The organism is Bizionia sp. (assembly GCF_048259285.1).
GTDB lineage: Bacteria > Bacteroidota > Bacteroidia > Flavobacteriales > Flavobacteriaceae > Algorimicrobium > Algorimicrobium hallyeonense.
This window is the reverse complement of the sequence record NZ_JBLXHU010000001.1, coordinates 1-196,374: the sequence shown is the minus strand read 5'-3', so window position 1 is coordinate 196,374 and position 196,374 is coordinate 1. Positions and strand designations below refer to the sequence as shown.

At 34.2% G+C, this 196,374-nt stretch carries 179 protein-coding genes, 3 tRNA genes, 1 other RNA gene and 3 pseudogenes; 95 read left to right on the top strand and 91 right to left on the bottom strand.

What is annotated here, in order from left to right; genetic code table 11:
- Both ACN0QX_RS00930 and ACN0QX_RS00925 read right to left on the bottom strand, forming a co-directional pair.
- Positions 1-248, bottom strand: a pseudogene (locus ACN0QX_RS00930) (cytochrome c); the annotation flags it as partial.
- A gap of 193 nt (positions 249-441) precedes the next feature.
- A complete protein-coding gene (locus ACN0QX_RS00925) occupies positions 442-891 on the bottom strand; it encodes a KTSC domain-containing protein (RefSeq protein ID WP_248399623.1) in 450 nt (149 codons plus the stop codon).
- A gap of 151 nt (positions 892-1,042) precedes the next feature.
- Here ACN0QX_RS00925 and ACN0QX_RS00920 point away from each other — a divergent pair, with 151 nt between their 5' ends.
- From ACN0QX_RS00920 to ACN0QX_RS00870, 11 genes are all read left to right on the top strand, one after another.
- A complete protein-coding gene (locus tag ACN0QX_RS00920) occupies positions 1,043-1,480 on the top strand; it encodes a TlpA family protein disulfide reductase (protein ID WP_248399621.1) in 438 nt (145 codons plus the stop codon).
- Positions 1,481-1,643: 163 nt separating this feature from the next.
- Complete coding sequence (locus ACN0QX_RS00915; RefSeq protein WP_417195086.1) at positions 1,644-3,566, top strand: SdrD B-like domain-containing protein; 1,923 nt, start codon at positions 1,644-1,646, stop codon at positions 3,564-3,566.
- A 425-nt stretch (positions 3,567-3,991) separates the two neighbouring features.
- Positions 3,992-4,726, top strand: a complete 735-nt coding sequence (locus ACN0QX_RS00910; RefSeq protein WP_417195084.1) for an SDR family oxidoreductase — start codon at positions 3,992-3,994, stop codon at positions 4,724-4,726.
- Positions 4,727-4,738: 12 nt separating this feature from the next.
- The gene (locus ACN0QX_RS00905; protein WP_417195083.1) at positions 4,739-6,127 is read left to right on the top strand and encodes an NAD-dependent succinate-semialdehyde dehydrogenase; all 1,389 of its coding nucleotides are present in this window, start codon (positions 4,739-4,741) and stop codon (positions 6,125-6,127) included.
- A 154-nt stretch (positions 6,128-6,281) separates the two neighbouring features.
- Positions 6,282-6,620 carry a cupin domain-containing protein gene (locus ACN0QX_RS00900; protein ID WP_248399613.1) on the top strand — a complete coding sequence of 113 codons (339 nt, stop codon included), beginning with the start codon at positions 6,282-6,284 and terminating at the stop codon, positions 6,618-6,620.
- 213 nt (positions 6,621-6,833) lie between these two features.
- On the top strand, positions 6,834-7,427 hold the full coding sequence (locus ACN0QX_RS00895) for a TetR/AcrR family transcriptional regulator (protein ID WP_248399611.1): 594 nt from the start codon (positions 6,834-6,836) through the stop codon (positions 7,425-7,427).
- Between the two features lie 12 nt (positions 7,428-7,439).
- On the top strand, positions 7,440-8,441 hold the full coding sequence (locus ACN0QX_RS00890; protein ID WP_417195082.1) for an NADP-dependent oxidoreductase: 1,002 nt from the start codon (positions 7,440-7,442) through the stop codon (positions 8,439-8,441).
- Between the two features lie 27 nt (positions 8,442-8,468).
- Complete coding sequence (locus tag ACN0QX_RS00885) at positions 8,469-9,629, top strand: iron-containing alcohol dehydrogenase (RefSeq protein WP_417195081.1); 1,161 nt, start codon at positions 8,469-8,471, stop codon at positions 9,627-9,629.
- An 8-nt stretch (positions 9,630-9,637) separates the two neighbouring features.
- Complete coding sequence (locus ACN0QX_RS00880) at positions 9,638-10,444, top strand: type 1 glutamine amidotransferase domain-containing protein (RefSeq protein ID WP_417195080.1); 807 nt, start codon at positions 9,638-9,640, stop codon at positions 10,442-10,444.
- Positions 10,445-10,603: 159 nt separating this feature from the next.
- Positions 10,604-11,173, top strand: a complete 570-nt coding sequence (locus tag ACN0QX_RS00875; protein WP_248399604.1) for a Crp/Fnr family transcriptional regulator — start codon at positions 10,604-10,606, stop codon at positions 11,171-11,173.
- 131 nt (positions 11,174-11,304) lie between these two features.
- Positions 11,305-12,045 (top strand): acyl-CoA desaturase, encoded by a 741-nt coding sequence (locus ACN0QX_RS00870; RefSeq protein ID WP_417195079.1) that lies wholly within the window; start codon positions 11,305-11,307, stop codon positions 12,043-12,045.
- A 92-nt stretch (positions 12,046-12,137) separates the two neighbouring features.
- On the opposite strand, the gene ACN0QX_RS00865 is transcribed toward ACN0QX_RS00870, so the two are convergent.
- From ACN0QX_RS00865 to ACN0QX_RS00840, 6 genes are all read right to left on the bottom strand, one after another.
- Positions 12,138-12,416, bottom strand: coding sequence for a cold shock domain-containing protein (locus ACN0QX_RS00865; protein WP_371922415.1), 279 nt, complete (start codon positions 12,414-12,416; stop codon positions 12,138-12,140).
- A 36-nt stretch (positions 12,417-12,452) separates the two neighbouring features.
- A complete protein-coding gene (locus tag ACN0QX_RS00860) occupies positions 12,453-13,553 on the bottom strand; it encodes a fatty acid desaturase family protein (protein ID WP_248399600.1) in 1,101 nt (366 codons plus the stop codon).
- Between the two features lie 210 nt (positions 13,554-13,763).
- Entirely contained in the window at positions 13,764-18,557 is a 4,794-nt protein-coding gene (locus tag ACN0QX_RS00855) for a T9SS type B sorting domain-containing protein (RefSeq protein WP_417195077.1), read from the bottom strand.
- A 111-nt stretch (positions 18,558-18,668) separates the two neighbouring features.
- A complete protein-coding gene (locus ACN0QX_RS00850; RefSeq protein WP_417195076.1) occupies positions 18,669-19,310 on the bottom strand; it encodes a hypothetical protein in 642 nt (213 codons plus the stop codon).
- A 176-nt stretch (positions 19,311-19,486) separates the two neighbouring features.
- Positions 19,487-19,855 carry a hypothetical protein gene (locus tag ACN0QX_RS00845; protein WP_248399593.1) on the bottom strand — a complete coding sequence of 123 codons (369 nt, stop codon included), beginning with the start codon at positions 19,853-19,855 and terminating at the stop codon, positions 19,487-19,489.
- 77 nt (positions 19,856-19,932) lie between these two features.
- Positions 19,933-20,319 carry an acyl-CoA thioesterase gene (locus ACN0QX_RS00840; protein ID WP_248399591.1) on the bottom strand — a complete coding sequence of 129 codons (387 nt, stop codon included), beginning with the start codon at positions 20,317-20,319 and terminating at the stop codon, positions 19,933-19,935.
- A 186-nt stretch (positions 20,320-20,505) separates the two neighbouring features.
- On the opposite strand from ACN0QX_RS00840, the gene ACN0QX_RS00835 reads away from it, so the two are divergent.
- The gene (locus tag ACN0QX_RS00835) at positions 20,506-20,907 is read left to right on the top strand and encodes a glyoxalase (RefSeq protein ID WP_417195075.1); all 402 of its coding nucleotides are present in this window, start codon (positions 20,506-20,508) and stop codon (positions 20,905-20,907) included.
- A gap of 2 nt (positions 20,908-20,909) precedes the next feature.
- Positions 20,910-21,356, top strand: coding sequence for a transcription elongation factor (locus ACN0QX_RS00830; RefSeq protein ID WP_417195074.1), 447 nt, complete (start codon positions 20,910-20,912; stop codon positions 21,354-21,356).
- Here the strand turns inward: ACN0QX_RS00830 and ACN0QX_RS00825 are convergent.
- From ACN0QX_RS00825 to ACN0QX_RS00810, 4 genes are all read right to left on the bottom strand, one after another.
- The gene (locus ACN0QX_RS00825; RefSeq protein ID WP_417195072.1) at positions 21,349-22,023 is read right to left on the bottom strand and encodes a DUF2461 domain-containing protein; all 675 of its coding nucleotides are present in this window, start codon (positions 22,021-22,023) and stop codon (positions 21,349-21,351) included. The genes ACN0QX_RS00830 and ACN0QX_RS00825 overlap by 8 nt on opposite strands.
- Before the next feature lie 75 nt (positions 22,024-22,098).
- Complete coding sequence (locus tag ACN0QX_RS00820) at positions 22,099-22,647, bottom strand: hypothetical protein (protein WP_248399583.1); 549 nt, start codon at positions 22,645-22,647, stop codon at positions 22,099-22,101.
- A gap of 73 nt (positions 22,648-22,720) precedes the next feature.
- Entirely contained in the window at positions 22,721-23,644 is a 924-nt protein-coding gene (locus ACN0QX_RS00815) for a mechanosensitive ion channel family protein (protein ID WP_417195071.1), read from the bottom strand.
- 194 nt (positions 23,645-23,838) lie between these two features.
- A complete protein-coding gene (locus ACN0QX_RS00810) occupies positions 23,839-24,645 on the bottom strand; it encodes a tRNA pseudouridine synthase A (protein WP_417195070.1) in 807 nt (268 codons plus the stop codon).
- 98 nt (positions 24,646-24,743) lie between these two features.
- Between ACN0QX_RS00810 and ACN0QX_RS00805 the strand changes: the two genes are divergently transcribed.
- Positions 24,744-25,175: a hypothetical protein gene (locus ACN0QX_RS00805; RefSeq protein ID WP_417195069.1), complete on the top strand. Its 432-nt coding sequence runs from the start codon at positions 24,744-24,746 to the stop codon at positions 25,173-25,175.
- Between the two features lies 1 nt (position 25,176).
- Here the strand turns inward: ACN0QX_RS00805 and hisIE are convergent, their stop codons facing one another.
- The 19 genes from hisIE to ACN0QX_RS00710 form a co-directional block, all read right to left on the bottom strand.
- Positions 25,177-25,776, bottom strand: a complete 600-nt coding sequence (hisIE, locus tag ACN0QX_RS00800) for a bifunctional phosphoribosyl-AMP cyclohydrolase/phosphoribosyl-ATP diphosphatase HisIE (protein ID WP_417195068.1) — start codon at positions 25,774-25,776, stop codon at positions 25,177-25,179.
- Positions 25,773-26,531 carry an imidazole glycerol phosphate synthase subunit HisF gene (hisF, locus tag ACN0QX_RS00795; RefSeq protein WP_417195067.1) on the bottom strand — a complete coding sequence of 253 codons (759 nt, stop codon included), beginning with the start codon at positions 26,529-26,531 and terminating at the stop codon, positions 25,773-25,775. Before hisF ends, hisIE begins: the two co-directional genes overlap by 4 nt.
- 5 nt (positions 26,532-26,536) lie before the next feature.
- The gene (gene hisA, locus ACN0QX_RS00790) at positions 26,537-27,283 is read right to left on the bottom strand and encodes a 1-(5-phosphoribosyl)-5-[(5-phosphoribosylamino)methylideneamino]imidazole-4-carboxamide isomerase (RefSeq protein ID WP_376859719.1); all 747 of its coding nucleotides are present in this window, start codon (positions 27,281-27,283) and stop codon (positions 26,537-26,539) included.
- A 65-nt stretch (positions 27,284-27,348) separates the two neighbouring features.
- Positions 27,349-27,930: an imidazole glycerol phosphate synthase subunit HisH gene (gene hisH / locus ACN0QX_RS00785; protein WP_417195065.1), complete on the bottom strand. Its 582-nt coding sequence runs from the start codon at positions 27,928-27,930 to the stop codon at positions 27,349-27,351.
- Entirely contained in the window at positions 27,930-29,063 is a 1,134-nt protein-coding gene (hisB, locus tag ACN0QX_RS00780) for a bifunctional histidinol-phosphatase/imidazoleglycerol-phosphate dehydratase HisB (RefSeq protein WP_417195064.1), read from the bottom strand. The genes hisH and hisB overlap by 1 nt, the downstream gene beginning before the upstream one ends.
- Complete coding sequence (gene hisC, locus ACN0QX_RS00775) at positions 29,060-30,097, bottom strand: histidinol-phosphate transaminase (RefSeq protein WP_248399546.1); 1,038 nt, start codon at positions 30,095-30,097, stop codon at positions 29,060-29,062. The genes hisB and hisC overlap by 4 nt, the downstream gene beginning before the upstream one ends.
- Positions 30,094-31,380 carry a histidinol dehydrogenase gene (hisD, locus tag ACN0QX_RS00770; RefSeq protein ID WP_417195063.1) on the bottom strand — a complete coding sequence of 429 codons (1,287 nt, stop codon included), beginning with the start codon at positions 31,378-31,380 and terminating at the stop codon, positions 30,094-30,096. Before hisD ends, hisC begins: the two co-directional genes overlap by 4 nt.
- Positions 31,377-32,234, bottom strand: a complete 858-nt coding sequence (hisG, locus tag ACN0QX_RS00765; protein WP_417195062.1) for an ATP phosphoribosyltransferase — start codon at positions 32,232-32,234, stop codon at positions 31,377-31,379. The genes hisD and hisG overlap by 4 nt, the downstream gene beginning before the upstream one ends.
- 287 nt (positions 32,235-32,521) lie before the next feature.
- A complete protein-coding gene (locus tag ACN0QX_RS00760) occupies positions 32,522-33,337 on the bottom strand; it encodes a prohibitin family protein (RefSeq protein WP_248399540.1) in 816 nt (271 codons plus the stop codon).
- A gap of 10 nt (positions 33,338-33,347) precedes the next feature.
- Positions 33,348-35,378 (bottom strand): VWA domain-containing protein, encoded by a 2,031-nt coding sequence (locus tag ACN0QX_RS00755; protein WP_417195061.1) that lies wholly within the window; start codon positions 35,376-35,378, stop codon positions 33,348-33,350.
- Positions 35,379-35,381: 3 nt separating this feature from the next.
- The gene (gene fabG / locus ACN0QX_RS00750) at positions 35,382-36,128 is read right to left on the bottom strand and encodes a 3-oxoacyl-[acyl-carrier-protein] reductase (protein ID WP_248399536.1); all 747 of its coding nucleotides are present in this window, start codon (positions 36,126-36,128) and stop codon (positions 35,382-35,384) included.
- A 109-nt stretch (positions 36,129-36,237) separates the two neighbouring features.
- Positions 36,238-37,110, bottom strand: coding sequence for a succinate--CoA ligase subunit alpha (sucD, locus tag ACN0QX_RS00745; protein WP_248399534.1), 873 nt, complete (start codon positions 37,108-37,110; stop codon positions 36,238-36,240).
- A 70-nt stretch (positions 37,111-37,180) separates the two neighbouring features.
- On the bottom strand, positions 37,181-37,588 hold the full coding sequence (locus ACN0QX_RS00740) for a nuclear transport factor 2 family protein (protein WP_248399532.1): 408 nt from the start codon (positions 37,586-37,588) through the stop codon (positions 37,181-37,183).
- Complete coding sequence (locus ACN0QX_RS00735) at positions 37,589-38,524, bottom strand: UDP-3-O-(3-hydroxymyristoyl)glucosamine N-acyltransferase (protein ID WP_417195060.1); 936 nt, start codon at positions 38,522-38,524, stop codon at positions 37,589-37,591.
- A gap of 50 nt (positions 38,525-38,574) precedes the next feature.
- Complete coding sequence (efp, locus tag ACN0QX_RS00730) at positions 38,575-39,141, bottom strand: elongation factor P (protein ID WP_248399527.1); 567 nt, start codon at positions 39,139-39,141, stop codon at positions 38,575-38,577.
- Between the two features lie 15 nt (positions 39,142-39,156).
- Positions 39,157-39,942, bottom strand: a complete 786-nt coding sequence (gene lpxA, locus ACN0QX_RS00725) for an acyl-ACP--UDP-N-acetylglucosamine O-acyltransferase (RefSeq protein ID WP_066247995.1) — start codon at positions 39,940-39,942, stop codon at positions 39,157-39,159.
- A gap of 70 nt (positions 39,943-40,012) precedes the next feature.
- Entirely contained in the window at positions 40,013-41,419 is a 1,407-nt protein-coding gene (locus ACN0QX_RS00720) for a bifunctional UDP-3-O-[3-hydroxymyristoyl] N-acetylglucosamine deacetylase/3-hydroxyacyl-ACP dehydratase (RefSeq protein WP_417195059.1), read from the bottom strand.
- Positions 41,406-42,434, bottom strand: a complete 1,029-nt coding sequence (gene lpxD / locus ACN0QX_RS00715; protein WP_248399525.1) for a UDP-3-O-(3-hydroxymyristoyl)glucosamine N-acyltransferase — start codon at positions 42,432-42,434, stop codon at positions 41,406-41,408. The genes ACN0QX_RS00720 and lpxD overlap by 14 nt, the downstream gene beginning before the upstream one ends.
- 25 nt (positions 42,435-42,459) lie before the next feature.
- Positions 42,460-43,689, bottom strand: a complete 1,230-nt coding sequence (locus ACN0QX_RS00710; RefSeq protein WP_248400613.1) for an HD domain-containing protein — start codon at positions 43,687-43,689, stop codon at positions 42,460-42,462.
- Between the two features lie 37 nt (positions 43,690-43,726).
- Between ACN0QX_RS00710 and ACN0QX_RS00705 the strand changes: the two genes are divergently transcribed.
- The 6 genes from ACN0QX_RS00705 (at position 43,727) to ACN0QX_RS00680 (ending at position 48,254) form a co-directional block, all read left to right on the top strand.
- Positions 43,727-45,280, top strand: coding sequence for a PglZ domain-containing protein (locus ACN0QX_RS00705; protein ID WP_417195058.1), 1,554 nt, complete (start codon positions 43,727-43,729; stop codon positions 45,278-45,280).
- A gap of 96 nt (positions 45,281-45,376) precedes the next feature.
- Positions 45,377-45,781 carry a tRNA (adenosine(37)-N6)-threonylcarbamoyltransferase complex ATPase subunit type 1 TsaE gene (tsaE, locus tag ACN0QX_RS00700; protein WP_376859745.1) on the top strand — a complete coding sequence of 135 codons (405 nt, stop codon included), beginning with the start codon at positions 45,377-45,379 and terminating at the stop codon, positions 45,779-45,781.
- A gap of 177 nt (positions 45,782-45,958) precedes the next feature.
- Positions 45,959-46,102: a hypothetical protein gene (locus ACN0QX_RS00695; RefSeq protein ID WP_248399517.1), complete on the top strand. Its 144-nt coding sequence runs from the start codon at positions 45,959-45,961 to the stop codon at positions 46,100-46,102.
- Complete coding sequence (locus ACN0QX_RS00690; RefSeq protein WP_248399515.1) at positions 46,065-46,586, top strand: hypothetical protein; 522 nt, start codon at positions 46,065-46,067, stop codon at positions 46,584-46,586. Before ACN0QX_RS00695 ends, ACN0QX_RS00690 begins: the two co-directional genes overlap by 38 nt.
- A gap of 64 nt (positions 46,587-46,650) precedes the next feature.
- Positions 46,651-47,850, top strand: coding sequence for an alanine dehydrogenase (locus ACN0QX_RS00685; RefSeq protein ID WP_417195057.1), 1,200 nt, complete (start codon positions 46,651-46,653; stop codon positions 47,848-47,850).
- 32 nt (positions 47,851-47,882) lie between these two features.
- Complete coding sequence (locus ACN0QX_RS00680) at positions 47,883-48,254, top strand: DUF4258 domain-containing protein (protein ID WP_417195056.1); 372 nt, start codon at positions 47,883-47,885, stop codon at positions 48,252-48,254.
- Positions 48,255-48,414: 160 nt separating this feature from the next.
- On the opposite strand, the gene ACN0QX_RS00675 is transcribed toward ACN0QX_RS00680, so the two are convergent.
- The gene (locus ACN0QX_RS00675; RefSeq protein WP_417195055.1) at positions 48,415-51,882 is read right to left on the bottom strand and encodes a T9SS type A sorting domain-containing protein; all 3,468 of its coding nucleotides are present in this window, start codon (positions 51,880-51,882) and stop codon (positions 48,415-48,417) included.
- 394 nt (positions 51,883-52,276) lie between these two features.
- Here ACN0QX_RS00675 and ACN0QX_RS00670 point away from each other — a divergent pair, with 394 nt between their 5' ends.
- Genes ACN0QX_RS00670 through ACN0QX_RS00615 form a run of 12 tightly spaced genes read left to right on the top strand, consistent with a single transcriptional unit; the run spans position 52,277 to position 66,758 of the window.
- The gene (locus ACN0QX_RS00670) at positions 52,277-53,410 is read left to right on the top strand and encodes a glycosyltransferase family 4 protein (protein WP_417195054.1); all 1,134 of its coding nucleotides are present in this window, start codon (positions 52,277-52,279) and stop codon (positions 53,408-53,410) included.
- Position 53,411: 1 nt separating this feature from the next.
- Positions 53,412-54,368: a glycosyltransferase family 2 protein gene (locus tag ACN0QX_RS00665; protein WP_417195053.1), complete on the top strand. Its 957-nt coding sequence runs from the start codon at positions 53,412-53,414 to the stop codon at positions 54,366-54,368.
- Between the two features lie 5 nt (positions 54,369-54,373).
- Positions 54,374-55,714, top strand: a complete 1,341-nt coding sequence (gene murJ, locus ACN0QX_RS00660) for a murein biosynthesis integral membrane protein MurJ (protein WP_417195052.1) — start codon at positions 54,374-54,376, stop codon at positions 55,712-55,714.
- Between the two features lie 9 nt (positions 55,715-55,723).
- Entirely contained in the window at positions 55,724-56,839 is a 1,116-nt protein-coding gene (locus tag ACN0QX_RS00655) for an O-antigen ligase family protein (RefSeq protein WP_417195051.1), read from the top strand.
- A 2-nt stretch (positions 56,840-56,841) separates the two neighbouring features.
- A complete protein-coding gene (gene asnB, locus ACN0QX_RS00650; RefSeq protein ID WP_417195050.1) occupies positions 56,842-58,692 on the top strand; it encodes an asparagine synthase (glutamine-hydrolyzing) in 1,851 nt (616 codons plus the stop codon).
- Entirely contained in the window at positions 58,692-59,789 is a 1,098-nt protein-coding gene (locus tag ACN0QX_RS00645) for a glycosyltransferase (protein WP_417195049.1), read from the top strand. Before asnB (ACN0QX_RS00650) ends, ACN0QX_RS00645 begins: the two co-directional genes overlap by 1 nt.
- Positions 59,782-60,939: a glycosyltransferase gene (locus tag ACN0QX_RS00640; RefSeq protein WP_417195048.1), complete on the top strand. Its 1,158-nt coding sequence runs from the start codon at positions 59,782-59,784 to the stop codon at positions 60,937-60,939. Before ACN0QX_RS00645 ends, ACN0QX_RS00640 begins: the two co-directional genes overlap by 8 nt.
- A gap of 3 nt (positions 60,940-60,942) precedes the next feature.
- Positions 60,943-62,835, top strand: a complete 1,893-nt coding sequence (gene asnB, locus ACN0QX_RS00635; RefSeq protein WP_417195047.1) for an asparagine synthase (glutamine-hydrolyzing) — start codon at positions 60,943-60,945, stop codon at positions 62,833-62,835.
- 37 nt (positions 62,836-62,872) lie between these two features.
- Positions 62,873-63,964, top strand: a complete 1,092-nt coding sequence (locus tag ACN0QX_RS00630; RefSeq protein WP_417195046.1) for a glycosyltransferase family 4 protein — start codon at positions 62,873-62,875, stop codon at positions 63,962-63,964.
- Between the two features lie 3 nt (positions 63,965-63,967).
- Positions 63,968-65,176 (top strand): DegT/DnrJ/EryC1/StrS family aminotransferase, encoded by a 1,209-nt coding sequence (locus ACN0QX_RS00625; protein WP_417195045.1) that lies wholly within the window; start codon positions 63,968-63,970, stop codon positions 65,174-65,176.
- Entirely contained in the window at positions 65,170-65,760 is a 591-nt protein-coding gene (locus tag ACN0QX_RS00620) for a sugar transferase (RefSeq protein WP_248399487.1), read from the top strand. Before ACN0QX_RS00625 ends, ACN0QX_RS00620 begins: the two co-directional genes overlap by 7 nt.
- Positions 65,760-66,758 (top strand): polysaccharide deacetylase family protein, encoded by a 999-nt coding sequence (locus ACN0QX_RS00615; protein WP_417195044.1) that lies wholly within the window; start codon positions 65,760-65,762, stop codon positions 66,756-66,758. Before ACN0QX_RS00620 ends, ACN0QX_RS00615 begins: the two co-directional genes overlap by 1 nt.
- On the opposite strand, the gene ACN0QX_RS00610 is transcribed toward ACN0QX_RS00615, so the two are convergent.
- The gene (locus tag ACN0QX_RS00610; RefSeq protein ID WP_417195043.1) at positions 66,742-67,989 is read right to left on the bottom strand and encodes a GNAT family N-acetyltransferase; all 1,248 of its coding nucleotides are present in this window, start codon (positions 67,987-67,989) and stop codon (positions 66,742-66,744) included. The two genes, ACN0QX_RS00615 and ACN0QX_RS00610, sit on opposite strands and share 17 nt — an antisense overlap.
- Positions 67,979-69,223 (bottom strand): GNAT family N-acetyltransferase, encoded by a 1,245-nt coding sequence (locus ACN0QX_RS00605; protein ID WP_417195042.1) that lies wholly within the window; start codon positions 69,221-69,223, stop codon positions 67,979-67,981. Before ACN0QX_RS00605 ends, ACN0QX_RS00610 begins: the two co-directional genes overlap by 11 nt.
- Positions 69,224-69,594: 371 nt before the next feature.
- On the opposite strand from ACN0QX_RS00605, the gene ACN0QX_RS00600 reads away from it, so the two are divergent.
- From ACN0QX_RS00600 to ACN0QX_RS00585, 4 genes are read left to right on the top strand one after another with little or no spacing between them, the layout of a single operon-like run.
- The gene (locus ACN0QX_RS00600; RefSeq protein ID WP_417195041.1) at positions 69,595-70,737 is read left to right on the top strand and encodes a DegT/DnrJ/EryC1/StrS family aminotransferase; all 1,143 of its coding nucleotides are present in this window, start codon (positions 69,595-69,597) and stop codon (positions 70,735-70,737) included.
- On the top strand, positions 70,730-72,628 hold the full coding sequence (locus tag ACN0QX_RS00595) for a polysaccharide biosynthesis protein (protein ID WP_417195040.1): 1,899 nt from the start codon (positions 70,730-70,732) through the stop codon (positions 72,626-72,628). The genes ACN0QX_RS00600 and ACN0QX_RS00595 overlap by 8 nt, the downstream gene beginning before the upstream one ends.
- An 11-nt stretch (positions 72,629-72,639) precedes the next feature.
- Positions 72,640-73,422, top strand: a complete 783-nt coding sequence (locus ACN0QX_RS00590; protein ID WP_417195039.1) for a polysaccharide biosynthesis/export family protein — start codon at positions 72,640-72,642, stop codon at positions 73,420-73,422.
- A gap of 22 nt (positions 73,423-73,444) precedes the next feature.
- The gene (locus tag ACN0QX_RS00585; protein ID WP_417195038.1) at positions 73,445-75,799 is read left to right on the top strand and encodes a GumC family protein; all 2,355 of its coding nucleotides are present in this window, start codon (positions 73,445-73,447) and stop codon (positions 75,797-75,799) included.
- Between the two features lie 2 nt (positions 75,800-75,801).
- On the opposite strand, the gene ACN0QX_RS00580 is transcribed toward ACN0QX_RS00585, so the two are convergent.
- Positions 75,802-76,980, bottom strand: a complete 1,179-nt coding sequence (locus tag ACN0QX_RS00580) for a proline dehydrogenase family protein (RefSeq protein WP_417195037.1) — start codon at positions 76,978-76,980, stop codon at positions 75,802-75,804.
- Between the two features lie 94 nt (positions 76,981-77,074).
- Here ACN0QX_RS00580 and aroB point away from each other — a divergent pair, with 94 nt between their 5' ends.
- Positions 77,075-78,133 (top strand): 3-dehydroquinate synthase, encoded by a 1,059-nt coding sequence (aroB, locus tag ACN0QX_RS00575; protein WP_248399471.1) that lies wholly within the window; start codon positions 77,075-77,077, stop codon positions 78,131-78,133.
- A gap of 4 nt (positions 78,134-78,137) precedes the next feature.
- Here aroB and ACN0QX_RS00570 read toward each other — a convergent pair whose 3' ends face one another.
- The 3 genes from ACN0QX_RS00570 to ACN0QX_RS00560 all read right to left on the bottom strand — a co-directional run bounded on the left by ACN0QX_RS00570 (position 78,138) and on the right by ACN0QX_RS00560 (position 80,413).
- Positions 78,138-78,653, bottom strand: coding sequence for a DinB family protein (locus ACN0QX_RS00570; RefSeq protein WP_248399469.1), 516 nt, complete (start codon positions 78,651-78,653; stop codon positions 78,138-78,140).
- Positions 78,654-78,729: 76 nt separating this feature from the next.
- Positions 78,730-79,209: an Lrp/AsnC family transcriptional regulator gene (locus ACN0QX_RS00565; RefSeq protein WP_066248062.1), complete on the bottom strand. Its 480-nt coding sequence runs from the start codon at positions 79,207-79,209 to the stop codon at positions 78,730-78,732.
- A 64-nt stretch (positions 79,210-79,273) separates the two neighbouring features.
- Positions 79,274-80,413, bottom strand: coding sequence for a M14 family zinc carboxypeptidase (locus tag ACN0QX_RS00560; RefSeq protein WP_417195036.1), 1,140 nt, complete (start codon positions 80,411-80,413; stop codon positions 79,274-79,276).
- A 293-nt stretch (positions 80,414-80,706) separates the two neighbouring features.
- On the opposite strand from ACN0QX_RS00560, the gene ACN0QX_RS00555 reads away from it, so the two are divergent.
- The 4 genes from ACN0QX_RS00555 to ACN0QX_RS00540 all read left to right on the top strand — a co-directional run bounded on the left by ACN0QX_RS00555 (position 80,707) and on the right by ACN0QX_RS00540 (position 82,586).
- Complete coding sequence (locus tag ACN0QX_RS00555; protein ID WP_376859798.1) at positions 80,707-81,114, top strand: helix-turn-helix domain-containing protein; 408 nt, start codon at positions 80,707-80,709, stop codon at positions 81,112-81,114.
- Positions 81,115-81,202: 88 nt separating this feature from the next.
- Complete coding sequence (locus tag ACN0QX_RS00550; RefSeq protein WP_248399463.1) at positions 81,203-81,571, top strand: DNA topoisomerase IV; 369 nt, start codon at positions 81,203-81,205, stop codon at positions 81,569-81,571.
- Position 81,572: 1 nt separating this feature from the next.
- Positions 81,573-82,379 carry a TerC family protein gene (locus tag ACN0QX_RS00545; protein ID WP_417195035.1) on the top strand — a complete coding sequence of 269 codons (807 nt, stop codon included), beginning with the start codon at positions 81,573-81,575 and terminating at the stop codon, positions 82,377-82,379.
- Between the two features lie 48 nt (positions 82,380-82,427).
- On the top strand, positions 82,428-82,586 hold the full coding sequence (locus ACN0QX_RS00540; RefSeq protein ID WP_417195034.1) for a hypothetical protein: 159 nt from the start codon (positions 82,428-82,430) through the stop codon (positions 82,584-82,586).
- Positions 82,587-82,593: 7 nt separating this feature from the next.
- Here the strand turns inward: ACN0QX_RS00540 and ACN0QX_RS00535 are convergent, their stop codons facing one another.
- From ACN0QX_RS00535 to ACN0QX_RS00510, 6 genes are all read right to left on the bottom strand, one after another.
- Positions 82,594-85,281 (bottom strand): DNA gyrase/topoisomerase IV subunit A, encoded by a 2,688-nt coding sequence (locus ACN0QX_RS00535; RefSeq protein ID WP_417195033.1) that lies wholly within the window; start codon positions 85,279-85,281, stop codon positions 82,594-82,596.
- Complete coding sequence (locus ACN0QX_RS00530; RefSeq protein ID WP_248399455.1) at positions 85,281-85,766, bottom strand: hypothetical protein; 486 nt, start codon at positions 85,764-85,766, stop codon at positions 85,281-85,283. The genes ACN0QX_RS00535 and ACN0QX_RS00530 overlap by 1 nt, the downstream gene beginning before the upstream one ends.
- Positions 85,763-87,622: a DNA topoisomerase IV subunit B gene (locus ACN0QX_RS00525; protein WP_417195032.1), complete on the bottom strand. Its 1,860-nt coding sequence runs from the start codon at positions 87,620-87,622 to the stop codon at positions 85,763-85,765. Before ACN0QX_RS00525 ends, ACN0QX_RS00530 begins: the two co-directional genes overlap by 4 nt.
- Positions 87,623-88,102: 480 nt before the next feature.
- Positions 88,103-88,267 carry a hypothetical protein gene (locus tag ACN0QX_RS00520; protein ID WP_417195031.1) on the bottom strand — a complete coding sequence of 55 codons (165 nt, stop codon included), beginning with the start codon at positions 88,265-88,267 and terminating at the stop codon, positions 88,103-88,105.
- Positions 88,268-88,467: 200 nt separating this feature from the next.
- Positions 88,468-89,562, bottom strand: a complete 1,095-nt coding sequence (gene ychF, locus ACN0QX_RS00515; RefSeq protein WP_248399450.1) for a redox-regulated ATPase YchF — start codon at positions 89,560-89,562, stop codon at positions 88,468-88,470.
- A 267-nt stretch (positions 89,563-89,829) separates the two neighbouring features.
- The gene (locus ACN0QX_RS00510; RefSeq protein WP_248399448.1) at positions 89,830-90,183 is read right to left on the bottom strand and encodes a 4Fe-4S dicluster domain-containing protein; all 354 of its coding nucleotides are present in this window, start codon (positions 90,181-90,183) and stop codon (positions 89,830-89,832) included.
- A 168-nt stretch (positions 90,184-90,351) separates the two neighbouring features.
- Here ACN0QX_RS00510 and ACN0QX_RS00505 point away from each other — a divergent pair, with 168 nt between their 5' ends.
- The 7 genes from ACN0QX_RS00505 to ACN0QX_RS00475 all read left to right on the top strand — a co-directional run bounded on the left by ACN0QX_RS00505 (position 90,352) and on the right by ACN0QX_RS00475 (position 98,020).
- A complete protein-coding gene (locus tag ACN0QX_RS00505) occupies positions 90,352-91,413 on the top strand; it encodes an acyl-CoA reductase (RefSeq protein ID WP_417195030.1) in 1,062 nt (353 codons plus the stop codon).
- 132 nt (positions 91,414-91,545) lie between these two features.
- The gene (gene serC / locus ACN0QX_RS00500) at positions 91,546-92,607 is read left to right on the top strand and encodes a 3-phosphoserine/phosphohydroxythreonine transaminase (RefSeq protein ID WP_248399444.1); all 1,062 of its coding nucleotides are present in this window, start codon (positions 91,546-91,548) and stop codon (positions 92,605-92,607) included.
- 72 nt (positions 92,608-92,679) lie between these two features.
- Positions 92,680-93,642, top strand: coding sequence for a D-2-hydroxyacid dehydrogenase (locus ACN0QX_RS00495; protein ID WP_248399442.1), 963 nt, complete (start codon positions 92,680-92,682; stop codon positions 93,640-93,642).
- Positions 93,643-93,695: 53 nt separating this feature from the next.
- Positions 93,696-94,334: a DUF937 domain-containing protein gene (locus tag ACN0QX_RS00490; protein ID WP_248399440.1), complete on the top strand. Its 639-nt coding sequence runs from the start codon at positions 93,696-93,698 to the stop codon at positions 94,332-94,334.
- Between the two features lie 118 nt (positions 94,335-94,452).
- Entirely contained in the window at positions 94,453-94,881 is a 429-nt protein-coding gene (locus ACN0QX_RS00485; protein ID WP_417195029.1) for a DUF6146 family protein, read from the top strand.
- 26 nt (positions 94,882-94,907) lie between these two features.
- Positions 94,908-95,402, top strand: coding sequence for a DUF6787 family protein (locus ACN0QX_RS00480; RefSeq protein ID WP_417195028.1), 495 nt, complete (start codon positions 94,908-94,910; stop codon positions 95,400-95,402).
- 371 nt (positions 95,403-95,773) lie between these two features.
- On the top strand, positions 95,774-98,020 hold the full coding sequence (locus ACN0QX_RS00475) for a TonB-dependent receptor (RefSeq protein WP_417195027.1): 2,247 nt from the start codon (positions 95,774-95,776) through the stop codon (positions 98,018-98,020).
- 18 nt (positions 98,021-98,038) lie between these two features.
- Here ACN0QX_RS00475 and ACN0QX_RS00470 read toward each other — a convergent pair whose 3' ends face one another.
- Positions 98,039-98,350 carry a hypothetical protein gene (locus ACN0QX_RS00470; RefSeq protein WP_417195026.1) on the bottom strand — a complete coding sequence of 104 codons (312 nt, stop codon included), beginning with the start codon at positions 98,348-98,350 and terminating at the stop codon, positions 98,039-98,041.
- Positions 98,351-98,629: 279 nt separating this feature from the next.
- Between ACN0QX_RS00470 and ACN0QX_RS00465 the strand changes: the two genes are divergently transcribed.
- The 3 genes from ACN0QX_RS00465 (at position 98,630) to ACN0QX_RS00455 (ending at position 103,574) form a co-directional block, all read left to right on the top strand.
- Positions 98,630-101,065: a DUF5916 domain-containing protein gene (locus tag ACN0QX_RS00465; protein ID WP_417195025.1), complete on the top strand. Its 2,436-nt coding sequence runs from the start codon at positions 98,630-98,632 to the stop codon at positions 101,063-101,065.
- A 48-nt stretch (positions 101,066-101,113) separates the two neighbouring features.
- Positions 101,114-101,782 carry an ABC transporter ATP-binding protein gene (locus ACN0QX_RS00460; protein WP_376859827.1) on the top strand — a complete coding sequence of 223 codons (669 nt, stop codon included), beginning with the start codon at positions 101,114-101,116 and terminating at the stop codon, positions 101,780-101,782.
- An 88-nt stretch (positions 101,783-101,870) separates the two neighbouring features.
- Positions 101,871-103,574 carry an LIC_10190 family membrane protein gene (locus ACN0QX_RS00455; RefSeq protein WP_417195024.1) on the top strand — a complete coding sequence of 568 codons (1,704 nt, stop codon included), beginning with the start codon at positions 101,871-101,873 and terminating at the stop codon, positions 103,572-103,574.
- A 10-nt stretch (positions 103,575-103,584) separates the two neighbouring features.
- On the opposite strand, the gene ACN0QX_RS00450 is transcribed toward ACN0QX_RS00455, so the two are convergent.
- The 8 genes from ACN0QX_RS00450 to ACN0QX_RS00415 form a co-directional block, all read right to left on the bottom strand.
- Positions 103,585-104,319, bottom strand: coding sequence for a flavodoxin family protein (locus tag ACN0QX_RS00450; protein ID WP_376859831.1), 735 nt, complete (start codon positions 104,317-104,319; stop codon positions 103,585-103,587).
- Between the two features lie 269 nt (positions 104,320-104,588).
- A complete protein-coding gene (locus ACN0QX_RS00445; RefSeq protein ID WP_417195023.1) occupies positions 104,589-105,734 on the bottom strand; it encodes a flavohemoglobin expression-modulating QEGLA motif protein in 1,146 nt (381 codons plus the stop codon).
- Positions 105,735-105,753: 19 nt separating this feature from the next.
- Positions 105,754-106,578 carry an N-formylglutamate amidohydrolase gene (locus ACN0QX_RS00440; RefSeq protein WP_417195022.1) on the bottom strand — a complete coding sequence of 275 codons (825 nt, stop codon included), beginning with the start codon at positions 106,576-106,578 and terminating at the stop codon, positions 105,754-105,756.
- Positions 106,579-106,586: 8 nt separating this feature from the next.
- Complete coding sequence (locus ACN0QX_RS00435; RefSeq protein ID WP_417195021.1) at positions 106,587-107,420, bottom strand: sulfurtransferase; 834 nt, start codon at positions 107,418-107,420, stop codon at positions 106,587-106,589.
- A 27-nt stretch (positions 107,421-107,447) separates the two neighbouring features.
- Positions 107,448-108,485: a glutathione synthase gene (gene gshB / locus ACN0QX_RS00430; protein ID WP_248399416.1), complete on the bottom strand. Its 1,038-nt coding sequence runs from the start codon at positions 108,483-108,485 to the stop codon at positions 107,448-107,450.
- Between the two features lie 51 nt (positions 108,486-108,536).
- On the bottom strand, positions 108,537-109,847 hold the full coding sequence (locus tag ACN0QX_RS00425) for a dicarboxylate/amino acid:cation symporter (protein ID WP_248399414.1): 1,311 nt from the start codon (positions 109,845-109,847) through the stop codon (positions 108,537-108,539).
- Positions 109,848-109,882: 35 nt separating this feature from the next.
- On the bottom strand, positions 109,883-110,941 hold the full coding sequence (aroC, locus tag ACN0QX_RS00420; protein WP_417195019.1) for a chorismate synthase: 1,059 nt from the start codon (positions 110,939-110,941) through the stop codon (positions 109,883-109,885).
- 126 nt (positions 110,942-111,067) lie between these two features.
- A complete protein-coding gene (locus tag ACN0QX_RS00415) occupies positions 111,068-113,983 on the bottom strand; it encodes an FAD-binding and (Fe-S)-binding domain-containing protein (protein WP_417195018.1) in 2,916 nt (971 codons plus the stop codon).
- A gap of 137 nt (positions 113,984-114,120) precedes the next feature.
- On the opposite strand from ACN0QX_RS00415, the gene ACN0QX_RS00410 reads away from it, so the two are divergent.
- The 3 genes from ACN0QX_RS00410 (at position 114,121) to ACN0QX_RS00400 (ending at position 116,638) form a co-directional block, all read left to right on the top strand.
- Entirely contained in the window at positions 114,121-114,612 is a 492-nt protein-coding gene (locus ACN0QX_RS00410; RefSeq protein ID WP_248399408.1) for a hypothetical protein, read from the top strand.
- 64 nt (positions 114,613-114,676) lie between these two features.
- Entirely contained in the window at positions 114,677-115,558 is an 882-nt protein-coding gene (locus tag ACN0QX_RS00405; protein WP_417195017.1) for a sugar phosphate nucleotidyltransferase, read from the top strand.
- A 3-nt stretch (positions 115,559-115,561) separates the two neighbouring features.
- Positions 115,562-116,638, top strand: coding sequence for a phosphotransferase enzyme family protein (locus tag ACN0QX_RS00400; protein ID WP_417195016.1), 1,077 nt, complete (start codon positions 115,562-115,564; stop codon positions 116,636-116,638).
- Here the strand turns inward: ACN0QX_RS00400 and ACN0QX_RS00395 are convergent.
- The 14 genes from ACN0QX_RS00395 to ACN0QX_RS00330 form a co-directional block, all read right to left on the bottom strand.
- A complete protein-coding gene (locus ACN0QX_RS00395; RefSeq protein ID WP_417195015.1) occupies positions 116,631-118,037 on the bottom strand; it encodes a Gfo/Idh/MocA family protein in 1,407 nt (468 codons plus the stop codon). The genes ACN0QX_RS00400 and ACN0QX_RS00395 overlap by 8 nt on opposite strands.
- Positions 118,038-118,112: 75 nt before the next feature.
- A complete protein-coding gene (gene bshA, locus ACN0QX_RS00390; RefSeq protein WP_417195014.1) occupies positions 118,113-119,252 on the bottom strand; it encodes an N-acetyl-alpha-D-glucosaminyl L-malate synthase BshA in 1,140 nt (379 codons plus the stop codon).
- An 88-nt stretch (positions 119,253-119,340) separates the two neighbouring features.
- Positions 119,341-122,256, bottom strand: a complete 2,916-nt coding sequence (locus ACN0QX_RS00385; protein WP_417195013.1) for a glycoside hydrolase family 3 N-terminal domain-containing protein — start codon at positions 122,254-122,256, stop codon at positions 119,341-119,343.
- 112 nt (positions 122,257-122,368) lie between these two features.
- Positions 122,369-123,235: a hypothetical protein gene (locus tag ACN0QX_RS00380; RefSeq protein WP_248399396.1), complete on the bottom strand. Its 867-nt coding sequence runs from the start codon at positions 123,233-123,235 to the stop codon at positions 122,369-122,371.
- A gap of 24 nt (positions 123,236-123,259) precedes the next feature.
- On the bottom strand, positions 123,260-123,745 hold the full coding sequence (locus tag ACN0QX_RS00375; RefSeq protein WP_248399394.1) for an ABC transporter ATPase: 486 nt from the start codon (positions 123,743-123,745) through the stop codon (positions 123,260-123,262).
- Positions 123,739-123,945 carry a hypothetical protein gene (locus tag ACN0QX_RS00370; protein ID WP_248399392.1) on the bottom strand — a complete coding sequence of 69 codons (207 nt, stop codon included), beginning with the start codon at positions 123,943-123,945 and terminating at the stop codon, positions 123,739-123,741. Before ACN0QX_RS00370 ends, ACN0QX_RS00375 begins: the two co-directional genes overlap by 7 nt.
- A gap of 62 nt (positions 123,946-124,007) precedes the next feature.
- Positions 124,008-124,190 (bottom strand): hypothetical protein, encoded by a 183-nt coding sequence (locus tag ACN0QX_RS00365; protein WP_248399390.1) that lies wholly within the window; start codon positions 124,188-124,190, stop codon positions 124,008-124,010.
- On the bottom strand, positions 124,190-124,405 hold the full coding sequence (locus ACN0QX_RS00360) for a hypothetical protein (protein WP_248399388.1): 216 nt from the start codon (positions 124,403-124,405) through the stop codon (positions 124,190-124,192). The genes ACN0QX_RS00365 and ACN0QX_RS00360 overlap by 1 nt, the downstream gene beginning before the upstream one ends.
- 4 nt (positions 124,406-124,409) lie before the next feature.
- On the bottom strand, positions 124,410-125,201 hold the full coding sequence (locus ACN0QX_RS00355) for a (Fe-S)-binding protein (RefSeq protein WP_376859860.1): 792 nt from the start codon (positions 125,199-125,201) through the stop codon (positions 124,410-124,412).
- Between the two features lie 9 nt (positions 125,202-125,210).
- Positions 125,211-125,657 (bottom strand): phosphoheptose isomerase, encoded by a 447-nt coding sequence (locus ACN0QX_RS00350; RefSeq protein ID WP_248399384.1) that lies wholly within the window; start codon positions 125,655-125,657, stop codon positions 125,211-125,213.
- 12 nt (positions 125,658-125,669) lie between these two features.
- Complete coding sequence (locus ACN0QX_RS00345) at positions 125,670-125,975, bottom strand: hypothetical protein (RefSeq protein ID WP_248399383.1); 306 nt, start codon at positions 125,973-125,975, stop codon at positions 125,670-125,672.
- 87 nt (positions 125,976-126,062) lie between these two features.
- Positions 126,063-127,376, bottom strand: a complete 1,314-nt coding sequence (locus ACN0QX_RS00340) for a 4Fe-4S dicluster domain-containing protein (protein ID WP_417195011.1) — start codon at positions 127,374-127,376, stop codon at positions 126,063-126,065.
- A 12-nt stretch (positions 127,377-127,388) separates the two neighbouring features.
- Positions 127,389-128,336 (bottom strand): MlaD family protein, encoded by a 948-nt coding sequence (locus ACN0QX_RS00335; protein WP_248399379.1) that lies wholly within the window; start codon positions 128,334-128,336, stop codon positions 127,389-127,391.
- 55 nt (positions 128,337-128,391) lie between these two features.
- On the bottom strand, positions 128,392-129,519 hold the full coding sequence (locus ACN0QX_RS00330; RefSeq protein ID WP_248399377.1) for an N-acetylmuramoyl-L-alanine amidase family protein: 1,128 nt from the start codon (positions 129,517-129,519) through the stop codon (positions 128,392-128,394).
- An 86-nt stretch (positions 129,520-129,605) separates the two neighbouring features.
- Here ACN0QX_RS00330 and ACN0QX_RS00325 point away from each other — a divergent pair, with 86 nt between their 5' ends.
- Positions 129,606-132,359, top strand: coding sequence for a putative LPS assembly protein LptD (locus ACN0QX_RS00325; protein ID WP_417195010.1), 2,754 nt, complete (start codon positions 129,606-129,608; stop codon positions 132,357-132,359).
- Positions 132,360-132,394: 35 nt separating this feature from the next.
- Positions 132,395-132,775: a Rid family detoxifying hydrolase gene (locus ACN0QX_RS00320; protein ID WP_248399373.1), complete on the top strand. Its 381-nt coding sequence runs from the start codon at positions 132,395-132,397 to the stop codon at positions 132,773-132,775.
- 5 nt (positions 132,776-132,780) lie between these two features.
- Here the strand turns inward: ACN0QX_RS00320 and ACN0QX_RS00315 are convergent, their stop codons facing one another.
- A complete protein-coding gene (locus tag ACN0QX_RS00315) occupies positions 132,781-133,701 on the bottom strand; it encodes a transporter (RefSeq protein WP_417195009.1) in 921 nt (306 codons plus the stop codon).
- A gap of 183 nt (positions 133,702-133,884) precedes the next feature.
- Between ACN0QX_RS00315 and ACN0QX_RS00310 the strand changes: the two genes are divergently transcribed.
- A complete protein-coding gene (locus ACN0QX_RS00310; RefSeq protein ID WP_417195008.1) occupies positions 133,885-134,925 on the top strand; it encodes a GMP reductase in 1,041 nt (346 codons plus the stop codon).
- Between the two features lie 37 nt (positions 134,926-134,962).
- Here the strand turns inward: ACN0QX_RS00310 and ACN0QX_RS00305 are convergent, their stop codons facing one another.
- From ACN0QX_RS00305 to ACN0QX_RS00285, 5 genes are all read right to left on the bottom strand, one after another.
- On the bottom strand, positions 134,963-135,325 hold the full coding sequence (locus tag ACN0QX_RS00305) for a methylglyoxal synthase (protein WP_248399364.1): 363 nt from the start codon (positions 135,323-135,325) through the stop codon (positions 134,963-134,965).
- The gene (locus ACN0QX_RS00300; protein WP_417195007.1) at positions 135,325-136,188 is read right to left on the bottom strand and encodes an N-acetylglucosamine kinase; all 864 of its coding nucleotides are present in this window, start codon (positions 136,186-136,188) and stop codon (positions 135,325-135,327) included. Before ACN0QX_RS00300 ends, ACN0QX_RS00305 begins: the two co-directional genes overlap by 1 nt.
- Before the next feature lie 73 nt (positions 136,189-136,261).
- Positions 136,262-137,263 (bottom strand): type I glyceraldehyde-3-phosphate dehydrogenase, encoded by a 1,002-nt coding sequence (gap, locus tag ACN0QX_RS00295; protein ID WP_417195006.1) that lies wholly within the window; start codon positions 137,261-137,263, stop codon positions 136,262-136,264.
- A 29-nt stretch (positions 137,264-137,292) separates the two neighbouring features.
- The gene (pfkA, locus tag ACN0QX_RS00290; RefSeq protein WP_248399358.1) at positions 137,293-138,279 is read right to left on the bottom strand and encodes a 6-phosphofructokinase; all 987 of its coding nucleotides are present in this window, start codon (positions 138,277-138,279) and stop codon (positions 137,293-137,295) included.
- 68 nt (positions 138,280-138,347) lie between these two features.
- Entirely contained in the window at positions 138,348-142,751 is a 4,404-nt protein-coding gene (locus ACN0QX_RS00285) for a translocation/assembly module TamB domain-containing protein (RefSeq protein WP_417195005.1), read from the bottom strand.
- 106 nt (positions 142,752-142,857) lie between these two features.
- Here ACN0QX_RS00285 and tsaD point away from each other — a divergent pair, with 106 nt between their 5' ends.
- From tsaD to ACN0QX_RS00190, 19 genes are all read left to right on the top strand, one after another.
- On the top strand, positions 142,858-143,880 hold the full coding sequence (tsaD, locus tag ACN0QX_RS00280) for a tRNA (adenosine(37)-N6)-threonylcarbamoyltransferase complex transferase subunit TsaD (protein WP_376859887.1): 1,023 nt from the start codon (positions 142,858-142,860) through the stop codon (positions 143,878-143,880).
- A 95-nt stretch (positions 143,881-143,975) separates the two neighbouring features.
- Complete coding sequence (locus tag ACN0QX_RS00275; RefSeq protein WP_248399354.1) at positions 143,976-144,596, top strand: peptidylprolyl isomerase; 621 nt, start codon at positions 143,976-143,978, stop codon at positions 144,594-144,596.
- 2 nt (positions 144,597-144,598) lie between these two features.
- A complete protein-coding gene (locus tag ACN0QX_RS00270) occupies positions 144,599-145,303 on the top strand; it encodes a 16S rRNA (uracil(1498)-N(3))-methyltransferase (RefSeq protein ID WP_248399353.1) in 705 nt (234 codons plus the stop codon).
- A 2-nt stretch (positions 145,304-145,305) separates the two neighbouring features.
- On the top strand, positions 145,306-145,947 hold the full coding sequence (locus tag ACN0QX_RS00265; protein WP_417195004.1) for a DUF4159 domain-containing protein: 642 nt from the start codon (positions 145,306-145,308) through the stop codon (positions 145,945-145,947).
- Positions 145,948-145,960: 13 nt separating this feature from the next.
- Positions 145,961-146,467, top strand: coding sequence for a TrmH family RNA methyltransferase (locus ACN0QX_RS00260; protein ID WP_417195003.1), 507 nt, complete (start codon positions 145,961-145,963; stop codon positions 146,465-146,467).
- A gap of 38 nt (positions 146,468-146,505) precedes the next feature.
- Positions 146,506-147,594 (top strand): AI-2E family transporter, encoded by a 1,089-nt coding sequence (locus tag ACN0QX_RS00255; RefSeq protein ID WP_417195002.1) that lies wholly within the window; start codon positions 146,506-146,508, stop codon positions 147,592-147,594.
- Between the two features lie 6 nt (positions 147,595-147,600).
- Positions 147,601-148,794 (top strand): THUMP-like domain-containing protein, encoded by a 1,194-nt coding sequence (locus ACN0QX_RS00250; RefSeq protein ID WP_417195001.1) that lies wholly within the window; start codon positions 147,601-147,603, stop codon positions 148,792-148,794.
- Positions 148,795-148,819: 25 nt separating this feature from the next.
- Complete coding sequence (locus ACN0QX_RS00245) at positions 148,820-149,485, top strand: HAD family hydrolase (RefSeq protein ID WP_417195000.1); 666 nt, start codon at positions 148,820-148,822, stop codon at positions 149,483-149,485.
- Between the two features lie 140 nt (positions 149,486-149,625).
- Positions 149,626-149,709: transfer RNA gene (locus tag ACN0QX_RS00240), tRNA-Ser, on the top strand.
- Between the two features lie 79 nt (positions 149,710-149,788).
- Positions 149,789-149,863, top strand: a tRNA-Pro gene (locus ACN0QX_RS00235).
- A gap of 18 nt (positions 149,864-149,881) precedes the next feature.
- Positions 149,882-149,955, top strand: a tRNA-Arg gene (locus ACN0QX_RS00230).
- Between the two features lie 149 nt (positions 149,956-150,104).
- Positions 150,105-150,665, top strand: coding sequence for a hypothetical protein (locus ACN0QX_RS00225; RefSeq protein WP_417194999.1), 561 nt, complete (start codon positions 150,105-150,107; stop codon positions 150,663-150,665).
- Positions 150,666-150,791: 126 nt separating this feature from the next.
- A complete protein-coding gene (locus ACN0QX_RS00220) occupies positions 150,792-151,598 on the top strand; it encodes an SDR family oxidoreductase (RefSeq protein WP_417194998.1) in 807 nt (268 codons plus the stop codon).
- Between the two features lie 124 nt (positions 151,599-151,722).
- Positions 151,723-152,844: a DUF2914 domain-containing protein gene (locus tag ACN0QX_RS00215; RefSeq protein WP_417194997.1), complete on the top strand. Its 1,122-nt coding sequence runs from the start codon at positions 151,723-151,725 to the stop codon at positions 152,842-152,844.
- Between the two features lie 189 nt (positions 152,845-153,033).
- Positions 153,034-153,567 carry a hypothetical protein gene (locus ACN0QX_RS00210; protein ID WP_417194996.1) on the top strand — a complete coding sequence of 178 codons (534 nt, stop codon included), beginning with the start codon at positions 153,034-153,036 and terminating at the stop codon, positions 153,565-153,567.
- A 182-nt stretch (positions 153,568-153,749) separates the two neighbouring features.
- Positions 153,750-153,971: a hypothetical protein gene (locus ACN0QX_RS00205; RefSeq protein WP_417194995.1), complete on the top strand. Its 222-nt coding sequence runs from the start codon at positions 153,750-153,752 to the stop codon at positions 153,969-153,971.
- A gap of 86 nt (positions 153,972-154,057) precedes the next feature.
- Positions 154,058-154,648 (top strand): RDD family protein, encoded by a 591-nt coding sequence (locus ACN0QX_RS00200; RefSeq protein ID WP_417194994.1) that lies wholly within the window; start codon positions 154,058-154,060, stop codon positions 154,646-154,648.
- A 152-nt stretch (positions 154,649-154,800) separates the two neighbouring features.
- Positions 154,801-155,661, top strand: a complete 861-nt coding sequence (locus ACN0QX_RS00195) for a hypothetical protein (RefSeq protein ID WP_417194993.1) — start codon at positions 154,801-154,803, stop codon at positions 155,659-155,661.
- A 125-nt stretch (positions 155,662-155,786) separates the two neighbouring features.
- Complete coding sequence (locus ACN0QX_RS00190; RefSeq protein ID WP_417194992.1) at positions 155,787-157,631, top strand: cystathionine beta-synthase; 1,845 nt, start codon at positions 155,787-155,789, stop codon at positions 157,629-157,631.
- 158 nt (positions 157,632-157,789) lie between these two features.
- Here the strand turns inward: ACN0QX_RS00190 and ACN0QX_RS00185 are convergent, their stop codons facing one another.
- Complete coding sequence (locus tag ACN0QX_RS00185; protein ID WP_248399341.1) at positions 157,790-159,922, bottom strand: prolyl oligopeptidase family serine peptidase; 2,133 nt, start codon at positions 159,920-159,922, stop codon at positions 157,790-157,792.
- Between the two features lie 110 nt (positions 159,923-160,032).
- Positions 160,033-160,680 carry an HDIG domain-containing metalloprotein gene (locus ACN0QX_RS00180; RefSeq protein WP_417195087.1) on the bottom strand — a complete coding sequence of 216 codons (648 nt, stop codon included), beginning with the start codon at positions 160,678-160,680 and terminating at the stop codon, positions 160,033-160,035.
- A gap of 13 nt (positions 160,681-160,693) precedes the next feature.
- On the opposite strand from ACN0QX_RS00180, the gene ACN0QX_RS00175 reads away from it, so the two are divergent.
- On the top strand, positions 160,694-160,750 hold the full coding sequence (locus ACN0QX_RS00175) for a hypothetical protein (protein ID WP_371922431.1): 57 nt from the start codon (positions 160,694-160,696) through the stop codon (positions 160,748-160,750).
- Here ACN0QX_RS00175 and ACN0QX_RS00170 read toward each other — a convergent pair.
- A pseudogene (locus ACN0QX_RS00170) lies at positions 160,735-161,874 on the bottom strand (phosphohydrolase); the annotation flags it as partial. The gene ACN0QX_RS00175 and the pseudogene ACN0QX_RS00170 overlap by 16 nt on opposite strands.
- Positions 161,875-162,210: 336 nt before the next feature.
- Between ACN0QX_RS00170 and ACN0QX_RS00165 the strand changes: the two are divergent.
- The 3 genes from ACN0QX_RS00165 to ACN0QX_RS00155 all read left to right on the top strand — a co-directional run bounded on the left by ACN0QX_RS00165 (position 162,211) and on the right by ACN0QX_RS00155 (position 164,456).
- Complete coding sequence (locus ACN0QX_RS00165; protein WP_248399337.1) at positions 162,211-163,389, top strand: acetyl-CoA C-acyltransferase; 1,179 nt, start codon at positions 162,211-162,213, stop codon at positions 163,387-163,389.
- Between the two features lie 15 nt (positions 163,390-163,404).
- On the top strand, positions 163,405-164,160 hold the full coding sequence (locus ACN0QX_RS00160; protein ID WP_417194991.1) for an NlpC/P60 family protein: 756 nt from the start codon (positions 163,405-163,407) through the stop codon (positions 164,158-164,160).
- Between the two features lie 80 nt (positions 164,161-164,240).
- On the top strand, positions 164,241-164,456 hold the full coding sequence (locus ACN0QX_RS00155; protein WP_417194990.1) for a hypothetical protein: 216 nt from the start codon (positions 164,241-164,243) through the stop codon (positions 164,454-164,456).
- A gap of 158 nt (positions 164,457-164,614) precedes the next feature.
- Here the strand turns inward: ACN0QX_RS00155 and ACN0QX_RS00150 are convergent, their stop codons facing one another.
- Together ACN0QX_RS00150 and gyrA are read right to left on the bottom strand one after the other, a co-directional pair.
- Complete coding sequence (locus tag ACN0QX_RS00150; RefSeq protein WP_417194989.1) at positions 164,615-165,859, bottom strand: tetratricopeptide repeat protein; 1,245 nt, start codon at positions 165,857-165,859, stop codon at positions 164,615-164,617.
- A 9-nt stretch (positions 165,860-165,868) separates the two neighbouring features.
- Positions 165,869-168,451 carry a DNA gyrase subunit A gene (gyrA, locus tag ACN0QX_RS00145; protein ID WP_417194988.1) on the bottom strand — a complete coding sequence of 861 codons (2,583 nt, stop codon included), beginning with the start codon at positions 168,449-168,451 and terminating at the stop codon, positions 165,869-165,871.
- A 259-nt stretch (positions 168,452-168,710) separates the two neighbouring features.
- Here gyrA and ACN0QX_RS00140 point away from each other — a divergent pair, with 259 nt between their 5' ends.
- The gene (locus tag ACN0QX_RS00140) at positions 168,711-171,272 is read left to right on the top strand and encodes an ATP-dependent Clp protease ATP-binding subunit (RefSeq protein WP_248399329.1); all 2,562 of its coding nucleotides are present in this window, start codon (positions 168,711-168,713) and stop codon (positions 171,270-171,272) included.
- An 81-nt stretch (positions 171,273-171,353) separates the two neighbouring features.
- A complete protein-coding gene (locus ACN0QX_RS00135; RefSeq protein ID WP_248399327.1) occupies positions 171,354-171,722 on the top strand; it encodes a hypothetical protein in 369 nt (122 codons plus the stop codon).
- Between the two features lie 49 nt (positions 171,723-171,771).
- On the opposite strand, the gene hutH is transcribed toward ACN0QX_RS00135, so the two are convergent.
- On the bottom strand, positions 171,772-173,283 hold the full coding sequence (gene hutH, locus ACN0QX_RS00130; protein WP_417194987.1) for a histidine ammonia-lyase: 1,512 nt from the start codon (positions 173,281-173,283) through the stop codon (positions 171,772-171,774).
- A 117-nt stretch (positions 173,284-173,400) separates the two neighbouring features.
- Between hutH and ACN0QX_RS00125 the strand changes: the two genes are divergently transcribed.
- A complete protein-coding gene (locus tag ACN0QX_RS00125; protein WP_248399323.1) occupies positions 173,401-174,438 on the top strand; it encodes a TlpA family protein disulfide reductase in 1,038 nt (345 codons plus the stop codon).
- Positions 174,439-174,615: 177 nt separating this feature from the next.
- On the opposite strand, the gene ACN0QX_RS00120 is transcribed toward ACN0QX_RS00125, so the two are convergent.
- Positions 174,616-176,196, bottom strand: coding sequence for an NAD(P)H-hydrate dehydratase (locus tag ACN0QX_RS00120; RefSeq protein ID WP_417194986.1), 1,581 nt, complete (start codon positions 176,194-176,196; stop codon positions 174,616-174,618).
- Between the two features lie 118 nt (positions 176,197-176,314).
- On the opposite strand from ACN0QX_RS00120, the gene ACN0QX_RS00115 reads away from it, so the two are divergent.
- Positions 176,315-176,830 carry a GNAT family N-acetyltransferase gene (locus ACN0QX_RS00115; RefSeq protein ID WP_417194985.1) on the top strand — a complete coding sequence of 172 codons (516 nt, stop codon included), beginning with the start codon at positions 176,315-176,317 and terminating at the stop codon, positions 176,828-176,830.
- Here ACN0QX_RS00115 and ACN0QX_RS00110 read toward each other — a convergent pair.
- Complete coding sequence (locus ACN0QX_RS00110) at positions 176,827-178,461, bottom strand: aminopeptidase P N-terminal domain-containing protein (RefSeq protein WP_417194984.1); 1,635 nt, start codon at positions 178,459-178,461, stop codon at positions 176,827-176,829. The two genes, ACN0QX_RS00115 and ACN0QX_RS00110, sit on opposite strands and share 4 nt — an antisense overlap.
- A gap of 187 nt (positions 178,462-178,648) precedes the next feature.
- Between ACN0QX_RS00110 and gcvT the strand changes: the two genes are divergently transcribed.
- From gcvT to ACN0QX_RS00070, 8 genes are all read left to right on the top strand, one after another.
- On the top strand, positions 178,649-179,731 hold the full coding sequence (gene gcvT / locus ACN0QX_RS00105) for a glycine cleavage system aminomethyltransferase GcvT (protein WP_417194983.1): 1,083 nt from the start codon (positions 178,649-178,651) through the stop codon (positions 179,729-179,731).
- A gap of 8 nt (positions 179,732-179,739) precedes the next feature.
- The gene (locus tag ACN0QX_RS00100; protein WP_417194982.1) at positions 179,740-180,654 is read left to right on the top strand and encodes a glutaminase; all 915 of its coding nucleotides are present in this window, start codon (positions 179,740-179,742) and stop codon (positions 180,652-180,654) included.
- Positions 180,655-180,675: 21 nt separating this feature from the next.
- Positions 180,676-181,506 carry a sugar nucleotide-binding protein gene (locus ACN0QX_RS00095; protein WP_417194981.1) on the top strand — a complete coding sequence of 277 codons (831 nt, stop codon included), beginning with the start codon at positions 180,676-180,678 and terminating at the stop codon, positions 181,504-181,506.
- Positions 181,507-181,559: 53 nt separating this feature from the next.
- Entirely contained in the window at positions 181,560-181,856 is a 297-nt protein-coding gene (locus ACN0QX_RS00090) for a 4a-hydroxytetrahydrobiopterin dehydratase (RefSeq protein WP_248399309.1), read from the top strand.
- A gap of 94 nt (positions 181,857-181,950) precedes the next feature.
- Positions 181,951-182,673 carry a YebC/PmpR family DNA-binding transcriptional regulator gene (locus ACN0QX_RS00085; protein WP_248399307.1) on the top strand — a complete coding sequence of 241 codons (723 nt, stop codon included), beginning with the start codon at positions 181,951-181,953 and terminating at the stop codon, positions 182,671-182,673.
- Between the two features lie 19 nt (positions 182,674-182,692).
- A complete protein-coding gene (locus ACN0QX_RS00080; protein ID WP_417194980.1) occupies positions 182,693-183,322 on the top strand; it encodes a hypothetical protein in 630 nt (209 codons plus the stop codon).
- A 78-nt stretch (positions 183,323-183,400) separates the two neighbouring features.
- On the top strand, positions 183,401-184,885 hold the full coding sequence (locus ACN0QX_RS00075; protein ID WP_417194979.1) for a carboxypeptidase-like regulatory domain-containing protein: 1,485 nt from the start codon (positions 183,401-183,403) through the stop codon (positions 184,883-184,885).
- 78 nt (positions 184,886-184,963) lie between these two features.
- A complete protein-coding gene (locus tag ACN0QX_RS00070) occupies positions 184,964-185,485 on the top strand; it encodes a hypothetical protein (protein ID WP_417194978.1) in 522 nt (173 codons plus the stop codon).
- Between the two features lie 66 nt (positions 185,486-185,551).
- Here ACN0QX_RS00070 and ACN0QX_RS00065 read toward each other — a convergent pair whose 3' ends face one another.
- The 6 genes from ACN0QX_RS00065 to ACN0QX_RS00040 all read right to left on the bottom strand — a co-directional run bounded on the left by ACN0QX_RS00065 (position 185,552) and on the right by ACN0QX_RS00040 (position 190,880).
- Positions 185,552-186,100, bottom strand: coding sequence for a 1-acyl-sn-glycerol-3-phosphate acyltransferase (locus tag ACN0QX_RS00065; RefSeq protein WP_417194977.1), 549 nt, complete (start codon positions 186,098-186,100; stop codon positions 185,552-185,554).
- Position 186,101: 1 nt separating this feature from the next.
- On the bottom strand, positions 186,102-187,184 hold the full coding sequence (locus ACN0QX_RS00060) for an iron-containing alcohol dehydrogenase family protein (RefSeq protein ID WP_417194976.1): 1,083 nt from the start codon (positions 187,182-187,184) through the stop codon (positions 186,102-186,104).
- A gap of 129 nt (positions 187,185-187,313) precedes the next feature.
- Positions 187,314-188,018 carry an HAD family hydrolase gene (locus tag ACN0QX_RS00055; protein WP_417194975.1) on the bottom strand — a complete coding sequence of 235 codons (705 nt, stop codon included), beginning with the start codon at positions 188,016-188,018 and terminating at the stop codon, positions 187,314-187,316.
- Positions 188,009-188,740, bottom strand: coding sequence for a 3-deoxy-manno-octulosonate cytidylyltransferase (gene kdsB / locus ACN0QX_RS00050; RefSeq protein WP_417194974.1), 732 nt, complete (start codon positions 188,738-188,740; stop codon positions 188,009-188,011). The genes ACN0QX_RS00055 and kdsB overlap by 10 nt, the downstream gene beginning before the upstream one ends.
- 137 nt (positions 188,741-188,877) lie before the next feature.
- On the bottom strand, positions 188,878-189,444 hold the full coding sequence (locus tag ACN0QX_RS00045) for a DUF4126 domain-containing protein (protein WP_248399291.1): 567 nt from the start codon (positions 189,442-189,444) through the stop codon (positions 188,878-188,880).
- 11 nt (positions 189,445-189,455) lie between these two features.
- On the bottom strand, positions 189,456-190,880 hold the full coding sequence (locus ACN0QX_RS00040) for an ATP-dependent DNA helicase (protein ID WP_417194973.1): 1,425 nt from the start codon (positions 190,878-190,880) through the stop codon (positions 189,456-189,458).
- Between the two features lie 121 nt (positions 190,881-191,001).
- Here ACN0QX_RS00040 and ACN0QX_RS00035 point away from each other — a divergent pair, with 121 nt between their 5' ends.
- From ACN0QX_RS00035 to ACN0QX_RS00025, 3 genes are read left to right on the top strand one after another with little or no spacing between them, the layout of a single operon-like run.
- Positions 191,002-191,742 (top strand): hypothetical protein, encoded by a 741-nt coding sequence (locus ACN0QX_RS00035; RefSeq protein ID WP_248399287.1) that lies wholly within the window; start codon positions 191,002-191,004, stop codon positions 191,740-191,742.
- Positions 191,726-192,547: a DUF3822 family protein gene (locus ACN0QX_RS00030; protein WP_417194972.1), complete on the top strand. Its 822-nt coding sequence runs from the start codon at positions 191,726-191,728 to the stop codon at positions 192,545-192,547. Before ACN0QX_RS00035 ends, ACN0QX_RS00030 begins: the two co-directional genes overlap by 17 nt.
- Complete coding sequence (locus ACN0QX_RS00025; protein WP_417194971.1) at positions 192,547-193,101, top strand: RsmD family RNA methyltransferase; 555 nt, start codon at positions 192,547-192,549, stop codon at positions 193,099-193,101. Before ACN0QX_RS00030 ends, ACN0QX_RS00025 begins: the two co-directional genes overlap by 1 nt.
- Before the next feature lie 66 nt (positions 193,102-193,167).
- Here ACN0QX_RS00025 and rnpB read toward each other — a convergent pair.
- From rnpB to ACN0QX_RS00005, 4 genes and pseudogenes are all read right to left on the bottom strand, one after another.
- Positions 193,168-193,487: RNase P RNA component class A (gene rnpB / locus ACN0QX_RS00020), an RNA gene on the bottom strand.
- Positions 193,488-193,660: 173 nt separating this feature from the next.
- Positions 193,661-194,515, bottom strand: a pseudogene (locus tag ACN0QX_RS00015) (aldo/keto reductase).
- A gap of 141 nt (positions 194,516-194,656) precedes the next feature.
- Entirely contained in the window at positions 194,657-195,124 is a 468-nt protein-coding gene (locus tag ACN0QX_RS00010) for a DinB family protein (RefSeq protein ID WP_417194970.1), read from the bottom strand.
- 106 nt (positions 195,125-195,230) lie between these two features.
- Entirely contained in the window at positions 195,231-196,058 is an 828-nt protein-coding gene (locus ACN0QX_RS00005) for a CPBP family intramembrane glutamic endopeptidase (RefSeq protein WP_417194969.1), read from the bottom strand.
- Positions 196,059-196,374: the final 316 nt, after the last annotated feature.

The window sequence follows — 196,374 nt, the reverse complement described above, 5'->3', positions numbered from 1 at the left end:
ATATCAGCGTTGTTTTCTTTATACACGTTCATAATTTCAATAACCGATGGCGCTTTAAAATAGGTGTCTATGTCGTGACAGGTAACACAGGTTTTTTCTGAAAATAAGCGATTACCTAGAAAGATTTTAGAATCGTAACTTAATTCCGTACGTTCGGGAACAGAATTATCAATAGATTCTTCTATTTTTTTTTCAGACTTACAGCTGTTCAGCAGTAAAATGAACAGTAGAATTGTAAATATTCGCATACCCAAGTTTTTAAATTTCTTCGTGAGAATGAAGATATTACTAAAGTATAAAATATAATAATTAGATAACATGACAATTATCAGGCGTGTTAATAATCATGTATTTATAAAAAGAAAACTCCAATAGATATGACCAAACAGACCGCTATTGGAGTTTTAAATTTTTATTAAAAGTTAAAAACTATTTTATGTGTTACGCGTTTTCTAGCGTGCGTTGTGTTCTTCTATAGGTGTAATTTGGATAGATACTACGTTTTGCAAAACGGTTTAATTTATCACTATTAATCATTTTAATATACACTTGTTTCGTTACACCAAAATACTCATAAGACGAACCGTCTTGAAAGAAAATTTCAAGTAATAAGCCTTTATGGGTATAATCTGCAATACTAGAATTGGTAATGGTTTCTGTGTAAGCTTCTAAATTAGCAGCAATAGTTTCTGGTGCAATACTGACTAAAAAATGGTAGCCATCTATAATCTTTCTACTTTTTATTTCAGCTTCTTCTTGACGCTCGTCTCCATCTTGAAACTTGTCTGGATGCCACTCTTTAACCAAATCACGATAGCTCTTTTTTAAAGACTTAAGTTCCAATTCCTTTTCAACTCCAAAGAGTTTCTTGTATTCGTTTATGCGCTTCATACCAAATTTATTTGAGGGCGCAAAAGTACATGTAAATAACACATAAACAACATTAATAATTAAATAATGTTTAGTTGATTTTTAATCTATTAAATATGATTAATTTTATAACCATGAATAAATTCTGTTATCCTTAAAATCTTACTGAAATATGACTTCAAAAATCCAATCCATTCATGTTAAAGATTTAGAAGGTGCTGTTGTTGATTTAATATCGAGGTACAACAACAAAATTTTATTACTAATTATATATAATAATGACTGTTTAGGATGTACAGGACGCGCTATTCCTCTTGCTTATGAATTTCAAACAAAATACCCGGTTATTCAAGTAATTGGTATTCATGCTGATTTTAAGAATCGAGAAGGAACTAAAACATCTATAACGCGTATTTTTCGAAATGGTCAAATTCCCTTTCCAATTTACATTGACGAACATCATAGAGTCTATGATCAATTCGAAGCAGAAGGGACTCCGCAATGGGTATTAATTACAGAAAATGGCACCTTGTTCCGTTCCTTTTTTGGGTCGCAAGCTAATGCCCAGAACAGGCTCTACTACGCTATTGAAGCGCTTATAAATAATTAACATGTACGTCTATACTATTCATTTACTTGAAATTAGGGTTAAAACCGCATAAAAATTTTGCCGAAATTTTAAAACCCTAAACCTTTAATACATTAAACCTAGTATAATTTTATATAAAAGTTATATTTGACCCCAATTTTAATAACCCCAAATTTTTAAACACATGAAAAAAATTACGTTTACAATTTTTACAATTTGCTTATGTATAACAGAGTTTGCTTTAGCACAAACGGTTATCCATGTTCCAACAGATCAATCTACTATTCAAGCTGCGGTAAATGCCGCATCCAATAATGATATAATAGTTGTTGCCAATGGTACTTATAACGAAAGTATTAATCTTGCTACGGGACCAAATGGTATTTCTATTCAAGCAGAAAATGCAGGTAATGCAACCATTAATGGTAATTCGGCACCAGCTTTTTTTGCGGCTGGACATACCGGAAATATTACAATCTCTGGGTTTACCTTAACCTCTTCTTTAAACTCTAATAGTCAAGGTATTATTCATATGTCCAATGTATTGGGTCATATATCCGTAATTGGTAACGCGTTTTCAGCAGATAACACAAACGGAATCTATCTGAACTCTAATAGTACTACAGAATTGAGTACCTCTATTTTAAATAATAGTTTTGGTAATTTCGGCAATGACGACCTGATAAAAATTGGTGTAGGTGAAAATGGTATTGGTGGAGATGCTAATATTCTGATTGATAATAACTCCAACACAGGAACATTAGAAGATGATGCTATAGAGGTTGCTTTTGAAAATAACAATAGCCATGCAACTTTGGTAATAACCAATAATAATTTCAGCAACTGGCTTGGATCTGGTAGCGGTATAGATGTACACCTAGGAAATGGTAGTCCTGCAGCTACTAATTTAGAAGCTCGCTTTACTATTGCTGGAAACATGTTAACCAATGTGGATGGTGATGCGCTTTTAATTAATTTAGATGGTATTAATAACACCCTTTATGGAACTATATCAAATAACACCATTATAGGTGATAATTTAAACACGAGTAATGGTATGTTTATAGATGGTGACAGTACATCCAATGGTGTGCAAGCAACCTTAACAATTGATAACAACACGATATCTGGTATCATAAACAACGGTATTTATGTTAGGCCATTTTGCGATGATGTTTCAACAGACGTTTGGAATTTAGTTATTAATAATAATACTATAGATAATCCAAATTCCGACAATTCACCTGCCGATATGAGTCAAGCGGGAATTTTAATTACAGATTCATCAGGTATTGATGATGAAAATTATATTATTAATGCTGAAATAACAAACAATACCATTACCAATCTTAATGGTGTTTCAGATTGTATTATTATTGCAAGACCTACAACAACGCTAGAAGCTACAGCTATCATAAATTATGCTGCTTCAGGAAACTCTTGCGCACCAACATTATTAGGAAATCCTACAAGTACAGCAGACCCTGTTTCAAACAGCCTTGATTTGTTTGAAATTGGCAATTTAGTTTGGAATGACTTGGACGGTAACGGCATTAAGGATTCAGGTGAGACTGGTGTAGAAGGTGTAACAATTCGCATTACAGGAAATGGCTTTTTAGGATCTACAACATCTAATGCCAACGGTATTTACATCTTACCTGCTTTAACACCAGGAACGTATACCTTAACTGCAGTACCTACCTTAAACTTGCCAGATATTAGTATTCAAAATGCAGGTGGAGATACCACAGTAGATAGTGATTTTGATCCTATAACCAAAACTGTCACTGTGACACTAACAGCAAGTGGTTCAAACAATTTAGATATTGATTTAGGCATTTATGATAGTTCAACATTAGGTTTAATTGAAGTTAATTTTAATGCTGTTAGTTTCTATCCAAATCCGGTTTCTAACTTCTTAACAATTAATACCCAATTAACAAATTATAAGTATACCATTTACTCTGTACAAGGGCAACTGATTACTTCTAAAGCATCCAATAATCAAATGCAACGCATAGATTTCAATAATTTTGCTACAGGCGTTTATGTTTTGATTATTGATACTAATGAAAAATCTTATTCCTATAAAGTGATTAAAAAGTAACCTACTTACTAATCAACTTTTTTACAACATTAGCTTGCCGAATCATCACTTTTTCACAATGGTGTCATGATTTAGCAAGCTAATATTGTTTTTACTAATGCACGAATTTACTACCAAATTATAATTTTGGATGCCCAAATGCTATTTTCTCTTGAAGTTGGTTATTCCTTAATTGTGTTTTTTCTTCAGAAATTTAAATAATGAGCCCCTTTGATTAAAGGCCAAGGCAAATTCTTCTTTCTCCTATTGTAACAAGAAAACTTATGGTAATAGGTTAGGTTTAAAATTTCAAACATTCCAAAAACATCCGTAATTACTATTAATATTTTTTGTATTGCGTTAAATATAAATCTATTAGAGACTGTCTGATACATTGATAATAATTACATTCCTGAAAACCTAAAAAATTCTAAAACTATGGAACTATGAAAAACAACGTCATTATAATTACTGGAGCCTCAAGTGGAATTGGTAAAGCTACAGCAAAACTATTAGCTAAAAAAGGTGCTAAAGTGGTGCTTACGGCCAGAAGCACAGATAAATTAAACACTTTAAAAAAAGAAATTGAAGATAACCAAGGTGAAGCATATGTTGTAACTGCAGATGTTACTGATAAAAAAGCATTTGAAACTGTGGTGACTAAAACACTAGAAAAATATGGAACCATTAATTCTTTAATTAACAATGCAGGTTTAATGCCCTTATCATTTGTTGAAAAATTAAAAACTGATGAATGGAATACCATGGTAGACGTCAATATTAAAGGCGTGTTAAATGGTGTGTCAGCTGTACTCCCTACTCTAATCAAAAATAAAGGCGGTGACATCATTAATATTTCTTCAATGGCTGCAAATCGTTATTTCCCAGGAGGTGCGGTTTACTGCGCTACAAAATCTGCTGTTAAGATGTTTTCCGAAGGACTACGACAAGAATTAGCACCAAAATACGGTATTAATGTAACGTCTATTGAGCCTGGAGCTGTAGATACGAATTTAACTGATACCATTACCGATGAAGACATTAAAGAGAAAATGTCTGACATGCAGGGCATGACAACTTTAAAAGCCGATGATATTGCCAACGCTATTTACTACGCTTTATCACAACCTGATCATGTAAATATTAATGATGTGTATATCGTGCCAAGTGAACAACAATAAAAAATAAAAACTATGAAAACTGAAACAAAAACCTTTAAAACTATAAACCCAGCCACTGGGAAAACGTTGGAAACCTATAATTATATGTCTGATTCTGAAGTGGAGTCAATAATAGAAAAATCGCACAAAGCGTTTACAGCATGGCGTTCAAAATCCATTGAAGCACGTGGTAAAATAATTCAAGCAATAGGAAAAGAATTAATAAATCAAAAGTCCGAATTAGCACAACTTATGACAAACGAAATGGGAAAACTCATTAAACAAAGTCATCAGGAAGTAAAATTGTGTGCTGGTATTTGCGATTATTCCGCCTCTATTGCTGCCGATAATTTAAAAAACGAAACCCGCGAATTATCCAACGGCGGTAAAGGTATTATTACCTACGCACCTATTGGAATTATTTACGGTATTCAGCCTTGGAATTACCCAAGCTACCAGGTAATTCGTTATGCTATTACTAATTTAATGGCTGGAAATAGTGTTTTATTAAAGCATGCTGCTAACGTTACTGGAACGGCTAAACGTTTAGAATCTATATTTAAAAATGCAGGCTTACCAGATGGATTATTTAGCGTTTTAATAATAGATCACGACCAATCAGATACGGTTATAAAACATAAATTAGTTAGAGGTGTTACCCTTACAGGTAGTCCAGTTGCTGGAAAAGCTATTGGTAAATTGGCTAGTGAAAATTTAAAGAAAACCGTTTTAGAATTAGGAAGTAATGATGCTTATCTAATTTTAAAGGATGCTGATATGGAAAATGCCGTAAAACAATCCGTTATGGGTCGTATTTATAACAACGGTGAAACATGTATTGCTGCCAAACGATTTATTGCTGTGGATGCCATTTACGATAAATTCAAAGACGCTTTTGTAAAGGCTATGAGCGAAATTAAATTAGGAAATCCCAATGAAAAAGAGACGGAGTTAGGTCCTATGGCCCGAAAAGATTTACGTGAAAAAATCCATAAACAAGTAACGGAAAGTGTTGAAAAAGGAGCAAAAATTCTATGTGGTGGAAAACCGCAAGAAGGTGTCGGTTATTATTATCCGGCTACAGTTTTAGAAAATGTAAAACCTGGACAGCCAGCTTACGATGATGAACTTTTTGGACCTGTTGCATCACTTATCAAAGCTAAAGATGAAGAAGACGCCATGCGAATTGCCAACGACAGCCGTTTTGGATTGGGAGGCGGAATTTTTTCTAAGGACGTAGATCGTGCTACAAAGTTAGCTGAAACACATTTTGATACGGGAATGGTTTTTATCAACTCCTTCGGTTTGGCCGATCCTACAATGCCATTTGGTGGTGTAAAAGATTCTGGTTATGGTCGTGAGCACGGTGGATTTGGTATGAAAGAATTTGTAAACGTTAAGTCTATATTAATTAGCGATTAGTAAATTTTTATCTTAAATCTAGGATTATCAGAAAAGCATATTTTATCTCGGATATTTTTGTCCGCTATTAAATATGCTTTACCTTTGTGAAACAAATACAATAAAGCTATAGCCAACATTTTATTAACAAACATCCATCTTTAAATATACATTTATGAAAACAGCATCCATAACAGACCAATTGGTTTATAAAACAGATAAACCTGCTATTAGTGTACTACTTGATAGCGATCATTCCAAAGAAATTAGAATTGTCATGCGCAAAGGCCAAATTATGAAAGAACATAAAGCACCTGCTCCTATTGTGGTTTCTATTTTTGAAGGCGCCATAGAATTTGGCGTTAATGGCGAAAAATTACAATTAAAAAAAGGCGATTTAATTGCTTTAGAAGCCCATGTTCCTCATGATTTGTTATGTACCGCTGATTGTATTGTGCGCTTATCTTTATCCAAAACAGATAGTGTTAATCGTGTGGAGCGTGTGGTTGAATAGATTTAAATACAAACTATTATTTAAAAGGTCAATTCTTGTAGAATTGACCTTTTTTAGAATTAATTGATTCTAAGTTTACGGCTAACCGTTATTTTACCTAATGGTTAGTCGCCTTTTATTCCTGTCCCAACCTTAAATCATTAAACCTAAACATTTGTTAAAAAAGAATGAACATTCATTTTTTAACCTATCTTTGTACAAGAATTAAAAAACATGGCAAAACTTCAGAAAAGTATCGATAAACGAAACGCCCTTATTAAAGCTACCATTGAGTTAGTAAATAATAATGGGTTTCACGCCACGCCTATGAGTAAAATAGCGAAGATGGCCAATGTATCGCCAGCAACTATTTACCTCTATTTTGAAAACAAACAGGATTTGGTTAATAAAACCTATTTAGAAGTAAAAGCCGCATATACGGATTTTGCCTTTGCTACCTATAGTGATGAAGTTTCTGTTGAATCTGGATTTGAAACCATTTGGAAACGCATAGCCGAATTTAAACAGACCGAACTTGACAAAGCCATGTTTTTAGCGCAATGTGATAACACACCCATGATTGACGAACCTAGTGTGCAACAAGGGATTAAACATTTACAACCCCTACTCGACCTTTGGGAACGTGGAAAGCAAGAAGGTGTTATAAAGCCTCTATCCAACTATATATTATATGCCTATGCTATTAATCCATTATCCTTTTTAATGATGGCACAAAAGCGTGGTAATTTTCAACTCGACCAGACACAAATAGATGCAGCTTTTCAATCGGCTTGGAGCAGTATAAAAACAATTGAACACAACATATAAAATTATCATATAATGAAAACACAAACCATATTATTAAAAAATAGACCTGAAGGCAAACCAACGCTTTCAGATTTCGAGTTTATAACAGAATACGTAAAAGAAACCATCAGTTCTGGTGAAATGTTATTAGAAACGGCATACGTTTCCGTAGATCCTTATTTACGTGGTCGCATGAGTGACGCCAAGTCTTATGTTCCTCCGTTTGAATTGAACAAACCCATTCACTCTGGTGTTGTAGCCAAAGTTATCGACTCTAAAAACGACAAATTTTCGGAAGGTGATTATGTTTCAGGTATGTTGGATTGGAAAACCCAGCAGATATCAAAAGGCGAAGATCTTTTAAAGGTTGATGCTAACAAAGCACCCTTGAGTACATATTTAGGAATTTTAGGCATGACCGGTTTAACAGCTTATTGTGGATTAACACAAATTGGTAAACCGCAAGCTGGCGAAACATTAGTCGTTTCGGGAGCTGCAGGAGCCGTTGGATCTGTTGTTGGTCAGATAGGGAAAATCCTTGGTTTACGCGTTGTTGGTATAGCTGGTACAGATGAAAAGATTGACATGCTAAAATCCAAATTTGGTTTTGATGCAGGTATTAATTATAACACAACAGACGATATGAAATCGGCAATAGCCGAAGCTGCTCCAGATGGCGTGGATATTTATTTTGATAATGTAGGAGGACCAATTTCTGATGCTCTACTCTTTAGTATTAACAAATTTGCACGCATTATTAATTGTGGCGCTATATCGGTATACAATAACACTGAATTGCCAAAAGGCTTAAGCGTACAACCATTTCTAGTTAAAAATAGCGCACTCATGCAAGGCTTTATCGTTTCGAATTATGCAGAAAAATTTCCTGAAGCCATGAAGCAACTATCAGAATGGTTATCCGAAGGAAAACTTACCTATACAGAAACAATAGTAGATGGTTTCGACAACATTCCAAAAGCTTTTATCGATTTATTTGAAGGTAAAAACAAAGGTAAAATGATTGTTAAAATCTAAATTTTAGAAAAACATAAAAAAAATATTATGAACAATTTTGAATTTAAAAACCCGACCAAAATTATATTTGGAAAGGATAGTATCAAAAAATTAGAGAACGAAATACCTGAAAACGCTAAAATTCTGCTCTTGTATGGTGGCGGAAGTATTAAGAAAAACGGTATTTATAATCAAGTAAAAGCAGCATTGGGTAATGCAACCGTTATTGAATTTGGTGGCATCCCTGCCAATCCAGAATATGCTGTTTTATTGGAAGCATTGGAAATTATTAAAACAGAAAATATCAACTTTTTATTAGCTGTTGGTGGTGGTTCCGTAATTGATGGTACTAAATTTTTATCAGCTGCGGGCTTATATGAAGGTCTTACACCTTGGGATATTTTAGCCGATAATATTAGAACCGAAAAAGGCTTGCCATTTGGTACGGTTTTAACCCTACCTGCAACCGGTTCTGAAATGAATTCAGGTGCCGTAATTACCCGAGCTGAAACGAAAGAAAAATTAAGCATGGGTGGTCCTGGCTTATTTCCAGAGTTTTCAATTTTGGATCCACAGGTTATAACCTCTATTCCAGAGCGCCAATTGGCTAATGGTTTAGCAGATGCCTTCACACATGTTTTAGAACAATATATGACCTATCCTAGTGGTGCGTTATTACAAGATCGTTTTGCTGAAAGTATTATGCAAACCATTATAGAGGTCGCTCCAAAGGTATTGAAAGATCCAACAGATTATCAAGCAGCTTCAAATTTCATGTGGAGCTGTACAATGGCCTTAAACGGACTCATTCAAAAAGGTGTTCCTACAGATTGGGCAGTTCATGCCATTGGCCATGAGTTAACCGCTTTATTTGGCATAGACCATGCACGGACTCTCGCCGTTATTGCACCAAGTCATTACAAGTATAATTTTGAAGCGAAAAAAGACAAATTAGCACAATATGGCGAACGTGTTTGGAATATTACAGAAGGCAACACAGATGACATTGCATATTTAGCTATTGAAAAAACTGTCGCATTTTTTCATGCTTTGGGAATTAATACCAAACTCTCTGATTATACCAAAGACTTTGAAGGTACTGCAGAAACCATATCGCAACGATTCACGGATCGTGGTTGGTTAGGATTAGGTGAACACCAATCCTTATCTCCAGACAAGGTGGAAAAAATTGTAAAAATGGCTTACTAGTTTTACAAATGAAACTTATTCAAACCGTCGCATTTGTGCTAACCATTCTTACAGTTTCAAGCTGTAAAGACAGCAAAATAAAAAATACTTCTGAAAGCGTTTTAGAAGAACCATCAAACAGTAAAAAAGAAAAAACTATGAATATATTATTTGTATTAACATCTCACGATAAATTAGGAGATACCGGAAAGAAAACAGGATTTTGGGTTGAAGAATTTGCAAGCCCTTATTACACGTTATTAGATAAAGGTGCAACCATAACTATTGCAACACCAAAAGGTGGTGCTGCTCCTATTGATCCAAGTAGTGATACGCCAGATGCTGCTACAGAAGCCACCAAACGTTTTGATAAAGATGAGGAAGCCAAGGCACGAATTGCGAACACACAGAAATTATCCGATATGAATCCAGATGATTTTGACGCTGTATTTTATCCAGGCGGACATGGTCCTTTATGGGATTTAGCAAATGATGAAACATCTATTGCACTAATCGAAAAATTTAATAGCCAAGCCAAACCTATAGGTTTTGTATGTCACGCACCTGCTGCTTTAAAACGTGTAAAAGGTACAGATGGAAACCCATTAGTAAAAGGGAAAAAAGTTACTGGTTTTACCAACACAGAAGAAGCTGCTGTTGGTCTGACTGATGTGGTACCTTTTTTAGTTGAAGATATGCTTAATAATAATGGTGGAATCTATTCAAAAAAGGATGATTGGGCGGCTTATGCCGTTCAGGATGGTAATTTAATTACAGGTCAAAATCCGGCATCATCTGAATTAGTGGCAGAAAAAATACTGGAAAGTTTAAAGTAAGTTTAGTTTATTTTAGTAAGTAGTTAAGAGGTCGTCCGTTTTTGGATGACCTTTTTGTTTGTAGAAATTAAGACACATAATTGGCGCTATAAAGCAAAAACATTATATCGTCATGCAAAATTTATTACCTTCGCCAATCAACTTTTACAAGCAATATAGGTGCAACAAATTAAAACGTATTTAGAACAAATAGCAACCATATCAGATGCAGATTGGGCATTTTTCACATCTAAATTAACGCGTCGTGTAATTCCCAAAAAGCATATTTTTTTAAAGCTACATGACATAGAAAATCATATTTCTTTTATTGAGTCTGGTGTAGTACGTTTATTTATTCCAAAGGAAAACCCTGAAAAAGAAATTACCTTTGGTTTCAGTTTTACGGATCAATTTGTAAGTGCTTATGATTCGTTCTTAACCCAATCTCCTTCAGCTTATGAGCTCCAAGCTTTAACGGACACCACACTTTTAAGTATGAGCTATGCCGATTTACAAGACGTCTACAAAAACACCCAAATTGGAAATTTAATTGGTAGGCTAACTGCTGAGCGTTTGTTTTTAATCAAATCCAGACGCGAGCAACACTTGTTAAACCTAACAGCCGAAGAACGCTATTTGAAATTATTTAAGGAACGACCAGAGTTACTAAAAGAAGTCCCTTTAAAATATATAAGCTCTTATATTGGTGTTACGCCTCAAGCATTAAGCCGCATTCGGAAACGTATTTAAGCTTAATTATTTTTGAAATTTCACTTATTGGATTGGCTTATTTCCTGTTATTACTGCACCCAAAACATAGGTTTCTTAATTTAGGTTCATTGTTTAACACCTGACCACAAATTATCTTTGCAAAAAAAGGTATGGCAGTCGTTATTTTCGTTTTAGTGCTTTGGTATGGTGGCTTATTTTTTCAGTCTTTCTTCTTACATCGTTATGCAGCACACCAAGTTTTTACTATGTCCAAAACCATGGAACGCATTACCTTTGTTTTAACTTGGATTTTCCAAGGATCTAGTTACTTAAGCGCCTATGGTTATGGTATCATGCATCGTATGCACCATGCCTACACGGATACGGAGCAAGACCCACATTCGCCATCGTATGATGACAATATGTTTGCCATGATGTGGAAAACCAAAACTATATATCAAGATATAAATCAAGAACGAATTGCCGTAGACCCACGGTTTACCAAAAACGTACCACAATGGAAGTCTTTTGATACTTTTGCTAGTTCAAGATTTTCCAGATTATTATGGATTAGCTTATACACCATGTTCTTTGTGTTCTTTGCAACCGCTTGGTGGCAATGGTTGCTTTTGCCGATAACATTTTTAATGGCGCCTATTCATGGTGTCATTATCAACTGGTTTGGGCATATTTATGGTTATGTAAATTTTAAAATGAAAAACACCAGCAAAAACCTTTTCCGTTTTGATTTTCTAATGATGGGAGAAGGTTATCATAATAATCACCACAAGTTTGCAAGTCGTGCTAATTTTGGTGTAAAATGGTATGAGATTGATATGACCTATCTTATAATTCGTGTATTGGATGCCGTTGGAATTATTGAATTAAAACCAATTCCGGTCAAAAAATAAGCCTAATTTTAAAGACTTTATTACAAATATTAAAACAATTAATAGCATAAAAAAACCATCCGATTCGGATGGTTTTTAATTGTAAAACGATATTATTTTTTAAAACGTTTAACGTTTGTAGCCGTTAATCCTCTATCCCCTTTTTCAATTTTAAAGGTCACTTTATCAGACTTTTTTATTTTATCAATAAGGTTTGATTTGTGAACGAAGATTTCTTCATCTGTTCCATTTACATTTATAAAACCAAATCCTTTTGTTCTATTGAAAAACTTAACAGTACCTTCTTTAGTTGATCCTGATTTAGTACTTCCAGCTTGTGATGTTTCAGCTGAACCCGTATTAAATAATTTATTAATCCATTTTTTAAACATGCGTAATCGTAATTTTAATTTCGTTATATACTGTTTTTAAGCCGCTTTGTATTCTGGTTCATTTCTACCAAGAGACCGAAGCATTTTGGTATGATCTACAATCGCTTGAAAGATACTCTTTTTAACGTGGTATGTCATTCCAAATTCCTTGGCTGTTTGCGCCACTATGGGGCTTAACGCCTTATAATGAACATGACAAACGTCTGGAAGCACATGGTGCTCTACCTGATAATTTAAACCACCTATAATCCAAAATAACAACTTGCTTTTTGGAGCAAAGTTACTTGTTGTTGCAAATTGATGACGATACCACTCATTTGTCATCATTCCGTGCTCATTAGGTAATGGAAAATCCGTTTCAGGCATTATATGAGCTATTTGAAACACGATACTCACCATGATCCCGGTTACGAGATGCATACTTAAAAAGCCTAGCAAAATGACCCACCATGACAAAGGTACTATAATCATGGGTAGTACCAAAGCGTATGAATAGTAAAAAATTTTCCAAGCAATTACTTTTGTAATTTCCTTCTGATAATTTTGATCATTATTTAAAAGCCCCATGTTTTTGTAACGTGTTAAGCGCACAAAATCTTTAGCCGTTATCCAAAATATAGTTGAAATTCCGTAAAAGAACCAGATGTATATATGTTGAAATCTTTGAGATTTATGATGTTCGCCATTTGGGGAAAAGCGTAAGAAAAAAGGTGTGTTAATATCGTCGTCGGCATGATCTATATTAGTGTACGTATGATGAAGAACATTGTGCTGAATTTTCCAAACGGTTGCATTGGCACCTATCATGTTAAACGTATACCCCAACAATCTATTAATAGTTTTATTTTTAGAATATGCACCATGTATGGCATCATGCATAACTCCCATACCTATCCCAGACATACCAAAACCACAAATAATATAGAGTGAAAAAAGCACCCAAGTTTGTGTAACCAAGCCCGTAGACAGTAAAATTAAGGGAATAAAAAACAAGGATAGCATCACAACGGTTTTAGTCACCATGGTGGTATTTGCTTTTTTACTTAATTTGTTTGTTTTGAAATATAGATTGACACGACGACGTAACGTTTTTGAAAAATCGTTATCAGCTACTCGTGAAAACTTTGGATTTTCCATGAAACTTATATTATGATTTGGTACACTGTTATTTTAAAAGCACACACCATGTGTCCTTTTGGTTCTGTAAAGAAATGAAGAAAGTAAAGGATTGATTAAGATAAAGAGGGATCTTAAAAAAGAAGACAGTCTAAATAATTTATACGGTAAAAGTAGGCTTTCTAAACTAAAAGTGTAACAAGTATTTGTTAAAGTATTATATGTTGGATTTTAGCGTTTTAATGTGAAATGGCCACGTCGTTGTTCGCCAGAATGTAATTCCATGAGAAACCAATAGTCACTGGTTGGTTGTTCAATCCCTCTAAATGTACCATCCCAACCTGCAGACCTATTATGAAGTTGCTTAATTAATTTTCCATAACGATCAAAAATAGTAATCTGTTTTATTTCGTTTTGCAAATCGGCAACCCGCCAAACATCATTCTGACCATCTCCATTTGGTGTAAAAAATGCTGGTGTAATAATATCGCGGTTTATAATAGTAAATGATTGTTCATTACAAGCAATACCTACTCCAACATTATTATAAGGCGCAATGGAAATGTAAATGGTTTCTCCTTCTGGCCAATTAGTTGTTGGATTATAGGTTGTGGTGTTTCCAACATCTTCAGTGGAAACTAAATTAGCTACGCCAGAAGCCGTTCCAATATTTAAAACATAACCCGTTGCATTATTAACGGCGACCCAGGATATGCTTGAATTTTCTAAAACATCTATTTCGCCTGAATATGGCATAATTAATTCCGTACATAATGGAATAACTTCTTCGGTAGTAAAAGACACCTCGTTACAACTCGTAGCCGGTCCTGCTTCATTGTAAGGTGTTATAACAACATAGATTATGGTATTACTAGGCAAATCTGAATTGAAATTATAACTTGTTGAATTACCCACATCCACATTATTTAGTAATTCCGCGCCAAATGGTGAGGTTCCCGCAGAAATTATATATCCAGTTGTATTATCTGTTGGCAACCAAGAAAGTGTTGTGTTAATTGGCACTTGAATTTCATTATTTTGGGGTGAATTTAAACTTGTACAATCTGGTATTAGTAATTCCGTTAAAAAACGTTCTTCCGCACATCCGGTTGCAATTCCTATAAAATTATAAGGTTGAATGGTGACAAATATTTGTTGGTTTTGTGGCAGTTCGGCTGGAAAAGTATAAGTGGTAACATTCCCAACATCCAAATTATTTGCTATATCAGTTCCACCAGGCGATGAGCCAACCGTCAACATATAACCTTCTGCATGAACATCGGGATTCCATGTTAGATTTGTTAATAAGGACACATTTGTAGCATTATTTAGTGGGGTTGTTAATGACACACAATTTACACTTAAATCTTCTGTAGTAAATTGATCATCACCGCAAACAGTACTTCCTGTGCCATTATACGCGCCAATGGTTACAAAAATAGTAGTGTTACTAGGTAAATCAACTAGCGGACTGTAAGTGGTTACATTCCCTACATCGGTTATATTAAGAATATCCGTTGCTCCTGTTGTTGTTCCTAAACTAATGGTGTATCCCGTGGCAAAATCACTAGCAGCCCACGAAATATTAGTATTAACAGGAACGTTTGTAGCTTGATACAGAGGAAAAACAACATTAATACACGTTGGTAAAGGCAATTCGGTTATGAAACTCACTTCAAAACAGGTTGAATTGGTACCTGATGAATTATATGGTGAAACAGTAACGAAAATAGTTGTTTCCGCAGGCAAATCTGTTGGTAAATTATAAGTTGTAACATTATTCACATCTAGATTATCTACAATATCTGTTCCGCCCGATGCGGTTCCAACAGATAAAATGTAACCCGTGGCGGTTGGTGATGCGTTCCAAAACAAATCTGCTGCAACAGGAACCACTGTGCTTCCATTTACTGGTGTTGTTAATTGTGTACAGATTGGCGGCAATAATTCTGTGGTAAAACTTTCTTCTACACAACCGGTCGCGTTTCCAACGGAATTATAAGGTGTAATAGTTACAAAAATTTGGGAGTTTTCGGGTAAGTCGGTTGGGAAATTGTAAGACGTTACATTGCTTACATCTAGATTATCGGCAATATCTATTCCACCAGATGTGGTTCCTACCGTCAATATATAGCCTGTTGCAGTAGGTATGGCATTCCAAGAAATATTAGAAGATAATAACACATTCGTTTCCCCATTTAATGGCATTGTTAATGCAGTACACATTGGTGGAATAATTTCTGTTGTAAATGTTTCTTCGGTACAACCCAAAGCGTTTCCTGCTGAATTGTAAGGCGTAACTGACACGAAAATTTGGGTTCCATAAGGTAAATCCGCAGGAAAATTATAAGTTGTCATATTATTGACATCTAAATTATCAACAATATCAATTCCGCCAGATGTGGTTCCTACAGTTAAAATATAACCCGTTGCTTCAGAAATTGGATTCCAAGATATATCAGATGAAATAGCAACATTTGTATCCGCATTCAACGGCGCAATTAAATTAGTACAAGGCGGATAAAACCCTTCCGTGGTAAAGCTTTCTTCAGTACAACCTGAAATAATTCCCAAACTATTATATGGTGATATGGTTACATAAATTATTGTAGATTCAGGCAAATTCATTGGTGGATTATAGGACGTAACATTACCAACGTCAATGGTATCGGCAATATCTATTCCTCCCGGCGTTGTTCCCATGGAAATAATATAACCCGTTGCATATGGACTTGAGTCCCAAGAAACATTGGCTATTAAGGGCACATGTAATTCATCTGCAGTTGGTGCATTTAATAGTGTACAAACTGTAGGACTTGCAGTTGCCGCTGTTGTAAAACTAACTTCCGTACAGGTTAAAGTCGTTCCACTATAAAAATATGGTGTTATAGTAACATAAATGACCGTGTTTAATGGAAAATCTGTACCTAAATTAAAGCTATTCACATCTCCAACATCTTCATTATCCAAAATGTCTGTTCCGCCTGACGTTGTTCCTATACTAATAAAATAACCACATGCGCCTAAATTGTCCGACCACGTAAGTGTTTCGTTAATAGGTATGGCTGTACTTCCAGGTGCAGGTGAAATAAGATTAACACAATCTTCTGTAGGTGATGTAATATTTAAGGTGATATCGTTTCTAATTAGCAACAAGTTTTTTCCTCCAGTTCCGGCCGGACTTGCGTTTTCAAATGGTACCAAATCACTCAAGATTTCCGAATGATATACAGCCTCATCACAACTAGTAACAGCCGGAATAGTATAAGTTGGAGAATCGGGAGCGTCAGGAATAGCTACGCCATTTTTAAACCAGGTATAATGATTTTGGTTACCAGCGCATGCTGTTGTTAAGGTTACAGCATCTCCCGCATTGGCATTTATGGTTTCAGTTACATCCACTTTAGCTTGTGGTGCATAAAAATAATCGCGAATATTTGGAATGGTGTTCCAATGCGGAGGTGGACCAAATGTGTTATCATACAGCACTAAATCAGCATGTTGATTTTCAAAATGACCAAATTCAAAATAGTTATTATCAAAAGCTAAATTAAATCCAATTGGTTGTCCTAACCTCATAGCTATTAATGAAGCAAAGTCCGGTATTTGTCCCGACAATAAATTATGACTCAATATTAAAGAACCTCCATAAATCCCACCAGCATTTAAACGAATGGTATAAAATTGATCCATAATATCCGTTCCCGAAAATAGATTATTATCCAAAACTAAATAACTCAAATTAGCATTTTGACTAATATCCAAGGATTCTATTTGATTAAAAGAAGCCACAAACGAAGCTAGTGTAGGGTTTTGAGTTAAATCTAAACCCGTACCTGTAAACAAATTATTGGCAATATTTATAGATCTAATTATTATGTTTTGTGTTACATCTAAAATAGGTATTAGGTTTTGTCTTAAATTTAAATATTCTAAAATGATATTTTGAGTTAAATCAATGCTAGGCAACTGATTTTCATAAGCATCTAATCTATATAGCTCTAAATTTTGGGTTAAATCAAGAGACGTTAAATTATTCCGACTGATATCCAAATTTCTTAAAACTGCATTTTGAGTCACATCCAGAGATGTCATATCATTATTGGCTAAATCCAAATCTTCTAATAGATAATTTTGAGTTACATCAACAACCAAGGGTGTTGTTTGATTTAATGTAATATCAATATCCGTTAAATTTGGCATGATGGAGAAATCCATCGGAATCTGAATATTATGAAGAATGATGAAAATATCCGTTAAGGTCGTAGAGTTGGGTAAAATTAAATTCTCCACATAGGTTCCCCAAAAGTAAATAGCTTCTAAGTTTATATAATCTGAAATATCAATAGTTGGAATATTAATACTCGTAATATTTAAGTACGTTAAATTGGTGAACACATTGGGAAGTGTGATGTTTGTTGCAATAGAACTTCCACGTATTTGTAGATCTTCCAAATTATCTAACAACGAAAAATCTAAAGTTGCGTCCCCTAAAGCACGAATATTTACATGCGTTAAGGTGTTGGTTACAGGCGTAATAAAATCTGACACATTATTAAACCACCGTATTTCAATGGAGATAATATTACTGTTTTGGGAAAAATCCATTACGGTTATTGGTGGAATTCCAGGCAAAGAAGGCCTACTAGCAAGAAATACATATTCTAAAAGTGTGTTTTGTGTAACGTTTAATGTTGTTAAAGCATCATTATCTTCCGATCTTAATGTGATAAGTTGGGTTAAAGTAGATAGATTAATATCGGCAATTTGATTTGTTCCTAAATCTAAATCTGTAATATTTATAAAAGCATTAATTCCGGTAATATCAACAATACCATTTATTCCTAGGTCTAAAATTGTAACTACTTGGGCATCTGAATCTAATATGTTTCCATTTAAACCGTTGGTATCAATTCCTTGATCTATTAAAACCTGTTCAAAATTAGGGTCAGGAATAGCGGTAGTTTGCGAAAAAATCGTGGTACAAAAAATTCCGAAAAGTAAGAATAAGTAAAGTAGCCTCATTCGTTAGGTTTTGATTATTGATAGTTTGGACTATGCAAAATACGACAAAACCTTTTAATTTAAATGTTAAAACGCCATGCTTTTCAACTAATTATAGCATTTTATATAATATTACAGACTTTCACTTTGTGATTCCAAAACAATATTTTTAGTAGCTATTTGTACATCGCCTTCTGTTTTTAAGGCTAAAATACTATCAATGTTTTTTCGTTTTAGGCGCTTTCTGCAGGACTTCGTAATTAAAGGGTCGATATCGAATAACATCCTATGCATAGCATATTCAGGTTTCCCTGGTTCCTTAATCATGGCATGGATATGCATGGGTTGCAATTCATGCGGATAAATTAACGGCTTTGTTGTGGAACCTGGAATAAACGTGTTAATTGTGTATTGCCCATTTTCATCTGTTTTAACCCATAACCTGTTTTTAACATGGGTAATTTTAGAATTGGACACCACGGCGTATTCGCCGTTTTCATCGGCTTGTTGAATGAATATAATAACATTTGGAGCTGGTGTAACGCCATCGGTTTGATAAACCGTTCCAGTAATTTTAAGTTTATGAGATTGTGTTTGGTAATCCACCATTGATGCTTCACTTTTTAGAGTTTCCTCATCATAAGCATAAAATGGGTTTTGGTTTTTTATAAGTTTAGATACATGGTCACAATATTTTGTTTTTTGCACTGAATTTTGAGCATAAATAACACCGATAGCACCTATAAAAAGCAGGCTTGTTAATAGATTTTTCATAAGACAACAATTGATAATTACTTCAAAATTAAGCAACTATACTGCTTTGCCTATAAAAAATCTTATGAACGTAAAATATTTACGTTGAATGGATTTTGTTTCTTATTAACGTACATTTTTATCGATAAAAAACAATAATTCTTGGCGGATATACTTATAACGAATTGGAAAACCTACTATTTATCCTCTTCCAATTGCTCCAAGGGTTGAATGGTTGGTCTAATTTTTTTATAGAGTTCCAATTGTGGCCGGGTTAATATATTATCCATTTCAGCTATTTCTCTTGTTTGCAAGGTATATAACATGTTCAATTTTTCACGACCTTCAAATTCTCTTTCAATTTTTTCTTTGCGAATTAAGAATTCTTCTACCTTATTTTCAAACATGCCAATTTGTTCACCATTCAGTGCTAATTCTTTACTATACGTTTGGGTTAATTCTTTGGCCTGCTTATCCAAAGCTGGATTATTTTTCTGCAAGAGGGGATCTTGTGCCCACAAATTTATGGATATAAAAAAAGTCAGTAATACAGTAAGTGTTTTCATAATTTAAATTTTACTATAATTTACAAAACTAAACCACTCATGTCAAGTCTTTTACAATTTTATTAACCTAAAACAACTTAACTTAAACGGTCTTTAACAAATTCTATTTGCGTTTTGCCATGTGGTTTAGGTTTTCCATCATCTCCAAGATTAACCATAATAATATTATCTACGGTCAAAATGGTTTCGCGTGTCATTTTATTTCGGGCTTCACATTTTAAAGTAATGGAACTAGTTCCAAATTTAGTTACCTGCATACCTACTTCTACAATATCACCTTGTTTGGCAGAACTCATAAAATTAATTTCCGAAATATATTTGGTTACTATTTTAGGGTTTTCTAACTGTACAACCGTGTATAAGGCGGCTTCTTCATCTATCCAAGCTAATAAACGACCTCCAAATAAAGTGCCATTTGGATTTAAATCTTCTGGTTTAACCCATTTTCGTGAATGAAATCTCATATTTTATATTTCTATTTAGTTCTACAATCAAAGATACAGGTAATTCAAATTTTAAGTTTATAAAAAGTACATAAACATGTTATTGCACTATAGTATTTTTTTATTTGTTAATAAAGCTGTTGATATTCCGTTATAGTAAAAGCTTTTAGGGCTCATAGAATTCTTACATTTATTAAAACTTATGTCATGAATAGATCTGAACAACTTTTAACCTGTAGACCTGAAATTCCATCAGCTAAATTCCATGATGCCATGAGTCTTGATGAGCGTTTTCAGAATACCACGCTAAGGCCTGTTATTAAATTTCAAAACGATTTATTAATTGAAGTTTTTAAAAATTACGCCAATAAACACAAAGGTATTTTTTATGATTTCTCTATAGAAAAGCAACTGGACTATATTGAAAATGCCATTCAAAAAGATATCAAATTTAGAAACGCTTTAAAAGGAATTATTATTGGTCAATTTACAGTTGATGAGTATCATTATTACATTACCAATTCTTCTGCATTAAACAAACGCATGATGAATATTGTTAAAGAACGATTAATAAGCAACATTCAATTATTCGAAACACAGTTGGCTTAACTATGAATGAAAAAGAAGCACTTTTACAAGCTTGTTTTAGCTATGTAAATAAACGTATTGCTAGTTATAAAGATGAAATAGAAACCATAAAAGAATCTATTGAAGCCAATGACAAAAGTAATGATATGGAGGATGATTCAGGAAACGGCAAGTTATTTAATGATTTGGAAAAGAACGCCCAACACTTAACGGATGCTACCAAAACTTTAGACACCTTAAAATTAATTAATCCTAAAAAGAATTCTGATACTGTTTCTTTAAGAAGTATTGTAAAAACCACACAGAATACTTTTTTTATAAGTATTAGTATAGGTGTTTTAGAAACCGAAAATCAATCCTATTTTGGTATTTCACTCCTATCTCCTATTGGTCAATTATTAAAAGGCAAAGTTATTGGCGATACGGTGACGTTTAATAATATTACCCATAAAATTTTAGAGATTAAATAATACGCTCACCATTTAAATTGGTAGTGAGTACATCACTCATATAATTAAAAAAGGGTTTTACTGCTTTAAAAGAAGCGTTTACCACCTCTAAAAAATTGGGTTCTAACACGTCAGTATCACTGAATTTTCTTGTGAATATGTATTGCTTCTTTCTTATTAAATCAATATTTGGATGCGCCTTATCGAAATTTCTTGGCGCTGAAATTAATTCATCACCTTCCAGATCTCCCCAAACGGATTTAAAGGATTCGGCAGTCATGATATCGCGCATTTCCGAGGCATCCATTTCAAACTCTTTTCGAATTCGGAGTAAATCTTCTTTATTAGGATCCCAAAAACCAACGGCAATAAACGATTTGTTATTTGGGGAAATATGTAAATAATAGCCACCTCGTAATTCGGGCTTACGACGCTTAAATGATCCTGCAAAATGTGTTTTGTATGGAAGTTTGTTTTTAGAAAACCGCACATCGCGATAAATACGGAATATCTTAAACTGATCTATATCATCATGAACCTTCATGGCTTCAAATAAGGATTTAACAGACTTTTTAACGGCACTTTCAATCGATTTAAATTCCGTTTTATTTTCTGTAAACCATTCCCTGTTGTTATTTTCTTCTAATTTCTTTAAAAAAGGGAATATGCGCTTATCAATTGGTACCATATTGTTTTTATTTTAAAATTATAAAAAAAGACTGTCATAAACTGACAGTCTTTCATTTATTTTATAAGGTTACTATTATTTTAAACTCATAAATTTCTTAGTAACGTATTCTTTGGTGTCCTTATCATAATATTCTAGAACAAAATTTCCTTCACTATCAAAATATCCAACGCCTGAAAAATCAGATGTTTTAAATTCATATTTTTTAGACTCCACATTTTTTATAGCGCGTCCATATTCCATGTCTGGCTTTATTGAAGAAACATCAAATCCATTTGAGGTTTTAACAAATTTATAATCCGTCCCGTCTTTTTGATAATTTACAGTTTCCATTTTAGAGTCGTAAAAGGGATCCATATCATTATCAATTTCAATTGTTTGCGTAACTTTTTTATCAGTTCCATTTACAATGCGTTCTTGGTTTACTTTGTTGGCATCTCCTTCAGACAGCTTTACTTCACCTTCTTCTGTTGTGGTTACTTTAACTTTCTTTTGAGTAACTTTCTGTCCATCATCTACCGTTACAGTTTTAGTTTCTGTTGTAGACATTTTATCTCTTGATTTTTCCTGTGCAAATACGATTCCCGAAATAAGGAATACGCCTATGTATACTAGCTTTTTCATGTTGTTTGATTTTAAATTAATACTCATTTTAAAATTTTAAATAGTTTTATAATACTTCAAATAATGTTTTCAACTATTTCGTTGTATCATCTTTTGAAGATTCTTGTTTTATTGTTTCTTGATTTTCTTTTTGCAGTCCTAATTTATTATTAAATTCCAAAGTCCTAATTGGGAAAGGAATATTTATGCCTTCTGCATCATAAGCTTTCTTAATGGCAATCATGGCTATGGTTTGTGCTTCCAATTCCTGTTTTTTGTTTACGGCTTCTACCCAAAAACGACATAAATAGTTTATGGAGCTGTCACCAAATTCCGTATAAAAAAATTCTACATCGTCCGCTTTTTCAACTTGATCAAAAGCATTGGCAATGGTTTCTTTGGTTAGTTGCATTACCTGTTCTAAATCAGATTCGTAACCAACACCACAGTTGATAAAAATTCGCATTTTATCCGTTAATGAGTAGTTTTTTAATGGGTTTTCTAAAATGATTTTATTAGGTAAAATAACCACATTATTATCGGCTTCTTTCATGACAAAATTTTTCAGATTAATATCTAAAACTTCCCCAGAAAATCCATTGGTTTCTATCCAATTACCAATTTGTATTTTCTCTCTAAAAGATAACACAATACCTGCAACTGTATTAGATAGGGTGTTTTGCAACGCTAAACCAATAGCTAAACCTGCAACACCTGCTGTTGCCAAAACAGATGTTAATGCTTTACTTAAATTTAAGATTCCTAAAGATAGGAACAAACCAATCAAAACAATTACAACAGCCGCCATTTTAGCTACCATTCTGCTAACAGAATCTTGCCTAACTTGTTTTGATACTAAGCGGTATGTAAACTTATTAATGTATTTAGCCAAAAAGTATGAGGCAAATATAACAAGTATCGCCAAACCAAAATTAGGGATATTTTCAATGATTGCATTAAACCATCCTTCTAATTTATCATATAAGTTATCTAAAGCTTCTGAAAATTGTTCATCCATTTGTTTTGCTGCGTTTTCCTTAAAATGGCGTTATTATTAAATTCTGATATTTTGACGCTCATCCGTTTTTTGAGCTATTAGTTCTCCACCACTTTGGAATTCAAATTTACGCTTAAACGGAGATTTAGCTTGGCGTTATCAAAAATATTATTAGCTCTATCAATGATACAAAGTCAAATTACATCATTAAAAAATTAAACCTTTGTCGCATCTTTTAGTGTTTCAAATTCGATTTTATTAAGGATTAATCCAGAAGCTGGCGCGATATAATGAACTGCTATGTGATTATTAGGTTTTAAACTTTCCGTAATATCTTCTAGGGATTTCTCCCCTCTACCCAACTCGATCAAAGCGCCCATCATAAGGCGGATTTGATTGCGCATAAAACCCTTTCCTTTAACCCGGAGAATAAAGGATTGCTCAGGAAAGAAGTTTGCCGTAAACATGGTGTTTTCAACAATCTCACATGTCAAAATCTCCCGGTTATAAATACCATTATCAGTGGGCTTATAGCAATAGGATTTAAAATAATGTTCGCCTTCAAATAGTATAGCCCCGGCTTTCATCTGTTCTATATCCAATGGATCTAAAATAGTTGTAATTACAGGCGCGCAAAACGGATGAAACTTATTGCCATGAGCAAAAACATACAGGTATTCTTTAACCTTGGAATCTTGAATCACATTAAAATCGGCATCCACCTTTGTTATATTTAAAGCTCTAATATCTTGCGGTAAATTGTGGTTGAAGAGTTTAAGAAAAGCATCTAAATCTTCTATTTCATGATAAATAAACAACTCAAAGGCGGCCTCGTTAGCTGAAACCATAGCATCTGTCCTACCGGACCCCAAGGTTTTAAACCGTTTCCCTTCCAAAATAAAATTCAACGTTTTATCAATCATTAGGTGTACCGTTTTTAATTGTGGTTGCTTTTGCCAACCATGAAATCGATAACCTAAATATTGACAAGTAATTAAGTAATAGTGGCGTTTTTCGAACACTTCGGAGTTTTTTTAAGAGTTCCGAAAATTACTATTTTAATCATGGTTTACAAATTATTCTTATCTTGTTTAACATATTAACCAATCAAACCTCGATTATGTCCAAAATACAAAAACCACCTAAATCCTTTTGGATTATCAGCATCGTTGCATTAATTTGGAATTTAATGGGTGTTTCAGCTTATTTAACACAAGCATTTATGACAGAAGATGCGCTGCAAAAATTACCTGAAGCTGAACAAACTCTATACGCAGATTTACCAGCTTGGGTTACCGCAGCTTTTGCCATAGCTGTATTTGGTGGAACATTTGGAGCCATAGGGTTACTGCTTCGCAAAAAATGGGCGAGAATCGTGTTTTTAATTTCATTAATAGGCATTATTATTCAAATGTCACATAATTTCTTCATCAGTAATAATATGGAAGTATATGGACCAGGAGCTCTAATAATGCCTATTATGGTTTTAGTAATTGGCGTTTACTTAATTATGTTTTCAAAATCAGCTATTGCTAAAGGCTGGATTTCTTGATTTATTTTTGACGTGCTTTTAAAATAGCCTCTACATCTTTCAAAGTAAATCCTTTTGCTTGCAGCAGAATAAGATAATGAAATAACAAATCGGCACTTTCGTTGAGAAACAAAGAGTCGTTTTCATCTTTTGCTTCTATAACAACTTCAATTGCCTCCTCTCCTACTTTTTGTGCTATTTTATTAATACCACCTTTAAAAAGTGATGCCACATAGGACGTGTCTTCATTTTGATTAGCTTTTCTATCTGTAATAACACGCTCCAATTCTGAAAGAAAACCAAAATTAAATTCATTGTTTTCGTTCCAACAGGTATCCGATCCTGTATGACAAGTTGATCCTTCTGGTTTTACGGAAACTAATAAAGCATCTTGATCACAGTCCACCTGAATTTCTTGAACTTCTAGAAAATTACCGCTACTCTCACCTTTAGTCCATAACCGATTTTTTGAGCGACTGAAAAATGTAACGCGTTTTGTTTTTTGAGTTTTATTGAATGCTTCCTGATTCATATAACCCAGCATTAATACTGTTTTGGTAGTATAATCTTGAATGATTGCTGGTACTAATCCGTTTTCGTATTTATTAAAATTAATTATCATGATAAGCGAATGGGTATATTATTTTGTTGTAATTCTTTTTTTAATTCTAAAATATCGATAGTTTCAAAATGAAACACACTAGCTGCTAAAGCTGCATCAGCAAGCCCTTTTTGAAAAGTGTCTACAAAATGGGCTGTCGTTCCGGCACCACCAGACGCTATAATAGGAATATGTAATTCAGAGGATAAACGTGCTAATGCGTTATTTGCAAAGCCATTGTTGGTACCATCATGATCCATGGATGTGAAAAGAATTTCTCCTGCACCAAGACGTTCTACGGTTTTTGCCCATGTAAATAAATCCAAATCGGTTGGAATGGTTCCGCCTGCTAAATGGACTTTCCATTCGCCTTTAATTTGTTTGGCATCTATGGCAACAACGACACATTGACTTCCAAATTTATCAGATAATTCTTTAATTAATTCAGGTCGTTTAATAGCTGCAGAATTTACGGCTACTTTATCAGCTCCGGATTGTAATAGCAAGTCCACATCTTCAACGGAACTTACTCCACCTCCCACGGTGAAAGGTATGTTCACCTCCTTGGCAACTTGTAATACCATATCAATTAGTGTTTTCCGACCTTCTAATGTCGCTGAAATATCTAAAAATACGAGTTCATCAGCACCCGTTTGCGCATATTTTTTTGCCAGAGCTACGGGATCACCAGCATCTTTTAAATCGACAAAATTAATGCCTTTTACGGTGCGTCCGTTTTTAATATCCAAGCATGGAATGATTCGTTTTGTAAGCATAATTTCTAAATATAACGTGCTAAATCTTTGAGTTGAATTTTGTTTTCATAAAGTGCTTTTCCAATAATGACACCCTCACAACCCAATGCTTTTAAGGCGATGACGTCATCTATATTAGAAACACCTCCCGACGCAATTAGTTTAATAGATTGTCGCGCACTGCTATTCGTGCAAGCTTCCAACATGTTTTTATAAAGATTTAAGGCTGGACCTTCTAACATACCATCTTTTGAAATATCTGTACAAATTACATAGCGAATGCCCTTTTTTTGATAGCTTTTTACAAACGGAATGACCTCCTGATTACTCCGTTCCTGCCATCCACTAACAGCAATTGTTCCACCTGTTTCATTAGGGTAACAATCGGCGCCTAGTATTATTTTTTCCGATCCGTAGGTTTCTAGCCAGCCTGTAAATGTATCCGAATTCTTTACGGCAATACTGCCTCCTGTAATTTGCCGTGCGCCCGAATTAAAAGCGACATGTAAATCGTCGTCAGTTTTTAATCCACCTCCAAAGTCGATTTTTAAGCTTGTTTTTGACGCTAATAATTCTAAAACGCGATAATTTACAACGTGACTCGCTTTGGCGCCATCTAAATCCACCAAGTGCAAGTATTCAATCCCGGAATCTTCAAACTGTTTGGCGACTTCTAATGGGTTTTCGTTATAAATTTTTTTTGTATCATAATCACCCTTGGTGAGTCGGACGCACTTTCCACCTATAATATCTATTGCTGGTATAATTCTCATAATTTTATTTTTTTCAATCTGACTTTTAAACGCCAATTTTATAATTCTTTGAAGGCCTACTCAAATTACAATGCCAAAAAGTTTTTTAATAGTTGTTCTCCGGCCAAACTGCTTTTTTCTGGATGAAATTGAACACCGTAAAAATTATCTTTTTTTAAGGCAGAGGCATAGGCTATATCGTATTCCGTTAATGCTATGGCTTCCAAACAGTTTTCGGCATAATAACTATGAACAAGGTACATGTATTCATTCTCTTTTAGGGTCTCAAATAGCATTGATTTCAAGTTTGTAATGGTATTCCATCCCATTTGTGGGACTTTTACAGCATTTGAAAAGCGTTTTACCTCTGTATCAAATATTTGTAATCCTTTGGTGTTTCCTTCTTCTGAATAATTGCACATCAGCTGCATGCCTAAACATATCCCTAAAACAGGTTGCTTAAGTTTGGGTATAAGCACATCTAATTGTGTGTCTTTCAGTTTTTTCATAGCCGAACCCGCTTCTCCAACACCCGGTAAAATAACTTTATCCGCTGCTAAAATGGTTTGCACATCTTGGCTTAAAACAGCTGTTATTCCCAGTCGTTCAAAAGCAAATTGAATGCTTTTAATGTTTCCCACTCCATAATCAATAATTACAACATTCATTATAAAAGGCCTTTTGTGGTTGGTAAAATCATTTTTGTAACATCTCGTTTTACAGCCATCTTTATGGCTTTTGCAAACGCTTTAAAAATAGCCTCAATTTTATGGTGTTCATTGGTTCCTTCGGCTTTTATATTTAAGTTGCATTTTGCGCCATCTGTAAAGGATTTAAAGAAATGCATGAACATTTCGGTTGGCATTTTACCAATCATTTCACGATTAAAATCCGCTTCCCAAACGAGCCAATTTCGTCCACCAAAATCAATAGCAACTTGTGCTAAACAATCGTCCATTGGAATACAAAAACCATAGCGTTCTATTCCTAATTTACTCCCTAAAACCGTTTGAAATAATTCACCCAAGGCAATGGCCGTATCTTCAATGGTGTGATGTTCATCTACTTCTAAATCGCCTTCAACCTGAATATTTAAATCCAATTGACCATGTCTAGCTATTTGCTCTAACATGTGATCGAAAAATGCAATTCCGGTTTGAATGGAGCTTTTTCCTGTACCATCTATATTTAAATCAATTTTTATTGCCGTTTCATTGGTATTCCTTTCAATAGAACCAGTTCGTTCTTTTGCTTTCAATAACGTATAAATGGCTTCCCAATTATCCGTTTCTAATGCGATAAAAGGCTGTAAAGCGTCCACTTTCAGTGAAATTTCATTTGCTCCTAAATTAGCTTGACCATTAATTAAAATCCCTTTTGCGTTTAAATTTTTAGCCAATTCTATATCCGTTAACCGGTCGCCAATAACATAAGAATTTGCCAAATCATAATCTTCTGAAAAATATTTGGTAAGCAAGCCTGTATTTGGTTTCCGGGTGGGTACATTGTCCTTGGCAAAGGTTCTATCAATGAATTCTTCTTTGAAAATTATACCTTCATTTTTAAACGTTTCCATTATTAATTTATGAACTGGCCAAAATGTGTTTTCAGGAAATGCATTGGTTCCAAGGCCATCTTGATTGGTAATTAAAACCAATTCAAAATCTAATTCTTTCGCAATTCTGCCTAAATATTGAAACACCTGTGGATAAAATTCCAGTTTGTCAAAACCATCAATTTGCTCATCTTGCGGCTCTTTTATTAAGGTGCCATCGCGATCTATAAATAAAACTCTCTTCATATTAGTGACTTTAAAACGGTTAATAATTTGGTGTTTTCATTAGGTGTTCCAATGGTAAAACGCAAGCAGTTTTCACATAGCGGCTCTTTCGTTCTATTGCGAACAACCAGCTCATTTTCTATTAATTGTTGGTAACGTTTGTTAGCATCATCTACTTGAACTAAAATAAAATTAGCATCACTTGGATATCTTTTCTTAACGAAATTAATGTTTTGTATTGCTGAAAGCACACGGATACGTTCATCCTTAATCAGTTTAATTTGATTGGTTACTAGTTCTAAATTTTCTAATTTATTTAAAGCCGTGTTTTGCGTTAACTGATTGATATTATAAGGTGGTTTAATGCGGTTTAAAACATTTATAATTTCAGGCGAAGCCATCCCCATTCCTAAACGAATTCCAGCTAGACCATAAGCTTTTGAAAGTGTTTGAATCACAATGAGGTTTGGAAATTCAGCTAACCTACTGCTCCAACTTTCCTGTTCAGAAAAATCTATATATGCTTCATCAATTACAACGATACCTTTAAATTTTTGAAGTAATATTTCCATAGATTCTGCTTTAAAACTGTTGGCTGTTGGATTGTTTGGCGAACAAAGAAATAGTATTTTACTATTTGAATTCGATGTCTTTAAAATATCAGAAACGTTCGGTTGAAAATCCGTTTGTAAGGGAATTTTAATGGTTTCTATATTATTTAAATTCGCCAAAACTTCATACATACCGTATGTTGGTGGCAACAAGATTACATTGTCTTTTCCTGGTTCGCAAAAGGTTCTAAAAATTAAATCTAAAACTTCATCACTTCCATTTCCTAATAATAATTGATTGGGATTGCACTTTTTAATAGTTGACAATCGCCATTTTAAAGCAGACTGTTGCGGATCTGGATAGCGGTTTAAACCTGTTTCAAAGGGGTTTTCATTTGCGTCTAAAAAGGTCATGCTTTTTTCAAAATCCTTAAATTCATCGCGAGCTGATGCATAGGGTTTCAGCTTGAGGATACTGGGTCTTATTAAATTTTGAATGTTCATGATTGCAAGTCTTTTAAACGGATGGATACGGCATTTTTGTGGGCTTGCAAACCTTCGGCTTCTGCCATAATTTCAATAGCATTTCCTATGTTTTTGATTCCTGTTTTTGTAATTTTTTGAAAGGTAATTGCTTTAGTGAAACTGTCTAAATTTACACCAGAATAGGATTTACTAAAACCGTTTGTTGGTAAGGTGTGATTGGTTCCAGATGCATAATCGCCAGCACTCTCTGGCGTATAATTCCCAATAAAAACAGAACCAGCATTTTGAATGCCATCCACAAAAAACGCATCGTTTTCGGTACAAATAATAAAGTGTTCTGGCGCATAGGCATTAATAAAACTCAGGGCGTCCTGATTACTAGAAAATATTATGGCTTTAGAGTTTGTCATTGCTTTTTCCGTTATAGACTTTCGCGGTAATTGTGCCATTTGTATCGAAATTTCCTTCATGACGTCATTAATTAGCGTTGTAGATGTTGAGACTAAAACCACTTGACTGTCCGAACCATGTTCAGCTTGACTTAACAAATCAGCAGCCACATATTTAGGAACAGCTGATTCATCCGCAACAACCAGTAATTCACTGGGGCCAGCTGGCATATCTATGGCCACACCAAATTTAGTTGCTAATTGTTTAGCTACGGTTACGAACTGATTCCCTGGTCCAAAAATTTTATAAACAGGTTGTATCGTTTCCGTACCAAAGGTCATAGCTGCAATAGCCTGAATACCACCAACTTTGTAAATTTTAGTTACACCACATAAATCCGCTGCAAAGAGAATTTCATCAGCAATTTGTCCCGATTTATTGGGAGGCGAACACAAAACTATTTCTTCACAACCAGCTATTTTTGCAGGAACAGCTAACATTAAGACTGTTGAAAATAAAGGTGCTGTACCGCCTGGAATATATAATCCTATTTTTTGAATAGCTCGTTTTTCCTGCCAACACAAAACACCCGTTTCGGTTTCAATTTCAATTTTTTCTGTTTGTTGTGCCTGGTGAAAACGTGTAATATTTCGTTTAGCTAATAAAATGGCTTCCTTTAATTCGGTACCAACTTTCATTTTGGCGTTCTGAATTTCTTCAGGTGAAACCAACAGCTTGGAAAGTTTTACACCATCAAAAATATCGGTGTACTTTAAAACAGCGGCATCACCTTGTTGTTGGATATCTTTAAATATTTCAGTTACGGTTGTTTCAATATCAGCTACTGAAGCTGTTGGACGTTTTAATAAGTCCTTCCAAACCTTATTTTGTGGGTTTTCTACTACTATCATAATACCATATTTTCAATTGGACATACCAAAATTCCTTCGGCTCCAGCTATTTTTAATTCGTCTATTATTTCCCAAAAATCATTTTTATCAATCACGGAATGTAGGGAGCTCCATCCTGATTCTGCCAATGGCAACACCGTTGGACTTTTTACACCCGGTAAAATTTGAATAATTTTTTCTAGCTTTTCATTCGGGGCATTAAGCAAGACATAACGCGATTTTCTAGCTTTTAGAACTGATTGCAATCGGAATTGTAGTTTATTCAAAACATCTAGTTCCTCTTCATGAATTTTTGGAGAAACGGCCAAAACGGCTTCGGACTGAAGTAACACTTCAACCTCTTGCAAATTGTTTTTAAATAAGGTACTACCGCTAGAAACAATATCCACAATAGCGTCTGCTAATCCAATATTAGGCGCAATTTCAACAGAACCATTAATGATGTGAAGTTGAGCTTCCAAATTGTTATTTTTTAGGAAAGTAGTCACCGTATTTGGGTAGGATGTGGCAATACGTTTACCGTTTAAATCCTGAATTCCAGAATAGGTTTCTGATTTTGGGATGGCTACTGATACACGACAGGATGAAAATCCTAATTTTTCAACTATAGAAATATTATTTCCATTTTCAATTAGTATGTTTTCGCCAATAATAGCGGCATCAACAACACCATCAACAAGGTATTGTGGAATATCACCATTTCGGAGGTAGAAGACTTCCAAAGGGAAATTTTTGGCAGATGCCTTTAATTGATCCCGACCATTATCAATTGAAATACCGACTTCTTTCAGGATTTTCATGGAATCGTCATGTAAGCGACCCGATTTTTGAACAGCAATTTTTAATTTTCTCATAACATCTATCACGTATGTGAGCTTTTTTTAAGTTAAACTTGAATGATGTTTGAGTAAACCAGAACGAGAAGAAATCCGAAAGGATTAAAATGCAAAAACCCGCTTGAGATACTCAAACGGGTTTTTTAATATGTTGATTTTATTCAATACATTTTCAGCCTGCTTGAGTGCACGTATGAAAATGATGATGATGAAATTGAATAAAACTCATGTCTTTTTTTGTTTGAACAAAGGTTTGTAAAATTATTTTATAAAACCTAACAAACTTCGTTTTAATTTTAAATTAATTATTGATTTCCTAAAATAATTGGTAATCCCGAATCTCCTGAACCTATTACAATAACCTTACTATTAGGTGATTCTGATAGCTTAACAGTTGCCTCAATACCTTTATCTTGTAAAATTTTCTCATTAAGTGAAGCACTTAAAATTCTGTTGGCATCCGCTTTACCTTGGGCATCAATAATACGTTTTTCAGCTTCTTTTGCAGCAGTAACCAATCTAAATTCGTATTCTAAAGACTCTTGTTCTTGTTTTAATTTACGTTCAATAGCATCTTTAATTGTAGCGGGTAAGGTTACGTCACGCACTAAAATTTCATTTAATTGGATGTATTGATCCTTAACAATTTTTTGAGTTTCTTCAAAAATTTCTTGTTGAATAGCATCACGCTTGCTAGAATATAATTGCTCTGGTGTGTAACGACCTACAACCGATCTTGCTGCAGAACGAATGGCTGGTAAAAGCACACGCTCCTTATACATTTCACTTTTTTCTTGGTGCAATTTACCTAAACTTTCATAAGCTGGTTGAAACCAGATAGAAGCTTCTAATTTAATATCTAAACCGTTTGACGATAGTACATTCATACGCTCTACAAGTTCTTGTTGACGTACTTCATATACAAAAACCTTATTCCAAGGCGCTACAATATGAAACCCTTCACCTAAAGGTGGTTCATCAGTAACCACACCATCATCAAAAGTTTTATAAAGCACACCCGCTTCACCAGAACCAATAGTGACAGCCGATTTGGCAACTAAAACGATTAAAATAACAAGTACTACAATAATAGGTAATCCAATTTTCGGTAATTTTTCCATAGTTTTTTATTTAAATTAAACCTTTATACTTCCGATAAAACCATTCAGCCGAAAGGGCTAAAATTACTAGTCCTAAAAGGTATTTCCAGTCAATCAAAGATACGGTTTTTTTAGTACTTTTTTCAATTGTTGCATAGCGTTTATCTGCCAATAAATTCGCGCTCAAATCTGCTAACTGATCTTTAAAATATACTGTAGCGTCTTTAGCATTAGCAACTTGCATTAATTTTGCTACATTGGCATTTGTAAATTGTTGTTCAATGTTATAATCTAATATCTTAAATGATCCGGATTTAGATATATTACTCGTATTTGCCGTAACCGTAAACTTATAATTTGCAGCTGGCAGACTACTTAAATCGGCCTCATAATTATTGTTTTTGAGTACCAAAGGAATGGTTTTACTTTTATTTGATGTTTCATCAGTTACTTTTATTGAAAGTGTTTCGCGATTATCAAATTCATAATTTTTATTAAAATATTGTGCTTGAAAAACGACGTTGGTATTACCATCATAAAACGATTGATAAGACAGACTCAAGCGCTCTCTGCGTTTTTCAGATGCTAGATATTGTACCATTTTGCCTGTAAAATCATCAAAACTCTTGAAATCCGTATTGTTTAAATAACTTTGCGCACGCCATTTCCAAATATTCTCACCTAAAAGAATAGCTTCTCGCCTATTTTGGTTTTCAAAACTAACTAATAAAGGTTTGTCTGTAGAAACACTTCCTATCTGTTTATATAACAATGTTTGAAAAGGCACTTTCATATTGAGGTTTCCAAAAGCACCTTTTAAAGGTGGAAAGGTTTCAAAAGCAACATCTGGTATTATAAACTCCGAATAATTCGGGTTAATTACAGCCAGATAATTTTCCGATTGTGAGACCAGATCATGTTGATAATCAGCGCTAACACTATTTAAAAATTGCCAATTGGTTTGGGATCCTGAAATAACAAACCGATTCCGATTATCAGAATTCAACTTATTGAAAACGGCTTGGAATCGCACATTTGGTTGATATAGAATGGCTAATTGAAATTCATCCATTTTTGTTAAGTAAGCGGTGGGTTTTAGAATACTTACCGTTCGTTGTTCGTTGCTTTCAATACTTTTTTTAAGCGCACCTAAATCTGGATGCAAAATATCGCTTACGATGGCAATATTGGTTTGTTCATCAATAACTTCAATTGCAAAATTCTTACTATTGTTAACCGTATTTTTTTCGTTTAAAATAGCTTGAATAGATGCTTGATATGCAAAAACACCAATCTGATTAGCTGTTAACGTGGTTTGGATAATTTTAGAGTTATTGGTTTTACTAAAGGAAATGTTTTCTGAATAAAGAGTTGTAGATCCCGTGGTAATTTTAAATTCGGATGTTATTGGTTCATCACCATTATAAACCAGGATAACTTCTATGGGAAATTTATTTTTATAAAATGCGTATTTATTTACATTCAGTTGTGTAATTTTTAAATCCACGTGGGAAGTTGTATCACCTACAATAATTGGATAAATAGGCTGCTTGTAGCTTTTAGCCGTGTATTCGTAATCTGCACCAAAAGTTTGGTTTCCATCTGTTATTAAAATGGTTGGCGAAACCGTGTTTTTATAAATAGTTTCAAGTCCTTTAATGGCTTTTGAAATATTAGTCTGTTTGGTGTTAAATTCTAATGAATCATTACGTGAAATATCATCACTAAATGCATAGAAATCGATATTGAATTTTTCGTTTAAACCTGTATTATTTTTTATAGCGCCGATAATTTGTTGCACACTATCCGATTGATTCAAAAACGCTATAGAATTAGAATTATCGATAGCAACAACCAAATTTGGCTTTTCATTATAAAAGGTTTCCGAATCTAACTTCGGATTAACCAATAGCAGTAGTATTGAAAAAATAGTAACAAACCGCAAACCCGCCAAAATACTATTAGTCCGCGTCCGTTTTGACTTATACACATACTGAAAAAGCGCTAATAATAGCGCTATAATTCCAGATAGGATAATGTATATTATGGTTAAGTTTGTCATGGATTATGTTAGCATACCACCATCCACATTTAGTGTTTGTCCTGTAATGTAGGCAGACATATCACTAGCCAAAAATACGCATGCATTGGCAATATCTTCAGGTGTTCCGCCACGTTTTAAAGGAATAGTACTACGCCATCCTTTTACCGTTTCTTCATCTAATTTTGCGGTCATTTCCGTTTCAATAAATCCAGGTGCAATTACGTTGCTTCTAATATTTCTAGAACCAAGTTCCAAAGCTACAGATTTTGAAAAACCAATCATTCCGGCTTTAGAAGCTGCGTAGTTAGTTTGACCGGCATTTCCTTTAACACCAACCACAGAACTCATATTAATGATGGAACCTTTACGTTGTTTCAACATGGTGCGCTGAACTGCTTTGGTCATATTAAAAACGGATTTTAAATTGACTTCAATAACTTTATCAAAATCATCTTCACTTAAACGCATGAGCAGGTTATCCTTGGTTATTCCCGCATTGTTGACTAAAATATCAATACTACCAAATTCCTTGGCAACATCTTCGGCTAATTGTTGCGCTTCATCAAAACTAGCAGCATTACTTTTATAGCCTTTGGCTTTTATTCCAAGCGCATTCAGTTCATTTTCAAGTTCGTTTGCGGCTTCAACAGAAGAACTATAAGTAAATGCAACATTTGCACCATGTTTTGCAAAAACTTCGGCGATACCACGACCAATTCCTCTACTTGCTCCTGTAATTATGGCTGTTTTTCCTTCTAATAATTTCATAATTCGCTGATGTGATTAGTTGTTTGTCAAATATAATAAATACAAGTTGCATGAAATAAAAAAACCTTACAAGATTTTGTAAGGTTTTTAACAGTTTTATTAGGTTAAATTAACCCATAACTTCTTTTACTTTTTTGCCTATTTCAGCTGGAGAATCTACTACGTGAATACCACATTCTCTCATAATTTTCTTTTTAGCTTGCGCCGTATCATCACTACCACCAACAATGGCTCCAGCATGACCCATAGTACGTCCTGCAGGTGCAGTTTCACCAGCAATAAAACCGATAACTGGTTTTTTACTGCCACTTGCTTTATACCAATGTGCAGCATCTGCTTCTAATTGACCTCCAATTTCACCAATCATTACAACGGCTTCTGTTTCTGGATCGTTAATTAATAATTCAATAGCTTCTTTAGTTGTTGTTCCAATAATTGGATCACCACCAATACCAATAGCTGTTGTAATACCTAGACCTTGTTTTACCACTTGATCAGCAGCTTCATAGGTTAACGTTCCTGATTTAGACACAATACCAATCGTTCCTTTTTTGAAAACAAAACCTGGCATAATACCTACTTTTGCTTCGCCTGGCGTAATAACGCCTGGACAGTTAGGACCAATTAATCGGCAATCTTTATCTTTTATGTAATGAGCCGCTTTAATCATATCGGCTACAGGAATTCCTTCGGTAATAGTAATAATCACTTTTATTCCAGCATTAGCAGCTTCCATAATGGCATCAGCAGCAAAAGCTGGTGGCACAAAAATTATAGAAGTATCAGCTCCAACTTTTTCTACAGCTTCCTGAACTGTGTTAAAAACAGGTCTGTCTAAATGGGATTGCCCACCTTTTCCTGGTGTAACACCACCAACAACATTGGTTCCGTACTCAATCATTTGGCCAGCGTGAAATGTTCCTTCACTACCTGTAAATCCTTGAACTATTATCTTTGAATCTTTATTAACTAAAACGCTCATCTAAGTTTAATTTTTTATGTTTTTAAAACGTGACAAAAGTAATGTTTTGCCACCTATTTGTAAAGAGTTTTTATAAATTTATTTTAGAATATGCGCCTGAATCTAAACTATCGGTATCCGCAGGTTGACTAATCTCAAAAGTACGATGAATTTGATTGTCTATTATGTGATGAATACAGATGTAATGTGCAATTGGCATTTCTTCGCCTTGGGACTCAATTGTGTTTGCATATAAGGTATGTCTAGAGGTTACTACATCATCTTCTTCCAATAAGTGGGTTATTTCAAATCTTAAATTATTATATGATTCCCTGACACTTTTAAAAAAAGCAGTTATCCCGCTAAAATTCATTTTAGTATAGCCTCTGCTACTATTCCAGTGAATGACGCAATCTTTATGATAAAATTTATCTATTAACGTTTCATCATTTGCTAAATCTGATTCGTAGTACGATTTAATAAGCGCTTTTGAAGTCATTTATTTATGTTTTAATTGCTCAATTATTTTGGGTAATTGCTTAATATTAGCCATTTCCTTCATGACTGCTCGTGCTTCTTGAGCTGGTGTTCCCCAATACGTTTTATTTCCTGGCAAGGATTTACTAATTCCTGATTGAGCATGAATAACTGCTTTTTCTCCAATAGTAATACCACTTGCACAGCCTACTTGTCCCCAAATAGTTACTTCATCTTCAATTATTACACATCCTGCAATTCCCGTTTGTGACGCAATTAAGCATTTCTTTCCAACCATGGTATCATGACCTATTTGAATTTGATTATCCAATTTAGAACCTTCTCCAATCGTGGTATCACCCGTTACCCCTTTATCAATCGTACAAAGTGCACCTATGTCTACATAATCCTTTATAACCACACGGCCGCCAGAGATTAAAGGATCAAATCCTTCTGGACGCTTTTTATAATAAAACGCACTAGCTCCTAATATAGTTCCTGCATGAATAGTTACATTATTTCCAATAATGGTATCATCATAAATAGTAACGTTGGAATGTATAACACAATTGTCGCCTATAATAACATTATTACCAATAAAGCAGTTAGGTTGAATGATAGTATTTTTTCCAATTTTAGCCGAATCTGTTATAGCAGATGTTGCCGGTTGAAACGGTTTAAAATGTTTGGTGAGCTTGTTGAAATCGCGAAACGGATCATCACTAATTAAAAGGGCTTTCCCTTCTGGACAAGTAACCTCTTTATTAATTAGAACAATGGTAGCAGCAGAATCTAGTGCTTTATTGTAGTACTTTGGATGATCTACAAAAACAATATCTCCAGGTTCTACGACATGAATTTCATTCATACCAAGCACAGGAAAACTAGGGTCACCAATATAGTTAACATCAATTAACGAGGCAATTTCTTCTAAAGTATGTGGTTTTGGAAACTTCATATTTCTATAATTAGCAATCAGTATTTTAAAACTAACTGTTTTACTAATTTTTATTCTTTTACGCGCTCTTTATAAGTCCCTTTATCGGTTTCAATTTTAATTTTATCACCTTCATTTATAAAAAGTGGCACATTTACCTCTGCTCCTGTTTCCACTGTTGCAGGCTTGGTAGCGTTGGTTGCTGTATTTCCTTTTACACCTGGTTCAGTATGTGTTACTTCTAATATAACACTAGCTGGCATTTCAACAGAAAGCGGCATATTGTCCTCCGTATTTATTAATACGGTAACTACTTCACCTTCTTTCATTAAATCAGCTCTATCCAAAGCGGCTTCTAATAAACGAATTTGTGTATAATCTTCTTGGTTCATAAAATGATAAAATTCACCATCATGATATAGAAACTGAAACTTATGTGTTTCAACACGCACATCTTCAATTTTATGTCCCGCCGAAAAGGTATTTTCCAATACTTTTCCTGATGTTACACTTTTCATTTTAGTTCTTACAAACGCAGGACCTTTTCCCGGTTTTACGTGTAAAAATTCAATTATTTTATAAATATCATGATTATAACGAATACATAATCCGTTGCGAATATCTGATGTTGTTGCCATTTTACTTGTTTATTTTTAATTAGATTTGAAGTAACCCTTCATAATACCACGTTGCGAATCTTTTATAAATTGCAAAATTTCATCACGCTCATGGGTTGCTTCCATTTCAGCTTCAATGATTTCAGCTGCTTGTGTATTATTATAATTTTTTTGATATAGAATTCTATAAATGTCCTGTATTTCGGTAATTTTTTCAGTTGTAAAACCACGACGTCTTAAACCTACTGAATTAATTCCAACGTAGGATAAAGGTTCACGAGCTGCTTTAACAAATGGTGGTACATCTTTTCTTACTAAAGAACCACCTGTTACAAATGCATGGTTTCCAATTGAGCAGAATTGATGAACAGCTGTCATACCTGCTAGAACCACATAATCGCCAACATTAATATGACCTGCAAGTGTACTATTATTAGAAAAGATACAGTTTTTACCAACAATGCAGTCATGCGCTATGTGGCAATAGGCCATAATTAAACAATTATCACCAATAACGGTTTTCATTCTATCTGTTGTTCCACGGTTAATAGTAACACATTCCCTAATGGTCACGTTATCACCAATTTCAACTGTGGTATCTTCATCTTTATATTTTAAATCTTGAGGTGTTGCTGAAATTACAGCTCCCGGAAAAATATTACAATTTTTACCAATACGAGCGCCTTCCATAATGGTTACGTTACTTCCTATCCAAGTTCCCTCTCCAATAATAACATTATTATGAATAGTTGTAAAGGGATCAATTACGACATTTTTAGCTATTTTAGCTCCTGGATGTACGTATGCTAGTGGTTGATTCATTTTATACTAGAATTAATTAATTGGTAAAATTATTTAGCAAGTTATGTTTAAAAAACTGCATTTAGTATTATTATTTAACTTTTGAAATTTGCGCCATTAATTCGGCTTCCGCACATAGTTTTCCATTAGCATAAGCATAACCTTGCATGTGACAAATACCACGACGTATAGGTGAAATTAAATCGCATTTAAATATTAATGTATCTCCTGGTACGACTTTTTGTTTGAATTTTACATTATCTATTTTCATAAAGAATGTCAAATAATTTTCTGGATCCGGAACGGTACTTAATACTAAAATACCACCTGTTTGTGCCATAGCTTCAACAATTAGAACACCCGGCATAACTGGTGCGCCTGGGAAATGTCCTGCAAAAAAGGGCTCATTCATGGTTACGTTTTTCATACCAATAACGCCAGAATCTGTTAATTCGAATATCTTATCAATTAACAAAAACGGTTGTCTATGTGGCAACATATTCATTATTTGATTTACGTCCATTAACGGCTCTTTATTCAAATCAATATTCGGCACATTATTACGACGCTCATTTTTAATAATCTTACACATTTTTTTTGCAAATTGTGTGTTTACAAAATGACCTGGCTTATTAGCAATAACCTTACCTTTAATATGTGTTTTTATTAAGGCTAAATCGCCAATAACATCTAATAATTTATGTCGTGCCGCTTCATTTGGATGATGCAATGTTAAATTATCCAAGATTCCATTAGGTTTTACAGAAATGGAGTCCTTATTGAAAGCTACTTTTAGTTTCTCCATGGTTTCTGGAGACAATTCTTTATCAACGTAAACAATGGCATTATTTAAATCGCCACCCTTAATAAGTCCGTGTTCTAAAAGTGTTTCAATTTCATGAAGAAAGCTGAAGGTTCTAGAATCTGATATTTCAGCTTTAAATTCAGCCATATTTTTAATGGACGCATTCTGTGTTCCTAAAACTTTAGTGCCAAAATCCACCATAGTAGTCACTTGGTACTCTTTGGCAGGCATCACTAGAATTTCACTTCCGGTTTCTTCGTCTGTATAAGAAATGACATCAGTAACCTCGTAAGCTTCCCTGAAGGCTTCTTGTTCTACAATGCCAGCCTTTTCAATAGCTTCAACAAAAAATTTAGATGAACCATCCATAATCGGTGGTTCGGCTGCATCAAGCTCCAAAATAGCATTATCAATGCCCATACCAACAAGCGCTGCCAAAACATGCTCGCAGGTTTGGATTGTAACGCCATTTTTTTCAAGACATGTACCACGCTGCGTATTAGTTACGTAAACAGCATCAGCTTCTATAATTGGGCTACCTTCCAAATCAATGCGTTTAAACGCAAATCCAAAATTTTCAGGAGCAGGTTTAAACGTTAAGGTTACATTATTACCTGTGTGTAAACCAACGCCTTTAAGCGAAACATCACTAGCTATGGTTTTCTGTTTGATATCCGTATTAATTATTCCCATCTAATTTTTTTTCTATCTCGTTTACTGATTTAAATAATTTTGGTAAATTTTTAAAATGCACATAGGATTTATTCCAATCGCTATAATTAAATGAAGGCGAGCCTTGTAAAACCTCATTATCCTTAATGTTTTTACCAATCCCAGATTGTGCCTGTATTTTAACATTATTACCTATGGTAAGGTGTCCTGAAATACCAACTTGGCCTCCTATTTGACAATTTTCACCAATTTTGGTTGAGCCAGCAATTCCCGTTTGCGCAGCAATAACAGTATTTTTTCCAATTTCAACATTGTGCGCAATTTGAATTTGATTATCCAGCTTTACACCTTTTCTAATAATTGTAGAACCTAAAGTGGCACGATCTATCGTGGTGGCTGCACCAACATCCACAAAATCTTCCAAAATAACATTCCCTATTTGCGGTACTTTATGGTACTCCCCTTTTTCATTTGGGGTAAATCCAAAACCATCAGCTCCAATAATAGCGCCTGAATTAAGAACGCAGTGGGAACCAACCAAACAATCTGAATAAATTTTTACACCAGCAAACACAATCGTATGATCCTTAATCACCACATTATCGCCAATATAACTATTGGGAAAAATTTTAACATGATTACCTATTTCTACATTATTTCCAATGTACGAAAATGCACCTATATATATGTTTTCGCCTAATTTAGCAGAATCAGAAATAAATGTTGGCTGTTCTATTCCAGATTTGTTTAATTTAACCTGGTTATAATATTCCAATAATTTTGAAAACGCTTTATAGGCATCATCTACCTTTATTAAAGTAGTGTGAATATCTTTCTCTGGAATAAAGCTTTTATTAACAATTGTAATAGAAGCTTTAGTTGTATATATATAAGGTGTGTATTTAGGATTAGAAAGAAAGGTTAAAGCGCCTGCCGCTCCTTCTTCAATTTTAGATAACCTGGAAACTTCAATAGTAGAGTCGCCAACAATTTCACCTTCTAAAATACCTGCTATTTGTTCTGCTGTAAAATTCATTGAAAGCAAAAATAGAAAAAATGTATTACATTTTATCTTTAGGATAACATATATAATATTTTGTGACTGGTTTTGACAGTGCTTTTAGGTTTAATTGGTCTGAAGCTTTTACTATATTTTGAATTTTACCCGATTGAAATAAGACGTTTATCGGCTGGCTATCTTGTTCATAAGCCTGATTGGAAATGGCACCAGTAAAAACAAAATAGGCCGCTTCATGCTCTGATACCTTATATTGTTTCATTAATTTATTTATATGCTTCTGAAGCTTTTCCGGCTGTACGGGATTCTTTTTTAGCTTCACCTTTAATAATTGCCTGTTAATAATCATTTCGCATAAATTTTTTAAAACAAAATCATCGTGATATTGCCAAGCTTTCATTGCCATTATAATATCATAATCATCTAGTTTAGAAAATGTATCTAAAGTCTCGTTATTAAAATTAGCAATTTGTATATCATTCCGTAAAAAAAACTGTAACGGTTTACTGGCTTCTAAAATAACACCTTGTTGGGTAAGTTCTTTAGCGCGTTGTAAAACACGCATTAATAACTGTTCGGCAACCAAACCTGTTTTATGCAAATACACTTGCCAATACATAAGACGTCTGGCAACTAAAAACTTCTCAATGCTGTAAATGCCTTTTTCTTCCACTACTAATTCGTCATCCACCACATGTAGCATGGTAATTAATCGGTCACTATTAATATTACCTTCGGCGACACCTGTATAAAAACTATCACGCTTTAAATAGTCGGCTCGATCCATATCAAATTGGCTCGAAATTAACGCACACATAAAGGGTCTGTTGTATTCGCCCTTAAAAATTTGGATGGCAAGCGTTAAACTTCCGTTAAATTCGGCGTTTAAAACCTCCATAAATTGAAGCGAAATATGCTCATGACTCACACCATTTACAATACTATGCTCCATGGCATGAGAAAAAGGTCCATGACCAATATCATGCAAAAGTATGGCTATGTACAAGGCATTTTCTTCAGCTTCAGATATTTCAACCCCTTTAAAACGAAGCACTTGAACAGCTTTCTGCATTAAATGCATACCGCCCAAAGCATGATGAAAACGCGTGTGATGTGCGCCAGGATAAACTAAATAAGATAAACCCATTTGGGATATTCGGCGAAGGCGTTGAAAATATTTATGATTGATTAAATCGAAAATCAGCGCATTTGGAATGGTAATAAATCCGTAAATTGGATCGTTAAATATCTTGAGTTTGTTTTTTGTCTGCAAGCTTGCTATCATAATATTAATATATAAACAAATATACATGAACCATATAAATATTCTTTGGGTTGACGATGAAATTGATTTATTAAAACCACATATCATCTTTTTAGAACAAAAAAACTATAAAGTTACCACCTGTAAAAGTGGAACTGAAGCTTTGGAGGTTTTGGAAGATAAAAATTTTGATATTGTTTTCCTAGATGAAAACATGCCTGGATTAACTGGTTTAGAAACCTTAAATGAAATTAAAGAAAAGCGCGACACACTTCCTGTTGTAATGATTACCAAGAGTGAAGAAGAATATATTATGGAAGAAGCTATTGGAAATAAAATAGCTGATTATTTGATAAAGCCAGTAAATCCAAACCAGATTTTATTGAGTTTAAAGAAAAATTTAGATCACTCACGATTAGTTTCAGAAAAAACCACCTCTAATTACCAACAGGAGTTTCGCAAAATAGCTATGGATTTATCAATGGTTAACAGCTATCAAGAATGGGTTTCCTTATACCAAAAACTAATTTATTGGGAAATGCAACTAGAAGATATTGAAGATTCTGGGATGTTTGAAATTTTAGAATCTCAAAAATCGGAAGCCAACTCGCAGTTTGGGAAGTTTATTGATAAAAATTATCCAAAGTGGTTTGAACCCAATACGGATGCACCAACAATGTCTCATAATTTATTTAAAGATAAAGTGACACCAGAAATTAGCAAAGAACAACCTACGCTATTGGTTGTAATTGATAATTTACGTTACGATCAGTGGAAAGCTTTTGAACCTGTGGTAAGCAACTATTATAAAAAGCAAAAAGAAGAAGCTTTTTTTAGCATTCTACCAACAGCCACACAATATGCTAGAAATGCTATTTTTTCAGGGTTAATGCCTTCCGACATGGAAAAAATGCATCCTGATTTATGGAAAAACGATACGGATGAAGGCGGTAAAAATTTACATGAAGAAGCGTTTTTAGAAGCCCAATTGAAACGATTAGGCTTACAGAACTTATCTACCAAGTATTTCAAAATAACCAATTTAAAAAATGGCAAACAATTAGTAGACAACTTTAAATCATTAAAAGATAACGACTTAACTGTAGTAGTTTACAATTTTGTAGATATGTTATCGCACTCCAAAACAGAAATGGATGTGGTAAAAGAATTAGCATCTAATGATAAAGCGTATCGCTCATTAACACAAAGTTGGTTTAAAAATTCACCGTTATTAGAAATGATTCAGCAAGCCCAGCAACTTGGGTTTAAATTAATCCTAACTACAGATCATGGCACTATAAATGTTAAAAATCCGTCTAAAGTGGTTGGCGACAAGGACACGTCTTTAAATTTACGTTACAAAACTGGAAGAAGTTTAACCTATGAAGATAAAGACGTTTTGGTAGCAAAAGACCCGAAATCTATTCATTTACCAGCCTTAACCATGAGCAGCTCCTTTATATTTGCTAAAAACGATTTGTTTTTTGCCTATCCAAATAATTACAATCACTATGTAAGCTATTACAGGAATACCTATCAGCATGGAGGCGTATCATTAGAAGAAATGATTATACCGTTTATTGTATTGGACCCCAAATAAAATCATCTTTGAAATACATAAAAATCCGATGAAATACACTTTTTATTAGTTTTTGTGATTTTTAATTCTTATAATTGTGCTTTAATATATAATACTTTGATTGTAGATTATAATTTAGAAAGTCTAGATAGTGTGGCTCAAGCTATTATAAAAGCTCTAAAACACAAAGTTATTTTATTTGATGGTGCCATGGGTACAGGAAAAACAACTTTAATTAAAGCTTTAGTAAAAAAACTAGGAAGTTCAGATGATGTAAGCAGCCCGACGTTTTCTTTAGTGAACACCTATCACACTTCTAATTCGGATATCTATCATTTTGATTTATACCGATTAAATTCCATGGAAGAGGCTTATGATTTTGGAATTGAAGATTATTTAGAAAGTAATAATTGGTTATTTATAGAATGGCCAGAGATTATAAAAGAGCTTCTATCAGATGATTTTCATATCATTTCAATAGAGCATCTTGGAACTGAAAAAAGACAATTAACGCTTAAATAAGGTAATTTTAAGAGACTGACAAAATGACATAATTCTCAAACTGAGGCATTTTACGGGAAAACCGTAATCGAAATTTGAAAAAACGTTAATTTTAACATAATTTTAACATTTCGAGCTATTTTGAATCATACTACTCATATACATTTGGATTATTAATTAATTAAATCCCTTAATATTATGAGAACAAAAAAGTATTTATTAGCAATTGCAATTTTTGGTGGAATGTTATTTACAGCTCAAGCAGCCCACATAATTGATTTAAATGACCAACAAACAACAAAAATTGAAAAAAGAAAAATCGTGGTTCCAACGCACGGATAATAGAAGTGTTGTACTAGGTACATTTATTGCTGTATTTATTGCATCAACACCCTATTTATTTTATTTATACGAAAGTGTTCCAGACCAAAAGGTTTGGGACACTTTTTTATTCACATATGATAGCACACATTACGGTAGTGTACTTACAGTTGCTTGGACTTTAACTGGCAAGATAATTCCCCTACTACTCATTCTCATATGGTTTTTCACTTGCAGACATTGGTGGTATCACGTGCTGATTATTCCAATTTCGATGTTTATATTTCAAATATTTACTGTTATAAATGATGATATTAGCTACGTTGACAGTAATCAGATGCTATATTTGATCCCTTTAATAGCAATTGTAGTACCATCCATTTATTTGATACGTGCAAAAATGTTTGACAAATTGAATACAGCCAATAAATCATTACAAGAACTGGAAGATGAATTTATGCTGAAACCAACATCACTTTGGGGTAAGATTAAGCAGTATTTTTAAAAAACACATCATTCTTTCAAAAATTAATTCGTAATTTGAGGTATCAATAATATGCTGTCAAATTATGTCCAAAGCCTTATCCCCTTTTACAAAACAACAATTACTCCCACAGGAAGAAACCCTAGAGGTTTACAAGAAAAAAGGTGAATTATTTATTGGTATTCCAAAAGAAACTGCATTTCAAGAAAAACGGGTTTGTTTAACACCTGACGCTGTTTCCGCTTTAACCAGTAATGGCCACCGGATACTTATGGAAGCTGGCGCAGGAAAGGGCGCTAATTTTAGTGACAAGGATTACAGCGAAGCTGGTGCAGAAATCACGAAAGATACTGCCAAAGTTTATGCATGTCCCATGATTTTAAAAGTGGAACCACCTACACTTGATCAAATAAAACTGATTAATCCGCAAACCATTCTTATTTCAGCATTACAACTCAAAACCCAACATAAAAAATACTTTGAAGCCCTTGCCAGTAAACGCATAACTGCTTTGGCTTTCGAGTTTATTCGCGATGAAGATGGCGCTTATCCTGCCGTGCGAAGTTTAAGTGAAATTGCCGGAACAGCTTCTGTATTAATAGCATCAGAGCTTTTAAGCAATGTAAATAATGGTAACGGTTTATTATTTGGTAACATAAGCGGTGTTCCTCCTATTGAAGTCGTAATTTTAGGTGCAGGAACCGTTGGTGAATTTGCTGCAAGAAGCGCCATTGGACTTGGTGCCAATGTAAAAGTTTTTGACAATTCCATAACCAAATTACGCTGTATTCAGACTAATTTAGGTCGTACAATTTTCACCTCAACATTACAACCAAAAAACCTATCGAAAGCATTAAAACGTTGCGATGTGGTTATTGGAGCCGTTCGTGGTAAAAATAGAGCGCCTATTCTTGTTAGCGACTCCATGGTGGCCAATATGAAAAATGGCTCGGTGGTTATAGACGTTAGTATTGACATGGGAGGTTGTTTTGAAACCAGCGAAGTTACATCTCATAAACAACCTACATTTATTAAACATGGCGTTACCCATTACTGTGTACCTAATATTCCAGCACGCTACTCACGCTCAGCTTCTATTTCTATTAGTAATATCTGTACACCTTACCTATTAAAAATTGCCGAAGATGGCGGTTTAGAAAATTCTTTACGTTTTGATAAGGGTTTAAAAAATGGGTTGTATTTTTACCACGGCATTTTAACCAACAAATCTGTTGGCGAATGGTTCGACTTAAAACATAGCGATATTAATTTATTGATATTTTAGTCGATTTTATTTTAAAATTCAAAATATTAACTGTGAAATTAATTCAACGTATTGGGTATTACCTAGGTGGATTCTCAATTGGTTTAGTGTTACTAGCCTTTTTTTTAAATGGTAAAAAAGCGTCCTGTGATTACGGTCCGGAAGCACGCGTTTTAAAGAATATTAACTCCAAAACATTACACATAAGTGCGGAAGCGGAAAAAGAACTACAAGCGAGATCTATTGATAGCACAACTATAAGATCCGTAATTAAATTTGGCGACGTCCAGTTTTCTAAAAGCGACACAAGAAGAGAGCCCTGTGGTATTTACTTTTTAGAAAGCCGAACAAAAGACGCTAATTTAGATTTGAAAATTGAAAACTGCGATAGCATTGCTACCATTATCGAAGTGTTATGGAAATAAAAAAAATGGCTATCTAAAAAGTAATTTGCGGTTCTAAATGTCACCTTATGCGTAGTAGAAATAGTCCGGTTATTTAAAACACTAAAACTTCTACTCCGCTTGGTTTGACAAAGCATACTCACTTTTCAGACAGCCACTTTATGTAGCCTAAATGGACTGTTTAATTCAGTACAATTTTTTTAGTATGAACTACTCCATTTTGGTTTAAGGTTACCAATACCATTCCTCTAGGTAAATTAGAAACATTAATTTTCTTGGTAATTGCGCCATGTGACGTGGTTCCAATGGAAGTGGTTTGAATTAAACGACCTAACATATCATAAATATAAATTTTAGTATCATTGTCAAATCCTGAAACTTTCACATTTATTTCACTAGTTGCGGGGTTTGGAAACACCAACATTTCAGTATTTACTATTTCAGGTTCTCCTGCAGATAAACATTGATTTACAATAACATTTACGCGATCTGTTTCATAGTTAAACCCGTTGGAAACCATTACTTCATATTCCGTTGTTTCTTCTGGGCTAACAGTAATACTTTGCGTTGTTTCCCCAGTACTCCATTCATAATACAAGCCACCAGTTGCGCGTAATGTTGCGCTTGTGTTTTGGTCGCCATCAGCACAAATTTCAACATCGTCTCCAGCATCGGCATTCACTAAATCAACAACATTTACTTGAACATTTTCAGTTCTAGCGCAGCCATTGTTTGAAACCGTTACAGTGTAAATTGATGTATAGGTTGGACTAACAGAAATTTGTGGCGTGGTTTCTCCTGTGCTCCACAAATAGTCGGTTCCACCAGAAGCGGATAAGGTAGTATATTGTCCAAACTCAATAGTTGGATCATCACTAGTTACAACGTTTGGTAATGGGCTAACTGTAACCACCACTGTATCTGAATCCGTAACATTTCCTTCGGACACATGTACTGTGTATGTTGTAGTAGTTAATGGGTTAACGGTAATACTTTGTGTGGTTTCACCTGTGCTCCATTCGTATATTGAACCACCTGATGCGGTTAATGTGGTTGACGCGTTTTCACAAATGGTAACATCATCACCAGCATTTGCCTCAACGACAGGTTCTTCCGGATTTACAAATACGGTTACGCTATCTTGATTGGAGCAATTGTTCTCGGTTACTGTTACGGAATAAGTTGTCGTTTCCGTAGGTGAAACAGTCAAGTTTTGAGATGTATCCCCTGTATTCCATAAATAAGAAGTTCCTCCCGAAGCATTAAGTGTAATGCTTTCGCCTTCTGTAATAGTTACGTCATACCCTGCACTTGCGTTAGGTAATGCGTTTACGGTTACAACTACAGAGTCTGAATCTGAAGTGTTACCATCAGATACTAAAACCGTATAGGTTGTGGTTGTTGTCGGGTTAACCTCAATGCTTTGAGTTGTTTCTCCGGTACTCCATTCATAGGAAGATCCACCAGAAGCGGTTAATGTGGTTGAAGCGTTTTCGCAAATTGTAACATCTTCACCTGCATCCGCTGTAACGGTTGGACTTGAACCTTCAACGACAACTGTTACAATTGCTTCACTAGAACAATTATTTTCAGTAACCTGAACTGAATATGTTGTTGTTTGCAGAGGACTCACTGATATACTAGATGTGGTTTCGCCGGTATTCCATAAATAAGATGTTCCTCCTGTTGCTGTTAGTATGGTACTCTCGCCTTCCGTAATTGTTATATCTGAACCAGCATGTGCTGTTGGTAAAGGATTTACGGTTACCAAAACTGAATCAGACGCGGATGTCTGACCGTTTGAAACCGTTACTGTATAGTTTGTAGTTGTTGTTGGATTAACCGTTATGCTTTGTGAAGTTTCACCTGTACTCCACTCATAATCTGATCCTCCCGATGCCGTTAAAGTGACACTTGCGCCTTCGCAAATCGTTGTATCGTCACCAGCATCGGCTGTTATGGGAGTTGGTGACACTGATACGACAACCGTATCTTCTGATGAACATCCCTGCCTTATTACCTGTACTGTATAGGTTGTTGTTACAGTTGGACTAACTGCAATACTTGCAGACGTTTCAGTGGTATTCCACAAAAATGTGTCGCCACCTGTAGCCGTTAAGGTTACAGATTCGCCTTCATTTATAGTAACATCCTCTCCAGCGTTTGCAACCGGAATTGAATTTACCGTTACCACGACCTCATCTGTAACGCTATTCCCAGAATTATCTGTTAATGTTACCGTATAGGTTGTTGTTTGGCTTGGGGTTACTTCTATGTTTTGAGTTGTTTCACCTGTACTCCAAGTAAAATTAGTTCCGCCCGTTCCATAAGCCGTTAAATTTGTAGATTGACCTTCACAAACAGAAACATCATTTCCGGCATTTACAGTCATCCCTTGTGATACTTGTGGATACTCCAAAACAAAAGATGGGGAACCACTTTGGCTCATAACGGCTGAATCATTCCAATTACTGGCAAAAATCATTTTAGTCCCATTTCTATTTGGCACTACTTGTGTTTCGTGTAAATACGACGAAGGTGCAGCATTGTGTTTTCCATAACGTTCAATGGTTCCAGAACCATCTAACTTAATAGCGAAAATTTCCGCAGGTGCCACCGGATTAGTTGGGCAACATTGTTCACTAATATAAGCCCAACCTGGTCTGTCTACGTTTTGAGTAGAAATATGACCACCCCAAATACCTTTTCCATTAATATACGGAAAAAGCTTGGTAACACCTTGACCATCTAATCGTGCCATATATAGACTATAATTAGCATTCCATTCACTTTCACCACCATATTCAACAATAACCTCATTTCCATATGCATCTACACCTAAATCTCCATGTTCCGTATTGTGATAAATATGCTGTTCATTAGTCATATTAATATTATAAGATTTAATTCCAGCGGTAGGACCTGTTCCGTTGTCCTTATATTGGGCAACAGCAAAGCCACCTAATTGGGATACGGAAAACCAATCTAATTCATTTCCATTTGTACCAATATCTTTTGTACCAGTAACCACGTTATTCTGAATATCATATACTATAAGGGTACTATTATTGCCATTCTTACCAATAAGACCAACATATCTGTCAAATTTATCTTGATTGCCTTCTCCAAAACCAAAATCGACAGAGGCATAATTTGAAAAACGATGTAAAACAGTTCTTTGGTTGCTATTCACATCATGAGAAACAAATGTATTACCATCTGTTCCGTACATAATATTTGGTTGTGTGTGACTCCATCGGCCATAACTAGGAATATCACTCCAATACAAAAACTCATAAGTTTCAGCATCTAATATTGCTGCTGGATAACCCGCCATTTTTATTAATGTTTCATCGCTGTTCCAAGTTTGATCACGACTGTAATTATGCCTTAATCGTTGTCCTGAAACATTAAATACATTTCTATCCGTGATTCTTGTTACCGAACTCCCGGAAAGTGATTCCGTAAACGTTTCTAAATAACCAGGAAGTGATGTTCCGGGTTGCTGATACGTTTCGTAGTTAACATTTGGTAATTGAACTTGGTCAGGATAAGACTGACCAGTTATTTTATTTGGGGTAAAAAATAAAAGTAACATGCTTATGGAGATTCCTTTTAAAAGAAATTTCCCTCTAATCTTTTTCTTCATTTGAGGCGATTTGCTATTAATCTGCGTAAAACTATGTATTCAACTTATAACCAAAACAATTTCTTCCTAAATATTCGATGAAATACAATATTTTTGTCAGAATTACACTACTCAAAATGCATTTTGTAGTATTTTTTGTACTTTTTGTCGATAAAATTTCGGGTAGATTGTTCTGGCAAGAAATGGAATGACGACAAATATACGTTTGTTAAAGAGATTTGGATGTTTTTCTTTGTTACTAGATATCAACATGTTATCAACAAACTGAAATAATTGGGCAATACCTCAAATATTGTTATTCATATCTAAAATCGGTCGTTAATCTAATTAATGTCCTACAGGAAGATAAAGACTAAAAAAATATATACTTTTATTGCGCTATTAATAAAAATATATGTCCAATCTTCATTCTGAAGGTCAATTTTCGGTTACAAACAAACCGAAAATAGCCTTTGTAATAACGAGTTTAACTTCAGGTGGTGCCGAACGTGTTTTAAGCACACTTGCAAATTCCTTTGTTGCGGATTATCAAGTAACAATAATCACTTTGTATAATGTCATGCCGTTTTATGAGTTGGATAGTCGTATTAAGCACATTTCTTGCAAAGAATCCTACAATAAAAATATGCGCTTTATCGATTCGCTTACCAACAACGTTTATATGATTGGTAGTTTATATCGCATTTTAAAAAAGGAACAGATTTCAGTGGCTATAGGTTTTATGACCACAACAAATATTTACACCATAATTGCTAGCAAATTTGCACGAATCCCATGTTTAATTAGTGAACGCACGCATCCGGATTATGACCCATTAACTAATTTTTGGATAAAAATTAGAAAAAAAACATATCCCTATAGCACAAAACTGATAGTTCAAACGGCTGGGATTAAATCCTACTTCTCCAAATTTTTAAATCCAGAAAAATTGGCCATTATCAAAAACCCGTTGGCAGACAGCTTAATAGCATTCAGGGATGAATCCAAACAAAAAGAAAACATAATTTTAAGCGTTGGCAGACTCGATCTTGTTAAAAATCAACGCTTACTTATTGAAGCATTTTCAGAAATGGAAATAGATAATTGGAAAATTCAAATTGTAGGTGAAGGTGAGTTACGTTCTGAATTGCAAGCTCTCATTAATGACTTAAATTTGGAGAATTCTGTAGAATTAGTCGGTAGCGTAGACAATGTCCATGACTATTACAATAAAGCACGAATTTTTGCTTTCACATCTAATTTTGAAGGTTTTCCAAACGCATTAATAGAAGCTATGGCTTTTGGCTTACCTTGCATTTCCACTAATTGTCCTTCAGGACCTAACGAAGTTATTGATGACGGCGAAAATGGATTTTTGATTCCTGTAGGCGATAAAAACATGCTAAAACGCAAATTAGAGATATTAATAACGCAACCTGAATTAGGAGAACGATTTGGAGCTTCTGCTAAAGCAAGCACTACAAAATTTGAAACAAAACATATTTCGGAACAATGGAAACATTTAATAACGGAAGCATTACAAGGTTAATATGAATTTACAAACACTACTGCCATCCTACTCCGAACAACCTAAAGGCAATTACATATATCGCTTTACCATATTTACTCCTGTTTATAACCGAGCAAATACGTTACAACGTGTATTTGAATCATTAGAAAATCAAACATTCAAAGATTTTGAACTGGTAATAATTAATGATGGCTCTACTGATAACTCGCATGAGACTATTGAAACCCTTATCCAGACAGCAACATTTCCAGTTAATTATGTTAATAACGTTAAAAACAAACATAAAATGGCCTGCTTTTTTCAGGCCATCCAATTAGCGCAAGGTGAATTTATATTACCATTCGATTCTGATGATGCTTGTGTTCCAGAAGCTTTAGAATTACTAAATAAAGAATACGAAGAAATTCCAGCCGATTTAAAACCGAGAATAAGTGGTGTTACCTGTTTATGCGAAGATCAAAACGGAAATTTAGTTGGTAAAGCTTTTGAAAAGCAACCCTATTATAGTAATACGTTTATGTCTCAACGCGAACATTTAGAAGCCACTGAAAAATGGGGTTTTACAAAAACAGATGTTTTAAAAGGTATTCATATTAATGAAGCTATTTTCGCCAAAGGTTATATTCCAGAAGGCATTATTTGGGAATTAATTGCTAATCAGGGATTTAAAACCAAATACGTGAATCATATTTTACGTATTTACTATCTAGATACGGAAAATGCCATTTCTATTCAGAATCATAAAAATGATGCGTTTGGTATGGCTATCTATTCCTTATGTATTTTAAACTGGTTTTATTCAGATTATTTCATGAAATATCCCATGCTATTTATAAAACGAATTTTGACACTTTTAAGAGCTGCCATTTTTTTAGACTTCAGTTTGAAATCTTATACAAATGCTATAAACTCAAAACTTTTGAAAATCCTATTTGTTTTAGGATGGCCACTTAAAAAACTATTAAAAAACACCTAGTTTTTGTGAAAATAACAAACCTAATCAAAACCTTGTTTTATAAGGTAAAAAACAACCCGACTGCTATCAATATTATTATTGTGGGAGCCATTACGGTATTGGTTAAGTTTTTTGGTTTTTACAAGGAAGTTATAATAGCCGGTGAATTTGGACTGTCGGAAATACTAGACACCTTTTTAATAGCCTTATTACTTCCTGGATTTATTAATGAGGTGTTCTTAAGTGCTTTCAACTCGGTCTTCATCCCTAATTATATAGCAGAAGAAAAAAACAATAAAAATATTGGCGCGTTTCAGTCTACGAGCTTTATGGTAACCATACTGACTTCATTAGTATTTATGGGAATTGCCTATTTATTTACTGATGTTCTTTTAGAACTCTTTTTCGCTGGACATACGTCTAGTTATTATGAATTAATTATTCTACAATTCCATTATTTATTACCCTGTATTCTTATTTGGGGACTAACTTCTTTACTTAGTGGATTACTCAATATATATGGTGAATTTACATATTCATCTCTCTACCCAATTATAACATCTCTTGCTATGATTGTTTGCGTTGTTTTTTATCGTGAAGAATTAGGAGCTGGTGTTTTAGCAATTGGCATGTTAATTGGGAGCGTGTTGCAATTAATATTTCTGACACTTATTGCATTGCAAAAGCAGATATTAAAATTTGCCCTACCAGATTTTAAAAGCTCCAATGCTATCTTAATGTTTAAACAAGTGCCGGCAAAAGTTTCATCAGGATTTTTAACAGGGTTAATTCCTGTTACGGATTTATATTTTGCTGCGCAACTGGTTGTAGGCTCAATAACCGCTTTGAGTTACGGAATGAAAATACCTGCGTTTTTTACAACCATATTTATCATTGCTTTAGGGAATGTACTACTTCCCTACTTTTCAAAATTGACAATTGACGATCCTGAAAAATCTTTTAAAACACTTTATCTGCTAAATAAATGGATTTTTATAGTTATTATGAGTGTCATGGTTGTTGCTAGCATATTTTCAACAGAAATTATAGCGCTCCTATTTGAAAGAGATAATTTCACCGCTGATGACACTGCTATTGTTTCTGAAATTCAAATTATATATTTAATAGGAGTTCCGTTTATAATCTGTGGTAATTTATTTGTGAAATTTCTTACTAGCATAAATAAAAATGCATTTATGGCTTATGTCTCGTTAGGAAGCATGCTATTAAATATTATATTAGATTTTATTTTAATGAATTGGATTGGTTTAATTGGCATTGCACTTTGTACGACCATCATTCAAATTTTAAAAATATTTGTTTTCTATAATTATACAAACAAGCAAAAGGAAATCTTTATACAGTAAAGCAAATTCATGAAACTATTAAAATACGTAGCGCTAATTCTAATCCTCCTAAATGTCCCTACATTTAGTTTGGAGTATCTTGGTGCTGGCATGGGTTCTATTACCAATTTGTTATTAACAGTTTCTGTAATTATATATTTCTTTTTGGCAAAAAAATCGAAACCTCTCTGGCCCTTTATTGTTTTAGGGATTTGTTTTTTTACATTTTCAGGACTCCAATACACAGGTGTTACCGAATTGTTTATTAAAGAAGCTATTCGTTATTTTATTTTTATTGTGTGCGTGAATGAAATTACAAAAGACACAACAGATAAAGAATTACTTATGTTTCTTGTAATTGGCGCATTAAGTATTGCGGTAAATGCTTTAGTATTTCCTGATGTTTTTGGTAGATATGGAGGTTTTTACCTTAACCCTAATAAAGCTGGCTTTATCTGTTTGTTTGCTTTTGCCTTAACGTATATCATTCCCAATTATAAACTTAAATTATTAGTACAATTTGTGCTAATACTATGTGGAATTTTCACGCTGTCAAGATCCTTTATTATGTTTTTAGTAATTATAAATGTGATATCCGTTTTTGCCAATAAAAAAAACATCCAAACCTTCGTAGTTGGTGCCGTGGCTTTGGTTATAATTTTTGCCGCTTCTTCTGCCCTTCAACTAAATAAAGCGCGATTTTCGGCTTTACACAGTTTATTTGGAGATAGCGAAAACGTAGAAACACAAACTATAACCGAAGGTTCCAGAAATGAAACTTGGTCCTTTTTCTCGGATCTAATAACCAACAATATCGTTACAGGTGCGGGATATAAATCCATGAGAGGCGAATCCAGTTTAGTTTCAGTGGAATATGGTGTTCACAATACGTTCCTCATGGTATTAGGTGAAGCCGGTATTTTAGCATTTTTACTAATTATTATTATTTACTTGGCAATAGCCATCCGTAGCCTCCGGTTTTTTCGCGTTCATCAGGAATACACCTATTTGGCCGTTGCAATCATTGGATATTTAATGGTAGCTCATAACTTTTTTGAGAAATACGATGTGCTTTTTGTTTCCATTTGGCTATATCATAGAGTAAATCAACAATTGCCTTTAGGGGCTGAAATTAAAGCTAATTAATTATGTGTGGAATTTACGGATCAACTATAGAATACTCTAAAAAACAAGTTCAAGACAAGTTGGAACGCGCAAAATTTAGAGGTCCCGATAAATTAGATTTTAAATTTTTTGGAGACGAATCCAAACCAATAATATTTGGTCATAACCGCTTGGCTATTATAGATGTTGACGAGCGTTCCAACCAACCCTTTACCTATAACAACAGCATCCATATTGTGTTTAATGGTGAGGTTTACAATTTTAAAGTGCTAAAAAAACAGTTAGAAGCAAAAGGCTATCCGTTCAAAACAACTAGTGATACGGAAGTTATTTGTGCAGCATATTTAGAATATGGTGAAGATTGCGTCAATTATTTAGGTGGCATGTTTGCTTTTGTTATCTATGATGAGACGAAACAAAAACTTTTCGGCGCCCGGGATCGTTTGGGTAAAAAACCATTTTACTATTATTTGAATGAGAAACAATTTGAATTTGCAAGTCAGATTTCATCTATTCAAATGCATCATACCAATTTAACAATTTCTAATAAAGCTATCAGTTACTATTTAGCTTGGGGAGCCGTTCCGGATCCACATTCCATTTTTAATGAGATTAAAAAACTACAAGCTGGACATTGTTTTTCTTTAGATTTAACAACGTACAACTTTAAAGAACGAAAATATTGGGATATTGATACAAACGTTAAAAACCCGTTTCAAGGTTCTTACAAAGATGCTATTGCCGAATTAGATGGTTTAATAAGTAGTGCCGTTTCCACACGTTTATTTGCCGATGTTCCTGTAGGTGTTTTCCTTTCCGGTGGCGTTGATTCATCGGTCGTTGCTGCTTTGGCTACAAAAACAACCGATAGTAAAGTGAAAACCTTTTCAGTGAAATTTAACGAAAAAGGTTTTGACGAAAGTGTGTATGCCCAACAGGTAGCAGATCACTTACAAACAGATCATCATATTATAGAATGTAATTATAATGAAGGATTAGATCTCATTGATAATTTTACGCATTTTTATGATGAACCATTTGCTGATTCTTCAGCCATTCCATCCATGCTTTTAGCGAAGCATACTCGTAAAAAAGTTACCGTTGCATTATCTGGTGATGGTGGAGACGAAAGTTTCATAGGTTATGAGCGCTACAAATGGATGAAACAGGTAAATCACTTATACAATCTACCAAGTTTTTTAAGGCATACGGTTGCAAAAACAGCTAGTTTAGCGCCTTACTATAAATTTAAAATGATTGGTAAGGGATTGCAATATGACGATATCAATTCGCTTTATATTGCATCGGTTACCGGTGTTAATATGTCTTGGTTGAAATCCGATTTTGACTATACCGATGTTCCCGAAAAAAAATATCTATATCACAACACCAAAAATTTATATGAACGTCTAACCGATTTTGATATTAAAACCTACCTTAATTGGGATATTAATACCAAAGTAGATCGCGCCACCATGGCATATTCTCTTGAAGCACGCGCACCACTTATGGATCATAGTATTGTGGAATTTGCACAGTCGTTACCAACAGATTTTAAATACAATGGGAAAATTCAAAAGCGTATTTTAAAGGATGTACTCTATCAATATGTTCCGGAAAAAATATTTGACCGACCAAAAGCTGGTTTTACTATGCCATTTGGAGAATGGTTTAAACATGAATTAAAAGATTATGTGCTTTCAGAACTGGATATGGCCAGTTTACGAGAAATCCCGAATATTGATGCTGATGAGGTCTATAAAATGATTCAACAACACATGAATGGTAGCTGGAATCGCTATCCTTTAATTTGGAAATTACTCGTTTTAAAACAATGGCTTAAAACGAACGGAAAAGGATACACTATTAAATAATGAAAAACTCTAAAACCAATATTGTATTTGTACTACCATCATTAGCTGCTGGTGGTGCCGAACGTATCCTATCTTACGTGGCTCAAAACTTGGACGAAAACCAATTTAAAGTCACCTTACTTATTACAGGCTATGAAAAAGACACCGTGTACGAACTAGAAAATTTAAACATCGTTTACTTAAACAAACCGCGTGTTTTAAAAGCTTTTGGTAGTTTGTTTCAATACTTCAGAAAACACAAACCAGATATTGTAGTTAGTTCCATTGTGCATTTGAATACCATGATTGCTTTTATGTCTCCTTATTTTAGAAAGACTAAATTTGTTTCTCGTGAGGCGAATGTATTAACCGTTTTAAATAAACATAATCCGTACACCAATTCTGCTTTCCCTAAAGCTATGATTGTATTTGCCTATAAGTTAGTGGATTGTATTATTTGTCAGTCTAAAGACATGCAAAAGGATATGATTGCAAATTATAAAGTACCAAAATCAAAAACCGTATTAATTAATAACCCTATAACTAAAGAATTTAAACTTAAAGCTACAGCTCGAGATACATCCAAACCAATTTCCTTTATTACCATTGGTCGTTTAAGCAAGGAGAAAGGGCATGAACGCATTATTAATATACTTTCACAATTAAATTTTCCATTTCATTATACTATTATTGGTGCTGGTAATGAAAAAGATAGTATTTTTGAAATGCTTGATAGTAAGGGACTAGCAAAAAACATAACGTATATTAGCTTCACAAAAAATGTAGAAACCTATTTAGCTGAAAGCGATGTGTTCCTGCAAGGATCCTTTGTAGAGGGTTTCCCTAATGTTCTTATAGAGAGCTGTGTAGTAGGCACTCCTATTCTGGCTTTTAATGCTCCTGGTGGATTGGATGAAATTATAGAGGCTGGTAAAAATGGTTACGTAGCTGATACCGAGGAAGATTATGTAAACTATTTAAATCAGATTCATAACACATTCCCTTTTAACCCGGAAACTGTAAGTAATGCGGTAAAAAATAAATTTAGTAGCAATAAAATTATTAATGATTATACCAACTTGTTTATAAAATTATCTCCTAAGAATCAGCATGTCTGAAAAAAGAAAAATAGCATTGTTTATTTCTGCCATAGGTTATGGTGGAGCCGAGAAAGTTGTTAGCTTATTATTATCTGAGCTTCCTAAATATTACGATGTCACCTTAATTTTGTTATATAACGAAATTAAACTGCCTATACCAGAGGATACGAAAGTGGTGGTATTATCTAAACCTAATGAAACTTTTAAAACCTCCGTGTTTGGTAGAATTAAAGACAACATCAAATTCATATTTACCTATCAGAAAGTTTTAAAAAAAGAAAAAATTGATGTGGTTGTTTCCTTTTTAGTTCGTCAAAATATTATGACCAGCATTGCTAAAATGTTTAACCCTAAATTAAAAACTATAATTAGCGAGCGTTGTTTCCCATCCATCATGTACAAAGATGATAAGCTTACTTCTTTTTTAACCAAACTACTAATCCCTTATTTTTACAACAAAAACGACAAACTATTTTCAAATTCCATTTATATCAATGCGGATTTAAAAACAAATTATAGACTAAAAATAGACAGGTCTGTTATATATAATCCTATTCTAACCAAAAGAGTTAAGCCTGAATTAGCCACATACACTGATTTTGAAGACATTTTTAAAGTAGTCACCGTTGGACGTATGATTCCTGTGAAAAACCAAAAAAGCATTATTGAAGCCATAAGTATGTTATCCAGCAATTTTTATATGGAAATTTATGGGGATGGCTACTTACACCAACAATTAGATGAATTATCTATTAAATTGAATCTTGCTGGGCGTGTAAATTTTAATGGTAATGTGGATGATGTTAAGTCACACATCATAAAAGGGCATTGTTTTGTACTATGCTCCCTAACGGAAGGGTTCCCTAACGTGGTTTTGGAAGCGATGTCTGTTGGTTTACCCGTAATTTGCACCAATTGTATGTCTGGACCTCTAGAATTACTAAACGACAATGAAGATGTTTCTATTTTAAAAGGGTCTTTCGTTAAGGCTAAATATGGCATCTTAGTAAATGTTGATGATTCTGTAGGGCTTTCACAAGCCATTAAATATTTACAGAAAAATCCAGAAGCACGCAAACAGTATAGCGATTTAAGTTTCGAGCGCGCTAAAACGTACGACATCAAGAATATTGGAGTTCATGTTAAAAACTTAATTGATAGTATTTAATTTATGTGTGGAATAAACGGATATATAAAACCTGAATTTACAGCTTCGGAAGATGCCCTAAACACGCTTAAAAAAATGAATCATGCCATCATACATCGTGGTCCTGATGATTCCGGTTTTTATCACAATAGCAGTGACACATATTGTGTAGCAATGGCAATGCGCAGACTTTCAATTATAGATTTAAATACAGGCAAGCAACCTATTTCAAATGAAGATACTAGCATAACGATAGTTTTTAATGGTGAAATATATAATTACCGAAAGCTACGTGCAGATTTAGAAACAAAAGGCTTGACTTTTAAAACACAAAGCGATACAGAAGTTATTCTAAAACTGTATGAAACGGAAGGCGAAAAATCTTTTGAAAAACTAGATGGTATGTATGCATTTAGCATTCATGACAAAAATCAAAACAAACTCATTATTGCGCGTGATTTCTTTGGCGAAAAACCTTTGTATTACGCACAAACTGAAAATGGTTTTTATTACGCATCTGAACTTAAATCCATTATCAAGGTGCTTCCCAATAAGCCGGAAATTTCAAAAACAGGGTTAAATTTATTTTTTAAGCTCACTTACATTCCTGCACCTTTTTCTATTTATAATGGTATTCTGAAACTAGAAGCCAATCATTATATTACTTATGACCTGGTAAATCATACACATTCGATTTCCGAAATTCATAAAATTGAGACAGATAGAAGCAACTTGTCTTTTAATGAGGCTAAATTTAAGTTGCACGACCTCATGATGACCAGTATTGAAAGTCGCACGGTTAGCGACGTTCCAATTGGAACATTTTTATCTGGTGGTGTAGATTCTTCCATTGTTAGTTTGGGCTTATCACAATTATCTAATAACAAAATAGACACCTTTTCTATTGGTTTTGATAAAGCTTCATTTGATGAAACCGATAAATCTAAACTGGTAGCCAAGCAAATCAACAGTAATCATCACGAATTTATAATTTCTGAAAGTGATATTAAAGCACATATTGATGCTATTTTATTGAATTTTGATGAACCCTTTGCAGATTCATCAGCACTACCAACCTATTTGGTATCCAAAAAAACAAGCAATTATGTAAAAGTTGCTTTAACCGGAGATGGTGGCGATGAGGTTTTTGGTGGTTACAATAAATATTACATGGGAAATTTAAACAACCGTTATACCAAAATGGTTCCCGAGTTTCTTCATAATAGTACAAAGCCATTGCTAACCAGTTTACTTACTACTAAAGATGATAATCGCGGAAAACGTTTTAAACTAAAAAAACTGGTCCAAGCTATTGATTATACAGGTGAAAACTATTGGAATATTATTTCATTAGGTTTTGAAAATGACACCCAACAATTACTAAACCCTGAACATACGTTAGCAAATCCGTTTGCCTACTATAAAGGACATATTAGCAAACCTAAATCGCTTCATGATTATCGAGAGGTTGACCGTTTAATAAGCCTTGAAGGTGACATGCTCGTTAAAGTAGATAGAACCAGCATGATGAATTCCTTGGAATGTCGTGCGCCATTTTTAAACAAAGCTCTTTGGAATTTTTCCAATAGTTTACCAGAAAACTACTTACTCAAAGGCTGGAGCAAAAAGCATATTTTAAAAGAAGCTTTTAAGCATGAATTTCCTGATGGATTTCTAGATAAATCTAAAAAAGGATTTGCCGTTCCTGTTGGAGATTGGCTTCGTGCTGGCTTAAAAACCGAATTAGAACATTATATAAACTCTAAACTAATAGATAAACAAGGGTTGTTTAATAGCAAATACATCAAACCATTAGTCATGAATCATATTTCAGGTAAGGAAGACAATAGCTATAAAGTTTGGACATTTTACACATTTCAAAAGTGGTATTTTTCACTTTACAGCCCACAATTATAAATCAAGAAACAATTAGCTACTTATAGTTTAAAAATAAATGTCAAAAAAAATATGTTTAGTTGGTGGTGAAGATGTGCATAAACGCATCAATCTTTCTCAGTATTTAATTGCTGCCGGTTTTGAGGTGACTATTATTGGGACAAGCAACGTGGAGTTCCCTGAAAACATAACCTATTTTGATTACCCATTAAATAGAAGCTTATCCATAACATCAGATAATAAAACTATAAAATGGTATCGGTCATTTTTTACCGATAACAGATTTGATCTCATTCATACGTTTGACACGAAACCAGCATTTTTAGTACCACTAGCATTACTTAAGACGAAGACACCCATTACCCGAACAATTACCGGTTTAGGTACTATTTTTATGTCTAAATCCTTTCGGAATTTAATTTTACAATTCGTTTACAAAACATTACATAGAAAAGTTAAAAACCGTGTATATAAAACAATTTTTCAAAATGATGATGACAAAAATTTATTTCTAAAATACCATCTTATTAATCCACATAATTTCGGGTTAATATACAGCAGTGGCATAGAACTAAAACAATACAAATCTTTAGCAGAGCGCAACAACAAGACTTTCACATTTATATTTGTGGCGCGTTTAGTTTATGAAAAAGGCATCACGTTTTTATTAGAAGCCGCTAAAATATGCCACGAAAGAGGCTATGACTTTAAGTTTATAATTGTGGGACCGTTAGAAGAGCATTCCAAGCGACTAAATTCCGAAATATTAAAACAATATGAATCTTATGTGGAATTTTTAGGCGAACGAAAGGACGTAAGTGAATTACTATTAAGCGCAGACGCTATGATACTACCAACGTTTCGTGAAGGTTTTGCTAGAGTGCTTCTAGAAGCTGCTGCTGTGGGACTACCTATTATTTCAACAGATGTAACTGGAGTTCGCGAATTTGCCAAAAACAATCAAGAAGCAGTTTTAGTGCCTTCAAAAAATACTGAAGCGCTAGTTGATGCCATCATAAAATTAGGAACAAATAAAAATTTAGCCAATAAATTAGCTGAAAGCGCATTAAAAAGAGTTGAAACGTTTAGTCTTGAAAACGTATCTAAACAATATATAACTATATTTGAAGACGCTATTAATCAACATTAAATTATGAAAATTCCATTTTCTCCACCTTACATTAACCCAGCCGTAATTAACGAAGTTACAGACGCATTAGAATCTGGCTGGATTACCACGGGACCTAAAGTTAAAAAGCTAGAAGATCTTGTTTGTGAGCATATTGGCGTTCCAAATACTTTGTGTGTTAACTCGGCAACTTCTGGATTAATGTTAGCTTTAAAATGGTATGACATTGGTCCTGGTGACGAAGTTATTATCCCAGCTTACACATACGCTGCCACTGCTTTAGCTGTAATTCACGTGGGCGCTACACCTGTAATGGTAGACACCAAAGAGGACTTTAATATTTCCATCTCTGCTATTGAAAAAGCAATAACCGAAAAAACAAAAGCAATCATGCCAGTTGATATTGCTGGATGGCCTTGTGATTATGATGAAATTCAGAGGCTTGTTGACAATAAGAAGCCTATTTTTAAACCAAATTCAGAAAAGCAACATCAATTAAATAGAATTGTAACTATTGCCGATGCTGCTCATGCTATTGGCGCTAAATATAAAAATAGGTTTGTTGGATTAACATCAGATATAACCGTATTTTCATTTCATGCCGTAAAAAACATTACTACAGCCGAAGGGGGAGCCGTTTGCTTAAACCTTCCTGAACCGTTTAGCAATCAAGAGGAATATAATTATTTAAGATGTTTTTCTTTAAACGGACAGACTAAAGATGCTTTTACAAAATCTAAAGCAGGTGGTTGGAAATACGATATTATTTATCCAGGCATGAAGATAAATATGCCTGATGTCCTTGCTGCCATTGGTGTTGCCCAGCTTCCTGAATATTTTTCGTATATTTTAGAAAAGCGCGAAACGATATATGCATATTACCAAGCGTATTTTAAAACCAAGCCTTGGGCTATCATTCCGCCTTATAAAAATGAAGACAAACTTTCATCTTGTCATCTGTACGCTTTAAGAATAAAGGACGCCACAGAAGAGCAACGTGATGCTATTATTGAAGCCATTTCAAAAGAAGGTGTTGCTGTTAACGTGCATTTTCAGCCATTACCATTGTTAACTTTGTTTAAAAATATGGGGTATAACATTGCAGATTACCCCGTGGCATACACCAACTTTAAATCGGAAATCTCATTGCCAATTTATCCTCAACTTACTGAAGAAGAGCTCAAATACATTGTAAACACGGTTGAAAATGCCGTAGAATCTTGTCTATGTTAAAGCGCTTTTTTGATATCGTTTTTTCTTTATTAGGTATAATATTATCGTTACCTTTACTTTTGGTAATAGCACTAATTTTAAAGTTAGAATCTAAAGGACCCATTTTTTACAAACAAACACGTGTAGGAAAAGGGAATTCAGATTTTAAAATTTTTAAATTTAGAACCATGTTTATCGGCTCGGACAAAAAGGGCTTGCTAACCGTTGGAGATAAAGACCCAAGAGTTACAAAAACCGGTTTTTTTTTAAGAAAATATAAGCTTGATGAACTCCCCCAATTAATCAATGTATTTTTAGGCAGTATGAGTTTTGTTGGACCTAGACCCGAAGTAAGACATTATGTTAATTACTATTCGGTTGATGATATGGAAATATTATCTGTAAAACCAGGAATTACAGACTATGCCTCTATTGCTTTTCGTGATGAAGCAGAATTATTAAAAACTGCTAAAAACATGGAGAGTTTTTATATAAATACCATTTTACCTCAAAAAATAGCACTGAATAAGAAATATATTAATAGCGCCAGCTTATTAGTAGATTTTAAAATTATTATTAAAACCATTCAAACTATTATGGGTTAATGAAAACACAGAACGGCTATTTATTAATTTCGTTAGATTTTGAGCTCTTTTGGGGCTTGTTTGACGTGAAAACAACATCAAACTATCACACTAATTTAAAAAATGTTAGGGAAGTGATACCTAGATTGGTGGCATTGGCCGATCAATATAATATTACCTTGACTTTTGCCACTGTTGGTTTCTTGTTTGCCAAAAACAAACAGGAATTATTAAGCGCGTTGCCATCTGAAAAACCAACCTATTTAAACTCTCGGTTTAACCCATATAACTTAATAGAAAACATTGGTGAAAATGAAACAGATGATCCATTTCATTATGCTGAATCTTTAATTGAATTCATAAGAACCAATGGAAATCATGAAATTGCTAGTCATACCTTCAGTCATTACTATGCCAATGAAGACGGACAAACTCCAGACCAGTTTGAAGCCGATATTATTGCGGCCGTCCAAATTGCAAAACAAAAAAACATAAACATAAAAAGCATTGTATTTCCTAGGAATCAGATTAATGAGGCTTATTTAAAAATATGCGCAAAACATGGGATTATATGCTATCGTGGTATTGAAAACCATTGGATGTTTGATACACATGACACAAAAAAACTAGATAACGCAACACATAAAGCATTTAGACTTACAGATGCATACTGTAATGTTTCTGGTTATAACACCTACTCTATTAGCCATTTAAAAAATTGTCATGGCATATTAAACATTCCTTCAAGCAAATTTTTTAGACCCTATAGTAACAGTTTCAAATTATTAGAACCACTGCGTATTTCTAGAATTAAAAAAGGATTAGTCAAGGCCGCAAAAAATAACGAAATCTATCATCTTTGGTGGCACCCTCATAATTTTGGGAAGAATATGGATGCCAATTTCAAAAACCTGGAAGATATCTTTAAACTCTTTACAGAGCTTCAAAAAAATCATGCTTTCCAGAGTGTATCTATGGCGCAATTAGCAGAAAAATACCATGCTAAAGAATCTCAATAAGATATTTGCTTTTGGTTCCCGTTACTAGATAATTTGGCTTACCTTCTATTATCTTAACTGACCTATAGATTTTAATACCTGAAACACATTCTGGTTTTTGATATAATCCGTCAAACACAAGTCTGATTAAAAACGGAAAGCGTTCACCTTCTTCATTTAAATCAACTAATTGATAGGCCTTGAAATTTATATCTCCCTTAATTGGATGAATTTTAAATGGCAATTTCTGTTCCTTTGAAGCACCAAAATTCTTAAGTGCAAAACGCGTTTTTGCAACAAATAAATTAAAATTTTTGTCACGTAGGTATTGCTTTAATCCAAAATACTTGACTAATAAATAGCCGGTTATACTTGAAGCAATACTTGATGTATCGTACATTATATGACAATTATACAAATAGTTAGTGTTAGTCCATTTTGTTTTGTATTCATATTCTCCTTTCGAAAAATCTAAAATCTCTTTGTCGTTTTTAATGCACCAATCAATAAACTTGCTAATCTCGATATGACCAACGTTAAACTTGTAATAATTAGTATTAAATGCCTTCACCGCGCCAACAAGCGAGTTTTCCCCTAAAAATGCAAGCGACATAGAAATAGGTTTGCCCGCAACATCAATACTGATAATCATTGCCTTTTTTTCATGAAGCATTTTATACACTAATTCTTCATAAAATGGCCATTCACTAATTAAACTGGTATCAATTTTTAAATCGCCATAGCGTGTTTCAACCAAGTTCTTAAAATTGGCCATCAAGGTTTTATAAGCGTCTGGAGCTATATCTCCATAATAATAATTGTAGGATACATCAAAGCAGCTCTCAAACTTTTTTAAGGTGCTCCTAAACTTATTTCTGGATTTGGCATTTAAGGTGTTTTGCAAATACGCTTCAAACGACGTAACTTTCGATAAATCTGCTAGGAACCCTTTATACTGGCGGACTTTCTTAATTTTAAGATTGGGAATTTTAACAGGATCAGTCCAATCACAATAATCTGGAACATCATATATAACCACGGCTTTGTTTTTAAAATCTGATGCCAAAGCGTCAATCTCATAGGTCATACCATTAGTCATGTTTCTACCAGTATTTATATAATATGGTAGAAACTTATGCTTTATAAAGGACAGGTTTTTAATAAATTGAAATTGTTTGCCTTCTTTCTGTTTTGAAAAATGCTTTAACCAAGTTTCCTGATATGTATTGGAAGTAAACGGATTATGCTTCATCTCGAACAATTTTTAAGAAGCCATTTTTGGTTTTTACTAAAAGGGAATCATTTTCATATTGATAAACCGTTAAATCCTTTGCGGGTTCTGGGTTCATATATAAATAATCGTAAAGTGCTTTGCGCTGCGACACATATAATTCGGCGTCTAAATCAATTTGTGCTATACGAGGTTCCATAGTAAACGCATCAGGTAAAACTTCTATTTTATAGGTTTCCAACAGAACTGCTTTGTTTTTATTACCGCCCAATAATTGATGCTTCAGGTTGTGAACTTTAGTACTATACTTGCGGTCTCTAAATTCGCGTTTAAAATTGAAGTATTTTTCCAAAAAACTAGCCGTTAATCTACTTTTTAACGAATTAGAATCGTACAAAATATGATAATAGGTCTGGTAACGATCGTCACTCCAACGTTTCTTATAGTCGAAATCACCTTGTGTATAATCAAAAATTTCAATGCCATTGTTAAAACTCCAATCTAGCATCTTCATAATGGTTGTATGACCAATGTTATAACGATACAAATCAATATCAAAAACAGTTAAAGCCTCCACCAAAATAGAATCAAAATGATAACTAAATGTGATACCAATAGGTTTGCCATCACAATAAATAACAAAAAGCGAAGCGATTCCTTCGTTAACCATTTTAAATGCCAACTCGGTATAGAAAGCCCATAAAGTTGGTTCTAACTCGCCACAAGGTTCACCTTTATTTGAATACCGTTTTTCAAAAAGTTTATAAAAACTATCAAAAACCAGGTCAAATTCTGTTTTGGAAATTTCACCGTGATACATGATATAATCAACTGTGAAATTAGCTTCCAAACGCGTTACATTTCTACGTAACTTGGAACGTGTATTAGATTTGTAAATGGTATTTAAATAGGCATCCAACGATTCATAATTACCTACGCGCGTAATATAACCTTCATACTGAAAAACCTTTTTTAACCTTAAAGCAGCGGATGCTTCTGGCGCTGTAGTTTCTTGATAGGAAGGAATATCTCGAACTAAAAACACTTGACTTTTATAGTCCGTTGCTTTTAAATTTAAATCATAGGTTAAACCATTAGTCAGTTTATTACCAAGGTTTATATAGCAAGGCACAACAGCATGTTTATAAAACGAAATGGGTTTTATAACTTCAGTTGTTTTTCCGGGATTATTTGTATTAAAATGTTTCAACCAAACATCTTGAAACGTTTGGGATGAAAATGGATTATTAATCATGATAAAAGTTTCGTTATCAAGTTTAAAATTAGTTTTTTAAATGAATAAACATCAGTATAAACCCATTTTTTAGATGTATTTGAAAAAAAACTATATAAACGGCATTTTTTATGGGTTGATTTCGGTATTTATTACAATATTTACCATGTTAAAAAGTGTTTACTTATAAAGCTATTTTAACATAAATAAATCAAACAATGAACTCTTGGTTTTACAATCATTTTTTGGAAGTAACATCAAGGCTATTACGACAAAGGGTTTAAAAAGTAAGATTAAAACAACAGTATGGTTTCAATTAAAATCAAAAAACGTGAAAATTAGTTATTTATCGTATTTATTTGATGGAAACTATTTAAACATAGATATTTACGATGACAAAAAATGTTTCGGGAGTGAAATCTAAAATATGGTTATCAGCACCGCACATGAGTGGTTTTGAGGAAAATTATATTAATCAGGCCTTTAAAAGCAATTGGATTGCGCCATTAGGACCAAATGTTGATGGTTTTGAAGGTGATTTAGAAGCTTATCTTGGAAAACAGTCGCATGTAGCGGCATTAACATCTGGAACGGCTGCCATACATTTAGCTTTAAAGCTGCTAGATGTTTCCGTGGGAGATGAAGTACTTTGTCAAACAAAAACTTTTGTAGCCTCTGTAAATCCTGTGATTTATGTGGGTGCAACACCTGTTTTTATTGATAGTGAAACTAAAACTTGGAACATGTGTCCCGAGTTATTAGAAAAAGCAATATTGGATAGAATAACCAAGGGAAAAAAACCTAAAGCCATTATTGCTATAAATTTATATGGAATGCCATACAACGTACCACACATACACGCAATTGCTAACAAGTATCAGATTCCTGTAATTGAAGACAGTGCTGAAGCTTTAGGTAGTCGTTATAACAACCAACCTTGTGGAACGTTTGGTGATATGTCTATTTTATCCTTTAACGGAAATAAAATCATAACAACATCTGGAGGTGGTGCTTTGGTTTCTAGAAATATTAATTATAAAAAACGTGCTATTTTTTTGGCAACCCAAGCAAAAGATACTGGTATTAATTATTCACATTCCGAAGTTGGCTATAATTACAGAATGTCTAATATTTTAGCGGGTATTGGTCGTGCACAAATGCAAGTTTTAGAAAATAGAATTCAAGCTAGAAGGTCCCATTTTGAATATTATAAAAACGCATTACAGCATATAACAGATATAGAGTTTTTAGATGAGCCTGAAAATTACTTCTCAAATCGTTGGCTATCAGCCGTTCTATTTAAAACTAAAACAATAAGAGATGGCGTTTTAAATGCTCTGTTAGAAGAAAACATAGAATCAAGACCATCTTGGAAACCCATGCACCAACAAGATATATTTAAAAACCATGCAAGTTATTTAAACGGTGTTTCTGATAATTTGTTTGAGCGTGGCTTATGTTTACCTAGCGGCTCCAGTTTAACGACTGTTGAATTAGACCGTGTTAATCAAGTAATAAAAAACTATTTTGGATAAAATTTATAATTTATTACGAAAATTATCTAATCGCTATGCGTCAAAATGGTTGGTACTCCTATTTGACTCAACCATTATTGCATTTACCTTCTTTATTGCCTATTTAATTCGATTTAATTTTCAAATCGATTTCGATTTTTCCATGTTTCTAAAGCAAATACCATTTGTCGTGTTTGCTGGAATTATTAGTTTCTTATTAGTAAGTTCTCATAAAGGAGTTGTCCGGTTTACGGGCTTTAAAGATGTTGTCAACATTATAATTGGTGTCAATATTTTAGCAACCATACTCATAATATCTACATTTATGAGTCGGAAATACAACTATAATAATGTTTTTGATATTCCTGGTTCTATCATATACATTCACTTGTTGCTCAATATGTTTTTTCTTATTGGCGCCAAGTTCTTCATTAAATCCATTTACAGAAGTTTAATTACTGAAAATGAAGACATCCCTAAGAGTATTGTATTAATTTATGGTGCAGGTGATTCAGGAATAATCACTTATAACGCCATTGCAAATGATGCAAAAAGCGATATTGATGTTTTCGGGTTTATTGATGATAACGAACGTAAAGTGGGCAAAAAAATAAATCTATTGAATGTTTATCATCCCAACAATATTACAAAAGAGTTTATTGAAAAACACCAAATAGATTCGGTAATTATATCGATTCAAAATATTAGTTCTAACCGACTCCTTCAAATAACCAGTAAGTTATTTGCTTTAAACTTAAATGTGAAAATTGTACCAGCTGTCCAAACGTGGATTGATGGCGATTTAAGTATTGGGCAGATTAAAGATATAAATATTGAGGATTTATTAGGTAGAGAACCTATTAATATTGACAACCCTATTTTACATGACGAATATAGTAATCGCGTTATTTTAGTAACTGGAGCCGCGGGATCTATTGGCAGCGAATTAGTCAGAAAATTATCTGCCTTTAACTTTAAAAGCTTGGTACTGGTTGATAATGCGGAGTCAGCTTTGTATGATTTACAACAGGAATTAATACGAAATGGCATTAATAATGTTATACCAATAATTGCGGATATTAGAAATAACGTTCGATTAGATGCTATTTTTAATATACACAAACCGGAAATAGTTTTTCATGCAGCCGCCTACAAACACGTACCTTTAATGGAGCAAAATCCTTATGAAGCGGTTAGCGTAAATGTGCGTGGAACTAAAAACGTGGTGTATTTATCAAAAAAATATGGTGCTAAAAAATTCATTTTAATTTCAACAGATAAAGCGGTAAACCCAACTAATGTTATGGGAGCCACGAAACGCATTGCCGAAATGCTTATTTGTTGTCAGCAAAACACACAATCAACAACCAAATTTATCATCACACGTTTTGGAAATGTTTTAGGCTCTAATGGTTCCGTAATTCCGTTATTTAAAAAACAAATTGAAGCTGGTGGCCCTTTAACGGTAACCCATAAAGATATTATCAGATATTTTATGACTATTCCAGAAGCAAGCTTATTAGTTTTGGAAGCAGCTGCTATGGGATTAGGTCACGAAATTTTTGTGTTTGATATGGGTAAACCTATAAAAATTTATGATTTAGCCATGAATATGATTGCCCTGTCTGGTTTAAAATATCCGACTGACATTGATATTAAAATAACAGGTTTACGTCCTGGTGAAAAGATCTTTGAAGAACTATTAATTGAAGGCGAAAACACCAAACCAACTTACAATGAGAAAATTATGATTGCTAAATGCAAACCGGTAAGTATTGAAAGAACTCAGAACCTTATAAAAGAACTCTGTTTATTAGGTTCTAATTCTCAAAATATTGAAATTGTATCAAAAATTAAAGATATTGTAGCAGAGTACAATCCGAATAATTCAACTTATGATGTTTTAAATTAAACCAACCAACTATGATCAACCTTAAAAGCATTATTAAAAAAATTAGTATTCTACTTCTAATAGTAGTGGTTTCGTCCTGTGTTACAAGCAAGGAAGTTATTTATTTTCAAGATGAACCTGTAAGCGAATACAATGATATTCCCATGAATTCCGATATCGTTTATAAACCAAACGATTTAATTTTTATTAGCGTTGGTGGTGATGCTGATGCGGTGGCGCCTTTTAATTTACCAGCTGTTTCTTACAGTGTTTCATCCGTAAATGCCAATGCCGACCTTAAGATGCCAACTTATTTAATTGATAAAAATGGTAATATTGAATATCCCGTTTTGGGAACCATTAAATTGGGTGGATTAACCAGAGAAGATGCCACTTCTTATCTAAAAAAAGAAATTAGTAAATACGTTAAGGATCCAGTAATTAATATTCGGTTAATTAATTTTACAATAACGGTTTTAGGTGAAGTGCGAAACCCTGGCACTTTTACAGTTGAGGATGAGCGCATATCATTAATTGAAGCTTTAGGGTTAGCAGGCGATTTGACCATTTATGGTAAAAGAGAAAATGTATTTTTAATTCGTGAACGCGATGGCAAAAAGGTTTTCACGAAATTCGATTTAACAAAAATTAGCACCATTACATCTCCTAATTATTATTTAGAACAAAATGATGTTTTGGTAATTGAGCCTAATTCTGCCAAAATCCGTTCGGCATCGTACAACCAAAATAATGGCGTAATCATTTCGGCCGTTGGTACTTTAGCAACAATTTTAGCCATATTTTTAGTCAAATAAAATTATTTACACGAATTCTTTCATGAAACAGAATGCGCATTTTAGAGATTTAATTGAGCCTTATTTAAACCGATGGAAGTTTATTCTTCTATGCCTTATTGCTGCCTTAACATTAGCATTTGTATATTTACGTTATGCTAGTAATGAGTATCAAGCTAAAGCTACCATTAAAATTAAGGACGACAAATCTCAAGGTAAATTACCGGAAATATCAAGCCTTCAAAACTATGGTCTCTTTAGTAATGATCAAAATAATGTGTTGGATGAAATTGAAATTCTTAAATCACGCAACCTTATTGAAAGTGTCATTAAAGATTTAAAATTTAATATTCAATTCTTTGTTGAAGGTCGTATTCAAGCGCATGAAGTTTATACCAATCCGCCATTAAATATTAATTTCAGCACAACGGATTCACTTTTACATTTGGTTGATACCACGTTTAATATCCGAATTAATTCGTCAAAAGATTTTATTTTTAAAGGTATTCCACAAGACACCAAAATATTAAAAGGAAGTACCACACAGCATGATGATATTGAAGGTGTTTTATACGATTTTGGAAAAAATGTAGAAACCGGATTTGGCGATATAATCATTACACCTAATATTGGGCAATATGCTACTAAAATTGGTGCTGATATTACCATCAGAATTCAACCTGTAAATAACGTTACTAGTGATTATAAGTCTAGACTGCAAATTCAAACCAACGAGTTATCTAGTGTTATAAAGCTGACCATTAATGACAATGTGCGTGAAAAAGGCGTGTTATTTTTAAATAAGCTGATTGAAAAATATAATGAAGATGTTATAAACGACAAGCAAATGGTTGTTGAAGCAACTTCAAATTTTATAAATGAGCGTTTAGAAGGTGTTTCGCGTGAGCTAGGTATAGTAGATTTAACGGCTGAAGATATTCAACAAGAAAACAAACTTACTAATTTAGCTACGCAGTCCAATATTTTTCTTCAAACCGAAAAGGAAAACGAAGCAAAAATTACCGAAACCGGCAGAGAGATTCAACTAATTGATTATATGAAAAATCATTTAGCGAATAACCAAGACCCAAGCGATTTAATGCCGCTTAACATTGGTATTGAAGATGGAAATATTGGTCAGGTAGCAAAACGGCACAATAGTTTGGTTCAAGAGCGGGAACGAATTTTAAAGAATTCAAGTGAAATTAACCCGACCGTTGTTAATTTAACGAATCAGATTAATCAGTTAAAAGCAGATCTTTCGCAAAGCTTAAGTAGTAAGCGGTCTACAAGTCAGATTACCTATAATAGTTTAGTCTCGGAAAACTCTCGAATTAATTCACAAATTTATTCCGCCCCTCAAAAAGAGCGTCAGTTTAAGGATATTAAGCGTCAACAAGATATTAAGGAATCATTGTACTTATACCTACTACAAAAACGTGAGGAATCGGCTATTACACATGGCGTTTCTTCACCTAATGCAAAAATTGTAGATAAGGCATACGCTTCCGGAAGACCTGTAGCGCCAAAATCTGCTATTATTATTTTGGCAGCTTTAATTTTAGGTATTAGTTTTCCAATTGGCCTTATTTATCTACTAACGCTTATAGACAATAAAGTACATTCAGTTCAGGATATTAAGAAAACCATAGACGTGCCGTTTATTGGCGATATTCCGAAATCTAGCAAACGTACACAGCTTATTAAACAAATTGATTATACACCTAAAGCGGAAGCGTTTAGAATGGTACGTACCAATGTGGAATTCATGCTTAAGGGAATTAACAAGCATTCTAAAGTTATTTTTGTTACGTCTACAACTAGTAAAGAAGGGAAATCGCATACATCCATAAACCTAGCTTTATCACTCTCCTATTCTAACAAAAAGGTGCTTCTTATTGAAACAGATATTCGTGTGCCAAAAGCAACGAACTACCTGAATGTTAAAAATGATATTGGTTTAACCAATTATATTAGCGATCCAAGCTTAACGCTTTCCGATGTAACAACATCCATGAAGGACAATGATTTTTTAGATGTTATTCCTTCTGGTGTCATCCCTCCTAATCCAGCAGAACTATTAATGAGTAATCGGATGCAAGAATTATTCGATACTGTGGATAATCAATATGATTATATAATTGTAGACACGGCAGCTGTTGGTCTGGTTACGGACACCTTATTAATAAGTCACCATGCTGATTTATTTATTTATGTCGTTCGCGCCAATTATCTTGATAAGAGACGTTTGCAAATTGCAGATACCATGTACCAAGAAAAACGCTTACCAAATATGACGATACTTTTAAACGGTGTTGACCATAAAAAATCAAATGGTTATGGCTACGGATATGGTAAAAACCCGAATACAAAGAAATGGTGGCAACGTTCTAAATAGTATTATTTAATAGCTTTACGTCTTTCCTTCTCCTTTTTAATCAGCATAAGTTCACGTCCTGTTTGCCCAGCAACTGACGTGTTTTCTTCTGCACGTCTAATTAAGTACGGCATAACATCTTTAACGGGTCCAAAGGGAACATATTTAGCTACATTATAACCGTTATTAGCTAAATTAAAGCTAATGTTATCACTCATGCCAAACAATTGTCCAAACCACACACGGTTATCATTTATAGCAATTCCTTTTTCTTTCATTAATTGCATAACCATGTAGCTACTCAATTCGTTATGGGTTCCAACAAAAATAGAAATGTCTGATATATTATCTAAAATATATTGAGCCGAGGCATTAAAATTTTCGTCAGTTGCTAATTTACTTTCACAAATAGGTGTTGGGTAATCATACTCCAAAGCACGTTCATGCTCCTTTTCCATATATGCACCACGAACAATTTTATATCCTAAATAAAACCCTTCCTTTTTAGCAAGTTCATGTTGGGATTTTAGAAAATCCATACGGTCATGACGATACATTTGTAAGGTATTATAAACAATGGTAACCTCTTTATTATACTTGCGCATCATATTTGTTACTAAATGATCTACGGCATCTTGAATCCAGCTTTCCTCGGCATCTATTAAGATTTCAACATCCTTTTCTTTCCCCAACTTGCAAACAGCATCATAACGAGCAACAACTCGGCCCCATTCTGCTTGCTCTGTTTCTGTTAGGCTTTTTCCTTCACTTATCTTCTGGTATAGTGCAAATCTTCCAAAACCGGAAGGTTTAAACACAGCAATAGGCATGGCTTTTCTATCGTCAGAAAAACGAATTATTTTTAAGGTTTTTTCCATGGCACCATCAAAATGTGCTTCCGTTTCCTTCCCTTCTACGGAATAATCTAAAACCGAACTCACGCCTTTAGTAAACATATCATCAATTACTGGTAGGCAATCTTCCTCATTAACACCACCACAAAAATGATCAAAAACCGTAGCACGAATAATACCTTCTACAGGTAAATGTGCCTTTAAAGCAAAATGCGTAAGTGTTGTACCAACCTTTACCAATGTCTCATTTGATATCATATTGAATAAAAAATGAGCGCGATTTAACTCTCTATTACTCTTTAATTGAAAAGCAATTTCAGTATTGTCAAATATTTTTAAGTACTCCATATCTGTTGAAAATTATACAAAGATAATTATCATTCAGCTACTTTTTTATAAAAAAAACACCTTATTTTACCTTTTATTATTTCCATTATTTTTTATGAAATCTATACACACCGAAACATACCCAATTCACTTTAATTCAAATTGTTATATAGCTTTAAACACCCATTTAAAGCAAACCAATTATTCACTAATTTTCATTTTAGTTGATGAAAACACACATAATTTCTGTTTAACTAAGTTTTTACAACAGGTAGAAACGACATGTACCATAGAAATTATAGAGATTGAATCTGGTGAGGAACACAAAACTATTGAAACTTGCGTTGGGGTTTGGAATGTACTTTCTGAATTGGGTGCCGACCGCAAAAGCCTTATTATTAATTTAGGTGGCGGTGTTGTTACCGATTTAGGAGGTTTTGTTGCCTCTACCTTTAAGCGTGGTATTCATTATATAAATGTACCAACCTCTTTATTAGCCATGGTAGATGCTTCCGTAGGTGGTAAAACAGGTGTAGATTTAGGACATCTTAAAAATCAAATTGGTGTTATTAATTCTGGTGAAATGGTGTTAATTGACACTAGTTTTTTAGAAACTTTACCAGAAAACCAAATGCGTTCTGGTTTGGCTGAAATGTTAAAGCACGGGTTGATCTATAGTCGCGACTATTGGAATAAATTTACAACCACAGACCGCTTAAATTATAATGATTTAATTTACGAATCCGTTATCATTAAAAATGAAATAGTTACCCAAGATCCGCTGGAAGAAAACTTACGCAAAACCCTGAATTATGGTCACACTTTGGGACATGCCATCGAATCCTATTTTTTAAGTCACCCAGAAAAAGAAGCGCTTTTACATGGTGAGGCGGTTGCAATTGGTATGGTATTGGCCAATTATATTTCAACAGAATTAACAGGCTTTTCCAAAGTAGAGAATGATAAAATAAAAACGGTAATAAAGACTATTTTTGGCGAAGTTACAGTCCTTCCCTCCGATTATGAAGCCATAATTGAACTCCTTAAATACGATAAGAAAAACGAACACGGTAACATTAATTTTGTACTCCTTGAAGATATGGGGAAAACAAAAATTAATTGTTTAGTTAGCAATGCTATTATTGTGGATGCTTTTGAGTATTACAGAGCTTAAACCGCTATAAATAACGTTCTTTAATAATGTCTATATGATGCTTTTCATGACCTATTAGCACGAATCCTATAGCCCTAACAGACATTTCTGCGTTGCTAGCAACGCCTATTTGCTCTAACATTTTTTTTGAAAAACTACTAAACAAGGCAATAGTTGATTCGCGTAAATCTAAATAATCGTTTAGTAATTGCGCTCGAGTTCGCCTGTTTGCCACGCTTGCTAACACATAATCATCTTGTTCAAACCCTGGTAAGGGTGTTTTATCTTGGCGCGCAAAACGCAAGGCACGATATACAAAAACATGTTCGGTATCTATGAGGTGTTGTAAAATTTCTTTAACAGTCCACTTACCTTCAGCGTAACGATATTCAAGCTTGTTCTCCGGAATAGATTCAAAAAACGCTTTGGTGGCTGCCATACCATACTCCAAACCAACTAACAAACTTAATTCACCACCTTTTTTAATATAATTGGCATAAAATGATGCATATTCCGAATCTGGTATTTCTTTTACGAACATAAATTTTTATTTAAAAGTACTAAAAAAAGCGCTTCTAATAAGAAGCGCTTTGAGTTTTTAATTATATACAAAAAGCCTACATATTATTAAAAATAGAATGCATTAAGCGTTTCTTATCGTTTAAGCTTTCTTCCAATGATATCATGGTTTCTGTTCTATAAACCCCTTCAATATCGTCAATCATAAAAATAACCTCTTTGGCATGCTCCGTGTTTTTAGCACGTATTTTGCAAAACACATTAAATTTACCTGTTGTAATATGAGCAACCGTAACATAAGGAATTTCATTTATACGCTCCAAAACAAATTTGGTTTGTGAGGTTTTTTGAAGAAATACACCAACATACGCAATAAATGCATAACCTAGCTTTTTATAATCCAAGGTAAGCGATGAACCCTTAATTATTCCAGCTTCCTCCATTTTTTTAACACGAACATGTACTGTTCCTGCAGAAATAACTAATTTTTTTGCTATATCTGTAAAAGGAACACGTGTGTTATCAATTAACATTTCAAGGATCTGATGATCTATATCGTCTAATTTAAATTTTGCCATTTTTTAATTTCTTTAAATAAAAAGCAAAAATAAGACATTAATTTTAAATTATATCTACCAAATATCAAGTTTTAGCCACTAATAATGAATAGTTTTCATTATTTAACCATACGCTATCAATTTCGTTTCCAACTTGCAACGGTGAATGATTGAAATCTAAAACTTTAGCCCCTTTTGCATCCAACTCTCTGTGACCAAAATAACCATCAAGCGGTTCCAGTTTCTCTATTTTAGGTACAAACTGGATCGTATTGTTTATTAACATTTCCTGATACTGGACACCAACATCTATAGGTTTATTTTGGTGTAACACATTTCGAATAATGATATCCAAAAAACACGTCCCGTTTTCCGGGATTTTTAGATAGTCCTGATAACCTTCACCCGTTAGTTCACGTTTAGAAATAGTATCTAAAGCCACCATTAATGATTTATATATAAAAGCACGGGTTATTTCCCGATTATAATCGTTTGAATAATGACCAGCTTCAAACAAAACGGTGGGAACACCTAAACTTTGAAATGTATCACCCACGCAGTTATGATTAAATCCATCATCATACAATGCCACCTGGTTTGGAATGTATTTTTGCAAATCCGTCTGCATTACTGCAATTAGTTCCATGGCTATTTTACGTGTATTAGTAAGCGTACGTTCTGCATCTTCTGCTGGAGACAGGAATGATACCGTAGCAGATTGTGATGTGTTATCCACACTAAAAATAGTTCGTTGTCCATGTAAATTGAAACAGAAGTTTGGCTTAAACCGATTAAAACAATCACGTAAAACTCTACTTTCCGGTTGGGATAAGTTCTGCGCATCGCGATTTAAATCCACATTATTAGCATTTAATCGCGTATAGACTTCTGCGCCATCAGGATTTAAAATAGGAATAATTAATATGGTGCAAGCGTCTAAAATAGAGTTTTGTGTTTTAAACGTATTTAAAACATCAAAAAGAGCTTTGGTGGTTGTGGTTTCATTTCCGTGCATTTGCGACCAAAGCATTATGCGTTTTTGTCCAGTTCCTAATTTAATAGAATAGATAGATCGTTTTTCAACCGACAATCCTTCAACGGAAACTGTAACATTTTTGGGTAGTATTTTCAACAGTGGTTCTATCATGGAATTGGTAATATACCGACCCGATAATCGAAGTTCTTGAAAAGGATTTAACGTCGTGTCTAAAGCGCTTGGATACATATGTAAATTTGATATGTTACAAAGGTAAACAAATACTAATTTACAATTGTAAACAAGGAATTATATAGAATTGTTTAGAATTGTATACAGACGTACTCTAAAATACCGTTAGCATTAACACTGAAATAATGTTTTTATAAATTTACTATTTAATTAACTCTATTTCAGTTAATTAAATACCTTTATTTAAAGCTTTAAGTTACCATTTAAGTTAATATTATTAGAATTATAGTGTGATTATTACCAATAATATTTACATTTGTAAAAGCAATTCACTTTAGTAACAGTTTACAATGATAAACAGTCCGGAATTTTCAAAACGTCTAGAAAAAGTCATTAAATTTTATGATGAAACGGCCTCCTCTTTCGCTGAAAAAGTAGGTGTTCAACGCTCAAGTATTTCTCATATTTTATCTGGAAGAAATAAGCCAAGTCTAGATTTTGTTATGAAAGTTTTAGAAGCTTTTCCCGATGTAGAGTTGTATTGGTTATTAAATGGTAAAGGCACATTTCCAAAATCGGAAACAAAAATTCTGGAGACTCCAACGCCATCGTCAAATTTAGCATCAAATAAAAATTCAGAAATACCAAGTAACCAAATTTCAGAAGAGCTCAAAACACGTCCTTCAAATAGCAATAAAGAAATAGATAGAATTGTAATTTTTTATAAGGACGGAACATTTCAGAATTTCAATAATTAGGAAAAGTTTTTATCAGTTTTAAAATAATTCACTCTTGAGACCTATGGCAATATCATAATGTTTCTTAATTTTGTTTAAAATTTGAATTATGAAACTCCTTTTATGTGTCTTTTTAGTGCTTTTTATGAGTTGTTATCAAGTGGAAAGACAATGTGTAGATTATCAAACTGGGACATATACGAGTAGTATAACGATAAATGACTCTACCTATCACTCGGTGTTCACTAGAACCAAAGACTTACAAGTAGAAACGTATAAAGGTCACGTAGATTCCACAACGGTTCGTTGGATTAACGATTGTGAGGTTGTTTTTAGAACCATAAATCCTAAAAACATGCAAGAGCGCAAGGATATTCATTTAAAAATATTAACCACAACAGATTCAACTTACAACTTTGAATACTCGTATGTGGGTGAAAAAATAAAACAAAAAGGAACCGCTAAACGCATAGATTAATATGTTAGACTTCCTATTTACGACTGATGCCATCATGGCATTACTTACCTTAACGTTCCTAGAAATTATTTTAGGTATTGATAATATCGTTTTTATATCCATTGCCGCCAATAAGCTTCCTGAAGATCAACGTGCCAAAGCTACAAATATAGGCTTGCTATTAGCTATGGCTCAACGGATTATCCTATTGTTTTTTGTTAGTTTCTTAATAGGATTATCCAAACCATTTTACACGATAGATACGGATTGGCTGCATGTAGGGATAAGCTGGCAAGCCATAATCCTGTTTGTAGGAGGTTTGTTTTTAATTTATAAAAGCACCTCTGAAATTCGTGAAAAGGTAGAAGATCCGGGACATGATGAAGCTGGTGTTAAGGGCATAAAAATTACGACTTTAAATCAAGCTATTGTTCAAATATTAATTATAGATTTTATTTTCTCTATAGATTCCATCTTAACAGCCGTTGGTATGACGAATGGTTTGCACGAAAACCACAATTACAATTTAGTATTAATGATAATAGCAGTTGTTATATCCATTGGTATTATGATAGGTTTTGCTAACCCTATTCGTAAATTTATTGATACACATCCAAGTGTGCAATTGCTTGGTTTGGCTTTTTTAATTTTAATTGGGTTTATGCTAATTACGGAAGCGGCGCATTTATCGCACACTGAATTATTTGGAAAAACGGTTGGAGCCATACCAAAAGGCTATCTGTATTTTGCTATAGCCTTCTCTTTATTTGTAGAATTTTTAAACTATAGAATTGCTAAAAAGCGACAGAAAAAGGACCATTTAAATTAATGACATTGAATTATTAATTTAAACCAAGTGATATTAAAATATAATAACATGAAAAAAGTAAGCCCAAAAGTTTTATACCTTATATCTTCAGGTTTAATTTTAACTTCAATTTTCTTTAAGGAAAACACACCTATGCTTTACTACGCATGTATAATTGGAGGTATTTTAGCTTTTCTAATTGCTGCCGCCTCATATTTTAGAGATTAATTACTTTTTAAAATAGGGTAGCTTGACCTTTATCATCTATACTTCCTGAATTTGAATCCGTATCATCGTCATCATTTTTGGAATCATTGATTTCTTTAGTTCTTTCAGGCTTCGACTCTTTATCTGAATCACCCGATTTTACTTCTGTTTCATCTATAACATCTAGCTCTTCGGCTGGAATATTCTCTGGAGCTTCATACGGCAAAGGTTCCATCAAATCAATTTGTTTTACTTTATCCTTGGTTAATTGATTTCCTAAAGCCGAAATACCTTTAACAGCAATAAACTCATCCAAATTCACTTCCATGTTATCTTTCCGGTCTTTACCGCGTTCTTTGGTGAATTCCACTTGCGCCATGGGTTTCCAGTCTGTTGAAACAATTTCTAATTGCGAATTTTCATGTTCTGAAATAAATAATTCCTCCCGACTTTCATTTTCAACTAAAAAGCGCTTCACATAATAGCGTTCTTTTTCACCGTCAAAATAAATTGCAGATATTGGTTTTTTAGGAATCCATTTTTCCATAACAATCATATCATCATCAAAATGAGTTGTTACTTCTGGAACAATGGTTTTTATTAATCCAGATTGTCTGATTATTAAAATGCGGTCTTCCCCTCTAAATTCGCCAACCAAATCACCACGACCATCCACATTTAAACGTCTAACCGTATCATCAAACCAGATTTTTCGCGGTTTTAAAGTAGAAACACCTTTCTCTTTGAGTTCCACTTTTTTAATGGCGTGTTTGGTAACAACATTCCCTTTAGAACTGCGACCTTTTATAATAATATCAGCAAAGTCCACATCCCATTTTAGCTTTTTAATACTTCCTACTTGGCGCAACGAAACGGTTACGACTTCGGCTTCACCATTTGGATTGGCTGAAAAATACCAAAGTTTGGAGTTTTTTGAGCCGTTGGTCATATCGTATTCCTTGTCACGTGTCATAGAGGTTACCGCAAAACGTTTCACATAGGTTGGACCTGTTTTACCATCCCGATACATCATATTGTAAATAGTACGTTTGTCCTTCTTCTTGAAAACAGCTACATGAATAATGTCTTTACCAATAAAGGTTTTAGCATCCACTTTGGTCACCATCATTTTACCGTCATTAGTAAAAACAATAATGTCATCAATGTCACTACAATCGCCAACATACTCGTCTTTTTTAAGAGACGTTCCAATAAAACCTTCTTCCCTATTTACGTATAGTTTCGTGTTTCTGATAACGACTTTTGTAGCATCAACATCTTCAAAGGCACGAATTTCCGTTTTACGTTCTTTGCCTGCACCATATTCTTTTTTTAGACGCTCAAAATAAGTAATAGCATAGGCAATTAAATTTGCTAAATGATGCTTCACTTCGGCTATTTGATCTTCTAAAGCATCAATTTTTTGTTGGGCTTTATCAATATCAAATTTAGAAATACGTTTGATTCGAATTTCTGTTAAACGCACAATATCTTCTTCCGTGATTGCGCGTTTTAAATGTTTTATATGCGGTTGTAACCCTTTATCAATAGCCTGTATAACACCTTCCCAGGTTTCTTCTTCTTCAATATCACGATATATACGATTTTCAATAAAAATACGCTCTAAGGATGCAAAATGCCATTGTTCTTCAAATTCACCCAAACGAATTTCTAATTCGCTTTTTAAAAGCTGAACTGTATTATCTGTTGAACGACGCAACATTTCAGAAACACCAATAAAGAGTGGTTTATTATCTTCAATAACACATCCTAAAGGCGAAATAGACGTCTCACAGTTTGTAAATGCGTATAGCGCGTCAATGGTTTTATCTGGGGAAATACCTCCTGGCAAATGCACTAAAATCTCTACGTTGGCAGCTGTATTATCTTCAATTTTCTTGATTTTGATTTTACCTTTATCATTGGCTTTCAAAATAGAATCGATTAAGGATGATGTATTGGTTCCAAACGGAATTTCAGTAATCACCAAGGTATTCTTATCGTATTGTGAAATTCTGGCACGCACGCGTACTTTTCCACCTCGAAGTCCGTCTTTATAATCCGAAACATCCGCAATTCCAGCCGTAGGAAAATCTGGATAAATGGTAAAACGTTTACCGTTTAAGTGTTTAACCGAGGCATCAATTAATTCGATAAAGTTATGTGGTAATATTTTTGTGGATAAACCAACAGCAATCCCTTCGCCTCCTTGTGCTAATAAAAGCGGGAACATAACCGGAAGATTTACGGGTTCTTTTCGACGACCATCATAACTAGCCTGCCACTCGGTGATTTTAGGATTGAAAACAACATCCAAGCCAAATTTAGAAATACGTGCTTCAATATATCGCGACGCTGCAGCACTATCACCAGTTAAAATATTTCCCCAGTTTCCCTGTGTATCAATCAGCAAATCTTTCTGACCAATTTGCACCATCGCATCAGCAATACTAGCGTCTCCATGCGGATGATACTGCATGGTATGTCCCACAATGTTGGCCACTTTATTATAACGACCATCATCTAAATCCTTCATGGAATGCATAATACGCCTTTGAACGGGCTTAAAGCCATCTTCAATTGCGGGAACCGCACGTTCAAGAATCACGTAGGATGCATAATCTAAAAACCAATCTTTATACATACCAGTAATTCTGGTAATGGTTTCTTTAGTTTCTTCTGGTTCAGGTAGGTTATCGTTGATGTCGTCGCTCATTAACTCTGCTCTTTTCTATTTTGTTTTACCATTTTCCGCAATGACTGCTTCATATACTTCCGTTTCTTTTTAGCTACTAGCGTAATATTAAAACGCTCTTTTTTAACATGTTGGCCATTTTTGCTATCGATAAACAGCACCAATTCCTTGTAGATGATGTAGTTATTAATTTTAAATCCTGATAGTCTGGATTTATCAAATTCTACGGTATGTTCACGATAATTTAAATAATCAGACAGCAGCAAACCTTTGTTGGTAACGGTAACTTTCAAGCCGTCGCTGTCATATTCAAAATACTTGGATATAAAATGTACGGTTAAAAATAAGGCTATGAAGATTAAAAAAATCACAAAAAATGCTACAATGGGGTTATTGTCAATTTCACTGAACGCTCTAAAAATGGTTAACCAAAGCACAGCAAGAACTATCAGTATAAAATATACTGAAATAATGACGTTTTTTACCTTTTCATTACTCGTTCTCATTTAACCTCCTCCACAATGTCAAGTTCTACTTTAAGATTATTTATAATGAATTCCTGACGATCTGGTGTGTTTTTGCCCATATAGAAACTTAACAAATCTTCAATAGACATATTATCATCCAACATAACAGGATCCAAACGAATATCCGCTCCGATAAAATGCTGAAATTCATCAGGCGAAATTTCACCAAGACCTTTAAATCGGGTTATTTCTGGTTTTGGTTTCAATTCTTCTATGGCATTTTGGCGCTCTTCCTCTGAATAACAATAAATGGTTTTTTTCTTATTACGAACACGAAACAATGGCGTTTGCAAGATGTATAAATGTCCGTCTTTTATCAATTCTGGGAAAAACTGAAGGAAAAATGTAATCAATAATAACCGAATGTGCATACCATCCACATCGGCATCGGTAGCAATAACCACATTATTATAGCGCAAATCTTCCAGAGACTCTTCAATATTTAAAGCAGCTTGAAGCAAGTTAAATTCTTCATTCTCGTAAACAATTTTCTTTGTTAAACCATAACAGTTTAGCGGTTTTCCTTTTAAGCTGAAAACGGCTTGTGTATTTACATCACGTGATTTTGTTATACTTCCAGAAGCTGAATCTCCCTCTGTAATAAACAAGGTTGTTTCTAAATTACGTTCGTTTTTAGTATCTCCAAAATGAACACGGCAATCACGCAATTTTTTATTGTGAAGACTCGCTTTTTTAGCACGATCTTTTGCTAATTTCCGGATTCCGGATAATTCCTTACGCTCACGTTCAGCTTGAAGGATTTTACGCAGAATCTTATCTGCAGTTTCAGGGTTTTTATGTAGAAAGTTGTCTAGATTGGTTTTAACGAAATCGTTGATATAGGTTCTTACCGTTGGCAAGTCGCCACCCATATCTGTCGATCCTAATTTGGTTTTCGTTTGACTTTCAAAAACGGGTTCCATGACTTTAATGGAAATAGCAGAAACCACAGATTTCCGCACATCTGATGCATCAAAATTCTTATTGTAAAATTCACGAAAGGTTTTTACTAAAGCTTCACGAAAAGCCGATAAATGGGTACCTCCCTGCGTGGTGTTTTGTCCGTTTACGAATGAATAATACTCTTCGCTATATTGTGTTTTACTATGCGTTAACGCAACTTCAATATCATCGCCTTTTAAGTGAATAATGGGATACAGCAAATCGTTTGCATTGGAATTTTCCATAAGCAAGTCCTTCAAACCATTTTCACTAAAATATTTTTCACCATTAAAAACTATGGTTAAACCAATATTCAGGTACACATAGTTTTTAAGCATTTTAATGATATACTCATTACGATACTTATAATTCTTAAAAATGGTTTCGTCTGGAACAAACGATACTTTAGTTCCTTTTCGGCGGGATGTATCATCAAGTAGTTCTTGATTTGTCAGATTTCCTTGTTCAAATTCAGCTGATGCGGATTTGTTATCTCGAGTCGATTCGACTCTAAAATAACTGGAAAGCGCATTGACAGCCTTCGTACCAACACCGTTTAATCCAACCGATTTTTTAAAGGCTTTACTATCGTATTTTCCACCGGTGTTCATTTTGGAAACCACATCTACCACTTTACCTAATGGAATACCACGACCGTAGTCGCGCACCGTTACTTTATTTCCGTGAATAGATATTTCGATGGTTTTTCCTGCTCCCATGACATACTCATCAATGGAGTTATCTAAAACCTCTTTAATCAGAATATAAATACCATCATCAGCGGAAGACCCATCACCCAATTTACCAATATACATTCCAGGACGCATTCGGATATGCTCTTTCCAATCCAGAGAACGGATATTATCTTCGGTATATTTGGTTTCTTGAGACATAAATAGGGTAATTTTGGATATGACGCTAATATAAGGTTTCGTATGAAAAAATGAAACCCCTATTTTGTAAAGTAATTAACAATAAAAATGGCTTGTTGTTGAGAACATTATCCCCTAATATAAGACTAGATGATTTCTCAAGTAATTTTTTGTTTTTTACGGGTAATGGATAACAAATCGCTTAAAACTTATCAATAAATAACAACCTGTTAGAAACAGATGACGGTTTATTTAATAAGTGAACTAGGTATAATTCACACTATTTATTACGCGTTTCTAAAATAAAAAAATGAACCCTAAAATGGGGCTTTTATTAACCCAAGATTTGTTACCCATGGTTATAAATAACAAATTATCACAAAATTTTCGTTACAATTAATGGAAGTATAGGTTTTATTCATTTATTGTAAATTTAAAATAGTTTTACAATAAAATCCTTATTGCCGATATATTTAAGAATTTAATTTTTACAAGTGAGAATCAATCTTGAGATTTTCCCGCCAAAAAAGCAAAATAAAGCAGTGGAGCAATAACGATAACCCCGGAAATTATTAAAGCTGTTACAAGCACAAATTTAAATACATAAACTAAAACAACAAATGCTACAATAGCAATTACAATAAAAATTAATAGTTTCTTGCCCATAATTATTTTTGATTTTATACCTAAAAATACACTTTTTTTATGAAGCGCCTTCTAATTTCGTTCAATGAATGCCCTAATTAATAAACTACTATTTACAAAAAACCAATGACTTATACACTCTATTAGGCAATAATTATTAAAGGCTTATAAAAATATTCACACTTTCATAATTAACCTAATTTGAATAACCTTGTAACGAATTATACATTAAACAAGAAGTGCATGACATCACCATCTTTTACGATATAGTTTTTTCCTTCCACGCGCATTTTACCAGCTTCTTTTACTTTTGCTTCGCTACCAAATTGTACATAATCATCATACGCAATAACTTCAGCGCGGATAAAGCCTTTTTCAAAATCAGTATGAATAACACCAGCCGCTTGAGGCGCTGTTGCTCCAACTTCTACAGTCCAAGCGCGCACTTCTTTAACACCTGCAGTAAAATAGGTTTGTAAATTTAATAATTTATAAGCCGAACGAATTAATTTAGCAGAACCTGGCTCTTCTAAACCAATATCAGCTAAAAACATCTGACGCTCCTCGTAATCGTCTAATTCATTAATATCAGCTTCTGTTCCTACTGCTAAAACTAAAACTTCAGCATTTTCATCTTTAACGGCTTCACGAACCTTATCAACATAAGCATTACCTGAATTTGCGGAATCTTCATCCACATTACAAACATACATCACAGGTTTATCCGTAATAAATTGACTTGGTTTTACAAAATCGATATCTTCTTCTTCCGAGAATTCCAAAGCACGGACTGAAATACCAGCTTCCAAACCGGCTTTTATTTTAAGTAAAACCGCTTCTTCTTTCTGCGCCTCTTTATTTCCGGTTTTGGCAGCTCGCTTCACCTTTTCCAGTTTTTTCTCAACTGTTTCTAAATCTTTCAGCTGCAATTCCATATCAATGGTTTCTTTATCACGAATAGGATTCACGTTACCATCCACATGAACAATATTATCATTATCAAAACAGCGTAATACATGTAAAATAGCGTCTGTTTCTCGAATATTAGCTAGGAATTGATTGCCAAGACCCTCACCTTTACTCGCGCCTTTTACCAAACCAGCAATATCAACAATTTCAACTGTTGCAGGTAAAACACGTTCCGGATTCACCAAGGACTCCAATTTTTCAAGTCTTGGATCTGGTACATTAACCACACCAATATTAGGTTCTATGGTACAAAACGGAAAGTTAGCACTTTGCGCTTTGGCATTTGATAAACAATTAAATAATGTTGATTTTCCTACGTTTGGTAATCCTACGATGCCTGCTTTCATATCTCATATTCCTGCGAAAGCAGGAATCTCTTTTTAAAGTTGTACTTATTTTTACTGCTTTCACGTTTCGTTAAGCAGCCGCAAAGGTAACTAATTACTTGAATAGTTTGAATATGGTTTTTAGAAATTGTTAAAGACCTTAATAATAATGTGTTTATGCTTTATAAAACCCATAAAAATATAAAACCTCCAGCTTAAGCTGGAGGTCTTTATTACGAAAGGGCTTACCCAATTCTTAATTCTTAATTCTTAATTCTTAATTCCAATTTACGCATCTGGATGCATAAAACGCTGCTTAGCGTTTAATTCCTCTTCCGTTTCAACATGTGCATCATCAGGCACACAACAGTCTACAGGACAAACAGCCGCACATTGTGGTTCTTCATGAAAACCTTGACATTCGGTACATTTATCAGGAACTATGTAGTAAATTTCATCACTTATTGGCTCTTGGGCTTCTTCAGCATCTACCTCTTTACCGTTTGGTAAAACCACCTTTCCGTTTAAGCTGGTGCCATCTTTATAGCGCCAATCATCAGCACCTTCATAAATAGCGGTGTTTGGACATTCTGGCTCACAGGCACCACAATTAATACATTCGTCTGTTATTATAATTGCCATTGTTTTCTATATTTTTTAATCTTTCGATATAATTTTTAATAAAGGTTTCTTTTGAATTTCCAATAATTAATCCAGATTATCAGAATTAAAACCTTTTGTTGCTCACTTGCTTTATGTAAATTTGCAGTTGCAAAAATAAAGCCAAAACCATTCATAACCAAATCATACATGGATTTACGACAAAGAATTAACGCGTTTGTTGAATTAGGGAAATTTCTTAAACAATTTTCTACCGATCCCTTTGAAGAAAACAACGCAGTTTTACATAACAATTTGTTTTTTGACGGCTTTAAACATCAAATAAAAATTGCTCAAGAACATAATGCCTGGTTTACTAGAGAGAATCTTATTTTCTCTTTTAATGGCTGGTCTAAATCACTGACTGAAAGCAATATTACCCAATGGCTTAACAACTATAACTTTAACAATGTTAATCCTAAAAAGGTCGCAATTATAATGGCTGGAAATATCCCTTTAGTAGGTTTTCACGATTTTTTATCGGTTTTAATTTCCGGACATCACGTGGTTGTAAAACAATCTACTAATGACAAACATCTATTACCTTTTTTAGCTAAATATCTTGAAACGGTAGAGCCAGAATTTAAAGGAAAAATTAGGTTTACTGCAGATAAGCTCGATAATTTTGAAGCCGTAATCGCTACTGGAAGCAATAATACAGCTCGATATTTTGAATATTATTTCAAAGGAAAACCGTCAATTATTCGTAAAAACAGAAATTCTTTAGCTGTTCTTTCAGGTGATGAAACGGAAGAGCAATTAGAAGCGCTTTCCGAAGATATTTTTAGATACTACGGCTTGGGTTGTAGAAATGTATCAAAATTATTAGTGCCTAAAGATTACGATTTTCAAAAATTCTTTAAGGCTATGTACAAGTGGCACCCTATAATTCACCAAAATAAATACGCCAATAACTACGATTATAATAAGGCAGTTTATTTAATGAGCGAATTTGATATGTTAGAAAATGGGTTTTTAATGATTAAAGAAGACAGTAGCTACGCCTCGCCTATTGCTACGGTTTTCTATGAATACTATTCGGATGCAAAAACTTTAAAGAACAAGCTTCAAGCCGATTCTGATAAAATTCAATGTGTGGTTGCTAGCGGTTTAGTAGATTCTGAAGTTTCCTTCGGACAAACGCAAAATCCGCAGCTTTGGGATTATGCAGACAACGTAGATACCATTTCGTTTTTGTTAAAAATTAGTTGATAAGTTATTGATTTATTACCTGCTTTTTTATGAGAATTTAGCACCTTTGTAGCCATCACAGATTATATTAATTTCCGACTTTCTTCAGAAACACTGAAGGTTAAGCACGGAAATAACAAACTATATTATTCCATGAAAAGACATAATTTTAGTGCAGGACCTTGCATTTTACCGAAAGAAGTGATGCTTAAAGCATCAGAAGCTATTTTAGATTTTGATAATGGTTTATCATTAATCGAAATTTCCCACAGAAGTAAACCCTTTGTGGATGTTATGGAAAAGGCACGTGCTTTGGCTTTGGAATTACTCGGTTTAGAAGGTAAAGGCTACAAAGCTTTGTTTCTTCAGGGAGGTGCTAGTACACAGTTTTTAATGGTAGCTTTAAACCTACTTGAAAAACGCGCAGGCTATTTAAACACAGGAACCTGGGCAGATAAAGCTATTCAAGAAGCACGTATTTACGATGATGTTTACGAAGTGGCTTCATCTAAAGATGCCAACTTCAACTTCATCCCAAAAGGTTACGATATTCCAACAGATTATGATTATTTCCATTGCACATCTAACAACACCATTTTTGGAACACAAATGAAATCCTTTCCAGAATGTGATATTCCGATGGTTTGTGATATGAGCAGTGATATTTTTTCGCGCCAATTAGATTTCACCAAATTCGATTTAATATATGCGGGTGCTCAAAAAAATATGGGTCCTGCGGGAACAACATTAGTGGTGGTTCGTGAAGATATTTTAGGAAAAGTATCTCGTAAAATTCCATCAATGATGGATTATAAGGTGCACATTGGTAAAAGCAGCATGTTTAACACACCGCCCGTTTTTGCCGTTTATACATCCATGTTAACTATGGAGTGGCTTAAAAATTTAGGTGGCATTCCAGCTATTGAAAAAGAAAACAACAAAAAAGCACAATTAATTTATAGTGAAATAGACCTGAACCCATTATTTAAAGGTTATGCTATGAAGGAAGATCGTTCCAAAATGAATGCGACTTTCAATTTGACCAACGAAGACTTAAAAGAAACTTTTGAAACCATGTTGGACGAAGAAGGTATTAACGGGCTTAATGGTCATAGAAGTGTTGGAGGATATCGCGCATCTATGTACAATGCCATGCCGTTAGATAGTGTTGGTGTTTTAGTGGATATTATGAGTGAACTGGAACGTAAAGCGTAACAGTTAAATAAAATAACAAATTGTGTTTAATTATAAGCTCTCTTGTTTTTGGGAGCAAAAATCAAGTTTTAAATGAAAGTATTAGCAAACGATGGTGTTTCGCAAAGTGGTATAGAAGCATTAGAGGAAGCAGGTTATGAAGTATTAACAACCACAGTTGCCCAAGAGCAATTAGCAAATTATATCAACCAGCATAATATAGCGGTATTATTAGTTCGTAGCGCCACAACGGTACGTCAGGATTTAATAGATAGTTGTCCATCTTTAAAAATTATTGGTCGTGGTGGTGTAGGAATGGACAATATTGATGTAGAATATGCACGCAGTAAAAATGTCCACGTCATTAATACACCAGATGCTTCATCTCACTCGGTTGCTGAACTTGTGTTTGCTCACTTATTTGGAGGCGTGCGTTTTTTACATGACTCCAACAGAAACATGCCATTGGATGGTGATTCGCAATTCAAATCCTTAAAGAAAAACTACGCTAAAGGTGTGGAACTTCGTGGTAAAACATTAGGTATTATTGGTTTTGGTCGTATTGGTCGTCAAGTTGCTAAAATAGCATTAGGCGTTGGCATGAAGGTTATTGCTAGTGATAAATATGTTGGTAAAGCTACAATAAAAGTTCAATTTTATAATGGTCAATTTATTAATGTAGAGATTAAAACGAAACCTACAACAGAAATTTTAAAACAAGCTGATTTCATTTCACTACATGTACCCGCTCAAAAAGAATATGTTATCAGTGAGAAAGAATTTAGCATTATGAAAGATGGTGTTGGAATTATTAATGCGGCTCGAGGCGGCGTTGTAGATGAAGTAGCTTTAGTCAAGGCTTTAGAGTCTGGTAAGGTTGCCTTTGCTGGTTTAGATACGTTTGAAGAAGAACCATCACCAGCCATTCAAGTTTTGATGAATGGTAGAATATCATTAACTCCGCATATTGGAGCGGCAACTAATGAAGCACAAGACAGAATTGGAACCGAACTTGCCTCGCAGATTATCAGTATATTAAAAACAGAAAAACAATAAATATTTAAAGTTTTTACTACCTTGAAACCCTAACATTTTAAAATATAAAAAGCATGGCAGGAATATTAGATCTATTAAATAGTGATATGGGTAAAACCATAATAAGCGGTGTTGCCGGACAATCCAAACAATCAGAAAGTAAAACACAAGATGTTTTAACCATGGCTTTACCAGTACTTATGCAAGCTATGAAACGTAATGCTGCCACACCTCAAGGTGCTGAAGGATTATTAGGCGCCTTAAATAATAGTAAACATGACGGTAGTATTCTTGATAACCTTGGAAGTCTTTTTTCCGGTGGAGTTGATGATTCCGTAACCCATGAAGGTGATAAAATATTAAATCACGTTTTGGGTAGTAAAAAAGCCAATGTAGAAAATGCTATTGGTGCCAGAGCTGGAATTGACGCCGGGTCTGTAGCCCAAATCCTTAAAGTAGCAGCTCCAATTTTGATGGGTGTTTTAGGAAAACAAACTAGAGCGCAAAATGTAAATAGCACGTCCGGTATTGAAGGATTATTAGGAGGTCTGTTAAGCGGAAACTCCAAAGAAAATGAACAAAGCTTTTTGGAGTCTATTTTAGATGCCGATGGCGATGGTAGTATTATAGATGATGTTGCCGGAATGGTTTTAAATAGCGGTAAAAAGAAAGGTGGACTTGGCGGAATTTTAGGTGGCCTTTTTGGAAAATAATAAATCAAACCTACTATACATTAATAAGTCAGACCATAACAGTCTGACTTTTTTGTTAAAAATAATTGAACCAACCTTAAATTCTACAGAATTTCGTAATTTTAAGAAAAGTAGATTTATGAAATTGCTATATAGCATCCTAGTAATACTCTGTTTAATGGTTAGTTGTAAAACGCCTGAAACCGTTGGAAATATTTCAAAAACGGAAGTAACAGAAACTCAAGACACCATTAAGCTTGTAAATGATGAATTGGAATATGAAGTTATAATCATAGAAGCGGGATTTGATTCCTGGATGGCTAGACGTGCTAAACCTAGAAATTTTTATACCCAATCCTTTTTGGAGGCAAAAAACATCCAATATGTTACGGAATGGAATAAACGCGTGGTGTCTTCACGTTATAATCAAAATTTATACGACATGAGCATTAATTATCAACAAGGCATCAATTATGGCTTTGAGCTTAATTATTTACTCTACCACTATTTTGTTTTTTTTCAAGAGAAGTATAAACAGAAATTATCCTCGCATAATCCTCAATTTTAAAGTATCTTTGCACCCAAATTTGCGGTATGAAAAAATTCAAAGAAACTTGGGAAATTCAACATAACTGGCAACTTATATTTCCTGCTTTAGGAATTATTGGCCTTCTGTATTCTTGTTTCAGACTTGCCTTTCTTTTGCCTTTATCTGAAATCCTACTTATTCAATTTGTATATACAATTATCTTATTTGTCCTTTTATTAAAAATAACCTTATGGCTTTTTACAAAACTTGAAAGTCGTTGGGAAGTTACATACCGTTGGGAAATTATTCGTATTTTCATTGTGTTTGCGGTAACAGGAAGCTCATCTTTAGTCGTAGGACGACCTATAATTGAACTCATGGGAATTACTAAAGAAAACTTAAATCCACTGCTCTACTGGATTTTATTTATTATTATTGGGCTTGTTTTCTATCAAATCCTCTTGATTACATTTGGTTGGCTTTTTGGGCAGTTTAAATTTTTCTGGGAATTTGAAAAGAAAATGCTCAAACGATTTGGTTTAAAACGCTTTTTAGATTAGTGCAGGAACTTAAGAAACATATCATTTTTAAAGGATTCACAATACTTTTAGTTTGTGCTATACTCTTACCTGCTGCTGTAAAGGTTGCTCATGTCTTTGAAAACCATAAACATGAAGTCTGTATTGATAAATCGACAACGCATTTCCATACACTTGATTTAGAGTGTGAATTTTACAAATTTAAATTAGCAAATCAATTTTTTCATATTCCGGAAAACTTCAACATTTTAAATGTTACCGAGAATCATGAAGTTTCTACCTCACAATACTTTTTTTTAAGCCCATTTCAACAACTTCATTTTTCCCTTAGAGGACCACCTGTTTTAAGTTAATACCTATTTTTTATTACATTTTAACTTAATACATTATACATGAAAACAATTTTATATCTATTGTTTTTATCCATGGCATCAATAGCTATGGGTCAAAACAATATTACTGGCATCGTTACAGATGCTGAAACCGGCGAAGGTTTACCTTTCGTAAATATTTATTTTCCCCAATTAGAAAAAGGCACCACAACGGACTTTGATGGTATTTTCAACATTGAAAATTTACCGTCAGGATCATATTCATTAGTCTATTCTTTTGTAGGATATGGAACAAAATCTATGAATTTAGTTATTCCTACAACCGATACTATTTCATTAACATTATCTAGTTCAGCCATAGAAATGGAAGCGGTAATTATATCCACACCTTTCCATAAGCTTCAAAGTGATAATGTAATGAAGGTGGAGCGCCAAACTATTAAAGAATTAAAAGCTTCTGGAGCCGTTACTTTGGGCGAAGGTATTTCTAATATAGCAGGTGTTGAAGGTGTTAGCACAGGATTAGGTATTACCAAACCTGTAATTCGCGGTTTAAGTTCCAACCGTGTTCTAGTATATACTCAAGGGGTCCGATTAGAAAATCAGCAATTTGGTGATGAACATGGACTGGGTTTAAGCGACGCTGGTGTAGAAAGTGTAGAAGTCATTAAAGGTCCCGCATCCTTACTCTATGGAAGTGATGCACTTGGTGGCGTTTTATATATTAATCCCGAAAAATTTGCGCATCAAAATTCGAGTAATGCAGACTTTGGCGGAACTTATTTCACCAATACTCAAGGTTACAGTACAAATGCTGGTTACAAAGCATCTGGCGAAGCGTTTAAGGTGTTATTTAGAGGTAGTGTTACAGAACATGCCGATTACAATACAGCCGATTATCGCGTGACCAACACACGTTTTAAAGAACAAGATTTTAAAGCGGGCCTTGGCTACCAATCTACGAACTTCAAGACAGATTTTCGTTATAATGTCAATCATTCCAAAATAGGAATTCCAGAAGCCATTGGTGAGCAATCAACTAATAAAACGCCTTTATTGCCATATCAGGAATTAACGAATCATATATTTAGTTCGCGCTCAACCGTGTTTTTTAATAATTCGAAATTGGAATTTAATTTAGGGTATATCTATAATAACCGTAACGAATTTGAAGATGAACATGATCATGATCACGACCACGATCATGAGGAAGATCACGATGAGCATGAAGACGAACATCATGACGAAGAACATGAAACCTTACATCCTGCCCTTCAAATGAAGCTTAAAACTGCTAATTATGATGTGAAATACCACTTACCTATTTTGGGTAAATTTGAAACAATTGTTGGTGTTCAAGGTATGAATCAAGTGAATACTAATTATGGTGAAGAAGAATTAATTCCAAATGCCGTTACTAATGATTTTGGTATTTTGGCCATGTCACATATTCATTTTGAAAAATTCGATATACAATTAGGTGCACGATATGACAACCGCTGGCTACAAATTGACAATAACATAAATAAAACCTTCAATAGTTTTAATGGTGCTTTTGGTGTAAAAACGAATCTTACTGAAAATATAACAGCACGTTTAAATTTGGCAACAGGTTTTAGAGCTCCTAATTTAGCTGAATTAACTTCAGATGGTGTTCATCATGGTACAAATAGATATGAAATTGGGAATATTGATTTAAATAATGAACAAAATTTTCAAACCGATTTGGCTTTAGAGTTTAAAAGCGAGCATATTGAGTTTTTTGTAAACGGTTTTTATAATCACGTAAATGATTACATCTACTTATCACCAAACGGGACATCTATAAATAACACACCTGTTTACAACTATGTTCAGGATAATTCTGCATTATATGGTGGTGAAATTGGTTTGCATTTTCATCCACACCCTTTAGATTGGCTGCACTATGAAAGTAGTTTTGAAACAGTTACCGGAAAATTAGATTCAGGTGATTATTTACCTTTAATTCCTGCAAATAGTATAAACAATACCATTCGTGTAGAATTTGATTATAAGGAAGAAACAAATATGTATGCTTTTGTTAAGCTAAAATCCGTGTTTAGCCAAGATAACGTGAGTACTTTTGAAACAGCAACCGGTAGTTACAATTTACTAAGCGCGGGGTTTGGTGGAAATATTAAAGTGTTTAATAATGATTTGTCCATCATTATTTCAGGAACTAATTTAACGGATAAAACTTATGTTAATCATCTGTCACGCTTAAAACCGGATGGTATTTTTAATATGGGACGAAATTTCAGTTTAGGACTCACCTATTCCTTATAAACTATAAAAAAAGAGTGATTATTTAATCACTCTTTTTTTTTCTTCTTCTATTAATTCTACTGATTTTTCGTCTGTAGACAAATAAAAGGTATAAAACCACATAATTGAAAACGATGGAATAATATCCACAAAAGGCAAGGCTTCTTCCACAAAAGAGAAAGCAGCTGCAATTTTACCTTTCCTACCAGCATACATCTTGCTCATTAAATATGCTGATAATGGCGCCCAAACAAAATCGAAAGGCGGAAATATGTACGACACATATCCCATGGCATCAAAAAACAAACCGACTACCAGTTTTTTTGATTTACTTAATTTTTCTAAACTCATATATTTTAACTAATTCTAATATTAGAAATGCAAATAGTATTCCAAAAATAGTATTCCTCCAAATGTCAGTCGTTTAACGAATAACTCTAATTCATTTATTGTATTAAAAAAAGTAACAATATAAAGACTTGAAACGTAAACAATTCATAATTAAAACCTTGTTTTTAACGTTCAATTACGATTCTTTTTTAATTAAGCCGTTTAGATTTGCAGCCAAAGTGTAACAACTTTAATTTTTTGTAGTCTATAAAACTATAAAATCAATCTTCCAAAAACCACATGAAAAACAGGCTGTTTCTTTTAGTATTCTCATTTTGCTATATAATCACCTTTGCGCAAGAGAAGAAAACCTTAAATATAACACGAACAACCTCCGCACCAAAAATTGATGGTATTCTGGATGATGAATCGTGGAAAAATGTAGAAGAAGCCAAAGATTTCATTCAGTTTGACCCAGAAATGGGTGTAAAAGAAACGCATGAAACCCGTACCGTTGTAAAAATAACTTATGATGATGATGCTATTTATGTTGGCGCTTATTTATATGATAATCCCAAAGATATTATGCGTCAATTAACCCGTCGTGATGACTTTGGTCAATCTGATTTTTTCGGATTTATTTTAAATCCAAATAACGACGGACAAAATAATACTGAATTTTTTGTTTTCAGTTCTGGCGTTCAAGCAGATGCAATTGAATCGCCAGGAATTGGTGAGGATTTTGGATGGAATGCTGTGTGGGAAAGTGCGGTGAAAATTGTAGATGATGGTTGGATTGTTGAAATGAAAATACCATACAGAACCTTACGTTTTTCTAACCAAGAAGTTCCAACTTGGGGTTTACAAATTCATAGACATTATCGAAGGAATCGTTCCCAGTTTACATGGAACCCAATTGATGTTACTAAAGGAAATGTAGGAATATACAACGGTCAATTAAAAGGTTTAACCAATTTAGATCCGCCAACAAGACTTACATTCTATCCGTTTGTATCAGGAATTGTTAATACCTATGATGGAGACACAGAAACTCAATTCAATGCCGGAATGGATTTAAAATATGGTATCACCGAAAACTTTACGTTGGATGCTACATTAATACCAGACTTCAGTCAAGCCGGTTTTGATCGAGTGGAATTAAATCTAGGCCCTTTTGAACAAACCTTTTCTGAACAGCGTCAGTTTTTTACGGAAGGTGTGGATCTTTTTACAAAAGGCGACTTATTCTTCTCGCGGCGTGTTGGAAATGAACCTTCAGGTTCGGTATCATTAGATCCAAATGAAGAGGTTCAAGATTATCCAAGTCAAACCAAGGTTTTAAACGCCCTAAAAGTATCCGGAAGAACAAAAAACGGTTTAGGTGTTGGGGTTTTTAATGCTATTACAGAAAAAACATATGCTAAAGTTACCAATTTAGACACCTACACTAGTCGTAAAGAATTGGTAGAACCACTTGCAAATTATAATATTTTAGTGGTGGATCAACAATTTAATCAAAACTCATCTGTTAGTTTAATAAATACCAACGTTACTAGAAATGGCCATTTTCGGGATGCCAATGTTACTGGCCTTTTAGCAGATTTAACCACCAAGAAAAACACCTATAATTTGGAAGCCGAATTAAAAATGAGTAACGTTAATTTGGAGTCTGGTACGGAGACAGGATATAGTTATACCTTAGAATTAGCCAAAGTTTTTGGAAATTGGCAATATTGGGTTGGACATGAATTTGCGGATGACACATATGATATCAACGATTTAGGTCTTCAGTTTAGAAACAATTTCAGCAATTTTGGTGTGGAAGCGTCTTATCGCACATTTGAACCAACAAGTAATTTCCTCCGATATAATTTTAATACATGGATAGACTATAACCGTTTATCAAACCCTAGTACATATACAGGAAGTACCATTGGCGCTTCTTTTTCTGCTCAATTAAAAAGCTTACACGGTTTTGGTGGAAATGTAAATTTTCAACCTGGAAAACAATACGATTATTTTGAGCCTCGTGCCGAAGGACGCTATTTTGTTTATGAAAACCGGTTAAATGGAAATGTTTGGATTTCTTCAAATTATAATAAAAAGTTTGCTATTGATGCCAATATTGGAGGTGCTACGTTTTTTGAAGATGGCAGAGAAACAAACAATATTTGGTTTGGCATTAGTCCGCGATTAAAATTAAACGATAAATTATTACTTATTTATTCTTTTGATTATGATAAAATTAATGGTGATCGTGGTTATGCAGATAATACAGCAGATGCTATTGTTTTTGGAAATCGGGATCAAAAAACAATGGTAAATAGTATTACGGGTTCTTATAGTTTTAATCCGTTCCATTCACTAAATCTAACATTTAGAAATTATTGGAGTACAGTTCTTTATGATGATAACATCTACCTATTACAAGAGGATGGCGGTTTACTGGAGACAAACGTTTCCTTTGAAGACGCAGGATTAGATGATCCTAATATTAACTTTAGTACTTGGAATTTAGACTTAAGTTATTCGTGGCAGTTTGCTCCTGGAAGCTTTTTAACGGCTTTGTATAGAAATCAGTTATTTAATTACGATTCAGAAGCGGAACTTAACTTTACAAATAATTTTGACAGACTACTAAATCAGCCTATTCAAAATTCATTTTCGTTAAAAGTTCAATACTTTATTGATTACAATAATGTGAAGAAAATTTTCAACAAGAAATCAAATTCATAATTGTAAAGCGTTATTTAAAGTATTACATTGCTTGTTCATTTTACAGCAATGATTTCAGCAAAAAATATTCACAAATACTACGAAGATTTACACGTTTTAAAAGGTGTTGAATTACATATAAAAGCAGGCGAAATAGTTTCTATTGTTGGTGCATCGGGCGCTGGAAAAACAACGCTTCTTCAAATATTAGGCACGCTAGATAAACCGTCAAAAAAAGAAGATTTCACCTTTGCTATTAACAATACTGACATCAGTAGTTTATCTGAAAAAGGATTAGCAAAATTTCGAAATGAAGAAATTGGATTCATCTTTCAATTTCATCAACTATTACCAGAATTTACAGCCATTGAAAATGTGTGTATTCCGGCCTACATTAAAAAAACCAATAAAGCTGCTGCCGAAAAACGCGCAACCGAATTATTAGATTTTTTAGGATTAAAAGATCGTGCACAACACAAACCCAATGAACTTTCTGGAGGCGAGCAGCAACGGGTTGCCGTAGCTCGTGCGTTAATTAACAATCCGAAAATTATTTTTGCTGATGAACCATCCGGAAATTTAGACTCCGAATCGGCTGAAAACTTACATAATCTATTTTTTAAATTACGGGACGAATTTGGACAAACCTTCGTTATTGTTACACATAATGAAGAGTTGGCTAATATGGCAGACCGTAAATTAACCATGGTTGATGGTCGCATAGTATGTGGTCATTAAAAATGCATCTGTCATTTTGGGAGATACAACTTGCCAAAATGCCTTTTTTATGATAAGTTTATAAAGCACTAAACCGGTTGTCATAAATATGCTATTAATACTCCTTTCTTGGATTTACATCATTTTCATAAGTATCATTTTTGGTGTAAGCCTGAATCGAGTTTTAAGAATAAAAGCATGTAATTTTATCATTACCATATTTCATGGATTATTTGGTATCATGCTCTTTACAGGGTTTTGGGCTATTGGATTTCCTGTAAATGTTAACTATCATGTTGTTTTAATACTAATATCCTGTGTTTTACTAGGTCTTAATTTAAAATATATAAAGGCCATTTTAAAGAGTTTCGTTCTTGAATTTAAAGGCTTATCCGTTTTTTTTAAGAGTTTATTAGCAGTAATTACAATCCTCATTTTAGCACAATGCGCTTCTGCTCCATTATTAGTGGATAATGAAACCTATTATATTCAAACCATTGCTTGGCTCAATAATTACGGTTTTGTAAAAGGGTTGGTGAATTTACATTTATTTCTAGGACAAACTTCCGGTTGGCATATTCTACAAAGTGCCTTTAGCTTCAGTTTCTTAACCAATTCTCTTAACGATTTAAGCGGTTTAGCTTTACTCCTAGCAAATGTTTACGCCATCGTAAACATAAATACTTATTGTAAATCCGGCATTCCCCCTAAAAGATATTTGCTTATTGGATTATTTCCTATTGTAAACCTCCTACTCTTTCAATTCATAAGCGCACCATCGCCAGATTTAGCCATTTATGTGCTTTCGGTAATTAGTTTTTATCAATTTATTACTACCTATGGCGAATACCAAAAAGATGTGTTTCTATCCCTCACCCTATTAACAGTATTTATGGTGTGCATCAAACTTACAGCTTTCCCATTTATACTGTTCCCAATTGCTGTTTATGCGAAATTTTATAAACAAACACGATTTTTAAACGTAAGTATATTTTCGATTTTAGGAGTTTCAAGCTGCCTGTTAATCATCAAAAATACAATCATTACCGGAAATCCATTGTATCCTTTCTGGGGGCTTGATAGCCTTAAATTAGACTGGCATCTTCCTGAAACTATTGCCTTTTATTTTAAAGATTATGGTTTGGCTTATGGTTATCAAATGACTCCGGACGTTTTTGCCAAAACATCTTTAATAGAGCGTATGAAGCACTGGCTATTTGCCTCTGGAATTCATGGCATATTTAATAAAATATTAATAATTCTTTTAATTATTTTACCGTTTATCATTAAAAAATGGTTTCACCAAAAAGGCTATTGGGTTTTCTATATCATGCTTGTTGCAACTATGATCATTTTATGGAACACATCACCACAATACCGCTTCTTTTTACCATTTATATTAATATCCGGTTTAATGATTTTAAGTATTTTTAAATTAAAGAGGAGTATTATTAAAACTCTATTTGTTTTTAGCACGATGATGGCTTTTATCGCTGTATTTATCCCGATAAATAAGCAAGCTTTAACAAATAATACACAACATCAACAAACTTCCATATTTAAAACAGCGTATATTCTCCTACCCCATAATAACAGCAAATTTCTAGTTAAATATGACACTAAAGCAATTGGAAACACAACTATTAACACGCCAAAAAACACGAGTTTTTTCTGGGAAACAGGTGGTACGCCAATACCAGCTGTTAGCAGCCCACAATTAAACTATTTTAAGAACAACTTTTCAGTTGTACCACAGTTGCGAACCGAAGATCTTAAAGATGGTTTCTACAGCCAAATAATTTTAGACAAATAAATTAGAGTAACTAGCGATATTCTGGATTTTCAAAATCCCAACGTCTTCCATCATCCCAATCCTCGCGAGAATTTCCATAATTAGGATATCCATTTTGTGCTTTCAACATAGTGGCTAAATGCAACAAATTATAGGTCATAAATGTCGTATTTCTATTAGTGAAATCGCTATCAAAACCAACTGGCGGATTTATTTTTTCATCTTGCCATTCTGTATCACCATAACTTGGACCAGGGCCTACTTCACCAATCCAACCACAATCAGCTTGTGGTGGTATGGAATATCCAACATGTTGCATGGCGTATAAAATACCCATAGCACAATGTTTTACGCCATCTTCATTTCCTGTAATCATACAACCACCAACCTTTCCGTAAAAAATATATTGACCTTTGTCATTGGTTTTACTGCTCATGGCATATAATCGCTCAATGAGTTTTTGTGCTTCCGACGATTTTTCACCTAACCAAATGGGTGTTCCAATAATGAGAATATCAGCGTCCATTACTTTTTTAAATAATTCTGGCCAAACATCGGTTTTCCATCCATGTTCTGTCATGTCGGGATAAATACCAACCGCAACATTTTCATCAATAAAACGAATAACGTCCGTTTTTACCCCTTCTTTATCCATGATGCTTTTGGAGACATTAATAAGGGTTTCAGTATGGCTTTTTTGTGGAGACTTTTTTAAAGTGCAATTAATAAATAAAGCTTTTAAACCCTGGAAATCTGGTTTTTTCATAAAATTAACTTTTTTAAAAGGTACAAAACGTTTTGGAATTCTAATCAAAAGCGTGGTTTCACGTACTGAAACGTCCTAATCACGCATTCTCATTAGAAAACGTCTCAAATAACAAATAACTTGTTCTGTATCACGAAACCTTAAAGAATGCTGTTAGTTTGACCCTAATTTCTGTTAATTAGGAACGAATCAAATTCTTAATAATGTGAGAGTCTACGCCTTTTTAAGTATTGGCAATCCGTCAATAGACGAAAAATTCTTTAAGGTTTTTATTTCAAACTGTTTAGAATAAAATCGATTGTTGTATTGGTGTTTTTATTAGTACGATAAGATTCTGTATAATGCTTGGAAGTTACGGCCAATCCTAATTTTTGTAATCTGTAAATAGCATCTGAATACTCCAAGGTTACCTTTCCTGTTAACAGCACATCTAAATCACCATCATTTTGGGCGTATTGATAAACCTTTTTTAATCCAGACAAATACAAATGGTCTTTCGTAAAACCACCTCCCCTATGTACGCGCAATGTAATGGTAAATGCACTATCGCGTGGCACTTTATATTGATTGTGAAGCAAATCAAATGTATCTGCAAAACTGTAGCCTTTTGCTAACGAGTCGGCTGCAATAACACGATACGCTAATTCTTTTAAACGTTTCATGGTTAAACATCCTGACATATATTCCGCATAAACCGCTAAGCCTTCTTGAGTTTCTACATTATTTGGAAAACCACTTGAAAATATTTTTAAGGGCTGACTTAATCCATTAAACGTCGTTACCATGTGCACACCAACTTCGTGATTTGCAAGTACTTCTAACTGATTTTTACTAAACTTATGATTTTTCTTAAGCAATAAGGTTTGCGTATTATTCTGAACCATGGCTGCTGCCGAAATATTAGTAGAAAATTTCAGATGATATTTAAAATCGTAACGCTTGGAAAAATCTTCAAAATAAGTTTGGGCTTCCTGAACACTGTATTTAGATATTAAATCCTCGGAAGGTTCATCATCATCAAAACGCAAAATAAACTTGGCGTTTTCGATGTCTTTTTCCGTTGGAGTTCCAAAACTCTTTAAACTATTAAAGTAAAATTTTCGACCTTGATTTATGGTGTCAATACATTCTATTTTTCCAGAATACTCATAAATTATATCTTCATAAAGCTGTCTGATGTCTGAATCTTCAATGCGTTCCAGACGTTGTGAAAAGAACAATCTATGAAGTTTATAGCCGTTAAACTTCACTTTAGGATATTTAAAATTTGGCTCGTAATTATATTTTGAAGTGAAAAATTGCTTTTTTTCACTTTCAATATTTAAAGGGTTTATATAGTTAAGTAATTCTATCTTTTTTACCAATCTGTTTAAATTGGTATCTATATCAAATAAATCTTGGTAATCGTTCGTCATAATGCGTATTCAGTTTATTTTAAATATACTTCAAAAAATTAGAAGCTTGCTCTGGAATGTGCGTTTCTAATTGATCTGCAACCGCTTCCACAACTTCAGGGTAAATAACTTGATGATACTCATCACCATAAATTTTAGCAATTTCTGTGGCGAGAACTAGTGTGTTTTTAAAACTATGAGTAATGTATTTTAAGAAATAACCATTCCCTTGAAAGGTATCATTAACTTTTGCCGTTTGTGCAATTTTATGAGGAAGTTGAATTTGTGATAAGCGATTTCTCCATGCTTCCACCAAAGTCCCAAAACGTTTATTATCAATATTACTAGTTCCTATATTCCAAGTTGGCACTTCCCGGTTCCAACGTTGCCAATTGTAGCTATGCATATCAAAAACAATACAACCGTTGTATTTTTCTTCTATCTTCTTTATTAATGCCGAAACCACTTTATAAAAATTAGTGTGCTTTTGTAAACTTTTGGCCTTCATTGCTTCTGGGAGTGGCTGTTTCCATAGTTGTTTTCCCCAAGCAGTTTCAAAAATGGCTTCTTCCGGTGGCCGATTTAAGTCGTATTCAAAACGCGAATCGCATCCCGCAATAACAATAGGATGTGTTGCAATCATGGCCTTCGTTGCAGGATCTTCCTCGTACCAACGCTCATATTCCGTGTGCAAACAATTCTCCCAAAGTTCTGTTCTAAACTGATGACCATCGTGAATGGCCGAACATACATAATGAACGTAAGAATCTATTTTTAAAGTGAAGGAATAATCATCAGAAACAGCATAAAAACGTTCTTCATGTTCTATTTTTTTGATGATGGCTTCAATTGATAATTTTTCCATATCGCATTTTATTCTGGTATTAAACTTCCCCATTCTGTCCAAGAACCATCATATATCACCAAGTTGTGATAACCAGCCAGTTCTGCGCCTAGTGCTAAAACACAAGCGGTTATTCCTGATCCACAAGAAAACGTAAGCGCATCATGTGGTTTAGCTATTTTAGAAAAAATAGTCCGTAATTCACTTTCAGATTTCATAATTCCTGAATCTAATAAGCTTTCATAAGGTATATTTACAGAACTCGGTATCGTTCCACGACGCAAACCTACACGTGGTTCACGGACCAAGCTTTTAAACCGTAACTCCGAACGTGCATCTACAACTAATCGTTGATTTAATTGAACGTTTTGCTGCATATCGTCAAAAAACACCATATGATTTTGGGGTTTTTCCGCTTGAAAATCATCTATACTTTTGACAGATTCATAATTGTTTAAAACTTCAAATCCTGCTGTTTTCCACGCTGGTAATCCACCGTTTAAAACTGCAACATTATGAAAACCAAAGGCTTTAAACAACCACCAAACACGCGCGCTTGAATAGACACCTTTATCATCATACACAACGAGAGTGCTATTTTGTTGAATACCTAATTGTTGGGCTTCATGTTGAAATTGTTCTAATGTTGGAAATGTGGTTGGAAATGGCGCAGACACATCACTAAATTTTTGTTTTAAATTGAAAAACAAGGTGTTTGGAATGACTTCCTTTTTATGAACTACATCATCTAACTCTGAAACTTTTGGAATGGTTGCATCTAAAACAATAAGGTTAGAAGCATCTAAATGATTATGCAACCAATTTACAGAAACTAACGGTTTTTTAAGAGGTGAAAGCAACATAATGAGCGTGTTTTTAACTAAAGCTAGTTAAGCATCTTCAACCGTTTTACGCAAACGCGATCTCCGATTAAACGCTTCTACATTATCCAGTACTTTACTTTCTAGAAAATCGATAACCTTTTCTTCTACCCGATATTTGTTCTTATAAACTTTGTTGATATACGTTATTCCACCTGGCGACATCACATTTACTTCCACCAGCTTTCCTCCTATAACATCAATACCAACAAAATACAGACCATCTTTAACTAATTTAGGTCCAATTTGTTTACACAAAGCTTTTTCAGCTTTTGTCAATGTATGTTTTTGAACCGATCCGCCAGCAGACACATTAGAACGATGATCATCTGAACCGGGAACGCGCTTCATAGCACCAATGGGTTCACCATTGAGCATTAAAATGCGCACATCGCCTTCATCTGCACCTTCAATATAATCTTGAAGAATAACATAATTGGAAGTTCCATCACTACTATTTATATAAAAATCTAAAAGTGAATTAATATTGCTCATGGCCGATTTCTCTATAAGAATCACACCCGATCCACCAAAACCATTCAACGGTTTGATAATCATTTTATCAGCTTTGGATTCCTTAATTTGTCGGACTAAATAGTTCTTATTTTTAGATACGTGTGTATTTGGAATAATATTGCTGTGTGCATCACCAAAAGCCGCTGTATATAGCTTGTTATTCGCTTCACGCATGCCTTCTAAAGAATTAATAATAAAGACATCATCCTTAACCGAATCTAAAAAATTAAGCATAATTGGATCTAAAGGTGGATTTGCGCGAAAAAAAATAGCATCAAAACCAGCAAGCGGTAACATTTCTTCACGTAAAACTGCTTTTTTATAAAAGGCTTTTAAGGAAGCCGGTACTTTCTCCATTCGGTTAATTACGGTACAAAAAGCATTTGTAACGCTATTACGAATTGTTAAATTTGCAGGTGAACATAGTGCTACACCATGACCTCGCTTTACACATTCTTTTATCAAAGCGAGACTGGTATCATTTTCTGGGTCTATTTTCTCCCAAGGATACATTAAAAAACACACATTCATAAGCGTTACTTTACATTAATTAGTTACTAAAATAAGGCAGTAAATCAATTTTTACTTATTTTTTCGGGCATAATTATCATCCCAATTTTTAACGTCGGGATCACCAAGTTTTCCAACAGATTTAGCCACTATCATAGAAACAGCTGCATCACCCGTAATATTTACTGTGGTTCGGCACATATCAAGCGGTCTATCCACGGCAAAAATTAAAGCCAATCCGGCTTCTGGAATTCCAGCTTGAGCTAAAACTATGACGAGCATTACCATTCCAGCTCCGGGTACAGCAGCACTACCAATTGAGGCCAAAGTTGCTGTAGCAATAATCCCTAATTGCACACCAAAACTTAAATCCATACCAAAAGCTTGCGCAATAAAAACAGCTGCTACGGCTTGGTATAAACTGGTTCCATCCATATTGATGGTTGCTCCAATAGGTAATACAAAGCTGGTAACTTCTTCATCAACGCCTAAATGCTCTTCAACACGTTCCATAGTTACAGGTAAGGTAGCGGCACTACTACTGGTTGAAAAACCTAATAATTGTGCAGGCGCTATTCCATTAAAGAAAAACTTCGGTGTTCGTTTAGTTATAACAAAAACTAAAGCGGCATAAACAGCCATCATAAGCGCTAAACCTAAAATGACACAGAATGCGTACCAGCCAAGGGCTTTAAATAAATCGGCACTAGGCGCTTCTACTACTAAAGCTGCTAATAGAGCAAAAACACCATAAGGAGCGGCAAGCATTATTAAATCAATTAGCTTGAGTATTACTTCATTAAAACTATCAAAAAATTGTTTTACAGGCTCTGATTTTTCTTCTGGAATTAATATCAATCCTAATCCAAATAGAATAGCAAAGAAAATAACCTGTAGCATGTTGCCATTATCACTGGCTGCTTGGAAAATATTGCTTGGTACTAAATCCTCTAAAGCTTGCAAAGGTCCCGCATTTTTTTGCTTTTCAGCATCGGCAATTTTACCTTCAGCATCAGACTTATAACTTTCTACGAGTTCGGTTCGGGTTTCTTCGGAAATAGATTTACCAGGCTGAATGATGTTCACCACAGCTAAACCTATTGATACGGCTATGAGCGTCGTAACAATATAAATTCCAATGGTTCTGCCTCCCATTTTCGATAATTTGGAAATATCCTTTAAATCTGAAACACCTTTAATTAAGGATGCTAATATTAAAGGAACGGCAATAAGTTTCAATAAATTGATAAAAATTGTTCCGAAAGGTTTAACCCAATCCGTTATTATTTGGCTTCCAAATTCGAATTTGGACATAATTAAGGCGAAAGCAACACCTAAAACCATTCCGAGTATAATTTGCCAATGTAATGCGAGTTTCTTCATAAATCGTTAATCTAAATCGTTATAGTTTTACTGTATTAATATACTTTATTTAAGAGAAAATAATCCGCTAACACCAATGCTGCCATAGCTTCAACAATGGGTACTGCTCTTGGAACAACACATGGATCATGGCGTCCTTTTCCTTGCATGTCCACTAGTTCTCCACTTGAATTTAAAGCTTCTTGTTTCTGAATAACCGTTGCTACAGGTTTGAAGGCCACACGGAAATAAATATCCATGCCATTACTTATACCTCCTTGAATACCGCCAGATAAGTTGGTTTTTGTAGAACCATCTGCATTAAATAAATCGTTATGTTCGGTACCGGTCATTTTTGCACCACAAAAACCACTGCCATATTCAAAACCCTTTACGGCGTTTATGGACAACATGGCTTTCCCTAATTCAGCATGAAGCTTATCAAAAACAGGTTCACCTAAACCTATAGGTACATTTTGTAACACGCAGGTTATGGTTCCTCCTATCGTATTACCTTCTTTTCGGATGGCTTTAATTTTTTCAATCATCCGGTCTGCGGTAACGGCATCTGGACAACGGATGGCATTGGATTCAATTTTCGAAAAATCTAAATCCTGATATGGTTTTTCTAAAAATATATCCCCTACAGATGATGTATAGGCATGAATTTTCACCGATTTCAAAACTTGTTTAGCTAAAGCTCCCGCCACTACTCGAGAAGCAGTTTCTCGTGCTGAACTACGACCACCACCACGATAATCCCGAATACCATATTTTTTATCATATGTATAATCCGCGTGACTTGGGCGGTAAACATCCTTGATATGAGAGTAATCTTTGGATTTCTGATTCGCATTTTGAATAGTAAACCCAATTGGTGTCCCCGTTGTTTTGCCTTCAAAAATTCCAGATAGAAATTCAACCGTATCCGGTTCTTTACGTTGAGTGACGATTTCAGATTGACCAGGTTTTCGTCTGTTTAACTCTTGTTGAATAGCATCAAAATCGACTTCCAATCCAGGAGGACAACCATCAATAATTCCACCGATGGCTAGGCCGTGCGACTCGCCAAATGTTGTTAATTTAAATAAATTTCCGAAGGAATTTCCTGCCATACAACCAATTTTTTGTAGCTAATGTAATTGTATTATCACAGAAACAAAAATGGATTTTTAATTAGCTGCCAAATTTATTTCCCTTTTTATAAAGAAACCATAATCAACTCTTTAAAAATAAGCAACTTACAACAACGCTTGTTTTAGTATAGATATGGGGTGAAATGCCACGCGATTTGTACCATCTTTAATCTGATGTCTGCAACTAGTGCCATTGGCGGAAATTATAGTTTCTGCGGTAGCTTTTCTAACAGCCGGAAACAGTGTTTGCTCACCTATTTGCATACTCACCTCATAATGTTCGGTTTCATAACCAAAACTTCCAGCCATACCACAGCAACCACTTGGAATAATGGTTACACGATAGTTTTTGGGTAAATTTAAAATATCAAAACTTGTTTTCTGATTGCTTAGCGCCTTTTGATGACAATGCCCATGAAACTTAATAGTTTTGGTTTCTGTAGTAAACTGATCCGGTTTTATATTTCCTAATAGGATTTCATTTTGAAGAAACTCTTCAATTAAAAAGCAATTTTTAGCGAGTTTTTTGGCTGCATCTTTATTATTAGCTAATTTGATATACTCATCACGAAACGTTAAAATAGCCGATGGCTCGATACCGATTAATGGTGTTGTTTCTGAAATAACTTCGGAAAAAATAGACACGTTTTTATTAGCAACTTTTTTAGCCTGTTCCAGAAACCCTTTAGACAAAAATGCACGACCTGACTCGTCGTGTTTAATAAACTTCACGTCGTAATTTAAAGCTTGTAAAAGTTGCAAGGCGTCTTGACCAATTTCGGAGTCTAGGTGATTTGTAAATTCATCATAAAAAATATAAACAATTTTAATTGAATTTGAGTTAATAATCTTATTTACAGGATTTTGACTGTATTTACCTAAACTAATACTTGAAATTAAGGGCAGACTTCTTTTAGCAGCTATTCCTAGCATTTTTTTAATAATAGAACTTGTTACTGCATTTGAAAACATAAAATTAGTAACACCCGAAAAACGACTTCCATAGGCATTCAATTTATTGTTATAGGCGAATAGTTTAGTCCGTAAACGACTTCCATTTTCCTTCTGATATTGATACTCAAATTCCGCTTTTAAACTCGCAACATCCACACTGCTTGGACACTCACTTGCGCATGCTTTACAACTCACACATAAATCAAAAACAGCCTTTAATTCATCATGATTAAACTTGTTCGCTTTATTGGAAGTCGTTAAAAATTCACGTAACGCATTGGCACGTGCTCGTGTGGTATCTTTTTCATTTCTGGTGGCACGATAACTTGGACACATGGTTCCGCCAAATTCAGGTAGTTTTCTACAATCACCAGATCCATTGCATTTTTCGGCTTCCCGCAAAATTCCTAATGATGCCGAAAAATCTAAAACGGTTTCAATTTCGGGCTCATGACGTCCTGGAACATAGCGTAAATTGTCATCCATGGGAAACGCATCAACAATTTTACCCGGATTGAAAATAGCATTAGGATCGAAAGCGTGTTTTATCCGTTTTATAATGGCATAATTTGCATCACCAATCATAAGTGGTATAAATTCAGCTCGAACAATACCATCACCATGTTCGCCACTCATAGAACCTTGATACGACTTAACAAGCTTAGCTACATCTGTGGTTATTTTTCGGAATAAAACAACGTCTTTCTTTTGCTTTAAATTTAAAATAGGTCGCAAGTGCAACTCACCAGCTCCAGCATGTGCATAATAAACCGCCTTTTGGTTATAGCTGTTCATAAGCTTGGTAAAATCTGAAATATAATGTGCCAAATCAGGTATGGCCACGGCGGTGTCTTCAATACAGGCTGCCGATTTTTTATCACCAATCATGTTTCCCAACAGACCTAGTCCAGCTTTTCGTAATTCCATAGCTTGATTAATGGCATTACCTTGAAGTACCACTTGCGCATAACATAATCCTAAATTAGTAATAGCTACACGCAGATTTTGGATTTGTTGGTTTAAATCTGATTCTGAATGAGCTCTCACTTCACACATTAAAATAGCTTCTGGATCGCCTTCAACAAAATGTCTATTTTCCTGTTGGGTTTTATTGTGTTTGGTTAAATCTAAAATGGTTTTATCCATCATTTCGCAGGTATGCAAATCATGATACATAACAGTTTCAACGGATTTCAAACAGGATTCAATGGAATCAAAATGCAAGCATATTAAGGCAGATTCCTTTGGCGGCAATGCATCTAATTGCAATGTTATTTCAGTTGTAAATGCTAAAGTTCCTTCGCTTCCAGATAAAAGTTGACACATATTGAAGCGTTTATTTGAATTTGAAAACACATCCGAATCAATTAATTTATCAATAGCATAGCCTGTATTTCTACGATGAATTTCTGGTTTCGGAAATTCTTTTATAATTTCAGATTGAACAATTTCAGAAGCAAGTTCTTGATAAATTGATTTATAAATGTGTCCTTCCAATGTGGGCTGACGTTTTTTTATATGAAATTCTTCTTTTGAAATTTCTGAAAAAATAGCATCACTTCCATCGCTTAAAATAGTTTTAAGTTGCTTTACCTTATCTCGTGTAACACCATACTGAATGGACGTCGTTCCCGATGAATTATTGCCTACCATGCCACCAATCATGCAGCGATTTGATGTGGACGTATTTGGTCCGAAAAACAAGCCGTACGGTTTTAGAAAATTGTTTAACACATCCCTAACTACACCAGATTGAACGGTTATGGTTTTTTCAGTTTCATTAAAACGTATAATCTGATTAAAATGTTTGGACACATCAACTACAATTCCCGTTCCCACACATTGCCCAGCTAAAGACGTTCCAGCAGTTCTAGGAATTAAAGCTGTTTGATGCTTTTTAGCAAACTGAATTAGCGTTTTAAGGTCATCATTATCTTTCGGGTATGCCACTGCAAGCGGCAACATTCTGTAAACAGATGCATCCGTTGCGTATAATGATTTCATTAAATCATCAAAAAAGAATTCACCTTTTAGAGTTTGTTTTAATTCTAATAAATACTGCTTCAATGTATTAGTTATTTATGGCACTTTAAAGCTAACAAGAATTTCAATATAATAGCAGTTTTAACGTTATTTTTACAAAAAATATGGGCTAATATTTTATATTAAACGTAGATATAGTAATTAAACAATTAAAAAAAATTATGAAGAATACATGTATGGCTATTTTAGTCGGTTTAGGTTTTATTGCAACAGGTTTTGCACAGGAAATTTCTAAAAATGCTATTGGTTTGCGTTTAGGCGATAGCGATGGTTTTGGTGCTGAAGTATCCTACCAACGCGCCATAGGCGACAACAATCGTTTAGAATTTGATTTAGGATGGCGAGATGGAAGTGATTATGATGGTTTTAAATTAGCTGGATTATACCATTGGGTTTGGAATATTGAAGGAGGTTTTAACTGGTACGCTGGACCAGGATTAGGTTTTGGTGCTTACAGTTTTGACCATTATCACGGCCGAAAAGACAGTGATGCTTTTGTTTTTTTAGCGGGTAATATTGGAATTGAATATAGTTTTGACTTTCCTTTATTATTATCACTAGATTTTAGACCAGAATTAGGTTTTGGTAATAGTGATTTTGACAATAACGATTTAGATTTTGATATTGGACTTGGTGTGAGATACCAATTTTAATAGCTTATTACAACAATAACTTAAAGCACGTTTTAATTGACGTGCTTTTTTTTACATTTGTTTTATGGTAAAAAAAACTTTAGCAATTATGGCTGCTGGCATGGGTTCCAGATTTGGAAGTCTTAAGCAAATACAACCCGTTTATGGCAATTTTTCCATCATGGATTTTAGCATTTATGACGCCATTCAAGTGGGCTACAACCATATCGTTTTTATAGTTCGGGATGAAATTGTAGAGCTTTTTAAAGACCGCTATGCCAACAAATTACCTAAACATGTTTCCTTGGATTTTGTCATTCAAAAAAATGACTTATCAGATTCTCGAACACGCAAGAAACCGTGGGGTACTGGACATGCTTTATTAGCTTTAAAAAAAACTGTTACCACTGACTTCACCTTAATAAATGCCGATGATTTTTACGGTAGAAACGCCTTTCAGCTCATGCATGACGCGTTGTTTAAGGATACTAATTTGAATCATTATTTGGTTGCATATGCATTAAAAAATACCTTGTCCGACAATGGAACAGTTTCGCGTGGCATTTGTCATGTAGATAAAAATCAAAATTTAATTAGCATTGAAGAGCTTACGGCTATTATGAAGAATGATGCAGGTGAAATTATATCTCAAACTAATTTAATGTCTGAAACCCTAAATCCAAACTCCTTAGTGTCTATGAATTTCTGGGGCTTTAAACAATCCGTTTTTAATGTTGCAAATGATTTGTTCCTGAAATTCTTACATACGATTACTGATTTTGAAAAAGACGAATTTTACATCACCTATATTATTAAGCATCTTATTGAAAATAGTCCAAATAGTATTAAAGTATTAGCAACGGACAGCTCTTGGTTTGGCATGACCTATTCAGCGGATGAAACTTCAGCACGTGAAAATATTCAAACACATATAGACAGCAATTTCTATCCCAAAAAACTATGGTAGACCATGCATAAACTAGATAACATCTGCGAGGCTTTTGGAATAGAAACGCCATTAAAGTCAATTGAAACGTTACAATCTGGACATATAAATGATACATATTTGGTCACCCAACAAAATGACGAGAAGTTTATCATTCAAAAGTTAAACAGTCTTGTTTTTAAAGATGCCAAAGCTGTTATTGCCAATAAAATTGTGGTTTCAAAACATTTACATGCGAATTACAAAAAAACAAACTCACATTATCAGTCGGTAAATTATTTAAAAACGACGCAGAATGCCTATATATTTCAGGATGAAACGTGCTATTGGAATGTTATGCAATTTATTCCCAATGCTATTACTATGGATAGAGCAGAAACACCCGAAATAGCATTTGAAGCAGGAAAACTATATGGCGATTTTATTTTAAATACGGAGTCTATTTCACCAGAATCCATTACTGAAACATTAAAAGATTTTCATAATGTGCCTTTTAGGTTCACACAATTTGAAACTGCTCTAAAACTTGCAAAATCTAATCGGTTAGAAGCGGCTGCCGATTTAATAGCGTTCATAAAAAAGCATGCAACAAGCATGAGTGCTCTTGCCAGTTTGCAAGCTAAAAACCACTTCCCTATTCGGATTACACATAATGATGCTAAATTATCCAACATTCTATTTGATAACCAAAATAAAGGTTTAGCGGTTATTGACTTAGATACGGTCATGCCTGGATTAGTACATTATGACTTTGGGGATTCTGTACGTTCCATTTGCACCAAATCAACGGAAGATGAAACAGATTTATCTGAAATTTACATTGACTTAGAGTTGTATGAAGCCTATTGCAAAGGCTTCGCTTTAAAAACAAAGTCTATTTTAAAACCAGAAGAAATTGAAAATCTACCTTTAGGAGTTCAAACCATCATTTTTATAATGGGTTTACGTTTTTTAACCGATTACTTAAATAACGATATATATTATAAAACGACATATGAAAATCATAACTTGGATCGCGCATTAAATCAATTTACTTTGTTACAATCCGTACTTGACAATTTGGAATCCATAGAGCTTATTACGAAGCAACATTTTACATAATATCGCGCAATATTTCATTTTTCCTAGGTGTTTCCCAGGTTCCTCCTGTAAAATCAGGGATTTTTGTACTCGCGCTATTATTGGCTACAGACATTTCGGATAACGGTGTAATAGCACTCCACATAACACTATCATATAAATTAATATCTAAAGGTAATCCTTGATTTAAGCAACGCATCATTCTATAAATCATTACGAAGTCCATTCCGCCATGACCAACGGCATTAGCATCAATTTGCGTTCGTAATTTTTTCCAAAGTGGATGATCATAGCGTTCGCGATAATCTTTGTATTCTTCATCTTTTAACCATGAATGTCCCCACTGCAATTCCTCATGACCAACATATAATCTGGATGGATATCCTTCATGAACTGCTTTTGTTCCTGTAACCGTGTTTAGTCTGGAATAAGGTCTTCCCGTATGTGTGTCAAATTGAAGCATAATGGTTTTACCTTTTTTCGTTTTAATTAACGAGGTATTCATATCCCCACAAGCAAATTTTTGGGTTTTATAATTTTCTGTTTTTGCAGCTTCACTTAAACTTTGTTCTCTAGAACTCATACTCACCAAATGATCATAGTTATCACCACGACCAATATCCATATAGGCGCTCACAGGACCTAAACCATGACCCGTATAAAAATTCCCATTATTGGTTTCATGATGTTTTATGCGCCACTGATTTTCATAATAATTTGCATCGAGCATATGCTTCCGTAAATCATGAATATAAGCACCTTCCGCATGATTAATATCTCCAAAGACGCCTTCATTAATCATATTTAATATCCAGAGTTCTTCGCCATTAAAGCAGCAATTCTCCATATACATGCAATGTTTCTTGGTGCGTTCGGCTACTTCAATAAGTTTCCAGCAATCGTCCAAGGTCAAAGCCAATGGCTGCTCGCAAGCAACGTGCTTATTATTTTCCATACCATATACGCACATTTCCGTATGGAAATTCCATGGCGTTGCAATAATTAGAATATCAATATCGTCCCGTTTGGCCATTTTTTTCCATGCCTTTTCATCACCAAAATACAGATCGGCACCTTCGGGTTGGATTGTTTTTAAGTAGTCGTTATTTTTTGTGACTTTGTCTTCTTTTAAATCAGAAATGGCTACAATTTCAGCATGATTGTGTTTGATTAAATATTCAAACATCTGAATTAATACAGAGCCTCTATTTCCCATACCAATCATACCAACACGCACCTTATCAATAGGTTTGTCGGCAAAATTCACCATATTTCCTTGCGCTTTATTAGATCCTAATAAGGCATTTACAGCATCGACTTCTTGAAGATTTTCGCGATTATTTCCAGCAAGTAATGTGGGTGTAAGACCTAAAAAAAGCCCAGCTCTTGCTGATAGGTTTAAAAATGATTTTCTATTCATTTTATAGCGGTTTTGAAGTTTACCCCAAGTTATAAAATAAAAGTAAATAAAAAATTTTCTTTCCTAAAAAGTAAGTTAGTTTAGGCCTTTACTATTGGCTAGCGTTTTTTGATAAATAGCCTCATATTGATGAACTATTTTAGAAATCTCAAATTTACTAGCTTGTTTTGTAGCCTGAAGTTTAAAAGTATTAAGTGTCTCTGTATCCTTTAAAATAGCCAATGCATTTTTACTCATGTCTTCAATATCGCCAACATCACTTAAATATCCAGAAACACCTTGGATATTTACTTCTGGTATTCCTCCTGAATTACTAGAAATAACAGGCACTCCAGAAGCCATAGCTTCTAAAGCTGCTAAACCAAAACTCTCGGTTTCCGAAGGTAAAATAAACAAATCTGAAAAACATAAAATACGGTCAACTTCATTACTATTTCCTAGAAATACAACTTTATTTTCTATGCCTAAATCAATTGCTAATTGTTCTGCTCCTTCTTTTTCTGGACCTTCACCAACCATCATGAGTTTGGCAGGTATTTCTTTCTGAATGTTGTAAAATATTTTAACAACATCGGCAATGCGCTTTACTGGTCTAAAATTACTAACATGCGTTATAATCCGTTCATCTTCGTGAGCCATCATAGCTCGCTGGCAATCGGAAAAAGGACTGTTATATTTCCCAACATCTATGAAATTGGTAATAACTTCAATGTCATTTTTTATATCGAATAATCGAAGCGTATCACGTTTTAAACTCTCTGAAACGGAAGTTACCGCATCCGATTGATTAATACTGAATGTGACAGCTGTTTTATAAAAAGGATGACTCCCCACCAACGTTATATCTGTTCCGTGCAAGGTTGTAACAATGGGTACGTGAATACCTTCTTCCTGAAGCATTTTTTTCGCCATATAGGCTGCATAAGCATGGGGAATAGCATAATGAACGTGTAACACTTCTATTTTATGAAGCTTTACCATGTCAACTAACTTACTGGATAGCGCTAACTCATAAGGCTGATAATGAAATAACGGATATTCTGGGACTGTTACCTCATGGAAATGGACATTACTACCCAAAAGCTCTAAGCGAACCGGTTGTTTGTAGGTAATAAAATGGACTTCATGACCACGTTTTGAAAGCTCAATTCCTAATTCTGTAGCTACAACGCCACTACCTCCAAACGTTGGATAACACACGATTCCTATTTTCATTCCCTTACTTTTCTATTAAAATTTCAATTTTTGATATCTATCAAGCTTGGTCGTAATAAAACGATTTTCTATACAAACTGATTCAAAATTAATCGATAATCGCCTCATAAATTAATTCCTGAATGTCAGTTCTAATATTTTCCTTTAATAATGTGTTTGTTCCAGCATTAGGATACGTTCTATTAGCTAGAAACACATAAACAATTTCTTCTTCTGGATCCGCCCACGCATAAGTACCTGTAAAACCGGAATGTCCAAAACTTGACATAGAAATGCAACCACATGTTGGACCAGATTCTCCTAATTGCGGTTTATCAAACCCGACGCCTCGACGGTTATCTTTATCGCAATAAAAACACGTGTTGAATTTATCTAATGTTTCTGGTTTAAAATAGCGCTTTCCGCCATAAAAGCCTTTCTGCAAATAGGTTTGCATAATTTTAGCAACATCATTAGCATTACTAAAAATTCCTGCGTGACCACCTACGCCTCCTTGCATGGCTGCTCCCATATCATGCACATAACCTTGTACTTTTTGATAACGGTAATAATCATCTATTTCTGAAGGCACAATATTTATATCACTAAATTTACTATTTGGATTGTACGTGGTGTGATTTGCACCTATTGATTGATAAAAATGATCCTGAACCAATTCATCTAACCCCTTTTCGTAGTGTTTTTCTAAATATTTTTTAAGAATGTAATACGGTAAATCACTGTAACGATAGCGGAGGCTTTTTAATAAATCACTTTCTCTAATTATTTTTTGCATACTATCCTGATAATCGGCGCGCATGTATAATTCATTAGCCACTTTCACCGTAAATTTCCCGCCAAATTCTTTTCGATAATATTTAGGGTCTGGTTGTTTATTAGCGTCTAATGTTGCAAAATAAAATGGAATCCATGGACTTAAACGTGCATAATGAGACAGCATTTCCTTGATCGTAATATTCTTTTTATTAGAATTGGCATATTCCGGAAGTATTTTGGATAGTTTGGTATCCAATGAAACAATACCTTTTTCCTCCAATTCCATTAATAAAGGTAGGGTTGCCAATATTTTTGTTAATGAAGCTACATCATACATATCATTAAACTTCACAGGTTCTGCGTTGGCATCATAGGTATGTTTTCCAAAGTTTTTATTATAAATAACTTTACCTTTTCTGGCGACAAGTAACTGTACACCCGGTGTCATTTTTTCATCAACAGCACGTTGGGCTATTGCATCAATTTTATGAAGCTTTTCTGTGCTCATACCAACACGTTCTGGAATAGCATAACCCAATCGCGATAAACTTGACAATGTTAACCCGTTGCCAACCACATAACCATTGCCAATAGAAACGGGTAAAGTGCCTTGTGCTTGTACAGCGCCAAAAATAATTTGGGCAGACGCATCCTGCGCAATTGGACTATTTTGATAACTCACGACAAGACCTTCAATGTTTTCTAATGTTTTGACGTTTAGCAATGCGTAAGGTCTTACAAAAACATCAAGTATAACGGTATTGGTTCGGGCTATTTCATAAAGCCAAACTAATTCTTTATCCGAAAACTCAAAACTTTTCCACGGATTATCATTGGAACGATGAAAACCAATGATTACGGTATTATACGCCTTTAGTTTCTCTATAATTTCATCTAAATTATCGCCAGAAATTTCATGGACTTTTCCATATTTCTGGAGGCCTTTAAGAAAATGAGAACCATCATCATCTCCTAATTTTACATAGGCGATTTTTTTAGTTTCCAAATTGCGAATTGGTAAAATATCACCTTTATTTTTAACAACCGTAATGGCATTTTCCATGAGCTTTTCATAAAGCACATCATCTTTTGGTCTGTTTAAATCAGCCAATAGGTTTTCTAGTGCAACTGGTTTAAACTTATTTAGTCCAACTTTATACTTCGATTTTAATATCTTTTTAACTGAATGTGCTAATCGCTCTTCCGTAATTTCACCGGAATTGTAAGCATCTCTTATTTTATCAATTGCTTTTGGTACATCTTCAGAAATTAATAAGATATCATTTCCAGCTTGAAAGGCCGCTAAATCAATATCACCAGGACTATCAAAGTTGGCAACCCCTTTCATATTCAGGGCATCCGTAAAAATAAGTCCTTTAAAGCCAAGTTGCCCTTTTAAAATATCTGTAATTACATGTTTGGATAATGAAGTTGGCAAACCATTTTCAGATTCCAAAGCAGGCACATTTAAATGCGCCACCATAACACTAGAAACACCATCTTTTATAAGTCGTTTGTATGGGTAAATCTCTATAGAATCTAATCGTTTTAAATCGAAATCTAAAGTTGGTAATGCTTTATGCGAATCGGTATCCGTATCACCATGACCAGGAAAGTGTTTGGCACTTGATAAAACACCAGCACTATGCATACCTTGCATAAATGCCGTAGCTTTTTCAGTTACATTATCACGATCTTCTCCAAACGACCGATTTCCAATAATGGGGTTTTTAGGATTGATATTGATATCTATATCTGGAGCAAAATTAAAATGTACGCCTAATCGTTTGCAATGCTCACCAATGTGGTATCCAGCTTTGGCAACCAATTGGTTGTCTTCAATAGCGCCAAGCGTCATATTCCAAGGAAATGCATACGTAGAATCTAAACGCATGCTTAACCCCCATTCTGCATCCATACCAACTAATAGTGGCACTTTTGAAACAGCTTGCAATTCATTATTAAACCGAGCTTGATTGATTGGATCTCCTTTTGAAAAAATAATACCACCAATATGATTATTCATAACCATTTGGCTGATTGTATTTTCATGTCTTAAATCCATGTTTGAAAATGCTTGAACCATAAAAAGTTGGCCAATTTTTTCATCTAAGGACATACCTCCGTATATACTATCCACCCATTTCATCTGCGCTTGAGCATCAGCGGTTAATAGTGGATCTACAGCTTGTGCATAAACAAACGAGTTTGAAACACTAAAAAGAACTAAAAGAATTAGTAAACGCATATATAAAAAGGAATTATTATTTAGATGTACATTAAAAACAGTGCCAAATTACCAATTTTAGGCAAAAGTAACATAGACTTTAAGATAGATTTATAACGGGAATAGCATTAAATTATTGACATTGTTTTTCGTATTCATCAAGAAATTCATGGTAACGCTTTAGCGCATATTTAGTATCCAAATCCCACACAAATAATTTTCGTTTGGATTTATCTAATTTTTTAGCTTCTGCTTTCTTAAACTTATTGTGTTCCTTTAAATCCTGCCGTGTTTTTTTCCTGTTTTCACTGGACTGCAATATAACGGATTGCTCTTTTAAATAGGTTTGAAAAACGTCGCAATCTTTAGTAGGTACAGAAAAGGCTTTTATAAATTTATCATCCAAACTCCAAAAACTAAACAAGGAACCTACTGTAATGTCCTGCGGCATATAGGCATACTCTTGATCCTCATGCTTTAAATATACAAGTGGCGTTACAGACATCCCCGTATAAAGCGGTTTTTTACCACTATTTGGATCATGAAATAATACAGTAAGCACGTACATTTTTATGGTTCCATCACGCACTAAAGGCACGAGAATATCACGATTTTTGTAAACCGGATCCAAATTATTAGTAATTGTTTTTACTTTAATCATATCAAAAATAACAGGCTCCGAATCTATATCAAAAAGAGTAAGCGTCTTTATTGTACTTGTAGGAATTTTATAGGGTTTGGCATCTATAGATTCTTTTGCAATGAGGTTGGATCTGCCAGCTCGATTAGCTTCTAGATTTCGTAAACCCACTCCAAAACCACTAAACTCAAAGGTGCTCGCCTCTAAAAAATCTTTTAGAAGTAGCCGTTTGGTTTCGTTGTTGGTAAAGGTAATTTCTGCTAGATAAAAATCCTTTTTAATAAAAAAGATATCTATTTGCGCAAAACTATTTGCGGTGAAACAAAAAGTAATTATATATAATAACCATTTAATTTTCATGACGATAATATGCTGATGGATAGTTTATTTAACAAAACGTGAATGCCAGCTTTCACTTGCCGGGACTTCCCAATATTCTTTAAATTCAGCAATATTATTTACCAAGTTATTAAATACAATTGTGTTTTTAGAAACAGCTCTATCTTTAGCCATTTGTCGGAAATCGGTTAAGGTTTTATAAGCAACAAAATCGCCTTGCTTATAAGACACATTCATTTTATCCATTAAATCCACATTATATTCCTTTTCCAATCCTTGAATAAAATGAACAGATGCATCAATAGAACAGCCCGTTGCTTTATTTAAGTTTTGATTTAATGCTAAAACAATAAATCGCTTATATTTAATGGTATAACCAGCCTGCAAATCACTTCCGTGAGCCGTCCAGTTTTCTACAAAAGTATTGAGTTTAGCCTCAATTTCTTCCAATTCGACCTCTGTGAATGTGCGATTTGCTTGGTATATCCAAACACGTGATTCGTCTGGTAATGTATTAAAGTCTACTAGCATTTTTTATTTTTTTTAGTATTACTAAAAACTGTTGTAAGTCCCATTATTAATCCAAAAAAGAAAAAATAGAACAAAAATTGATTTAAATTGAAGGGTTCCTTATCTAGATAATCGAAAGCAGCCATGCCCAGGGCAAATATAAAACCTTGAATTCCACCTGAAATTAACCCTTTTTTTATATTTTTTGAATTAATTTTCATAATAATCATGGTTTGTTATTTTGATTCTGCAAAACACCTCTCGGTTTTCAATTCCATGAAATTTATTTTTTCCGGTTACGAAGACGTACGAAATCAAGAACCAAAACGCCAATACCAAAAAACACAAATTGATAAATATATTTTACAAAGTGGGCTACATCATCAACATAATAATCATAAGCATAAATAGAACCAGCAACTGCCAATGCTGCTATTACGGCAGAAATGTAGTTTGCTTTTTTCACTACTGATCCTTATTGCGTTTCTGTTCCTCTTTTTGCACCTTTCGGTACGCCATATACGCGTTAAAACAGCCAAATAGGACAAAGTGTAATGCAAATTTTAATATTGAAAATTCGCGTCCCATAAAATAATCGAATGTCACCATGACAAGGGCAAACATGATTCCAGAAATAACACCTAATTTTATATAAGTTTTATTTTTTTCAAAAAAGCTCATAATTCTATAAATCTTCAGCGTTAGCAATTAGTTCCGCAATATCCATAACTTCAATATTAGCTTCTTGGTCTTTGGCTTTAACACCATCCGTCATCATCGTATTACAAAATGGACAACCCGCAGCAATAATTTCAGGTTTGGTTTCCATGGCTTGTTCTGTACGTTCTACGTTTATTTCTTTATCGCCTTTTTCAGCATCTTTAAACATTTGCGCACCTCCTGCTCCACAGCATAATCCACGACTTTTACAGCTTTTCATTTCTACTAATTCAGCATCCAATTTACGAATTAGATCACGTGGTGCTTCATAAACACCATTAGCGCGACCTAGAAAGCAAGGGTCATGAAACGTAATTCGTTTGCCTTTAAATTGGCCACCTTCAATAGTTAAACGTCCATCTTCTAATAAGGATTTTAAAAATTGAGTATGGTGCATAACGTCATATTGCCCTCCAAGTTCTGGATACTCATTTTTCATGGTATTGAAACAATGCGGACAAGTGGTTACAATTTTCTTGATTTCGTAAGCATTCATTACTTCTATATTAGTAACGGCTTGCATTTGAAATAGAAATTCGTTTCCACTACGTTTTGCTGGATCGCCAGTACAACCTTCTTCGGTTCCCAGAACAGCAAAATCGACATTTGCTTTATTTAAAATTCGGACAAAAGCTTTAGTTATTTTCTTGGCTCTATCGTCAAAACTTCCAGCGCAACCAACCCAAAACAATACTTCTGGTTGTTTGCCTGCTGCCATATATTCTGCCATAGTTGGCACTTTTAGTTGTTCGCTCATAATAAATTCTTATTCATGTTGACCATCATCAAAAACTTGGATGGTGACTTTTTTATCGACTAAATCTGTAAATTTCCCTTTGTATTGCGTGGCCTTTACCAAATGGTTATCTATCCAGTGATAATTGCCGCCTCTTGGTTTGCCCATTAATAGGCTATGGAATTTAAATCCATGTTTATGTAGCCATTTTTCAGTAACATCCCGGTGGTCTTCAGTTCTGGAAGTGAAGAAACAAATTAAATGACCTTCGTCATACCATTTATTGCAGGTTATTAACGCATCTGGGTAGGGTTCACATGTTCCCATGCGTTCAGGTTCTTCATTTGGCACATCTTCTGTAATGGTACCATCAATATCTATTAAATAATTTTTTACGCCTTCCGGTAAAATAGGACTTACTTTTTCGCCTGCTTCAACCTTTTCATGCAATAATTTATCTGCGTCTTCTCTTTTCATGCTATTCCTGCTTTATTCACTATTTTTTTGAAGGCTATCATTTTCGGTTTCCTTATTCATTTCTAAAAAATCATCTTTAGAGATTCGGATAATTATAGCGAGTTTCTTAATGCCGTTTTCCAAAATATTATCTGGATTGTAGCGTTCATTATAGGCGCGATTTAAGGCTTCGTTTCCAATATTAGTTGTTTGTTTTTCAGAACAATAATCGCAAAAAACCGTTGTTAGTTTAATATCCGCTGCTTCCCTATTTTGATACGTGATTTCCGTATAAACTTTTATTTGTAAAGAATCCTTAGCATAACCTTGTGCGTGCATACTATTGATTCCAATAAAAAATACACAAACTAAAAGGCAATATGTTATCAGGTTATTTTTAATGATACTTCAATTTTAAAATAAGGGCTATTCGTTTTTCCAGTTTAAGCGATCCATTTGGTTATAAGGCCAAGGTGCCGCGTTATTTTCTATATTTGTCATCATATTATTTAATTCCATTGGGGCTGCACTTTCTTCCATTACCAAATAACGACGCATATCCATAATAATAGATAGTGGATCAATACTTACCGGACAGGCTTCCACACAGGCATTACAGGAAGTACAAGCCCATAATTCTTCACGCGTAATATAATTGTCTAATAATTGTTTTCCATCATCTTGAAAAACACCTTTATTAGCATCTATATTTTTACCTACTTCTTCCAGTCTATCTCGCGTATCCATCATAATTTTACGAGGCGATAGTTTCTTGCCTGTTAAGTTTGCAGGACATTCACTAGTACAACGTCCACATTCTGTACAGGTGTAGGCATTTAATAATTGTACCCAATTTAAATCCTGTACATCACTAGCACCAAATTTTGCAGGCACCTCATTTTCATCTTCTTCAGCTGGTGCAGCATACGGATCGGCATCGGGATCCATCATCATTTTAACCTCTTTAGTAACAGCTTCTAAATTATCAAGCTGCCCTTTTGGCTTCACCTTACCATAATAGGTGTTAGGAAATGCTAATAGAATGTGTAAATGTTTTGAAAAATATAAATAATTAAGGAACCCTAAAATCCCTAAAATATGCAACCACCAAGCTGCGCGTTCAATTGCGTGAATCGTTGCCTCTGGTAATCCGTTAAATAGTGGAGCAATAAATTGGCTAATAATATTTCCCGATTCCATACTTTGGAATTTAAGATCTGTTGCGTTCATTACCAGGAATAATGCCATTAACACCATTTCAATATATAAAATAATATTACCATCATTTTTTGGCCAACCTGTCATTTCCGCTTTCCAAAAACGCTGAATTTTAATCACATTTCTACGCAACCAAAAGATAATAACAGAAACAAATACTAAAGCCGCTAATATTTCAAAAAATCCAATAAGGAAGCCATACACCGATGTCGGTAATATTTCAGAAAAAATTCTGTGTGAACCAAAAAGACCATCAATAATAATTTCCAAGACTTCAATATTAATTATAATGAAACCCACATAAACAATAACATGGAGAAATCCAGAAACGGGGCGTTTCACCATTTTACTTTGGCCTAAAGCAATATTAATCATGTTTTTCCAACGTTGTGATGTATTATCACTCACGTCCACATCTTGGCCTAGTTTAATGTTACGAAGTAGTTTTTTGACATTTTTAGCAAAATAGCCAATACCAATAATTAAGGCAATGGCAAACAGTATGTTTGGAATATAATTCATGGTTGGTTTGGTTTATTCTCTTGGACTTTCAGGCTTTTCGTAATCGTCTTTATTTTTTCCTCCAAATACAGATACATTAACGTAACGTTTTGGATTAAGTTTAACATCCTGCAACAGTTCTCTTAACTGTAGAGACGCTATTTCCAAGTTATTGTAAAGTTTATCATCCTTAAGTAATTTTCCCATTGTACCTTTTCCTTGTTCCACATCAGACAACAAAGCGTTCACGTTTGCTAAAGTGTTATCTAAATTAGCAAGGGTTGTTGAAAGATCCACTTCTTTTAAGCCATCTGTAAAAGTTGCTAGATTTCCACTTATAGAATCGAAGTTTTTTATTACAGCCGATAAATTTTCATCGTTTTTTTGCACCAAAGCCGTAACGGAATTAGATAGCATATTAAACGATTTAATAGTTTCATTTAATTCCGCAATAGCATTTCTTAATCCTTTTTCCGAATCATCTCTTAAAATATCATTAACACCGATGAGCAAGGTGTCTGCCGATTTTAAAGTTGTACCTAAATCTTGACTTATATCTGAAAAATTACCAGTTAATTGTTGAACCAATCCCATTTCCACTTCAGATGGGAAGGTCGTGCCATCTTCTGCAATTTCGCCGTCATTAGGGTCCACAATTGCAATAGCATTATCGCCTAATAAACCTGATGAATACAAGCGGATTTTACTATTTTTAGAAAGTTTCAAATCATTATCAACCGTAAAAGTAACACGGGTTTTAGCGGTTTCTGGAACGTATTTAATTTCTTTAATTTGACCAACCGAATTTCCTTTTATTGTAACGGGAGAAGATGATGCTAGCGCATTATAATCAAATTCTGTATAGTAGGTATTAGCGCCATCCAACAGATTTTTGCCCTGAAGGAAATTAATTCCAAAAATTAGAAAAACGATTCCTGATAGGACTAATATGGCAGTTTTAACTTCTTTAGATAGTTTCAAATTGATGATATTTGGTTATTAAACAAAATTAGAAATAAATTAATAAAGAATGTACTTAATTAGAAGATGTTTTTAGCACATTTGCTAAAGGTATGAGTTCTCCGTTTTTAAAAGCCACAATAAAACAGCCATTATAACCCTTGGCATCCGCTTCATTTTTATATCGCTTAGCCACATTATAATCTGACGTATCACCAAAATAATATTTATAAAGATTGCCTATTTGTTCTTTCGATATGGGATCCAACCCTTTAAAATTATAAGGTTTAGTCACAATATTACGCGAGCTTGCAGCAATTTGAATTTTAAATGTTATGCCTTCGTAAACATCAGGTATCTCTGTTGTTTTAATTGCATTTGCAATAGATTCATTCAATATTTCCGGTTGAAAAGAATCGCCAACATTACTATCTAAATTGTTTTTATAATGCAGAATGGCGTCTTTTATAGCCATAGACATTTCATGTTGTCCTTTACCTGAATTGAGATAAGCACCTTCTGGTTTATAAGTTAAAAACCCCGTTTCAATTAATACACTTGGCATATACGTATTATGCAATACCCAAAATCCTGCTTGTTTAACACCACGACTTTTTCGGTTGAGTTTTCCTGTGAAATTAGTTTCAATATAACTTGCCAATTGTATGCTTTGATCCAAAAACTCCTCCTGCATAAGTGTTAACCCTATTAAAGATTCTGGTGAATTAGGGTCGAAACCTTCATAATGCTTCTCATAATCATCCTCCAAGAAAATAACTTCATTTTCTTTTTTAGCAATATTAAAATTTTGTTCATTGGCATGTAAACCCAACACAAAAGTTTCCGTTCCATGCGCACTATTTGTAAAAGCATTGCAATGAACAGACACAAATAAATCGGCATCGGCTTTATTTGCTATGGCAGCACGTTCACGTAATTTCAGGAAGACATCTGTTTTTCGCGTGTAGATAACTTCAATATCTTTATTTTTTTCTAATTCCTTACCTACTTCCAAAACAATATTTAAAGCAATATTTTTTTCCTTGTAACCATTCCCTAAATTACCGGGATCATGACCACCGTGACCAGCATCCAAGACAACTACAAATTTATCGGACTTGCTTTGCGAAAAGACGGAATTAACAGAAGAAACTGTTAAAAGCAATGTAAATAATAAGAAAGATATATAGGTATTCGTTTTCATATAGGATATAACAACTTTTTTAATAGTTTATTTTAATTTTGGAATTTTTGGATATATTAATTTAATCACAAAAAATATATGTAATTTTGGCAATTCAAAAACCGAGCCATACTTTTACAAAAATACATTTAAAAGCGTTGCGTACAAACAACTTTCACATACTTTTTGCCCTAAGTTTTACAGTGTTTATCAACACGTTTGGCTTTGCTCAAGATTTGCCAAAATCGGGAATACAGGTAGAATCAAGCACCGATAACGATAGCTTAAATGTGAGTGTTGGTGATGCTTTAAAACCAATAACCTCTGAAAAAGGACAAGACTCCACGCTTAATGATACGGTAAAGCCCAAGCAAGAATTACTTACGGGTCCCATAAAATACAGAGCTACAGATTATACATCCTTTAATAATAAAGAACAAAAATTGTACATGTACAATGAAGCCGAAGTGTATTATGAAGACATGGAACTTAAGGCCGGAATTATTGTTATTGATTATAATACCAATACAGTTTTTGCAAAAGGAATTATAGACTCCACAGGGCTATACACGCAAGCGCCTATTTTTAAACAAGCAGAAAATGAGGTGAAACCCGATTCTATAAAATTTAATACGGTTACAGAAAAGGCTTTAATTTATAATTCCAATACCCAACAAGGCGATATTAAAATATTTGCGCCTATTACCAAAAAAGTAAACGATTCTGTTATATTTCTCTATAAAGGTCGTTTTACAACAGCAAAAGATATTGAAAACCCAGAATACTATTTTCAAGCGAGTAAAATAAAAATTGTACCTGGCGAAAAAATTGTGGTAGGCGTTACTAATATGGTAATAGCCGATGTACCAACGCCTTTAGGTTTACCATTTGGTTTTTTTCCTTTAACAAATAAGCAAACATCAGGTGTTATTATTCCTACTTTTGGAGAAGAAAGTAATCGTGGGTATTTTATTCAGAATGGTGGTTATTATTTTGCGTTAAGTGATTATTTTGATTTGGCTGTCCTCGGTGACTATTACACAAACGGTAGTTATGGTTTACGAATGGAAAGTGCTTATGCCAGCAGGTATAAATTTCGTGGTAACTTGGGATTTCGGTATGAAAACCTCATTAATAGTGAACGTGGTTTTCCGGACTATGGAAAATCCAATATTTATAATATTCGTTGGTCCCATGCACAGGACCAAAAGGCCAATCCAAACTCACGATTTTCAGCATCCGTCAATTTAGGAAGTAGCAAATATTACCAAACATCTATAAATCAGGTTAATGCTCCTAGTTTTTTAAATAATACATTAGCATCATCTGTATCCTATGCCAAAACCTTTCAAGGTGAACCACAAGTTAATTTAAGTGCTACTGCTACCCATTCGCAAAACACAAATACTGAAGTCATTAATATGACATTACCTACTGTTCAAGCTAGTGTAAGTAGAATTTTCCCTTTTGCACCGAAAGAAGGGATTAAGAAAGGTATTATTCAGAATGTTAATTTTCAGTATAATGTACGTGCCGAGAACAGAATAGAAACAACTGATTCGCTATTCTTTAAAAAAGAAATGTGGGATAGTGCAGAAAATGGTGTGCAACACAGTATTCCATTAACAACAAATTTTAAAGTTTTCAAATATTTAAGCTTAAGTGCTAGTACCTCTTATGATGAGACTTGGGTTTTTGAAACGGTTAATAAATATTATGATCCTGATGAAAAGAAAGTAGTTACAGAAACTGAAAAAGGTTTTGATGCATTCCGAACCTATAATTTTAGTACTAGTGTTGGGACCACCTTATATGGAATGTTCGATTTTAGAAAAGCAGGCAAAGACCCTAAAATTCAACAGATTCGTCATGTTATGAGGCCATCCATGAGCTATAATATTAATCCGTCTTTTAGTAATTATTACCAAACTTATGAGGTGGTAAGTGCAGATGGTTTAACCGTTACAGAAGAGGAATATACGCGTTTTGAAGGTGGTATTTTTGGTATTCCAAATAATCGCTATTCTAGTTCAATAGGCATGAGTTTATCTAACAATATAGAAGCTAAAGTACGCGATAAAGATTCATCAGCAACAGAAGCTAAAAAAATAAAACTCCTTGACAACTTAAATTTTTCAACAGCCTATAATTTGGCGGGAGATTCATTAAACTGGAGTCCATTAAGAATGTCTGGAGGTACACAGATATTAAACAATAAAATGTCTATAAACTTTGGAGCAACGTTGGACCCGTATGCTTTAGATAATAACAACTCCAAAATTGATAAGTTTAATATTGATAATGGTGGTAGTTTATTCCGATTAACAAGTGCCAATATTACAATGAGTTACTCCATTTCTAGTAATGATTTTGATGGCACAGAAAACGACCGAAGTACAGCAGAAAATTTGCGTAGCGGTGGTCGTGCCGATGATTTATTTGGTCGAGCACAAGATTTTTCAGACCAGAGCTATTATGACAAAGACGATGATGATAAGGAACGAACACCTAGCAAGTTATATACCAATAAAATTCCTTGGAATGTTAAATTTGCCTACGCTGCTAATTACACGAATACACGAAGAGAGAATGAAATATCATCACATTCACTCATGTTTTCTGGTGATGTAGAAATTGCGCCCCAATGGACTTTTGGAGCTTCATCGGGTTATGATTTTAAAAACAATGGTTTTACTTACACCCAATTACGTTTTGAGCGCGATTTATTAAGTTGGCGCATGAATTTTAGCTGGGTTCCTTTTAGTACTAGAAGTTCGTGGTATTTCTTTATTGGGATTAAATCCAATATCCTGAAAGATATTAAATATGATAAACGACGCCAGCCTGACCAACGACTATAATGTATTCCAACACGATTAACTAATATATTTTTACGATGAAAACAATTATCAACACGAAACACGCTCCTGCTCCAATTGGACCTTATAACCAAGCCGTTTTAGTAGGGAATATGCTTTATACTTCTGGACAAATTGCTATTAATCCCGTAACAAACGAATTAGTTTTGGATACTATAGAACTGGAAACAGAACAGGTTATGCAAAACATGAAGGCTGTTTTAGAAGCTGCTGACATGACTTTTGAAAACGTTATTAAATCAACCATATTTATAAGTGATATGGGTAATTTCTCAAAAATCAATGCGGTTTATGCAACATATTTTAATTCAGATACAGCACCAGCCCGTGAAACCGTAGAAGTTGCCAATTTACCAAAATATGTAAATGTGGAAATTAGTATGATGGCTGTCAAATAGCAATCTTAAAAAGCCATAGACCAGCCAAAACCCAACGTATTACTGTCCGAACCAATATCTTGAAAAGTAACCGAGCGTAAATAAGACAACTTTACAGCTTGTATTTTTGTAATTGGTGCTCCAAACGATATGGCTCCTAAAAAATCGCCACGTGCATCATTTTGTGATACACCATCAATTATTGCGGAACCACCACTTCCTAATCCAGCACTTGCAGAAACCCACATCCTATTTTTAAATCGGTGAATTAAATGCGATTGCACGGCATATAGTGCATTTTGTTTCTTTTCTTGATGATTAAAAAACTGGTTGTTCGCCGTGAAAATAAAGACGGAAGTTGTCAGTTCATAAGACCACGCCCCCCAATTATGAACCATTCCTATTTGCGGTCTAATAATAAAACGATTATTACCTAAATTAATTAAGCGATCCTCCGCATACTGCCCCAAAGGAAAATTAACGGCTAATGACACACCTAACATGGTATTTACTGGGTTGGCTTTTATATATTCCATCATTTCAACCCTATTCATGGCATTGGGTCCAATTAAATTTAAAGAAACGCGAATTCTAGGATCCGCAAACCCTTGTCTGTTAAGCGTTTTAGGTTCTCCAGAAATTTTACCTTCCCATTTTCCAAAAACATAAGGAATTGTAACATCCACACGCGCTAATTTGTTCCCAATTTTAAAAGGCTGTACATAAGAAACGGCAATAATGTCCATATTTTGTTTTACATCTTCAGTTTGCAAAACCGGATCAAAATAAATATCACTGTCAGCAAAGGCATAACCTGCACCAATAACATGCGTTCCTAATGGCAAAGGCGTCCAACGACGTGGCTCTATATCCTGTGAAAAAACATAAGAATTTAAACCCATTAACCACAAAATAATCCAAAAATTTCTAAATGTATTTTTACTCATAAAATTATTAGATTTATCAAAAGATCATTTGTTTATAATTACTTTGTTTTAAAGCAACACAAATTAAAAATTTTTAAATTAGAATTCTATCAAACACCTTAAAATAATACATAGAATTTCGGCCACATGAAGTTTTACTAATTTGGAACATGTATATTTGAATAATCCTTATTACAAATTAATATGCGTATAGAACACGATATAAAATTAGGTTTTAAAGACGTGATGATTCGTCCAAAACGATCGACCTTAAAAAGCAGAAAGGACGTGAGTTTAGTGCGTGAATTCACCTTTTTACACAGCAAGAAAACATGGACAGGGATTCCCATTATGGCTGCCAATATGGACACTGTTGGAACCTTTGACATGGCCAAAGCATTATTTAAACAATCACTATTTACTACCATCCATAAACATTATTCGGTAGAAGAATGGAAAAACTTTATAAATACGGCGCCAAAAGGAATTGAAAATTATATTGCGGTTAGTACAGGAACGGGAGGTGAAGACTCTAAAAAGTTAAAAGACATCCTAAATGCTTGTCCACAACTCAATTTCATATGTATTGATGTTGCCAATGGTTATTCGGAACATTTTACCAATTTTGTTAGAAAAACGCGAAAAGCACACCCTGACAAAGTTATTATAGCCGGAAATGTGGTTACTGGTGAAATGGTAGAAGAATTATTATTGTCTGGAGCCGATATTATTAAGGTTGGAATTGGTCCAGGATCTGTTTGTACCACACGCGTTAAAACGGGCGTTGGCTATCCACAGTTATCCGCTATCATAGAATGTGCGGATGCTGCCCACGGACTTGGTGGACAAATAATAAGTGATGGTGGTTGTACGACACCGGGTGATGTTGCCAAAGCTTTTGGTGCTGGTGCTGATTTTGTTATGCTTGGAGGCATGTTAGCTGGGCATGATGAAAGTGGTGGTGAGTTAATAGAACGTGATGGCGAAAACTATAAACTATTTTATGGTATGAGTTCTGAAACCGCTATGGATAAACACGTTGGTGGTGTTGCTGAATACCGTGCTAGCGAAGGTAAAACGGTTGAAGTTCCGTATAGAGGCTCGGTAGAAACAACGGTATTTGATATTTTAGGTGGCTTACGAAGTACGTGCACCTATGTTGGCGCACAACGCCTAAAAGAGCTTACCAAACGAACAACATTTATTCGTGTGGCAGAACAAGAAAATCAAGTTTATACCAAGTAAGTTTACTGAAAACGAATGCTGATTTTAAAAAAGTAATTTACAAGCCTTTAATTAAAAGCAAGGCAGTTGCCGGATTGGTTGCCAATGGCACATCATGCACATCGCACAAACGCATCAGCATTAACACATCAGGTTCATGTGGGTGTTTTGCTAATGGATCTCTGAAAAAAAGTACCATTTTACACAATCCTTCGGCTACTCGTCCCGCTATTTGGGCATCACCGCCTAAAGGTCCAGATAGTAACTTTTTCACTTTAAATCCTGCGCTTTCCACCTTATTTCCGGTTGTTCCTGTAGACACTAAAGTGATGTGATCTTGATGAAAAAACGCCTTATGTTCATTTAAAAACTGAACCATTTCCGCCTTTTTTCCATCGTGTGCTATAATTGCTATTTCCATTATTCGTTTTTATTGGTGTGATAATTAACCAAACCATCAATTGGTCGTTTTACTATATTGCCCACTTTGTAATGATATTCTTCGGCTATTTCTAAAATTTCATCTTTTGAAAAATACGAGATAGAACCGGCAAAATGAACAGGAACGGTTTTAATTTCTTCTTTAAACTGAAGAATCATATTTTCAGAGAAAAGTCGCAAACCTTTTTTTATCAAATTTTTAATATACACGTTTTCCTTATGTAAAAACATAAATTCAGCAAAACTGGCTAAATAGGCATTCGGATTGGGTTGCTTATATAGGTTGTATTTAATAAAATCTGTATCCATATTATAGGTCTCGGCAAAAGCAGTCCGGAGGGTTTCTGGCATATGATAAAAATAATAATCCCGAATTAACTGTTTGCCATAGTAATTCCCAGAAGCATCATCCATTAGCGAATATCCCAACGAGTTAACGCGTTGATGCACATGGCTTCCATCAAAATAACTACAGTTAGAACCTGTTCCTAAAATACAAACTACAGCTGCCTCATTTGGTTTATTAACGGTGGCTCGAATGGCTGCATAGGTATCTTCCTTCACTTCGATTAAAGCATTTGTAAAGATAGATGCCAAAACCTGTTTTAAAAGTAATCGTGGCTTTTCAGTTCCGCAACCGGCTCCATAAAAATAGACATGAGAAACATTTAATTTATGTTTATTTAAATCTGGTTGCTCATTGATTATTTTATAAAGTTCTTCCGCTTGTAAAATGGCTGGGTTTAAACCTTTGGTTTTTATTTTTTCTAATAAATGATTGCCATTTTTATCAACGGAAAGCCAATCACATTTTGTAGAACCACTATCAACAATTACTATCATATTTCTAAAAATAAAAAATTCGCAGTCTACAATTTAAAATTATAAAACTGCGAATTCAAATGTAGTATTATATTTATAAACTGTTAATATGCTCGGCTAATTCTACTAATTTATAAGAATAAGCATACTCATTATCATACCAAGCTACTAATTTGAAGAATCGAGAATTCAATTCAATAGCTGAATCGGCATCAAAAACACAGGTGCGATCTTCACTAACAAAATCTTGTGAAACCACAGCATCTTCGGTATAACCTACAATTCCTTTTAAAGAACCTTCAGCAGCTTCCTTAAATACTTTTTTAATGGCTTCTAAAGAGGTTTCTTTTTTTGTTCTCACTGTTAAATCAACAACAGATACATTAGCTGTAGGCACACGAAATGCCATACCTGTTAATTTCCCATCTAATTCTGGAATAACTTTACCAACGGCTTTAGCGGCTCCAGTGGTTGTTGGGATAATATTATTTAAAGCAGAACGCCCTAAACGGTAATTTTTGGAGCTTGGACTATCTACGGTATGTTGCGAGGACGTTGTAGCATGAACCGTTGTCATTAAACCCTCTTCAATACCAAAATTATCATTCATAATTTTAGCCATTGGTGCCAAACAATTTGTTGTACAAGAGGCATTTGAAACTATGGTGTCCGTTGCTTTAGCATCTAAATGGTTAACACCCATTACAAACATAGGTGCATCTTTACTTGGTGCAGAGATTACCACTTTTTTGGCGCCCGCATCAATATGAGCTTGAGCCGACTCAATAGTTTTAAAAATCCCAGTACAATCAGCAATAACAGCTGCTTCTACGGCATCCCATTTTAAATTTTTCGGGTCACGCTCTGCTGTTACACGCACCGTTTTTCCATTAACAACTAAATGGCCATTTTCCACTTCAACCGTTCCATTAAAACGACCATGAACGGAATCATACTTTAATAAATAGGCTAAATGGTTAACATCAAGCAAATCATTAATTGCTACTACCTCAACATCTGGCCTTTCCATTGTTGCTCTAAATACAATACGACCAACACGTCCAAATCCGTTTATTCCTAATTTTAATTTTGCCATAATTTTGCTATTTTTTATTACTATTATTGTTACGTGGTCATAATATCGGACACGCGTAATAATTCTTTATTTATTTCTGTTTTGCCTTTAACGGCTTTTTCTAATGGTGTTAATGTAATTTTATTATCTAAAATACCAACCATAAAATTTGTTTTCCCTTCTAATAAGGTTTCCACTGCCTTCACTCCCATTCTACTGGCTAAAACACGATCAAAACAGGATGGTGATCCACCACGTTGCATATGCCCTAATACCGAAACACGCACTTCGTATTCTTCCATGTTTTCTTCAACGTAATCTTTCAATTCAAAAACATTTTTTCCAATCTTATCGCCTTCCGCTACCACAACAATACTAGATGATTTACCAGACTTTTTACTGCGTCTTAAGGATTCTAAAAGTCTATCCAACCCTAAATCTTCTTCAGGGATTAATATTTCTTCAGCTCCTGCTCCAACACCTGCATTTAAGGCAATGTGACCAACATCGCGACCCATAACCTCCACAAAAAACAATCGTTTGTGTGAACTTGCTGTGTCTCGTATTTTATCAATTACCTCAACAACCGTATTTAAAGCGGTATCAAAACCCAACGTAAAGTTGGTGCCAAAAATATCATTATCTATAGTTCCTGGGATACCAATAATAGGGAAATTAAAGGCTTTATTAAAAACTAAACCTCCCGTAAAACTACCATCACCTCCAATAATAACTAAAGCATCTATACCTGCATTAACAAGGTTGTCATGCGCTTTCTGCTGACCTGCATCTGTTCTAAATTCTTTAGATCTAGCCGACTTTAGCATGGTGCCTCCTTTATTGATAATGTGGTTTACACTACGTGCTGAAAGGGATTTAAAATCGCCTTCAATCAATCCTTCGAAACCGCGATAAATACCAATACATTCTATTTCATGGTATGCACAGGTTCTAACAACGGAACGAATGGCGGCATTCATGCCTGGCGAATCACCACCAGAGGTTAAAACACCTATTTTTTTAATATTTTTTGACATGATTTTATACTTGATTATGTAAATCTACTAAAGAAAAACTATAAATAACATGCTATTTGTCACTGTTTTTAATTCTTTTCTTCCTCATCCTTAAAGCCGATGTAACCCGGTAGGTTTTTATTATTTTCTTCAGCTTGCTCTGCTTCTTTGGCTTTTTCTTCTTCGTATTCGTGTTTGCCTTTAAAAATAATTTGAATTAGCTCTCTAAACGTGTCAAAATCCACATTCCATGCTATACCAACACCTTGTGTATAGCCAATTTCTTCACCAAAATTCCGGATACTATTTTCACGATTGAAAACTTTAGCTGTTAGGGTTCCTTCGTCATTTAATAAAAAGTCAATTTGAACATCTCCAGCAATAACCGTTTCACTTACACCTCCAACAGGCACACCAACTTTACCATTAATTAAAATGCGGTCGCTTATATTGGTTTGAAGGGTCACCCCTAAACGATCATCGGTTTGATAGTCGGGTGTATTTTCGCCAGCTTCGTAATTTAAACCTATGTTCACTTTATTATCACTAGTTGAAAAGAAACCGTTAATAATACCATTTAAACGTTCGGTAATAGTTCCGGTTATATTTATATCGTTTAATCGGTTTGAGAAGGCGCCGGTTGCTAATAAATAGAGCGCTTGATTATCTCGGTCTTCTTTGGAATCGAGTCGGTAATTTAATTCGGATTTCACCGTAGAACTCACGTTTGGAAATTCGAATTCAAATTCAATGTCGGGCTTTTCTAAAGGTCCACTTAACATGGTTAACACGTGAACAGGTATACTCCTATTAATAGGGTTATCCAGCAAAGGTGATGGATTTGCTTGCGTTTTATAAATAGCGCTTATTTCAATTTGCGCTGAAAATGGATCGCCTTCCCAAGCCAAAGTTCCACCGGGTTCTACAATAAATTTCTTTTGAACAATGCCACCATACATAAAGTTATAAACACCATCAAAAACCGAAAAATCACCATAAATATTAAATTTACCATTGGTGTTAATATCAATTAGCAAGCCACCAACACCACTTCCTTTTATGGTACTTCCAGACACTTTATCAATTACTATTTCTATTTCGGCATCTTGCGTTATATCCAATTCAAAATCTAATTCTAATCCCGAAATATTCTGTGTTCGCACCTCCTGACCCAATGACTTGGCAAGTTTTTCTTCAGGTGTTAAAAAGTGAATAAAGGAATTATCACCAAAAGTGGCAGAGTCCGTTAAAGGAATAACAAAAGTTGTTCCTGGCTTGGTTTCACCAATAACGCTAATCACCAAATTATTAGCTGGTCCTTTTATGCTGGCAATACCACCAATAAATCCTGTTCCGTAATACGGTGCATCTTCAGTTTCTTCTTGGGTATCTAAAACCAATAAGCGTTGTGTATTAACATCTAAATCCAAACTCCAATCGCCAAAATTAACATGATTAATGGAACCATCTAAAATGCCTTTGGAGTTATATTTAGTATCTGTTATTCGGATATTATTAAACACAAAACTTTGATTATCTAGCGTTACCGATGATTTATTAGCAAATTCAAAATCCACATTTAAATACGGAACCGTTAACCCGGAGTTGTTTAATACCAAATCGCCATTTAATTGCGGTTTTTTCAAACTTCCTTCTACTCTTGCAACACCCGTAACGTCTCCTCTAATATTTGTTAAAATACCAGACAAGAATGGGTTTAATGGTGATAGGTTGAAATTATTAAAGTTTAAATCGACATCTATGGTTGAAACATTTGATGCCACATCAATAATACCAATAGCTGAAAAGGATTCATTGGCATCATCCTTAATTTTGGCATATACTGAATAGTTTGTAAGCGATTCATTACCGCGAATCTGCGCATCAAAAGAACCTAGGACAAGCTTATTAATTTCCAAATCATCCACGGTAATATTGGCGTCTGGTAGGTAGAGTCCGTTTTGCTGAAAAACATCCAACTTACCATTTACGTTTCCGCGTAAATCCAAACTATCTATGGATGGTGTTATTTTAGCCAAATCAACATCCTTAAAATTTAGTTTAATATCCTTATAGGTAGAGTCTCGTAATTCTCCAAAAAGCTTTATCTGCTCACTATTATGCCTCATTAAAAATGAATCTATTTTTACGTTTTTAAAGTTATTGTCAAAAACGAGCCGGTTATTCCGGTTTCTATTTTCATTTAAAATCCATTTATTCCCCTTAAAAGTGATATCTGATTTACTAAAACCAACAACGGATTTATTTTCTTTATTAATGGTGTGGTAAAAACTTAAATTATAGATATCGTTATTGTTTTTACCGCCATTAAATTCCGACCTAATAAACAATGTGTCCTTTAGGGTTACGTTAATTAAGTTGAATTTAGAAATATTATAAAAATTGGTATTGATACTATCTACTTCTACATAGGTATTAAAAAGTGGGTTTTTATTATCTACTTGTAAAGAAATTTGATCTGCAAAATAATCAAACAGCTTAATTTTAGGTGATTTAAAGGTTAATTTAAATTCATCCTCTTGACTTTCCACATGGCCACGAATGTAGGTGTTGGATCCTAGCTCGATATCGGGAACAAATACTTCAACTATTTTATTATAGATATTAAAATTAAAATCAATGTATTGATTTTCTACTACTTTATGCGGTTTATAGTTCGCGTAAATGCTTCCTACGGCATTTTCAAAAAGCTTTCCAATATCTTCAAATAGGAAAACACCACTTAACTGTCCCGTAATAATATCTGGAGAATTTACATTAATATAATGCACCTCTTCTTGGAAGGTTGATGTTATTTGAAAATCTTCAAAGAAATAAGAATCATGCTCATTGATATACGATGTATTCCTAAATTGAATGTTACCTACGGCATTATTTACAGTTGTACCTGAAGCCTTCATAACCACCACACCTTTAAACGTTGATAGGCTATCATTTTTCACAAAATTCATGGCTTTTAGGTTGGCATAGTTTACATCTGCTTCAAAATCAAACTCACTTATTTCCTTTGAAAAATCGGCTAACCCATTAAATGTTAGTTTTAAATTTTCATCATTGGAAATGAGTTTTCCATCATAAATATTATTTCCTAGCACACCTGATACTTCCAAGTTGTTATATTCATAACCGTTATATACAACCGCATACACATCACCCAAAAGTTTGGTGTCTAAGCCTTCTAAAGTAAAACCTTTACCATTTACATTCAGGTTTAATGAGGTTTTTCCCCAATTCGGGTTTTCCATGAATTCCCCAATTTCAAAATCTTTAAACACTATTTTCCCTTTATACGTGGCATTGTCCACATCATTAAAGGTTTTCATTTCTAAATTAGAATCTATAAAGCCCAAATCCGTTTGAATTTGAAGATTCGCCTTTATTTCAGATGTAGTAATTTCAGATTGCCCAACAATAGTAAAACGGCCTAACCTATCAAAAGCTGAAGGAATAGAATTCCCTAAAACATTTGGCAAAAGCGCCTTTAAATCTTTGTAATTGGATGATAGATTGGTAAATTTTCCATTCATATAAAAGTTATCCGTTTCTTTATTAAACAGATTCTTAAAATATAAATCACCATAAACACGACTATTACTACTCGTGTTCAATTTTAAGTTATTTAGTTTTAAATCATTTAGTGTTCCCGTAACGTTTGTCGTAAAAGTGGCATGTTGGTTAATACCAAACTCATCATAAAAAGTATTTAACTCATTTAAGGCAATATCCGCTTCTGTAAAATTGGCCTTCACTTGAACTTTATCTGTAAAAAACTGTAAATCTTCTCTATTGTACGAAAATTTCACATCGCCTTTTAAAATAGAATTCTCCGTTTTAATATCTAAATTATCTAAACGTATTTGTTCTTTGGTATACGAAAAATTGGTGACTAAATTTTTCATTTTAAGACCACGACTATCATCAAATGCCAAAGTATTAATCCGCATACTAACACTTGGACCATTAATTAATAAATTAGTTGCATTGGTAAAAACGTTAGTAAATTCAAGAATTTTAGGCGTTTCATTATTTTCATTCGTCATTCTAAAAATACCATCTCTAATGGTAACATCACTCGAGGACATTAAAAATGTACTTTCGCTAACCTCCTGGTTATCTTCATCAAAACGTGCCACAAACACATCTAAATTGGTATCGGTTTCACCCTTGTAGGTCACCAAATTAAAAATAACACCTTCCAAATCTATATCACCAAAAACCAATTTACCGTTGTATAAATTTTTAAAACTTAAAATAGAGGTATTTAAATTGGTGGCGCTAATTAGGGTGTCTTTTTTAAAATCGCGAATTAGCACGCCTTTCAGTTCCACATCACCAGTGATTTGCAAACCGATGCGTTCAATATTTATATTGGTTTTGAAATCTGAATTTATTCTGTTCGTAACATGCTTGGCAATGCCAGTTTGAACGGCAGGAATGGACAATAGCAGTACCAAAATAATAAATAGTAGCAATAAGGTTGCTACTAATCGTCCGAGTATTTTGAAAAATTTTTTGATACGTTTATAAAGTTATAACTTTGACATCAAAATTAACAATTATTATGCCCAATTATTAGAAATGGCTACAGAAAATATTTACATATTAGGAATTGAGTCATCCTGCGATGATACTGCGGCTTCCGTACTGTTAAACGGTCGTGTTTTGAGTAATGTTGTAGCAAGTCAAAAAATACATGAAGAATATGGTGGTGTGGTTCCTGAATTGGCTTCTAGAGCACATCAAAAAAACATTGTTCCCGTGGTTGCTCAAGCACTTAAAAAAGCAGGCATTACTAAAAATGAGTTACATGCCGTGGCCTTTACTAGAGGGCCTGGATTAATGGGCTCTTTATTAGTAGGCACCTCCTTTGCCAAGTCTTTGGCTTTTGGTCTGGATATTCCATTAATTGACGTTAACCATATGCAAGCACATATTTTGGCGCATTTTATTGAAGAAGCCGATTATTCAAAGCCACCCTTCCCTTTTTTGGCAATGACTATATCAGGTGGCCACACTCAAATAGTTAAAGTTTCCAGCTATTTTGATTTAAAAGTAATAGGTGAAACAATTGATGATGCTGTTGGTGAAGCCTTTGATAAGAGCGGAAAAATTCTCGGCCTTGGGTATCCCGCAGGTCCAGAAATTGATAAACGGGCTAAATTAGGAAACCCGAAGGCGTTTAAATTTACCAAACCAAACGTGGACGGTTTAAACTTTAGTTTTTCGGGATTAAAAACGGGAATTCTATATTTCGTTCAGCGAGAAACCAAAGCAAACCCCAATTTTGTTAAAGAAAATCTGAATGATATCTGCGCCTCTATCCAATATACTATTATCGGTATTTTAATAGATAAGCTTAAATTAGCCACCAAGCAAACAGGTATTAAACATATTGCTATTGGTGGCGGTGTTTCCGCTAATTCAGGAATTCGTCAAGCTTTAAAAGATGGCGAACAAAAATTTGGATGGACCACCTATGTGCCAAAATTTGAATACACCACAGATAATGCTGCCATGATTGCTATTGTTGGATATTTAAAGTATTTGGAAGGTTATTTTAGTGAGCAAGACGTAACAGCCTCTTCTAGATTGAAAATTTAATAGCCAATTGTTAAAACATCTGTTAATAATGTTTTGGCAATTCGTTCATTGAAGCCTTATTTTTTGTTTTTTTGTTTACTAAACAATCCCAAATTATGAAAACACTACTAATTTTTTTAATTGGTTTCTGTGCAGTCCTACATGCACAGGAAGCCGTAACACCTACTTTTGAAACAATTACCAATGCCGACGAAGCCCAATTGTTTTTAGATTCTAACCCAAGCAAAAGCAACACATTTATTGTTTTTAATGAGGAGAACCATAAAACCGAATTAGCGCGAAACCTATTTAGCTCGGGCCAAGCCACAGTTGATGGTCAAATGGAACGAACCCGTTATAAAGTTGTAGATCGTTTTACAACCACGCATTATCGCGCGAATTATATTTTTATTGATGGCAACAAAATAGATGCCGAAGCGGCAGAAAGCCTAATTAAAACCATTTCCAAAAAATACAAAGATGGTGTGCCATTTAGTAAATTGGCGCAACAATATTCTATGGATAGAAATGCGAATAGAAATGGTGATACAGGCTGGTTTGCTCCTGGTAAAATGCATCCGGAATTAGAACGCGTCATTATTAATGTTCCTATTAGCAAACGCGATTTGTTTTCATTTGAACTCAAAGATAAATCCTGGTATTATTTGGTGTTGAATTCCTACCAGCCAAAAGAAATCAAGGAAATTAAAGTGCTAAAAATAGTCGAAAAAAAATAATCATGCAGCTGTTTTACAATCCACATATTTCCGAAACTACCGAGAACTTTACGTTTGACAAAGACGAAAGTCGTCATATTATAAAAGTACTTCGGAAAAATGTGGGAGACATCCTTCAAATTACCAATGGAAAAGGTTGGTTGTTTTCAGCTGAAATTACAACAGATGCCATAAAAAAATGTGAAGCTAAAATTATAGCTAAAACAGTACAGAAACCCTTAAGTTACCAATTACATTTAGCGGTTGCGCCTACCAAAATGAACGATCGGTTTGAATGGTTTTTAGAAAAGGCAACTGAAATAGGCATCACTACCATTACGCCTATTATTTGCGACCATAGTGAGCGTCAGGTGATTAAATTAGATCGCTTTGAAAAAATAGTTCAATCAGCTATGAAGCAATCCTTAAATTGCTATTTACCGACGTTAAATGAGGCCATTCCGTTTTCAGATTTTATAAAGCAATCTTTTGAAGGACAAACTTTTATTGCGCATTGTGAGGAACTGGATAGGAAATCTTTAAAGCAAGTAATTAAACCCGAAATGGCAATTACCATTTTAATTGGACCAGAAGGCGATTTTAGTGTTAAAGAAATTGAAACAGCCATTAAAAACAAGTTTATTCCTGTAACTTTGGGTGAAACCAGATTACGTACCGAAACCGCAGCAATTGTTGCATGTCACAGTGTGGCATTTGTAAATGAGTAACTATGAAGCAACGCATCACGATTCTTTTATTAATTATTACGTGTAGTATATCTGCCCAAGAAATTGCCGTTTTAAAATACAAAGGTGGGGGTGATTGGTATAGTAATCCAACAGCACTTCCAAATCTTATTGCGTTTTGTAATACGAATATCAGCACCAAAATCAATGAGAAACCAGAAACTGTAGAGGCTGGTAGCATGGATATTTTTCAATATGCCTTTATCCACATGACGGGTCATGGTAACGTTTATTTTAGTGATGAAGATGCTGAAAACTTAAGAAACTACCTGCTTTCGGGAGGATTTCTACATATAGATGATAACTACGGCATGAAACCCTATGTTACAGAAGCTTTAAAAACGGTGTTTCCCAATGCAGAAATGATAGAAATACCAGCAAATCACGCTATTTTTAATACAGCCTATAGTTTACCTGAAGGTTTACCAAAAATCCATGAACATGATGGAAACCGACCACAAGCTTTTGGCATTTTCCATGAAAACCGATTAGTAGTTCTGTTTACCTATGAAAGTGATTTAGGTAATGGCTGGGAAGATGAAGTTGTGCATAATGATCCACCAGAAGTTCGAGAAAAAGCATTAAAAATGGGTGCCAATATTATTAAATATGCGTTTGAGCATTAAAGTAAATAGAATTATGCAACTCACACATTACACCTCTAAATTTTCACCACACACCTTCCCCATTACCGTAATTTGCGATGGAATTACCAATGCGCCAAACATTGGGAGTTTATTTAGAACGGCCGACGCCTTTGGAGTTGAAAAATTAATTTTCTGCGGAAAAGATATCGAGTTTGGAAGAAAATCAGCTAAAACCTCACGCGCTACAGAAAAATATGTGCCGTTTGAAATGAATACGGATACGTTAGAATCCATTTTACGCTTAAAATCAGGTGGATATCGTATAGTCGCTTTAGAAATTACCGAAGACAGCCAAGCCATTAATCAAATAACATTTGAGACCACAGAACCTATTGCTTTAATAGTTGGTGCAGAAAATTTTGGGATTTCGGAAGCTGTTTTAGCATTAGCAGATTCGGTTGTTCACATAAATATGTTTGGGCAAAATAGCAGTATGAATGTGGTTCAAGCTACAAGCATTTGCCTATACGAAATAACCAAACAACTTAAGGAAAATTAATTGGTAACCATTTCAGTTTCAATCAGTATATTTGACGCATGAATTCTAAACAAGTTTCAAACGGTATTTTAAGAGCAATTGGCTATCTATTAGGTGTAGCTATTCTTTTGTTTTTTCTTTATAAAATACAATCTGTCATCGTTTACATTGCCATTTCTGCCGTTATATCCTTAACAGGAAGACCTATTGTAGCTTTTTTAAGACGTCGTTTAAAATTCAATAACCTATTAGCAGTTATAACAACTATGATAATGCTTTTAGGATTGATACTGGGTTTAGTAGGTCTTTTCATTCCTTTAATTGTTGAACAAGGTCATAATTTATCACTTTTAGATATTGAAAAATTACAGGTAAATATTAATAATATCTATAATGAAACGGCTTCCCATTTTAATTTGGATAAAATAAATACGGGAGACTCACTTGAAAATTCCGAATTGTTTTCAAACTTAAATTTTACCGTTATCCCGGAATTTTTAAACTCCGTGGTAAGCGGTTTGGGAAGTTTTAGTATTGGATTATTCTCCGTATTATTTATATCATTTTTCTTTTTAAAGGATAGTAAACTTTTTGAAAACAGCCTACTTGCACTCGTTCCAGATAGTAAAGTAAGTCGCGTAAAAAATTCAATCGAAAAAATTAAAGACTTACTCTCGCGTTATTTCGTGGGACTTGTATTTCAAATTTCAGTCATTTTTGTTATTTACACCATTGGTTTGTTAATTGTGGGTGTTGAAAATGCTGTTGTAATAGCCTTCTTATGTGCCTTAATTAATTTAATCCCGTATTTAGGACCCGTAATTGGTGGTTGTATTATGGTATTACTGACTATGACTAGTAATTTAGGTAGTAGTTTTAGCGATGTTATTTTACCAGAAACACTCTATGTTTTAATTGTTATTGCCATTGGCCAATTAATTGATAATTTTATTAGTCAACCGGTTATTTTCTCAAGAAGTGTAAAATCGCATCCACTTGAAATATTCCTGGTTATTGTTATTGCTGGACTCCTTTTTGGAATTGTAGGTATGATTATCGCTATTCCTGCTTACACCGCTTTAAAGGTTATTTTAAAGGAGTTTTTAGCCGATAATAAAATTGTTCAGAGTTTAACAAAGAATCTTTAAGCCGTTTTGAATGTCGCCATTTTAAATACCGAAAATCAGGAATTTATAGACGCCCATTTAGAATCCGATAGTACCAAACTACTGTTTGGAAAAGCACCTCATTCGTCTGCTACAATTAAGGAATTAGTAGCGCAAATTGAAGCCAAAAAACGCAGTAAAACCAAACTCCCAACCTGGTTTAAAACACCATTCATTTATTATCCAAATAAATTGAATATTGAGCAAACCTCTTCGGAAACTACGGCGCAATACAAAGCCTCTCTAGTTTCAGGAGAAAACCTATTGGATATAACTGGTGGTTTTGGTGTAGATTGTTTTTATTTCGCAAAAACAATGCAACAGGTTATTCATTGCGAAATAAATAACAACTTATCTGAAATCGTTACTTATAATTTTAAACAGTTACAAGTCACCAATATTCAAACAATTTCAGAAGATGGTATTGCGTATTTAAAAAGTCAAAAAACGCGCTTCGATTGGATTTATATAGATCCTTCCAGACGTCATGATAGTAAGGGTAAAGTTTTTTTCTTAAAAGATTGTTTGCCCAGTGTTCCAGATCATTTGGATGATGTATTCAAGCACACCAATAACCTATTAATTAAAACGGCGCCTTTATTAGATATTTCATCTGGTATTCAAGAGTTACAGGCGGTTAAAGAAATTCATGTGGTTGCCTTGAATAATGAAGTTAAAGAATTACTTTGGATTCTGGAAAATGGTTATGAAGGTGCCACTGCTATTAAAACCATCAATATCAATAAACACCAGAATCAAACCTTCAATTTTCAACTAAATCAAGAAACATTAGCACAGACAACCTACAGTTTACCAAAACAGTATTTGTATGAGCCCAATGCTGCTATTTTAAAATCGGGTGCTTTTAATAGTATTTCCCATCAATTACAACTTGATAAGTTACATCAGCACACCCATTTGTACACTAGTAATGATTTGGTTGATTTTCCTGGACGTTCTTTTCAAATTTTAGAAATCGTGCCTTACAATAAAAAAGCGGTTAAAAAACTAGGGATAACACAAGCCAATATTACAACGCGTAACTTTCCAGATGCTGTGGCAACCATCCGAAAGAAATTAAAAATAGCCGATGGTGGTGATATTTACCTATTTTTTGCGACAAACATGCATGAGGAACGTATGGGAATAATTTGTAAAAAAGTAGAATATTTAAAAGCTTAATCGCTTAAACATAAATAAGAGAAACATGTTAAAAGCAGTATTATTTGATATGGATGGTGTAATTGTAGATACGGAACCGCTGCACCACAAAGCCTATTATGGGATGTTTAACTCACTGAAGTTAGATGTAACAGAGCAGCAATATCAATCGTTCACGGGGCAATCAACCATTAATGTTTGCCGACAGCTTTGTAATCATTTTAAGTTAGCAAATGCACCCGAGGAATTAGTGCAAATTAAACGCCATATTTTCAAAGATTTATTTGTGTCGGACAGCAGTTTACAGCTTATTGACGGCGTATTAGAATTAATTCAGGACTACCATCAAAACAATGTAACGTTGGTGCTGGCTTCATCCGCATCTATGCAAACTATTGAAAGTGTTTTCAACCGATTTGAATTGGACCCCTACTTTAAAGCCAAATTAAGTGGTGCCGATTTAAAAGCATCCAAGCCACACCCCGAAATCTTTTTAAAAGCTGCGGAAAGCTCCGGGTTTAAAAAAGAACAGTGTTTGGTGATTGAAGATTCAACAAATGGTATTAAAGCAGCTAATGCTGCGGGTATTTTTTGTGTTGGATATAAAAGCTTACACTCCAAAAACCAGAATTATGAGACAGCAAATCTCGTGATAGACGATTTTAAAAGCATTTCCTACCAACGTGCAAAAAACTTCTTATCAGTTCACTAATAGGTTGTTAATTGTTGAAATTTTAATCGGTAAATAAAAATTGCATTTTTTCGCGTAAAAAGTTTCAAAAATAGTTGCGTTCTTTATAATGGATGGTTACATTTGCATCCGCATTAAAAGAATGTTCTTTTATATTTAATGGAGAGGTGCCAGAGTGGTAATGGAGCAGATTGCTAATCTGTCGACGCGTAAGTGTCGCCAGGGTTCGAATCCCTGTCTCTCCGCATTTTTTTAGATAACCGTTTTTTCATGTTGCAGACACTCGAAATTTTCGAGTTAAACTGCATTTTTGAAAAAAAGTATCGGGGTGTAGCGTAGCCCGGTTATCGCGCCGCGTTTGGGACGCGGAGGTCGCAGGTTCGAATCCTGCCACCCCGACAATTTTTTTAGAGTTACGGGCTCGTAGCTCAGCTGGATAGAGCACCTCCCTTCTAAGGAGGCGGTCACAGGTTCGAATCCTGTCGGGCTCACTTAAAGACTTACTGTTTTCAGTAGGTCTTTTTTGTTTTTAGGCATTTCAATTAGTTTGCAATAACGCCCCTCCCATTTAAGCTTATTTATCCCAAATGTTAAGCGCAATAATTTAAGTATCTTTGATTTGCTTTTAAGCTCACAAATCATGAAAACGCATTTAGTAACTTTCTTTTTATACCTCGCTATACTTCCACTTTTTGCTCAAATGATACCTTCCAATCAAAATCCGAAATTTAATTCCAGTTTAAATCCCAAGTTTAATTCCAACATAAATCCGGTATTTAACTCACAAATAAACCCGAAGTATAATTCCAATATCAATCCGAAGTATACAGCCAATATAAATCCCAAATACACGTCTAGCATTAACCCGAAATATAATTCCGATTTAAACCCGGCATTCAACTCAAAAATTAATCCTAAATATAATTTCCAACTCAACCCAAATTACGGGAATTGGGAGGGTTATTATATGTTCAATCAATCGGCTGAAATTATTGGGTTTCTCATTTATGCGAATACCGATGTGTATTTGTATTATAACAATGATGGTACTTGGATGGGATTTTTTGTGCGTGCTGAATCTAATTTCAACCTGTTTACCTTAAATGGCCAATGGACCGGCAGCTATTTGTCCTCCGATTCCGAAAATGGTTATAACCTTTTTGATGAAGGCGCCAATTGGACTAAAAACTATGTAAAATAACAGCATCTAATCATTTAGATAAACTTAATTTCAAATATCCCATTCGCGCTATTTTTAAACCAATAGTTTTCTATATTTGGGAATAGGTTGTTCTTAATCAACAAACCAAACAAGGCTTAAAAACACATGAAAAATTTAAAAGGAAAAACAGTATTAATCACTGGTGGGGCATCTGGAATTGGAAAAATCATGACACGCCTCATGTTAGAACGCCAAGCTCGTGTGGTTATTTGGGACATTAGTCAGGAAAATATAGATTTAACAACCAGCGAGTTGCAAAACAATCCGGCGCTTTTTAGCTATACATTAGATATTTCTAACATGCAACAGGTTCAAGAAACCGCTAAAAACGTCAAGCAAGAAATTGGCATCGTAGATGTGCTTATCAATAATGCGGGAATTATTGTCGGTAAGTTTTTCCATGAACATACAGAAGCCGATATAGAAAACACCATGAAAATTAACAGCCTAGCGCCTATGCATATTTCTAACATATTTCTAGACGATATGCTTCAACAGAATTCTGGACATATATGTAATATTGCCTCTTCTGGTGGTTTAATCTCCAATCCTAAAATGTCAGTTTACGCATCAAGCAAATGGGCCCTTATTGGTTGGTCTGATAGTTTGCGTTTGGAAATGAAACAACTCAAAAAAAACATACATGTTACCACCATCATGCCTTATTATATAAATACAGGAATGTTTGACGGTGTGAAATCTAAAATTCCCATATTAGAACCAGAAGCGGCATCCCTAACCATTATCAAAGCCATAGAAACAAATAAAAGAATGGTAACCATTCCAGGCTATATTTACCGAGTAACTAGATTTGGTCAAGCCGTTATGTCTGTAAATGTATTCGACTGGTTTACGGGCAAGGTATTGGGTATTTATAAAACCATGGAGCATTTTGTAGGGCGCCAAAAATAATCGGGTTATAAATTCAGATCAAGGCAAGTTTGTGGTATATAAGTTTAACCCATTCCAATAAAAAACGCATCCTGACTACCGTAAAGTGCCAACTGTTTTTTAATTTAACCCACAATCTCTCGCTATGCGTTTTAAAAGAACTTACGTTAAATTCAGAAATAGTGCCTTTAGGAATTTTATTCGGAGACATGAAAAATATGCGCCGTTACTGTTCTTTATTGGTGGTTTTATTTTCGATACCTTAACACTTGGCCGTATAGATCGGGTTTACGATTTAACGGTCCTATCCTTACATATGACATTTTTAACTACGGTGTTATACTTGTTTAATTTAGCTGAAGATGGCAAATGGATAGGCACCTTTTTAGAACGTTTTCAAGAGTATTTTCCATTAGCCGTACAATTTTCGTTTGGTGGACTTTCCAGCGCGTATGTCATATATTTTTCCCGAAGTGTGTCCATGTCGAAAACCATTTCATTTTTTGTTATCCTTGTTTTACTACTTCTAGCCAACGAAGTATTAAAACGGCGAATCTCCAATAAATACTTACAATTCGGAATTTACTTTTTTATAAGCTTTACCTTTTTTGCGTTCATGATTCCCGTTGTATTCAAGCAAATGAGCACAACCATTTTTATAATTTCCGGATTATTAAGCCTCTCTATTACTTTAGGTTTAATTATTTTGGTATATGTAAAAAGTCCGAGTACCAAAGCTGAAATTAGTATAACCAAAGTTATCGGGCTTGTTTTAACCTTATATCTAAGCATCAATTTATTTTATTATTTTAATTTAATTCCACCAGTACCCTTGGCTTTAGATGAAGGTATTGTTGCTCATAGTGTTCAAAAAGAAAATGGCAACTATCTGGTTACTTACGAACGTGATGACTGGTATATTTTTTGGCGCGATCACCGATTACAATTCATTCAGCAACCCGATGAAAAGGTATTTGTTTTCACGTCTATATTCGCGCCTACTGCCATAAAAAAAGCCATCTTTCATCGCTGGAAATGGTATAATCCAGACAGCGAGGAATGGGAAGAAACTGATAAAATTGGATTTGATATCACAGGTGGCCGAAATGCCGGCTTTCGTGGCTACACCTATAAAAACAATGTCAAGCCTGGCACCTGGCAAGTAGATGTTATTACTGAAGAAGAACTGGTACTAGGTGTTATTGATTTTGAAATTATTATGAATCCTGATTTACAACCGAAACGGATGGTTGAGCGGAAATTTTAAGACATTTATCTAAAAGCACTTAAAATTCATGGGTATCCGTAAACTACTTGTAACTATTTATGGTATTTTCACTTCTGAAAAAACATGGCAGGTGTAAAAGGTTGTATTCTTATAATGGAAATATAGATGCTATTAACTATATACACTTTGTTGCCAGTAATTTGAACAAAAATTCGTAATTCAAACGAAATGATAAAGAAACTGACTTTTATTGGAATTTGTTTTCTACTCGCAAATTGTGCATCTCTGCCAAAATATGAGTCCAATGATTTAGTTAAATTAACGGAAAATAATATTAGCCAAATAAATGGAATCTATAGTAATTTTGCTGAAAATAAACCGAAATATAGTCATCTTTCCTTTTCTGGAAAATTAACATCTGATAAATTAAAAGACTCAATTTCCAAATTTGAAATAGAACTTCTAAATGACAAGAAAATTAGGTTTTCGTTTTTAGATAACAAAGACCAAATCAATTCGAAAATTATAAAGTATAAAATTCAGGATAACGGATTTTTATTCTTGAAAAACAAAAACTTTCGCTTACACGGAATTCCGTATATTTTAGGCGATTATGAAATCCGAAAATTTGAAATTGGAATTAATAATACAGGAAATCTAATAATGAATGGAGTAACGAAACGAGATGGAGCTATTTTTATTATTATTTGGGGCCCACCAGGCGGAGCAATAAAATTTACGAATATTTATAAAACGGAATAAAAACTACTGGCAACAAAGTACTGTGGTAAAAAACAAGTAAAAACTCAATAACCTTTCACTAAAGCACCTCTATAAGTACCATCATATATTAATCCTTATTTTGCACTAGCAAAAGCCAGTATTAATAGCTTATTACATATTGCAATTAATACTAATTTTTTACTCATTCCTCTAAACTATTCGTGCAGCAACCCGTTGAAAACATCTATATTTTCACGTCCAGATTTACACCAACAGAAATTAAAAAATCCATAACCCATTGTAGGAAATGGCATAATAACACCACTAAAAACGGGAAAGCTATCAATAACAAGGCACTAGCCATTATTATTTTAAAATTATTACAAACCCCAATTTACAACCAAAACGGGTGGTTCAACGAAAGTTTTCAGACATTCATCTAAAAGCACTTACAATTTATGGGTATCCGTAAACTACTTGAAATTATTTATGGTATTTTCATGCTTATCAAAATAATACAGTTATCTATATGGAAAATGAATTTGAACAAGCCATGTATGAACGTACTGATGAGGAGTTAATTAAGATTGTTACACTTGAAAAAAACCGATACAAACCCATCGCTTTAGAAGCTGCTGAAATTGAAATTGAGAAACGAAAATTAAAGATTAGTGAATTTGATGAAATAATTAGAGAAGCGAAAATAGAAAAAGATAACAAGCAGATTGTTAATTCTAATGTTGTTGGTTCAGGGGTTAGGTTCCTAAATTATTTAATTGATATTATTGCTACATATCTTCTTATACTTATCGTCTTTATAATTCTAGGATTATTTATAACACCATTTAAAGACTCCTTTTTAGCTGTATTATTGACTATCATAACAGTTTTTGGAACAGCCATGAGTTACTACACAATTATGGAAATTAAATTTCAAAAAACATTAGGGAAATTTATAACTAAAACTAAAGTGGTAAAGTTGAATGGAGAAAAGCCAAATCCTTCTGATATAATTAATAGAACTATATGTCGATTCATACCTTTCGATGGAATTTCGTATTTATTTGTAAAAAATGGTTTACATGACTATTTATCGAAAACTAAAGTCATTAAAGGATAATAGTATTAAAAACAATTTAATAAAATATAGGTAAATGATTACTTACGAAAACCTGTTTATGTGAGGCAGCTCTTGCATTTTATAAATTCTATTACTTCCTAAATTTGAAACAGCATCACGAAATCAAAACACTTAAAATCACTTAAAAAATTATGCCAAAAAGAAAGCCATCTGCAAAATTGAATTTATTGCTTATTGTATTAATAGCTTTAATTAGTTATTCCTGTTCAGACGATGACGTAGCTCAAACAGAAAGCCCAAGAAGTATTTCAAAACTAAAGCTTAAAATTTATAATTCGAATGAAGTAGAACGCTACTCAATTAGAGATTATGAAAATAACAGACCTAAAACGGATTCTTTTTACAATAATAATCATGAATTAACGTCTTATTTTGATTGGATATATGAATATGGAATGTTGACAGACCGGAAAGGTTATTCGGCAAACGGCACATTAATCTTTAATGTAACTATTTCCTATGACAATATGAACCGGATAATACAAACCACAAACTCTAGTAATGCTTCAAATATTATAACGACGGATTTTACTTATAATTCTGACAATACAATATCAAGCCGACAGGAAAATAATAGCGGATTTTTAAATAAAACTTTTTATATAAATACCCTGGGACTAATTCATAAGGAATTAAATGATGATGGAACTTCAGAAGTAATATATGATGCTGATAATAACGTCATAAGAAAAACAGAATCTGGAGTTACAAATTATTCTTATGACAATGTTAATCTTCCACCCGACAATTTTCCAGTCAATGAAAATTTCATGTTTGGAGATTATAAAAACAACCGAATTATTTATAACAATTCTATAAATGCTGCTACATATAATGAAGCATCTACACTACGAAAGTTTGGAATTGGATATCAATCTGGTACAAATGTGGTAGTAATTGATTGGGTTTTAGACAGTGATAATTATCCAATTTCAAAAAAATTCTACAGTGATAATCAATTGCAAATAGAATATGAGTATACCTATGAATAAGTACCAAATATTCTGCAAAGATGAATACCATTTAAAAGTACTAATAATACTAATATATTATAACTATAACTTTCTTTAAAAACCTCCATTTTCCGTACCTTGCAGCTCTATTTAAAAGTAAAAACATGCAAGACCCAAAAATGCTAAATTATATTAAAGCTGTTATTGAAAACATGCCAACAGACTGGCTGAATCTAACCACCCATCGACTAGATATTTATGATGAGTCGTTAGCAAAAACGGAATTTCTAAACGCGTTTGAACACTTATATAAAACCAATAATGCTACGACATCCGCATTAAGTAAATTACCAACGGCTTATGATTATATCCGCTTGGGTCATCCCCTATCCTGCGTGTTAGAATGGGGTATTGCAAACATAAACCAGCTTGATGCTAAACATATCATCAGTTTTGCATCGCTAACCATTCCGGTTTTGGCCATTTTAAGAACCAATCTAATGGAAAATAAAAAAACACAAATCCTTTATACGGGAGATTTACCAGACTGTTTTGATGCGGAAACCATTAAAGAGGTGTATGGTTATAATTTCGAATTAATCCATGTTGATAATTCAAAGGCGATTCTCGATTTTAAGGGAAGCACCATTTTCATAGCATATCAAGACACCATTGCGCAAACAGATTTAAATGCGAATATTGATTTTTACTTGAATCTCCATGACCATTTAGGCAGTATATTACTCGTAAATGGCGAACAAAACGCATCATACATTTCGGATATTCAGCATGTACGTCGTCGTGAAACCATTGCCATGACTCCTGAAAATTCGCTTATAGCTTTAAAAGCGCTCGTCAACAAAACAGCTTTTCAGGCACCTTCCAATAAAATTGAACCCCATAAAAAACAGGTTTTAAAAATCATCAAAGACATTACAGGTACCACGTGCAAACCCTTGGTGGCTTCTAGTGGTTTATCTATGCAATACGCTATTATGATGGGACTCATTCACGACGCCCAAGAAAATCATAAAGGAAAAGCCATTAAATTTATTGTACCACCAAATTGTTATGGCGGAACCAATGACCAAGCCAGACGTGTGGCAGATTGCTTGGATCAAGTTGACGTTGTTGATTTACCAGTGGATGGTGATAACGATATGGTACAAAGTATTGATACCGTTTTGGAGCGCATTGCCAAACAAGATGCGGTTCCATACATTATAGCCGAAATTCCAACAAACCCACGAGTGGAAGTTCCAAACCTTCAAGATTTAAAGGCTGCTTTAAGTAAAGTGCGAAAAACAGCAACGGGTGAAACAGCAATCGATCCTGTTTTTATTTTAGATCAAACCTTTTGCCCGAATGTGCACTTTTTAGGTGACGGGGAAATTCTATCCACGGTAAGAACCATTTCTTATGCCAGTGGCTCCAAATTTCCTAGTGGCGGAAAATGTACTGCGGGATACGCAGTAGGAAATAGCAAAACGGACGCCTTAATGGATAAAATAGCGAAGCATTTGATGCTTTGTGACAATGAAGCAACCGCATTGCAATATAAGTTGCTAGCCCAACAATTACCATCCATGAATCAGCGTATTGCAGACGCCTATGTCAACACACGCCACTTTGTAAACTTTATCCATGATGTTTTACCAGAAGCGAAAATCAATTTTGTATCTGATGACTTGGCAGAGCAAGGTTTTACACCATCCGTATTTTCATTAGATCTGCCAACAAAAGGAAATACAGCTGAAGAAAAAGAAGCCCATAAACGCGCTTTAAACTTGAAGTTAATCAACTTGATGATTACTGAAATCCCTGAAGAAAGCAAGTTTTGTGTGAGCTATGGTCAGTTAAAGGGTTGCTACTGGACTATTCCAGCAACATCCACCCAGGGCACTACCAAGGAAGGCGACAAAGATTATATTGTTCGTGCGTCCTTATCTGGCAACATGGATTTGGAGCGTCATAAAGAGGTGTTTTTAGAGTTTGTTAAGAGCATGTAATATATTGCCATTAAAATATATAATGTCATTCCGACAAAGGAGGAATCTCAATTATCAAATTTAAGATTCTTTACTGTGCAAGCTTCGTTCTGAATAACAAAATCAAAAAGCCCAAACAAAAGTTTGGGCTTTTTCTATAAGATACAATATCAAAAAGTTTATTTCAACTCCTTCACTCCCATATTATACAAAGCAAACGCTTGAATATCTACTTGCTCGTTAATAGTAGCTTCAGTAGATTTTCCGGCACCATGTCCGGCATTCACTTCAATTCTAATTAAGGTCGGATTCGCTCCTGTTTGTTTGTCTTGCAGTTCAGCAGCAAATTTAAAACTATGCGCTGGTACTACACGATCGTCATGATCACCTGTGGTTACTAACGTTGCTGGATATTCAACACCTGCTTTTACATTATGCACTGGCGAATACCCTTTAATATAATCAAACATCTCTTTACTTTGTTCGGATGTTCCATAATCAAAGGACCAACCTGCTCCTGCCGTAAACGTATGGTAACGTAACATATCTAAAACACCCACTTGTGGAATAGCCACCTTCATTAAATCTGGTCGTTGTGTCATAGTTGCACCAACTAATAATCCACCATTAGATCCGCCTTTTATTGCTAAATAATCAGATGATGTATAGTTTTCTTTGATTAGGTATTCGGCTGCTGCAATAAAATCATCAAACACATTTTGCTTTTGCATTTGCGTTCCTGCATTATGCCATTTTTTACCGTATTCACCACCTCCACGTAAATTAGCAACAGCATACACACCACCATTTTCTAACCACACAGCATTGGCAATACTAAACGACGGCGTTAAACTAATATTAAAACCACCGTAAGCATATAGCATAGTTGGATTCTTGCCGTTTAATTCTGTGCCTTTTTTATAGGTGATAATCATTGGTACTTTGGTACCATCTTTAGAGCTATAAAATACTTGCTTAGACTCATAATCATCCGATTTGAAATCGATATTTGGCTTTTGGTAAACCGTTGATTCGCCAGTTTCAGGATCATACGCATAAATAGTTCCTGGTGCCGTATAATTTGTAAACGAATAGTATAAGGTAGTTGCTTCCTTTTTACCACCAAAACCACCAACAGAACCAATTCCTGGTAAGCTAACATCACGTACTAAAGTGCCATCAAATTTGTATTGTTTTACAACAGAAACCGCATCTTTCATGTATTCCGCAAAAATATAATTTGCACCTTTAGATACTGATAGTACATTTTCAGTTTCTGGAATCACATCTTCCCAATGGGCTTGTTCAAATTTATTTAAATTGAATTTTACAATGCGTTTATTAGGTGCTTCAAAATCCGTAACCACGAAGAATGTTTGACCTTCATTATTTATAACATTATTACTACTTTCAAAATTATCAACCACTTTTACAATCGGTCCATTTTTCCGTAGGTCTTTAATATACAACTCATTTCCATAGGTAGAATTTGCTGCGGTAATCACCAAATAGTTTTCATCCTGCGTTACAGAACCTCCTACATAGCGACGCTTTTCAGTATCGCCAAAAATAATTTTATCTTCACTTTGAGGTGTTCCTAATTTGTGATAAAATAAACGGTGTTGATCGGTTTTAGCTGATAACTCACTACCTTTTGGTTTCTCATAGCTGGAATAATAAAACCCTTCATTTTTGTACCAAGACATACCACTGAATTTAACATCCATAATGGTATCGCCAATAATTTCTTTATTTTCAGTTTTTAAAACGATAATTTTTCGCCAGTCACTTCCACCTTCAGAAATAGCATAGGCAGCCATAGAACCATCTTCCGTAAAACTTAAACCACCTAAAGACGTCGTTCCATCTTTAGAAAACGCATTTGGATCTAAAAACACCTCTTGGTTTCCATCTTTATCTGTTCTATATAAAACGGATTGGTTTTGAAGCCCATCATTTTTATAAAAATAGGTGTAATCACCTTCAATAAATGGTGCAGAAATTTTTTCGTAATTCCAAAGCGTTTCCATCCGTTTTTTCAACTTGCTTCGGAACGGAATTTGATCTAAATAATTAAACGTCACTTCGTTTTGAGCTTTTACCCATGCTTTGGTATCTTCAGCATAATCATCTTCCAGCCAACGGTATGGATCTTGAACTTGAGTTTCAAAATACGTGTCAACCGTGTCAACTTTTTTAGTTTCTGGATAAGTAATAGTCATTGAAACATCTTCTTTTTCAGTTTTGTTTTGGTCATCCTTACAAGCAACAATTGTTGAGAGTGCCAAAACGCATATTAATGATTTCCTCATATTATAATTGGTTTTAGTGTAATGAACAAAAATAAGGAAATACTTATAAAGTAATGTTAAAGAAAATACAAGGTGATAAATAAATGACCTATTCAGGATACTCTAGTGACCTATTCAGGATACTCTATACGTAAGTGGTAAATGTTGGTCAGCTTTTGTTTCAATATCTTTTTAATAGATTGAATTTCTTTAAAGGTAATATTGGCATTTAAAAACTGATCATCATTCATTTGTTTGTTTAAAATGCTTTCTACAAAATCGTCAATTTTTGTGGACGTAGGTTCTTTTAAACTCTTGGAAGCCGCTTCTACACTATCACACATCATTAAAATAGCCGTTTCTTTACTGAAAGGTTTTGGACCTGGATACATGAAATCTTCTATTTCTATGAGCTCGTTGACTTCCTTTTCTTTCATATAGAAATAATATACCAAACTCGTTCCATGATGGGTTCTAATAAAATCGATAACACGATCCGGAAGATTATTTTTTCGGGCTATTTCAATTCCATCAATTACGTGATTGATAATAATTTGAGCACTTTCGCTTGGTGATAATTCATCATGCGGATTAATTCCTGTAGATTGGTTTTCCGTAAAATACGTTGGGTTTTTCATTTTCCCAATATCGTGATACAAGGCGCCAACGCGAACCAACATAGCATTGGCTCCAATTTCGTTAGCAGCAGCTTCAGCTAAATTGGCCACATTTAAAGAATGGTGAAACGTTCCTGGCGCTTTATTTGATAATTCTTTCAATAATTTGGTATTGGTGTCTGATAATTCTAATAAAGATACATCAGACACTAATCCGAAGAGTTTTTCGTAGGCATAAATTAGCGGTTGCACAAATAAGGTTGCCAAGCCACAAAGCACAAACAAACCAAAAGTTTCCCATTGTAGGGTTTCAACACTTCCTTCATGAATAACGAAGAATGCAAAATAGGCAACAATATATATTAAGGTGATTTGCCCAACGGAAATAAATAAATTCGCTCGTTTGTATAATTCCGACACGGTTAAAATAGTAACGATTCCTGCAATAATTTGTAGGAACATATATTCGTAACTGTTAGGTACTACTAGTCCTAATAGTAAAACCGTTAAAACATGTGTAAACAGGCCCAAACGCGCATCAAAAAAGGCTTTTAGCACCAAGGGCAAAATACAAATTGGGACCACATAAATGTATTGCGAATTGTAATTAACCACCAAGGTTGTGATTAATACCATAAAGGCTACGTTAAAGAAAATAAAGGTCACTTTTACATTATTTTCAAAAACAGACATCCGATATTTTCTTAAAAATAACAACAGCATAAGTAAGGCTAATGCCACTAAAAGAGTGTAGGCAAAAACAATCCATATATAATTAGATTTGTTCCAAACTTGCGATTCATATTCGGATTCTAACGATTTTAAAATTTGAAACTTAACACCTTCTACAACTTCACCTTTAGAGATAATAAGCGTTTCCCGCTCAACACTTCCACGAATATATGAGACTTTATCGAGCTCTTCTTGAAGTACTCGGGATGAAAATTCCTTGTTAAATTCTAAATTTGGTTCTACTAAATCGAAAAACAACGATGTGAATTCATTTTTATAAGTCAACAAATCCTTACTTTCTAAAACCTTGACAATAATTGCTTTTAATTGATTTTCCTTAACTAGGTTTACAAATTGGGTTTGCTCCTTCTCGACGCGACCTTCTAAAATAATGACTTTTTTGGTGTCCGAATAATTATGTTCTTCGTTTAAAACACCAAAATGGTAGAGTTTATCAATTATTTGAATTCCAGCATCCTTTAAATCGTTTCTTGTATAGACGGGAATCGTATCTGAAAAAACCGATTTAAATTGACGTTGAAAATTATTAGTTATTGTGTTTGGAACCGATGCATCTAAATTAAAGTATAATGGTGACGCGTCCTTAATCTCTTGTTTTTCCATGGTAATTTCAGCATCCGTTTTCTTAATGGCGAAATTAAAGGGTGCATAAAGGTTTTCTGATTGCCAAGGTTTTCCTTTTTCGAAATTGTATTTAAATTTACCACTTTTAGGAAATAAATACACAATTAAAAATGTAGTCGATATAAAAAGCAACAGCTTATAGCCTAACGAATGATTTCTATATAGTGTATTTATAAATTCTTTCATAGATTGGTGAAATATTTTCAAATGTAGTAAAATATAGTCGAAAATTATGGGTGTATAAAATGCTAATCATTCTACATTCTATTAAAAAATGATTAATTTTGTGGGATTAAAAAATTAAACTAGAAAAACATGAGTAAAGAAGTCGTCATTGTATCAGCAGCCAGAACACCAATTGGTAGTTTTTTAGGATCCCTTTCAACTGTTCCTGCACCACGTTTGGGTGCTGTAGCTATTAAAGGTGCTTTGGAAAAAATTAATTTAAAGCCAGAATTAGTTCAAGAGGTTATTATGGGTCATGTTGTTCAAGCCGGGGCCGGACAAGCGCCTGCAAGACAAGCGGCAATTTACGCAGGAATTCCAAACACGGTTCCATGTACCACTGTAAATAAAGTGTGTGCATCTGGAATGAAAGCGGTTATGCAAGCAGCACAAGCTATTGCTTTAGGTGATGCCGACGTTGTGGTTGCTGGTGGAATGGAAAATATGAGTTTAATTCCGCATTATCTGCATGCTAGAACAGGTACTAAATTTGGTCCTGCTAAAATGGAAGACGGGATGCAACGTGATGGATTAGTGGATGCCTACGACCAAAACGCCATGGGTGTTTGTGCCGACGCTTGTGCTACTGAATATAAATTTTCTCGTGAAGATCAGGATGCCTATGCTATTCAATCGTATAAACGATCGGCTGCAGCTTGGGAAGCCGGGAAATTTGATAATGAAGTGGTTCCAGTTGAAGTTCCACAAAGACGTGGTGATGCATTAGTTGTGGATACAGATGAAGAGTTCACCAATGTAAAATTAGAAAAAATACCAGCTTTACGTCCTGCTTTTACCAAAGATGGAACTGTTACAGCTGCCAATGCTTCAACTATAAATGATGGTGCGGGTGCTATGGTTTTAATGAGTCGCGAGAAAGCAGACGAATTAGGATTGAAAGTTCTAGCAACCATAAAAAGCTTTGCCGATGCTGCTCATGAGCCAGAATGGTTTACAACAGCGCCTGCTAAAGCCTTACCTAAAGCGTTAGATAAAGCTGGAATTAATATCAAAGATGTTGATTTCTTTGAATTTAATGAAGCATTTTCGGTTGTTGGTTTAGCCAATATGAAAATACTAGGCTTAAACGATGCCAATGTAAACGTGAATGGTGGAGCTGTTTCTTTAGGACATCCACTAGGTTGTTCAGGTGTTCGTATTTTAATTACATTATTAAATGTTTTAGAACAAAACAATGCAAAAATTGGTGCAGCCGCTATTTGTAATGGTGGTGGTGGTGCTTCGGCAGTTGTTATCGAAAGAAACTAATACCTTACTTTTTGCATGCAATACGGAATTTGTCATTTAAGCATTGTTCCATTACGATTGGAACCTAGTGATACAAGTGAACTTGTGTCCCAAGTATTGTATGGTGATTATTTTAAAGTGCTTGAAAAACGGAAGTCTTGGAGTAGAATCCGATTGGGTTTTGATACCTATGAAGGTTGGATTGATAACAAGCAGTACCTTGAAATTACAGAAGACAATTATAATACATTGCATGACGAAGCGCCTATTCTTTCAACGGATTTAGTTGAATTTATTGAAGACAGCCAAAGTCAATTATATCCTATTCCGTTGGGCTCAAGTTTAAACGGATTGGATTTATTACAACATACACATGATGGGAATGCGGTTAGTGAAATAGCTACTAAAGCGCATATTTTAAAAACCGCATTTTCATATTTAAACGCTCCTTATCTTTGGGGTGGAAAAACACCCTTTGGTATAGATTGTTCAGGGTTTACCCAAATGGTTTATAAATTGAATGGTTATAAATTATTCCGCGATGCCTCACAACAAGCCACACAAGGCGAGGCGTTGAGTTTTATTGAAGAAAGCGATCCAGGCGATTTAGCATTTTTTGATAATGACGAAGGACAGATAGTCCATGTTGGTATTATTATGCCGGATAATTTTATTATTCATGCACATGGTAAAGTCCGCATTGATAGATTAGATCATTCCGGAATTTATAATGTAGATACACGTATGCATACTCATAAATTACGCGTTATTAAGCGGATTGTGGAGGGGTAAATAAGTTCAAGTATTATTTAAATATTGAATTTGTTATTATAAAACGAACCCAAAAATCACCTCTTTAAACTCAAGAACCAATGAACATTATACCAATAGCAATTGCATTATTCTTAATTATCGCTTTCCTTTTCTGGAAGCTTACCAACGGTCATTTCAAAAAGGAATATGGTAGTACATTATGGAATCAATGGGGAACACGGCTTTTTTATTGGCAAGGTGTTATATATACAAGTACCGGAATTACAATTTTAATCTTGTTTATTTTAAAATGGACAGGCATTTTGACTTTTTAGTTTTCTAGGAATTAAGCATATTTAGCATACCATGATTCTTATCAATTAAATTTGTTTCAAGCGCTAGTTATGGAAAACGAATTATTGGATTAACATAAAACAAAAAAAATGCTACTGAAATTCAGTAGCATTTTTTTATTCAATTAAACCTATAAGAATTATCCTCCTAAAGCTTCAACTTTAGCTTTCATTTTCTTGTATTTTTCAGTTTCCGCAATGGCACTATAAATATTCATTAATGTTTTAGAAACCTCTAAATTTTCTGAATCTACTTCTAAAACAGCTTCTAAATAAGGAATAGCTGTTTTATAAAGCTCTTTACGTTCCGCCTTTAGTTCATCATAACGTTTGTTATCAGCAGCGGATGTTCCTAAACCATTCATTTCTTCAATAAGACCTTGCTCCTCACCTAGTATTAAAGCTGCAATATTGGTATGTGCATTTGTATACGTAGGATCCATTTCAATAACCTTGTTATAATATTCTTTAGCTTTATCATTATACCCAGCTTCAGCCGAAAGAACACCTAAATTGTAAAACAAATCTACATTAGTTGGATCTAAATCAATTGCCTTTTCAATTAGCAACTTATATTCATCTCTATTACCCAGTTTATACTGTAAATTGGCTTCTGTTAAAATAATATTAACATCTGTCGGGTTTTGATCACGTGCTAATTTTATGGCCTTTAAAGCTTCTTCGGTTTTCCCTAAATTAACATAAATAAAGGCAATATTTTTTGTGATTTCATTTGCTTTCGATTCTGAAACACGTTCACCTGGTTTAATATAAGCGCCTGTTTTTACAAATAAATCTCTGTTTTCTTTATCAAAAACCTCTTCTTCACCTGTTTCTTTGTTGGTTGCAAAATACTCTTTAGTAATGCCAGTATAACCCAATTTATTTAATTCTAAATAATGTTTAAGGGCTTCGTCATAATCTTTACCACTAACAGCACTAATTGCTGCGTAATAAAGGTAGGTCGTATCTTGAGGAACAACGTTATATAATTGCTCAAATTTTATTGCTGCTTCCGAAAAGTTATTTGCTTTGTAGAAGCTATTTGCTTTCATTAAAAGCTCATTTTCCATGGTAGTTGTTAATTCAGACACTTCTGAATCATAATTTTTTCCTACTAAAATTAAACTTTCAATGGCTTTGTTTAAGTCGGAATTATTTGCTGTACCTTGAGCATACATTGCTTCAGCTACTAATAAATGATATTGGGATTTTTGCTTATCATCCATTCCAGACATCATAGATTCTGCCTGATTCAATGCTGTTTTGGCTTCAGCATAATTTTTATTTTTTATTGCTTTCTCTGCTGTACGTAACTCTTTTTTTTGAGCAAAAGAAACAGTACTTACTAGAATTGCCAATGCAACTAAAATTGGGTTTCTCATTTTATTATTTTAATTATCGTTATTTAATTCGTTTTCATCCGTATCAAGAGTTGTGCCATTATCAGTATCTTGTTCATTTTCAATAATGTTACCATCTTCATCTAGCAAGACTTCGTTTTCATCTTCTTCTTCCTTCATTACTTTTGCAACAGCCGCAATAGAGTCACTTCCTTTTAAGTTTATAAGTCTTACACCTTGTGTAGCTCGACCCATAACTCGTAAATCAGCAACAGCCATACGAATGGCAATACCAGATTTGTTAATAATCATTAAATCCTCTTCATCTGTCACCGATTTTATAGCCACCAAATGACCAGTTTTTTCAGTTATAGAAATAGTTTTAACTCCTTTTCCACCTCTGTTCGTTATTCTGTAAACAGCTTCACCATCTTCTGGATCATCAATATAAGTACGTTTTCCATATCCTTTTTCAGAAACAACTAATACGGATTCTTCTTGCGGATTTTCAATAGCAATCATACCTATAACTTCATCGGTATTCTCGTCCTGTAAGCGAATACCTCTTACACCCGATGCATTTCTACCCATTGGGCGAGTTTTGGCTTCTTCAAAACGAATAGCTTTACCAGATTTTAAGGCCAACATAACTTGACTGTTTCCAGTAGTTAATTTGGCTTCTAGTAATTCATCATCCTCTTTAATTGTAATGGCATTAATACCATTAGTTCGTGGACGTGAGTATTGCTCTAGAGCCGTTTTTTTAACTTGACCTTTTTTGGTTGCCATAATGACATAATGGCTATTGATGTAGTCTTCATCTTTTAAGTCTTGCGTACAGATAAAAGCTTTTACTTTATCATCCTGCTCAATATTAATCAGGTTTTGAATAGCGCGACCTTTAGATGTTTTACTTCCTTCCGGAATTTCATAAACACGCATCCAGAAACACTTCCCTTTTTGGGTGAAGAATAACATGTATTGGTGATTAGTTCCTACGAATAGATGCTCTAAAAAGTCTTCATTTCTTGTAGTAGATGCCTTTTGTCCAACACCTCCTCTATTTTGTGTTTTATATTCTGTAAGTGAGGTACGCTTAATATAACCAGCATGCGAAATGGTAATAACCACCTGCTCGTCTGGAATCATATCTTCAATACTTAAATCGCCTCCAGCATATTCAATTACCGAACGACGCTCATCGCCATACTTATCTTTTACAACTAATAATTCGTCTTTAATGATTTCCATACGACGTTCTTTTTTCTCAAGAATATCTTTTAAATCAGCAATGGTAATCATTAACTCGTCGTATTCCGAACGCAATTTATCTTGCTCTAGTCCTGTTAACTGACGTAAGCGCATTTCTACAATGGCTTTGGCCTGAATTTCGGATAGTTTAAAACGTTCAATTAACTTCTCACGCGCTTCATCCGCATTTGATGACGCACGAATAAGCGCAATTACTTCGTCAATATTATCTGAAGCAATAATTAAACCTTCAAGTATGTGAGCACGCTCTTCTGCTTTACGCAATTCGTAAGTAGTTCTTCGTACAACCACATCATGTCTGTGTTCCACAAAATGGTGAATCATGTCTTTCAGATTCAATAATTGTGGACGACCATTGACTAAAGCAATGTTGTTAACACTAAATGACGACTGTAAAGCCGTGTATTTATATAAGGTATTTAATACAATATTAGGAATAGCATCACGCTTTAAAACGTAAACAATGCGCATACCGTTTCTATCGGATTCATCGCGAATAGACGCAATACCATCCATTTTCTTTTCGTTTATTAAATCGGCTGTTTTTTTAATCATGTCAGCCTTATTCACTTGGTACGGAATTTCGGTAACAATAATAGATTCACGACCCTGTACTTCTTCAATACGTGCTTTTCCACGCATGACTATACGACCACGACCTGTTTTGAACGCTTCAATAACACCATCATAACCATAAATTGTTCCTCCAGTTGGGAAATCTGGTGCTTTAATATGTGTAATTAACTCATCAACTTCAATATCGGTATTTTCAATATAAGCTGTTATACCATCCACCACTTCACTTAAGTTATGAGGCGGCATATTAGTAGCCATACCAACGGCAATACCTGATGCACCATTAACTAATAAACCAGGAATTCGTGTTGGAAGTACGGTTGGTTCGTGTAAGGTATCATCAAAGTTTAATTTATGATCTACGGTTTCTTTATCTATATCTGCCAGCATATCTTCCGATATTTTACGCATACGAGCTTCCGTATAACGCATTGCTGCAGGACTATCACCATCAACAGATCCAAAGTTACCTTGGCCATCCACTAACATATAACGTAAACTCCATTCTTGAGCCATACGAACCATAGCATCATAAACAGATGTATCACCATGTGGATGATACTTACCTAGTACTTCCCCAACAATTCTTGCTGACTTTTTATGTGCTCCAGTTGCTCTAACACCTAGTTCGTGCATACCAAAAAGCACACGTCTATGTACCGGTTTTAAACCATCTCTTACATCAGGTAAAGCACGTGACACAATGACTGACATTGAATAATCAATGTAAGCCGATTTCATTTCATCTTCAATGTTAATTGGGATCAATTTTTCTCCTTCTGCCATATATATTACTAATTAGATTTTTGTAGGTTTACAAATCGTGCTAATATAACCATTTCATCAGCTACAGCAAGGGTTTCTTTTGTGTTTTTTCGGTTTTTTTATTAACAATTCAAACCCTGCTTTTCGTTAATAAGTATGCTGTTAAATATTTTGTCTTTATAAACATTTTTTTGTCTATTAGCATACAAACTATTATTTAAGGTATGGTTTTTGTCCTTACTAATATGTTTAGTACATTTAATGCAGAAAGGAATTATTTATGGATGACAATTTTTCACCGAGAGTTAAAGACGTAATTGCGTATAGTAAAGAGGAGGCTTTAAGGCTTGGTCACGATTTTATAGGCACAGAACATTTGATGCTTGGATTATTACGAGATGGTAGCGGAAAGGCTATTGATATTTTAAGTGCTCTAGAAATAGATTTAAACCATTTAAGACGCAAGGTTGAAATTTTAAGTCCTGCAAATCCTAATATGGCAGTAACTTCTAATAATAAGAAGAACTTACATCTAACCAGGCAAGCTGAACGTGCTTTGAAAACCACGTTTTTGGAAGCGAAACTTTTTCAGAGTAGCTCCATTAATACAGCACATTTGCTCTTGTGCATTTTAAGAAACGACAACGATCCCACTACCAAGCTTCTAAATAAGCTGAAAGTGGATTATGATAACGTAAAAGAACAGTTCAAGTTTATGATAACAAACGACGAAAATTATCCTGATATTACAGGAGAGCCGAAATCAGAATCTTTTCCGGATGATGATTCAGCTTCAGATGACGACACATCAAAAGATAATTTATTTAATTCACCAACTGGAAAAACGAATAAGAAATCTAAAACCCCTGTTTTAGATAATTTTGGACGCGATTTAACAGCTATGGCGGAAGAAGGTAAACTAGATCCTGTTGTAGGTCGTGAAAAAGAAATAGAACGTGTATCTCAAATTTTGAGTAGACGAAAGAAAAACAACCCACTGCTAATTGGTGAACCTGGTGTTGGTAAATCTGCCATTGCTGAAGGTTTAGCAAATAGAATTGTAAGCAGAAAAGTATCACGAATTTTATTTAACAAACGCGTTGTAACATTAGATTTAGCGAGCTTGGTTGCGGGCACAAAATACCGTGGACAGTTTGAAGAGCGTATGAAAGCTGTAATGAACGAGCTAGAGAAAAACGACGATATCATTCTGTTTATTGATGAAATCCATACCATTGTTGGTGCTGGTGGTGCCACAGGTAGTTTGGATGCGTCCAACATGTTTAAACCAGCTTTAGCAAGAGGTGAAATACAATGCGTTGGTGCCACGACTTTAGATGAATACAGACAGTATATTGAAAAAGATGGTGCTTTAGAAAGACGTTTCCAAAAGGTTATTGTAGAACCAACAACCGTTGATGAAACTATTGAAATTCTAAATAACATTAAAGATAAATACGAATCGCATCACCATGTGGAATATACACCGGAAGCTATTGAGGCCTGTGTGCGATTAACGAATCGGTATATGACAGATCGGTTTTTACCAGATAAAGCTATTGATGCTTTAGATGAAGCTGGTTCGCGCGTGCACATAACAAACATTAATGTTCCAGATCAGATTGTTGAATTAGAAGAACAATTAGAAGCTGTAAAAGCCACAAAATCTAGTGTAGTTAAGAAACAGAAATACGAGGAAGCAGCTAAACTTCGGGACGATGAAAAACGTTTGGAAAAAGAATTAGCCATTGCTCAAGAAAAATGGGAAGAAGACACCAAGTTGCACCGTGAAACCGTTACGGAAGATAATGTGGCTGACGTTGTTTCTATGATGACCGGAATTCCTGTAAATAGAATTGCACAAACCGAAAGTAATAAATTAGCCATTTTACCAGAATTAATTAAAGGTAAAGTAATCGGTCAAGATCAAGCGGTTGCCAAAGTAGTAAAAGCTATTCAGCGAAATCGTGCCGGACTTAAAGACCCAAATAAACCAATTGGATCATTTATATTTTTAGGTCAGACAGGCGTTGGTAAAACGCAATTAGCAAAAGTACTTTCAAAAGAATTATTTGATAGTGAAGATTCCTTAATCCGAATCGACATGAGTGAGTATATGGAAAAATTTGCGATTTCAAGATTAGTTGGTGCGCCTCCGGGATACGTAGGTTATGAAGAAGGTGGTCAATTAACTGAAAAAATTAGACGCAAACCTTATGCTGTCGTGTTACTTGATGAAATTGAAAAAGCACATCCAGATGTATTTAATATGCTTTTACAAGTATTAGATGATGGGTATTTAACGGACAGTTTAGGTCGTAAAATAGACTTTAGAAACACTATTATTATCATGACCTCCAATATTGGTTCTCGTAAACTAAAAGATTTTGGTACAGGTGTTGGTTTTGGAACGTCTTCACAAAAATCTCAAGAAGACGCCAATGCTAGAAGCGTCATTGAAAATGCGTTGAAAAAAGCTTTCGCGCCAGAATTCTTGAATAGAATTGATGATGTGGTAGTATTTAATGCACTTGAAAAAGAAGATATCAATAAAATTATTGATATTGAATTAGATAAACTCATCTTACGCATTAAGGATATTGGCTATACGCTTAAATTAAGTAAAGCTGCCAAAGATTATATTGCAGACAAAGGCTTCGACAAACAATATGGCGCTAGACCATTAAAACGTGCAATACAAAAGTATGTGGAAGATGCCTTGGCTGAAGAAATAATCAATTCGAAAATTTCTGAAGGCGATAAAATCTCCATGGATTTAGATGCTAAAACCAACGAATTGAAAATTAAAATTGAGTCTGGAAAAAAAAAGACTGAATCTTAAAAAATAAATCGTTTGATATTGAAAAACTCCACTTACATTTGTGGAGTTTTTTTATGTCCTAAATTTTACTTAACTTTAAATATGTCTGTTGTAAAAACATATCCGTACGGAACCATTACCTGCCATAACCATTACATGATAGCAGTCATGAATGAAGGCATAACCGTTTTAATTGATTTAAACAATGAACTTTATGATATTGCTAGAAACTATTTTGGCAATAGAAAGTTTGTGTATATTACACACAGAATAAACTCCTATTCGGTAGACCCTAATGTTTATTTCGAAACTTCTAAAATTAAAAACCTTGTTGGTTTTGCTGTTGTCTTTGGCGATTCTGTTAAAATTGACAACACAGATTTTGAAAGTACTTTTATAAGTATTCCCTTTAAAGCATTTCAGACTTTAGATGAAGCTATTGCTTGGTCTGACCAATTATGCAATGTATAAACTTGCCTTTCCTATAAATCCATAGAAACAGCAAAATTTTACGTAAATTTTATGCGTAGATTTCTTGCACATCTATTTCTAAATTCGATAAAAACGAAACTGAATTTTTAATATCAATATGTAATTCTCTATCATTAGAAACAAAGGACACATCTTGGCGGTAAGCCATTAAAACGGACTCTATAAATGCTGAAGATTTTAAAGGTTTTCTAAAGTACAAAGCTTGAGAGGCATTAAACAGTTCAATGGCTAAAATACGTTCTACATTATGTACTAAAGTATAAGCTTGCGTGGCGGCATTGGCTCCCATGCTTACATGATCTTCTTGACCATTACTAGAAACAATACTATCTATACTTGCCGGACTCGCCAATTGTTTGTTGGCACTTACAATACTAGCAGCTGTGTATTGCGGGATCATAAAACCCGAGTTTAAACCTGGATTATCAACTAAAAATGTTGGCAACCCTCGTAATCCAGAAACTAATTGAAACACACGTCTTTCCGATATATTTCCTAATTCAGCCATGGCAATTTTCATATAATCTAAAGCCAAAGCTAAAGGTTGACCATGAAAATTTCCGCCAGAAATAATTAAATCATCTTGGCTAAAAATGTTTGGATTATCAGTGACAGAATTAATTTCTGTTATAAATGTGTTTCTCACAAAATCTAATGTATCCTTGCTCGCTCCATGAACTTGAGGCATGCATCTAAATGAATAGGGATCTTGTACATGTACTTTATCTTGACCAATTAATTCACTACCCTCTAAAAACTCACGAATACGTTCTGCCGTTTTTAACTGACCTTTATGCGGACGCACCAAATGCACTAATTCATTAAAGGGCTCAATTCTTCCATCAAAAGCTTCTAAAGATGTACTTCCAATCAAATCTGCTAAATAAGATAATTTATAGGCTTTCATTAATAAATGAATGCCATAAGCTGACATAAATTGTGTTCCATTTAACAGAGCCAAACCTTCTTTAGATTGCAAGGTTATGGGTTCCCAATTAAATTTCTTCAAAATAGATTCAGCAGTATGAACAGCGTCTTCAAAATACACCTCTCCTTTTCCAATTAGCGGTAGTGCCAAATGTGCTAAAGGAGCTAAATCCCCCGAGGCTCCTAAAGAACCTTGAGTATAAATAACTGGTAAAATATCATGGTTATAAAAATCCAATAAGCGTTGTGCCGTTTCTAACTGCACACCACTATGTCCATAACTTAAAGACTGCACCTTTAAAAACAACATGAGTTTCACAATGGGTTTTGGAACCAATTCACCAGTACCACACGCATGAGACATTACCAAATTTTCTTGAAGTTTGGTTAAATTTTCTTTTGATATTTTTACATTATATAATGAACCAAATCCCGTGTTTATACCATAAATAGGAGAATCTTGATTTTTAAGTTTCTGGTTTAAATAATCCCGACAAGCTTGAATTTTTTTAACAGAACTATCTGCTAATTCCAGTGTTTTGCCTTCTTCTAAAATGGCTGAAATAGTTTCTAAATCAATGGTTTCTTGCGAAATATAATGGATTGGTCTCATGTGCATAAATGTTATCCCAAAATTCCACATTCATTATGGATTATGCAAACAAAAAATGACATTTCATTTATAATTCATGATAATATTCTATTTTTGAATAAACAAACTATTTTAACCATGAAAAAAACCTTAATTTTTGTTGCAGCATTATCCATTTTTGCCTGTAAAGAAGAAGCACCTAAAGACTATGTGACTTTCTCTGGAAAAATAACAAATAAAAACAGCGATTCATTACTTATACGAACCCGTGATTATGCTAAAACAATATCCGTAAATGAGGATGGTACTTTTAGCGATACTCTAAAGGTTGATGCTGGTATATACAACCTTTTTGATGGTGCCGAATCTACATCTATATTTTTAAAAAATGGTTATGACATTGACATGACAATCGATACAAAAATGTTTGATGAAAGTATCAAGTACACAGGAACAGGTTCTGAACACAGTAATTTTTTAGCGGAAAAATCTTTAAAAGAAGAACAGCTAATTGATTTTGAAACTTTAAGTAAAATTTCGGATATGGAAACGTTGGAAACCGAGCTTGATAAGATTAAAACAGAATTAGGAGAGTTTTATAATTCCAATAAAGCCATAGATACAAGTATTACCAATAGTGCAAATAAGAGTTTGGAGCCTATGCTAAAATCTTATAAATCCTTTATTGGTCAAGCTATTGCTTTAAAAAAGGAGTTTCCAAAAGGCACGCCTTCCCCAACGTTTAGCGATTATGAAAACTATGATGGTACAACAACCTCGTTGTCTGATTTAGCTGGAAAGTATGTGTATATTGATGTATGGGCAACGTGGTGTGGTCCTTGTAAAGCAGAAATTCCATTTTTAAAAGAAATTGAAAAAGAATACCACGGAAAAGATATCCAATTTGTAAGTCTATCTATTGATGATGATAGAAGCCATAAAGGTTCATGGGATAAAGCGCACGAAGCGTGGAAAGCCATGGTTGCGGATAAAGAATTAGGCGGTATTCAGTTATTTGCTCCAAAAGGATGGCAAACTGAATTTATCCAAGCCTATAAAATAAACGGTATTCCACGTTTTATTTTAATTGATCCTGCAGGAAATGTGGTATCTCCAGATGCGCCAAGACCTTCAAGTGATGAATTAAAAGAACTACTAACAGAATTAAATATCTAAATTCTGAATACTTTCAAAATTAAAGAGTCGCAAAAAAATGCGACTCTTTTTTTATAATAAAGTTTACCGTCTGCTTTAAAACAATGTCTTACAAATTAGAATATGAGATTCTGCAACCTGTTAAGCATAACAACTAAGAATCCTTATAAATTAGCTCATGTAAATAAGGTCTATCCTTTATTTGGTTTTAGACTTTTTTTCTTTTTTCTCTCCTTCCTTCTCCTCCGCTTCTACTTTGGGAGGTTCAGGCTGTTCAAACAAATTCAAATAGGCATCACCTAATGTATCAATTACATGTGAAGCAGTCATTGCTTCATAACCCAAACCTTGTACCGCAATATCCGCTGATTTTCCGTGCAGATATACTCCAAACACAGACGCAGCCAAAGAATCATAGCCTTGTGCAATGAGTCCGGTAATAACTCCCGTTAAAACATCACCAGTTCCGGCAGTTGCCAATCCTGGGTTTCCGGTTGAATTAATATATATTTTATCTTCTAAAACGGTTAAAGTATAAGCGCCCTTAATCACCACAATTAGGTGATATTTTTTTGAAAATGCTTTAACCTTTTTCAGTTTATCAAAATCATCTTTCCACACACCAATTAGGCGTTCCAACTCTTTAGGATGTGGTGTTAAGACCGTATTCTGTGGCAATAACTTTAATAAATCTTTGTTTTTAGACAGCAGATTAATACCATCCGCATCAATAACTAAAGGTGTTTTGTTGGTAGTTAGAAACACTTGTAAAGCTTCAGCAGTTGCTTTTTCAGTTCCCATACCAACACCTAGACCAATAACCGTTGGAGTAATTGTAAATTGAATATTACTAATCCACTCCTCCTGTTCGTCGGTAATAATCATGGCTTCTGGAAAACTAGACTGAATTGGTATATAACCACATTTAGGCACAAAAGCCGTTACCACTCCTGCTCCAATAGATAGAGCCGAGCGGCTAGCTAAAATAGCGGCTCCTATTTTACCATAACTTCCACCAATTATAAGTGCATGACCGAAGGTTCCTTTATGCGAAAATTTATCACGGGGTTTATAAATGGGCAATACTTCCTGCTTACCTATTAAATCTACAGCTGTTTGGGTTTTTATTAAATATTCACGATCAAAACCAATATCTAAAACTTCCCATTGTTCCGTAAATTTAGCGGTGTCTGGTAAAAAGAAAGCGAGTTTTGTGGACTGGAAACTCAATGTGTGATTTGCCCAAACCACATTATTATCGTCAGCTGGAACAGCATCTGTTTTCATTCCGGAAGGAATATCAACGGATAGCGTAAATGCTTTAGACACTTTAAAATGTTGAAACAAATTAACCACCCAATCGTCTGCCGGACGATTTAATCCAATACCGAAAACGGCATCAATGATAATATCATCAGGACCAATTTCAGGAAAATCATCATCTGGACCTATAAGCGTAGGCCATTTTTTTGTGGTTTGTTTTATTAAGTCATAATTACACAGAAAATCCCGTGTTCGCTTATCACTGAAGTTAACCACATAGGTATTCACATGGTAACCATGGTTAATTAAATGCCGAGCTACCACCAAACCATTACCACCGTTATTTCCAATGCCACAAAACACGTGAATAGGTACTTGAGCGCCTTGCATACGTAAATGCAACCAATTGAAAATTTGTATACCCGCACGCTCCATGAGTTCGGTGGATGTAATGTTTTGCTTTTTTGCCGTGAGTTTATCACCTTCGTAAATCTGCTTATCTGAAAATATTTTCATGGGTATTTATTACTTTATTTATATTAATAAAACGGACATGCTTTCAAAAATACAGTTAATTTTATTGTCTTTAAAATTATACTTTTATAACCTATAAATCAGTTACATTTTTTACAAAATGATTAAAATTATTAAAGCGAATGCCAACCATGCCGAAACACTCTCCTTAATTGGAAGGCAAACATTTTTGGAGTCTCATGGTATGAGTGCTTCTAAAGCTGATATAGATTCATATATCAATTTAAAATTCACTAAATCTGCTTTTGAAGCAGAACTGCTGGACACTAACACTATTTTTCATATTCTAATCTATAACGAAACACCAATTGGCTACTCTAAAATAATATATTCCATTTCTGAAAAGAACATCCCGCTTAAAAATGTAACCAAACTAGAACGTATCTATGTACTGAAAGCTTTTCATAATTTAAAATTAGGGAAAGAATTATTTGAATTTAATGTCTCAGTTTCACAAAAACACAACCAATCTGGAATGTGGCTATATGTATGGATAGAAAACCATAGAGCCATTAATTTCTATAAAAAAGCAGGGTTTAATATTGTAGGGAGTTATGATTTTAAAATTTCACAAACCCATTCCAACCCCAATCATCAGATGCTTTTAACGTATTAATCTAATGCAGGTAATACAAAATCATCCAGAGCGCTTTTCTCTTTCATTAAGGCTTCAATGTCATTAGATGTTCTAGGCGCCTCTGCTGATAAATTAACGGGACCATTATTAGTAATTAAAATATCATCTTCAATCCTTACGGCAATTCCCCACCACTTTTTATCACAATTACTGCCATTTGGGATATAAATTCCTGGTTCAACAGTAATAACCATATTGTGCTCAAAAGCTCCATAAAGCCCAGGATCATGAACATCCAACCCTAAATAATGAGAGGTGCCATGTGGAAAGTACTGTCTAGCTTCTTTATCATTTTGGGCAATTCCTAAAGCAATTAATCCTTTATGAATAACAGCGCGACTAGCCGCATCAACTGCATTAAACCCATTGCCTACCTTGGCTGCTGCAATACCAGCTTCTTGAGCTTCAAAAACTAAATCGTATATAGTTTTTTGCGCTTTGGTAAATTTTCCATTGGCTGGAATAGTTCGTGTAACATCTGCGGTATAACCATGATATTCAGCACCTAAATCCATGAGCACCAATTCATTATTTACTTGCATTTTACTATTTTCAATATAATGCAGCACACAGCCATTATTTCCGGCACCTACAATACTAGGATAGCCTTCGTACTCGCTACCATATTTTTTGTATACAAATTCATGAATGCCTTGTATTTCCATTTCGGACATGTTTGGATGCATAGCCTTCATAATTTCACGTTGTCCCATAGCCGAAATGCGAACGGCTTTTGTAAGTAATACCAGCTCTTCTTCAGTTTTAATTTGGCGCAAACCTGCCATTAGTGTGGATAAACTTTGGGTGTCCAAATTCGATTTTGGTGTCTCCTGCTCTATTTTTATAATTTGTTGTTTCAATTCCAAACGCACATTTGGATCTGTTGATTCTGCATAATCTGAAATCACTTTATCCTTTTTTAAATTAGGATAGTACTCCAAAGCACGACCAATATTTTGAGCCACATTGGCACTATTTTCAAGATCTGTGGCTTTAATCATTTCATAAATTCGAGATTTTATAGGATCTGGCAACGTATTTTCATCATAATTAGCTTGTTGCTTAAACTGTTCAATTAAGCTATGTAAATCGGCTTGGTTGCGTTTAGAATCACGATAATCATTATTAAAATTATTGAATAAAACTTTATCAAATTGGGAATAATCAACACCTGAAATGTTAAAATCGCTCCCATTATACGCCCTGTCAAAACCCAAATGATTTTTCGCACCTTCAACACCTAACCGTTTTCCGGTCCACTGCTCTGCTTGCGGATTTTTTTTCTGAACATAAATTATTTCGTTGTATACAACACCTTCCGAATTCGTTTGGTTTTCAGAAAACAAAACTAAAACAGCATGTGGTTCTTTATAACCCGTCAAATAATAAAAATCCGGGTCTTGATGATATACGTAATCCACATCATTGGCTCTATTTCTCAAAGGATTTGCAAAAAAAACAGCGACAGAATTTTCAGGCATACCGCTGCGCAAGGCGTCACGTCTACTTTTATGAAATTCAGCTGATAAATAATCGGTTGGTAAGCCATCTTGTGCAGGCATATTAAGTGTTATACAAGCCGCAAATGCCGCCATAATAAAATGTTTCATGAGATACGCGTTTTAAACCCATGGTAAATTAAAAGATAAAATAGAACAGACAGCTTTTAACTAAAAAAATTAACAAACTTTTAAGCCTAGATTAACCTTAAGGCAACTCTTTAAAACAGATAAATTTCAATACATTTGTGTCTCAATCGAAGTCTAATTAAAATGTTCGTTTAAACGGAATATACTTATGAAAAATATAGCTTTATCATCAACACATGAAGCATTAGGGGCAAAAATGGTGCCTTTTGCAGGTTTCAATATGCCAGTACAATATGAAGGCGTAAATGTAGAACACGAAACCGTACGAAAAGCCGTTGGCGTATTTGATGTCTCGCACATGGGTGAATTTTTAATCAAAGGACCAAAAGCCCTTGAGTTAATTCAAAAAGTCACAACGAATGATGCGAGCAAATTAACCATTGGAAAGGCACAATATAGCTGCTTACCGAATGAAACGGGCGGAATTGTTGACGATTTAATTATTTATAAAATTGAAGAAGAAACCTACCTTTTAGTTGTTAATGCGGGCAATATTGAAAAGGATTGGAATTGGATTAAATCTAAAAATGATGTTGGTGCCGAAATGGTAGATATTAGTGATGATTATTCACTTTTAGCCATTCAAGGGCCTAAAGCTATTGAAGCAATGCAATCCTTAACAAGTCATGATTTATCTGCCATTAAATTTTACAATTTCGTGGTTGGCGATTTTGCAGGGGTAGAAAATGTCATCATTTCTGCAACCGGTTATACGGGAAGTGGTGGTTTTGAAATTTACTGTAAGAATTCAGAAGTAAAACAAATATGGGATAAGGTTTTTGAAGCAGGTGCTGATTTCGGCATTAAGCCAATAGGTTTAGCAGCTCGTGATACGTTACGCTTGGAAATGGGTTACTGCTTATATGGTAATGATATTGATGATACCACATCACCCTTTGAAGCTGGTTTAGGTTGGATTACTAAATTTACAAAAACCTTTACTAATTCAGATAACTTATCTGAAGAAAAGAAAGGCGTTTTAAAACGAAAGTTAGTTGCTTTCGAGTTAGAGGATAAAGGTATTCCTAGAAGCGGTTATGACATTGTTGATGATGCCGGAAATTTAATTGGAAAGGTAACATCTGGAACCATGTCTCCAATGCTTAAAAAAGGAATTGGCTTGGGTTATGTTTCTCCAGACTACAGTGCATTTGATACTAAAATAAACATCCAAATTCGTAAGAATGCCGTTCCTGCAACGGTTGTAAAACTACCTTTTTACAAAGGCTAACATACTCTATGATAGATTACCAAGCCATTTTAAATAAAATTCATGCCAACGTAATTCAGGAAGCAGATAAAGGCCATATTGCGCGTTATATTCCTGAATTATCTCGCGTAAATCCGGAGCGTTTTGGTATGCACTTAAAGCTTATTTCTGGTGAAGAATTTGCGGTTGGCGATTCGGAATTTGGATTTTCCATTCAAAGTATTTCCAAAGTTCTGACACTAGCCATGGCTATGTCTAAAATTGGAACACATATTTGGGATCGTGTGGATGTAGAGCCTTCCGGAAACCCTTTCAACCATTTATCGCTTTTGGAACTGGAAGAAGGAATTCCTCGAAACCCATTAATTAATTCCGGTGCCATTGTAATTGCAGATATTTTGGTTTCCCAATTGGAAAATCCAAAGGCTGATTTTTTAAAATATGTGCAAGATATTACGGGTGATGATTCTATTTCCTATAATTTAAAAGTCGCACAATCGGAAAAAGAAACGGGTTTTAATAACTTTGCTGCGGCTAACCTATTAAAATCCTTCAACAATCTTAATAATTCAGTTGACGATGTTTTAGATTTTTATTTCCATCAATGTTCTTTGGAAATGACCTGCTCTCAATTAACAAAAGCTTTCTTTTTATTTGCCAATAAAGGGAAATGTTTAGCGCAAATGGCTCGCATTACAAAAAGTCAAGCCAAGCGCATTAACGCCATTATGCTTACGTGTGGATTTTACGATGAAGCGGGCGAATTTGCCTTTGAAGTTGGACTCCCTGGAAAAAGTGGTGTTGGTGGTGGCATTGTGGCCGCATTACCACATGAGTTTACAATTGCGGTTTGGTCGCCTGGATTAAATGAACGTGGTAATTCTAAATTAGGCATGAAAGCGCTGGAGCATTTTACAACGCTTACCAATCAATCTATTTTTTAATAAACAGTTCTAATTATAGCCATGTCGGCAATAGAAAACAAACATAGAATACTTATTTTAGGTGCTAGTGGTTTTATAGGAAATGCGCTTTATAAAGAACTCTGCTCCTATTTTAAAACATTTGGTACCTACCGAACCTCTATACGTGAATTTGAAAAAAATCAACATTTTTTTCAATATGATGTGGAGGAAGATGATGTGTTTGAAATTTTAGAAATTGTTAAACCCACGATTATTATTTCAGCACTTCGTGGCGATTTTAATGCACAAGTTATTGCGCACGCCCATATAGCACAATATTTACAAATGCATAAAAGTAAATTGCTCTTTTTATCATCAGCCAATGTATTTGATTCCTACAGTAAATACCCAAGTTATGAAAGCGATAAAACCTTAAGTGATAGTGTTTATGGGCATTTCAAAATAAAAATTGAAAACATGCTATTGCGCTTGCCAAAGCGTCAAGTTGCCATTATTAGATTACCAATGGTTTTTGGAAATCAGTCGCCTAGAATAACCGAAATAAAAGAATTCATTAAAAACAAAGAAGCTATAGAAGTCTTTCCCAATCTGATTATGAATATAGCTACAGATGTAAAATTAACACAGCAAATTCATTATATCATTAACCGAAATAAAAGTGGCATTTTTCATATTGGCAGCACGGATTTAGTCCATCATGACGAATGTATTCTAGAAATTATTAACGCATTAGGTTTTAAAAATGTGCTTTTAAAAAATGTGTATACTACTAATGACGACCGCTATTTAGCCGTTTTACCAAAGTATAATCTCTTACCAAAACATTTACAGTTTACAAGCAAAGATTTTATATCAGAAATTGAAATTTAGTTGTTTTTCATTCGTAATTTAGCTATATTCTAAACACTATAAAATAACATACTATGAGTAAATTATTAGAAGAGGATATCGAGAAAAAATTATTGCGCTTTCCAGACTGGGAATATAGCGACAACGCCATCCATGCAGAATTTGAATTTGAAAATTTCAAGGACTGCTTTAGTGCGATGAGCCGAATTGCTTTTGAATGCGAAGCTTTAAATCACCATCCAGAATGGCGCAATGTCTATAACGTATTATACATTTCCTTGTCTACGCATGATGAGAATGGTGTAACAAACAAAGACTTTAAACTTGCCCAAGCTATTGATGCTATCGTCGTTCCTGAAGACGATGAGTAAAATTGTAAACGCTAAGCCATTGTGTTTACTTTATTTTTTTAAATTTGTCAATTAACAAACTATTACTTTTTAATATTTAATTCTTAATTATTTTATGGGAAGAGCTTTTGAATTCCGCAAAGCACGAAAAATGAAACGTTGGTCTGCCATGAGTAAAGCGTTTACGCGTATTGGTAAAGACATTGTTATGGCTGTTAAAGAAGGTGGACCAGATCCCGATTCTAACTCCCGATTACGTGCTGTAATTCAGAATGCCAAATCGGTTAATATGCCGAAAGATAACGTAGAACGCGCCATAAAGAAAGCGTCAGATAAAAGTCAAGGCGATTATAAAGAAGTTATTTTTGAAGGCTATGCACCTCACGGAATTGCTATTCTTGTGGAAACGGCTACAGATAATAATACCAGAACCGTTGCCAATGTGCGTAGTTATTTTAATAAATGCGATGGCAGTTTAGGAACATCTGGTTCGGTTGTTTTTATGTTTGATCATACCTGTAATTTCCGAATTGAAGCCGAAGGTTTAGACCCTGAAGAATTAGAGTTAGAGTTTATAGATTTTGGCGCTGAAGAAGTTTTTGCAGATGACGATGGCATCCTTATTTATGCACCATTTGAAAATTTTGGAGCCATTCAAGCCGAATTAGAAAATAGAAATATTGAAATTCTATCCTCCGGTTTTGAGCGCATTCCACAAGTCACCAAAGCATTAAGCGCTGAAGATGCTGCTGATGTAGAAAAACTTCTAGAGAAATTAGAAGAAGATGATGACGTGCAAAACGTGTATCATACGATGGAAGAAAGTACCGAAGACTAATTTAAATCCGCATTTAATTTTGAAAATAAATCACCTTCTTTTAGCATTAGCGCTTGTATTTTGTTTTTCAGCAAGCTCAAGTTTCGCACAAAAAGATAATAAGAAGGTGATTTATCAGGATTTAGAAGGCGAAAAAATCTGCAAACGTAGATTTAAAAAACGTTTAGACGCGGCATCATTTGTGCAAACCAGAGAAACCGAAAACGTCATCATCAAACAATTACAACCCCGAATTATTGAAGGCCAACTTACAGCCGTTGCGCAAGGGAGTATTTCTAAAATGGTTACTGCTATTGAAACTATTCTTCAGCAGAAAATAGATCCAGATAAAAATCTACTCCTTCACTATTATAAGCAAAACGATGACATTTTTAAAAAAGATGTCACGGATGCATTATATTGGGGGTTTATGGATAAGCACGCTTCCGAATTCGCTTCGTTTTTAATTGGTAGTAAAGACTCCGGCATCAGTCAAGATAAAGAAAAGCATGTTTTTATTGATGAAACCAACTATTTAGAATCCACCATTTTTTCGGAACCAAATATCCAATTATATCACCTTCTTATTAGGCCAAACGGTTCATATAAACTGTATTATGGCGAATTTGATATCGTTTATACCATAAATGGTGTATTAGAATATTATTAGCATAAAACACCCTTTTACACTTTTTTTTTCAAAATGTAACAAATAGTCGTTAAATTCGTCTTAACCTAAAACACGACTATGCTATCTAAACTTAAATTTCAAACACTTTTTACAGCTTGTTTTTTATTACTTACCTTTTCTAATTTTGGTCAAACCGTTACGGGAAAAATTTTGGATACTAAGAATGAGCCTATTCCTTTTGCTACCATTCAAATTGGCGAGGATTATGGTGTAATTTCCAACGACGAAGGCAATTTTAACATGCGCGTATCAGGTTTTCAATCTACCGATTCCGTGTACATTTCTTGTATGGGTTATGAAAAATTAGGCTTTCAAGTTCAAGAGTTCGAATCCAAAGAATATGTTTTAAACGATCATGTAAACGAACTTTCAGAAGTCTATGTTACAGACAGAAAATTAGAAATTGATTCTATTTTATATTATGTGAAAACGCATGCTTCAAAAAATTATAGACTAGACCAAACGGCTTTAAAAATGTTTGGACGACGTACCGAATATGTGGATGGAAAAGCAGCAGATTTTGAAATAGAAAAATCGTCTAATTTCAAAAAAAATCAATTGGACGCTTTTAATAAGGATTTTGATGAGTTAGAACAATCACTTCTAAATAACGAATCCAAACAATACACAGATATGGTTTCTACGCTATATATAAAAGATTCAGAAAACGCCAAGTTGAAAGTTGAAAAGGCGGTTAAGCTTTTAGATGAAACCAATGAGCAGTCATTAGAAAAAATGACCGATAAAGGCAACGATATTGTATTAAAACATTTGGACAAAAGTAAAGTGTATACCGTAAAATCGGGCTGGTTTACCGTTTCAGATTCCGTGTCGTTGGATAATAGAAGTGATAAAGTATCCGATTCTATAAATGCCGTTCGCTTTGTCCGCGAAGCTGCTTTTAATATGGTAAAAGAAGTAAATCCTATAACCGAAGAGCCCGAATTAGATTTCATTACGGATACCAGAAAATATGATTACGAGTTAAAAGGTTTAACCTTTTTAGATACAGAAATGGTTTATATTATAGATTTTAAACCAAGACGAGGTTCTGCAAACTACCAAGGAACCATGTATGTTTCCAATCAAACCTTTGCCGTATTACGTGCCGATTATGCATTTTATCCTGGACGCGTAGGCGAGAAAATTAATTTGCGTTTAATATTAGGGATTAAATTTATTGAGAATAATAAAGCCGGTTCTGTAGCTTACAAGAAAAATAGCGATGGTTACTATTATCCTTATTATATAAAAAGTGAATCAGATCGGTATTTTTACATCAACAGACCTATCAAGTTTATTGAAAATGACAATAGCCGCAATAAAACAGCCTTTAATTTTAAAGTTGAAGGAACTTTCAAAGAACGTACTGAAATATTAATGCTAGATGTAAATTCGGTAAATTCCGCAGCCTTTGAAGCCATCCAAGAAGGAAAAACCATGGATTTCGAAAAGATTAAGAAATACGATGCATCCATTTGGCAAGATTATAATGTGTTAGAGCCGCTTCAGGAAATGAAGGATTTTAAAGTTAAAGATTAATTAAAAAAGCCGATTTCATTCGGCTTTTTACGCACTATTTTGCACTATAAACTGAAACTTAACGTATAATTTAAATCCATGAAAAACCTCCTAGCAGTATTTTGCTTTTTGATTATGACAAGTTGTGGCACGACTCTAACTGTTAATTCAGAAGTTGAAACCTTTATAAATTCTCAAAATTTTACAGTTGTAAAACCTGTAAAATGGCACGCTTTTAAAAATCATGGTTATGTGAGTTATACACCTCTCTCTATCGATGAAAATCCCTTTCAAAATTCGGTTTCAGTATTTCAATTTCTAGAAACAAACGACCACTCTTTTGAAGAATTTGTTCAAACTAGAATAAACGAAACGAACAACTCAAGAACCATTATCAAGCAAGAATCCTATTCCGAATTAACCCAATTGGGAACCATTTATATTCATAACCTGGAATCAACTTTTCAAGGTCATATTAATAAGGAATTTTCCGTGTATTTTGAACATAATGGCAACTATTATAATTACAATTATTATTCACGTAAGAATCTCTATAAAAAGCACCTTGATGATGCTATGTCTATTTTAAAGAGTATTGCATTTAATGAAAATCAGGATTGATATTTATAGATATTTAAATCGTAATTTGATAATGAACAAATGTTCAAATAAAATCATGCGTTTATTTTAAGAATACGCAGCCACTTTCCCTTCCACGCCTTCAAAAAAGGCTTTCATAAATTTGAAATCTGCTTCCAAATCGTCTGTAGGATAAAAAGGCTCGGATATCTTATTTTGCTTGTTCTTGAAGTCTAATGTAAACATGATTATCGGCACGTTGGCAGCTTTGGCAATGTAGTAAAAGCCAGTTCGCCATTCGGTTACTTTTTTTCGCGTGCCCTCGGGAGCTAGCGCTAATCGAAACTCATCACGTTCATTAAATAATTGTGCAATAGCCTCTACCTTATTTTGTTTATTTCCGCGGTCTATAGGTGCGCCTCCAATGGCTCTTAAGTACCAACCTATTGGACCAATAAACAGTTCCTTTTTTGCAATAAAATTAGATTTTACGTGTGCTACTTGACGCAACAAGACTCCAATATAAAAATCATGCCAACTGGTATGTGGCACAGCAATAAGAACGGCCTTTTTTACAGTATCTTGAGAGAACGTTACATTCCCTGTAATACGCCAACCTATAATTTTAAAATAAATAAATTTAGCTAACCTGCGCATATTACATTTTAGAATATAGGTCTCTTAATTTTTGACGTGTAATCACTTTTTGCCAGTTTTTACCAATGGCATTTTCCCAAAGCGGTTCTAGGCTTAAAGCCACATCAATCATAATATCAAATTGCTCATCTGTTAAATTGGCACAAACACCTTGTGGAATATGAATGTTGTGTTTGGTGCGCATTTTTTTATACATGGCAACTCCTTCTGGGTAGTATTCTTCTAAATGTTCAAAAACAATACAATTTCCAACACCGTGTTTAACCCCTAGCAAATAACCTAAACCATAACTCATAGCATGGGCCACACCAACTTGGGAATAGGCAATACTCATGCCGCCATGCCAGGAAGCCATCATTAATTTATCGGCAGCCTCTTTTTCGTCTAATGTATCTTCTAGAAAAATTTCTATACAAAGCTCTAATGCCTTTTCGCCATAACTTTCGCTAAAGGCATTCAAATAGGTTCCTTTTAGGGATTCTATACAGTGTACATAACAGTCCATTCCTGTATAAAACCATTGGTCTTTAGGTACGCCTTTGGTTAATTCGGGATCCAGAATAACTTGATCAAAAGGTGTATAATCACTATTGATTCCTAATTTTCTAACAGGTCCTGTTAAAATGGTTGTTCTAGAAACTTCGGCTCCTGTTCCGGAAATAGTAGGAATACCAACGTGATAAATGGCTGGGTTTTTAACTAAATCCCAACCTTGATAATCTTTAGATTCTCCTTCATTTGTAATCATAATCGCAACAGCTTTAGCCATATCCATTACGGTTCCACCACCAATACCAATAATTCCTGAAGGACGTTGTTTACAGGTAAGTATAATTTCTTCAACCAAGGCATCTACTTGTGATGTTTTAGGTTCTTCTTCAGCAGAAATAAAAATAACACGATCATCATAAGCTAATGGAATACGTCCTGATAGCGTTGCTTTTTTTTCAAAAACATCATCAACTAAAAAAATAAATGGTGCGGAAACACTTAATCGCTTGGGTGCAATGATATCTTCTAACTGACTAAAACTTCCTCGACCAAAAACAACTCGAGACACCATTGGGTAATTCTTGTAACTCATGTAATATTGTTCTGAAACAGCTTATCAAATGGGACTTATTTGACGCACTGTTTAATTAATCTTTCCTTATTTATTCTGCTATAAATTTCAATTGATAAATATCGCTATAATTATTGAAATCCACAGACACTATTGCAACAATTCCAGTAATTCATTCAAACTTTTAACTGTTTTATAAGCTTTTCCGTTCGTTTCATTCTCGGTAACTTGCTCATGAATCCACGTGGTATGAAAAGGCACATGAATAGCATGTGCTTTTAAATTTACCAAGGGCAATATATCCGACCTTAATGAATTTCCTATCATTAAAAACTGGGATGGTTTAATATCCAAATGGTTTAAAAGCCTGGAATAATTGGCTTCTTTTTTATCACTTAATACTTCAATATGGTGAAAATAATCTAGCAAACCTGATTTTTCTAATTTTCGCTCTTGGTCTAATAAATCACCTTTGGTAGCTAGAATTAATTTGTATTTTTTTGATAATTCTTTTAATACATTCTCAACACCATCCAACAATTCAATAGGTTTCTCCAGCATATCTTTTCCTATATCCAAAATAGCTTGGGTGGTTTTAGCCGATACATTATTGTTAGATAATTCAATAGCTGTTTCTACCATGGACAATACAAAACCTTTAATACCATAGCCATAAAGCGGCAAATTTCTTATATGCGCTTTAAATAGTTCTTGGTCTATTTTATTTAAGGTTTCATAAGGCGATAATAGTTTTCCAAAGGCTACTTCGGCATCCCGAAAATAGGTTTCATTAACCCAAAGCGTATCATCCGCATCAAAGCCTATTACGTGTATGTTATTATAATTTATTTCCACAGCTTGTTGGCTAATTCCAAATCTTCAGGTGTATCAATTTCAACACCTTGAACATCGGTTTCTACCATTTTTATTTTTTTACTATATTCTAAATATCGGATACACTCAATTTTTTCAGACGCTTCCAACGGCAACATGGGTAAACGGTAAAAATCTAAAAGTGCTTGACGCCTAAACGCATACACTCCTTTATGTTTGTAGTATTTAACGGCTACATCCTTATCTCTTGGAAACGGAATGGGGCTTCTAGAAAAGTATAAAGCAAAATTTTTATTATCAACAATAACCTTAACGGTATTGGGGTTAGTAATCTCCTCCCATTCATGAATATGAACCATTAAAGATGCTAAATCAATTTCTTTTAGTGGATCATCGTTAAAGACAGCAATTAGTTTTTTAAGCGAAGCGACTTCGGTAAAAGGCTCATCACCTTGCACATTAACCACAATATCTACATCGTCCATAAACTCGATAGCTTCGGCAATTCTGTCGCTTCCACATTCGTGTTCTTTTTTGCTCATAATAGCTTTTCCGCCATTATTTACAATTTCATTATAAATAATTTCACTATCCGTAACCACAAACACGTCATCAAATAATTGGGTATTAACGGTGGCTTCGTAGGTTCGTAAAATCACCGTTTTGCCTGCTAAATCTTGCATGAGCTTACCTGGAAATCGGGAAGCTTTGTAACGTGCAGGAATCATGGAAATTATTTTCATGTGTTCTTTTTATAACTTAAATATGAACCAAGCAGATCATTAATAATCATTTCTTGGCATGCTAAAACTTTCAGCATGGTAGCTTCATATTAAAATAGTAATTAATAGTTTCAAAAATAGGATATTTTAACCTGATTTCAGGGTTTAGAGGTCCTAAACTTTTTAAAAATTTTGAATGATAGTCCTAAAATAACAAGGACTAAAATTAAGGCTAATACCGGCAATACAAGAGAAATGATTGTCATAAAAACGGCCATAACGGTTTCAATAGTAGAAACGATAGGATTAGCAAAACCTGCCGAAGTTGCTGTGGAGGCTAATCGTGTTGCGCTAGACGTACTAGCAATAGCTGTTGCTGACCCACCGCCTGCAATAATGGCTAATGACCAAGTTACAACAGGATTTAAATCTATAGTGGTAGAAACCACAATGGCTGTTCCGGCAATGGCTGCTAAAGGAATGGCTATGGTATCCAATAAGTTATCCAAGAATGGAATGTAGTAGGCAAATATTTCAAACAATGTGGCCACACCAAAGGTAATAACAGCCGTTAAACTGCCTAACCACAGCCAGGAGCTGTTTAGTTCTAAAACATTAAAATACGCCGACAAACTTAAAGCAAATAAAGGCACAAAAACCCGAAACCCAACCGACGCGGCTAATCCGATACCCAAAAATATGCTTAATATGGTTTCTAATGTCATGGCGTACCGTTTTATTCTTGAAAAAATTCATCTTTAAAACCAATAAGATACAACTTTTCTTTAGCTCTGGTAATAGCTGTGTATAACCAACGTAAGTAATCTAGCGTTATGCCATCTGGTAAATACGGTTGCTCCACGAAAACCGTGCTCCACTGACCACCTTGCGATTTATGACAGGTAATAGCATAGGAAAACTTAACTTGTAAGGCATTGAAATACTTGTTGTTCTTAACGCCTAAAAACTTTTTATAACCACTGGTTTCATGCTCATAATCTTTCATCACTTCTTGATACAAACGGTTAGAATCTTCATAGGGCAATGATGGTGTTTCTGCAGAAATGGTGTCTAGCATTAAAACGGTTTCAAAAGGTGTCATTCGCGGATAATCTACCATACGGATTTTTACTTCCGCAAAGCGAAAACCATATAAATCGATGATTCTAAAAATCTCTAAAATTTCAATAATATCACCATTGGCAATAAAACCCGCATCGGAATTTGGTTTTACCCAATAGTAATTATTTTTAACAACCATTAAGAAATCACCTGCCGATAATTCATTCTCATTAAAAAGAATCCGATTCCTAATTTGTTCATTATACAAATTTGCACGCTTATTACTTCTTACAATAAATGCCGTTTCCTCATTTCCCATGTCACTATACGAATCGTTAATGGCATCCATAATTTCCTGACCATCCGTAAGCCTAACAATATCTTTAAATCCTCTTAAATCAAATTGAAAGCTCTCTAAAAAGGACTCGTCCATCATTTCACGCAGACTTGTAGCATTTACCAAGATACCTGAATCTTGTTCTTGACGCATGACTTCATCCAATTCCATTTTAGTCACCGTTTTATTATATGTTAGCTCCAAAATATTTGCATCCAAAGCGGGACTTAATTCCAGTTTTACTGGTGGTAATTGGGCTGTATCTCCAATAAGCAATAATTTACAGTGATGACCAGAGTATACATAACTCATTAAATCATCTAATAAGGAACTAGCATCGGAAAATTTTGAATCGCTTGGCGCATCAGGAATCATGGAGGCTTCATCCACAATAAAGATGGTATTTTTATGCTTATTGGGTTGCATGACAAATTTTACGCCTCCTCCTTTTTCTTTTTTAGGGAAATAAATCTTTTTATGAATGGTAAACGCTTCTTTCTTGGAATAATTGGAGATAACTTTGGCCGCACGACCCGTTGGTGCCAACAATACGGCACTTTTTTTAGCCTTCCATAAATTGGACACAACCGTACCAATAATGGTTGTTTTTCCAGTTCCGGCGTATCCTTTAAGCAGATACAAGTCATTTTTCTTTTCTGAAAAAATAAATTCTGATAATTGCTGTAAAACAATGTCCTGTTTTAGGGTTGGTTGAAAGGGAAACTGTTGTTTTACAAGCGAATAAAATTCGTTAGAATTCATTAATACAGTGGGTTTTTAAAATTTAAGACAAAGATAACAATGATTTTTAGCCTCATTGGCTTTTACGATTAAAAAAAAATTGTAGATTTGCGTACAACCTTAATTCATTTAATTAAAAACTATGTTAACAATAATTCTAATTGTAGTTGCGGTAATCCTTCTAACCATTGGTTTAGTTTGGCTTGTAGATAAATTTATACCGTCAAAATTTAAACCTGTACTAATTGTATTACTTTGGGTTCTTATTGGCTTTTTAGGGTATCAAACATTTATGTCTGTTTACAAACCCATCCAATTCAACAAAGAAAAAGATAAGCGATACGCACAAGTTATTGAGCGTTTAATTGATATTCGTGATGCACAATTAGCTCATAGACAAGTAACTGGTGTTTTTGCGCCTAATTTTGATAACTTATTAAAATTTATCGATTCGGCTAAATATACCATTACACAACGTCGTGATACTTTAGTTTTAGATGTGGCCATGACAAAACGTTATGGTGGTGTGGAAACAATGAAAGATAGTACTATCATTGATACCTTAAACTTTGTACCAGTTAGAGATTCGCTATTTGGAAATTCTACACGTTACAAAGACATGATGAATGTTCCTGTAGGAAAAGAAGGTGTAAAATTTGAAATGAACGCCGGATTTTTAGAAACTGACGATGTTAAAATTCCAGTATTTGAAGCGTTTGTTAAAAAAGCAGTAGTTTTAGATGACCAAGATCGTGATTTAATTCTTCAAGAAAACGAAGTTATCTCGGTTGATGCTGTGAATGGTGATGCTATTCGTGTTGGATCTATGACAGAAGTTAAAACAAACGGTAACTGGCCAAAAACTTATGGCGCTAACGAATAATAACAAACATATTAAAAGTAATAAGAACTTGTCCATTCAAATTAGTTTGAATGGACTTTCTTTTTGTGTTTTGAATACAGAAAGCAATACCGTTGTATTTCTAAAAGAAATATCTACCGAGAAACGCGAAACGCCTTATAAAATCCTCGATTTATTAATTGACGCTTTTGAAACCGAAAAGGCCCTTCAAACCGCATTTAATGATATTCAGGTTATTCATGAAAATGAATTAGCAACATTGGTTCCAGACGAGCTGTTTCAAGAGGAAAATCTGGCCGATTATTTAAAATTCAATTCTAAAATATTACGATCGGATTTCATTAGTTTTGATAAAATAGACCGGAATAATAGTGTTAATGTTTACGTGCCTTATGTAAATATCAACAATTATATTTATGAGCAGTTTGGTGCGTTTTCATATAAACATTTTTCCACCGTTTTAATCCAACAAATTTTAGAACAAGAACAAACAGAAATAGATACCAAAATGTATGTGCATGTTCAGAATACACATTTTGAAATTGTAGTAGTAAAACAAGGCAAGCTCCTACTCTACAATAGTTTTGAATACGCTACCAAGGAAGATTTTATTTATTATGTTCTATTTACAGCCGAGCAATTACAACTCAATCCAGACAGCTTCATTCTCCTGTTTTTGGGCAAGGTTACAGATAATGATGAGTTGCATAGTATTGCTTACAAATATATTAGGCATATTCGCTTTGCCAAGCGCAACGACACGTTCAAATATTTAGAAAAACCGAAAAGCAATCATGCTTTTTTTACATTAATACACAGTTTATAATGCGCATTGTATCAGGTCAATTTAAAGGCCGAAGAATTACAGCTCCTAAAAAATTACCTGTTCGTCCAACCACTGATATGGCAAAAGAAGCTTTGTTTAATATTTTAAACAACCTGTATTATTTTGATTCCGTTTCGGTGTTGGATTTGTTTTCAGGAACCGGAAATATCAGTTACGAATTTGCATCTCGAGGCACGGAACACATTACAGCAGTTGATGAAAATTTTGGTTGTATCAAATTTATAAATGAGACAGCAGATAGTTTTGATATGACTATAAGCACCATTAAAAGTGATGTGTTTACATATTTAGAAAAAGCCAAAACACCATTCACCATCATTTTTGCCGATCCACCTTATGATTTTCCTTTAGATGAATTCAGCAAAATTCCAGACTTGGTATTTAAAAACAATTTATTAGAATCCAATGGTGTGCTCATTGTAGAACACTCCAAACACACCAAACTTTCCGAATTAGAACATTACAGCCATTCCAAAAGTTATGGTGGCAATATGTTTAGCTTTTTTCAAATAGCGTCTGACGAGGAAGAATAATGGTTAAAACAGACTAAACCAAACAGCATATAAAAGCAAAGCTCCTTGAAAATCAAGGAGCTTGTTTGTGTAAGTAAATCTATAAGCCGAATTCTGTACTCTTCAATTAAAAATTAAAAAGCCCTTATCATTTATCTGGATGCATTGTTACCAATACATTCTAGCTGCCTACCCTCCAACAATCGCACGTGCCGCGCTCAAACGTTGGTATACATGACATTGCACCACATAGAGTTTACCTGGTTTCACTACAGCATGACCTGTACATACTTTCTGTTGCACTTTTCCTAACCTCACGGCTGGTGGCTGTTAGCCACTATGTTTGCACTCCGGTGTTCGGACTTTCCTTCCCGAAACATATTCGGAACGATAAGGCGATTTACTTGGGTGCAAAATTACGATAAAGTCCTTTAGGTTTCTAAATGACGATGTGTTTTATTTTAAAAGTTTGCTTGAAGTTTATTAATAGTTACTTCGGGATAGGAAATTTGGAAGGAGCTCTGTAAGTAGGCTGGAATTTGAAATAAACGATATGCGTCTTAAATTAGGTGGCGTTTTTTTAATTTTTCACATCCAATACCTCTGGCCAATTGTTAGGCAATTCTCCGCTTAAACCCATTTCTGGAAGTTCATTTATTTGCTTCATTTCAGCTTCTGATAATTTAAAATCAAAAATATTGATATTATCTTCAATTCGTTTTAATGTATTTGATTTCGGGATGACGATGGTGTCATGTTGCGTTATCCATCTTAAACAAATTTGAGCGACAGATGTATTATGGTTTCTAGCTATAGATTGTAATAGTTCATTTCCAAAGACTTTTCCTCTGGCTAAAGGCGACCAAGATATAACTGCAATGGTATTCTTTTTACAAAACTTTACCAATTCTGATTGCCAATAACCAGGATGAAATTCAATTTGATTGATAGCTGGAATTATATTTGCAGTTTGAAAAAGTGCTTCTAAATGTTCTTGCCAAAAATTGCTTACGCCAATGGATTTTATTTTTCCGTCAGCTTGTAACTCCTACATAGCACGCCAACTATCGGCATTTGTTTATTGCCAATCCTTATAATTTTTTGCGTTGACAGGCCAATAAATTAAATACAAGTCAATGTAATCCAAACTAGGTTTTTTAAGTGATATGTTAAAAGCTTTTTTAGCTTCTTCATAACCTAAATTTTCACGCCATAATTTTGTGGTTATGATAATTTCTTTTCTATCGACTCCACTTTCATTTATTGCTTTTCCAACTTCTTTTTCATTATCATACTTGTCGGCTGTATCAAACATTCTGTAACCTATATTCAAAGCATTCTTTATAGATTGAATACCTTCTTTTTTTGTAGATTTGTATGTTCCAAAACCTATAATTGGTAATTTATTTCCGTCGTTTAATACTATTTCCTTCATACTGTTTCTAACGTTTTTAATATGGCTGTTAACGGTAATGTTTAAGAATAATAGGGGTTGAATGTGAAATTTTCCTGCTAAAAATAAGACGTAGTAAACTTGCTACCACCAAATAATTGAACTAAAATAAGTACTGTTTTTTTAATCCCAAATTTCAGGTCTATTAATTTTCATTGCTCTTAAATACGAAAGGAATTGTCCTGCGTGTACAGATTCGTGATAACCAATCCGTAACAGATAATTTCCAAGGTTTTTCTTACTTCCATTTCCAGGGTGAACAATTTCAATTTCGCTTAACTCTTGATCCGAAAATTGTTTAACTCTTTCTAAAAATATGTTTCTATAAGGTTCGGCAAAATCAAGTTCGTCATTAACGCTAATAAATGGCCTATTCTTCCAAGGTGTTTTATAACTTTTCATACTCCCATTATTAATTATAATATTCCACCCATAATCAGCTTCTAAAACGTGTCGAATCATTTCTATTGCAGTCATTGCTTCTTCGTCAGGTTTCCAATTATAATAGTTTTTAGGAAGTGATTTCCAAAGTTTGAGGCTTTTTCTCCTAATTTCTTTAAAATTTAAAATTATGAATTCAGATTGGGTCATTTTCTATTTTTTTTGATAATGTACGTCATACTGAAGGGAAACGGTTTCGGCTATGAGTAGTTGCGTGGGTTAGTAATTAATTTCCAAAGTAGGTGTGAATGAGCAATTACTTATGGCCATTGTTGGCACTTGTTTTTAATTTATTTTTTGCAATCAATATTCCAGTAAATAATATCATTCCAATACTGGATATTAAATGTATTTTCTTGAAATCCACATTTAATTCAGGAAAAAACAACAAGGCTATTCCCGCATTAATGGATAAGTGAAATAAGATTGCAACAAGAACACTTCCTTTAGAATTAATCACTAACCAAGTTATTATTATTGATAAACACATTAGCATAATAAAATATGTAATCACGGGTAAAAAAGAAATTGATTCTCCACTAACTAAAGTGCCAAATGGTGCCCTCCAAAGTGGAATATGCCAAATAAACCATATTACTCCAATTATGATTGCACTTTTTAAGTTCGTATGTTTTTTTTGTAATTCGGGTAATAAAAAACCTCTCCATCCAAGTTCTTCACCTAAAGGTCCAGCATATAGCCCAGCCCATAGTACCGCTGGAATAGAAAGAAAAGCTGTTATGTCAAAGCTCCCAATATCTCCAATAAATGTTTTGTAAATTCCAATTCCTATAAGAATAAAAAATATAGGCAATAATATTATGTATAAATAGTATTTAAAGGGGATATTCCAAATAAATACTTTCTTAAATAAATTCAATACACCGTTCAGTCCATCAAAAATAAGTGCTGTTACAATTCCGCTGATTGTAGGTCCATATAAGCCAGTAAAAAAGAATATTAAAAATTCCCCTATTGATTCTTGATTGATTCCATCTGTAAGGTAATTTAGACCGATAACCCAAAAAGTCCAAGACCAAATAATGGTAATTAATAAAAATATTAAAGTCTTTTTGTTATACATATTTTTCTCAAATAAGTGCCAACGGCAGTCTGTCTAATAACACTGCCAAAATCTTTAATTGATAAACTAAATTACACAATTAGTTTTAGACAGGTATTACTAATTGATTATTTGTCTTTGGTTTTAAAAATGTTTGTAAAACGCTGTAAAACGTTTTTAGAAGGACTAAAATACTATTAAAAAAGTAAAAACGCACTTTCCCTTTGGATAAGCACTAAAATAAGCATTTTTTATACACAGCTTAAGTTAGCATTTTAATAAAAACACTAAATTAAGACATATAAATAAGAAAGAACAAAAGAGAGGAATAAGGTTA

Excerpts from the sequence above, each read along its gene's own strand:
- ACN0QX_RS00535 (WP_417195033.1), bottom strand. The coding sequence starts at position 85,281 with ATGAGCGACGACATCAACGATAACCTACCTGAACCAGAAGAAACTAAA.
- ACN0QX_RS00540 (WP_417195034.1), top strand. The coding sequence starts at position 82,428 with ATGAAAAAAGTAAGCCCAAAAGTTTTATACCTTATATCTTCAGGTTTA.
- ACN0QX_RS00610 (WP_417195043.1), bottom strand. The coding sequence starts at position 67,989 with ATGAAGCATAATCCGTTTACTTCCAATACATATCAGGAAACTTGGTTA.
- ACN0QX_RS00115 (WP_417194985.1), top strand. The coding sequence starts at position 176,315 with ATGATTAAAATTATTAAAGCGAATGCCAACCATGCCGAAACACTCTCC.
- ACN0QX_RS00755 (WP_417195061.1), bottom strand. The coding sequence starts at position 35,378 with ATGACAAACTTAACCATAATATACATTATCCTATCTGGAATTATAGCG.
- ACN0QX_RS00045 (WP_248399291.1), bottom strand. The coding sequence starts at position 189,444 with ATGACATTAGAAACCATATTAAGCATATTTTTGGGTATCGGATTAGCC.
- ACN0QX_RS00585 (WP_417195038.1), top strand. The coding sequence starts at position 73,445 with ATGAAACAGAATGCGCATTTTAGAGATTTAATTGAGCCTTATTTAAAC.
- ACN0QX_RS00485 (WP_417195029.1), top strand. The coding sequence starts at position 94,453 with ATGAAATTGCTATATAGCATCCTAGTAATACTCTGTTTAATGGTTAGT.
- ACN0QX_RS00835 (WP_417195075.1), top strand. The coding sequence starts at position 20,506 with ATGAATAGATCTGAACAACTTTTAACCTGTAGACCTGAAATTCCATCA.
- hisG (WP_417195062.1), bottom strand. The coding sequence starts at position 32,234 with ATGAGAAAATTAAAAATTGCTGTTCAAAAATCGGGTCGCTTACATGAC.
- ACN0QX_RS00360 (WP_248399388.1), bottom strand. The coding sequence starts at position 124,405 with ATGAGCTTTTTTGAAAAAAATAAAACTTATATAAAATTAGGTGTTATT.
- ychF (WP_248399450.1), bottom strand. The coding sequence starts at position 89,562 with ATGAAAGCAGGCATCGTAGGATTACCAAACGTAGGAAAATCAACATTA.
- ACN0QX_RS00630 (WP_417195046.1), top strand. The coding sequence starts at position 62,873 with ATGTCAAAAAAAATATGTTTAGTTGGTGGTGAAGATGTGCATAAACGC.
- ACN0QX_RS00150 (WP_417194989.1), bottom strand. The coding sequence starts at position 165,859 with ATGAGAAACCCAATTTTAGTTGCATTGGCAATTCTAGTAAGTACTGTT.
- ACN0QX_RS00140 (WP_248399329.1), top strand. The coding sequence starts at position 168,711 with ATGGATGACAATTTTTCACCGAGAGTTAAAGACGTAATTGCGTATAGT.
- ACN0QX_RS00840 (WP_248399591.1), bottom strand. The coding sequence starts at position 20,319 with ATGAGATTTCATTCACGAAAATGGGTTAAACCAGAAGATTTAAATCCA.
- ACN0QX_RS00555 (WP_376859798.1), top strand. The coding sequence starts at position 80,707 with ATGATAAACAGTCCGGAATTTTCAAAACGTCTAGAAAAAGTCATTAAA.
- aroC (WP_417195019.1), bottom strand. The coding sequence starts at position 110,941 with ATGGCAGGAAATTCCTTCGGAAATTTATTTAAATTAACAACATTTGGC.
- hisA (WP_376859719.1), bottom strand. The coding sequence starts at position 27,283 with ATGAGAATTATACCAGCAATAGATATTATAGGTGGAAAGTGCGTCCGA.
- ACN0QX_RS00305 (WP_248399364.1), bottom strand. The coding sequence starts at position 135,325 with ATGGAAATAGCAATTATAGCACACGATGGAAAAAAGGCGGAAATGGTT.
- ACN0QX_RS00095 (WP_417194981.1), top strand. The coding sequence starts at position 180,676 with ATGTCGGCAATAGAAAACAAACATAGAATACTTATTTTAGGTGCTAGT.
- ACN0QX_RS00155 (WP_417194990.1), top strand. The coding sequence starts at position 164,241 with ATGAACATTATACCAATAGCAATTGCATTATTCTTAATTATCGCTTTC.
- ACN0QX_RS00065 (WP_417194977.1), bottom strand. The coding sequence starts at position 186,100 with ATGCGCAGGTTAGCTAAATTTATTTATTTTAAAATTATAGGTTGGCGT.
- bshA (WP_417195014.1), bottom strand. The coding sequence starts at position 119,252 with ATGAAAATAGGAATCGTGTGTTATCCAACGTTTGGAGGTAGTGGCGTT.
- ACN0QX_RS00315 (WP_417195009.1), bottom strand. The coding sequence starts at position 133,701 with ATGAGTAAAAATACATTTAGAAATTTTTGGATTATTTTGTGGTTAATG.
- ACN0QX_RS00615 (WP_417195044.1), top strand. The coding sequence starts at position 65,760 with ATGAAAACACAGAACGGCTATTTATTAATTTCGTTAGATTTTGAGCTC.
- fabG (WP_248399536.1), bottom strand. The coding sequence starts at position 36,128 with ATGAAATTATTAGAAGGAAAAACAGCCATAATTACAGGAGCAAGTAGA.
- ACN0QX_RS00340 (WP_417195011.1), bottom strand. The coding sequence starts at position 127,376 with ATGAATTATATTCCAAACATACTGTTTGCCATTGCCTTAATTATTGGT.
- ACN0QX_RS00825 (WP_417195072.1), bottom strand. The coding sequence starts at position 22,023 with ATGGTACCAATTGATAAGCGCATATTCCCTTTTTTAAAGAAATTAGAA.
- ACN0QX_RS00590 (WP_417195039.1), top strand. The coding sequence starts at position 72,640 with ATGATCAACCTTAAAAGCATTATTAAAAAAATTAGTATTCTACTTCTA.
- ACN0QX_RS00685 (WP_417195057.1), top strand. The coding sequence starts at position 46,651 with ATGTCCAAAGCCTTATCCCCTTTTACAAAACAACAATTACTCCCACAG.
- ACN0QX_RS00355 (WP_376859860.1), bottom strand. The coding sequence starts at position 125,201 with ATGAGCGAACAACTAAAAGTGCCAACTATGGCAGAATATATGGCAGCA.
- ACN0QX_RS00215 (WP_417194997.1), top strand. The coding sequence starts at position 151,723 with ATGCGTTTTAAAAGAACTTACGTTAAATTCAGAAATAGTGCCTTTAGG.
- ACN0QX_RS00245 (WP_417195000.1), top strand. The coding sequence starts at position 148,820 with ATGTTAAAAGCAGTATTATTTGATATGGATGGTGTAATTGTAGATACG.
- ACN0QX_RS00675 (WP_417195055.1), bottom strand. The coding sequence starts at position 51,882 with ATGAAGAAAAAGATTAGAGGGAAATTTCTTTTAAAAGGAATCTCCATA.
- ACN0QX_RS00815 (WP_417195071.1), bottom strand. The coding sequence starts at position 23,644 with ATGGATGAACAATTTTCAGAAGCTTTAGATAACTTATATGATAAATTA.
- ACN0QX_RS00345 (WP_248399383.1), bottom strand. The coding sequence starts at position 125,975 with ATGCACGCACAAGGTTATGCTAAGGATTCTTTACAAATAAAAGTTTAT.
- ACN0QX_RS00135 (WP_248399327.1), top strand. The coding sequence starts at position 171,354 with ATGTCTGTTGTAAAAACATATCCGTACGGAACCATTACCTGCCATAAC.
- ACN0QX_RS00120 (WP_417194986.1), bottom strand. The coding sequence starts at position 176,196 with ATGAAAATATTTTCAGATAAGCAGATTTACGAAGGTGATAAACTCACG.
- ACN0QX_RS00440 (WP_417195022.1), bottom strand. The coding sequence starts at position 106,578 with ATGGAAAAATTATCAATTGAAGCCATCATCAAAAAAATAGAACATGAA.
- ACN0QX_RS00395 (WP_417195015.1), bottom strand. The coding sequence starts at position 118,037 with ATGAATAGAAAATCATTTTTAAACCTATCAGCAAGAGCTGGGCTTTTT.
- hisIE (WP_417195068.1), bottom strand. The coding sequence starts at position 25,776 with ATGATAATTAATTTTAATAAATACGAAAACGGATTAGTACCAGCAATC.
- ACN0QX_RS00470 (WP_417195026.1), bottom strand. The coding sequence starts at position 98,350 with ATGAGTTTAGAAAAATTAAGTAAATCAAAAAAACTGGTAGTCGGTTTG.
- ACN0QX_RS00740 (WP_248399532.1), bottom strand. The coding sequence starts at position 37,588 with ATGACTTCAAAAGCGCTTATTAAATCGTACTACGAATCAGATTTAGCA.
- ACN0QX_RS00165 (WP_248399337.1), top strand. The coding sequence starts at position 162,211 with ATGAGTAAAGAAGTCGTCATTGTATCAGCAGCCAGAACACCAATTGGT.
- ACN0QX_RS00600 (WP_417195041.1), top strand. The coding sequence starts at position 69,595 with ATGACAAAAAATGTTTCGGGAGTGAAATCTAAAATATGGTTATCAGCA.
- ACN0QX_RS00255 (WP_417195002.1), top strand. The coding sequence starts at position 146,506 with ATGAATTCTAAACAAGTTTCAAACGGTATTTTAAGAGCAATTGGCTAT.
- ACN0QX_RS00370 (WP_248399392.1), bottom strand. The coding sequence starts at position 123,945 with ATGAAAATTAATTCAAAAAATATAAAAAAAGGGTTAATTTCAGGTGGA.
- ACN0QX_RS00265 (WP_417195004.1), top strand. The coding sequence starts at position 145,306 with ATGAAGCAACGCATCACGATTCTTTTATTAATTATTACGTGTAGTATA.
- ACN0QX_RS00220 (WP_417194998.1), top strand. The coding sequence starts at position 150,792 with ATGAAAAATTTAAAAGGAAAAACAGTATTAATCACTGGTGGGGCATCT.
- ACN0QX_RS00160 (WP_417194991.1), top strand. The coding sequence starts at position 163,405 with ATGCAATACGGAATTTGTCATTTAAGCATTGTTCCATTACGATTGGAA.
- ACN0QX_RS00670 (WP_417195054.1), top strand. The coding sequence starts at position 52,277 with ATGTCCAATCTTCATTCTGAAGGTCAATTTTCGGTTACAAACAAACCG.
- ACN0QX_RS00480 (WP_417195028.1), top strand. The coding sequence starts at position 94,908 with ATGAAAAAATTCAAAGAAACTTGGGAAATTCAACATAACTGGCAACTT.
- ACN0QX_RS00100 (WP_417194982.1), top strand. The coding sequence starts at position 179,740 with ATGATAGATTACCAAGCCATTTTAAATAAAATTCATGCCAACGTAATT.
- hisC (WP_248399546.1), bottom strand. The coding sequence starts at position 30,097 with ATGAACATTCAAAATTTAATAAGACCCAGTATCCTCAAGCTGAAACCC.
- ACN0QX_RS00550 (WP_248399463.1), top strand. The coding sequence starts at position 81,203 with ATGAAACTCCTTTTATGTGTCTTTTTAGTGCTTTTTATGAGTTGTTAT.
- ACN0QX_RS00450 (WP_376859831.1), bottom strand. The coding sequence starts at position 104,319 with ATGAAAAAACCAGATTTCCAGGGTTTAAAAGCTTTATTTATTAATTGC.
- aroB (WP_248399471.1), top strand. The coding sequence starts at position 77,075 with ATGAAATCTATACACACCGAAACATACCCAATTCACTTTAATTCAAAT.
- ACN0QX_RS00735 (WP_417195060.1), bottom strand. The coding sequence starts at position 38,524 with ATGAAGTTTCCAAAACCACATACTTTAGAAGAAATTGCCTCGTTAATT.
- ACN0QX_RS00510 (WP_248399448.1), bottom strand. The coding sequence starts at position 90,183 with ATGGCAATTATAATAACAGACGAATGTATTAATTGTGGTGCCTGTGAG.
- ACN0QX_RS00035 (WP_248399287.1), top strand. The coding sequence starts at position 191,002 with ATGTTAACAATAATTCTAATTGTAGTTGCGGTAATCCTTCTAACCATT.
- ACN0QX_RS00005 (WP_417194969.1), bottom strand. The coding sequence starts at position 196,058 with ATGTATAACAAAAAGACTTTAATATTTTTATTAATTACCATTATTTGG.
- ACN0QX_RS00820 (WP_248399583.1), bottom strand. The coding sequence starts at position 22,647 with ATGAAAAAGCTAGTATACATAGGCGTATTCCTTATTTCGGGAATCGTA.
- ACN0QX_RS00320 (WP_248399373.1), top strand. The coding sequence starts at position 132,395 with ATGAAAACAATTATCAACACGAAACACGCTCCTGCTCCAATTGGACCT.
- ACN0QX_RS00350 (WP_248399384.1), bottom strand. The coding sequence starts at position 125,657 with ATGAAAAGAGAAGACGCAGATAAATTATTGCATGAAAAGGTTGAAGCA.
- ACN0QX_RS00190 (WP_417194992.1), top strand. The coding sequence starts at position 155,787 with ATGCAAGACCCAAAAATGCTAAATTATATTAAAGCTGTTATTGAAAAC.
- ACN0QX_RS00040 (WP_417194973.1), bottom strand. The coding sequence starts at position 190,880 with ATGAATTCTAACGAATTTTATTCGCTTGTAAAACAACAGTTTCCCTTT.
- ACN0QX_RS00855 (WP_417195077.1), bottom strand. The coding sequence starts at position 18,557 with ATGAGGCTACTTTACTTATTCTTACTTTTCGGAATTTTTTGTACCACG.
- ACN0QX_RS00410 (WP_248399408.1), top strand. The coding sequence starts at position 114,121 with ATGAAGAATACATGTATGGCTATTTTAGTCGGTTTAGGTTTTATTGCA.
- ACN0QX_RS00910 (WP_417195084.1), top strand. The coding sequence starts at position 3,992 with ATGAAAAACAACGTCATTATAATTACTGGAGCCTCAAGTGGAATTGGT.
- ACN0QX_RS00380 (WP_248399396.1), bottom strand. The coding sequence starts at position 123,235 with ATGAAAATTAAATGGTTATTATATATAATTACTTTTTGTTTCACCGCA.
- ACN0QX_RS00860 (WP_248399600.1), bottom strand. The coding sequence starts at position 13,553 with ATGGAAAATCCAAAGTTTTCACGAGTAGCTGATAACGATTTTTCAAAA.
- ACN0QX_RS00560 (WP_417195036.1), bottom strand. The coding sequence starts at position 80,413 with ATGTATCCAAGCGCTTTAGACACGACGTTAAATCCTTTTCAAGAACTT.
- ACN0QX_RS00865 (WP_371922415.1), bottom strand. The coding sequence starts at position 12,416 with ATGTTTAAAAAATGGATTAATAAATTATTTAATACGGGTTCAGCTGAA.
- ACN0QX_RS00520 (WP_417195031.1), bottom strand. The coding sequence starts at position 88,267 with ATGGGCAAGAAACTATTAATTTTTATTGTAATTGCTATTGTAGCATTT.
- ACN0QX_RS00195 (WP_417194993.1), top strand. The coding sequence starts at position 154,801 with ATGCCAAAAAGAAAGCCATCTGCAAAATTGAATTTATTGCTTATTGTA.
- ACN0QX_RS00125 (WP_248399323.1), top strand. The coding sequence starts at position 173,401 with ATGAAAAAAACCTTAATTTTTGTTGCAGCATTATCCATTTTTGCCTGT.
- ACN0QX_RS00490 (WP_248399440.1), top strand. The coding sequence starts at position 93,696 with ATGGCAGGAATATTAGATCTATTAAATAGTGATATGGGTAAAACCATA.
- gyrA (WP_417194988.1), bottom strand. The coding sequence starts at position 168,451 with ATGGCAGAAGGAGAAAAATTGATCCCAATTAACATTGAAGATGAAATG.
- ACN0QX_RS00260 (WP_417195003.1), top strand. The coding sequence starts at position 145,961 with ATGCAACTCACACATTACACCTCTAAATTTTCACCACACACCTTCCCC.
- ACN0QX_RS00545 (WP_417195035.1), top strand. The coding sequence starts at position 81,573 with ATGTTAGACTTCCTATTTACGACTGATGCCATCATGGCATTACTTACC.
- ACN0QX_RS00505 (WP_417195030.1), top strand. The coding sequence starts at position 90,352 with ATGGATTTACGACAAAGAATTAACGCGTTTGTTGAATTAGGGAAATTT.
- ACN0QX_RS00475 (WP_417195027.1), top strand. The coding sequence starts at position 95,774 with ATGAAAACAATTTTATATCTATTGTTTTTATCCATGGCATCAATAGCT.
- ACN0QX_RS00695 (WP_248399517.1), top strand. The coding sequence starts at position 45,959 with ATGAGAACAAAAAAGTATTTATTAGCAATTGCAATTTTTGGTGGAATG.
- ACN0QX_RS00375 (WP_248399394.1), bottom strand. The coding sequence starts at position 123,745 with ATGCTAGTAGACTTTAATACATTACCAGACGAATCACGTGTTTGGATA.
- ACN0QX_RS00425 (WP_248399414.1), bottom strand. The coding sequence starts at position 109,847 with ATGAAGAAACTCGCATTACATTGGCAAATTATACTCGGAATGGTTTTA.
- ACN0QX_RS00720 (WP_417195059.1), bottom strand. The coding sequence starts at position 41,419 with ATGGGAATAATTAATACGGATATCAAACAGAAAACCATAGCTAGTGAT.
- ACN0QX_RS00625 (WP_417195045.1), top strand. The coding sequence starts at position 63,968 with ATGAAAATTCCATTTTCTCCACCTTACATTAACCCAGCCGTAATTAAC.
- ACN0QX_RS00495 (WP_248399442.1), top strand. The coding sequence starts at position 92,680 with ATGAAAGTATTAGCAAACGATGGTGTTTCGCAAAGTGGTATAGAAGCA.
- gshB (WP_248399416.1), bottom strand. The coding sequence starts at position 108,485 with ATGAATGTGTGTTTTTTAATGTATCCTTGGGAGAAAATAGACCCAGAA.
- asnB (WP_417195050.1), top strand. The coding sequence starts at position 56,842 with ATGTGTGGAATTTACGGATCAACTATAGAATACTCTAAAAAACAAGTT.
- hisF (WP_417195067.1), bottom strand. The coding sequence starts at position 26,531 with ATGCTTACAAAACGAATCATTCCATGCTTGGATATTAAAAACGGACGC.
- ACN0QX_RS00890 (WP_417195082.1), top strand. The coding sequence starts at position 7,440 with ATGAAAACACAAACCATATTATTAAAAAATAGACCTGAAGGCAAACCA.
- ACN0QX_RS00655 (WP_417195051.1), top strand. The coding sequence starts at position 55,724 with ATGAAACTATTAAAATACGTAGCGCTAATTCTAATCCTCCTAAATGTC.
- ACN0QX_RS00185 (WP_248399341.1), bottom strand. The coding sequence starts at position 159,922 with ATGAGGAAATCATTAATATGCGTTTTGGCACTCTCAACAATTGTTGCT.
- ACN0QX_RS00570 (WP_248399469.1), bottom strand. The coding sequence starts at position 78,653 with ATGTTCGTAAAAGAAATACCAGATTCGGAATATGCATCATTTTATGCC.
- ACN0QX_RS00030 (WP_417194972.1), top strand. The coding sequence starts at position 191,726 with ATGGCGCTAACGAATAATAACAAACATATTAAAAGTAATAAGAACTTG.
- ACN0QX_RS00300 (WP_417195007.1), bottom strand. The coding sequence starts at position 136,188 with ATGATAGTAATTGTTGATAGTGGTTCTACAAAATGTGATTGGCTTTCC.
- asnB (WP_417195047.1), top strand. The coding sequence starts at position 60,943 with ATGTGTGGAATAAACGGATATATAAAACCTGAATTTACAGCTTCGGAA.
- ACN0QX_RS00925 (WP_248399623.1), bottom strand. The coding sequence starts at position 891 with ATGAAGCGCATAAACGAATACAAGAAACTCTTTGGAGTTGAAAAGGAA.
- lpxD (WP_248399525.1), bottom strand. The coding sequence starts at position 42,434 with ATGAATTTTACAGCAGAACAAATAGCAGGTATTTTAGAAGGTGAAATT.
- ACN0QX_RS00405 (WP_417195017.1), top strand. The coding sequence starts at position 114,677 with ATGGTAAAAAAAACTTTAGCAATTATGGCTGCTGGCATGGGTTCCAGA.
- ACN0QX_RS00445 (WP_417195023.1), bottom strand. The coding sequence starts at position 105,734 with ATGACGAACGATTACCAAGATTTATTTGATATAGATACCAATTTAAAC.
- ACN0QX_RS00110 (WP_417194984.1), bottom strand. The coding sequence starts at position 178,461 with ATGAAACATTTTATTATGGCGGCATTTGCGGCTTGTATAACACTTAAT.
- ACN0QX_RS00900 (WP_248399613.1), top strand. The coding sequence starts at position 6,282 with ATGAAAACAGCATCCATAACAGACCAATTGGTTTATAAAACAGATAAA.
- serC (WP_248399444.1), top strand. The coding sequence starts at position 91,546 with ATGAAAAGACATAATTTTAGTGCAGGACCTTGCATTTTACCGAAAGAA.
- tsaD (WP_376859887.1), top strand. The coding sequence starts at position 142,858 with ATGGCTACAGAAAATATTTACATATTAGGAATTGAGTCATCCTGCGAT.
- hisH (WP_417195065.1), bottom strand. The coding sequence starts at position 27,930 with ATGAATGTTGTAATTATTGATTATGGAGTGGGAAACATTAAAAGCATT.
- ACN0QX_RS00845 (WP_248399593.1), bottom strand. The coding sequence starts at position 19,855 with ATGAAAACACTTACTGTATTACTGACTTTTTTTATATCCATAAATTTG.
- ACN0QX_RS00310 (WP_417195008.1), top strand. The coding sequence starts at position 133,885 with ATGCGTATAGAACACGATATAAAATTAGGTTTTAAAGACGTGATGATT.
- kdsB (WP_417194974.1), bottom strand. The coding sequence starts at position 188,740 with ATGAAAATAATTTCCATGATTCCTGCACGTTACAAAGCTTCCCGATTT.
- ACN0QX_RS00850 (WP_417195076.1), bottom strand. The coding sequence starts at position 19,310 with ATGAAAAATCTATTAACAAGCCTGCTTTTTATAGGTGCTATCGGTGTT.
- gcvT (WP_417194983.1), top strand. The coding sequence starts at position 178,649 with ATGAAAAATATAGCTTTATCATCAACACATGAAGCATTAGGGGCAAAA.
- ACN0QX_RS00565 (WP_066248062.1), bottom strand. The coding sequence starts at position 79,209 with ATGGCAAAATTTAAATTAGACGATATAGATCATCAGATCCTTGAAATG.
- ACN0QX_RS00895 (WP_248399611.1), top strand. The coding sequence starts at position 6,834 with ATGGCAAAACTTCAGAAAAGTATCGATAAACGAAACGCCCTTATTAAA.
- hutH (WP_417194987.1), bottom strand. The coding sequence starts at position 173,283 with ATGAGACCAATCCATTATATTTCGCAAGAAACCATTGATTTAGAAACT.
- ACN0QX_RS00885 (WP_417195081.1), top strand. The coding sequence starts at position 8,469 with ATGAACAATTTTGAATTTAAAAACCCGACCAAAATTATATTTGGAAAG.
- ACN0QX_RS00075 (WP_417194979.1), top strand. The coding sequence starts at position 183,401 with ATGCTATCTAAACTTAAATTTCAAACACTTTTTACAGCTTGTTTTTTA.
- ACN0QX_RS00830 (WP_417195074.1), top strand. The coding sequence starts at position 20,910 with ATGAATGAAAAAGAAGCACTTTTACAAGCTTGTTTTAGCTATGTAAAT.
- ACN0QX_RS00880 (WP_417195080.1), top strand. The coding sequence starts at position 9,638 with ATGAAACTTATTCAAACCGTCGCATTTGTGCTAACCATTCTTACAGTT.
- ACN0QX_RS00465 (WP_417195025.1), top strand. The coding sequence starts at position 98,630 with ATGAAAAACAGGCTGTTTCTTTTAGTATTCTCATTTTGCTATATAATC.
- ACN0QX_RS00640 (WP_417195048.1), top strand. The coding sequence starts at position 59,782 with ATGTCTGAAAAAAGAAAAATAGCATTGTTTATTTCTGCCATAGGTTAT.
- ACN0QX_RS00665 (WP_417195053.1), top strand. The coding sequence starts at position 53,412 with ATGAATTTACAAACACTACTGCCATCCTACTCCGAACAACCTAAAGGC.
- ACN0QX_RS00705 (WP_417195058.1), top strand. The coding sequence starts at position 43,727 with ATGAACCATATAAATATTCTTTGGGTTGACGATGAAATTGATTTATTA.
- hisD (WP_417195063.1), bottom strand. The coding sequence starts at position 31,380 with ATGATAGTAGTAGAAAACCCACAAAATAAGGTTTGGAAGGACTTATTA.
- sucD (WP_248399534.1), bottom strand. The coding sequence starts at position 37,110 with ATGAGCGTTTTAGTTAATAAAGATTCAAAGATAATAGTTCAAGGATTT.
- ACN0QX_RS00525 (WP_417195032.1), bottom strand. The coding sequence starts at position 87,622 with ATGTCTCAAGAAACCAAATATACCGAAGATAATATCCGTTCTCTGGAT.
- ACN0QX_RS00605 (WP_417195042.1), bottom strand. The coding sequence starts at position 69,223 with ATGATTAATAATCCATTTTCATCCCAAACGTTTCAAGATGTTTGGTTG.
- ACN0QX_RS00225 (WP_417194999.1), top strand. The coding sequence starts at position 150,105 with ATGAAAACGCATTTAGTAACTTTCTTTTTATACCTCGCTATACTTCCA.
- pfkA (WP_248399358.1), bottom strand. The coding sequence starts at position 138,279 with ATGTCAAAAAATATTAAAAAAATAGGTGTTTTAACCTCTGGTGGTGAT.
- ACN0QX_RS00645 (WP_417195049.1), top strand. The coding sequence starts at position 58,692 with ATGAAAAACTCTAAAACCAATATTGTATTTGTACTACCATCATTAGCT.
- ACN0QX_RS00275 (WP_248399354.1), top strand. The coding sequence starts at position 143,976 with ATGAAAACACTACTAATTTTTTTAATTGGTTTCTGTGCAGTCCTACAT.
- ACN0QX_RS00455 (WP_417195024.1), top strand. The coding sequence starts at position 101,871 with ATGCTATTAATACTCCTTTCTTGGATTTACATCATTTTCATAAGTATC.
- ACN0QX_RS00805 (WP_417195069.1), top strand. The coding sequence starts at position 24,744 with ATGTCCAAAATACAAAAACCACCTAAATCCTTTTGGATTATCAGCATC.
- efp (WP_248399527.1), bottom strand. The coding sequence starts at position 39,141 with ATGGCAACAACATCAGATATTCGCAACGGATTATGTATTCGTTATAAT.
- ACN0QX_RS00905 (WP_417195083.1), top strand. The coding sequence starts at position 4,739 with ATGAAAACTGAAACAAAAACCTTTAAAACTATAAACCCAGCCACTGGG.
- ACN0QX_RS00920 (WP_248399621.1), top strand. The coding sequence starts at position 1,043 with ATGACTTCAAAAATCCAATCCATTCATGTTAAAGATTTAGAAGGTGCT.
- ACN0QX_RS00200 (WP_417194994.1), top strand. The coding sequence starts at position 154,058 with ATGGAAAATGAATTTGAACAAGCCATGTATGAACGTACTGATGAGGAG.
- ACN0QX_RS00530 (WP_248399455.1), bottom strand. The coding sequence starts at position 85,766 with ATGAGAACGAGTAATGAAAAGGTAAAAAACGTCATTATTTCAGTATAT.
- ACN0QX_RS00085 (WP_248399307.1), top strand. The coding sequence starts at position 181,951 with ATGGGAAGAGCTTTTGAATTCCGCAAAGCACGAAAAATGAAACGTTGG.
- ACN0QX_RS00210 (WP_417194996.1), top strand. The coding sequence starts at position 153,034 with ATGATAAAGAAACTGACTTTTATTGGAATTTGTTTTCTACTCGCAAAT.
- ACN0QX_RS00330 (WP_248399377.1), bottom strand. The coding sequence starts at position 129,519 with ATGAAAACGAATACCTATATATCTTTCTTATTATTTACATTGCTTTTA.
- ACN0QX_RS00460 (WP_376859827.1), top strand. The coding sequence starts at position 101,114 with ATGATTTCAGCAAAAAATATTCACAAATACTACGAAGATTTACACGTT.
- ACN0QX_RS00025 (WP_417194971.1), top strand. The coding sequence starts at position 192,547 with ATGCGCATTGTATCAGGTCAATTTAAAGGCCGAAGAATTACAGCTCCT.
- ACN0QX_RS00270 (WP_248399353.1), top strand. The coding sequence starts at position 144,599 with ATGCAGCTGTTTTACAATCCACATATTTCCGAAACTACCGAGAACTTT.
- ACN0QX_RS00620 (WP_248399487.1), top strand. The coding sequence starts at position 65,170 with ATGTTAAAGCGCTTTTTTGATATCGTTTTTTCTTTATTAGGTATAATA.
- ACN0QX_RS00090 (WP_248399309.1), top strand. The coding sequence starts at position 181,560 with ATGAGTAAATTATTAGAAGAGGATATCGAGAAAAAATTATTGCGCTTT.
- ACN0QX_RS00385 (WP_417195013.1), bottom strand. The coding sequence starts at position 122,256 with ATGCGTTTACTAATTCTTTTAGTTCTTTTTAGTGTTTCAAACTCGTTT.
- gap (WP_417195006.1), bottom strand. The coding sequence starts at position 137,263 with ATGGCAAAATTAAAATTAGGAATAAACGGATTTGGACGTGTTGGTCGT.
- ACN0QX_RS00435 (WP_417195021.1), bottom strand. The coding sequence starts at position 107,420 with ATGTTGCTTTCACCTCTTAAAAAACCGTTAGTTTCTGTAAATTGGTTG.
- ACN0QX_RS00580 (WP_417195037.1), bottom strand. The coding sequence starts at position 76,980 with ATGGAGTACTTAAAAATATTTGACAATACTGAAATTGCTTTTCAATTA.
- ACN0QX_RS00010 (WP_417194970.1), bottom strand. The coding sequence starts at position 195,124 with ATGACCCAATCTGAATTCATAATTTTAAATTTTAAAGAAATTAGGAGA.
- ACN0QX_RS00070 (WP_417194978.1), top strand. The coding sequence starts at position 184,964 with ATGAAAAACCTCCTAGCAGTATTTTGCTTTTTGATTATGACAAGTTGT.
- ACN0QX_RS00870 (WP_417195079.1), top strand. The coding sequence starts at position 11,305 with ATGGCAGTCGTTATTTTCGTTTTAGTGCTTTGGTATGGTGGCTTATTT.
- ACN0QX_RS00915 (WP_417195086.1), top strand. The coding sequence starts at position 1,644 with ATGAAAAAAATTACGTTTACAATTTTTACAATTTGCTTATGTATAACA.
- ACN0QX_RS00760 (WP_248399540.1), bottom strand. The coding sequence starts at position 33,337 with ATGGAAAAATTACCGAAAATTGGATTACCTATTATTGTAGTACTTGTT.
- lpxA (WP_066247995.1), bottom strand. The coding sequence starts at position 39,942 with ATGAATCAACCACTAGCATACGTACATCCAGGAGCTAAAATAGCTAAA.
- hisB (WP_417195064.1), bottom strand. The coding sequence starts at position 29,063 with ATGAAGAGAGTTTTATTTATAGATCGCGATGGCACCTTAATAAAAGAG.
- ACN0QX_RS00400 (WP_417195016.1), top strand. The coding sequence starts at position 115,562 with ATGCATAAACTAGATAACATCTGCGAGGCTTTTGGAATAGAAACGCCA.
- ACN0QX_RS00060 (WP_417194976.1), bottom strand. The coding sequence starts at position 187,184 with ATGAGTTACAAGAATTACCCAATGGTGTCTCGAGTTGTTTTTGGTCGA.